Source organism: Pseudorhodoferax sp. LjRoot39 (assembly GCF_964253035.1).
GTDB lineage: Bacteria > Pseudomonadota > Gammaproteobacteria > Burkholderiales > Burkholderiaceae_C > Pseudorhodoferax.
The window spans coordinates 3,335,050-3,560,028 of sequence record NZ_CAXUQL020000001.1; the positions used below are offsets into that span (position 1 = coordinate 3,335,050).

General features: G+C 69.8%; 197 protein-coding genes and 3 tRNA genes (2 of these 200 cut by a window edge). 109 read left to right on the top strand and 91 right to left on the bottom strand.

Annotated elements, in window-relative coordinates:
* From ACSQ4M_RS15580 to ACSQ4M_RS15615, 8 genes are all read right to left on the bottom strand, one after another.
* A protein-coding gene (locus ACSQ4M_RS15580) for an Hcp family type VI secretion system effector (protein WP_436190355.1) crosses the window boundary here: on the bottom strand, positions 1–245 show its 5' portion. Its footprint begins 244 nt before the window's first position; only the first 245 of its 489 coding nucleotides appear in the window; its start codon is at positions 243–245; its stop codon lies beyond the left edge, outside the window.
* Positions 246–339: 94 nt separating this feature from the next.
* A complete protein-coding gene (gene tssC / locus ACSQ4M_RS15585; protein WP_436190356.1) occupies positions 340–1,836 on the bottom strand; it encodes a type VI secretion system contractile sheath large subunit in 1,497 nt (498 codons plus the stop codon).
* A 43-nt stretch (positions 1,837–1,879) separates the two neighbouring features.
* On the bottom strand, positions 1,880–2,407 hold the full coding sequence (tssB, locus tag ACSQ4M_RS15590) for a type VI secretion system contractile sheath small subunit (protein WP_436190357.1): 528 nt from the start codon (positions 2,405–2,407) through the stop codon (positions 1,880–1,882).
* 45 nt (positions 2,408–2,452) lie between these two features.
* Positions 2,453–3,448, bottom strand: coding sequence for a type VI secretion system protein TssA (tssA, locus tag ACSQ4M_RS15595; protein ID WP_436190358.1), 996 nt, complete (start codon positions 3,446–3,448; stop codon positions 2,453–2,455).
* Between the two features lie 118 nt (positions 3,449–3,566).
* Positions 3,567–5,342, bottom strand: coding sequence for an ATP-binding protein (locus ACSQ4M_RS15600; RefSeq protein WP_436190359.1), 1,776 nt, complete (start codon positions 5,340–5,342; stop codon positions 3,567–3,569).
* Positions 5,343–5,367: 25 nt separating this feature from the next.
* Positions 5,368–6,060 (bottom strand): response regulator, encoded by a 693-nt coding sequence (locus tag ACSQ4M_RS15605; protein ID WP_436190360.1) that lies wholly within the window; start codon positions 6,058–6,060, stop codon positions 5,368–5,370.
* A gap of 338 nt (positions 6,061–6,398) precedes the next feature.
* Positions 6,399–7,160 carry a DUF3750 domain-containing protein gene (locus tag ACSQ4M_RS15610; protein WP_436190361.1) on the bottom strand — a complete coding sequence of 254 codons (762 nt, stop codon included), beginning with the start codon at positions 7,158–7,160 and terminating at the stop codon, positions 6,399–6,401.
* Positions 7,157–8,356: a trans-sulfuration enzyme family protein gene (locus ACSQ4M_RS15615; RefSeq protein WP_436190362.1), complete on the bottom strand. Its 1,200-nt coding sequence runs from the start codon at positions 8,354–8,356 to the stop codon at positions 7,157–7,159. The genes ACSQ4M_RS15610 and ACSQ4M_RS15615 overlap by 4 nt, the downstream gene beginning before the upstream one ends.
* A gap of 134 nt (positions 8,357–8,490) precedes the next feature.
* Between ACSQ4M_RS15615 and ACSQ4M_RS15620 the strand changes: the two genes are divergently transcribed.
* The 5 genes from ACSQ4M_RS15620 to ACSQ4M_RS15640 all read left to right on the top strand — a co-directional run bounded on the left by ACSQ4M_RS15620 (position 8,491) and on the right by ACSQ4M_RS15640 (position 12,468).
* A complete protein-coding gene (locus tag ACSQ4M_RS15620) occupies positions 8,491–9,018 on the top strand; it encodes a 2,4'-dihydroxyacetophenone dioxygenase family protein (RefSeq protein ID WP_436190363.1) in 528 nt (175 codons plus the stop codon).
* Positions 9,019–9,102: 84 nt separating this feature from the next.
* A complete protein-coding gene (locus ACSQ4M_RS15625; protein ID WP_436190364.1) occupies positions 9,103–10,068 on the top strand; it encodes a Bug family tripartite tricarboxylate transporter substrate binding protein in 966 nt (321 codons plus the stop codon).
* Between the two features lie 179 nt (positions 10,069–10,247).
* The gene (locus ACSQ4M_RS15630; protein WP_436190365.1) at positions 10,248–10,967 is read left to right on the top strand and encodes an SDR family NAD(P)-dependent oxidoreductase; all 720 of its coding nucleotides are present in this window, start codon (positions 10,248–10,250) and stop codon (positions 10,965–10,967) included.
* Between the two features lie 14 nt (positions 10,968–10,981).
* On the top strand, positions 10,982–11,818 hold the full coding sequence (locus tag ACSQ4M_RS15635) for an IclR family transcriptional regulator (RefSeq protein WP_436190366.1): 837 nt from the start codon (positions 10,982–10,984) through the stop codon (positions 11,816–11,818).
* Positions 11,819–11,820: 2 nt separating this feature from the next.
* Positions 11,821–12,468 (top strand): DUF1345 domain-containing protein, encoded by a 648-nt coding sequence (locus tag ACSQ4M_RS15640; RefSeq protein ID WP_436190367.1) that lies wholly within the window; start codon positions 11,821–11,823, stop codon positions 12,466–12,468.
* 208 nt (positions 12,469–12,676) lie between these two features.
* On the opposite strand, the gene ACSQ4M_RS15645 is transcribed toward ACSQ4M_RS15640, so the two are convergent.
* Positions 12,677–12,940, bottom strand: a complete 264-nt coding sequence (locus tag ACSQ4M_RS15645) for a hypothetical protein (RefSeq protein ID WP_436190368.1) — start codon at positions 12,938–12,940, stop codon at positions 12,677–12,679.
* Positions 12,941–12,987: 47 nt separating this feature from the next.
* Here ACSQ4M_RS15645 and ACSQ4M_RS15650 point away from each other — a divergent pair, with 47 nt between their 5' ends.
* Positions 12,988–13,134, top strand: a complete 147-nt coding sequence (locus ACSQ4M_RS15650; protein WP_436190369.1) for a hypothetical protein — start codon at positions 12,988–12,990, stop codon at positions 13,132–13,134.
* A gap of 17 nt (positions 13,135–13,151) precedes the next feature.
* On the opposite strand, the gene ACSQ4M_RS15655 is transcribed toward ACSQ4M_RS15650, so the two are convergent.
* Positions 13,152–14,636: a PLP-dependent aminotransferase family protein gene (locus tag ACSQ4M_RS15655; protein WP_436190370.1), complete on the bottom strand. Its 1,485-nt coding sequence runs from the start codon at positions 14,634–14,636 to the stop codon at positions 13,152–13,154.
* An 84-nt stretch (positions 14,637–14,720) separates the two neighbouring features.
* Between ACSQ4M_RS15655 and ACSQ4M_RS15660 the strand changes: the two genes are divergently transcribed.
* Both ACSQ4M_RS15660 and ACSQ4M_RS15665 read left to right on the top strand, forming a co-directional pair.
* On the top strand, positions 14,721–15,344 hold the full coding sequence (locus ACSQ4M_RS15660; RefSeq protein WP_436190371.1) for an FMN-binding negative transcriptional regulator: 624 nt from the start codon (positions 14,721–14,723) through the stop codon (positions 15,342–15,344).
* Between the two features lie 10 nt (positions 15,345–15,354).
* Positions 15,355–15,687: an antibiotic biosynthesis monooxygenase family protein gene (locus ACSQ4M_RS15665; RefSeq protein WP_436190372.1), complete on the top strand. Its 333-nt coding sequence runs from the start codon at positions 15,355–15,357 to the stop codon at positions 15,685–15,687.
* On the opposite strand, the gene ACSQ4M_RS15670 is transcribed toward ACSQ4M_RS15665, so the two are convergent.
* The 3 genes from ACSQ4M_RS15670 to mutS are packed head-to-tail and all read right to left on the bottom strand — an operon-like array spanning position 15,671 to position 20,015.
* Positions 15,671–16,516: an alpha/beta hydrolase gene (locus tag ACSQ4M_RS15670; protein WP_436190373.1), complete on the bottom strand. Its 846-nt coding sequence runs from the start codon at positions 16,514–16,516 to the stop codon at positions 15,671–15,673. The genes ACSQ4M_RS15665 and ACSQ4M_RS15670 overlap by 17 nt on opposite strands.
* On the bottom strand, positions 16,513–17,340 hold the full coding sequence (locus ACSQ4M_RS15675) for a peptidase (RefSeq protein WP_436190374.1): 828 nt from the start codon (positions 17,338–17,340) through the stop codon (positions 16,513–16,515). Before ACSQ4M_RS15675 ends, ACSQ4M_RS15670 begins: the two co-directional genes overlap by 4 nt.
* Complete coding sequence (gene mutS, locus ACSQ4M_RS15680) at positions 17,337–20,015, bottom strand: DNA mismatch repair protein MutS (RefSeq protein ID WP_436190375.1); 2,679 nt, start codon at positions 20,013–20,015, stop codon at positions 17,337–17,339. Before mutS ends, ACSQ4M_RS15675 begins: the two co-directional genes overlap by 4 nt.
* Before the next feature lie 217 nt (positions 20,016–20,232).
* Here mutS and ACSQ4M_RS15685 point away from each other — a divergent pair, with 217 nt between their 5' ends.
* A complete protein-coding gene (locus ACSQ4M_RS15685; RefSeq protein WP_436190376.1) occupies positions 20,233–21,801 on the top strand; it encodes a methyl-accepting chemotaxis protein in 1,569 nt (522 codons plus the stop codon).
* The gene (locus ACSQ4M_RS15690; RefSeq protein WP_436190377.1) at positions 21,798–22,439 is read left to right on the top strand and encodes a hypothetical protein; all 642 of its coding nucleotides are present in this window, start codon (positions 21,798–21,800) and stop codon (positions 22,437–22,439) included. The genes ACSQ4M_RS15685 and ACSQ4M_RS15690 overlap by 4 nt, the downstream gene beginning before the upstream one ends.
* A gap of 51 nt (positions 22,440–22,490) precedes the next feature.
* Here ACSQ4M_RS15690 and ACSQ4M_RS15695 read toward each other — a convergent pair whose 3' ends face one another.
* Together ACSQ4M_RS15695 and ACSQ4M_RS15700 are read right to left on the bottom strand one after the other, a co-directional pair.
* Positions 22,491–23,162, bottom strand: coding sequence for a hypothetical protein (locus ACSQ4M_RS15695; protein ID WP_436190378.1), 672 nt, complete (start codon positions 23,160–23,162; stop codon positions 22,491–22,493).
* 213 nt (positions 23,163–23,375) lie between these two features.
* Positions 23,376–24,584: an ABC transporter substrate-binding protein gene (locus ACSQ4M_RS15700; RefSeq protein WP_436190379.1), complete on the bottom strand. Its 1,209-nt coding sequence runs from the start codon at positions 24,582–24,584 to the stop codon at positions 23,376–23,378.
* Between the two features lie 160 nt (positions 24,585–24,744).
* Between ACSQ4M_RS15700 and ACSQ4M_RS15705 the strand changes: the two genes are divergently transcribed.
* The 3 genes from ACSQ4M_RS15705 to ACSQ4M_RS15715 are packed head-to-tail and all read left to right on the top strand — an operon-like array spanning position 24,745 to position 28,455.
* Positions 24,745–25,599, top strand: a complete 855-nt coding sequence (locus ACSQ4M_RS15705; RefSeq protein WP_436190380.1) for a TRAP transporter TatT component family protein — start codon at positions 24,745–24,747, stop codon at positions 25,597–25,599.
* A 7-nt stretch (positions 25,600–25,606) separates the two neighbouring features.
* The gene (locus ACSQ4M_RS15710) at positions 25,607–26,653 is read left to right on the top strand and encodes a TRAP transporter substrate-binding protein DctP (protein ID WP_436190381.1); all 1,047 of its coding nucleotides are present in this window, start codon (positions 25,607–25,609) and stop codon (positions 26,651–26,653) included.
* The gene (locus ACSQ4M_RS15715; protein WP_436190382.1) at positions 26,650–28,455 is read left to right on the top strand and encodes a TRAP transporter large permease; all 1,806 of its coding nucleotides are present in this window, start codon (positions 26,650–26,652) and stop codon (positions 28,453–28,455) included. Before ACSQ4M_RS15710 ends, ACSQ4M_RS15715 begins: the two co-directional genes overlap by 4 nt.
* Before the next feature lie 36 nt (positions 28,456–28,491).
* Here the strand turns inward: ACSQ4M_RS15715 and ACSQ4M_RS15720 are convergent, their stop codons facing one another.
* Entirely contained in the window at positions 28,492–30,651 is a 2,160-nt protein-coding gene (locus ACSQ4M_RS15720) for an autotransporter-associated beta strand repeat-containing protein (protein WP_436190383.1), read from the bottom strand.
* A 245-nt stretch (positions 30,652–30,896) separates the two neighbouring features.
* On the opposite strand from ACSQ4M_RS15720, the gene ACSQ4M_RS15725 reads away from it, so the two are divergent.
* Both ACSQ4M_RS15725 and bluB read left to right on the top strand, forming a co-directional pair.
* Positions 30,897–31,598 (top strand): pentapeptide repeat-containing protein, encoded by a 702-nt coding sequence (locus ACSQ4M_RS15725; protein WP_436190384.1) that lies wholly within the window; start codon positions 30,897–30,899, stop codon positions 31,596–31,598.
* A 26-nt stretch (positions 31,599–31,624) separates the two neighbouring features.
* Positions 31,625–32,317 carry a 5,6-dimethylbenzimidazole synthase gene (bluB, locus tag ACSQ4M_RS15730; RefSeq protein ID WP_436190385.1) on the top strand — a complete coding sequence of 231 codons (693 nt, stop codon included), beginning with the start codon at positions 31,625–31,627 and terminating at the stop codon, positions 32,315–32,317.
* 7 nt (positions 32,318–32,324) lie between these two features.
* Here bluB and ACSQ4M_RS15735 read toward each other — a convergent pair whose 3' ends face one another.
* The 3 genes from ACSQ4M_RS15735 to ACSQ4M_RS15745 all read right to left on the bottom strand — a co-directional run bounded on the left by ACSQ4M_RS15735 (position 32,325) and on the right by ACSQ4M_RS15745 (position 34,777).
* Positions 32,325–32,690, bottom strand: a complete 366-nt coding sequence (locus ACSQ4M_RS15735; protein WP_436190386.1) for a DUF4148 domain-containing protein — start codon at positions 32,688–32,690, stop codon at positions 32,325–32,327.
* Between the two features lie 66 nt (positions 32,691–32,756).
* The gene (locus tag ACSQ4M_RS15740) at positions 32,757–34,103 is read right to left on the bottom strand and encodes a heavy metal sensor histidine kinase (RefSeq protein ID WP_436190387.1); all 1,347 of its coding nucleotides are present in this window, start codon (positions 34,101–34,103) and stop codon (positions 32,757–32,759) included.
* A complete protein-coding gene (locus tag ACSQ4M_RS15745) occupies positions 34,100–34,777 on the bottom strand; it encodes a heavy metal response regulator transcription factor (protein ID WP_436190388.1) in 678 nt (225 codons plus the stop codon). The genes ACSQ4M_RS15740 and ACSQ4M_RS15745 overlap by 4 nt, the downstream gene beginning before the upstream one ends.
* Positions 34,778–34,913: 136 nt before the next feature.
* Between ACSQ4M_RS15745 and ACSQ4M_RS15750 the strand changes: the two genes are divergently transcribed.
* From ACSQ4M_RS15750 to ACSQ4M_RS15785, 8 genes are all read left to right on the top strand, one after another.
* Positions 34,914–35,258, top strand: coding sequence for a hypothetical protein (locus ACSQ4M_RS15750; RefSeq protein ID WP_436190389.1), 345 nt, complete (start codon positions 34,914–34,916; stop codon positions 35,256–35,258).
* A gap of 72 nt (positions 35,259–35,330) precedes the next feature.
* Positions 35,331–36,581 (top strand): TolC family protein, encoded by a 1,251-nt coding sequence (locus tag ACSQ4M_RS15755; protein WP_436190390.1) that lies wholly within the window; start codon positions 35,331–35,333, stop codon positions 36,579–36,581.
* A gap of 25 nt (positions 36,582–36,606) precedes the next feature.
* Positions 36,607–37,131 carry a hypothetical protein gene (locus tag ACSQ4M_RS15760; protein ID WP_436190391.1) on the top strand — a complete coding sequence of 175 codons (525 nt, stop codon included), beginning with the start codon at positions 36,607–36,609 and terminating at the stop codon, positions 37,129–37,131.
* Entirely contained in the window at positions 37,128–38,225 is a 1,098-nt protein-coding gene (locus tag ACSQ4M_RS15765) for an efflux RND transporter periplasmic adaptor subunit (protein ID WP_436190392.1), read from the top strand. Before ACSQ4M_RS15760 ends, ACSQ4M_RS15765 begins: the two co-directional genes overlap by 4 nt.
* A 6-nt stretch (positions 38,226–38,231) precedes the next feature.
* Positions 38,232–41,348: an efflux RND transporter permease subunit gene (locus tag ACSQ4M_RS15770; protein WP_436190393.1), complete on the top strand. Its 3,117-nt coding sequence runs from the start codon at positions 38,232–38,234 to the stop codon at positions 41,346–41,348.
* Positions 41,349–41,386: 38 nt separating this feature from the next.
* Positions 41,387–41,767: a hypothetical protein gene (locus ACSQ4M_RS15775; RefSeq protein ID WP_436190394.1), complete on the top strand. Its 381-nt coding sequence runs from the start codon at positions 41,387–41,389 to the stop codon at positions 41,765–41,767.
* 64 nt (positions 41,768–41,831) lie between these two features.
* Positions 41,832–43,067, top strand: coding sequence for a chromate efflux transporter (chrA, locus tag ACSQ4M_RS15780; protein ID WP_436190395.1), 1,236 nt, complete (start codon positions 41,832–41,834; stop codon positions 43,065–43,067).
* Positions 43,068–43,131: 64 nt separating this feature from the next.
* A complete protein-coding gene (locus ACSQ4M_RS15785) occupies positions 43,132–43,434 on the top strand; it encodes a flagellar basal body protein (protein ID WP_436190396.1) in 303 nt (100 codons plus the stop codon).
* A gap of 30 nt (positions 43,435–43,464) precedes the next feature.
* On the opposite strand, the gene ACSQ4M_RS15790 is transcribed toward ACSQ4M_RS15785, so the two are convergent.
* From ACSQ4M_RS15790 to ACSQ4M_RS15800, 3 genes are read right to left on the bottom strand one after another with little or no spacing between them, the layout of a single operon-like run.
* Positions 43,465–44,385, bottom strand: coding sequence for a ketopantoate reductase family protein (locus ACSQ4M_RS15790; protein WP_436190397.1), 921 nt, complete (start codon positions 44,383–44,385; stop codon positions 43,465–43,467).
* A gap of 43 nt (positions 44,386–44,428) precedes the next feature.
* Positions 44,429–45,520: a hypothetical protein gene (locus tag ACSQ4M_RS15795; protein ID WP_436190398.1), complete on the bottom strand. Its 1,092-nt coding sequence runs from the start codon at positions 45,518–45,520 to the stop codon at positions 44,429–44,431.
* A gap of 4 nt (positions 45,521–45,524) precedes the next feature.
* The gene (locus tag ACSQ4M_RS15800) at positions 45,525–46,817 is read right to left on the bottom strand and encodes an MFS transporter (protein ID WP_436190399.1); all 1,293 of its coding nucleotides are present in this window, start codon (positions 46,815–46,817) and stop codon (positions 45,525–45,527) included.
* Between the two features lie 78 nt (positions 46,818–46,895).
* On the opposite strand from ACSQ4M_RS15800, the gene ACSQ4M_RS15805 reads away from it, so the two are divergent.
* Entirely contained in the window at positions 46,896–47,498 is a 603-nt protein-coding gene (locus ACSQ4M_RS15805; RefSeq protein ID WP_436190400.1) for a TetR/AcrR family transcriptional regulator, read from the top strand.
* A 172-nt stretch (positions 47,499–47,670) separates the two neighbouring features.
* On the opposite strand, the gene ACSQ4M_RS15810 is transcribed toward ACSQ4M_RS15805, so the two are convergent.
* The 4 genes from ACSQ4M_RS15810 to ACSQ4M_RS15825 all read right to left on the bottom strand — a co-directional run bounded on the left by ACSQ4M_RS15810 (position 47,671) and on the right by ACSQ4M_RS15825 (position 53,066).
* Positions 47,671–48,435 carry an SDR family NAD(P)-dependent oxidoreductase gene (locus tag ACSQ4M_RS15810; protein ID WP_436190401.1) on the bottom strand — a complete coding sequence of 255 codons (765 nt, stop codon included), beginning with the start codon at positions 48,433–48,435 and terminating at the stop codon, positions 47,671–47,673.
* Between the two features lie 86 nt (positions 48,436–48,521).
* Positions 48,522–48,947, bottom strand: coding sequence for an acyl-CoA thioesterase (locus ACSQ4M_RS15815; protein ID WP_436190402.1), 426 nt, complete (start codon positions 48,945–48,947; stop codon positions 48,522–48,524).
* Positions 48,944–49,945: a Bug family tripartite tricarboxylate transporter substrate binding protein gene (locus tag ACSQ4M_RS15820; RefSeq protein WP_436190403.1), complete on the bottom strand. Its 1,002-nt coding sequence runs from the start codon at positions 49,943–49,945 to the stop codon at positions 48,944–48,946. The genes ACSQ4M_RS15815 and ACSQ4M_RS15820 overlap by 4 nt, the downstream gene beginning before the upstream one ends.
* A gap of 64 nt (positions 49,946–50,009) precedes the next feature.
* The gene (locus ACSQ4M_RS15825; protein ID WP_436190404.1) at positions 50,010–53,066 is read right to left on the bottom strand and encodes a PAS domain S-box protein; all 3,057 of its coding nucleotides are present in this window, start codon (positions 53,064–53,066) and stop codon (positions 50,010–50,012) included.
* Between the two features lie 421 nt (positions 53,067–53,487).
* Between ACSQ4M_RS15825 and ACSQ4M_RS15830 the strand changes: the two genes are divergently transcribed.
* The 8 genes from ACSQ4M_RS15830 to ACSQ4M_RS15865 all read left to right on the top strand — a co-directional run bounded on the left by ACSQ4M_RS15830 (position 53,488) and on the right by ACSQ4M_RS15865 (position 66,382).
* Positions 53,488–54,834: a GH1 family beta-glucosidase gene (locus ACSQ4M_RS15830; RefSeq protein ID WP_436190405.1), complete on the top strand. Its 1,347-nt coding sequence runs from the start codon at positions 53,488–53,490 to the stop codon at positions 54,832–54,834.
* 4 nt (positions 54,835–54,838) lie between these two features.
* A complete protein-coding gene (locus ACSQ4M_RS15835; RefSeq protein ID WP_436190406.1) occupies positions 54,839–56,359 on the top strand; it encodes a glucoamylase family protein in 1,521 nt (506 codons plus the stop codon).
* 82 nt (positions 56,360–56,441) lie between these two features.
* Positions 56,442–57,749 (top strand): extracellular solute-binding protein, encoded by a 1,308-nt coding sequence (locus ACSQ4M_RS15840; RefSeq protein ID WP_436194020.1) that lies wholly within the window; start codon positions 56,442–56,444, stop codon positions 57,747–57,749.
* The gene (locus tag ACSQ4M_RS15845) at positions 57,746–58,621 is read left to right on the top strand and encodes a carbohydrate ABC transporter permease (protein ID WP_436190407.1); all 876 of its coding nucleotides are present in this window, start codon (positions 57,746–57,748) and stop codon (positions 58,619–58,621) included. Before ACSQ4M_RS15840 ends, ACSQ4M_RS15845 begins: the two co-directional genes overlap by 4 nt.
* Entirely contained in the window at positions 58,621–59,448 is an 828-nt protein-coding gene (locus ACSQ4M_RS15850) for a carbohydrate ABC transporter permease (protein ID WP_436190408.1), read from the top strand. Before ACSQ4M_RS15845 ends, ACSQ4M_RS15850 begins: the two co-directional genes overlap by 1 nt.
* Positions 59,445–62,609 carry a discoidin domain-containing protein gene (locus ACSQ4M_RS15855; protein ID WP_436190409.1) on the top strand — a complete coding sequence of 1,055 codons (3,165 nt, stop codon included), beginning with the start codon at positions 59,445–59,447 and terminating at the stop codon, positions 62,607–62,609. Before ACSQ4M_RS15850 ends, ACSQ4M_RS15855 begins: the two co-directional genes overlap by 4 nt.
* Complete coding sequence (locus ACSQ4M_RS15860; protein ID WP_436190410.1) at positions 62,606–65,989, top strand: hypothetical protein; 3,384 nt, start codon at positions 62,606–62,608, stop codon at positions 65,987–65,989. The genes ACSQ4M_RS15855 and ACSQ4M_RS15860 overlap by 4 nt, the downstream gene beginning before the upstream one ends.
* 150 nt (positions 65,990–66,139) lie before the next feature.
* Positions 66,140–66,382: a hypothetical protein gene (locus tag ACSQ4M_RS15865; protein ID WP_436190411.1), complete on the top strand. Its 243-nt coding sequence runs from the start codon at positions 66,140–66,142 to the stop codon at positions 66,380–66,382.
* A gap of 16 nt (positions 66,383–66,398) precedes the next feature.
* Here ACSQ4M_RS15865 and ACSQ4M_RS15870 read toward each other — a convergent pair whose 3' ends face one another.
* Together ACSQ4M_RS15870 and mdlC are read right to left on the bottom strand one after the other, a co-directional pair.
* Positions 66,399–67,367, bottom strand: coding sequence for a Bug family tripartite tricarboxylate transporter substrate binding protein (locus ACSQ4M_RS15870; RefSeq protein WP_436190412.1), 969 nt, complete (start codon positions 67,365–67,367; stop codon positions 66,399–66,401).
* Positions 67,368–67,396: 29 nt separating this feature from the next.
* Complete coding sequence (gene mdlC, locus ACSQ4M_RS15875) at positions 67,397–68,989, bottom strand: benzoylformate decarboxylase (protein WP_436190413.1); 1,593 nt, start codon at positions 68,987–68,989, stop codon at positions 67,397–67,399.
* Between the two features lie 90 nt (positions 68,990–69,079).
* Between mdlC and ACSQ4M_RS15880 the strand changes: the two genes are divergently transcribed.
* The 5 genes from ACSQ4M_RS15880 to ACSQ4M_RS15900 all read left to right on the top strand — a co-directional run bounded on the left by ACSQ4M_RS15880 (position 69,080) and on the right by ACSQ4M_RS15900 (position 74,859).
* The gene (locus ACSQ4M_RS15880; protein ID WP_436194021.1) at positions 69,080–69,982 is read left to right on the top strand and encodes a LysR substrate-binding domain-containing protein; all 903 of its coding nucleotides are present in this window, start codon (positions 69,080–69,082) and stop codon (positions 69,980–69,982) included.
* Positions 69,983–70,175: 193 nt separating this feature from the next.
* Positions 70,176–71,696 (top strand): ABC transporter ATP-binding protein, encoded by a 1,521-nt coding sequence (locus ACSQ4M_RS15885; protein WP_436190414.1) that lies wholly within the window; start codon positions 70,176–70,178, stop codon positions 71,694–71,696.
* Entirely contained in the window at positions 71,683–72,747 is a 1,065-nt protein-coding gene (locus tag ACSQ4M_RS15890; RefSeq protein ID WP_436190415.1) for an ABC transporter permease, read from the top strand. Before ACSQ4M_RS15885 ends, ACSQ4M_RS15890 begins: the two co-directional genes overlap by 14 nt.
* On the top strand, positions 72,747–73,667 hold the full coding sequence (locus ACSQ4M_RS15895) for an ABC transporter permease (protein WP_436190416.1): 921 nt from the start codon (positions 72,747–72,749) through the stop codon (positions 73,665–73,667). The genes ACSQ4M_RS15890 and ACSQ4M_RS15895 overlap by 1 nt, the downstream gene beginning before the upstream one ends.
* A 37-nt stretch (positions 73,668–73,704) precedes the next feature.
* Complete coding sequence (locus ACSQ4M_RS15900; RefSeq protein ID WP_436190417.1) at positions 73,705–74,859, top strand: BMP family ABC transporter substrate-binding protein; 1,155 nt, start codon at positions 73,705–73,707, stop codon at positions 74,857–74,859.
* A gap of 48 nt (positions 74,860–74,907) precedes the next feature.
* Here ACSQ4M_RS15900 and ACSQ4M_RS15905 read toward each other — a convergent pair whose 3' ends face one another.
* Positions 74,908–76,371 (bottom strand): SulP family inorganic anion transporter, encoded by a 1,464-nt coding sequence (locus ACSQ4M_RS15905; protein WP_436190418.1) that lies wholly within the window; start codon positions 76,369–76,371, stop codon positions 74,908–74,910.
* 78 nt (positions 76,372–76,449) lie between these two features.
* Between ACSQ4M_RS15905 and ACSQ4M_RS15910 the strand changes: the two genes are divergently transcribed.
* Positions 76,450–77,499, top strand: coding sequence for an adenosine deaminase (locus ACSQ4M_RS15910; protein WP_436190419.1), 1,050 nt, complete (start codon positions 76,450–76,452; stop codon positions 77,497–77,499).
* Between the two features lie 5 nt (positions 77,500–77,504).
* Complete coding sequence (locus tag ACSQ4M_RS15915; RefSeq protein WP_436190420.1) at positions 77,505–80,936, top strand: SNF2-related protein; 3,432 nt, start codon at positions 77,505–77,507, stop codon at positions 80,934–80,936.
* Positions 80,937–80,943: 7 nt separating this feature from the next.
* Here ACSQ4M_RS15915 and ACSQ4M_RS15920 read toward each other — a convergent pair whose 3' ends face one another.
* The 4 genes from ACSQ4M_RS15920 to ACSQ4M_RS15935 are packed head-to-tail and all read right to left on the bottom strand — an operon-like array spanning position 80,944 to position 84,493.
* Positions 80,944–81,471, bottom strand: a complete 528-nt coding sequence (locus tag ACSQ4M_RS15920) for an N-acetyltransferase family protein (protein WP_436190421.1) — start codon at positions 81,469–81,471, stop codon at positions 80,944–80,946.
* A gap of 1 nt (position 81,472) precedes the next feature.
* A complete protein-coding gene (locus tag ACSQ4M_RS15925) occupies positions 81,473–82,072 on the bottom strand; it encodes a helix-turn-helix domain-containing protein (protein WP_436190422.1) in 600 nt (199 codons plus the stop codon).
* 56 nt (positions 82,073–82,128) lie between these two features.
* Positions 82,129–83,421, bottom strand: a complete 1,293-nt coding sequence (locus ACSQ4M_RS15930) for a nuclear transport factor 2 family protein (protein ID WP_436190423.1) — start codon at positions 83,419–83,421, stop codon at positions 82,129–82,131.
* Between the two features lie 25 nt (positions 83,422–83,446).
* Positions 83,447–84,493 (bottom strand): Bug family tripartite tricarboxylate transporter substrate binding protein, encoded by a 1,047-nt coding sequence (locus ACSQ4M_RS15935; protein ID WP_436190424.1) that lies wholly within the window; start codon positions 84,491–84,493, stop codon positions 83,447–83,449.
* A 144-nt stretch (positions 84,494–84,637) separates the two neighbouring features.
* Between ACSQ4M_RS15935 and ACSQ4M_RS15940 the strand changes: the two genes are divergently transcribed.
* The 3 genes from ACSQ4M_RS15940 to dcd all read left to right on the top strand — a co-directional run bounded on the left by ACSQ4M_RS15940 (position 84,638) and on the right by dcd (position 87,464).
* Positions 84,638–85,588 (top strand): LysR substrate-binding domain-containing protein, encoded by a 951-nt coding sequence (locus ACSQ4M_RS15940; RefSeq protein ID WP_436190425.1) that lies wholly within the window; start codon positions 84,638–84,640, stop codon positions 85,586–85,588.
* 81 nt (positions 85,589–85,669) lie between these two features.
* On the top strand, positions 85,670–86,836 hold the full coding sequence (locus ACSQ4M_RS15945; protein ID WP_436190426.1) for a BMP family ABC transporter substrate-binding protein: 1,167 nt from the start codon (positions 85,670–85,672) through the stop codon (positions 86,834–86,836).
* A 61-nt stretch (positions 86,837–86,897) separates the two neighbouring features.
* On the top strand, positions 86,898–87,464 hold the full coding sequence (gene dcd / locus ACSQ4M_RS15950) for a dCTP deaminase (protein WP_056658233.1): 567 nt from the start codon (positions 86,898–86,900) through the stop codon (positions 87,462–87,464).
* Between the two features lie 4 nt (positions 87,465–87,468).
* On the opposite strand, the gene ACSQ4M_RS15955 is transcribed toward dcd, so the two are convergent.
* Entirely contained in the window at positions 87,469–88,683 is a 1,215-nt protein-coding gene (locus tag ACSQ4M_RS15955; protein ID WP_436190427.1) for an adenylate/guanylate cyclase domain-containing protein, read from the bottom strand.
* A 153-nt stretch (positions 88,684–88,836) separates the two neighbouring features.
* Between ACSQ4M_RS15955 and ypfJ the strand changes: the two genes are divergently transcribed.
* The 25 genes from ypfJ to ACSQ4M_RS16080 all read left to right on the top strand — a co-directional run bounded on the left by ypfJ (position 88,837) and on the right by ACSQ4M_RS16080 (position 110,880).
* The gene (ypfJ, locus tag ACSQ4M_RS15960; protein WP_436190428.1) at positions 88,837–89,715 is read left to right on the top strand and encodes a KPN_02809 family neutral zinc metallopeptidase; all 879 of its coding nucleotides are present in this window, start codon (positions 88,837–88,839) and stop codon (positions 89,713–89,715) included.
* Positions 89,716–89,862: 147 nt separating this feature from the next.
* On the top strand, positions 89,863–90,129 hold the full coding sequence (rpsO, locus tag ACSQ4M_RS15965; protein ID WP_056899063.1) for a 30S ribosomal protein S15: 267 nt from the start codon (positions 89,863–89,865) through the stop codon (positions 90,127–90,129).
* Positions 90,130–90,357: 228 nt separating this feature from the next.
* Positions 90,358–92,520, top strand: coding sequence for a polyribonucleotide nucleotidyltransferase (pnp, locus tag ACSQ4M_RS15970; protein ID WP_436190429.1), 2,163 nt, complete (start codon positions 90,358–90,360; stop codon positions 92,518–92,520).
* Between the two features lie 94 nt (positions 92,521–92,614).
* On the top strand, positions 92,615–93,601 hold the full coding sequence (locus tag ACSQ4M_RS15975) for an NAD(P)H-quinone oxidoreductase (RefSeq protein ID WP_436190430.1): 987 nt from the start codon (positions 92,615–92,617) through the stop codon (positions 93,599–93,601).
* Positions 93,602–93,606: 5 nt separating this feature from the next.
* Positions 93,607–94,362: a triose-phosphate isomerase gene (gene tpiA / locus ACSQ4M_RS15980; RefSeq protein WP_436190431.1), complete on the top strand. Its 756-nt coding sequence runs from the start codon at positions 93,607–93,609 to the stop codon at positions 94,360–94,362.
* A 24-nt stretch (positions 94,363–94,386) separates the two neighbouring features.
* On the top strand, positions 94,387–94,776 hold the full coding sequence (gene secG / locus ACSQ4M_RS15985; RefSeq protein ID WP_436190432.1) for a preprotein translocase subunit SecG: 390 nt from the start codon (positions 94,387–94,389) through the stop codon (positions 94,774–94,776).
* Positions 94,777–94,780: 4 nt separating this feature from the next.
* Positions 94,781–94,969: a hypothetical protein gene (locus ACSQ4M_RS15990; RefSeq protein WP_436190433.1), complete on the top strand. Its 189-nt coding sequence runs from the start codon at positions 94,781–94,783 to the stop codon at positions 94,967–94,969.
* A tRNA-Leu gene (locus ACSQ4M_RS15995) sits at positions 94,934–95,018 on the top strand. Before ACSQ4M_RS15990 ends, ACSQ4M_RS15995 begins: the two co-directional genes overlap by 36 nt.
* Before the next feature lie 63 nt (positions 95,019–95,081).
* The gene (locus ACSQ4M_RS16000) at positions 95,082–95,441 is read left to right on the top strand and encodes an NADH-quinone oxidoreductase subunit A (protein ID WP_056658254.1); all 360 of its coding nucleotides are present in this window, start codon (positions 95,082–95,084) and stop codon (positions 95,439–95,441) included.
* A 27-nt stretch (positions 95,442–95,468) separates the two neighbouring features.
* Entirely contained in the window at positions 95,469–95,951 is a 483-nt protein-coding gene (locus ACSQ4M_RS16005) for a NuoB/complex I 20 kDa subunit family protein (protein WP_056175322.1), read from the top strand.
* A gap of 3 nt (positions 95,952–95,954) precedes the next feature.
* A complete protein-coding gene (locus ACSQ4M_RS16010; RefSeq protein ID WP_436190434.1) occupies positions 95,955–96,563 on the top strand; it encodes an NADH-quinone oxidoreductase subunit C in 609 nt (202 codons plus the stop codon).
* A gap of 28 nt (positions 96,564–96,591) precedes the next feature.
* Positions 96,592–97,845, top strand: a complete 1,254-nt coding sequence (locus ACSQ4M_RS16015) for an NADH-quinone oxidoreductase subunit D (protein WP_436190435.1) — start codon at positions 96,592–96,594, stop codon at positions 97,843–97,845.
* Positions 97,842–98,375: an NADH-quinone oxidoreductase subunit NuoE family protein gene (locus ACSQ4M_RS16020; RefSeq protein ID WP_436190436.1), complete on the top strand. Its 534-nt coding sequence runs from the start codon at positions 97,842–97,844 to the stop codon at positions 98,373–98,375. The genes ACSQ4M_RS16015 and ACSQ4M_RS16020 overlap by 4 nt, the downstream gene beginning before the upstream one ends.
* Positions 98,372–99,715, top strand: a complete 1,344-nt coding sequence (gene nuoF / locus ACSQ4M_RS16025) for an NADH-quinone oxidoreductase subunit NuoF (RefSeq protein ID WP_436190437.1) — start codon at positions 98,372–98,374, stop codon at positions 99,713–99,715. Before ACSQ4M_RS16020 ends, nuoF begins: the two co-directional genes overlap by 4 nt.
* 16 nt (positions 99,716–99,731) lie before the next feature.
* On the top strand, positions 99,732–101,876 hold the full coding sequence (gene nuoG / locus ACSQ4M_RS16030; RefSeq protein ID WP_436190438.1) for an NADH-quinone oxidoreductase subunit NuoG: 2,145 nt from the start codon (positions 99,732–99,734) through the stop codon (positions 101,874–101,876).
* The gene (nuoH, locus tag ACSQ4M_RS16035) at positions 101,873–102,949 is read left to right on the top strand and encodes an NADH-quinone oxidoreductase subunit NuoH (RefSeq protein ID WP_436190439.1); all 1,077 of its coding nucleotides are present in this window, start codon (positions 101,873–101,875) and stop codon (positions 102,947–102,949) included. Before nuoG ends, nuoH begins: the two co-directional genes overlap by 4 nt.
* 15 nt (positions 102,950–102,964) lie before the next feature.
* Positions 102,965–103,477 (top strand): NADH-quinone oxidoreductase subunit NuoI, encoded by a 513-nt coding sequence (nuoI, locus tag ACSQ4M_RS16040; protein ID WP_436190440.1) that lies wholly within the window; start codon positions 102,965–102,967, stop codon positions 103,475–103,477.
* A gap of 24 nt (positions 103,478–103,501) precedes the next feature.
* Positions 103,502–104,167 (top strand): NADH-quinone oxidoreductase subunit J, encoded by a 666-nt coding sequence (locus ACSQ4M_RS16045; protein ID WP_436190441.1) that lies wholly within the window; start codon positions 103,502–103,504, stop codon positions 104,165–104,167.
* The gene (gene nuoK, locus ACSQ4M_RS16050; protein WP_056175349.1) at positions 104,164–104,472 is read left to right on the top strand and encodes an NADH-quinone oxidoreductase subunit NuoK; all 309 of its coding nucleotides are present in this window, start codon (positions 104,164–104,166) and stop codon (positions 104,470–104,472) included. The genes ACSQ4M_RS16045 and nuoK overlap by 4 nt, the downstream gene beginning before the upstream one ends.
* A 10-nt stretch (positions 104,473–104,482) precedes the next feature.
* On the top strand, positions 104,483–106,522 hold the full coding sequence (nuoL, locus tag ACSQ4M_RS16055; protein ID WP_436190442.1) for an NADH-quinone oxidoreductase subunit L: 2,040 nt from the start codon (positions 104,483–104,485) through the stop codon (positions 106,520–106,522).
* 21 nt (positions 106,523–106,543) lie between these two features.
* Positions 106,544–108,019 (top strand): NADH-quinone oxidoreductase subunit M, encoded by a 1,476-nt coding sequence (locus tag ACSQ4M_RS16060; protein ID WP_436190443.1) that lies wholly within the window; start codon positions 106,544–106,546, stop codon positions 108,017–108,019.
* A gap of 22 nt (positions 108,020–108,041) precedes the next feature.
* Positions 108,042–109,526 carry an NADH-quinone oxidoreductase subunit NuoN gene (gene nuoN / locus ACSQ4M_RS16065; RefSeq protein WP_436190444.1) on the top strand — a complete coding sequence of 495 codons (1,485 nt, stop codon included), beginning with the start codon at positions 108,042–108,044 and terminating at the stop codon, positions 109,524–109,526.
* Between the two features lies 1 nt (position 109,527).
* On the top strand, positions 109,528–109,830 hold the full coding sequence (locus tag ACSQ4M_RS16070) for a DUF2818 family protein (RefSeq protein ID WP_436190445.1): 303 nt from the start codon (positions 109,528–109,530) through the stop codon (positions 109,828–109,830).
* Between the two features lies 1 nt (position 109,831).
* Positions 109,832–110,443, top strand: coding sequence for an NUDIX domain-containing protein (locus ACSQ4M_RS16075; protein WP_436190446.1), 612 nt, complete (start codon positions 109,832–109,834; stop codon positions 110,441–110,443).
* Positions 110,440–110,880 carry a DUF1178 family protein gene (locus ACSQ4M_RS16080; RefSeq protein ID WP_436190447.1) on the top strand — a complete coding sequence of 147 codons (441 nt, stop codon included), beginning with the start codon at positions 110,440–110,442 and terminating at the stop codon, positions 110,878–110,880. The genes ACSQ4M_RS16075 and ACSQ4M_RS16080 overlap by 4 nt, the downstream gene beginning before the upstream one ends.
* Before the next feature lie 9 nt (positions 110,881–110,889).
* On the opposite strand, the gene ACSQ4M_RS16085 is transcribed toward ACSQ4M_RS16080, so the two are convergent.
* Positions 110,890–112,197, bottom strand: a complete 1,308-nt coding sequence (locus ACSQ4M_RS16085) for a Glu/Leu/Phe/Val family dehydrogenase (protein WP_436190448.1) — start codon at positions 112,195–112,197, stop codon at positions 110,890–110,892.
* A gap of 127 nt (positions 112,198–112,324) precedes the next feature.
* On the bottom strand, positions 112,325–114,130 hold the full coding sequence (locus tag ACSQ4M_RS16090; protein ID WP_436190449.1) for an ABC transporter transmembrane domain-containing protein: 1,806 nt from the start codon (positions 114,128–114,130) through the stop codon (positions 112,325–112,327).
* A gap of 90 nt (positions 114,131–114,220) precedes the next feature.
* Here ACSQ4M_RS16090 and ACSQ4M_RS16095 point away from each other — a divergent pair, with 90 nt between their 5' ends.
* From ACSQ4M_RS16095 to ACSQ4M_RS16140, 10 genes are all read left to right on the top strand, one after another.
* Positions 114,221–114,751 (top strand): MarR family winged helix-turn-helix transcriptional regulator, encoded by a 531-nt coding sequence (locus ACSQ4M_RS16095; protein WP_436190450.1) that lies wholly within the window; start codon positions 114,221–114,223, stop codon positions 114,749–114,751.
* The gene (locus tag ACSQ4M_RS16100; RefSeq protein WP_436190451.1) at positions 114,748–116,196 is read left to right on the top strand and encodes an efflux transporter outer membrane subunit; all 1,449 of its coding nucleotides are present in this window, start codon (positions 114,748–114,750) and stop codon (positions 116,194–116,196) included. Before ACSQ4M_RS16095 ends, ACSQ4M_RS16100 begins: the two co-directional genes overlap by 4 nt.
* A gap of 29 nt (positions 116,197–116,225) precedes the next feature.
* On the top strand, positions 116,226–117,560 hold the full coding sequence (locus tag ACSQ4M_RS16105; RefSeq protein ID WP_436190452.1) for an HlyD family efflux transporter periplasmic adaptor subunit: 1,335 nt from the start codon (positions 116,226–116,228) through the stop codon (positions 117,558–117,560).
* 22 nt (positions 117,561–117,582) lie between these two features.
* Positions 117,583–119,142: a DHA2 family efflux MFS transporter permease subunit gene (locus tag ACSQ4M_RS16110; protein ID WP_436190453.1), complete on the top strand. Its 1,560-nt coding sequence runs from the start codon at positions 117,583–117,585 to the stop codon at positions 119,140–119,142.
* Positions 119,143–119,349: 207 nt separating this feature from the next.
* A complete protein-coding gene (locus ACSQ4M_RS16115; RefSeq protein WP_436190454.1) occupies positions 119,350–120,120 on the top strand; it encodes an ABC transporter ATP-binding protein in 771 nt (256 codons plus the stop codon).
* Entirely contained in the window at positions 120,120–120,830 is a 711-nt protein-coding gene (locus ACSQ4M_RS16120; protein WP_436190455.1) for an ABC transporter ATP-binding protein, read from the top strand. Before ACSQ4M_RS16115 ends, ACSQ4M_RS16120 begins: the two co-directional genes overlap by 1 nt.
* A 34-nt stretch (positions 120,831–120,864) precedes the next feature.
* Positions 120,865–122,052 (top strand): ABC transporter substrate-binding protein, encoded by a 1,188-nt coding sequence (locus tag ACSQ4M_RS16125; protein ID WP_436190456.1) that lies wholly within the window; start codon positions 120,865–120,867, stop codon positions 122,050–122,052.
* Between the two features lie 40 nt (positions 122,053–122,092).
* Positions 122,093–123,286: an ABC transporter substrate-binding protein gene (locus ACSQ4M_RS16130; protein WP_436190457.1), complete on the top strand. Its 1,194-nt coding sequence runs from the start codon at positions 122,093–122,095 to the stop codon at positions 123,284–123,286.
* 18 nt (positions 123,287–123,304) lie between these two features.
* Positions 123,305–124,180 carry a branched-chain amino acid ABC transporter permease gene (locus ACSQ4M_RS16135; RefSeq protein WP_436190458.1) on the top strand — a complete coding sequence of 292 codons (876 nt, stop codon included), beginning with the start codon at positions 123,305–123,307 and terminating at the stop codon, positions 124,178–124,180.
* Entirely contained in the window at positions 124,177–125,154 is a 978-nt protein-coding gene (locus ACSQ4M_RS16140) for a branched-chain amino acid ABC transporter permease (protein ID WP_436190459.1), read from the top strand. The genes ACSQ4M_RS16135 and ACSQ4M_RS16140 overlap by 4 nt, the downstream gene beginning before the upstream one ends.
* Before the next feature lie 10 nt (positions 125,155–125,164).
* Here ACSQ4M_RS16140 and ACSQ4M_RS16145 read toward each other — a convergent pair whose 3' ends face one another.
* The 5 genes from ACSQ4M_RS16145 to ACSQ4M_RS16165 form a co-directional block, all read right to left on the bottom strand.
* A complete protein-coding gene (locus tag ACSQ4M_RS16145; RefSeq protein WP_436190460.1) occupies positions 125,165–126,238 on the bottom strand; it encodes a lipocalin-like domain-containing protein in 1,074 nt (357 codons plus the stop codon).
* A gap of 31 nt (positions 126,239–126,269) precedes the next feature.
* A complete protein-coding gene (locus tag ACSQ4M_RS16150; RefSeq protein WP_436190461.1) occupies positions 126,270–126,722 on the bottom strand; it encodes an SH3 domain-containing protein in 453 nt (150 codons plus the stop codon).
* A 42-nt stretch (positions 126,723–126,764) separates the two neighbouring features.
* The gene (locus ACSQ4M_RS16155; protein ID WP_436190462.1) at positions 126,765–127,898 is read right to left on the bottom strand and encodes a 3-deoxy-7-phosphoheptulonate synthase; all 1,134 of its coding nucleotides are present in this window, start codon (positions 127,896–127,898) and stop codon (positions 126,765–126,767) included.
* A 51-nt stretch (positions 127,899–127,949) separates the two neighbouring features.
* Positions 127,950–129,875 (bottom strand): Cache 3/Cache 2 fusion domain-containing protein, encoded by a 1,926-nt coding sequence (locus ACSQ4M_RS16160; protein ID WP_436190463.1) that lies wholly within the window; start codon positions 129,873–129,875, stop codon positions 127,950–127,952.
* A 107-nt stretch (positions 129,876–129,982) separates the two neighbouring features.
* Positions 129,983–131,008: a LacI family DNA-binding transcriptional regulator gene (locus ACSQ4M_RS16165; RefSeq protein ID WP_436190464.1), complete on the bottom strand. Its 1,026-nt coding sequence runs from the start codon at positions 131,006–131,008 to the stop codon at positions 129,983–129,985.
* A gap of 173 nt (positions 131,009–131,181) precedes the next feature.
* Here ACSQ4M_RS16165 and ACSQ4M_RS16170 point away from each other — a divergent pair, with 173 nt between their 5' ends.
* From ACSQ4M_RS16170 to ACSQ4M_RS16185, 4 genes are read left to right on the top strand one after another with little or no spacing between them, the layout of a single operon-like run.
* A complete protein-coding gene (locus tag ACSQ4M_RS16170; RefSeq protein ID WP_436190465.1) occupies positions 131,182–131,691 on the top strand; it encodes a gluconokinase in 510 nt (169 codons plus the stop codon).
* Between the two features lie 47 nt (positions 131,692–131,738).
* Positions 131,739–132,188 (top strand): TRAP transporter small permease, encoded by a 450-nt coding sequence (locus ACSQ4M_RS16175; protein ID WP_436194022.1) that lies wholly within the window; start codon positions 131,739–131,741, stop codon positions 132,186–132,188.
* Positions 132,185–133,477 (top strand): TRAP transporter large permease, encoded by a 1,293-nt coding sequence (locus tag ACSQ4M_RS16180; protein WP_436190466.1) that lies wholly within the window; start codon positions 132,185–132,187, stop codon positions 133,475–133,477. Before ACSQ4M_RS16175 ends, ACSQ4M_RS16180 begins: the two co-directional genes overlap by 4 nt.
* 37 nt (positions 133,478–133,514) lie before the next feature.
* On the top strand, positions 133,515–134,534 hold the full coding sequence (locus tag ACSQ4M_RS16185; RefSeq protein ID WP_436190467.1) for a TRAP transporter substrate-binding protein: 1,020 nt from the start codon (positions 133,515–133,517) through the stop codon (positions 134,532–134,534).
* Positions 134,535–134,564: 30 nt separating this feature from the next.
* Here the strand turns inward: ACSQ4M_RS16185 and argH are convergent, their stop codons facing one another.
* A complete protein-coding gene (gene argH / locus ACSQ4M_RS16190; protein ID WP_436190468.1) occupies positions 134,565–135,962 on the bottom strand; it encodes an argininosuccinate lyase in 1,398 nt (465 codons plus the stop codon).
* Between the two features lie 100 nt (positions 135,963–136,062).
* Here argH and ACSQ4M_RS16195 point away from each other — a divergent pair, with 100 nt between their 5' ends.
* The 3 genes from ACSQ4M_RS16195 (at position 136,063) to ACSQ4M_RS16205 (ending at position 139,782) form a co-directional block, all read left to right on the top strand.
* Positions 136,063–137,100, top strand: coding sequence for a sensor histidine kinase (locus tag ACSQ4M_RS16195; protein WP_436190469.1), 1,038 nt, complete (start codon positions 136,063–136,065; stop codon positions 137,098–137,100).
* 25 nt (positions 137,101–137,125) lie between these two features.
* Entirely contained in the window at positions 137,126–137,866 is a 741-nt protein-coding gene (locus ACSQ4M_RS16200) for a LytR/AlgR family response regulator transcription factor (RefSeq protein ID WP_436190470.1), read from the top strand.
* A gap of 104 nt (positions 137,867–137,970) precedes the next feature.
* A complete protein-coding gene (locus tag ACSQ4M_RS16205) occupies positions 137,971–139,782 on the top strand; it encodes a methyl-accepting chemotaxis protein (protein ID WP_436190471.1) in 1,812 nt (603 codons plus the stop codon).
* Between the two features lie 19 nt (positions 139,783–139,801).
* On the opposite strand, the gene recJ is transcribed toward ACSQ4M_RS16205, so the two are convergent.
* Together recJ and ACSQ4M_RS16215 are read right to left on the bottom strand one after the other, a co-directional pair.
* Positions 139,802–141,520, bottom strand: coding sequence for a single-stranded-DNA-specific exonuclease RecJ (gene recJ / locus ACSQ4M_RS16210; RefSeq protein ID WP_436190472.1), 1,719 nt, complete (start codon positions 141,518–141,520; stop codon positions 139,802–139,804).
* The gene (locus ACSQ4M_RS16215) at positions 141,517–142,452 is read right to left on the bottom strand and encodes a phosphoglycerate mutase (protein WP_436190473.1); all 936 of its coding nucleotides are present in this window, start codon (positions 142,450–142,452) and stop codon (positions 141,517–141,519) included. The genes recJ and ACSQ4M_RS16215 overlap by 4 nt, the downstream gene beginning before the upstream one ends.
* A gap of 59 nt (positions 142,453–142,511) precedes the next feature.
* On the opposite strand from ACSQ4M_RS16215, the gene ACSQ4M_RS16220 reads away from it, so the two are divergent.
* Positions 142,512–143,768, top strand: coding sequence for a lipoprotein-releasing ABC transporter permease subunit (locus tag ACSQ4M_RS16220; RefSeq protein WP_436190474.1), 1,257 nt, complete (start codon positions 142,512–142,514; stop codon positions 143,766–143,768).
* Positions 143,761–144,465: a lipoprotein-releasing ABC transporter ATP-binding protein LolD gene (lolD, locus tag ACSQ4M_RS16225; protein WP_436190475.1), complete on the top strand. Its 705-nt coding sequence runs from the start codon at positions 143,761–143,763 to the stop codon at positions 144,463–144,465. Before ACSQ4M_RS16220 ends, lolD begins: the two co-directional genes overlap by 8 nt.
* Here the strand turns inward: lolD and ACSQ4M_RS16230 are convergent.
* Positions 144,462–145,187, bottom strand: a complete 726-nt coding sequence (locus tag ACSQ4M_RS16230) for a glutathione binding-like protein (protein ID WP_436190476.1) — start codon at positions 145,185–145,187, stop codon at positions 144,462–144,464. The genes lolD and ACSQ4M_RS16230 overlap by 4 nt on opposite strands.
* Before the next feature lie 154 nt (positions 145,188–145,341).
* On the opposite strand from ACSQ4M_RS16230, the gene ACSQ4M_RS16235 reads away from it, so the two are divergent.
* Together ACSQ4M_RS16235 and ACSQ4M_RS16240 are read left to right on the top strand one after the other, a co-directional pair.
* Positions 145,342–146,190 (top strand): N-formylglutamate amidohydrolase, encoded by an 849-nt coding sequence (locus ACSQ4M_RS16235; protein WP_436190477.1) that lies wholly within the window; start codon positions 145,342–145,344, stop codon positions 146,188–146,190.
* Positions 146,190–147,305, top strand: a complete 1,116-nt coding sequence (locus ACSQ4M_RS16240) for an NAD(P)/FAD-dependent oxidoreductase (protein ID WP_436190478.1) — start codon at positions 146,190–146,192, stop codon at positions 147,303–147,305. Before ACSQ4M_RS16235 ends, ACSQ4M_RS16240 begins: the two co-directional genes overlap by 1 nt.
* A gap of 12 nt (positions 147,306–147,317) precedes the next feature.
* On the opposite strand, the gene ACSQ4M_RS16245 is transcribed toward ACSQ4M_RS16240, so the two are convergent.
* From ACSQ4M_RS16245 to ACSQ4M_RS16255, 3 genes are all read right to left on the bottom strand, one after another.
* Positions 147,318–147,707, bottom strand: coding sequence for a hypothetical protein (locus ACSQ4M_RS16245; RefSeq protein ID WP_436190479.1), 390 nt, complete (start codon positions 147,705–147,707; stop codon positions 147,318–147,320).
* A 108-nt stretch (positions 147,708–147,815) separates the two neighbouring features.
* Positions 147,816–149,207, bottom strand: a complete 1,392-nt coding sequence (locus ACSQ4M_RS16250; protein ID WP_436190480.1) for an MFS transporter — start codon at positions 149,205–149,207, stop codon at positions 147,816–147,818.
* Entirely contained in the window at positions 149,207–150,328 is a 1,122-nt protein-coding gene (locus tag ACSQ4M_RS16255) for a quinone-dependent dihydroorotate dehydrogenase (RefSeq protein ID WP_436190481.1), read from the bottom strand. The genes ACSQ4M_RS16250 and ACSQ4M_RS16255 overlap by 1 nt, the downstream gene beginning before the upstream one ends.
* 45 nt (positions 150,329–150,373) lie before the next feature.
* Between ACSQ4M_RS16255 and rpiA the strand changes: the two genes are divergently transcribed.
* On the top strand, positions 150,374–151,069 hold the full coding sequence (gene rpiA, locus ACSQ4M_RS16260) for a ribose-5-phosphate isomerase RpiA (protein WP_436190482.1): 696 nt from the start codon (positions 150,374–150,376) through the stop codon (positions 151,067–151,069).
* Here rpiA and ACSQ4M_RS16265 read toward each other — a convergent pair.
* From ACSQ4M_RS16265 to ACSQ4M_RS16285, 5 genes are all read right to left on the bottom strand, one after another.
* The gene (locus ACSQ4M_RS16265; RefSeq protein WP_436190483.1) at positions 151,066–151,695 is read right to left on the bottom strand and encodes a glutaredoxin family protein; all 630 of its coding nucleotides are present in this window, start codon (positions 151,693–151,695) and stop codon (positions 151,066–151,068) included. The two genes, rpiA and ACSQ4M_RS16265, sit on opposite strands and share 4 nt — an antisense overlap.
* The gene (locus ACSQ4M_RS16270; protein WP_436190484.1) at positions 151,695–153,758 is read right to left on the bottom strand and encodes a M3 family metallopeptidase; all 2,064 of its coding nucleotides are present in this window, start codon (positions 153,756–153,758) and stop codon (positions 151,695–151,697) included. The genes ACSQ4M_RS16265 and ACSQ4M_RS16270 overlap by 1 nt, the downstream gene beginning before the upstream one ends.
* 58 nt (positions 153,759–153,816) lie before the next feature.
* On the bottom strand, positions 153,817–154,668 hold the full coding sequence (gene folD / locus ACSQ4M_RS16275) for a bifunctional methylenetetrahydrofolate dehydrogenase/methenyltetrahydrofolate cyclohydrolase FolD (protein WP_436190485.1): 852 nt from the start codon (positions 154,666–154,668) through the stop codon (positions 153,817–153,819).
* Between the two features lie 64 nt (positions 154,669–154,732).
* Positions 154,733–155,356, bottom strand: a complete 624-nt coding sequence (locus tag ACSQ4M_RS16280) for a response regulator transcription factor (protein WP_436190486.1) — start codon at positions 155,354–155,356, stop codon at positions 154,733–154,735.
* The gene (locus ACSQ4M_RS16285; protein ID WP_436190487.1) at positions 155,353–157,914 is read right to left on the bottom strand and encodes a PAS domain S-box protein; all 2,562 of its coding nucleotides are present in this window, start codon (positions 157,912–157,914) and stop codon (positions 155,353–155,355) included. Before ACSQ4M_RS16285 ends, ACSQ4M_RS16280 begins: the two co-directional genes overlap by 4 nt.
* Before the next feature lie 201 nt (positions 157,915–158,115).
* On the opposite strand from ACSQ4M_RS16285, the gene aceE reads away from it, so the two are divergent.
* Genes aceE through lpdA form a run of 4 tightly spaced genes read left to right on the top strand, consistent with a single transcriptional unit; the run spans position 158,116 to position 164,985 of the window.
* Complete coding sequence (aceE, locus tag ACSQ4M_RS16290) at positions 158,116–160,839, top strand: pyruvate dehydrogenase (acetyl-transferring), homodimeric type (protein ID WP_436190488.1); 2,724 nt, start codon at positions 158,116–158,118, stop codon at positions 160,837–160,839.
* Positions 160,840–160,868: 29 nt separating this feature from the next.
* The gene (aceF, locus tag ACSQ4M_RS16295; protein WP_436190489.1) at positions 160,869–162,533 is read left to right on the top strand and encodes a dihydrolipoyllysine-residue acetyltransferase; all 1,665 of its coding nucleotides are present in this window, start codon (positions 160,869–160,871) and stop codon (positions 162,531–162,533) included.
* A 13-nt stretch (positions 162,534–162,546) separates the two neighbouring features.
* Positions 162,547–163,143 (top strand): MFS transporter, encoded by a 597-nt coding sequence (locus ACSQ4M_RS16300; protein ID WP_436190490.1) that lies wholly within the window; start codon positions 162,547–162,549, stop codon positions 163,141–163,143.
* 24 nt (positions 163,144–163,167) lie between these two features.
* Positions 163,168–164,985: a dihydrolipoyl dehydrogenase gene (gene lpdA / locus ACSQ4M_RS16305; RefSeq protein WP_436190491.1), complete on the top strand. Its 1,818-nt coding sequence runs from the start codon at positions 163,168–163,170 to the stop codon at positions 164,983–164,985.
* Between the two features lie 45 nt (positions 164,986–165,030).
* Here lpdA and ACSQ4M_RS16310 read toward each other — a convergent pair whose 3' ends face one another.
* From ACSQ4M_RS16310 to mfd, 12 genes are all read right to left on the bottom strand, one after another.
* The gene (locus tag ACSQ4M_RS16310) at positions 165,031–165,579 is read right to left on the bottom strand and encodes a DUF1439 domain-containing protein (protein ID WP_436190492.1); all 549 of its coding nucleotides are present in this window, start codon (positions 165,577–165,579) and stop codon (positions 165,031–165,033) included.
* 68 nt (positions 165,580–165,647) lie between these two features.
* Positions 165,648–166,397, bottom strand: coding sequence for a sulfur oxidation c-type cytochrome SoxA (gene soxA / locus ACSQ4M_RS16315; RefSeq protein WP_436190493.1), 750 nt, complete (start codon positions 166,395–166,397; stop codon positions 165,648–165,650).
* Positions 166,394–166,714 (bottom strand): thiosulfate oxidation carrier complex protein SoxZ, encoded by a 321-nt coding sequence (soxZ, locus tag ACSQ4M_RS16320; RefSeq protein WP_436190494.1) that lies wholly within the window; start codon positions 166,712–166,714, stop codon positions 166,394–166,396. Before soxZ ends, soxA begins: the two co-directional genes overlap by 4 nt.
* Positions 166,715–166,722: 8 nt before the next feature.
* Positions 166,723–167,172: a thiosulfate oxidation carrier protein SoxY gene (locus tag ACSQ4M_RS16325; protein ID WP_436190495.1), complete on the bottom strand. Its 450-nt coding sequence runs from the start codon at positions 167,170–167,172 to the stop codon at positions 166,723–166,725.
* 4 nt (positions 167,173–167,176) lie between these two features.
* Complete coding sequence (gene soxX / locus ACSQ4M_RS16330) at positions 167,177–167,605, bottom strand: sulfur oxidation c-type cytochrome SoxX (RefSeq protein ID WP_436190496.1); 429 nt, start codon at positions 167,603–167,605, stop codon at positions 167,177–167,179.
* Positions 167,605–169,776 carry a molybdopterin cofactor-binding domain-containing protein gene (locus ACSQ4M_RS16335; RefSeq protein WP_436190497.1) on the bottom strand — a complete coding sequence of 724 codons (2,172 nt, stop codon included), beginning with the start codon at positions 169,774–169,776 and terminating at the stop codon, positions 167,605–167,607. Before ACSQ4M_RS16335 ends, soxX begins: the two co-directional genes overlap by 1 nt.
* The gene (locus ACSQ4M_RS16340) at positions 169,773–170,273 is read right to left on the bottom strand and encodes a (2Fe-2S)-binding protein (protein ID WP_436190498.1); all 501 of its coding nucleotides are present in this window, start codon (positions 170,271–170,273) and stop codon (positions 169,773–169,775) included. The genes ACSQ4M_RS16335 and ACSQ4M_RS16340 overlap by 4 nt, the downstream gene beginning before the upstream one ends.
* Positions 170,274–170,365: 92 nt before the next feature.
* On the bottom strand, positions 170,366–171,901 hold the full coding sequence (locus ACSQ4M_RS16345; protein ID WP_436190499.1) for a SpoVR family protein: 1,536 nt from the start codon (positions 171,899–171,901) through the stop codon (positions 170,366–170,368).
* Positions 171,902–171,915: 14 nt separating this feature from the next.
* On the bottom strand, positions 171,916–173,187 hold the full coding sequence (locus ACSQ4M_RS16350) for a YeaH/YhbH family protein (RefSeq protein ID WP_436190500.1): 1,272 nt from the start codon (positions 173,185–173,187) through the stop codon (positions 171,916–171,918).
* 12 nt (positions 173,188–173,199) lie between these two features.
* Positions 173,200–175,122, bottom strand: a complete 1,923-nt coding sequence (locus ACSQ4M_RS16355; RefSeq protein WP_436190501.1) for a PrkA family serine protein kinase — start codon at positions 175,120–175,122, stop codon at positions 173,200–173,202.
* Between the two features lie 200 nt (positions 175,123–175,322).
* Positions 175,323–176,036 (bottom strand): phosphoserine phosphatase SerB, encoded by a 714-nt coding sequence (gene serB / locus ACSQ4M_RS16360; RefSeq protein WP_436190502.1) that lies wholly within the window; start codon positions 176,034–176,036, stop codon positions 175,323–175,325.
* 23 nt (positions 176,037–176,059) lie between these two features.
* On the bottom strand, positions 176,060–179,536 hold the full coding sequence (mfd, locus tag ACSQ4M_RS16365) for a transcription-repair coupling factor (RefSeq protein WP_436190503.1): 3,477 nt from the start codon (positions 179,534–179,536) through the stop codon (positions 176,060–176,062).
* A gap of 117 nt (positions 179,537–179,653) precedes the next feature.
* On the opposite strand from mfd, the gene ispD reads away from it, so the two are divergent.
* Entirely contained in the window at positions 179,654–180,382 is a 729-nt protein-coding gene (ispD, locus tag ACSQ4M_RS16370; RefSeq protein WP_436190504.1) for a 2-C-methyl-D-erythritol 4-phosphate cytidylyltransferase, read from the top strand.
* Positions 180,379–180,861: a 2-C-methyl-D-erythritol 2,4-cyclodiphosphate synthase gene (gene ispF, locus ACSQ4M_RS16375; protein ID WP_436190505.1), complete on the top strand. Its 483-nt coding sequence runs from the start codon at positions 180,379–180,381 to the stop codon at positions 180,859–180,861. Before ispD ends, ispF begins: the two co-directional genes overlap by 4 nt.
* Here ispF and ACSQ4M_RS16380 read toward each other — a convergent pair whose 3' ends face one another.
* Both ACSQ4M_RS16380 and ompR read right to left on the bottom strand, forming a co-directional pair.
* Positions 180,862–182,283 carry an ATP-binding protein gene (locus tag ACSQ4M_RS16380; protein WP_436190506.1) on the bottom strand — a complete coding sequence of 474 codons (1,422 nt, stop codon included), beginning with the start codon at positions 182,281–182,283 and terminating at the stop codon, positions 180,862–180,864.
* A gap of 20 nt (positions 182,284–182,303) precedes the next feature.
* Positions 182,304–183,035, bottom strand: a complete 732-nt coding sequence (gene ompR / locus ACSQ4M_RS16385; RefSeq protein ID WP_056658593.1) for an osmolarity response regulator transcription factor OmpR — start codon at positions 183,033–183,035, stop codon at positions 182,304–182,306.
* Positions 183,036–183,234: 199 nt separating this feature from the next.
* On the opposite strand from ompR, the gene ACSQ4M_RS16390 reads away from it, so the two are divergent.
* From ACSQ4M_RS16390 to ACSQ4M_RS16410, 5 genes are all read left to right on the top strand, one after another.
* Positions 183,235–183,951 (top strand): SIMPL domain-containing protein, encoded by a 717-nt coding sequence (locus ACSQ4M_RS16390; protein ID WP_436190507.1) that lies wholly within the window; start codon positions 183,235–183,237, stop codon positions 183,949–183,951.
* Between the two features lie 118 nt (positions 183,952–184,069).
* Positions 184,070–184,987 (top strand): alpha/beta fold hydrolase, encoded by a 918-nt coding sequence (locus ACSQ4M_RS16395; RefSeq protein ID WP_436190508.1) that lies wholly within the window; start codon positions 184,070–184,072, stop codon positions 184,985–184,987.
* A 10-nt stretch (positions 184,988–184,997) separates the two neighbouring features.
* Positions 184,998–187,244, top strand: coding sequence for a RelA/SpoT family protein (locus ACSQ4M_RS16400; RefSeq protein ID WP_436190509.1), 2,247 nt, complete (start codon positions 184,998–185,000; stop codon positions 187,242–187,244).
* Positions 187,245–187,303: 59 nt separating this feature from the next.
* Positions 187,304–187,380 (top strand) — tRNA-Val (locus ACSQ4M_RS16405).
* Positions 187,381–187,580: 200 nt separating this feature from the next.
* Positions 187,581–187,655: transfer RNA gene (locus ACSQ4M_RS16410), tRNA-Glu, on the top strand.
* 83 nt (positions 187,656–187,738) lie between these two features.
* Here ACSQ4M_RS16410 and ACSQ4M_RS16415 read toward each other — a convergent pair.
* From ACSQ4M_RS16415 to ACSQ4M_RS16455, 9 genes are all read right to left on the bottom strand, one after another.
* The gene (locus ACSQ4M_RS16415; RefSeq protein ID WP_436190510.1) at positions 187,739–188,245 is read right to left on the bottom strand and encodes a retropepsin-like aspartic protease family protein; all 507 of its coding nucleotides are present in this window, start codon (positions 188,243–188,245) and stop codon (positions 187,739–187,741) included.
* Entirely contained in the window at positions 188,242–190,806 is a 2,565-nt protein-coding gene (locus tag ACSQ4M_RS16420; protein WP_436190511.1) for an ABC transporter permease, read from the bottom strand. The genes ACSQ4M_RS16415 and ACSQ4M_RS16420 overlap by 4 nt, the downstream gene beginning before the upstream one ends.
* Positions 190,793–191,458, bottom strand: a complete 666-nt coding sequence (locus ACSQ4M_RS16425) for an ABC transporter ATP-binding protein (protein WP_436194023.1) — start codon at positions 191,456–191,458, stop codon at positions 190,793–190,795. The genes ACSQ4M_RS16420 and ACSQ4M_RS16425 overlap by 14 nt, the downstream gene beginning before the upstream one ends.
* 59 nt (positions 191,459–191,517) lie before the next feature.
* Positions 191,518–192,459 carry a tRNA (adenosine(37)-N6)-dimethylallyltransferase MiaA gene (gene miaA, locus ACSQ4M_RS16430; RefSeq protein ID WP_436190512.1) on the bottom strand — a complete coding sequence of 314 codons (942 nt, stop codon included), beginning with the start codon at positions 192,457–192,459 and terminating at the stop codon, positions 191,518–191,520.
* A 199-nt stretch (positions 192,460–192,658) separates the two neighbouring features.
* On the bottom strand, positions 192,659–194,431 hold the full coding sequence (locus ACSQ4M_RS16435; RefSeq protein ID WP_436190513.1) for a methyl-accepting chemotaxis protein: 1,773 nt from the start codon (positions 194,429–194,431) through the stop codon (positions 192,659–192,661).
* A gap of 200 nt (positions 194,432–194,631) precedes the next feature.
* Positions 194,632–195,522 carry an alpha/beta hydrolase gene (locus tag ACSQ4M_RS16440; protein ID WP_436190514.1) on the bottom strand — a complete coding sequence of 297 codons (891 nt, stop codon included), beginning with the start codon at positions 195,520–195,522 and terminating at the stop codon, positions 194,632–194,634.
* Between the two features lie 81 nt (positions 195,523–195,603).
* Positions 195,604–197,526, bottom strand: a complete 1,923-nt coding sequence (gene mutL / locus ACSQ4M_RS16445; protein WP_436190515.1) for a DNA mismatch repair endonuclease MutL — start codon at positions 197,524–197,526, stop codon at positions 195,604–195,606.
* Positions 197,523–198,608: a zinc ribbon domain-containing protein gene (locus ACSQ4M_RS16450; protein WP_436190516.1), complete on the bottom strand. Its 1,086-nt coding sequence runs from the start codon at positions 198,606–198,608 to the stop codon at positions 197,523–197,525. Before ACSQ4M_RS16450 ends, mutL begins: the two co-directional genes overlap by 4 nt.
* 38 nt (positions 198,609–198,646) lie before the next feature.
* Positions 198,647–199,597 carry a zinc ribbon domain-containing protein gene (locus tag ACSQ4M_RS16455; RefSeq protein WP_436190517.1) on the bottom strand — a complete coding sequence of 317 codons (951 nt, stop codon included), beginning with the start codon at positions 199,595–199,597 and terminating at the stop codon, positions 198,647–198,649.
* 163 nt (positions 199,598–199,760) lie between these two features.
* On the opposite strand from ACSQ4M_RS16455, the gene ACSQ4M_RS16460 reads away from it, so the two are divergent.
* Positions 199,761–200,429, top strand: coding sequence for a DedA family protein (locus tag ACSQ4M_RS16460; protein ID WP_436190518.1), 669 nt, complete (start codon positions 199,761–199,763; stop codon positions 200,427–200,429).
* 68 nt (positions 200,430–200,497) lie between these two features.
* Positions 200,498–200,767 carry a hypothetical protein gene (locus ACSQ4M_RS16465; RefSeq protein ID WP_436190519.1) on the top strand — a complete coding sequence of 90 codons (270 nt, stop codon included), beginning with the start codon at positions 200,498–200,500 and terminating at the stop codon, positions 200,765–200,767.
* A 46-nt stretch (positions 200,768–200,813) separates the two neighbouring features.
* Here the strand turns inward: ACSQ4M_RS16465 and ACSQ4M_RS16470 are convergent, their stop codons facing one another.
* From ACSQ4M_RS16470 to tsaE, 3 genes are all read right to left on the bottom strand, one after another.
* The gene (locus ACSQ4M_RS16470; RefSeq protein ID WP_056658652.1) at positions 200,814–201,032 is read right to left on the bottom strand and encodes a glycine zipper 2TM domain-containing protein; all 219 of its coding nucleotides are present in this window, start codon (positions 201,030–201,032) and stop codon (positions 200,814–200,816) included.
* Positions 201,033–201,158: 126 nt separating this feature from the next.
* Positions 201,159–202,583, bottom strand: a complete 1,425-nt coding sequence (locus ACSQ4M_RS16475) for an N-acetylmuramoyl-L-alanine amidase (RefSeq protein WP_436190520.1) — start codon at positions 202,581–202,583, stop codon at positions 201,159–201,161.
* Entirely contained in the window at positions 202,580–203,134 is a 555-nt protein-coding gene (tsaE, locus tag ACSQ4M_RS16480) for a tRNA (adenosine(37)-N6)-threonylcarbamoyltransferase complex ATPase subunit type 1 TsaE (protein ID WP_436194024.1), read from the bottom strand. Before tsaE ends, ACSQ4M_RS16475 begins: the two co-directional genes overlap by 4 nt.
* On the opposite strand from tsaE, the gene queG reads away from it, so the two are divergent.
* Positions 203,135–204,208: a tRNA epoxyqueuosine(34) reductase QueG gene (queG, locus tag ACSQ4M_RS16485; RefSeq protein WP_436194025.1), complete on the top strand. Its 1,074-nt coding sequence runs from the start codon at positions 203,135–203,137 to the stop codon at positions 204,206–204,208.
* Here the strand turns inward: queG and ACSQ4M_RS16490 are convergent.
* Positions 204,199–205,239: an AraC family transcriptional regulator gene (locus ACSQ4M_RS16490; RefSeq protein ID WP_436190521.1), complete on the bottom strand. Its 1,041-nt coding sequence runs from the start codon at positions 205,237–205,239 to the stop codon at positions 204,199–204,201. The genes queG and ACSQ4M_RS16490 overlap by 10 nt on opposite strands.
* Before the next feature lie 111 nt (positions 205,240–205,350).
* Between ACSQ4M_RS16490 and ACSQ4M_RS16495 the strand changes: the two genes are divergently transcribed.
* A complete protein-coding gene (locus ACSQ4M_RS16495) occupies positions 205,351–206,532 on the top strand; it encodes an isovaleryl-CoA dehydrogenase (protein ID WP_436190522.1) in 1,182 nt (393 codons plus the stop codon).
* Between the two features lie 2 nt (positions 206,533–206,534).
* A complete protein-coding gene (locus ACSQ4M_RS16500) occupies positions 206,535–208,190 on the top strand; it encodes an AMP-binding protein (protein WP_436190523.1) in 1,656 nt (551 codons plus the stop codon).
* Positions 208,191–208,193: 3 nt separating this feature from the next.
* On the opposite strand, the gene ACSQ4M_RS16505 is transcribed toward ACSQ4M_RS16500, so the two are convergent.
* Positions 208,194–209,111, bottom strand: a complete 918-nt coding sequence (locus ACSQ4M_RS16505; protein WP_436190524.1) for an AEC family transporter — start codon at positions 209,109–209,111, stop codon at positions 208,194–208,196.
* A 164-nt stretch (positions 209,112–209,275) separates the two neighbouring features.
* Between ACSQ4M_RS16505 and ACSQ4M_RS16510 the strand changes: the two genes are divergently transcribed.
* Both ACSQ4M_RS16510 and xerD read left to right on the top strand, forming a co-directional pair.
* Entirely contained in the window at positions 209,276–210,238 is a 963-nt protein-coding gene (locus tag ACSQ4M_RS16510) for a tripartite tricarboxylate transporter substrate binding protein BugE (RefSeq protein ID WP_436190525.1), read from the top strand.
* Positions 210,235–211,161, top strand: coding sequence for a site-specific tyrosine recombinase XerD (gene xerD, locus ACSQ4M_RS16515; protein ID WP_436190526.1), 927 nt, complete (start codon positions 210,235–210,237; stop codon positions 211,159–211,161). The genes ACSQ4M_RS16510 and xerD overlap by 4 nt, the downstream gene beginning before the upstream one ends.
* Before the next feature lie 6 nt (positions 211,162–211,167).
* On the opposite strand, the gene ACSQ4M_RS16520 is transcribed toward xerD, so the two are convergent.
* The 6 genes from ACSQ4M_RS16520 to hemH form a co-directional block, all read right to left on the bottom strand.
* Positions 211,168–212,763: a methyl-accepting chemotaxis protein gene (locus ACSQ4M_RS16520; protein ID WP_436190527.1), complete on the bottom strand. Its 1,596-nt coding sequence runs from the start codon at positions 212,761–212,763 to the stop codon at positions 211,168–211,170.
* A 435-nt stretch (positions 212,764–213,198) separates the two neighbouring features.
* Entirely contained in the window at positions 213,199–214,590 is a 1,392-nt protein-coding gene (locus tag ACSQ4M_RS16525) for a sensor histidine kinase (RefSeq protein WP_436194026.1), read from the bottom strand.
* Positions 214,591–214,592: 2 nt separating this feature from the next.
* Positions 214,593–215,282: a response regulator transcription factor gene (locus ACSQ4M_RS16530; protein WP_436190528.1), complete on the bottom strand. Its 690-nt coding sequence runs from the start codon at positions 215,280–215,282 to the stop codon at positions 214,593–214,595.
* Between the two features lie 27 nt (positions 215,283–215,309).
* Positions 215,310–216,836, bottom strand: a complete 1,527-nt coding sequence (locus tag ACSQ4M_RS16535; RefSeq protein WP_436190529.1) for a tripartite tricarboxylate transporter permease — start codon at positions 216,834–216,836, stop codon at positions 215,310–215,312.
* Between the two features lie 5 nt (positions 216,837–216,841).
* Positions 216,842–217,288, bottom strand: a complete 447-nt coding sequence (locus ACSQ4M_RS16540; RefSeq protein ID WP_436190530.1) for a tripartite tricarboxylate transporter TctB family protein — start codon at positions 217,286–217,288, stop codon at positions 216,842–216,844.
* 183 nt (positions 217,289–217,471) lie between these two features.
* Positions 217,472–218,503 carry a ferrochelatase gene (gene hemH / locus ACSQ4M_RS16545; protein ID WP_436190531.1) on the bottom strand — a complete coding sequence of 344 codons (1,032 nt, stop codon included), beginning with the start codon at positions 218,501–218,503 and terminating at the stop codon, positions 217,472–217,474.
* A 20-nt stretch (positions 218,504–218,523) separates the two neighbouring features.
* Here hemH and ACSQ4M_RS16550 point away from each other — a divergent pair, with 20 nt between their 5' ends.
* Positions 218,524–219,216: an HAD family hydrolase gene (locus tag ACSQ4M_RS16550; protein WP_436190532.1), complete on the top strand. Its 693-nt coding sequence runs from the start codon at positions 218,524–218,526 to the stop codon at positions 219,214–219,216.
* Here the strand turns inward: ACSQ4M_RS16550 and hpnE are convergent.
* The 4 genes from hpnE to ACSQ4M_RS16570 form a co-directional block, all read right to left on the bottom strand.
* The gene (hpnE, locus tag ACSQ4M_RS16555; RefSeq protein WP_436190533.1) at positions 219,209–220,456 is read right to left on the bottom strand and encodes a hydroxysqualene dehydroxylase HpnE; all 1,248 of its coding nucleotides are present in this window, start codon (positions 220,454–220,456) and stop codon (positions 219,209–219,211) included. The two genes, ACSQ4M_RS16550 and hpnE, sit on opposite strands and share 8 nt — an antisense overlap.
* Positions 220,453–221,298, bottom strand: coding sequence for a presqualene diphosphate synthase HpnD (hpnD, locus tag ACSQ4M_RS16560; protein WP_436190534.1), 846 nt, complete (start codon positions 221,296–221,298; stop codon positions 220,453–220,455). Before hpnD ends, hpnE begins: the two co-directional genes overlap by 4 nt.
* A 114-nt stretch (positions 221,299–221,412) precedes the next feature.
* Positions 221,413–222,261 (bottom strand): squalene synthase HpnC, encoded by an 849-nt coding sequence (gene hpnC, locus ACSQ4M_RS16565; RefSeq protein ID WP_436190535.1) that lies wholly within the window; start codon positions 222,259–222,261, stop codon positions 221,413–221,415.
* 388 nt (positions 222,262–222,649) lie between these two features.
* Complete coding sequence (locus ACSQ4M_RS16570) at positions 222,650–223,738, bottom strand: IS110 family transposase (protein WP_436187902.1); 1,089 nt, start codon at positions 223,736–223,738, stop codon at positions 222,650–222,652.
* Positions 223,739–223,894: 156 nt separating this feature from the next.
* Between ACSQ4M_RS16570 and ACSQ4M_RS16575 the strand changes: the two genes are divergently transcribed.
* On the top strand, positions 223,895–224,979 hold the 5' portion of the coding sequence (locus ACSQ4M_RS16575) for an efflux RND transporter periplasmic adaptor subunit (RefSeq protein ID WP_436190536.1). 88 nt of this gene lie beyond the right edge of the window; 1,085 of the gene's 1,173 nt are visible here — the first part of the coding sequence; the start codon lies at positions 223,895–223,897; the stop codon falls past the right edge of the window.

Below are 224,979 nucleotides of genomic sequence, written 5' to 3' on the forward strand. Positions count from 1 at the left end.
GTGGCCAGGTGCTCGCCGGTGCAGCACGCGGTGAGCAGCTTGGCCGAGGCCTTGTCGGTCTTCTTCACGAAGTGGAAGTCCTGCAGCGCCACCTTGCCGCTGCCGCCGCCACCGCCGCTGCTGAACGAGCCGGCGTTGCTGCCGCCCAGGCTCCAGGATTCCAGTTCGATCTCGCCGGCGTGCTTGTCGTCGGTGGACTCGCCGTCGACGCCGTCGATCTTCAGGTAGTAGTCAACATGGGCCATGGTTTCCTCGCTTCAGTGGTGGTTGAACGTCGTGGCGTTGGCAGGGAGACCGGGCACGCACGACGGCCCATGCCCGGCTCCGCGGTCTGCGGCTTCAGGTGCCCTTTTGCGATGGCAGCTTGGACACCAGCCGCAGCGACACCGTGAGGCCCTCGAGCTGGTAGTGCGGCCGCAGGAAGAACTTGGACGTGTAGTAGCCGGGGTTGCCAGGCACCTCCTCGACGGTGACCTCGGCCGCGGCCAGCGGCTTCCTGGACTTGGTGGCCTCGCTCGAATTGGCAGGGTCGCCGTCCACGTAGTTCATGATCCATTTGTTCAGCCACTTGGCCATGTCGGCGCGCTCCTTGAACGAGCCCACCTTGTCGCGCGCGATGCACTTGAGGTAGTGCGCAAAGCGTGAGCAGGCGAACAGGTAGGGCAGGCGGGCCGACAGATTGGCGTTGGCCGTGGCGTCCGGGTCGTCGTACTCCTCGGGCTTTTGCAGCGACTGCGCGCCGATGAAGACGGCGAAGTCCGAGTTCTTGCGGTGCAGCAGCGGCATGAAGCCGTTCTTGGCCAGCTCGGCCTCGCGCCGGTCGCCGATGGCGATCTCGGTCGGGCACTTCATGGCCACGCCGCCGTCGTCCGTGGGGAAGGTGTGGGTCGGCAGGCCCTCCACCGCGCCGCCCGATTCGACACCGCGGATGCGCGTGCACCAGCCGTACATCTTGAACGAGCGGTTGATGTTGACGGCCATGGCATAGGCCGAGTTGGCCCAGGCGTAGGCCGAGTGGTCGGCACCGGTGGTCGACTCTTCGAAGTTGAACTCCTCCACGGGCGCGGTCTTGGCGCCCCAGGGCAGCCGCGCCAGGAAGCGCGGCATGGCCAGGCCGATGTAGCGCGCGTCGTCCGAGGCGCGCAGCGAGCGCCAGGCCGCGTACTCGGGCGTGGTGAAGATCTTGGTCAGGTCGCGCGGGTTGGACAGCTCCTGCCACGAACCCATCTGCATCAGGTTGGGGCTGGCCGCGGAGATGAAGGGCGTGTGCGCGGCGGCGGCCACCTTGCTCATCTCGCCCAGCAGCTCCACGTCGGGCGGGCTGTGGTCGAAGTAGTAGTCGCCCACCAGCGCGCCGAAGGGCTCGCCGCCGAGCTGGCCGAACTCCTCCTCGTAGACCTTCTTGAACAGCGGGCTCTGGTCCCAGGCCGTGCCCTTGAACTTCTTGAGCGTCTTGCCGAAGTCCTTCTTGGAGATGTTCATGACGCGGATCTTCAGCATCTCGTCCGTCTCGGTGTTGTTGACGAGGTAGTGCAGGCCGCGCCAGGCGCTCTCCAGCGCCTGGAACTCGGGGTGGTGCAGGATCAGGTTGACCTGCCTGGAGAGCTGCTCGTCGAGCTCGGCGATCATGGCCTCGATGCTGGCCATCACGTCGCCGTCGATCAGCTTGGTCGAGGCCAGCGCCTGCTGCGCCAGGGTGAGCACGGCGTTCTGCACGGCGTTGCGCGCGTCGTCGGACTTGGGCTTGAACTCCTGGTTCAGCAGCGCGGCGAACTCGCTGCCCTCGTACGCGATGCCCTGCAGCGGCGCTGCGCTCTGGAGTGTGTCTTCGGCCATGGTTGCGTCTCTCCCGGGAGTGCGGATGGAGGGGGCGGCAGCGTCAGGCGGCAGCGGCCGGCTGGTCGGCTGCAGGCGCTTCGGGCTTCTTCGCAGCGGCCAATGAGGCCAGCAGCGCGGGGTCGGCCATCACCTTGGCCAGCAGATCCTCGGCGCCGGTCTTGCCGTCCATGTAGGTCAGGAGGTTGGCGAGCTCCTGGCGCGCCTTGAGCAGCTGCTTGAGCCCGTCGACCTTCTGCGCCACGGCGGCGGGTGAGAAGTCGTCCAGGTTCTTGAACGTGAGTTCCACCGACAGCTTGCCCTCGCCGGTCAGCGTGTTGGTGACGGGGAAGGCCACGCGCGGCTTCATCGACTCCATGCGGGCGTCGAAGTTGTCCACGTCGATCTCCAGGAACTTGCGTTCGTTCACGGGCGGCAGCGGCTCGGCCGGCTTGCCCGAGAGGTCGGACAGCACGCCCATGACGAAGGGCAGCTGCACCTTCTTCTCGGCGCCGTAGAGCTCGACGTCGTACTCGATCTGCACGCGTGGGGCGCGGTTGCGGGCGATGAACTTCTGACTGCTGGTGGCCATGGTGGACTCCTTGGGCTCCTTGGGGTCGGCGGGCGGTCGGGCGGCTTACTTGGGCGCGCCTGCGAGCTTCTCGATCTGGCCCACGCCGTCGGGCATCAGGTCGCGGATGATCTCGAGGAAGTTCTTGGTCATCAGGCGTTGCGCGCGCTTGATGAACAGCGGGGCGGGGTTGGTCGGCTCGTTGCGCTCGATCCAGTCGCTCACGCGCTCCAGCATGCGGATCGCGTCCTCGCGCGAGTTGATCGTGCCGGGCGCAGGTAGGGCCACGGCCGCTGCGGCCGCCACGGTGTTCGCCGCGGGCTGCGGTGCAGGCGTTCCCTGCGCCTGCTGGCCGGCCTGCGCCACCACGCGCAGCAGCGCGGCCAGGGGCTTGAGGTCGGGCGAGCGGCCGGCGCCGAGCTGGCGGTCCAGTGCCGCGGCCATGCCCTGCACGGCGAGCAGGCCAGCCTGCATGGCGCCGGCCAGCGCCGGGACCTGCGTCTGTGCAGCGGCAATGGCGGGCAACAGCGCCTCGGCGGTGGGAACGGCTTCACCGCCATGGGGCTTGGCGCCGCCGAAGGCCAGCTCCAGATCGCGCACCGTGACGGCATTGCGTGCAGGCGTCAGCGCAGCGCGGCGCAGGTCGGCCAGGCCCTCTTCCTTGAACAGCGGCCACAGCGCACTGATGCGTTCCGTGGGGTCGTTGTCGTCGCCGGCATCCAGCTGCGGATGCACCAGCGGCCAGTGCTGCTCCAGCAAGCCATGCAGCAGCTGCAGGCCCTGCACCATGCCGACCAGGCCTTCGACATGGGCGGCGCTGCGCGTGAGCCAGACGGCCACGCGCAGATCGCGGGTGCGCGCGGCGAGGTCATGCGCATGCCGGTGCACGGCATGCCAGTCGGGTGGCGTGGCCGCGATGAGCTTGGTGCCGTACTGCTGCTCGGGCGTGCCCGCGGCGGCGCGCTCCAGCGCCTGGAACGCGTCGTCGTGGTCCAGCGCCGGCCCGCACGGCGCGTCGCCGGCGAGGGGGGTGAGGAGCGCATCGGTGTCGAGCGTTGGCATGCAGTGGTCCTGCGGGAGGGTTGCGGACCACTTTAGGACGGCAGGACCGCGTGCACAGCGGACGAAAGTCACTTTGGGCCGGCGCGGCGTCCCGCGAAATGGGGATGGCCGCCGCGCGTCAGGGCAGCATGCCGCGCACCGTGCCGAGCAGCTTGCGCGGCTGCAGCGGCTTGATCAGCACGGTGTGGCCGGCCTCGGCGGCACGCTGCAGCTCCTCGTGCGTGGTGTCGCCGGTCACGACGATGGCCGGCACCTCGTAGCCGCACTGGCGGCGCACGGCGGCGATGGCGGCGATGCCGTCCGCATCATCGCCCAGGTGCAGGTCGGAGACGATCAGGTCGGGCGGCAGTTCCATGGCGGCTGCGGCGCGTTGCGCGGCCTCGGCGCTGGCCGCAGCCATCACGGTGTAGCCCCATTCCTCGAGCAGGATGCGCAGGCCCTCGCGGATGGCCTCGTCGTCGTCGATCACGAGCACGGCGCGCGCCTGCGGCACCGGCATGGGCCGCGTGTCGGCGGCGGCCGTGGCGTCGCGGATCTCGGGCAGGCCGCCGCGCGGGATGGCCAGCCGGAACATGGTGCCGCGGCCGGGGTGCGAGGCCACGGTCAGCCCGTGGTTCAGCAGCCGCGCCAGCCGGCGCACGATGGCCAGGCCCATGCCCAGACCCTGGCTGCGCCCGCGGGTGGAGCGCCCGCACTGGTAGAACTCGTCGAAAACGCGCGGCAGCTCGGCCGGCGCGATGCCGACACCGGTGTCCCAGACCTCCACGTGGATGTGCTCGCGCGTGGAACGTGCCACCAGCACCACGCCGCCGCGCTCGGTGTAGCGCAGCGCGTTCTGCAGCAGGTTTCCGAGGATCCGCTCGAGCAGCTGCGGGTCGCTCGTGACCGACTTGCCGCCCGGCGAGAAGCGCAGGCCCAGGCCGCGCGCCTCGGCCTGGCCGGCGTACTGCATGTGCAGCCGGCGGAACACGTCGCGCAACGGAAAGTGCTGCAGGTTGGGCTCGACCGCGCCGGCGTCGAGCCGCGAGACATCGAGCATCGCGTTGAACGAGCGTTCCAGCCCCTCGATGGAGCGCGTCACGTTGCGCACCAGCGGCTCCTGCTCGGTGCCCAGCAGCCGCAGTTCCAGCGCGCCGGCGAACAGGCCCAGCGCGTGCACGGGCTGGCGCAGGTCGTGCGTGGCGGTGGCCAGGAAGCGGGTCTTGTCGCGGTCGGCCTGGTGTGCGGCGCGCAGCGCGTTCTCCAGAGCGTGCAGCGCATCGCCGCGTTCGGAATGGGCCAGGCGCTGGCGCCGCCAGCGGCGGTGGCCGAACAGGGCGAGCGCGGCGGCCAGCAGGGCGGCCGCTGCGGCGCTGCCGCTGGCGGGCGCGGGCGCGCCCTGCAGCGCCCAGGCCAGGGCTTGTGACGCCGGCACGGCCGCCAGCAGCGCCACGGGCGGGCCCAGCGGCGCCAGCAGCGCGGCCAGCAGTGGCACCAGCACCAGCAAGGCCATGGCGGGGCTGCTGGCGGCCGTGGCCGGCAGCAGCCAGGGCAGGGCGCAGAGCAGCAGGCCCCAGGCCAGCAGCAGCGCGCCGCAGGCATGGCGCCTCGAACGCTGGCGCCGGCGTGCGGCCGGGCTCAGCCGGCCCAGCTGCCGCGCCAGCAGTCCACAGGCCAGCGCTGCCGCCGTCGCCAGGCCGAGCACGGTGGCGGCGCCCGCGCCATGCAGGCCGGGCCAGGCCTGCACGGGCGGCAGCAACAGGGCCGCGGGCAGGCTGGCGGGCCAGGTGGCCAGCGCCTCGTCGACCGCTGCATCGCGCAGGCGCCGCGCGGTGGAGCGGCGCGCGCGCCGCTCAAGCGGGGGCGCCTCGTCCGGCGCGGCGTTCTCGACGGCGGTGAAGGCAGCGTTCGGCATGGTGCGCCCGAACGCCGCGGGGCATTCAGCGGAACAGGCTGATCATGTGCGAGCGCGAGCGCACGTCCAGCGCCAGCAGCAGCGAGGACACGTAGTTCTTGACGGTGCCCAGCGAGAGCTCGGTCGAGTTGCTGATCTCCTGGTTGCCGCAGCCCGACAGCACGAGCTCCAGGATCTCCAGGTGGCGCGGGCCGAGTTCGGCGACGCGGTCGAACATCGCCGAGGACGGGAAGTGCGGGAACAGGGTGGTGTCCACGGCCGGGCGGCGCTGGCGCGCGCTGTCGACGAGCGCCTGCAGCGAACTGCGCATCTGGTCCATCTGCGCGCTCTTGGGCACATAGCCCACGGCGCCCAGCGCGCGCGCCTGGCGCACGACGAATTCGTCCTGGGTGCCGCTGAACACCGCCACGCGCGCCTGCGGGAAGGTCTGCATGAAGCGCCGCAGCCCCTGCAGGCCCTTGCAGTCGCCCAGGTTCAGGTCGAGCAGCACCGCGTCCACCGGCGTGCGCTCGCGGTACAGGCGCAGGCCCTCGTCCAGTGTGGGCGCCTCGATCCACTCGATGCGCAGCCCGCCGAGCATGGGGTAGAGCGTGCGGATGCCGGCGCGCACGAGTTCGTGGTCGTCGATGAGCAGGATGCGGCGCGTGCTGCGCGGCATGGCGGTCGCCGCATCTGCGGCCGTTGGCTCGGACAGTTGCACATCCAACAGTGTTTCCATGGTCCTCTCCTTGACGGCGGGCCCGGATTCGTCGTCGGTATCAGACTAATCGCACCGGGCTGATGCATCGTAGGACTGGCGGATGGGGGGCGGCAACATCATTCTTTAGGAGGCGGACTGTGCAGTAGTGCACATATCGCCGGTTCTTGTATCAGGCTTGTTGCGTGGCCGGCGGCGCCGTGAAACCAACGAAACACGCGAAGCTTGCCGCCCTGCTGAGCAGGCCGCGGCCATCGCCGAGAGCGGCGTGCCGCGCCGCGAACGCTTCGTCACGACCAAGGTCTGGACCGTGGCGAGCGCCAGGCCGATCTGGCCGGTCTGGCGCCGGCCTGGATTCATCAGAGCGGGCCGGGCAGCTTGCCCAGCCCGGGCAGGCGCAGCGCCATGTCGTCCAGGTCCACGCCGAAGCCCAGGCCCAGCAGATTGAGCTCCAGGCCCTCGTCGCGTGCGAGCGTGATTCCGGCCAGGCCCAGCAGCGAAACCTGCCAGCCCGTGCCGCTGGGCGCGTGCGCGAAGAACTGCGCGGGGCCCAGATAGTCCTTGCCGATGGCGGTGGGCGGCAGGTCCAGCCGCAACTCGGGCACCTCGCGCGCGACCCAGGCCACGAAGGTGTTGCTGTTCGGGCCGGGCCACAGGCCGTAGGTGTGGCCCCAGGGGTAGCGCGCGACGGCGGCCTCGATGCGGTCGATCATGGCCTCGGCCTCGGGGCCGCGGTGCTCCACCAGCAGGCGCGGATAGGCGCCGTACCAGTGCGTGTCGGGCAGGGTGCTCTCGCCCTGGACCAGCGCGTCGCCGCCGTAGCGCGCGCGCCAGCCCAGGATCTGCCAGGTGGTGTAGTGGTCGGCCCCGGCGCGCTTGACCGCGATCCAGGGGTGGATGCCGAAGGCCCCGCGCCAGCGCACGATGCGCGCGCCGTAGACCTGCACCACGGCGCGTTGCTCGATGGCCGGATCGGGGGCCTGGCCGGTGGGCGAGCGTTCACGGCTGTGCCAGGGCGTGTCCAGGTCCAGCTTGCCCGAGGCCAGCACGCCGATGGGACCCAGCAGCAGCAGGGCGACCAGGGCCAGCAGGCGCAGCGGCCAGCGCAACCATCTCCTCATGCCTGGCCCTCCATGGCCGCCTGCGCCTGGGCGAAGTCGCGCTGCAGGTCGCCGATGTGCTCCAGCCCCACGGCCAGCCGCACGAAGTTGGGCGCGATGTCGGCAGCAAGCATCTGCGCCTCGTTCATGGTGCCGGCCCACATGGCGGCCGCGTGCACGATCAGTGTCTCCACGCCGCCCAGGCTCACGGCCTGGGTGGCCAGCGTCAGCGAGGCGACGAAGCGGCTGGTGGCGGCATAGCCGGCCTTCAGCGCGAAGGCGATGACGGGGCCGCCGCCGGTCATCTGGCGCCGGGCCAGAGCGTGCTGCGGATGGCTTTCGAGCAGCGGGTAGTGCACGCGCTCGACCTGCGGCTGGCGTTCCAGCCAGGCGGCCAGCGCGAGCGCGTTGGCGTTGATGCGCTCCATGCGCACGGCCAGCGTGCGCAGCCCGCGCAGCAGCAGCCAGGCGTCCATGGGCGAGAGCACTGCGCCCAGCGTGGTGTGCATGGGCCAGATGCGCTCGGCCAGCGCCTCGGAGCAGCAAATGACGCCGGCCGTCAGGTCATGGTGGCCGCCCAGGGCCTTGGTCGCGCTGTGCACCACGATGTCGATGCCCAGCGCGTGCGGCTTGCAGTTGACGGGCGAGGCGAAGGTGTTGTCGGCAACCGTCAGGATGCCGCGCGGCTGCGCCAGCGCCGCCACGCCGGCCAGGTCGGTCAGCACCAGCGTGGGGTTGGCGGGCGTCTCCACGAGGATGAGCCGGGTCTCGGGCGTGAGCGCTGCTTCGATGGCCGCCAGGTCGCTCTGCTCGACGATGCTGACCCGCACGCCGAAGCGCGGCAGAACTTCGTCGAACAGCTTGGCCGTGCTCATGTAGTGCCGGGTCTGCGCCACCACGTGGTCGCCGGCCTGCACCAGGGCCAGCACCGTGGTGCTGATGGCGCCCATGCCCGAGGCCGTCAGCAGCGCGGTCTCGGTGCCCTCCAGCGCGGCGACGATTGCGGCCGCGCGCGCGTGCGTTGGGTTGCCATAGCGCGTGTAGTAGGCGGCATGGCGTGGCGTGCCGGCCATGGCCGCGAATTCGGCCGCGTCGCGGGCCTTGAAGGTCGCGCTGTAGTGGATGGGCGCGCTGATGGCCGTGTCGTCGGACAGGCCGGCATCGCCGTGCAGCACGCGGGTGGCGTCGTGCCAGGCGTCGTCGGAAGAAGGGTGCATTGCTGGAAGGAATCCGCAGGAGAAAGCCAGTGCGCATGATGCGCCCGCGCGTTGGCTGCGGGTAATCCCGGGGCTGTGGCCGGTTTCTGGATTTCTACAATATGGACACATATCCACTATATGGACAATCCGCGATGCCGACCGACCGCGCCGATCCTGAGCCGCTGACCCCCTACCAGTACCCCAATCCACCCGAAGCCCTGCCCGAGATCGTGATTCCCCACGCGATTCCGACGGACGAACGCCTGTGGGTGCCGCAGGCCGAGAACGTGTGGTTCCGCCCGCTGTGCCTGAATGCGAGCCAGGGCTACTGGATGAATCTGCTGCGCGTGCGCAAGTCCGGCGTGCTGAGCCGGCACCGCCATCCGCAGGCCGTGCACGGCTTCGTGCTCAAGGGCCGCTGGAAATACCTGGAGCACGACTGGTGGGCCGAGGAGGGCGGCTACGTGTTCGAGCCGCCGGGCGAAACGCACACGCTCTACGTGCCCGAGGACGTGCAGGAAATGATCACCTACTTCCAGGTCAACGGAGTCATGTACTACACCGACCCCTGGGGCAAGGGCATGGGCTACGAAGACGTGTTCACCAAGATCGACATGTGCAAGAAGCACTTCGAGGCCGTGGGCCTGGGCGCGGACTACGCCCAGCAGTTCATCCGATGAGCACTGCCGGCGCCGTCTTCGACTGCGCCGGACGGCCGCGCCACTGACCGACTCCCCCACAACCACGACACCATCACCATCGACATGTCCACATCCCTGACCCGCCGGCAGTTCGCCAGCCTGGCCGCCGTGCCCTTCGTGGCCGGCACGGCCCACGCCCAGTCCGACTTTCCGAACAAGCCGATCGAGCTCGTCGTGCCCTTCCAGCCCGGCGGCGGCACCGACGCGCTGGCGCGCTCCTTCGCCGACGCCACGCGCAAGCACACCACGCAGAGCTTCATCATCGTCAACAAGCCCGGTGCCAGCGGCTCCATCGGCTGGCAGGACGTGGTGCACGCCAAGCCCGACGGCTACCGCCTCGCCGTCATCACCGTGGAACTGGCCACGCTGGCCCACATGGGCATCGGCAGGATCGCGGCCGACGACCTGCAGCCCATCGCCCAGCTCAACGCCGACCAGGCCGCCATCACGGTGCGCGCCGATGCGCCATGGAACATCGTCGAGGAGTTCCTGGCCGCGGCGAAGAAGGAGCCCGGCAAGATGGGTGTGGGCAATGCCGGCCCGGGTTCGATCTGGCACCTGGCGGCCTCGGCGCTGGAAGACAAGACCGGCGTGAAGTTCAACCACGTGCCGTTCCAGGGCGCGGGCCCCGGTGTGCTGGCGCTGCTGGGCGGCCACATCGACGCCGTGGCCGTGAGCCCGGCCGAGGTCACGACGCATGTGCAGTCCGGCAAGCTCAAGACGCTGGCCGTCATGGCCGAGCAGCGCGTCAAGGGCTTCGACAAGGTGCCCACGCTCAAGGAACGCGGCATCGACCTCGTGATCGGCACCTGGCGCGGCATCGCCGCCCCCAAGGGCACGTCGCCGCAGGTCGTGGCCTACCTGAAAGACCTGGCGCTCAAGGCGTCGAGCGAACCCAGCTTCCGCGAGACGCTGGACAAGCAGAACCTGGGCTTCGTCTATGCCGATGACCAGGCTTTCAAGGCCAAGATCATAAAGGACAACGCGTACTTCAAGGACCTCATCACCAAGCTGGGAATCAGAGCTTGACCCACCCCCAGTCTCCGCGCTGCGCGCTGCGCCAACCCCCTTGCAGGGGGCGCACCCAGCGGCCTGGCAGAGCCAGTTCCGCGGGTGCTCTGGCATGGCCTGCTCCGCGTCCACTGGCACCTTGACATGCCACCCGCGGCCGCAGGTCGGGCGCGGTGCAGGCGAAACCGACCATTGAAATGACCTACCAAGTTGATTTGCTGAAGGGCAAGCGCGCCCTGGTCGCCGGTGCCACGCAGGGCATCGGCGCCGTCATCGCCAACCACCTCGCGGCCCTGGGCGCCGAGACGACGGCACTGGGCCTGGGCGCGGGCGACGGCACGCTGGCGGCAAACGTCCAGGCGCGCCAGTGCGATGTGACCGACGCCGCCAGCCTGCACGCTGCGCTGGCCGACATGCCGGAGCTGGACATCGTGTTCAACTGCGCCGGCATCATCCAGCGCGGCGCCGAGCACGACCTGGAGGTGTTCCAGCGCGTGCTGAACGTGAACCTCACGGGCACCATGCGCGTGTGCACGGCCACGCGCGCGCGCCTCAAGGCGCGGCGCGGCTGCATCGTCAACACCGCCTCCATGCTGAGCTTCTTCGGCGGCGGCCTGGTGCCAGGCTACGCGGCCAGCAAGGGCGGCGTGGCGCAGCTGACCAAGTCGCTGGCGATTGCCTACGCCCCTGATGGCATCCGCGTCAACGCGGTGGCGCCGGGCTGGATCGCCACGCCGCTCACGCAGGCGCTGCAGGACGACCCGGCGCGCGCCGGCCCCATCCTCGCGCGCACGCCGCTGGCGCGCTGGGGCACGCCCGACGACGTGGCCCGCGCCGCCGTGTTCCTGTGCACGCCCGCGGCCGCCTTCATGACGGGCGTGATCCTGCCCGTCGATGGCGGCTACATGGTCACCTGATAATGCGCGCCGTCATGACCACGGCGCCCGACCTTTCCCTTGAGCCCGACGACGCGGGCCAGCCCGCCGTCGCCGGCACCCAGGCCTTCGGCAAGTTCATGCGCGTGCTGCAGCTCGTGGCCGATGCCGAGCAGCCGCAGAGCGTGGCGACGCTGGTGCGCGCCACCGGCTTTCCGCGGCCCACCGTGCACCGCATCGTGGCCGGGCTGCTGGCCGAGCGCATGCTCGTGGAAGACGCCGCTACGCACGGCCTGGCCCTGGGCCCGCGGCTGATCCAGCTGGCGGCGCGCAGCTGGGGCCGGTCCGACCTGCGGCTCGCGGCCATGGACGCGCTCAAGCGCCTGCGCGACCTCACGGGCGAGACCGTGCACCTCGCGGTGCCCAACGGCCGCAGCATGGTCTTCATCGAGAAGCTGGAGAGCCCCTCGGCCGTGCGCATGAGCTCGCGCATCGGCACCAGCGTGCCGCTGCATGTGACGGCCGTGGGCAAGGCCTGGCTGGCCGCGCTGCCGGCGCCGGAGCGCGCCGCGCTGCTCAAGGGCCTGCCGCTGCCGCGCCACACCGCGCACACGCTGACCGAGCGCGCCGCGTTCGAGGCCGAACTGGCCGCCACGCAGGCGGCCGGCTGGTCCACCGACCGCGAGGAGCACGAGAACGGCGTCTCCTGCTTCGGCGCCGCCGTGCGCGGGGCCGACGGCCGGCCCGTGGCCGCGATCAGCGTGACCACGCTGGTGTTCCGCCAGAAGGACGATCCTGAAAAGGCCTATGTGGCGCCGCTGCTGGCCGCCTGCGCCGAAGTGGCCCAGCGCATCGCCGAGGTGCCGGCCCTGTCCAGCGCCGAGCAGTTCTAGCCATGCCGCGCCTGTTGCACCACCTGGGCGTGCGCCCCTACCTGCTGGGCGCTTGCGCCACGGGCCTGGCCGGCGCGCTGCTGCTGCCTGCGCCCAATCTGGTCACGCGCGCCCTGGTCGGCTGGAACGTGGCGGTCTGGCTCTACCTCGCGCTGCTGGCGGTGATGATGGTGCGTGCCGACCATGGCCGGGTGCAGCGCGCCGCCGTGGCCCAGGCCGAGAGCGCGGCCACGGTGCTGGCGCTGGTCAGCCTGGCCGCGGTGGCCAGCCTGGTCGGCGTGGTGTTCGAGCTGTCGGCCGCCAAGCAGCCGGGCCTGCCGCATGCCTGGCCGCATGTGCTGTTGGCGCTGGCGACCGTGCTGGGATCGTGGACGCTGCTGCCCATGGTGTTCGCCCTGACCTATGCCAGCGTCTACTACCGTGCGCACGGCGCCGGCCTGAAGTTTCCCGACGCGGACCCGCAGTTCCGTCCCAACTACGCCGACTTCCTGTACTTCTCGTTCACGATCGCCGTGGCCTCGCAGACCTCGGACGTGGCCATCGACACGCCGGCCATGCGCCGCGTGGCGCTGTTGCAGACGCTGCTCTCGTTCGCGTTCAACGCGACGATCCTGGCCTTCAGCATCAACATCGCCGCCAGCCTGTTTTGAAATGACCCCCCGTTTGGACTTCTCACTCCGTGTAGAAGTCCCATCCCCCCCGAGGGGGCGCACCCGGCGGCCTGGCAGAGCCAGTTCCGCGGCTGCGCTGGCATGGCCTGCTCCGCGGCCTCTCGACCAGTGGTTTGCGCGCCGGTTTCGTACCGTGCGGGTGGCGCGCCGTGCAGTGGCAAGCTGGCATGCGGTGCGCGACGGCCAGTCACCGGTACCAGGCCACCAGCACCGCGGTGGCCAGGCACTGCAGCGCGTTGACGGTGTTCACCAGGATCAGCTTGTTCAGCCGGCGGCCGCTGCGCTCGTACAGGCTGGCGCCCATGGCGGCGTTCGCGCCCATCCAGACCAGCCAGGTCAGCAGCGAATGCTGGCTGGAGTCCCTCAGCTGGTGGATGGCCGACATGGTCGGCAGGTAGGTCAGCAGCCGCAGCGCGCTGAGCACGGTGAAGCTCCAGTCCAGCACCGCCACCTAGAGCGCATGGGATGGTGCCGGCATGGAGAAGGCGAAGGAATGGCGTGTGCGCATGGGGGCTCCTGCGGGATGTGGCCGGCACCGTGCCGGCCTGCGCCGCCCTGCGCGAGCGCCTGCAGGCCATGGGCGCGACCCCCGTGGGCAGCGCCGCGGCGGTGCTGGCGGGCCTGGTCGCGGCCGCGACCAGATGAAGTGAGGAGGCGTGACGTCACAGCCCGGGGCCGGCGCCCGATGGCCCGTGGAGCCCGGCATGCAGCACCTCGGCCAGCAGGGCCATGCCCTGCGCGATCTGCTCGGCCGTGAGGCCGGCATAGCCCAGCACCAGCCCCGCAGGCCGGTCGCGCCCGGGCGGCGCGGCGAACAGCGGCGAGACCGGGTAGACGCCGACACCGCGCCGGCGCGCCGCGGCGGCGAGCGCGGCCTCGTCGCGCGGGCGCAGCGCAGGCAGCCACAGCACCACGTGCAGGCCGGCGGCGGTGCCGGCCGCATGCGCACCGCCCGGCAGCTGCGCCACGGCTTCGAGCAGCGCCGCGCGCCGGCGCTCGTGGGCGCGGCGCATGCGGCGCACGTGGCGTTCGTAGGCACCGCTGTCCAGCAGCGCGGCCAGCACGCGCTGCTCCAGCAGCGGCGCATGGCGGTCGGCCAGGCGCTTGGCCTGGCGGAACACCGGCACCAGTTGCGGCGGCAGCACCATGTAGCCCAGGCGCAGCTGCGGCGACAAGGCCTTGGAGACGGTGCCGACGTAGAGCACGCGGCCGTCGGTGTCGATGGCTTGCAGCGCATCGATGGGGCGCTGGCCGTAGCGGAACTCGCCGTCGTAGTCGTCCTCGACCACCCAGGCCTGCTGGCGCTGCGCCCACTGCAGCAGGGCCATGCGGCGCGCGATCGGCAGCACGCCGCCCAGCGGGAACTGGTGCGAGGGCGTCACGTAGGCCAGCCGGGCGCGCGCGTCCTGCGGCAACTGCGCGGTGTCCAGGCCATGGGCGTCGGCTGGCACGGGCAGCAGCCGGGCGCCTGTGGCCTCGAAGCAGCGGCGCGCCATCAGGTAGCCGGGCTCCTCGAAGACGAAGGCGGCATCGGCGTCCAGCAGCAGCCGGGCGCACAGGTCGATGGCCTGCTGCGCGCCGTGCACCACGAGGATCTGCCCGGCGCTGCAGGCCAGCCCGCGCGCGCGGCGCAGGTAGGCCTGCAGCGCGTGGCGCAGCGTGGCGTCGCCCTCGGGTGCGGCGTAGGAGAGGCTGGCCTGCTGGCGCAGCAGTTCGGCCTGGTAGGCGCGCCGCCAGGCCAGCACCGGGAAGTCGCGCGGCGCCAGCGCGCCATACAGGAAATCGATGCGAGCGGGCCCGTCCGCGGCCAGGGCCGGCAGGTCCATCGCCGCCACGCGGCGTCCGAAGGCGGACAGCGGCGGCATGCTGGCGGAGCGCGTGGCACGCAGTGCCGGCGCCGCGGCAGCGGTGGGCGGCGTCGCCACCCGCGCCACCCGCCCGCCGGCGGTGAGCAGGAAGCCCTCGGCCGCCAGTTGCTCGTAGACCGAGGTGACCGTGGTGCGCGAGACGCCCAGCTCGCTGGCGAGCGCGCGCGTGGAGGGCGCCCGCGCGCCGGCCGGCAGGCTGCCGTCGGCGATCTGCGCGCGCAGCCAGTCGTAGATGCGGCGGCCCGCACCGCTGCCTCCGGCGTGCTGCAACTGGTCCATGAAAATGGCTGAAAACTGGTACTTCCCATTGTGCCGGTGCTGCGGCACAGTGCGCCCTGCCGAATCGCCCGCACACCCACCACGATGTACCTGCCCACCCACTTTGCCGAGCAAGATCCCGCCGAACTGCAGCGCCTGGTCCAGGCCCACCCGCTGGGCACGCTCGTGACCCACGGCCCCGAAGGGCTGGACGCCGACCACATCCCGTTCGAATTCGATGCCGGCGCCGGCCCGCAGGGCCTGCTCACGGCCCATGTGGCGCGCGCCAACCCGCTGTGGCAGCGCTGCCCCACGGGCACGCCGGTGCTGGTGGTGTTCCATGGCCCGCAGGCCTACATCTCGCCCAACTGGTACCCGAGCAAGCACGAGACGCACCGCCAGGTGCCGACCTGGAACTACGCGGTCGTGCACGCCCACGGCACCCTCACCATCCGCGACGACGAACGCTTCGTGCGCGGCCTGGTGGCGCGGCTCACGCGCCAGCACGAGGCGGCCGAGCCGCGGCCCTGGCGCATGGGCGACTCCGCGCCCGACTACATCGACGGCCTGCTGCAGCACATCGTGGGCATCGAGATCGCCGTGACGCGGCTGGTGGGCAAGTCCAAGCTGAGCCAGAACAAGGACGTGCGCGACCGCGAAGGCGCCGCCGGAAGGCTCGATGCGCTGGGCCATGCCGATCTCGCGCAGGCCATGCGCCGCACCGTCTGAGGGCGCGCGCGTGTTCGTCTCCACCTTCACCTTCGCGCCGGGCGCGTTCGACGCCGAATTCCACCGCATGGACGCGGCCATCGCCGAGGCCGCGCGCGCCATCCCGGGCTACCTGGGCGAGGAGACCTGGGAGAACCCGGCCACGGGCCTGGTCGCCAACAGCTACTACTGGGACAGCATGGCCGCGCTGGAGCAGCTCATGCAGCACCCCACGCACCGCGCGGCCAAGCAGCAGCAGGCGCGCTGGCTGGCGGGCTACCACGTGGTGGTGGCGCAGGTGCTGGCCGCGCATGGCGACGGCCGCATCGCGCATCCGCTGGCGCGTGCTACGCCCCCAGGTTGAGCAGCGAGGCCTCGATCGCCGCGGCGGTCGCCAGCGGCCGCTCCATGGGGAACAGATGGCTGCCGTCCAGCAGCATCACGCGGCCCGGGTCGCCCTTGCCGTCGGCGCCGACGATGCGCGACGTCATCGCCATGCCGACCTGGCGCATCTCCACCGACTGGCGCCCGCCCAGGAAGGCCACCGGGCACTTGAGCGGGTGCCGGCGCAGCAGCCGGTCCAGGTGGTCGGGCAGGGTGTTGTAGATCGCGGTTTCCACGTCGCGGTCGAAGCCCAGCACGCGGCGTTGCTGGCCTTCGTGCACCTCGTCGTGCGTGCCGTGTTCGATGTAGTCGGCCAGCACCTGCGGATCCCACTTGGCGAAGGCCTTCTTGTGCCGGAAGTGCTCCAGCGCTGTCGCCGCGTCGGGCCAGGCGTTGCGCCGCGCGCGGCTGATGCGGCCGGGCGAGACCGAGCCCACCAGCGGCGTGCGCTTGGCCAGGCCCAGCGTGGTGGCGCGCCAGCCGCCGATCAGCGGCGAATCGATCAGCAGCACGCCGCGCGCGAGCTGCGGCGCGCGCGCGGCCGCCATCGCGCTCAGGAAGCCGCCCAGCGAATGGCCGACCAGCCAGGCCTTCTCGTTCTGCTGGGTGGCGAAGTCCACCAACTGCTGCACCAGGTGCGGCCAGTTGTTGCTGACCGGATACTTGGGGTCGTGGCCGTACTTCTCGACGGCCGCGATCCGAAAGCCGCGCGCGCGCAGTTCGGCGAACAGCACGCGGTAGGTCGAGGCCGGAAAGCTGTTGGCGTGCGAGAAGACGATCAGCCCGCGCTCGCCCGCTGCGGTGCTCAAATCAGGCGCTCGTCCGGGTTGCTGATCTTGCGCAGCGGCTTGCCGCGGCTGGCCGCGACCATCAGCGGCTGCTCGGTCGGGCCGCCGGCCCACTGCGGGTCCTCGATGCTGTCGAAGACCTCGCGCAGCTTCTGGCCCCAGGAGCCGTGCAGCATGCGGAAGTAGGGGTTCTGCTCGTCGATGCAGACCACCTTGTCGGTGCGGAAATCGTCCACGCCGTAGACCACCAGGTCCAGCGGCAGGCCCACCGAGAGGTTGGACTTGAGCGTGGAGTCCATCGACACCAGCGCGCACTTGGCGGCCTCGTCCAAGGGCGTGTCGGGCGTGATCACGCGGTCCAGCACGGGCTTGCCGTACTTGGATTCGCCGATCTGGAAGTAGGGCGTCTCGGGCGTGGCCTCGATGAAGTTGCCGGCCGAGTAGACCTGGAACAGCCGCATGCCTTCGCCCTTGATCTGGCCGCCGAAGATCATGGAGACGTTGAACTCCACGCCCGACTGGCGCAGCGACACGGCGTCGCGCTCGTACACGCGGCGCACCGCCGCGCCCAGCACGCGGGCGGCGTCGAACATGCTCTTGGCGTTCCAGATCGTGATGGGGTCGCTGTCCTCGAACTCCTTCAACTGCTCGACCTGCAGGATCTCGCGGATGGACTGGGAGATGCTCAGGTTGCCGGCCGACAGCAGCACCATGAAGCGGTCGTCCGGCCGCTCGTAGACGATCATCTTGCGGAAGGTGCTGATCTGGTCCAGGCCGGCGTTGGTGCGCGAATCGGACAGGAACACCAGGCCGGCGTTGAGTTTGAGGGCGACGCAGTAAGTCATGGGGTGGGGCTGTTGGCGAGGGTGGCCTGTTCGCGGCGCGCGATGTTCTTCAAGCGGTACAGCGCATCGAGCGCCTCGCGCGGCGTCAGCGCATCGGGGTCGATGCCGGCCAGCGCGGATTCTACGGGGCTGGGTTCGGCCACCGCCGCGGCCGGCGGCGGCGCGAACAGGTCGATCTGCGCCTGGCTCTCGCTGGCCTGCTGCTCCAACTGCTCCAGCGTGTGGCGCGCGTGGTGCAGCACCGGCGCGGGCATGCCGGCCAGCCGCGCCACCTGGATGCCGTAGCTGCGGCTGGCCGGGCCGGTCTGGATCTCGTGCAGGAACACGATGTCGCCGCCCGATTCGGCCGCGCTGACATGCACGTTCTGCGCGGCGTGGTGTTTGGCCGGGAACTCGGTCAGCTCGAAGTAGTGCGTGGCGAACAGCGTGAAGGCCTGGGTGCGGTCGTGCAGCTGCGCTGCGATGCCACTTGCCAATGCCAGGCCGTCGAAGGTCGAGGTGCCGCGGCCGATCTCGTCCATCAGCACCAGGCTGTGGCGGCTGGCGCCGTGCAGGATCTGCGCGGCCTCGGTCATCTCGACCATGAAGGTCGATTGCGCGTTGGCCAGGTCGTCGGCCGCGCCGATGCGCGTGTGGATCGCGTCGATGGGGCCGAGCCGGCAGCTGCTCGCGGGCACATGGCTGCCGATGCTGGCCATCAGCACGATCAGCGCCACCTGGCGCATGTAGGTCGACTTGCCGCCCATGTTGGGGCCGGTGATGACCTGCATGCGCTGCTTGACGTGCAGCCGCGTGTCGTTGGCGATGAAGGCGGCCTGCGAGGTCTCGGCCAGGCGCGCTTCCACGACAGGGTGGCGGCCGCGCTCGATCTCGATGCAGGGCTCTTTCACGAACTGCGGCGCGCACCAGTTCAGCGTGAGCGAGCGCTCGGCGAAGCTGCACAGCACGTCGAGCGTGGCCATGGCCTGGGCCAGGCGCGACAGGGCCGGCACGAAGGCCTGCAACTGGCCCAGCAGCCGGTCGTACAGCCACTTCTCGCGCGCCAGCGCCCGCTCCTGGGCCGACAGCGCCTTGTCCTCGAAGGTCTTGAGCTCGGGCGTGATGAAGCGCTCGGCGTTCTTGAGCGTCTGGCGTCGGCGGTAGTCGGCCGGCACCTTGTCGAGCGCGCCCTGCGTGACCTCGATGTAGAAGCCATGCACCTTGTTGAACTGCACGCGCAGGTTGCCGATGCCGGTGCGCGCGCGCTCGCGCGTTTCCAGGTCGAGCAGGAAGGCGTCGCAGTTGTTCTGGATCGCGCGCAGCTCGTCGAGCTCGGCGTCGTGGCCGGTGGCGATCACGCCGCCGTCGCGCACCAGCGCGGCCGGCTCTTCGAGGATGGCGGCGGCCAGCAGGGCTGCACATTCGGGCGGCGGCTCCAGGTCCTGGCGGATCTGCGCCAGCAGGCCCGGCAGGCCGTCGATGCTGTCGGCCAGCAGGCCGGCGCGCTGCAAGGCCAGCTGCAGCGCCACCAGTTCGCGCGGGCGCACCTGGTAGAGCGCGGTGCGTGCCGTGATGCGCTCCACGTCGCTCGTGCCCTTGAGCTGCTCGCGCAGCTTGGCGTAGTGGCCGGCGCCCGGAGCGTCGCGCAGCACGGCGGTGGCCAGCAGGCGCGCATGGGCCTCGGCGCGGTCGCGCTGCGGCTCCAGCAGCCAGCGCTTGAGCAGGCGGCTGCCCATGCTGGTCATGCAGGTGTCGAGCAGCGAGAACAGTGTGGGGCTGTCCTCGCCGCGCAGGGTCTGCACCAGTTCGAGGTTGCGCCGCGTGCTGAGCGGCAGGTCGATGGCCGCGTCGCTGCGCGCCACGCGCAGCGCCTGCAGGTGCGACAGCGCCTGGCCCTGCGTGTGTTCGGCGAACGCCAGCAGCGCCGAGGCCGCGGCATGCGCCTGCGGCAGGCCCTCGGCATGCCAGGCCGAGAGGCTGGCCACGTGCAGGTGCTCGCAGAGCTTGCGCTGGCCCAGCGTGCCATCGAACTGCCAGGCCGGGCGCAGCGACAGGGCCAGCGGCCCGCCCTGCGGCGTGGTGAGGCGCAGGCTGCGGATGCGTGCTTCCAGCGCATCGGGCACATCGGCCGGCAGCAGCAGCTCGGCCGGGCCGATGCGGGCCAGCCAGCCCGGCAATTCGTCCATGCTGCATTCGGCCAGCTGCAGCTCGGACTGCGTGAGCGCCAGCCAGGCCAAGCCGCAGCGCTGGCGCGGGCCGGGGTAGAAGGCGGCCAGCACGGATTCGGTCTTGTCGGCCAGGAGGGCGGTGTCGGTCAGCGTGCCGGGCGTGACCACGCGCACCACCTTGCGCTCCACCGGGCCCTTGCCCGTGACCTCGCCGACCTGCTCGCAGATCGCCACCGATTCGCCCAGCCGGATCAGCTTGGCCAGGTAGCTCTCCACCGCGTGGAACGGGATGCCGCACATCACCACCGGCTCGCCGGCCGACTGGCCGCGCCGCGTGAGCGTGATGTCCATCAGCGCCGCGGCGCGCTCGGCGTCGGCATAGAACAGCTCGTAGAAATCCCCCATGCGGTAGAAGACCAGCGTGTCGGGGAAGTCGGCTTTCAGGCCGAGGTACTGCGCCATCATCGGCGTGTGGGCCGAGAAGTCGGGCTTGGGCATGGGCGATTGCGAGGACAAGGGGCTTGGCATGCGGTTCGGTGCGGGAGGCGATTGTCGCCAAGTCGCCGCCCCGGCCCGTGGCGCGCTGGCCATGGTGCAAGGCTTGCACGCATGTACACACCTGGATTGCAAGCGTGGTCCGAACCGTTCGGCTTGTCGGCAAGCCCCTTTGTCGGCATCCGGTGGCCGGTGCGCCGGCCGGCTGATGAAATGCCCAAGCCTACGGTCCACACAAAGGAATGCACCGATGAAGCTGCGCAGCCAGGTCTTGGGGTTGGGGGTGGTAGGCGTCGTGATGGCCGGCCTGGTGGGTGTGATCGGCCTGCTCAACGGCAACCGGCTGGCCGACGAGATCGGCCGCGCGGTCGACCTGGGTTCTGCGCTGCAGAGCAGCCAGGAGGCCGACATGATGCACGACGCCGTGCGTGGCGACGTGCTGCTCGCCCTGCTCGGCGCCAAGGAGGGCAACAAGGAGCAAGTGGCCGAGGCCGTCAAGGATCTGGCCGCGCACACCGAGATCTTCCGCAAGGCCCTGGACGACCTGCAGCAGTTGCCCACCTCCGACGAGGTCAAGCGCGTGGTGGTCACGACCTTGCCGCTGGTGTCGGCCTACACGGGCGCGGCCCGGCGCATCCAGGAGCTGGCGGCCGGCGACGCCGCTTCCGCGCTGGCCGCCTACCCGGCGTTCCAGAAGGCCTTCTCCGACCTGGAGGCGCAGATGGCGGCGCAGGCCGAGGCCATCGAGCGCAACAGCGAGGCGGTGCACACCGCGGCCGCGCAGAGCGTGCAGAGCGCGGCCGCGCAGGTGGTGGCCGCGCTGGTGGTGGCGGCGGTGCTGCTGATCGGCGCAGCCGTCTGGCTCACGCGCCAGATGGAGCGCCCCATGGCCGATGCCGTGGGCATGGCCGACCGCCTGGCCCATGGCGACCTCACGGGCAGCGCGGCCGCGCACGGCAACGACGAGACGCGCCGCCTGCTCTCGGCCATGGCGCGCATGCAGGCGCAGTTCAGCGAGATCGTGCGCAGCGTGCAGCACAACTCCGACAGCGTGGCCCACGCCAGCGTGGAGATCGCCCAGGGCAACCAGGACTTGAGCATGCGCACCGAGCAGCAGGCCAGTGCGCTGCAGCAGACCTCGGCCTCGATGGAGGAATTGCGCGCCACCGTGCAGCAGAACGCCGACAGCGCGCGCCAGGCCAACCAGCTGGCTGCCAAGGCCAGCGCCGTGGCCGCGCAGGGCGGGGCCGTGGTCGGCGAGGTGGTGCGCACCATGCAGGAGATCGAGGAGTCCTCGCGCCGCATCGCCGACATCATCGGCACCATCGACGGCATTGCCTTCCAGACCAACATCCTCGCGCTGAACGCCGCGGTGGAGGCGGCGCGCGCGGGCGAGCAGGGCCGCGGCTTCGCGGTTGTGGCTTCCGAGGTGCGCGCCCTGGCGGGCCGCTCGGCCGACGCAGCCAAGGAGATCAAGGCCTTGATCGGCACCAGTGTGCAGCGCGTGGAGGCCGGCACGCGGCTCGTCGGCAGTGCCGGTGGCACCATGGACGAGATCGTCGCGGCGATCCGCCGCGTGACCGACATCGTGGGCGAGATCACCGCCTCCAGCGACGGCCAGGCCGCCGGCATCTCGCAGGTCGGCGACGCCGTCACGCAGATGGACCGCAGCACGCAGCAGAACGCCGCGCTGGTCGAGGAGATCGCGGCCGCGGCCAGCAGCCTGAAGGGCCAGGCGCAAGGTCTGGTCAACGCCGTGGCGGCGTTCCGGTTGCCGGGCGGCAGCAGCGCGGTCGCACTGCGGGAGCATGCCGCATGAAGCGCCTGCATCTGCTGGCCGCAGCGCTCCTGTGCCTGGCTGGTGCATCGGTCTGGGCCGGCCGCCCGCTCACGGTGGACGACGCCAACGTGGCCGACGTCGGCGGCGGCCAGGTCGAGACCTGGTACGCGCGCCCCGCCAGCCGGGAACGGCTGTGGACCAGCACGCTGGGCGTGGGCGTGCTGGACTGGCTGGAACTCGGCCTGGGCGTGGAGCGCAGCTTCTCCGCGCCCGAGACCAGCACCGCCGTGCAGGCCAAGATGCGGCTCACGCCGTCGGTGGAGGGCGGCTGCAACCTCGGCGCCGTGGTCGGCCGCATGCACCTGCACCGCGAGCGCAGCGACGCCACCTATGCCAACGGCCTGGTCACCTGCAACCTGGATGGCGGCCCGCTGCACCTGAACCTGGGCGCGCACCGGCTCGATGGCGGCGGCACCCACGCGCTGTGGGGCGTGGCCAAGGAGTTCGAGCTCGGTGCCGTGACGGCCCATGTGGAGGCCTTCGGCCAGCAGCACGGCAAGCCCACGCTGCAGGCCGGCCTGCGCCGCGAGCTCGTCAAGAACCTGCAGATCGACGGCACGCTGGGCCGCTCGGAGCGCAAGGCGGTGTTCAGCGTGGGGGTGCGGGTGGGGTTTTGAGGTGCGCAGCAAGCTGCGCAACGCGTGTGGCGCGGCCCCTCTGCGGTGCCCCTATGAGCGGTCCGCCAACGGTTTGCGTTCCCGCGCCTGAACAGCCAACCACGCAGCCGTCATGTCGGGGAGGTCGTGGGTGATGACCCGCCGCCATTCATATGTCAGCTGCGTCAACAGGATGCCGACCGCTCCAAACACCGGAAGCAGCAGCAAGCCGAACTCGCTGTGCTTCGGAAGGTTGCTGAAGAAGCAGCTGGCCACGGCAAGAACCAGCGATGCGAAGTAGACGCTCCAGTACGAAGCGGGGATGGGGTCGTTCGCCTCTGAGCGCAAGCGAGCGAATCTGGCATCGGAGGCGAGGGTTTCCCGGTACAGCTCGATCCTCGAAGCCCATGTCAACCGTTGCGCTGCGGAATCCACCATGACTTTCCAGTAAGCCGCCAACTGCACGATGGCGCGCCGTTGCCCCAGGTTGTGGGAAAACATGGGCAGGGTGATCGCATTGGGAAGCACAAAGATCAGGGCGCGAAGCGGGGCGGGCAAGGCGGGATCGTCCGCTTTGGGAAAGGCGAGCGCCCAGACCGCGAGAGCTCCGAGCAGCGCGACCGAAATTGTCATGGCGGCGCTGTACACGGTGTTGATCCGGGAGTTGATCTCGGATTGCGTCGTCCAAGCCATCTCATACTCCGCCAAGAGCCAATCCCGCGGCGCTTGTTCGTCGGCTGCCATAGGTCGCTGCATGCTCCTTGTTGTCAAGGCTTCCGGCCGATGGGGTGGACCGAAGATCCCTTGCGCAGGGAAGAGACCCCACTGTAGCGTCCTCCGACGCGCCTGCACCCGGTGCTCGCCGGGCGGAGTGGCCACCACCGCCTTCTTCCGTCACGGACGTGCGCAAACAAGGGGGCCTGTCGCGTCGTGTCCGGCATGTGGCGGTGCAGGCGCTCAGCGCCCCACCGGCTTGCCCAGCGGCTCGTAGCGCGTGCCGTTGAAGCGCACCAACTGCACCTGCTGGATCGGCCGGTGGTCGTCCATGCCGGTCTTCACCTCGATGCCGGGGTAGAGCATGGGCAGCGTCATCGACAGGCTGGCGGCCTGGCGCATGAGGTTCTCGCGCGTGAGTTCGTCGCCGGCCTGGCGGATGGTCTGCACCAGGGTCTGCGCCTGGGAGTAGCCCAGCACGTTGAGGAAGTCGCTGGGCTCGCCCTGGGGGTAGTACTGCTGCATGAAGGCGCGGTACTCGGCCAGCTCGCGCGTGCCCTGCAGCGCCGCGTCGTCGGGGTCGCGGATGAACGAGGCCGAGATCACGCCGGTGGCGTTGTCCAGCCCGGCGGGCTTGAGCACGGCCTGCACGAAGATCGACACGCTGGCCAGGTACTGCACCGGGCGCCAGCCGGTCTCCGCGGCCTTGCGGATGGCCTGGGCCGCGAACCGGGGTGTGGCGATGTTGAAGAACACGTCGGCGCCACTGGCCTTGAGCGCGATGAGCTGGCTGTCGATGGTGGCGTCGGTCACCTCGTAGCTGGCCTGGGCCACGAGCATGCTCGCAGCCTTGTCGCCCAGCGCGTCCACGAAGCCCTTCAGGTAGTCCTTGCCGAAGTCGTCGTTCTGCAGCAGCACGGCCACCTTGGCCTGCGGCCGGGTGGCCAGGATGTGCCGGGCATAGATGCGCGCCTCGTCCTGGTAGGTGGGCTGCCAGCCCATGGTCCAGGGGAAGGCCTTGGCATCGCCGAAGCGCGTGGCGCCGGTGCCCACGAACAGCTGGGGCACCTTCTTCGTGTTCATGTAACGCTGGATCGCCAGATTCTGCGCCGTGCCCAGCGGGGCGAACAGCGCGAGCACCTCGTCCTGCTCGACCAGCTTGCGCGCCTGCTCGACCGTCTTGGCCGGGTTGTAGCCATCGTCCACGCTGAGCAGCACGATCCTGCGGCCGTGGACGCCGCCCTCGGCATTGACCTTGGCGATGTAGGCGCTGGCTGCCTTGCCGATGGTGCCGTAGGCCGAGGCCGGGCCCGAGTAGGGGCCAATGTGGCCGATGCGCACCTCGGTGTCGCTGGCGCCCGGGTCGTAGCGCTTCTGGGCGGATGCGGTGCCAGGGAGTGCGAGTACGAGGGCGAGGGCGAGGGCGAGCAGGGCGGCGGCGCAGGTGCGCATGCCGCGTGCGAGGGAGGAGCAGTGCGTCGGAAACATCTTGGCGGGTGGTCGTGGGGGCGCGCGGCGCCGAGGGGCAGTCTAGCCCGGCGCGTGTCACCGCAGCTTCATGCGGCCTGCCTAGCATGCCCGCATCCCATGACCACGGTCTGACCCATCGCACGTGCGGCGTCTTTTCGCTTCGATCCTCTGCCTGGCCCTGCTCGCCGCCTGCTCGCCCAGCCGCCTGGTGCTGAACCGCGCCGCCGATGCGCTGGCCGCGCCGTCCACGGTGCCCGAGGACGACCTGCAGCTCGTGCGCGAGGCCAGCGCCTTCCAGCTCAAGCTGTCGGAGTCGCTGCTGCAGCAGGTGCCCGAGCACCAGGCCCTGGCCGAGGCCGTGGCCGGTGGGTTCACGCAGTACGCCTATGCCTTCGTGGCCTTCGACGCCGACCGGCTGGAAGGCCGCGACGCCGTGGCCGCGCAGCGGCTGCGCCATCGCGCCGCGAAGCTGTATGGGCGGGCCCAGCGCCATGCGTTGGCGGCGCTGGAGCAGCGCCAGAGCGGCTTTCTGAACCGCCTGTCTGCGGACACTGCGCGGCTCGATGCCGACCAGGTCACCCTGGCCTACTGGGCCGCGGCCGCCTGGGGCGCGCGCATCGCACTGTCCACCGACCAGCCCGACCTGGTGGCCGACCTGCCGCTGGCCGCCAGGCTCGCGCGGCTGGCCTTCGGCGTCGCGCCCGGCCATGGCGCGGGCGCGCTGGCCAGCCTGGTCGCCAACTTCGAGGCCGCGCGCCCGGGCGGCAGCCGCGTCGAGGCCGCGCGCCTGTTCGACGCGGCCGAGCGCTACGGCGCCGGCCGCAATGCCGGCGTGTTCGTGGCGCGCGCCGAGGCCCTGGCCCGGGACGACCGTGCGCTCTTCGAACGCCTGCTGCGCCAGGCCCTGGAGGCCGCCGCAGCACATCCCGATCTCGGCAACCAGGTCATGGGCGAGCGCGCCCAGTGGCTGCTGGACACCATCGACGACAGGTTCTAGACATTCCATGACGACAACTTCCCCGCCCATCGCCCTGCGCCGCCGCCAGATCGGGCTGGCCCTGGCGGGCTTTGCCATCTCAGGCACCGGCCAGGCCCAGGCACAGCAGCAACTGCAGCAACTTCGGATCGGCTCCCTGGTGCCGCGCAACTCGCCCTACCACCAGCAGCTGCTGGTGCTGGGCGAAGCCTGGCGCGCCGCCCAGGGCGGGCAGGGCCGCTTCACGGTGTTCACCGACGGCAGCCAGGGGGGCGAGGCCGAAATGGCGCGGCGCATGCGCATCGGCCAGCTGCAGGGCGCGCTGATGTCGGTGGTGGGCCTGCGCGAGATCGAGCCCGGCATCGCCGCGCTGCAGAACCTGCCGCTCCTGTTCCGCGACTGGGACGAGGTCGACCACGTGCGCGAGAAGATGCGCGCGTCCATGGAGCAGCGCTTCGCGGACCGCGGCTTCGTCGTGCTGGGCTGGGGCGACGCGGGCTGGGTGCGCTTCTTCTCGAAGGAGGCCGCGGTGCGGCCCGACGACTACAAACGCATGAAGTTCTTCGCCTGGGGTTCGGAGCCCGAGCAGCAGGCCATCATGAAGAGCCTGGGCTACACGCCCGTGCCGCTGGAGACCGCCGACGTGCTGCGCTCGCTGCAGACCGGCATGATCAGCGTGGTGCCGTCCACGCCGTACTTCGCGCTGGCCGGCCAGATCTACGACAGCGCGCCGCACATGCTGGACATCAACTGGGCGCCCATCGTCGGCGCGCTGGTGGTGACCAGGAAGGCCTGGGACGGCATGGCCCCCGCCGTGCAACAGGCACTGCGCACTGCCGGTGAGCAGGCTGGCCGGCAGATGCGTATCCAGGCCCGCGCCGAGGTCGATGAGGCCGTGGCCGCCATGAAGAAGCGAGGCCTCGTCGTGCACACGCCCAACGCCGAGCAGATGCGCGAGTGGAATGCGCTGGCCGAGGCGCTGTACCCGCGCATCCGCGGCAGCATGGTGCCGGCCGAGACCTTCGACGAGGTCTTCGCCCACCTCAAGGCCTTCCGCGCCAGCCGCGCCCGGTGAGCACGCTGCAACGGCTCGATGTGCTGCCGGCCGCCGTCGCGCTGGCGCTGATGGTCGCCCTGCCGCTGGTCGAGATGGCGCTGCGCCCGCACATGGGCCGCGGCGTGGACAACGCCGCCGTGCTGGTGCAGCACCTGGGCCTGGTGGTGGCCATGTTCGGCGCCATCGCGGCCGAGCGGCTCGGGCACCTGACCAGCCTGGGCGGCGGCCTGGACCGGCTGGGCAGCGCCACCACGCAGGCGCGCGTGCGCATGCTGGCGGCCGCCGGTTCGGCGCTGCTGTGCGGCATGCTGGCGCATGCAGGCTGGCAGCTCGTCGCTGCCGAGCGTGGCGCCGGCCAGTTGCTGGCCTATGGCATGCCGGTCTGGTGGGTGCAGGCCTGCCTGCCGCTGGGCTTCGTGCTGCTGGGCCTGCGCCTGGGCGCACGTGTCGGCACGTTGCTGCCGCTGCGCGTCGCCGCGGCCACCGCGCTGCCGCTGGCGGGCTGGTGGATGGCCGCGCTGGCCGGGCAGACGGCACTGCCGCTGGCGCCAGCCTTCGCCGTGCTGCTGATGCTGCTGCTGGCCGGCGCGCCGGTGTTCGCCGTGCTGGGCGGTCTGGCGCTCGCGCTGTTCTGGAGCGATGGCCTGCCGCTGGCCTCGATCGCGTTGTCGCACTACCAGATCACGGTCAACCCCTCGCTGCCCGCGCTGCCGCTGTTCACGCTCGCGGGCCTGGCCTTCGCGCGCACGGGTGCGGCGCAGCGGCTGGGCGATTTGTTCGTGGTGCTGTTCGGCGGCGGTCCGCGCGGCACGGTGCTGGCAGCCGCGCTGCTGTGCTCGGCCTTCACCGCCTTCACGGGTGGCAGCGGCGTGACCATCCTGGCGCTGGGCGGCCTGCTGCTGCCGCTGCTGCGCCAATCCGGCACCCCAGAGCAGCGCGGCATCGGCATGGTCACCAGCGCGAGCGCGCTGGGCGTTCTGCTGGCGCCCTCGGTGCCGCTGATCATGTACGCGGTGATCGCGCGCGTGCCGATCGCGACCATGTTCCTCGCCGGCCTGGTGCCCGCGCTCGTGATGGTGGCCTGCCTGCTGCTGCTGGGCGGCTACCTGCGCACAGGGCAGCGCGCGGCCGTGCAGCCGGTGCGGCCGCGCGCCGACCTCGCAGCGGTGCGTGCCGCGCTGTGGGCTGCGAAGTGGGAGGTCGCCGCGCCCTTCGTGGCCATCGGCGCGCTCGTGAGCGGCCTGGCCACGCCGACCGAGAGCGCCGCGCTGACCGCGGCCTACGCGCTCGCCACCCAGGGCCTGTTGCACCGCGAACTCAACTGGCGCGGGCTCGGCCGCTGCCTGGCCGAATGCGCGCAGGTCATCGGCGGCGTGATGCTGATCCTGGGCATGGCGCTGGCGCTGACCAACTTCCTCGTCGACGCCGGCATCCCCGAACTGGCGGTGGCTTGGGTGCAGGCCGCGATCCCGAACAAGTACGTGTTCCTGCTGGCGCTGTGCGCCTTTCTGTTCGTGGCCGCCGCGCTCATGGAGATCTTCGCGGCGCTCGCGGTGCTGGTGCCGCTGCTGCTGCCGCTGGCGCTGAGCTACGGCATCGACCCAGTGCACTTCGGCATCATCTTCCTGGCCGCGATGGAGGCGGGCTTCCTGTGCCCGCCGGCTGGCATGAACATCTACTTCGCCTCGGCCATGTTCGGCAAGCCCATCCCCTATGTGGCGCGCTCGGTGCTGCCGGCCATGCTGGCGATCTTCGCGGGCACGCTGCTGATCGCGCTGTGGCCGGCGCTGTCGACGGGCCTGCCCAGGCTGCTCCAGTAGAGCGGGCGTGGGGTGGCCCCCCGGGCCGACGCGCCGTCAGCTGGCCAGCTGGATGGTCACGCTGCTGGCGCCATAGCGCACCGTGGACTTGGCAAAGCCGTCCACGGCCACTGTGTCGAAGCGGTTGTGCACGCCCTTGGCGCTGAGCACCACGATGGTGTCGCCGGCCTTGGGCACGTAGCCGTTGGTGAACGTCACCTGGAGCGTGCCCGCCAGCGCGGCGTGGTCGCCCACCACCAGCGTGCCGGCCGTGCTGCTGGACAGTGCCAGGTGCAAGCTGCCGGCCTTCTGCGTGTAGGTGCCCGCCACATTGAGCTGGGTGCCGTTGGTGGCCAGGGTGCCGCCATCGACGTAGACCGCGCCCGTGCCCAGCGCCGTTGCGGAGTCCGCCCGCAGGGTGCCGGCCGCCACGATGGTGCCGCCGCTGTAGGTGTTCGCGCCCGTCAGGGCCAGCGCGCCGGTTCCCTGCTTGGTCAGCTTGCCGGCCCCGCCGATGTCGTTGCGCCAGCGGTCGAAGGAGCAGAAGCCCGAGACGCAGAAGCCGGCGGTGCTGTCGTTCATGGTGACGGTCACGTCGGCTTCCAGCCGGCCGTAGCCGCTGGCCGCATCGAACAGGTTCAGGCGGCCGAAGCCTTCCTCGTCGTCCAGCACGGGGTAGCCCGAATCGATGGCCGTGGTCTTCAGCACGGCACGCCGCTGGTCGGCGCTGAGGTAGGGGAAGCGGGTTTCCAGCAGCGTCTCCATGCCCTTGGGCACGACGGCGGGCTGGCCGGCCTTGCTGCTGTCCTTGGCGAAGCCGAAGGTCAGGCGGCGCAGGTAGTCCGCCTTCGCGGCTGCGAAGTCGGAGAAGCGGTCGTCGCCGACGCTGGCCGCATGCGCGGAATTCCAGAGTTCGACGCCGGTGGTCACGCCCAGCTTGCCGCGCAGTTGCTGTTGCGCCTGCTCGAACACGGCCAGCCGCTGCGCCTCGGTGTAGGCCAGGCCACGGTCGCCTGCACCTTTCAGGAACGGCATCCAGACCGACGAGCCCAGCATGCGTCCGCCCATCACGCCCAGGGCCGAGTGCATGCCCGCGCGGATGCGGTTCTCGCCGGCCTCCAGGCCGCGCGCCACGGCTTCGTGGAAGCGCTGCGGCGCCACGTAGGCGATGGCCATCGAGTAGCGCACGAACTCGGCCGTGTGGCCGCTGGGGAAGTCGGAGTCCTGCTGGGCGCTGGTCTGTGCGGCTGCGGCGGTGGCTCCGGCGGCCCGGCGCACCAGCAGTTCGGGCAGCACGCGGACCTCGGGCAGGCTGCTGTCGGCGGCGGACCAGCGGTAGGGCCGCGCGAACTTGTAGAAGCCTTTGGGGCCGTTGTCGGACGCGATGTTGCCCACGGTGGCGTTGTCGACGAACTGCAGCACCGCGCCGAACGCGGGGTTGGTCGTGGCGTTCGTGTTGCCCCAGCCGGAGCTGGGGTTCCCGGCCAGGTCGTCCCAGGCCTGGCCCAGCGGGCCCAGCGCGCCGCCCTTGACGGTGCGCGTGACCTTGTTGCCGGTGTCGTCCAGCCGGATCTCTTCCTTCTGCGCGTCGGTGTAGGTGGTCTGCGTGGTCAACTTGGACGAATACGCCATGTTCTGCAGGAACAGCGCGCTGTTCCTGACCGTCCCCGTCGTGCCCGCCGTGGGCGCCTGGCCCGGCGTGCCGTTGGTGTTGTCCGAGGTGAGCACGTGCCACACGCCGTTCCAGCTGGTCAGCGCGAAGGCGTCGCAGGCTTGCCTGCCGGCGACGTTCGTGTCCGGCGTGGTCGCGCCGTTGGCGAAGATGCCGGCGTAGTCCGAGGCCTTGAAGCCGTTCATCTTGCGTTCGGACGGTTCCCAGATGTCCAGGAAGCCGGACAGGATGCGCAGCGTGCTGTTGGTGGTGTGGTCGGCGTAGCAGGCGTTGTTGCCATTGGCCGTCGCATCGTGCCGGCCGGAGTTGTAGACGGTGGCGTCTTCGCGGTACCGGGGCACGTCGGTGCGCGAGGCCGGCATGCTGGTCGCTGCGCGCGCGGCGACGGCGATGGTTTCGGTGCCCAGACCGGCAGGCGGGGCGGGGATGGCATAGGGTGCATCGTCCCCGCCGCCACAGGCCGCCAATGCCAGCAGCGCTGCCAGGGCGACGGCGCGCAGAGCGAATGGATTGCGATGGGCGGGGAGACAAGCGAAGGTCGGCATGTGGGAGCTGAACTGCAAAAAATGAACAGCCGGACACTATGCGCAGCACACCGTGAAATGGTGATGACAGGGCAGCGTTCCGGGGGGCATGGCGCCGTGTGCGCCCACGCCGGGCCGGGCTCCACCAGCTCCTAGAATTCCGCCCGCCATGCCGGTGCTGCACAAGAGGACGAACGTCCCGCAGCAGACCACCGCTGCACCACCTGAATCCGCCAGCCGCGAACAGGCGCACCCACCCAGAGCACATGCACACAGACACTGAAGCAGCCCCGACCATCGGCTTGGCACTGGACCGGACGGCCGTTGTGGACCAACTGGGGGCGCATGGCGGCCGTGCGCTGCGGTTCGAGCGCTGCAGCTTCGACCACCAGGACCTCGGCGGACTCGCGCTGTCGGGCGCGCGCTTCGTCGCATGCAGCTTCGAGGGCACGGCCTTCGAGAAGGCTGCGCTGGCGCGCACCCGCTGGGCCGGCTGCCGCGCGCCGTTCGCCAGGTTCGACATGGCCGACCTCACCGAGGCGCAGTTCGAGGGCGGCGACTACAACAACGCGTCCTGGTCGCGCGCGCGCCTGTCCGCGGCGGCGTTCTCGGAGACCAAGCTGACAGGCGCCAGCTTCCACCAGGCCCAGGCACTGGGCCTGCGCTTCAGCGCGGCCATTCTGGTGAGCGCGGACCTGCGCGGCATCTCGTTCCGCAAGGCCCGGCTGGAGGGGCTGAACTTCGCCGAAGCCGACCTGGGCGGTTGCGACTTCACGCAGGCCGTCCTGGTCGGCGGCAGCCTGCGGGGCGCCAACCTCAAGGGCTGCACCTTCCGCGATGCCGACCTGAGCGGCACGGAACTGGGCGCCGTGCAGGTCGGCGAACTGACCCAGCACTTCAAGGGATGCACGCTGTCCACCGAGCAGGCGGCGGGCATCGTCGCCGCGCTGGGCATCACGGTGCTGTAGCCGCCGCGTCGCGGAAAATCGCGCCCATGCACCTGCCTGAATCTTCCTTGTCCAACGCGCCGGACGGCGTGTCCGACGCCTGCTTCGACGCGCAGGACCGGGCCAGCCTGTACAGCGTGCTGCACGCGCGCCGCGACATGCGGCACTTCGTGCCCGGGCAGACGGTGCCGGACGCGGTGCTCGCGCGCGTGCTGCACGCCGCGCACTGCGCGCCCTCGGTCGGCCTCATGCAGCCCTGGCGGCTGATCCGCATCCGCGACGCTGCGCTGCGCGAAGGCATCGCGCAGCTGGTCGAACAGGAACGGCAGGCCACGGCCGCGGCCATGCAGCAGCGCAGCGCCGAGTTTCTCGCGCTCAAGGTCGAGGGCGTGCGCGATTGCGCCGAACTGCTGGTGGCCGTGCTGGCGCCCGACGACGGCACGCTGTTCGGCCGGCGCACCATGCCGCGCGACATGGCGCTGTGCTCGGCCGCCTGTGCGGTCCAGAACCTGTGGCTGGCGGCGCGGGCTGAGAACCTGGGGCTGGGCTGGGTCTCGCTGTTCGAACCCGCGGCGCTGGGGCAGCTGCTGCAGCTGCCCGAGGGCGCGCAGGCCATCGCGGTGCTGTGCCTGGGGCCGGTGCCGGCCTTTTATGCCCGGCCCATGCTGGAGCTGCAGGATTGGCGCCACGGCCGGCCGCTGGAGGAGATGGTGGCGACCGACCGTTGGCCGGGCCGCTGACCCGCGCTCAGAGTTCGCCCCCCGGCAGCGCGCCCGCGCGCAGCGCCTGCACGGCCTGTGCGCGCACCTCGGCGCGCGTCGTGTCGCGGTGGTCGGCCGACAGCGCACCGATGTCGCCGACCTCGCCCGAGGGCACCGGGCCGGACGCGGCCAGTTCGCGCAGCACCTGCGCGCGGCTCAGCGGCGTGCCGGTGGCGGGCACCGTCCAGACGCCGGCCTCGCCGCCGGCCGGCAACTGGCCACGGGCCTGCGCCTGCAGCACCTCGGCGCGCACCTGTTCGCGCGTGAGCGCCGGTGCGTCGGACGCCAGCGCAGGCTGGGCCAGGCCGAACACGGCGGTCAGGGAGAGCAGGAGGGCGGTGGAGCGAGGCATGGTGTTTCCTTTGTCGAATGGTCCGCGCGGTGTTGCGCGGTGCATTGAATTGTGGAAACCCAAACCTCAGGAAGCCGCACCGTTCGATGACGTTTGCGTCATCTGCATCTCGCCGAGCCACAGGCCGATGCGCGTGCGCCCGCCGCTGGAGTCGGCCAGCGTGCCGCCGCCGTGCATGCGCGCGATCGCGGCCACGATGGCCAGGCCCAGGCCATGGTGCTGGTCGGCCTGGCTGCGTGCGGGGTCGGCGCGGAAGAAGCGGTCGAACAGGCGCGGCAGGTGCTCGGGCGCGATGGCCGCGCCGGCGTTCTCCACCGTGATCTCGGTGCGGCCGTCCTGGCGCGCGATGGCCAGCCGCACCGTGCTGCCCGGCGTGGCATGCCGCGTGGCGTTGCCGAGCAGGTTGGACAGCGCGCGCTGCAGCAGGCCGGCATCGACCGCGGCCGAGGCGTCGCCCTCGATGCGCACCGCGAGCGTGGCCTGCTGCAGCGCGGCCTCGTGGAACTCGGCCACTTCGGCCGCCAGCGCTGCGAGGCTGGCGACCTGCGTGCGCCGCGCGCTGCTGCCGCGCTGCGCGCGCGAGAGGAACAGCATGTCGGCCACGATGTGGGCGAGCCGGTCCAGCTCCTCGAGGTTGGAGCCCAGCACCTCCTGCAGCTCCGCCGCGCTGTGCGACTTGCGCAGTGCCAGTTCGCTGCCGCTGATCAGCGTGGCCAGCGGTGTGTTGAGCTCGTGCGCGACGTCGGCGTTGAAAGCCTCCATCTGCGCGTAGGCCGTGGCCAGGCGGTCGAGCAGGGCGTTGAACTGCGCGATCAAGGGCTGCAATTCGGCCGGCTGGGCGCGGCCGTCCAGGCGCTGGGCCAAGGTATCGGCGTCGAGCCGGCCGGTCTGCGCCGCCAGTTGGCGCAGCGGCGCCAGGCCCAGGCGCACCAGCAGCCAGCCGCCCAGCGAGATGACCGCTGTGCCGCCCAGCGCGGCCAGCAGCAGCAGCCAGGCCATGCGCCGCAGCAGGGCCGCGTCGGCGCGCGGGTCCAGTTGCAGCGTGGCCTGCACGGCTGCGGGCCAGCCATCGACGGTCACGGCGAAGCGGTGCGCGGGGGCCGGTACGTCCGCAGGCAGGGGCCGCGCGAACACGGTGCGGCCGGCGCCGTCGGTGAGCGTCAGCGCGAGGTCGCCGTGGCCGGCCAGCATGTCGTCCAGTAGGTGCGGCAGCTCCTCGGGCCGGTGGTCGGCGCGGCCCTCGGCCAGCAGTTCGCGCACGGCGGTTTCCTTCTGCGCCAGCGTCTCGTGGCGGCGCTGCGCCAGCGTCCAGTCCAATGCGAGGTACAGCGCGCCGCAGACCAGGCCGAGCCCCGCCAGCGACTGCAACGCGAGCCACAGCGACAGCCGTGCGCCGAGGCTCCTCGATGTCATGCGCGCACTTCGAGCACGTAGCCCATGCCGCGCACCGTGTGCAGCAGTGGCCGTTCGAACGGGCGGTCCAGCTTGTCGCGCAGCCGGCGCACGGCGACCTCGACGATGTTGGTCTCGCTGTCGAAGTTCATGCCCCAGACCTGGGCTGCCAGTTCGGTGCGCGACAGCACCGCGCCCTGGCGGCGCAGCAGCAGCGTGAGCAGGTTGAACTCCTTGTTGGTCAGGTCCACGCGCTGGCTGGCGCGCGTGACGCGGCGGCGGATCAGGTCGACTTCGAGGTCCGCCAGGCGCAGCACCGTGGCTTCTGCCGGCGTGTTGCTGGCGCGGCGCAGCAGCACCTGGATGCGCGCCACGAGTTCGGAGAAGGCGAAGGGCTTGACCAGGTAGTCGTCGGCGCCGCTGCGCAGTCCGCGCACACGCTCTTCGACCTCGCCGCGCGCGGTCAGCATGAGCACGGGGGTCTGCCGGCTCTGGCGCAGCGCGGCCAGCACGGCCAGACCATCCAGGCCGGGCAGCATGCCGTCGAGCACGATGAGGTCGTAGGCGTGTTGCACCGCCGCTTCCAGGCCGGTCACGCCGTCGTTCGCCACGTCCACCGCAAAGCCTTCTTCGCGCAAGCCTTTCTGCAGGTACTGCGCGAGCTTGGTTTCGTCTTCGATCACCAGCAATTGCATGCGGCATTGTGGGCCGCGTGGCAACGCGATTCCGATGACAAATTTGTCATCCGCTTTGTTGCCAGGGTGGCATGTCGGGCCGCTACACTCGCGCCGCTGTTGCAATGCAGCAACCCCATTCACTGCGTCGTTCTCCATGCGCCGTTTCCTCTCCATCGTGCTGATGCTCGTGCTGATGCTGCAGGCCACCTGGTCCGCGGCGGCCGAGGTGTGCCAGCACGAGCCAGTGACCATGGAGGCGCACTTCGGCCACCACGTGCACCTGGATGCGGACGAGCCGGCGCACGACGGGAGCGGGCCGCAGGTGCCGCACCTCGATTGCGTGGGCTGCCACGGCGGCATGTGCGCCGTGCTGCTGGGCTGGCCGGCTGCGCTGCCGGCGGCCGTGCCCGATGCCAGCCACGCCACGCCGTACCGGCGCAGCATCACCCACGGACAGCCCGAGCCGCTGATCCGTCCGCCACACCACTTCCTCGCCTGAGCCCTTTCGGCTTCGGTCGGCCCCGCTGCGGGCCGGTTCGCGGACACGCTGTCCGCTCCCACGAGGATTCGCATGCTTTGGAAGTTTTCGCCCCGGCGGGCATCGCGCGGGCTGGGTGCTGCCGTGCTGGTGCTGGCGGCCCTGCCGGCCCTGGCCCAGTCTCCCGCCGCAGTGCCCGCCAACCTGGCCGAGGCCTTCGCCCAGGCCTGGGCACGCCAGCCCGAACAGGCCGCCGCGCAGGTGCGCCGTGACGCCAGCCAGGCCCAGCGCGCCGCGGCCGAGCGCTGGACGCCTGAGCCGCCGGCCCTGCAGGCCTCTCTCAAGACCGACAGGCTGACCGGCAACGACGGCGCCTACGAGATCGAGGCCGGCGTCTCCGTGCCCCTGTGGCTGCCGCGCGAGCGCGCTCTGACGCAGGCCCAGGCCGACGCCGAAGGCCTGGCGCAGGAGAGCCGGCTGCGCGCCATGCAGTGGCGCCTGGCCGGCCAGCTGCGCGAGGCCTGGTGGGCCTGGCAGCTGGCGCTGCTGGAGCAGCAGGCCGCGCAGGCGCGGCACGACAACGCGGCGCAACTGGCCCGCGACGTGGCACGCCGCGTGGCGGCCGGCGACCTGTCGCGCGCCGACCAGAACCAGGCCGACGGCGCCGTGGCCACCGCCCAGGCCGAGCAGGCCGAGGCAGGTGCCGCACTGGTGCAGGCGCGCCAGGCCCTGGCCGCGCTGGGTGTGGCGGCGCCTGGCGCCAGCGGTGCCGAGCCACGGCCGGCCACCCTGGCCGATCCCACGCCCGCCGCCGACCACCCGGCGCTGGCCGAACTGGACGACCGCGCCCGGCTGGCGCGCCATGCGCAGGAGCTGGCCGCCGTGCAGAAGCGCGCCAACCCCGAGCTGACGCTGCTGACCGGCCGCGAGCGCAGCGCGCGCGGCGAGCCCTACGCGCGCAGCCTGAGCTTCGGCGTGCGCGTGCCGCTCGGCTCGTCGTCGGGCCACCGCGCCAAGGTGGCCACGGCCAGCGCCGAGCGCATCGAGGCCGAGCAGGCCCACTTGCTCGAAGTGCAGCGCCTGGCGGCCGACAGTGCGGCCGCGCAGGCACGCCTGGCCGCCGCCACTGCCGTGGCCGAAGCCAGCGCGCGGCGCGTGGCGCTGGCACAGCAGACGCGCGGCTTCTACGACAAGTCGTTCCGGCTCGGCGAAAGCGATCTGCCCACGCGCCTGCGCGTGGAGCAGGAAGCCCACGAGGCCGAGCGCCAGAGCGCGCGCGCCCGCGTGGCCGTGCACCAGGCCGTTTCAACACTGCGCCAAGCCCTGGGCCTCTTGCCCCAGTAAATCCCTTTCTCGCGAAAGCACCTTCATGCGATTCCTTCTGTTGACCCTGGCGCTGCTGCTGGGCAGCCCTGCGCGCGCTGGCGACGGCCACGACCATGGCGGCGCCGAGCCGGCAGCCGTCGGCCCGGCCCTGCCGCGCTTCGCCGCCAGCTCGGACCTGTTCGAACTGGTCGGCGTGCTCGACGGCCACCACCTGCGTGTCTGGCTGGACCACGCGCCCAGCAATGCACCCGTGGAGAACGCCCAGCTGGCGCTGGAACTGAACGGCCAAGCCATCACGCTGAAGCCCGTGGGCGCTGGCGAATTCGAGGCCGAGCTGGCCGCCGAGCCTGGCCCTGGCACGCACCCGGTGACGGCCACCGTCACGGCCGGCGCCGATGCCGACCTGCTGGCCGGCGAGCTGGACATCCATGCCGAGGCAGTTGCCCAAGCGCCGCACGCGGACGGTTGGCGCGTCTGGGCGCCATGGGCAGGTGGCGGCCTGGTGGTCGTCCTCGCGCTGGCGGCCCTGTTCCAACGCCGCAGCACCAAGCTGGGAGCCGCCGCATGAAGACCCTCGCAAGCATGTTGCTGAGCGCGCTGCTGGCCGCTCCCGCACTGGCAGGTGAAGGCCATGACCATGGCGGCGCCCCGGCAGTCGCCAACGCCAACGGCCCGCAGCGCCTGCCCGACGGCAGCGTGTTCCTGCCCAAGCCCGCGCAGCGTCAGATCGGCGTGCGCACGCTGGTAGCCGAAGAGAAGCAGCTTCCCCGCGCCTTCACGCTGGCCGGCAAGGTGGTGATGGACCCGAACGCGGGTGGTCGCGTACAGCCCACGCAACCCGGGCGGCTGGAGCCCGGCCCGCGCGGCTTCCCCACGCCCGGCCAGGCCGTGCGCAAGGGCGAGGTGCTGGCCTATGTGGTGCCGGCCGCCGCGCCGCTGGAGCGCGCCGGCCAGGCAGCGCAGGTAGCCGAGCTGCGCGCTGCGCGTGCGTTGGCGGAGAAAAGGCTGACACGCCTGCGCGAGCTGGCCGACACCGTGCCGCGCAAGGAGATCGAGGCGGCCGAGAGCGAATTGGCCAGCCTGGGTGAGCGAGCCGGCGTGATGTCGGCTGGCCTGTCGCTGCGCGAGGCGCTGGTGGCGCCCGTGGCCGGCGTGATCGCCTCGGCCCAGGCCGTGGCAGGCAGCGTGGTCGATGCGCGCGAACTGGTGTTCGAGATCGTCGACCCGACGCGCCTGCGCATCGAGGCCCTGGCCTACGACCCGGCCCTCGCAGCCGACATCGCCGGCGGTGCGCTGGCGGTCGGATCGGCGCGCGTGCCGCTGCGCTTCGTCGGCGCGGCGCGTGCATTGCGCGAGCAGGCGCTGCCGCTGCAGTTCGCGGCCGAAGGCCCGGCCCTGCAGGCGTTGGCCGTGGGCCAGCCCGTGCAGGTGGTGGTGCAGACCAGGAGCCAGCTGGCTGGCGTGCCCGTGCCCGCCGCGGCCATCGCGCGCAACCCGTCGAACCAGAGCATCGTGTGGGTCAAGGTCGCGCCCGAGCGCTTCGCGCCGCGCGTGCTGACGACCGAGCCGTTGGACGGCGCGAACGTGGTCGCGACCTCGGGTCTGAAACCCGGCGACCGTCTGGTGCACCAAGGTGCCAGCCTCGTGAACCAGATCCGGTAGGCCAGCATGTTCAAGTGGCTACTCGACAGCAGCCTGGCCAACCGGCTGCTGGTGATCATCGCGGGCGTGGTGCTGGTCGCCTACGGAGCGTTCACGCTGTCCACCATGCCGGTGGACGTGTTCCCGGACCTCAACAAGCCCACGGTCACCATCATGACGGAGGCCGGCGGCATGGCGGCCGAGGAGGTGGAGCAGCTCATCACCTTCCCGCTGGAAACCACCATGAACGGCCTGCCCGGCGTGGAGGCTGTGCGCTCCACGTCGAGCGCGGGGCTGTCCTTCCTCTACGTGACCTTCGACTGGTCGACCGAGATCTTCCGCGCGCGGCAGATGGTGTCGGAGCGGCTGTCGGCGATGGAGGAGGGCCTGCCCGCGGGCGTGGTGCCGCGCATGGGGCCGATCAGTTCCATCATGGGCGAGATCATGCAGATCGCGATCCCCATCGAGACCGAAAAAATGGGCGCGATGGCGGTGCGCGAGTATGCGGACTGGGTGCTGCGCCCACGCCTGCTGGCGATCCCGGGCGTGGCCCAGGTGATTCCCATCGGCGGAGAGGTGCGGCAGTTCCAGGTGCAGCCCGACACGGCGCGCATGGCCGAACTCGGCATCACGCACGAGGAGCTGGAGGTGGCGCTCAAGGGCTTCTCGGCCAACACCTCGGGCGGCTTCCTCGAACTGAACGGGCGCGAGTACCTGATCCGCCACCTGGGCCGCACCTCGCGCCTGGAAGACCTGCGCCAGCTCGCGCTGACGGCACGCAGTGGCCAACCCATCCTGCTGCGGCAACTCGCGCAGGTGGACTTCGCGCCCGCCATCAAGCGCGGCGATGCGGGCCTCAAAGGCCAGCCTGCCGTGATCCTGGGCGTGCAGAAGCAGCCCACGGCCGACACCATCGCACTCACCAAGGCCATCGAGACCGCGCTGGCGGAAATGAAGACCGCGCTGCCCGCCGGCATGCAGGCGCCGCAGGTCAGCTTCCGCCAGGCCAGCTTCATCGAGGCGTCCATCACCACGCTGCAGGGCAAGCTGATCGGCGCCTCGGTGTTCGTGGCCGTGATCCTGCTGCTGTTCCTCGGAAACCTGCGCACCACCATCATTGCGCTGGTGGCGATTCCCGTGTCCATCTTCGCCACGGCGCTGGTGTTCCGCGGCTTCGGGCTGTCGATCAACACCATGACGCTGGGCGGCCTGGCGATCGCCATCGGCGGCCTGGTGGACGACGCCGTGGTCGGCATCGAGAACGTGATGCGGCGCCTGAAGGAGCAGCGCGCCGCGCACCCGGATACCTGGAACCCGCTGCAGGTGGTGGGCGCGGCGACCATGGAGGTGCGCTCGGCCATCCTGTACGCCACCATCATCATCGTGCTGGTGTTCGTGCCGCTGTTCGCGCTGCCGGGCATGGAGGGCAAGCTGTTCGTGCCGCTGGGTGTGGCCTTCATCGTCTCCACGCTGGCCAGCCTGGTGGTGTCGGTGACCGTCACGCCGGTGCTGAGCCTGTACCTGCTGCCGCGCATGCAGTCGCTGGACCATGGCGATACGAAGCTCCTGGCCTGGCTCAAGGCGCGCTACCGCAACGGCCTGCAGCCGGTGCTGAACCATCCGCGCCAGGCGATTGCGGCCGGTGCGCTGGCGGTGCTGGCGGCGGCCGCGGCCGTGCCCTTCTTCGCCACCACCTTCCTGCCGCCGTTCAACGAGGGCACGCTGTTGATCGGCCTGCGCCTGAACCCCGGCGTGACGCTGGCCGAAAGCTCTGCGCTGGCGGCGCAGGCCGAGCGGCTGGTCGCCGGTGTGCCCGAGGTCACGCACGTGGGCCGGCGCAGCGGCCGCGCCGAACTCGACGAACACGCTGAGGGCGTGCACGTGAGCGAGCTCGACGTGGGTCTGAAGCCGCCCGGCGAGATCACGCGCAGCATGGATGCGGTGCAGGCCGACATCCGCGCGCGGCTGCAGAACCTGCCGGCGGCGATTGCCATCGGCCAGCCGATCTCGCACCGCATCGACCACATGCTGTCGGGCGTGCGTTCGCAGATCGCCATCAAGATCTTCGGCGAGGACCTGGACCAGCTGCGCGGCCAGGCCGAGGCGCTGCGCGCGAAGCTGGCCACGGTGCCGGGCCTGGCGGACCTGGAGGTCGAGAAGCAGGTGCTGGCGCCGCAGATCAAGGTGGCCATCGACTACGCGGCCGCGGCGCGCTACGGCGTGCCCGCGCCGCAGGTGCTGGCCCAGCTGCAGAGCCTGGTCGAGGGCGAGCGCGTGACGCAGATCGTCGAGGGCAACCGGCGCTTCGCGCTGGTGGTGCGGCTGCCGGAGGAGGCGCGCTCGGTCGAAGGGCTGGCGCAGATCCTGGTGGAGACGCCCACGGGCCGCGTGCCGCTGTCGCTGTTGGCACGCATCGAGGACGGCGACGGCCCCAACCAGATCAGCCGCGACGACGGCAAGCGCCGCATCGTGCTCTCGGCCAACGCGCAGGGCCGGCCGCTGTCCGACGTGGTGGCCGACATCCGCGCCACCGTGGCCGCGCACGCATTGCCCGAGGGCACGTTCGTGACGCTGGGCGGGCAGTTCCAGGCGCAGGAAGAGGCCTCGCGCCTGGTGGGCCTGCTCTCCATCGTCTCGCTGGTGCTGATGTTCGTGGTGCTGTTCAGCCGCTACCAGAGCACGCGGCTGGCGCTGCTGATCATGGCCAACATCCCGCTGGCGCTGGTCGGCGCGGTGCTGGGCCTGTGGATCTCGGGCCAGCCGCTGTCGGTGGCGGCGCTGGTGGGCTTCATCACGCTGGCCGGCATCTCGGTGCGCAACGGCATCCTGAAGGTCAGCCACTACATCAACCTGATGCGCTTCGAGGGCGAGGCCTTCGACCACAAGATGATCCTGCGCGGCTCCATCGAGCGGCTGAGCCCGGTGCTGATGACGGCGCTGGTGACCGCCTTCGCGCTGGCGCCGCTGCTGTTCGAGGCCGAGCGGCCCGGCACCGAGATCCTGCACCCGGTGGCCGTGGTGATCTTCTCGGGGCTGGTCAGCTCCACGTTGCTGGACACCTTTCTGACACCGGCGATGTTCTGGCTCTTCGGCCGCAAGGACGCCGAGCGTCTCGCTGCCGAGGGCGCGACCGAGGCGCTGTGATGCCTTCCCCAACCATTGCTTTCTACAGAGGAACCGACATGAAATCCCTGACCCTGTTCGCCGCACTGGCCCTGGCCAGCTCCATCGCCACGGCCCAGGCCCACAAGGACAGCCACGACCACCAGCCGCTGCACGGCGGCGTGGTGGTGGAGGCCAGCGACATGGACTTCGAACTCGTGGCCAAGGCCGACACCCTCTTGCTGTACGTACGCGACCACGGCAAGGCCGCCAGGCTGGAGGGTGCCACCGGCAAGCTCACGCTGCTGGCCGGCAGCGCCAAGACCGAGGCCGTCCTCGCGCCAGCCGGCGACCGGCTGGAGGCCAAGGGCAGCTTCCCGACCGCCGCCGGCACCAAGGTGGTGGCCACAGTGCAGCTGGCGGGCAAGAAGCCGGCGAACGTGCGCTTCGCGCTGAAGTAGGCGCGCGGCCAGGGCGGCGCACGGTCATGCCGGCGCTATAGGATGTGCGCCCGATTCGATCGCCATGCCCCAGCCCACCTTGCCACCTGCCGCGTCGCAGCCTCTTGCCCCGTCCGACAGTCCCTGGCGCGTGCTGCTGGTGTTCCTCCAGCTCGGCCTGACATCGTTCGGCGGGCCGGTCGCCCACCTGGGCTACTTCCGCACCGAGTTCGTGGAGCGGCGGCGCTGGCTCGACGACGCCGCCTATGCCGACCTCGTGGCGCTGTGCCAGTTCCTGCCCGGGCCGGCCAGCAGCCAGGTGGGCATGGCACTGGGCCTGGGCCGGGCCGGTGGCTGGGGCATGCTGGCCGCCTGGGCCGGGTTCACGCTGCCGTCGGCGCTCGCCTTGATCGCGCTGGCCGGCGCCATCGTGCACTGGCCCGCGCTGGCCGACGCAGGCTGGGTGCACGGCCTCAAGGTGGCGGCCGTGGCCATCGTGGCGCAGGCCGTCTGGGGCATGGCGCGCACGCTGTGCCCGGACCGCCAGCGCGCCGCGCTGGCCATCGTGGCGGCGCTGGTGCTGCTGGCCTGGCCGGCGGCGCTGGCCCAGGTGCTCGTGATCGCAGGCGCAGCCATCGTGGGGCGTTGGCTGCTGCGGCTGCCGGCCGCCACGGCCGCGCCCGCGCCGCAGCGCTGGCCACTGTCGCGCCGCGGCGCTGCACTGGCGCTGGCGCTGTTCCTGCTGCCGCTGGCGGTGCTGCCGCTGTGGGCCCTGGCCAGCGGCTCGCCGACGGCCGCGCTGGTCGACGGCTTCTACCGCGCCGGTGCGCTGGTGTTCGGCGGCGGCCATGTGGTGCTGCCGCTGCTGCAGGCCAGCGTGGTGCCGGGCGGCGCGCTCGGCAATGCCGAATTCCTGGCCGGCTACGGCGCGGCGCAGGCAGTGCCGGGCCCGCTGTTCACGTTCGCGGCCTACCTGGGGGCGGCGGCCCAGTGGCCGTGGCAGGGTTGGGTGGGCGGCGTGCTGCTGTTGCTGGTGATCTTCGCGCCGGCCGCGCTCGTGCTGCTGGCGGCGCTGCCGTTCTGGCAACTGCTGCGCGTGCGGCCTGGCGTGCAGGCCGCGCTGGCCGGTGTCAACGCGGCCGTGGTCGGCGTGCTGCTGGCTGCGTTGTACGACCCGGTGTGGACCAGCGGCATCCAGGGGCGTGGCGATTTCGCGCTCGCGCTGGCGGCCTTCGGCCTGCTCGTGGTCGGCCGCTGCTCGCCTGTGCTGGTCGTTGCGCTGGCGGCGGCGGCAGGCCAGGCGCTGGGCTGGATGTCGTGATCTTTCGCCAATCACGTCGACTATTCGCTTGAATGGCGTGCCAATGCGTGGCCCAATGGCGGCCATGGCACCGATTTCTTCCATCGCCTCCAGCGGCATGCAGGCCGCCCAGCAGCGGCTGCAGGCCTCTGCGCACAACGTCGCCAACGTGCAGACCGAAGGGTTCACGCGGCTGGAGGTGGTGCAGCAGTCGCGCAGCGAGGTCGGTGGCGTGGACGCGGCGACGCGGCGGGCCGAGTCTGTCGGCGTGTCGCTGGAATCCGAGGTGGTCGACCAGCTGTCGGCCCGCAACGCCTTCGTGGCCAATGCCACCGTGTTCCGCACCGCCGACCGCATGGCCGGCGCGCTGCTGAACGTCTACGCCTGAGCCGATAGCCCAGGCCCGCGCCGCTTCGGACTACGCCGCCTGCTGCAGGTAGACCTGCAGATGCGCATAGGCGGCCTGCAAGGTCGGCGCCGCCACGCCGTGGCGCGCAGCGCGCACCAGCATGTCGCCGACGATGCCATCGGCTTCCAGCTTCGCCATGCCGGCGTCGATGTCGCGCGCCATCGACGCCTTCCAGGCGGAGGCGGGATTGAGCAGCAGGCCCCGGATCTGCGCGACCGCCTCCGGCGCCAGCGGGTGGCCTTCGGCCCGGCTGACCTGCAGGCACTCGGCCAGGGCGGCTTCGACAAGGCCGCGGCCATGCGCCGTGGCCAGGATCTGGGCGATGCTGCCGCGCAGCAGGCAGGTCACGGCGGCGCCGCTGCACAGCATGACCCACTTGTTCCAGAGCTGTTGCACGATGTCTTGATCGACCGCGCGCAGGCCGGGGCTGCGCGCCAGCAGACCGTACAGGTCGTCGGCCAGCAACTGCAGCTGCGTCGTGCGCGCGCCCAGGACCACGCGGTCGGCGGCGCCGAGATGGCGCGTGGACCCATCGGGCTGCAGCGCCACGGCGATGTAGGCCACGCCGCCCAGCACCTGCGCCTTGCCGAACGCGGCGTCGAGCAGGTCGTAGGTCTGCATGCCGTTCAGGAAGGGCAGGATGGCCGTGTGCGGGCCGACGGCGGGCGCGATGCTGCGCATGGCCTCGGGCAGGTCGTAGGTCTTGCAGGCCAGCAACACCACGTCGGCTGCGGGCAGGGCGCCGCCGGCTTCCACCACGTCGACAGGGCCGTGGAAGTCGCCCAGTTCGCTGTGCACGTGCAGGCCGTGCGCGCGCAGCTGGCCGGCGCGCGCGCTGCGCACGAGGAAGGAGACGGAGGCACCGGCCTGCAGCAGCCGGGCGCCGTAGTAGGCGCCGATGGCGCCGGCGCCGAGGACGAGGATCTTCATGGGGTCACCTGTTGTGGAGAGAGGGCAGGCGCACGCAGGCTGGTCAGCGCGCGCCAGGAAAAAGAAGCGGCCGCGCCGCCGCGGAGGGCAGCACGCAGGCCACGTCGTGCCTGCACCCTGGCACCACCTGCAGCGGCCTGGGCTGTGGCGGCCGCAGCACCTGCGCTTCGTAGGCCGCGTAGCCCTGGGCACGCTGCAGGCGGTAAGGGCCTTGCAGCTGGGCCGCGCAGCTGTGGTCCAGCAGCTTGTCCGCGTTGCCGGGGCCCGGGCCGTTGTCGAGCGCGCCGGCCAGGTAGGCCAGGTCTGCCGCGCGGTAGCGTGCCCGTGCAGCAGCCGCGTCGCCCAGGTGGGCGGGCAGGTCGGCCACGCCGTACTTCCACTGGTCGTAGCGCGGGCAGGCCGCGGCATCGGGCGTGTGCAGCGCCATCGGGGCGGCAGTGGGCAGCCCATCCTGTGGCGGCTGTGGTCGCACCGGATCGAAGTAGAGCCAGGTGCCCGGATCGGCGATCACATGGCGCAGCCGCACGCCAGCCGGCGCGTCGGCCGCGAAGGCCACGTGGTGCTGCAGCAGCTGGGCGCCGGCCGAGAACCCCGCCAGCGTGACGGTGCGCAGGCCGGGCCACAGGCGCGCGAGCTCGGCCACCAGCGCATCGAGTGCGGCGAACGAGGTGATGGGATGCGGACCGCTGGAGGCCTCGCCGGCCAGCCAGGCGCCGCACCGCCACAGCGCGTCGCCGGCTTGCGCGGGCTTCTCGCCCGGCGTGTGGCAGCGCTGCGCCTGCCCTGGTGCGACCTGGAACAGCGGCGCCACGACCAGCACGCGCCCCCGCAGTCCCGCGCCTTCCACCGCGGCGAGGCCGGCGTTGAAGCTGTGCGCCGCATCGCGCGGGTAGCCGTGCATGACGAGCAAGGCGGTGTCGGGTGCCGGCGCCGCGCCGGGCTGCTGCGACACGTAGTAGGCCAGCTGGCCTGCGTCCTGCGGCAGCGCCACGCGCAGCAGGCAGCCGGCGGGCTGGGCCTGCTGGTCGCAGGCAGTGCCGGCATCGGACGCCGGCACGCGCGGCACGGCAGGTGGCGCAGCCTGCGCGGCGAGCGCCGCGAACAGCCCCAGCGCGCCGATCCATGCGCGGACCATGGCGTCAGGACCGCGTGGGGGCGAGGGCGGCCGGGGCGGTGCGGGCGCGGACCAGCAGCACGGCCGCCGCGGCCACCAGGCAGGCAGCGCCGGCCGTGAACAGCGCGGGCGTGTACGAGGCCAGTACCGAGCGCGACAGGCCCGCGCCATAGGCCGCCACCGCCGCGCCGAGCTGGTGCGCCGCGAACACCCAGCCGAACACCAGGGGCGCGCGCTCGGGGCCGAACTCGGCTGCGGCCAGCTTGACGGTGGGCGGCACGGTGGCGATCCAGTCCAGCCCGTAGAACACGGCGAACAGCGACAGCCCGGCGATGGTGAACTCGGAGTACGGCAGCCAGAACAGCGACAGCCCGCGCAGGCCGTAGTACCAGAAGAGCAGCTTGCGGCTGTCGTAGCGGTCCGACAGCCAGCCCGACGCCGTGGTGCCGATCAGGTCGAAGATGCCCATCATGGCCAGCACCGAGGCCGCCGGCACGGGCCCCAGGCCGTAGTCGCCACACAGCGAGATGAAGTGCGTCTGCACCAGGCCGTTGGTGCTGAGGCCGCAGATGAAGAAGGTGCCGGCCAGCACCCAGAAGGCCGGCACGCGCGAGGCGCTGGCCAGCGTCTGGAACGGCAGCTTCCAGTCGGCGCGCGGGGCGGCCGGGGCCGGCGCGGCGGCCGGATCGGCGCCATAGGCCGCCAGGCCCATGGCGGCGGGGCTGTCGCGCATGAACAGCAGCACCAGCGTGAACACCAGCGCCGAGGCCGCGACGATGGGCAGCAAGGCCCAGCGCCAGCCGTGCTGCTCGATCAGCCAGGCCGCCAGCGGCAGGAACAGCAATTGCCCGGTGGCGCTGCTGCCGGCCAAGAGGCCCATGACCAGGCCCTTGCGCTGCACGAACCAGCGGTTGGCCACCATGGCGCCCAGCACCATGGCGGTGAGCCCGGTGCCCACGCCCAGCACCACGCCCCACAGCACGAAGGCCTCGCCCAGCGTGTGCATGAACACACCCAGCACCAGCGTGCTGGCGATCACGGCGGCGGCGAAGGCCACCACGCGCGAGACGCCGTAGCGCATCAGCACCACGGCCGCGAACGGGCCGAGCAGGCCGTACAGCGCGAAGCGCGTGGCGAAGATGGACGAGAGCTCGGTCGTGCTCCAGCCGAACTCCTTGCCCAGCGGCTGCATCAGCGCGCCGGGCAGGCCCAGCGCGGCCGAGGTCACGAGCATGGCCAGGAAGGTGATGGCCGCGATGGCCCAGGCGTAGTGGATGCCACGGCGCTGCAGCAGCGCGGCAAGTCGATGGGCCAGCATGGTGTGTGGGGGTTTTGCGGTGGCGAAGGCTTCAATGATAATGACCGCAATCAAAAATTGTCAACGCAGGGGCATGCGATGAAAGTCACCAAGGAACAGGCGCAGCAGAACAAGCTGGCCTTGCTCGAAGCCGCGGGCCAGTTGTTCAAGCAGCACGGCATCGACGGCGTGGGCGTGGCCGACGTGTGCCGCCAGGCCGGGCTCACGCATGGTGCGCTGTACAAGCATTTCGCGGACAAGCAGGACTTGGCGGCCCAGGCCTTCGCGTATGCCTTCGAGGCCGGGCACGGGCGGGTCGCGCGCGCAGGAGGGGCCGGCGCGGGCCGCCAGCGCAGCCTGGCGAACTACCTGGACCGCTATCTGAGCCTGGACGTGCGTGACGACATGGCCAGAGGCTGCCCGCTGGTGTCGACCGCCTGCGAGACCGCGCGCCAGGGCGAGGCCGTCAGCCGCAGCTATGCCGATGCGTTTGCTGAACTGCGCGCAGGGGTCGAGGCGGCGTTGCCGGCTGACGGCTCTCCCGCCGAGCGCCAGGCGCTAGCCAGCACCATGGTGGCCGCGCTGGTCGGCGCGATGGCGATCTCGCGCGGCATGGCCAAGGCCGACCGAGCCGAGGCCGACGCCGTGCTGGCGCAGGTGCGCGGGGTGCTGGAGAGCTTGGGCGGCTTGGCAGTGCGTTGATCCGTTCCGAGCCTTTCGAACGGCATGGCATCGGCTCGCATGGCGCTGTTCAGAAGGCCGCGGAGCAGGCCATGCCAGCAGACGCCGCGGAACTGGCTCTGCCAGGCCGCTGGCGGCGCCCCTGGAGGGGGATCGGATGTCTACACGAAGTGAGACATTCAGAGGGGTGGTCTTAGCACGTGACGCCGCCGTCGATGACGAGGTTCTGGCCGGTCATGAATGCGCCGGCCTGCGAGGCCAGGAACACCGCGGCACCGGCGATCTCGTCGGGCTCGCCGATGCGGCGCAGCGGCGTGGTGGCGGTGCGCTTCGTCAGCAGCTCCTCGTCCTCCCACAGCGCCCGCGCGAAGTCGGTCTTGATGAGCCCCGGCGCGATGCAGTTCACGCGCACGTTGTGCGGGCCGTACTCCACCGCCAGGTTGCGCGCCAGCTGCATGTCGGCGGCCTTGGAGATGCAGTAGGCGCCGATGATGGGCGAGCCGCGCAGCCCGCCGATGGACGAGACGATGGTGATGCTGCCGCGTTTGCGCTCCAGCATGCCCGGCGCAGCAAAGCCGATCAGCCAGTGGTTGGCGATGACGTTGTTCTCCAGGATCTTGCGGAACTGCGCGTCCTCGATGCCGGCCATGGGCCCGTAGTAGGGGTTGCTGGCGGCGTTGCAGACCAGTGCGTCGACCGGGCCGAGCCGGCGCGCGGTCTCCCCGACCAGGTGGCGCAGTTCGTCCTTGGAGGAGATGTTGGCCGCGATGGCGATGGCCGCGCCCGCGCCGTGCGCGCGGCAGATGCCGGCGGCCACCTCCTCGCAGGCCTCGGCCTTGCGCGAGGAGATGACCACTTTGGCGCCATGCTCGGCCATGCGCTCGGCGATGGCGCGGCCGATGCCGCGCGAGGAACCCGTGACGATGGCCACCTGGCCGGCCAGTGAGAACAGTGACATGCGTTGCCTCCTTGTGTTGGAACGCGGAGCATGCACCGGCGGCCGCGCGCGGGTTGGCACACAGGCGACGCGCAGCGCTCGGCTTGTCAGCTGCAGAGCGCGCGGATGTCCTCGGGAATCGGCACGGCGCGGATGCCCGGCGCGTGGTCTGCGCGGTGCGCCGCGAAGATGCGGACCTCGTCGCATTCCATGATCAGCGTCTCGCCGCGCGTGACGCGGTGGCGCAGCACGAAGCTGCTGCGCCGCCATTCGGCCACCGTCACCGCAATGTCGAGCCGGTCGCCGTAGCTGGCCGTGGCGACGAAGCGCGCATGTGTGTCGACGATGGGCGTGCCCAGGATGCCGCACGCCTTCTCCAGCTCGTGCCAGGGCGGCACGCCGCACTGCACGAAGAAGTGGTGGCCAGCCGCGTCGATCCAGCGGAAGTAGTTCGGAAACCAGACGATGCGCGCGGGGTCGCAGTCGCCGAACTCCACGCGCACGCTGTAGACGACCGAGCGTCCTTCGCTCATGGCTGGTAACCCGACTTCTGCACCACCGGCGCCCACTGCGCGCGGTAGGCCTTGAGCATGGCGGCGGTCTGCGCCTGCGTGGCGACCACGGGCTGCATGCGCGCGTCGGTGAACTTGCGCTGCGTGTCCGGATCCTGCATGACCTCGTGGACCGCGGCGGCCAGCCGCGCGGCCTTCTCAGGCGGCATGGTGGCGGGCGCGAAGAAGGTGTTCCAGCCCAGCGCGGCCAGGTCCAGGCCGGCTTCCTTGAAGGTCGGCACGTCGGGCGCGAAGGCCGAGCGCTTGCTGCCCGAGACCGCCAGCACGCGCAGCTTGCCGGCCTCGTGCTGCGGCACCAGCACGTCGAAGGTGTCCACCGCCATGGGCAGCTGGCCGCCGATCAGGTCGGTGATGGCCGGGGCCGAGCCCTTGTAGCCGATGACCTCGGTGCGTACCTTGGCCTTGTCGCCCAGCATCAGCGCGAAGAAGTGCGGCAGGCTGCCCGTGGCCGGCACGCCCACGTTGGCCTGGTTGGGGTTGGCGCGCATCCAGGCGAGCAGGTGCGACAGCTCCTTGACCGGCACGGCCGTGGAGACGGCCAGGCCGAATTCGTAGTCGTTGACGTGGGCCACGGGCACGAAGTCGCGCTCGGCGTCGTAGCCGTTGTCCTTGAACACCAGCGGTGCCACCACCATCACGGCGGGGTTGGTCAGCATCAGCAGGTTCTGGCCGGCGGGCGTGGCCTTGGCCTGCTGGGCGGCCAGGCGGCCGCCCGCGCCGGGCTTGTTCTCCACGAGCACGGGCACGCCCAGCTTGCTGGCCAGCTTGTCGCCGACGATGCGGGCCACGCGGTCGGTGGCACCGCCGGGCGGGTAGCCGACGACGATGCGCAGCGGGCCGCCGTCCAGCGGCTGGGCGAAGGCGGGGGCGGCACAGGCTGCCAGTGCGAGCCGGGCCAGCCAGCGGCGGGTGACGGGCTGCGCAGGCGTGCGCAGCCGGGTGAACGGGTTGGACGGCATGGGCTCTCCTCGGATCAATGAAGCGGCCGCATGTTACGTGGCAGGCCGGCCCGCTCTGCTGTCGCTAGACGGCGATGCCGTGGGTCTGGACCGCGCCGCGCAGCTGGTCGAGTGCGGTGTCGAACTCGTAGTCCTGCAGCGCGCTCGCCACACGGGCCGTCGCGCCCTCGCCCAGCAGCTGGCGCAGGGCCGGGCGGTGGGCGTTGAAGTAGTCGCCGGCATCGCTGTCGCTGGCCTGCAGCAGCGCGGCGAAGCGGCTGGCGTGCTGCGCCAGTTCGGCCGGCGTGGCGGTGGCGGCTGCGGGCTCTTCGGCGAGCGCCGCGGGCGGGGCCAGCGCGGCGCGCAGGCCCGCGGTCGCCACCGCCAGCTGCTGCGCGAAGGCGGCCAGCGCTTCGGTGTGCGGCGCGCCCGCGCCGATGGCCGCCTCCAGCGCCTGGGCCTGCTGCTGCAGGGCGCCGAAGCCCAGGTTGCCGGCCACGCCGCGCACGGTGTGGGCGATGCGCTCGGCCGTGGCCGCGTCCTGCGCCGCCAGCGCGGCGGCGATGCGGTCGCCGGCATCGGACTGCCGCTCGTGGAACTGCTGCAGCAGGCGCAGGTAGAGCCCCGGCTTGCCGCCCGCGCGGGACAGGCCGGCCGCGGTGTCCAGCCCGGCCAGCACAGGCAGGGGCTGGTCCGCGGCGGTGGGCGCGGCTGCGGTGGGCACGTGGGGCGCGTCGCGCTGCGGCTGCACCCAGCGCGCCAGCGTGCGCAGCATCGTCGGTGGGTCGATCGGCTTGGTGATGTGGTCCACCATGCCGGCGGCCAGGCAGCGCTCGCGCTCCTCGACCATGGCGTGGGCGGTCATCGCGATGATGGGCAGCTGCGCGAAGCGTGCATCGGCACGGATCCGCGCCGTGGCCTGCATGCCGTCCATCACGGGCATCTGCAGGTCCATCAGCACCGCGTCGAAGGCCGCGCCGCCGGCCAGCAGGTCCAGCGCCAGCTGGCCGTTGCCGGCCACCGTCACGGCTGCGCCGGCGCTTTCCAGCAGTTCGACGGCGATCTGCTGGTTGATCTCGTTGTCCTCGGCCAGCAGCAGGCGCACGCCGCGCAGCGGCATGGGCTCCAGCGCTTCGGGCATCGGCATGGCCGCCGAGCCCGTGCGCTCGGCCACGCCCATGCGCAGGCTGAACCAGAAGCGGCTGCCCCGGCCGGGCGCGGAGTCCACCGCGATGGTGCCGCCCATGGCCTCGACCAGCCGCTTGCTGATGGTCAACCCCAGGCCGGTGCCGCCGTACTTGCGCGTGGTCGAGCCGTCCGCCTGCGAGAAGGCCTGGAACAGCCGCGCCGTTTGCGCGGCGTCCATGCCGATGCCGCTGTCGCGCACTTCCAGCTGCAGCCGCACGCCGTCGGCCAGGCGCTCGAGCAGCCGCACCTGCACGGCCACATGGCCCTGGTCGGTGAACTTGATCGCGTTGCCGACCAGGTTGGTCACCACCTGGCCCAGGCGCAGCGGGTCGCCGACGAGCGCGGGCGGCACGTCGGGCGCCAGGTCCACCGTCAGCGCCAGGCCCTTCTCGCCGGCCTTGCCTTCGAGCAGCGTGCCGACGTTGGACAGGACCTGGGCCAGCTCGAAGGGCACATGCTCGATCTCCAGCTTGCCGGCCTCGATCTTGGAGAAGTCCAGGATGTCGTTGACGATGCCCAGCAAGGCCGTGCCGGCCCCATGCACCTTGGCGATGTAATCGCGCTGGCGCGGCGTCAGGCCGGTCTTGAGCGCCAGGTGCGACATGCCGATGATGGCGTTCATGGGCGTGCGGATCTCGTGGCTCATGTTGGCCAGGAACATGGACTTGGCCTGCGTGGCCTCGTCGGCCAGGCGCTTGGCCTCACGCAGCGCCTCGGCGGTCTGGTTCTCCTCGGTCACGTCTTCCATGACCCAGACGCTGCCGTGCGTGGAATTGGGGTCGATGTAGCGCGCCTGCATGCGGCACCAGAACGGCGTGCCGTCCTTGCGCTGCAGCAGCAGGTCGTGGCGGCTGCTGTGGCCGATGCGCTCGTTGGCGATCCGCCGGCCCTCGGCGTAAGCCTCGTCGCTGGCATACCAGATGCGCGTCGGCCGGCCATCGAGTTCACCGGCCTCGTAGCCGAAGATCTCCTCGAGCCGGCGGTTGCAGCGCAGGACCACGCCCTCGCGCAGGATGCCGATGCCCACGCTGGCCGCCTCGAAGATCGCCAGCTGTGCCTTGTGCGCCACGCGCAGCGCCTCCTCCGAGCGCTTGCGCTCGGTGATGTCGTCGATCATCCAGATCGTGGCGTACTGGTAGCCCGGCTGGCTGATCGCGCGTGCCCGGGCATAGGCGTCGAAGGTGCTGCCGTCCTGGCGCGCGGCCTTCCATTCGCCGCTGTACACCTGGCCTGCCGCGAAGGCCTTGCCCACCTCGGCGCCGAAGCGCTTGAGCTCGGCCTCGTCGGGATACAGGCAGGCGCTGCCGCGGCCCACCAGGATGTCGGTGTCGGCAAAGCCGAACATCTCGGCAAAGCGCGGGTTGGCGCGCAGCAGCTTGCCGTCGCCGGTGTAGACGATGCCCACCTGCAGGTTCTGCAGCAGCAGTTCCTGCTCGGCCGCCAGCGTGCGCAGTTGCTCGGCTGCGGCGTGCTCGTCGGTGTTGTCGCTGATCCAGGTCACGCGCAGCATCTCGCCCGCGATGCGCACGCGGGCCGAGTCCACGAGGCCCCAGAACTCGCTGCCGTCCTTGCGCCGAAAGCGCGTCTCGCAGTGGCGCAGCGCGCCGTCGCCGTGCATCTGGGCGAACAGCCGGGCGCGCGCTGCCTCACCGTCGGCATGCACGTCCTGCGCGGCCAGCGTGGCCAGCTCGCCCCTGGTGTAGCCGAACAGCTGCAGCCATTGGCTGTTGGCATGGCGCACGCGGTCGTTGCGGTCGGTCACGACCAGGCTGGCCTGGCCGGTCTCGGTCAGCGTGCGCATGAAGGCTTCGCTTTCCGACAGGGCCGCGGCGCGCCGCTCGGTGTCCGCCTGCAGCGCGCGCAGGGCGCGCTGCGCCGTGGTCTGCCGCCACAGCGCCACCACGGCGATGCCGACCAGAACCAGCGCCAGCGTGCCAAGGGCCACTTCGTTCATGTGTCTCCAGCCCGGTCGCGGGCGTGCGGCCTGGGGTGGCCATTGGACGGTGCGGACTCCGTCGACGGCCTGGCCGGACGCCTGAAACGCAGATTAGCGCATGGAATCGAACGAAGTTGGAGCTTTATATGTCAATACGGCAGTACTAACAAGTTGTAACTTGTCGCCCTGGTACGGTCATCGCAAGGCAGTGTTTACGACCATGGCGCTGTGCGGGATGGCGGCGCACACTGGCTGTAACCGTTTGTCGTTCGACTGCCAACCGTTCAGGCGGAAGGTTCTGTCAGGTCGATGGCCCGGCGGCCACCATGTGGTTGCTGGTGCTCTCGGCGGGGCCAGGCCGAAAGGCGACGCAAGCGGCAAGGTCTGCATGTCCTGGGGCGTGCGGGCTGGATGGGCATCTGTAGAACGGGTGGATGGCATGGCATTCCCAGACGGTTTCCTGTGGGGCGCGGCAACGGCCGCCTACCAGATCGAGGGCTCGCCCCTGGCAGATGGCGCGGGGGCCTCGATCTGGCACCGCTTCTGCCACACGCCGGGCCTGGTCCACGGTGGCGACACCGGCGATGTGGCCTGCGACCACTACCGCCGCTGGCCCGAGGACATCGCGCTGATGCGGCGCCTGGGTCTCAAGAGCTACCGCTTCAGCATCGCCTGGGGCCGCGTGCTGCCGCAGGGCACGGGCGCCGTGAACGCCGCCGGCCTCGATTTCTACGAACGCCTGGTCGACGGCCTGCTCGAGGCCGGCATCGCCCCCAACGCCACGCTGTACCACTGGGACCTGCCAGCGGCCCTGGACGACCGGGGCGGCTGGCTGAACCGCGACAGCGCCGACTGGTTCGCCGAGTACGCCGAATGCGTGTTCCGGCGCCTGGACGGCCGCGTGAAGATGTGGACCACGCTCAACGAGCCCTGGGTCGTGATGGATGGCGGCTACCTGTCGGGCGCGCTGGCGCCGGGGCACCGCAATCTGTACGAGGCGCCCATCGTGTCGCACAACCTGCTGCGCGCGCATGGCAAGGCGGTGCAGGCCTACCGCGCCTGTGGCGCGCACCGCATCGGATTGGTGGTGAACCTGGAACCCAAGTACCCGGCCTCCGACGCGCCGCAGGACCTCTCCGCCACGCGGCGGGCCCATGCCTACATGAACCGGCACTTCATGGACCCGGTGTTCCGCGGCCACTACGACGAGGTGCTGGTGCAGATGTTCGGCGCGGCCTGGCCGGCATTCCCGGCCTCGGACCTGGATCTCATCCGCGTGCCCATCGATTTCCTGGGCATCAACTACTACACGCGCAACGTGGTGCGCGACGACGCGGGCCGCTTCCCCTTGCCGGTGGAGCGCCCGGTGCAGCGTGGCGCGACCTATTCGGAGACCGGCTGGGAGGTGTTCCCGCAGGGCCTGCTGGACACGCTGAACTGGGTGCGCACGCGCTACGGCAATCCGCCGGTCTACATCACCGAGAACGGCTCGGCCTTCTACGACCCGCCCGTGGCCGAGGGCGGCGCCGTGCACGACCCGCTGCGCACCAGCTACCTGCGCCAGCACCTGCGCGCGCTGCACCAGGCCATTGCCGATGGCTGCGACCTGCGCGGCTACTACGCGTGGTCGCTGCTGGACAACCTGGAGTGGGCGCACGGCTACTCCAAGCGCTTCGGGCTGGCGCATGTCGACTTCCAGAACCAGCGGCGCACGCTCAAGGACAGCGGTGCGTCCTACGCGCGCGTGATTGCCAGCAATGGCCAATGTCTGTTCGACCAGGTGTGATGCCATGACCTTCTCCATCGACCCCTCCACCGCACGCCGCCAGTTCTGCCTCGCCGTGCTGGCCGCCGCCAGCGGGCCGGCACTGGCGCACCTGCCCGCCGCCGCTGGCACGGCGCCGGCTTTCGCGTTCGACAAGCTGCAACGCCGGACCTTCAACTACTTCTGGGAGACCGCGCATCCGGTGACGGGCCTGGTTCCGGACCGCTTCCCGACGCTCACGTTCTGCAGCATCGCCGCGGTCGGCTTCGGCCTCACGGCCTATGGCATCGGGGCCGAGCGTGGCTACGTGGGCCGCGCGCAGGCTGCGGCGCGCACGCGCAAGACGCTGCGCTTCCTGTTCAACGCGCCGCAAGGCGCGGCGGAGAGGGGCATGGCCGGCTACCACGGCTTCTTCTACCGCTTCCTGGACCTGGCCAGCGGACGGCGCTACGGGCAGATCGAGCTGTCCAGCGTGGACACCGCGCTGCTGATGGCCGGCGTGCTGTTCTCCGGCCAATACTTCGATGGCGACAACCCGGCCGAGCAGGAGATCCGCCGCCTCAGCGCGGCGCTGTACGAGCGGGTGGACTGGCAGTGGATGCAGGCGCGCCCGCCAGCCATCGCCCACGGCTGGCTGCCGGACGTGCGCAAGGCGCCTGCGGACCTGCGGGTCTCGGGCAGCGACCACAGCGCGACGGCGCAGGCCCGCCATGCGGGCTTCCTGAGCCTGGACTGGGTCGGTTACAACGAGGCCATGCTGGTCTACATCCTGGCGCTCGGCTCGCCCACCCATCCCGCACGCGGCGACGCTTACGGCGCCTGGACGCGGGGCTATGCCGCCCACTGGGGCACGGTGGAGGGCCAGACCCACCTGAGCTTCGGCCCCCTGTTCGGCCACCAGTACGCCCAGGTCTGGCTGGACCTGCGCGGTGTCCGCGATGCGTTCATGCGCAGCAAGGGCCTGGACTACTTCGAGAACTCGCGCCGCGCCGCCTATGCGCACCAAGCCTACGCCGAGCGCAATCCCATGGGCTGGAAGGGCTACGGCACCAGCATGTGGGGGCTGGCGGCCTGCAACGGACCGGCCGATGTGGTGCGCAGCGTCAAGGGCTCGTCGCGGCGCTTTCGCACCTATGCCGCGCGTGGCGTGGATCTGGCCGGCATCGTGGACGACGGCACCATCGCGCCCACCGCGGTGGCCGCATCGCTGCCGTTCGCACCCGAGATCGTGCTGCCGACGCTGGCCCACATGGCCAACAAGCACGGCGCCTACATCATGGGCTCCTACGGCTTCTTCGACGCCTTCAACCAGAGCGTGCCCGCCGATGTGACGCTCAAGCACGGCAGCATCAAGCCGGGCTTCGGCTGGGTCGACACCGACTACCTGGGCATCGACCAGGGGCCGATCGTGGCCATGTTCGAGAACCACCGCAGCGGCCTGGTCTGGGAGCGCATGCGCAGCAGTCCGGTGGTGCGGTTGGGGCTGCAGCGGGCCGGGTTCCAGGGCGGGTGGCTCAGCGAGGGCGATCCGGACGAGGTGTCGTGAGCGCAGCGCCGGGCCGCCCCAAGCAAGCTCGCTCCCGCTTGGCGGGACAGGCCACAGGCCGAAGGGTGCATTAGTGAGCGGCATGCGCCGGCGCGCGCTGTTGCAAGGTGTCGGCGCCTCGGTTGCGCTGAGCGGCTGCACTGGCTCGTCGAGCAGGCAGCCCCTGCAGTTCTGGGCCATGGGCCGCGAGGCCGAGGTGGTGCGGGAACTGCTGCCGGGCTTCGCGCAGCGGCACCCCGGCATCGTGGTGCAGGTGCAGCAGATCCCCTGGTCCTCCGCGCACGAGAAGCTGTTGACCGCCTACGTGGGCAACAGCCTGCCCGACGTGTTCCAGCTGGGCAACACCTGGATCGCGGAGATGGCCCAGCTCGACGTGCTGGCGCCGCTCCAGGCGCGCGTGCAGGCGTCCGCCGTCGTCGACGCGGGCGACTACTTCCCCGGCATCCTGGCCACCAACCGGGCCGCGCGCATCGCCGAACGCGGGGCCACCAGCGCGCCGGCCCTGCTGGGCCTGCCCTGGTATGTGGACACGCGCTTGCTGTTCTACCGCCGCGATCTGCTGGCGCAGGCCGGCTTCGCACAGGTGGCGCAGGACTGGGGCGCCTGGTCGCAGATGCTGGAGGCGCTGAAGGCCTCCCTCGCGGGCCGCGGCCGGCCGGTGTTCCTGGCCGTCAACGAGTTCGAGCCGCTGCTGGCGTTGGCGCTGCAACAGGACGAGGGCCTGCTGCGCGCGCAGGACACGCGCGGCAACTTCTCCAGCAACGGCTTCGGCCGCGCGCTGGCGTTCTACAGCGGCTTCTTCCGGCGCGGCTGGGCCGACCTGCAGGGCAAGGAGCAGATCAGCAACCTGTGGACCGAGTTCGGCCAGGGCCGTTTCGCGTTCTTCGTCTCCGGGCCCTGGAGCATGGGCGAGCTCAAGCGCCGGCTGCCACCGCAGCAGCAGGCCAGCTGGGGCTGCGCCGCAATGCCGGGGCCGCAGGGGCCGGGCGCGTCGATCGCCGGCGGCGCGAGTCTCGTCGTGCACCAGCGCAGCCCGCGGCAGGACGCGGCCTGGCGCCTCGTCGAGTACCTGAGCGAGCCTGCTGTGCAGGCCCGCTTCCATGCGCTGACCGGCAACCTGCCGGCGCGCCGCAGCGCCTGGGCATTGGCCGGGCTGCACACCGACGACCGGGCCGCCGCGTTCGCCGACCAGCTGCAGCGCGTGAAGCCGGCGCCGGCCGTGCTCGAATGGGAGCGCATCGCCGTGGAGATGCAGCGTGCGGCCGAGCAACTGGTGCGCGGCCAGGGCGCGCTGGCGCCCACGCAGGCCGCACTCGATGCAGAGGTCGATGCCATCCTCGCCAAGCGCCGCTGGCTGCTGCAGGCGTCCGGCCCCGAGGCGCGTGCATGACGCGGCGCTGGGTGGCCTGGGTCTTCGTCGGCCCCGCGCTCGCGCTGATCGCCGTGTTCTTCCTGCTGCCCGTGCTCATGGCGCTGCTGCTCAGCCTCACGGACTTCGACCTCTACGCGCTGGCCGACCCGCGCCAGCTGCGCTTCGTGGGCTTGCAGAACTACCTGGCCCTGCTGCGCTCGGCGGAGTTCTGGAACGCGCTCGCCAACACGCTGTACTTCGTGCTGCTGGGCGTGCCGCTGTCGCTGGGTCTGTCGCTGCTGTGCGCACAGCTGCTGCACGCGGCGGCGGCGCGCGTGCAGGGCTTCTTCCGCACCGCGGTGTTCGCGCCCGTGGTCGCGACCATGGTGGCCGTGGCCGTGATCTGGCGCTACCTGCTGCACACGCGCTACGGCTGGGTCAACCACCTGCTGGCACAGGTCGGCATCGCGCCCGTGGACTGGCTCGGCGATCCGCGCTGGTCCATGCCGGCCATCGTGCTGTTCGCGGTGTGGAAGAACTTCGGCTACAACGCCGTGATCCTGCTGGCGGGGCTGCAAGGCATCCCGCACGAACTGTACGAGGCGGCGGCGATGGACGGCGCCGGCGCCTGGCAGCGCTTTCGCCGCGTCACGCTGCCGCTGCTGGGGCCCGCGCTGGGCATGGTCGGCATCCTCACGGTGACGGGCTACTTCCAGCTGTTCGGCGAACCCTATGTGATGACGCAGGGCGGGCCGGCGCGCAGCACCGTCAGCGTGCTCTACCTGATGTACGAGGAAGGCTTCAAGTGGTGGAACCTGGGCTCGGCCAGTGCCGTGGCCTTTCTACTGTTCGTGCTCATGATGGCGTGCACGGGCGCCATGCTGGCGTTGCGACGCTGGAGGCGCTGGTGATGCAGGGTCACGACACCACGGGGCAGGGCATCGCCGTCCACGGCCTGCTGCTGTTGATCGCGCTGTTCGCGCTGAGCCCGCTGGTCTGGATGCTGAGCGTCTCGTTCATGGCACCCGGGGAGGCCAGCACGGTGCCGCCGCCCTTGTTGCCGGCCGAGCCCACGCTGCAGAACTACCGCGAGCTGTTCGCGCTGCAGGGCCTGTGGCGCACCATCGCCAACAGCGTGCTGCTGGCCAGCGCGAGCACGCTGCTGTCGCTGGCCTTCAACAGCGCCGCGGGCTACGCCTTCGCCAAGCTCGCGTTCGCGGGCAAGGAGCGCATCTTCCAGCTGCTCGTGAGCGCGCTGGTCATCCCGGGCCAGGTGGCGATGCTGCCGCTGTTCCTGCTGCTCAAGAACATGGGCCTGGTCAACACCTACCTGGGTGTGCTGGTGCCCGGCATGGCCAGCATCTTCGGCATCTTCCTGATCCGCCGCCAGGCCGAGACCATCCCCGACGAACTGCTGGACGCCGCGCGCGTGGACGGCGCGGGCGAGTTCTACATCTTCCGGCGCATCGTGCTGCCCTTGCTGCGTCCTGCTCTCGCGACGCTGGCCGTGCTGACCTTCCTGGGCAGCTGGAACGACTTCATGTGGCCGCTGATCGTGCTGACCGGCGACCGCCTGCACACCTTGCCGCTGGCGCTGGCCTCGCTGTCGCGCGAGCATGTGCAGGACAGCGAACTCATGATGGCCGGCGCCGTGGTGACGGTGGCACCCGTGCTGCTGTTGTTCCTGTGCACGCAGCGCTTCTACGTGAGCGGCATCCTGTCGGGTGGGGTCAAGTGACGAAGTGGCTCGTGTTGCTGCTGTGTGCCTGGCTGCTGCCCGCGCGGGCGCACACCCTGGCCGATTTCGGGGATCTGCAGGCCTGGCAGCTGTCGGCCACGGACCAGGTGCAGGCCGAGCTCCGGCCCGCGTCGGACGGAGGCCGTGCCGCCTGTGTGCGCTACGACTTTGGCCGCGTTGCAGGGTACGTCGCTTTGAGCCGCGCGCTACCGCTGGACTTCGACGGCAACTTCGCGCTGAGCATCCCGGTGCGCGGGCAGGGCGCGCTGACCGCGCTCGAACTCAAGCTCGTCGATGCGAGTGGCCTCAATGTCTGGTGGCACCGGCGCGCGGACTTCGTGGCGCCGGTGCAGTGGACGCTGCTTCCCACCAAGCGCCGGCACATCGCGTTCGCCTGGGGTCCGGCAGTGGACAAGGCGCTGCGCCACACGGAGCGCATCGAGCTGGTGATGGTCGGCGCGCAGGGCGCGCGCGGCGAACTGTGCTTCGGTGCATTGGCCACAACGCTGCTGCCGGAACCGCCGGCGCAGTGGGCCGAGCCGCTCTGGCAGTCTGGTGCCGGTGCGCCGCAGACGATGCCCTGGAGCGCCGCGGCGCCAACATCCGGCCAGCCGGTGGTGCTGCAGACCGACTTCGGCCAGCCGCGCGAATTCAGCGGCATGGTGCTGCACTGGGCGCCCGGCCAGCACGCCAGCCGCTACCGCGTCGAGGGTTCGCTGGACGGCCAGGACTGGCGGGCCTTGCAGACGGTGGCGGCGGGCCTGGGCAGGGATGAGGTGCTCTACATGCCGGAGCAGGAGGCGCAGTATCTGCGGCTGGTACTGGAGCAGGGGGCGGGCGAGCGTCTCGCGTTGCAGGGCGTCGAGTTCCTGTCGGCCGGCGCGCTGGGCTCGCTGAACGCTTTGGTCGAGAAGCAGGCAGCCTTCGTCCGGCGCGGGCAGTTTCCGCGCGGCTTCAGTGGCGAGCAGGCCTACTGGACCGTGCTGGGCGTGCCGGGCGGCGCCGAGCAGGCGCTGCTGTCCGAAGACGGGGCCGTGGAACCGATCAAGGCCGGGCCCTCGGTCGAGCCCTTCGTCGAGGTCGACGGGCAGCTGCACGGCTGGGCCGATGTGCAGCCGGTGCAGCGCCTCGCCCGCGGCTACCTGCCGATGCCAGAGGTCGTTTGGGCGCACCCGCTGTTCCGCCTGGAGACCATGGCGTTTGCCGACGACGAAGGCGGCCTGCAGACGCAGCTGCGCTACAGGGTGCACAACCCCACGCGCGAGCCCCGCGCCGTGACGCTGTGGCTCGCGGTGCGGCCCTTCCAGGTCAACCCGCCGACGCAGTTCCTCAACATCCCGGGCGGCGTGGCGCCGCTGCACAGGCTGGCGTGGCAGAACGGCGTGCTGCGCCGCGATGGCCGGCCCCTGCTCGCCACCACCACCCAACCCACGCGGCTGCTGTTCGGGCAGGGCGGTGCGGGCGGCCTGCACGCGCTGCGGCAACCGGCGGATGCAGGCCAGGCTGTGCGCTGGGACGACCCGCAAGGCTTCGCATCGGCGGCACTCCAGTTCGACCTGCAACTGCTGCCCGGCGCCAGCCGCGACATCGTGGTCGTGCTGCCGCAGGCGGGGTCGGCCCGTCTGCCGCAGGGCGTGGCGCCGGCCGCCTGGTTCGAGGCCGCGCGCCAGCGCAGCGCTGCGCAGTGGGCGGCGCGGCTGAACCGCACCCGCCTGCAGTTCGAAGGCGACACGCAGGGCCTGGCCGACACCGTGCGCACGGCCCAGGCCCACATCCTGATCAACCAGCAGGGCGCGGCCATCCGCCCAGGCACGCGTTCGTACGCGCGCTCATGGATCCGTGACGGCGCGATGACCAGCGCCGCGCTGGCCAGCCTGGGCCATGCCGAGGTGGCGCGGGCCTACGCCGACTGGTTCACGCCGCAACTCTTCGCCAACGGCAAGGTGCCTTGCTGCATCGATGCGCGCGGCGCCGACCCGGTGCCGGAAAACGACAGCATGGGCGCCTACCTGCACCTGCTGGCCACCACCTACCGTTACACCGGCGATCTGGCCTGGTTGCGCGGCCACTGGCCGGCGGCCAGCAAGGTGCTGGGCTACATGGACAGCCTGCGGGCCGAGGAGGGCGCGCAGAAGAACGGCACGCCCGAGCGCGCGCTCTACCGGGGCCTGCTGCCGCCCTCCATCAGCCACGAAGGCTATTCTGACCAGGCCGCGTACGCGTACTGGGACAACTTCTGGGGCCTGCTGGGCTACGCCGACGGCGTGGCGATGGCGCAGGCCCTCGGCAACACGGCGGCTGCAGCGCACTGGCAGGCGCAGCAGGCCGATTTCCAACGCGACGTGCTGGCCTCCATCGCACTGGCACAGCGCAGGTACGGCATGGCCGCGATCCCCGGCGCAGCCGACCGCGGCGACTTCGACCCCACCTCCACCACCGTGGCCCTGGCACCGGCCGGTTTGCAAGGCGTGCTGCCGCCGGCCGCGTTGCAGGCCACGTTCGCGCAGTATTGGCAACACTTCACGGAGCGCCGCGATGGCTTGCAGACCTGGGATGCCTACACGCCCTACGAATGGCGCACGGTGGGCGCGCTGCTGCGCCTGGGCGAGCGCGAGCGCGCGCTGGCCGCGGCGGACTACTTCCTGCGCGACCGCCGCCCGCTGGGCTGGAAGCAATGGGCCGAAGTGGTCGGCCGCGATCCGCGCGCACCGCGCTTCGTGGGCGACATGCCGCATGGCTGGGTGGCATCGGACTTTTTGCGCGCCGCGCTGGACCTGTTCGCCTACGAGGCGCCCGAGCGCTCGGCCTGGGTGCTCGGCGCGGGCGTGGCGCCGGCCTGGCTGCAGGGCCGGGGCCTCGCGCTGCGGAACCTGCACACGCCGCACGGGCCGTTGAGCTACCGCGCCCGCCGTGTGGGCGCCACCACCACCGTGCACCTCGCGGGCGGCATGCGTCCGCCCGCCGGCGGCCTGGTCATCGCGCTGCCCGGCAGCCGTGCGCCCGCGCGCGCCAGCATCGACGGCCAGCCGCTGGCCTGCCTGCCGGCGGCCGGTCTCGTGGTCCACCAGTTGCCGGCCCGCGTGCGTTTCACGGCGGCCGTCGGCGGTGGCGCCTTGCGACCCTGTCCCTCCCTCCACCGTTCGCCCCTTCCGCACCCATGAGCGCTTCTTCCGAGCTTGTGCTGACCAGCCCCGGCGGCCTGTGCGCAGCCTTCCATGCCAATGGCACGCTGCACCGCCTGGACTTCGGCGACACCACCGTCCAGCTGTTCGCCGGCCATGCGCTCGAAGCGGCGGCCACCGCCCTGTGGCTGCGGCGCCGGCAGGACGGGGAGGTGCTGGACAGCCTGAACCTGCTGTCGCCGGCCAGCGGGGCGCAGTGGCGCCTGCACGCCGGTGCATGGCAGGCGCGCGGGCGCTGGGGCGCTCTGCGTTACGCGGTGCGGCTTGTGCTGCACGCCACGGCGCCGGTCTGGTCCTGGCATGTGGATCTGCACAACGCGGGCGACAGCGCCCAGACGGTGGACCTCGTGCTGCTGCAGGACGTCGCGCTGGCGCCCTATGGCGCGGTCCGCATCAACGAGTACTACGTGAGCCAGTACCTGGACCATGTGCCGCTGGACCATCCGTCCCGCGGCACCGTGCTGGCGACGCGGCAGAACCTGGCGGGCCCAGGCCAGCGCCATCCCTGGCTGCTGGTGGGTTCGCTGCGGCATGCGGTGGGCTACGCGACCGACGCCTTGCAGTCCATCGGCCTGGGCTGGCGCTGCGGGGAGGCGCCGGTGGTGGCCGTGGCCGATCTGCCGAACCAGCGGCTGCAGCACGAACACGCCATGCTGGCGTTGCAGGATGCGCCCTGCGTGCTGGCTGCGCACGCCGACACGCGGCTGGGCTTCTTCGCCGGCATGCAGGCCGACCATCCCGGTGCGACCGGCACGGTCGACCTGGCCCAGGCCGATGCCTGGGCTGCGCTGGCCGATGCAGTGCCGCCGATGGACGAGCCGGGTCCGCCCTGGCGCGAGGCCGTGCCCAGCCTGTTCACCCGGGCCGGTGCCTTGCAGACGCAGGAGATGTCCGAGGCGCAGCTGGCCCAGCGCTTCGCACCGCCCTGGCGCCAGGTGGAGCGCGACGCCGACGGGCTGCTGCTGTCCTTTTTCGCGGCCTGCGGCACGCACGTGGCCCTGCCGCGCAAGGAACGGCAGGCGCTGCGCCCGCATGGCCAGTTGCTGCGCACGGGCGCGCACCTGGTGCCCGACGAGCGCAGCCTGACCAGCACCTGCTGGATGGGCGGGGTCTTCCATTCCATGGTGACCGAGGGCCATGTGAGCAGCAACCGGCTGCTGTCCACCGTGCGCAGCTACCTGGGGCTGAACCGCGGCAGCGGCCAGCGCGTGCTGGTGGAGATCGGCGGGCAATGGCAGCTGCTGGGACTGCCCTCGGCCTTCGCCATGTCCGGTCGGCAGTGCCAGTGGGTCTATGCCCATGCGGACGGCATGCTGACGGTCGATGCCAGCGCCGCGGCCGAGGACCATGCGCTGTCGCTCGCGCTGCAGGTGAACGCCGGGCCCGCGCTGCGCTTCCTCGTCACGCACCACCTGGCGCTGCAGGGCGACGACGGGCTCGCACAGTGCACGCCGGCCTGGCAGCGCGGCGCGGACGGCGCGGTGACCGTGGCACCCGCGCCCGGCAGCGCTGCGCAGCGGCAGTACCCGGGCGGCAGCTTCGCGCTGCAGCCCGACGCACGCAGTGCGGCGCTGCTGGAGCATGTCGGTGCGGACGAACTGCTGTACCTGGACGGGCGATCGCGCGGCCAGCCCTTCCTGTGCCTGCGGACGCTGCCGTGCGCGGCCTTCGGCCTGACGCTGCGCTCCGCCCTGCTCGGGCCGCTGGCCGCGCCAGATGCCGCCTTGCCCCGCCTGCCTGCGCTGCGCCTGCCGCAGCTGGAAGTCCCGCCGGGCACGGCCCAACCCAGACTGTCGGCGCTGTCCGAGTGGCTACCCTGGCTGCAGGACAACGCGCTCGTGCACTATCTCGCGCCGCGTGGCCTGGAGCAGTACACGGGTGGCGGCTGGGGCACGCGCGACGTGAGCCAGGGGCCGGTGGAACTGCTGCTGGCGCACGGCTGCCTGCCGCCGCTGCGCGACCTGCTGCTGCGCGTGTTCGCCGAACAGCAGCCCGATGGCGACTGGCCGCAGTGGTTCATGTTCTTCGCGCGCGACCGTCTCGTGCGCGCGGGCGACTCGCATGGCGACATCGTGTTCTGGCCGCTCGTGGCGCTGGGCCAATACCTGCTGGCTTCGGGCGACAGCGGCCTGCTGGACGAACGGCTGCCCTTCTTCCATGCGCAGGGCCCCGCGCAGGCCGAGCAGGCCACGGTCTGGCAGCACGTGGAGCGTGCGCTGGGCGTCATCGCGCAGCGGCGCATCCCGGCCAGCCACCTTGCTGCTTACGGCCATGGCGACTGGAACGACTCCCTGCAGCCGGCCGACCCGGCCCTGCGCGAGCGGCTGTGCAGCGCCTGGACCGTGACCCTGCATTACCAGATGCTGCGCACGCTGGGGCAGGCGCTGCAGACCTGCGGCCGCACGTCCGATGGCTCGGCATTGCTGGCGCAGGCCCAGGCGGTGCTGCGCGACTTCCAGCTGCAACTGATGCCCGACGGCGTGCTGGCCGGCTATGCCCTGTTCGAGACCGACGGCGCGCCACGCTACCTGCTGCACCCGCGCGACGCGCTGACGGGCGCGCACTACAGCCTGTTGCCCATGGTCCATGCCGTGATCAACGAGATGCTGGACCCGGCCCAGGCCGCCAGTCACCTGGCCCTGGTGCGCGCGCACCTGCTGGGCCCCGATGGCGCCCGTTTGTTCGACCGTCCGCTGGCCTACCGCGGCGGGCCGCAGACCCTGTTCCAGCGTGCCGAGAGCAGCAGCTTCTTCGGCCGCGAGATCGGCCTCATGTACACCCACGCCCACCTGCGCTATGCCGAGGCGCTGGCGCAGCATGGCGACGCCGAGGCCTTCTTCCAAGCCCTGTGCCAGGCCAACCCGATCGGCATGCAGAAGTGGCTACCGCAGGCGCGGCTGCGCCAGGCCAATTGCTACTACTCCAGTTCCGACGCCGAGTTCGCCGACCGCTACGAGGCCGCAGAGCAGTACGACCGCCTGCTTGCCGGCGAGGTCGGCGTGCAGGGCGGCTGGCGCGTGTACTCCAGCGGCGCGGGCATCGCGCTGAGCCTGGTCGTGCGCCAGCTGCTGGGGCTGCGCAGCAGCCACGACGCAGTTCAGTTCGATCCGGTCATGCCACAGAGCCTGGACGGCCTGGTCGCCCAGGCCACGCTGCGCGGCGCCGCCCTGGAGGTGCGCTACCGCATCGGGCCGCGCGGCTGCGGCGTGCAGCGGCTGGCACTGGACGGGCAGCCGCTGGCGTTCACCCGCGAGGCCAACCGCTACCGTCTGGGCGCTGCCAGCGTGGCGCTGGCCGACTGGACCGACGCGCTCGCGCAGGCCGCAGGCGGCGCGCGGCTGGAGATCGTGCTGGGCTGAACCGCCGTTCAGGGGGGCTGTCCGATTGGCGGCGCGTGTACGCCGGCCGCCGGTTGCCGAGCGGGTGGTGTAGATGTCGATGACGGCGCACATTGGGATGTGATCGGCGTCGATGATCCGCACCCGATCTCAACCCAGCAGGAGAAGACGATGATCAAGCTTTGGCTGATGTTCCCCTTGCTTGTCTCGGGCTGCGTGACGACGAGTGGCAGTTTCATGGTGACCGGGACCAAGGCCGATGGCTCTGCGCTGCCTGTTGCCATGGCGCAAGGCTCGTCGATCTATACGATGCGCAACGGCATCTGCAAGGCCTACCCCGGCGCGACCGTGAAGATCACCGATTCGGCGACAGGCAAGGAACTGGCCTCGGAGAGTCCCCACCAGTGCAGGTAGCGCACCCCGGGGCGCTTCAGTCCCCGCGGATGCCGCGTTCCCTGATGATGGCCCCGAAGCGCTTGGAGTCTTCCTCCGCGCGCTGGTGAAACTGCTCCGGAGTCAGTGGCAAGGCCTCGCCACCCAGCGCCAGCATGCGTTCGCGCAGCGGCGCCGTCTGCAGGATGCGGTTGATCTCGCGGTTGAGCCGCGCAATCACCTCGGCCGGCGTACCGGCCGGCGCATAGAAGCCGAACACCGTGTCCGCGTCGAAGCCCTTGAGCCCGGCCTCGTCCAGCGTGGGCACGTCGGGGAAGGCCGGTGAGCGCCTGGGGCTGCCCACGGCCAGCAGGCGCAGCTTGCCGGCGCGCACCTGGTTCAGGCCGATGCCGGGGTCGAAGAAGTAGTCGATCTGCCCGGCCAGCAGGTCCTGCAGCGCGGGTGCGGCGCCGCGGTAGGGCACGTGCACGGCGAAGACATTGGCCTGCGCCTTCATCATCTCGCCGGCCAGGTGCGGCGAGCTGCCGTTGCCGGGCGAGCCGTAGGACAGCTTGCCCGGGTTGGCCTTCAGGTAGGCGATGAACTCGGCGATGTTCTTCGGTGGCAGGTCGGGCCGCACCAGCAGGTAGACCAGCACGCGCGCGGCCGAGGCCACGGGCACGATGTCGCGCACCGGGTCGAAGGGCATGCGCGCATAGATGTGCGGGTTGACCGAGACCATGCCGCCCGAACTCATGAGGAAGGTGTAGCCGTCGGGCGCGGCCTTGGCCACGGCCTCGCCGCCGATGTTGCCGTTGGCGCCGCCGCGGTTCTCCACCACCACGGGCTGGCCCAGCGCCTCGGACAGCGGGGTGCCGACCGCGCGCGCGATCTGGTCGGCCGCGCCGCCGGGCGGGAAGTTGACGACCACGCGGATCGGCTTGGCGGGCCAGGCCTGGGCCTGGGCGGTGCCGACAGTGGCGAAAGCGGCCAGCGTGGCGAGGGCGGTTCGGCGGGGGATGGTCATGCTTGTCTCCTTGTCTTTCTTCGGATTCTTCAATCGACTTCGATCTCGAGCAGCGTGGGCTGTGCCGCGGCCAGCGCCTGCGGCAACAGACGCTCCAGGGATTCGCCATCGGCCGCGCGCAGGCCCTGGCAGCCATGGCCATGCGCCAGCGCCACGAAGTCCAGGTCGGGCAGGGCCGTGCCGGGCAGTTCGGCGCCGGCCGCGAAGCCGAAGGCCGGCGCGAACATGTTCAGCGCCGCGTAGCTGCGGTTCTTGAGGATCAGCACCGTGAGCGGCAGCCGCAGCTGGGCCGCGCTCCACAGCGCCTGGATCGCGTACATGGCCGAGCCATCGCCGATCAGCGCGATCACGCGCTGGCCGGGCCGGCCCAGCGCCACGCCCACGGCGGCCGGCAGGCTGTAGCCCAGGCCGCCGCTGCACATGGTGTAGAAGCAGGCCGCCGCACGCATGGGCAGCTGCTGCTGCATGGTGGCGCGGGCGCTGGGCGCCTCCTCGACCACCACGGCATCGGCCGGCCGCAGCTTGTCGAGCCGGTGCAGCACCCAGGCCGTGGAAGGGCGCTCGCCCGCGGCAGGGGCCGGCGGCACGGGGGCCGGCTGGCGCGCAAGCGGCGGTTCGCGGTGGCCTGCGGCGGCGGCCGGTCGGGCCAGCAGCTCCTCGACCGCGAGCCGGATGTTGCCGACCACCGCCAGGCCCACGGGCGCCCAGGCCGCGACCTGCGGGTCGTCGACGATCTGCGCCAGGCTTGCGCCCGCGGGCAGGTGCGGGCCCTGGCCCTCCACGTGGTAGGTGAAGGCCGCCGCGCCGAGCGCGAGCACGAGGTCGTGGCCGCCGAGCTTTTGCACGATCTGCTCGCGCATGGCCGGCAGGAAGCCGGCGAACAGCGGGTGGTCTTCCGGGAAGCCCGCGCGGCCCGACATGGGCGCGATCCACACACGCGCCTGGTGGCGTTCGGCCAGGGCCACGGTGGCGTCCCAGGCGCCCGCGCGGTCGGTGGCGGCACCGACCACGAAGGCCGGCCGGCGGCTCGCCTCCAGCAGCCCGCCGATGCGCGCGAGCAGGGCCGGGTCGGGCCGCGCCACCTGGCTCACCGTGCGCGCCAGCACGGGCTCGGTCGGCCGCGCCCAGTCGTCGGCCGGGATCGACACCAGCACAGGACCCTTGGGCTCCTGCATGGCGATGTAGTAGGCGCGGGCGATGGCCAGGGGCACGTCCTCGGCGCGGGCCGGTTCCACGCTCCACTTGACATAGGGCTTGGGCAGCTCGGTCGCCTGGGCCGAGAACAGGAAGGGCTCGAATGGCAGGATGGAGCGCGCCTGCTGGCCGGCCGTGATGACCATGGGCGTGCGGTTCTTGTGGGCCGTGAAGATGTTGCCCATGGCATGGCCCACACCCGCGGCGGAGTGCAGGTTGACGAAGGCCGCATTGCCCGTGGCCTGGGCGTAGCCGTCGGCCATGCCCACGACCACGGATTCCTGCAGCCCCAGCACGTAGCGGAAGTCGTCCGGGAAGTCGAGGAACAGCGGCAGCTCGGTGGAGCCGGGGTTGCCGAAGATGGTGTCGATGCCGAAGCTGCGCAGCAGCTGCAGCACGGCTTCGCGGACGGTGGGTTGGTCGGACATGGATGCGGTCAGAAGGGGCACAAGCCGGCGATCTTCGGTCGGCCGGCTCATGCGATCAATAAAATGATCGAGATAAGAAACATGCGTCCAATGCATATCAACGCGCTCGACCTGAACCTGTTGCGGCTGTTCGATGCGATCGGCCGCACGCGCAGCGTGAGCCGCGCGGCCGAACTGCTGGACATCACCCAGCCCGCGGCGAGCCAGGGCCTGGCGCGGCTGCGCACACTGCTGCACGACCCGTTGTTCGTGCGCGCCGGCGCCGGCGTGCGGCCCACGCCCAAGGCCGAGGCCCTGGGCAGCGCGGTGCGCGAGGCGCTGGCCATCCTGGAGCAGGCGCTCAACGCGCAGGCCAGCTTCGATCCGGCCAGCGCGCGCCAGGTGTTCCGCCTGCACCTGTCCGACATCGGCGAGGCGCGCTTCCTGCCCGAACTCATGGCCGCGCTGCTGCGGGCCGCGCCGGGTGTACGCGTGGAGACCATGCCCTTGCCAGCCGCCGAGATCGCGCCGGCGCTGGACGACGGGCGCATCGACCTGGCCTTCGGCTTCCTGCCCCAGGTGCAGGGCACCGAGCAGGTGGCGCTGCTGCGCGACCGCTACATCGTGCTGCTGCGCGAAGGCCATCCGCTGCTGCGCACGCGCCGCAAGGCCGGCGACCTGCAATGGCTGCGCGAACTGGAACTGGTGGCCGTGCGCACGCACTCGGACACGCTGCGCATCCTGGAGCTGCTGCAGCTGCAGGACCGGCTGCGCCTGACCACGCACCACTTCCTCGTGCTGCCAGCCATCGTGCGCGCGACCGACCTGGCCGTCGTGATGCCGCGCAACATCGCGCTGGGCTTTGCCGAGCAGGGCGGCTATGCGCTGGTGGAGCCGGCGCTGCCGCTGGCGGAGTTCACGGTGTCATTGCACTGGAGCCGGCGCCACGCCAGCGAGCCGGCGCGGGCCTGGCTGCGCGACTTCATCGTCGAGCTGTTCGGCCGCGCGCCCTGAGGGCGCGCCGCGGGTTTCCCCGGATCAGATGGCCCATCCATTGGCGGCTGGCAGGCGGAGCCGCACCCTTAACATCGCGCCCACGCTCGGTTTTGGTGCATGGCCGGCGGGGAAGGGCCGCCGCAAGGTGGCATCGACCTTGCTGGTGTGACCGAAACACATCCAAGACCCGCCCAGAGGTGCCCCGCTGTCCATGACCATTCCCCGATTGGCGCTCGCCAACATCACCAAGGCCTACCCGGCCGTCGTGGCCAACAGCGATGTCTCGCTGACCGTGATGCCCGGCGAAACCCACGCCGTGCTCGGCGAGAACGGCGCCGGCAAGTCCACGCTGATGAAGATCATCTACGGCTCGGTCAAACCCGACCAGGGACTGGTGACCTTCGACGGCCGCGAGGTGCACATCCGCAACCCGCAGGAAGCGCGCGCGCTGGGCATCAGCATGGTGTTCCAGCACTTCAGCCTGTTCGACACGCTGACCGTGGCCGAGAACGTCTGGCTCGGGCTGGACAAGAGCCTCAAGCTGGCCGAGGTCACCCAGCGCATCACGGCCAAGGCCGGCGAGTACGGGCTGGACATCGACCCCACGCGGCCCGTGCACACGCTGTCGGTCGGCGAGATGCAGCGCGTGGAGATCATCCGCGCGCTGCTGACCGACCCCAAGCTGCTGATCCTGGACGAGCCGACCTCGGTGCTGACGCCGCAGGCGGTCGAGAAGCTGTTCGTGGTGCTCAAGAAGCTCGCGGCCGAGGGCTGCAGCATCCTGTACATCAGCCACAAGCTGCACGAGATCCGCGAACTCTGCACGGCCTGCACGGTGCTGCGCGGCGGCAAGGTCACGGGCGTGTGCAACCCGCGCGAGGAGAGCAATGCCTCGCTGAGCCGGCTCATGATCGGTGCCGAACCGCCGGCTCTTCAGCACCGTGCCGTGAAGGCCGGTGCCACCGTGCTGCAGGTGCAGGGTCTGAGCCTGGCGCGCGAGGACCAGTTCGGCGTCGACCTGGAGGGCATCGACCTGGATGTGCGCGCGGGCGAGGTGGTCGGCATCGCCGGCGTTTCGGGCAACGGGCAGAAGGAACTGCTGTACGCCCTGTCGGGCGAGGACTGCCGCGCCCAGCCTGCCATGGTGCGCATCTTCGGCCAGGACGCGGCACGCCTGCGGCCCGGCCGCCGTCGCGCGCTGGGCCTGCATTTCGTGCCGGAGGAGCGGCTGGGCCGCGGTGCCGTGCCCACGCTGAGCCTGGCGCACAACCTGCTGCTGACGCGCAATGACGCCGTCGGCAAGAGCGGCTGGATCCGCGTGCGCCGGCTCACCGAGCAGGCGCGCGAGACGATCGCGCGTTACAAGGTCAAGGCGGGCGGGCCGCAGTCTGCTGCCAAGTCGCTGTCGGGCGGCAACCTGCAGAAGTTCATCGTCGGCCGCGAGATCGACGCCAATCCCAAGCTGCTGATCGTCTCGCAGCCGACCTGGGGCGTGGACGTGGGCGCGGCCGCGCAGATCCGCGGCGCCATCCTCGCGCTGCGCGACGCGGGCTGCGCCGTGCTCGTGGTCAGCGAGGAGCTGGACGAGCTGTTCGAGATCAGCGACAGGCTCTACGTGATCGCCAAGGGCCGGCTGTCGCCGTCCGTGGCGCGCGCGCAGGCCACGGTGCCGCAGATCGGCGAGTGGATGTCGGGCCTGTGGACCGGAGGGGCGCAGCATGCTCAAGCTTGAGGCCCGGCCCGAACCGTCGAAGTTCTGGAGCTTCGGCTCGCCGCTGCTGGCGCTGGCCATCACGGTGGCGATCGGCACGCTGCTGTTCATCGCCCTGGGCAAGGACCCGCTGCGCGGCCTGGGCGTGTTCTTCTGGGAGCCGCTGCGCAACGCCTATGCTCTGGGCGAGCTCATGGTCAAGGCCACGCCGCTGCTCATCATCGCGCTGGGTCTGGCGGTGTGCTTCCGCTCCAACGTCTGGAACATCGGCGCCGAGGGCCAGTTCGTGATCGGTGCTATCTGCGCGGGCTGCGTCGCGCTGATGGCCGGCAAAGGCACTTCGGGCTGGATCGTCGTGCCGATTCTGCTGGCCGGCATCCTGGGCGGCATGGTCTGGGCCGGCATCGTGGCGCTGCTGCGCGACCGCTTCAACGCCAGCGAGATCCTGGTCAGCCTGATGCTGGTCTACGTGGCGATCCAGTTGCTGGGCTACCTGGTGCAGGGGCCGCTCAAGGACCCGGGCGGCTACAACTTTCCACAGAGCAAGACTTTCGAGGCGGTGACGCAGATCCCGCGGCTCATGAAGGGCTCGCGCGTGAGCATCGGGCTCCTCATTGCGCTGGTCGGCGCGGGCGCGCTGTGGGTGTTCCTGTTCCGCACGCGGGCCGGGTTTGCGCAGCAGGTCGGCGGGCTGGCACCGGCGGCGGCGCGCTATGCCGGCTTCTCGTCGCGGCGCGCGCTGTGGATCGCGCTGCTGACCTCGGGCGGTGCGGCGGGCCTGGCCGGTGCGCTCGAGGTGGCCGGCCCGATCGGCCAGCTCACGCCGTACGTGCCGGCGGGCTACGGTTTCGCGGCCATCATCGTGGCCTTCGTGGGCCGGCTGCACCCGGTCGGCATGGTGTTCTCGGCGGTCCTCATGAGCATGTTCTACATCGGCGGTGAACTCGCGCAGTCGCGCCTGGGCCTGCCCAAATCACTGACGGGCGTGTTCCAGGGCCTCTTGCTGTTCACGCTGCTGGCCTGCGACACGCTGATCGCGTACCGCGTGCGCTTTGCCCGGAGGGCTGCGTGATGGATGCCTACGCACTCTTGCTGGCCGCCACGCTGAACGCGGGCACCGTGCTCGCGCTCGCGGCGCTGGGCCTGCTCATCAACGAGAAGGCCGGCATCATCAACCTGGGCGCCGAGGGCATGATGCTGTGCGCCGCCATCGCCGGCTTCGCGGCGGCCGTGCACAGCGGCAGCACCTGGGTGGGCTTCGCGGCCGGCATGGCGGCCGGCGCGGCCATGGCGGCGGCCTTCGGCGTGCTCGTGATCTGGTTCAACACCAACCAGTACGCCACGGGCCTGGCACTGAGCCTGTTCGGCAGCGGCTTCTCGGCCTTCGTGGGCGTGGGCTATGTGCAGGAAAAGCTGCCGCCTTCGCCGCAGTACGCCATTCCGGTGCTGGCCGACATCCCGTGGTTCGGGCCGGCGCTGTTCCGCCACCACCCCATGGTCTATCTGGCCGTGCTGTTCACGTTCGCGTTGATCTGGTTCCTGATGCGCACGCGGGCGGGCCTGGTGCTGCGCTCGGTCGGCGAGTCGCCGGAGTCGTCGCATGCGCTGGGCTATCCGGTGCGGCGCATCCGCTTCCTCGCGGTGCTGGCGGGCGGTGCGCTGTGCGGCTTGGCGGGTAGCTACCTGTCGGTGGTCTACACGCCGCTGTGGGTGGAGGGCATGGTGGCCGGCAACGGCTGGATCGCGCTGGCGCTGACCACGTTTGCCACCTGGCGGCCGGCGCGCGTGCTGCTGGGCGCCTACCTGTTCGGCGGCGTGGGCCAGCTCGGCTTCTTCCTGCAGAGCCAGGGCGTGCAGGTGCCCAGCCAGTTCCTGTCGATGCTGCAGTACATCGCCCCCGTGGTGGTGCTGGCCATCATCTCGCGCAACCCCGCATGGATCCGGGCGAACATGCCCAACTCCATCGGGAAACCGTTCTACCCCGGCTCATAATCGGGCCGCTTTTTTCGTTGACACCTCCGGAGAATCCATGACCGACCAGAACAAACGTTCGATGCTGCGCGTGGTCGCGCTGAGCGCGATGGCCGCCGCGGCGCTGGCCGCCTGCGGCAAGAAGGAAGAGCCGGCGCCCGCCCCGGCACCGGCCGCTGCTGCCCCGGCGCCCGCGCCCAAGGCCGAGCCGCTCAAGATCGCGTTCGCCTACGTCGGCCCGGTCGGCGACGGCGGCTGGACCTTCGCGCACGACAACGCGCGCAAGGCCCTGGAGAAGGAGTACGGCGACAAGATCGTCACCAGCTTCGTCGAGAAGGTGCCCGAGTCGGCCGACGCCGAGCGCGTGTTCCGCGACCTGGCAGGCCAGGGCAACAAGCTGATCTTCGGCACCACCTTCGGCTACATGGAGCCCATGCTCAAGGTAGCGGCGGACACGCCCGACGTGAAGTTCGAGCACGCCACCGGCTACAAGACCGCGCCCAACATGCGCACCTACGACAGCCGCACCTACGAGGGCGCCTACATGGCCGGCGTGATCGCGGGCGCCATGACCAAGAGCAACACGCTGGGCGTGGTGGCCTCCATTCCAATTCCGGAAGTGGTGCGCAACATCAACAGCTTCACGCTGGGCGCGCAGTCGGTGAACCCGAAGATCACGACCAAGGTGGTCTGGGTCAACGAGTGGTTCAACCCGCCCAAGGAAACCGAAGCGGCCACCGCGCTGATCAACGGCGGCGCCGACGTGCTGATGCAGAACACCGACTCGGCCGCCGTGCTCAAGACCGCGCAGGACAAGGGCAAGCGCGCCTTCGGCTGGGATTCGGACATGACGGCCTACGGCCCGCAGGCCCACCTGGGCTCGGCCATCATCAACTGGGCGCCGTACTACATCAAGGCCACCAAGGACGCGCTGGAAGGCAGCTGGTCCACGGGCGCGGTCTGGTGGGGCGTGAAGGAAGGCGCGATCGACATGGTCTCCATCGCCGCCGACGTGCCGGCCGAGACCAAGGCCAAGATCGACACCATCAAGGCGGGCCTGAAGGACGGCAGCTTCGCGATCTGGAAGGGCCCGATCGTCGACAACGCCGGCAAGGAAGTCGTGGCCGCCGGTGCCGTGGCCGACGACCAGTTCCTCTCGGGCGTGAAGTTCTACGTCAAGGGCGTGGAAGGCAAGGTGCCGGGCGACAAGTAAGCTGCGCCTGCACTTGGGACGGCCGCCTTCGGGCGGCTGTTTTGCTTCTCAACGTGTGGGCGCCAGCCGGTCGATCAGCACCGCGCTGGCCGCGTTCAGACCGACCACCTCCACCGTGCAGCCATGGTGGCGCAGCCGCTGCACCACCTTGTCGAGCGCGGCCACGGCCGTCACGTCCCAGAAGTGGGCGCGCGTGACGTCGATGCGCACGGCACGGCCTTCGGCGCCCAGCACGTCAAAGGCATCGATGAAGGCGTCGGCGGAGGCGAAGAAAACCTGGCCCGTCACGGTCCAGCTGCGCAGGCCGGTGGCGGCGTCGTCCTCGGCACGCACGTCCAGCATGTGCGCCACCTTGAAGGCGAAGAACACGCCGCTCATGACCACGCCGACCGCCACGCCGGCCGCCAGGTTGTGCGTGGCCAGCGTCACGGCCACCGTGGCCAGCATCACCGCGCTGGACAGGCGCGGATGCCGCACCAGCTGGCGCAGCGAGCCCCAGTCGAAGGTGGCGGCCGACACCATGACCATGATGGCCACCAGCGCGATCACCGGCACCTGCGCCACCCAGGGCTTGAGCAGCACCATGAGGACCAGCAGGAACAGTCCGGCGAACAGCGTGGACAGCCGGCCGCGGCCGCCGTACTTCACGTTGCTGACGGTCTGGCCGATCATGCCGCAGCCTGCGATGCCGCCGAACAGGCTGGCCGCGATGTTGGCCATGCCGAGGCCCGTGCACTCGCGGTTCTTGCTGCTGGGCGTGTCGGTCATCTCGTCGACCACGCTGGCAGTCATCATCGATTCGAGCAGTCCGACCATGGCGATGGCCAGGGCGGGCAGGGCGATCAGGCGCAGCGTCTCCAATGTCAGTGGCACGCCGGGCCAGCCGAAGGCGGGCAGCGTGTCGGGCAGCTTGCCCAGGTCGGCGACGGTCGCCAGCGGCAGGCCCAGCGCCAGCGACAGGCCGGTCAGCACCAAAATGCAGATCAACGGCGAGGGCAGCAGCGTGAACAGCCTGAACGGCAGCCGCGGCAGCCCGTAGATCAGCGCCAGGCCCAGCGCCAGCATGGCCCAGGTGGCGGTGTTGGCGCCCTGCAGGTGCGGCAGCTGCGCCGAGAAGATCAGCACCGCCAGCGCGTTGACGAAGCCCGTGCGCACCGAACTGGAGACGAAGCGCATCAGCACGCCCAGGCGCAGCAGACCGAAGGCGATCTGCACGATGCCGGCCAGCACGCCGGCCGCCAGCAGGTAGGGCAGGCCGTGCGACTGCACCAGCGGCGCGGCCACCAGCGCGACCGATCCGGCGGCGGCCGAGACCATGGCCGGCCGCCCGCCCGTGAACGCGATCACGATGCTGATGACGAAGGAGGCGAACAGGCCCACGGCCGGGTCGACGCCGGCCACGAAGGAGAAGGCGATGACCTCGGGGATCAGCGCGAAGGTGGCGACGGCGCCAGCCAGCAGTTCGCGCGGAACGCTGGGGCACCATTCGGCGCGCAGGCGGGACAGGGACATGGAAGAGGCGCGGAGCGAAAGGGCGCGATGTTAGGCGAGGCTGTGACGCTGGCCACCAAAGCGATTTAGAGTTGCGCCATGACACCCCACGCCCCGAATTTCTCCGCCATTCCCTTTGATCGCCTGCCCGCGCTGCTGCGCGGCATGCCCAAGGCCGAACTGCACATGCACATCGAAGGTTCGCTGGAACCCGAGCTGATCTTCGCGCTGGCGCAGCGCAACGGCGTGGCCATTCCCTACGCCAGCGTGGAAGAGCTGCGCAAGGCTTACGCCTTCACCAACCTGCAGAGCTTCCTGGACATCTACTACGCGGGCGCCTCGGTGCTGCTCAAGGAGCAGGATTTCTACGACATGGCCTGGGCCTACCTGCAGCGCGCAGCGGCCGACAACGTGCTGCGCACCGAGATGTTCTTCGACCCGCAAACGCACACGGCGCGCGGCGTGGCGATGGAGACGGTGGTGAACGGCCTGCACCGCGCCTGTGCCGATGCCCAGGCCCGGCTGGGCGTGAGCGCCGAGCTGATCCTGTGCTTCCTGCGCCACCTGAGCGAGGAGGAGGCCTTCGAGACGCTGGAGCAGGCGCTGCCGTACCGAGACAAGTTCATCGGCATCGGCCTGGACTCCAGCGAGGTCGGGCATCCGCCCGAGAAGTTCGCGCGCGTGTTCGCGCGCTGCCGCGAACTGGGCTTCCATCTCGTCGCCCATGCGGGCGAGGAGGGGCCGCCGGCCTATGTCTGGACGGCGCTCGATCTGCTGAAAGTCGAGCGCATCGACCACGGTGTGCAGAGCACCAAGGATCCGGCGCTGATGCGCCGCCTGGCGGCCGACCGCATCCCGCTGACGGTGTGCCCGCTGTCCAACCTCAAGCTCTGCGTGTTCCCCGACCTCGCGCAGCACAACCTCGGGGCCTTGCTCGACGCCGGCCTGGTGGCCACGGTGAATTCCGACGACCCGGCCTACTTCGGCGGCTACCTGAACGAGAACTTCGTGCAGACCTTCGCGGCCACCGGCCTCACGGCGCAGCAGGCGTTCCAGCTGGCGGACAACAGCTTCGTGGCGAGCTTCGCCTCGCCCGCGCAAAAGCAGGTCTGGCGCGAGCGGCTGCAGGCCCATTTCGCAGGGTTCTGAGCGCTGTGGCCCTGCTGATCGATCCCCAATCCATCGCTCCCCATCTTTCAGCCGCCACCTACGCACGCGGCCTGCAGGTCTACCTGAACCAGGGCGTGCTGGAGCACCAGCTGCACGCCGAGAACGCGCAGCTCTGGCACGTCGATGGCGTGGTGCGTGGCAGCGAGCGCGAGCCCTACGACACCAGCCTCGTGATGGAGCTGGGCGAAGGCGGCCGCGTGGTGAGCTTCGAGGCGACCTGTTCCTGTCCCGTGGGCCGGGATTGCAAGCACGCGGTGGCCCTGGCGCTCAAGGCCTCCTATGCCGCCGGTGCCGTGCGCCGCGCTGCCACGCCCGATGCGGTGCCTGCACGTCCGGCGCCCGCCGTGCCGCGGGCGACGGAGACCATGCGCGCCTGGCTCGACCTGTTCGACGCCGCGCCCGTGGATACGTCCGCACGTGCGGCGGCCGGCAATCCCGATGTGCCCTTGTACCTGCTGTCGGTCGCGCCGCAGCCCGCGCACGGTAGCCGCGAGCCGCCTCGCCTGCAACTGGCCTGGCAGGTGTCGCGCGCGCTCAAGCGCGGCGGCTGGGCCAAGCCCAAGGCGCCGGGCTACGACGCTTCCGTGCGCATTGCTGCGCTGGCCAGCGCCGAGCCCAACGACGACCGCGAGTGCGTGCGCCTTATCCAGTCGCTCGGTACGCAGCGCTACAGCTACGGCCCCACCCACAGCGGCATCGTCGATGGCACCATCGGCAGCCTGGCCGTGCAGGCCGCTGCGCGCACGGGCCGCTTGTTCGCGGTGATCGAATCGGGCGAGATGGGCGAGGCCCCGCTGCGCTGGGGCCCACCGCGCCGGCTTCTGTGGCAATGGCACGAGACCCAGCAGCCGCGCGAGTCCGAGAGCCTGTGGCTGCTGCGCGCTGGCGTGGCCGAGCAGGGCGCCGACCTGCAGTCGGCCGATGCCCGGCCCGCGCCGCGCACGGCCGTCTACGGCGCCCAGTCGCCGCTGTACCTGGATCTTGAAGACCGCTCTTGCGGTCCAGTGGAATCGCCCGGATTGGACACGGCCCAGCTGCGCCTGTTGCTGGCCGCGCCACCGCTGCCGCAATCGGCCTTCGGCGATGCGCAGAGCCGGCTGCTCGAACGCCTGGCCGGCCTGCCGCTGCCGCCTGTGGTGACACCGCCCGAGCGCTGGCCCCAGGTGCCGCCCGTGGCCTGCCTGCAGCTGGCGCGCGTGCCGGCCGCCGAACGTGCCCAGCGCGGCCTGCTGCGCGCCACGCTGGACTTCGACTACGCCGGCCTGCGTGGCCAGTGGTTCACGCCGCAGGCCCATGTGCTGGTCGCGCACGCAGGCCGCCGCGTGTTGCTGGCCCGCGACGTGGCGGCCGAGCGGGCCGCCGAGGCGCGCCTGCAAGGGCTGGGCCTGGTGGGCGATGCGCTGTCGCGCTTCCACATGCCGGCAGGCAGCATGGCCTGGCTGGACTGGGCGCTGGACGACTGGGCGCCGCTGCGTGCCGCGGGTTTCGAGGTGCAGGCCGACGCCGACCTGGCCGGCTTCGTGCAGCAGGCCGATGCCTTGATGGTGCAGGTGACCGCGCCTGCCGGCGCGCACGACGACGCCGCGCTCGAAGACGCCTTGCTGGCCGGCGCCGAGGTGGCGTGGTTCGACCTCTCGCTGGGCATCGCCATCGACGGCGCGCGCCACAACGTGCTGCCCTGGTTGCCGGGGCTGCTCGGCCAGGTGCGCCACACGCCCGATGGCCCGCAGCTGCCGCCCTGGCTGTGGCGCGAGCAGCCCGATGGCCGCTGGCTGCGGCTGCCGTCGGCACCGCTGCAGCCCTGGCTGCAGGCCTTGCTCGACCTCGTGGGCGAGCGCCCCGAACGCGACCTGGAGGCCGATGCGCTGCGGCTGTCGCGCCTGGAGGCGCTGCGCATGGGCGTGCTGCTGGGCGAAGGCGCGGTCTGGGATGGCGCCGACGGCCTGCGCCAGCTGCTGCGCGAACTCGGCAGCGGTGCGCCGCCCGCCGTTGCGCCACCCACAGGCCTGCGCGCGCAGCTGCGGCCCTACCAGCAGCAGGGCCTGAACTGGCTGCAGTTCCTGCGCCGCGCGGGCCTGGGCGGCATCCTGGCCGACGACATGGGCCTGGGCAAGACGCTGCAGACCCTGGCGCACCTGCTGCGCGAACACGAGGACGGCCGGCTCGACCGCCCCAGCCTGGTGCTGGCGCCCGTCAGCGTGCTGGGCAACTGGCGCCGCGAGGCCGAGCGCTTCGCGCCCGCGCTGCGCACGCGCGTGTGGCATGGCACCGACCGGCACAAGGCCGACTTTTCGGGATGTGACCTCGTGGTCGCGCCGTACTCGCTGCTGCAGCGCGACCGCGAACGCTGGCTGGGCCAGCGCTGGCACCTGGTGGTTCTGGACGAAGCCCAGCACATCAAGAACGCCAGCACCCAGGCCGCGCAGGTGGCCGCCTCGCTGCAGGCGCGCCAGCGCCTGTGCCTGTCCGGCACGCCGATGGAGAACCACCTGGGCGAACTCTGGAGCCTGTTCCACTTCCTGATGCCGGGCTTCCTCGGCAGCCAGGCGCGCTTTCGCGAGGTGTTCCGCCAGCCGATCGAGAAGCATGCGGACACGCAGTGCCTGGCGCTGCTGCGCCGGCGCATCACGCCCTTCATGCTGCACCGGACCAAGGCGGCCGTGGCCACCGAACTGCCTCCACGCACCGAGAGCATCACGCCGGTGACGCTGGACGGTGCCCAGGCCGACCTGTACGAGACCATCCGGCTGGCGACCGAGAAGTCGGTGCGCGCTGCGCTGGCGGACAAGGGCCTGGCAAGGGCGCAGATCCAGGTGCTGGACGCGCTGCTCAAGCTGCGCCAGGTCTGCTGCGATCCGCGGCTGGTGAAGGCCACGCCGGGCGTCACCAAGGCGGCGGGCTCGGCCAAGCTCGAACTGCTCATGGAGATGCTGCCCGAGCTGCTGGAGGAAGGCCGGCGCGTGCTGTTGTTCTCGCAGTTCACGGGCATGCTGGCGCTGATCGAGGCCGCGCTGCGCGAACGCAAGATCGCTTTTGCGACGCTGACCGGCCAGACCCAGAAGCGAGATGAGGTCATCGAACGCTTCACGAGCGGCGCCGTGCCGCTGTTCCTGATCAGTCTGAAGGCCGGCGGCACCGGCCTGAATCTGCCGCAGGCCGACACCGTCATCCACTACGACCCCTGGTGGAACCCGGCCGTCGAGGAGCAGGCCACGGCCCGCGCGCACCGCATCGGCCAGACGCGCCAGGTGATGGTCTACAAGCTGGTGGCCGAGGGCACGATCGAGGAGCGCATCCTGGCGCTGCAGGCGCGCAAGGCGGCACTGGCCCAGGGCCTGCTGCACGGTGCGGCCACGCGCGAAGCGCCGCTGTTCAGCGAGGACGATGTGGCCGAGTTGCTGCGGCCGATCGGTTGATCGCACCTCACGCCAAGGCCCGGTAGAAGTAGTGCGTGGCGCACAGGCCGCCCTGCGGCCACAGCGCGTAGCCGGGGATCACGCCGCAGGACTGCCAGCCGAGCCGGCGGTACAGCCGCTCGGCGTCGGAGCCGTCCACCGTGTCGAGCACCAGCAGCGTTTTGCCGCAGTCCCGCGCCACGGCCTCGGCCGCGCGCATGAGGGCTTCGCCCAGGCCGAGCCGGCGCGCACGCCGGTGCACCAGCATCTTGGCCAGGTCGGCGCGGTGCGGCTGGTTCTCGGGCTGGGCCAGCACGAGTTGCACGGTGCCGGCGATGCCCAGCGCATCCTCGGCCACGAGCAGCGCGCGTTCGCCACGCGCCACGCCTTCGGCCACGCCGCGCCAGAAGGCCAGGGCGCGCTCCGGCATCAAGGGGTGCATGAAGCTGACGGATGCGCCGCCCTCGACGCAGTCGATCAGCAGTTCGGCCAGTGCGCGGCACTGGCCGGCGTCCATCTGCTGCAGGCGGCGGATCTGGAATGCAGGGGTGGTCATCTCATCTCCCGGCCGATGCCGCGCCCTCGCTGACGAGGACCACGGCATAGCGCGCCGGCCGGCGCGTGGGGTTGCTGTAGAGGATGGGGCGGCCCAGCGCATGGGCCAGGCAGTCGCCCGTGGCAAGGTCGTGCACGGTCTCGCCCAGGCGGATCTGCATGCGGCCTTCCAGCACCCAGATCTGTTGGTGCACGCGCGGGCTGCGCGCGCCGGTGTCGTAGGCCACCTGCGCGCCGGCGGGGAACTCGACCTCCACGATGCGGATGGGCGACCCGGCGCCGGCCGGGGAGACGTTGCGGCGCACATAGCCGGAGGCCGGGTCGCGCCAGAGCGGCTGCTCCGCACGGCGGGCGACGGGTTCCGCTGCTGCGCCGGGCGCTGCATCGAAGAGTGCCGCCAGCGGCACGCCCAGGCCCGAGGCCAGGCGCTCGAGCACCACCGCCGTGGGGCTGCTCTCGCCGCGTTCGATCAGCGAGATCATGGAGCGGCTCACGCCGCAGTGGCTGGCGAGCGCGTCCAGCGACAGGCCGCGCGCGGCGCGTAGCTGGCGCACCTGCGCGGCGATGCGATCGTGCAGCGATGGCTGGGCTTCTTCTTTCATGGTGGATGAGTATTCCACCATATTGGATGGTGTGGCAAGCTCCGTTGCCCGCCGGCTCAGCTGCGCTGCTTGCGCCAGGAGTCCTTCACGCGGATCTTGTCGCCATGGAAGGTGAACAGGTCGCAGCCATCGACCTCGACGCGCTGGCCATCGCTGGCGCGGGTGCCCACGAAGGTCCATTCGGACATGCCGCGCCGGCCCGTGACCACATGCCGGGCGCGCGTCCACTGTGCATCGGGAAAGTCGGCCCAGGCACGCAGGAAGCCGGTGCGCACCGCCGCGCGGCCGATGTAGCGCGTGCCGCTCGCGTCCGGGCCGGCCCCGCTGTGGAACACGCAGTCATCGGCCATGCAATCCATCAGCGCATCGATGTCGTGGCGCGTCCAGGCCTGGGCGAAGGCCTCGAGCCGGGCTACGCCGACACTGGGGCGCACGAGGGCATCGTCCAGGAAGCGCACCATGGCCTCCTCGACGGTGGCACAGGTCTCGCCGCCCGCCATGGTCGACTGCTGCAGCATCACGGGCGCGGCGCGGTCGTAGAAGTGCGGCTTGCCGGGCACCACGTAGTGGCGCATGCCCAGGCCGGCTTGCGCCGCCCGCGAGGCGAGCGCCTCGGCGCGGGGGGGAATCGCGGGCAGGTCGTGCTCGCCGCAGAACAGCAGCACCGGCGGCAGGCCGCGGCCGCCATGCACGTAGTACGCGGCGTCCTCTTCGTCCATGCCGGCCGACAGGCCGATCAGGGCGGCCGCGGGCACGCCGAGCGCGAAGGCGGCATAGGCCGCTGCGAAGCCGCCGGCGGAGAAACCGCCGATCGCCATGCGCTCGGTGTCGATGCCCCAGCGCGCGGCGTTCTCGCCGATGAAGCGGAAGGCGCTGGCGACATCGGCGTACGCCGCCTCGACCCCGTTCAGCAGCTCTTCGTGGCTGGCCGGCGGCAGGCCCAGCTGCGCGCGCACCCAGTCGATCCGCTCGCGCGAGGACGAGCCCCGGTCGCGCTTGATCGGCCAAGCCTGCGGCGCGGCACGCTCCTGGGTCAGCCGGTAGCCGATGGAAAAGCAGGCATAGCCGCGCGCGGCGAAGCGGGCGCAGTATTCGTGCACGGGCGTGTTGTGCGCGCCGTCCTGGTCGAATTCGTCGCGGTCCTTGGCGCCGCGGTGGTAGGCGCCGCCGTGCGCCAGCACCAGCGCCGGCCGGCCCGTGGGGGGCGCAGCGCCGGCCGGGAGGTAGGCGTCCATCCGCAGTGCGCGAACGCCTGGCTTGTCGGTGCCGTGGCCGATGGCGGCTTCGCCGTAGCACAGGTCGCGCTCGGTGCGGATCTGCGCTGTGCTGGCCCCAGAAGTCATGGTCATGGTGGTTGGCTCCTGCATGCGGCGATCAGGTCGGCTGGATGCCGGCGCTGCGCACCAGCTCGCCCCAGCTCTGCACGTCCTGGCGGAACATCGCGCCCCATTGCTCGGGTGTGGTCGGTGGCTGCACGGGGAACAAGGCCAGGTCGAAGAGCCGCGCCTTGACCTCGGGCAGCGCGATGATCTGGTTCACCACCCGGTTCAGGCGGTCCACGACCGCGCGCGGCGTGCCGGCCGGTGCGAACATCCCGTGCCAGCCGACCAGCTCGAAGGGGATGCCGAGCTCGGCCAGCGTGGGCACGTCGGGCAGCGAGGGCAGGCGGGCGGTTCCGTTCAGCGCGAGCGCGCGCAGCTTGCCGGCCTTCACCTGCGGCGTCTGCGACAGCGCATCGAGGATGGCCAGCGTCACCTGTCCGCCCATCAGGTCGGTGCCTGCGTTGCCCGAGGAGTAGGGCACATGCGTCATCGTGATGCTGGCCAGGCGGTTGATGCTCTCGCCCATCAGGTGGGACGGCGAGCCGATGCCGAAGGAGGCGAAGCTCACGCCCTGGGGCTCCTTCCTGGCCAGTGCCAACAGGTCGGCCATGCTGCGCAGCGGCGAGTCCGCGCGCACCAGCACGAGCAGGGGGGCGGTCGCCATCTTGGTCACCGGCACGAAGTCCTTGACCGGGTCGTAGCCGAGGCTGCGGAACAGCGATGGCGCAATCGCGAATCCCCCGGCCGTGGTCATGACCGTGTAGCCGTCGGCCGCCTGCCGTGCCGCGAACTGCGCGCCGATGTTGCCGCCCGCACCGGTGCGGTTGTCGACGACCACAGCCTGGCCCAGCAGCGGCTGCATGCGTTCGGCCAGCAGGCGCGCGACGATGTCGCCACCACCGCCGGCGGCCCAGGGATGGACCAGGCGGATGGGGCGGTCGGGCCAGCCACCGGATGCTGCGGCCGCCTGGGCGTGCGCCGACGTCAACGGCAGCCCTGCCACGGCCGCTGCGGCGGTCGTGAACAGGCGCTGGACCGCCTTGCGCCGGCCGGCGTCGTGGTGCAGCGGCGTGGGCGGGCGACGGGGGATGGGCGGCATGGTGGATTCCTTGGAACAGGTTGCGACAGCGGGCGCCGCGGCTCCAAGCATGGCCTGTGGGAGCGGCAGCGATGCGACGCATGATTGCGGAAACCGGCAGCGACCAGAACCGCCAAGTTCTACTGCCGTCATTACCATCCGCTTATGACCCGCCCTCGCGCCCGAACCGACGCGGCCAGTGCCATGGCGATGCAGTGGACACGCCGCATCCGTCTGCGCCACCTGGAGGTGCTGCTGGCCATCGCGCGGCACCGCAGCCTCACGGAGGCGGCGGTCGCCCTGGACATCACCCAGCCGGCGGTGTCGCAGTGGCTGGCCGACATCGAGGCCGCCGCCGGGGTGCGCCTGTTCGAACGTGGCCAGCGTTTGCGGCCAACGCCGTTCGCCGCGCCGATCCTGGCCCATGCCGGCCGCGTGCTGCAGGATGCCCAGCGCGCCTTCGCGGAGCTGGCCGTCGTCCGCGCGGGCGGCGCGGGCCTGGTGCGCGTGGGCGCCATGCGGGTGGCGGCCGTGTCGCTGGTGCCGGCGGCGGTGCTGCGGCTGCGGGCGCAGGTGCCGGGGGTCGAACTGGCGCTGGTCGAGGACATCGCCGCGCGCCTGTGGGAGGCCTTCGAGCGCAACGAACTCGATGTGCTCGTGACCAGGCTGGACACCCGCGTGCTGGGCTCCGGCCTGCCCCACCGGCCGCTGTTCGCCGACCGGTACCGCGTGGTGTGTGGGCCGCAACATCCGCTGGCGGGGCGCAAGCGCGTGGGCTGGCGGGACGCTGCGCGCCACCCCTGGCTGATGCCTGGGGCCGGCACACCGCTGCAGGAGGCGCTGAGCGCCACGTTCGCGGCAGCGGGGCTGGCCATGCCGCCCGTGCTGCTGACCTCGGCCTCGGGTGCCGCCAACGTCGCGCTGCTGCGGCAGTCGGACGCACTGGCCCTGCACTCGGGCGTGGTCGCGCAGAGCCTGCAGGAGCAGGGCGCGCTGGTGGCGCTGCCGCTGAGCCTCACGCACGACTCGGGGGACGTGGGCCTGGTGTGGCGGGAGCTGTCGCCGGGGCCGGTGGTCGAGGCGGTTCTGCAGGCCCTGGCCGAAGCCTCTCAGTAGGGGGTGCCCGGCGGCCGGCGCTGCGTGCGCAGCGCATGGTGGACAATACGCGCCCCTTTCCCCGTCCCTTTCGGGCATCCCATGAAGAGCGTCACTTCTAAAATACGCAGCAGCGGCCTTGGCCGCGCTTTCATTTCTGCCGACCACTGCACGGCACAACCTTCTTCCTCCGCGCTGTCGCGCAGGCACCTGCTGGCCACCGTTGCCACCGTGTGCCTGCCTGGCCTGGCCGCGGGGCGCGATCCGCTCAAGATCGGCTTCGTCTACGTGGCCCCGCTCACCGATGCGGGCTGGGTGCGCCAGCACGAGGAGGGCCGCAAGGCCGTGCAGGCCGCGCTCGGCAGCCAGGTGCAGACACGCTATGTCGAGAACGTGGCCGAGGGCCCGGACGCCGAGCGTGTGATCCGCGAACTCGCGCAGCAGGGCTGCGGCCTCATCTTCACGCCCAGCTTCGGCTACATGGAGCCCACGCTGCGCGTGGCGCGCGACTTTCCCGAGGTGCGCTTCGAGTCCATCACGGGTTACAAGACCGCGCCCAACGTGGCCACGGCCAATGCGCGCTACTACGAAGGCCGCTATCTCGCCGGCGTGGCGGCCGGCCGCATGACCAAGACCGGCATGGCCGGCTACGTGGCGGGCTTTCCGATTCCCGAGGTGTTGCAGGGCATCAACGCCTTCACGCTGGGCCTGCGCTCGGTGGCGCCGCGGGCAGGCGTACGGCTGGTCTGGCTGCAGGCCTGGTTCGATCCGCCGCGCGAGCGCGACGCGGCCATGACGCTGATGAACCAGGATGCGGACGTGATGGCCTTCCACACCGGTTCGGGCGCGGTCATGGCGGCCGCGCAGGAGCGCGGCAAGTTCGCCATCGCCTACCACTCCGACATGCGCAAGCTGGGCCCCGATGCGCAACTGGTGTCGGTGCGCCACGAGTGGGGCGACTACTACACGCGGCGTGCACGCGCCGTGCTGGACGGCAGCTGGAAGAGCGCCAGCGTCTGGGGCGGCGTGCGCGAGGGCATGATCCGCGTGGGCGACTTCGGCTCGCGCGTGCCCAAGGCCGTGCAGGACGAGGTGCAGGCACGCCAGCAGGACATCGCGGCGGGGCGCCTGCATCCCTTCCATGCCACCGGCGCGCTGCGCGACAACACGGGCCGCGTGGTGCTGGAGGCCGGCCGCACGCTGGCCGATCCGCAGATCCTTGCGATGGACTGGCTGGCCGAAGGCGTGGTGGGCGGGCTGCCGCGCTGAAACAGGACAGGGGCCTGCCGGCCCCTACAATCGCCGCCCGTTTTCGAGAGAGCCTTCACCCATGACGATCAAGAGCGACAAGTGGATCCGCCGCATGGCCGAACAGCACGGCATGATCGAGCCGTTCGAGCCCGGCCAGGTCCGCGAGCGCGAAGGCCACAAGATCATCAGCTACGGCACCAGCAGCTACGGCTACGACATCCGCTGCGCACCGGAATTCAAGGTCTTCACCAACATCCACAGCACGGTGGTGGACCCCAAGCACTTCGACGAGAAGAGCTTCGTGGACTTCCACGGCGACAGCTGCATCATCCCGCCCAACAGCTTCGCGCTGGCGCGCACGGTGGAGTACTTCCGCATTCCGCGCAATGTGCTGACCATCTGTCTCGGAAAGAGCACCTACGCGCGCTGCGGCATCATCGTCAACGTGACGCCGTTCGAGCCGGAGTGGGAAGGCTACGTGACGCTGGAGTTCTCCAACACCACGCCGCTGCCGGCCAAGATCTACGCGGGCGAGGGCTGCGCCCAGGTGCTGTTCTTCGAGAGCGACGAGGTCTGCGAGGTCAGCTACAAGGACCGCGGCGGCAAGTACCAGGGCCAGGTCGGCGTCACGCTGCCCAAGACCTGATGCGTCAGGCGGGCGGCGCCGCGTCCAGCGCGGCCAGCGCCGCTGCCAGGTCCTGGCGCGCACGGGCGCGCGTTTCCTCGGTCAGCCGGTTCGGGTCCAGCGTGAGCTGCAGGCCGGCGTAGTTCTGGTGGATGCCCGCGCGCTGCTCGGGCTCGTCGGGGTGGATGCCCTGCAGCGCGAAGCAGCGCACGTCGCGCGAGACGCCCTTGGCCGCCAGCGGCTCGCGCTCCTCGGCCTGGAACTCGTCCTTGACCAGCGCATAGGTCTCGTACGACATGACCACGCCGTCCGGCGTGCCGTTCTGCTCCAGCCGCGCGGCGATGTTGACCTCGCTGCCGATCACCGTGTAGTCCATGCGCTGCTCGCTGCCGAAGTTGCCGACGTGGCAGAAGCCGGTGTTGATGCCGATGCGCACCTGGAAGGGCTGGCGGTAGCCCTTGTCGCGCCAGACCGCCTGCAGCTCGCGCATGCGGCGCTGCATGGCCACGGCCATGCGCACGCACTGGCGCGCGTCTTCCTCCACGCCGCGCGTCTCCGGGTCGCCGAAGAAGATCACGATGGCGTCGCCGATGAACTTGTCGATGGTCGCGCCGTGGTCGAGCGCGATCTTGGACATCTCCGAGAAGTAGTTGTTCAGGAAGTAGGTGAGGTCTTCCGGTTGCATGCGCTCGGCGTTGCGCGTGAAGTCCTTGATGTCGGAAAAGAAGATCGTGAGCTTCTTGCGCACGGCGGAAATCGAGACGTCCTGCGCGCCCTCGAAGATCGACTTGTAGATCTGCGGCGAGAGGTAGCGCGAGAGTTTTTCCGACAAGGAGCGCAGCATGCGCGTGCGCGTGGACAGCGCGATGTGGTTGTGCACGCGCGCGAGCAGGATGGGCGGACTCAGCGGCTTGGTGATGTAGTCGACCGCGCCGAGCTCGAAGCCCTTTTCCTCCGAATGCTCGTCCGTCATGGCGGTCAGGAAGATCACCGGGATGTGCGACAGCGCAGGGTCGGCCTTGAGCCGGCGGCAGACCTCGTAGCCGTCGATCTCCGGCATCATGATGTCCAGCAGGATCAGGTCGGGTGGCGCGTTGGCGGCCGTGGCCAGCGCCTTGGCACCGTGGTTCACGACCTTCACGCGGCAGCTGTCGCGCAGCAGCGCGGCCATCAGCGTGAGGTTGTCCGCGGTGTCGTCGACCACGAGGACGGTGGGTTTGTCGGCCGGGGTCAGGTCCATCGGCGGGCTTCCTTCGGTGTGCAGCGGTGCCAGGGGTGGGGCAAGACCGGCATCCGCGGCGGATCGTACATGCGGAAACATTGGTGTCGGGCGCTGCCCGCCTCTCTGCCGGACGAGCGGTACCATCACGCCACCACAAGGCAGGAGAGACCCATGCGCTGGGAAGGAAATCGAGAGTCCGAGAACGTCGAAGACCGGCGCGGGCAGGGTGGCGGCGGTGGCCGCCCAGTGTTCGGTGGCCGCAACATCGGCATCGGCACCATCGTCATCGCGCTGGTCGGCGGCTGGGTGCTGGGCGTGAACCCGCTGACCTTGCTGGGCATGCTGAGCGGCGGCGGGCCGGTGGCCATCGAGCAACCGCAGGGACCGGCCCAGCGTCCGCCGGCCGACGACCAGATGGCCAAGTTCGTCTCCACCGTGCTGGCCGACACCGAGGACGTCTGGCGCAAGCAGTTCGCCGAGGCCGGCGGCCAGTACCGCGACCCCACGCTCGTGCTGTTCCGTGGCGCCACGCGCACGGCCTGCGGCCAGGGCCAGGCCGCGATGGGGCCGTTCTATTGCCCGGCCGACCAGAAGGTCTATATCGACCTCGGCTTCTACGAGACCCTCAAGAACCGCCTGGGCGCACCGGGCGAGTTCGCGCAGGCCTATGTGATCGCCCACGAGGTCGGCCACCATGTGCAGAACCTGCTGGGCATCACCGCCAAGATGGATCAGATGCGCCAGCGCATGAGCGAGGTGCAGTACAACGGCATGAGCGTGCGCCTGGAGTTGCAAGCCGACTGCTTTGCCGGGGTATGGGCGAACAAGGCCCAGGACGCGCGCCAGATCCTGGAGAACGGCGACATCGAGGCGGCCATGAACGCGGCCGCCAAGATCGGCGACGACGCGCTGCAGCGTGGCAGCGGCGGTGCCGTTGTGCCTGAAAGCTTCACGCACGGCAGCAGCGCCCAGCGCCAGCGCTGGTTCGCCAACGGCCTCAAGACCGGCAGCGTGAAGGCCTGCGACACCTTCTCGGCCAGCTCGCTCTGAGCGCCGCGCTATAATCTTTGGGCTTTGCCTCGTGCAAGGCGCACGTTGGCGGTCAGTTCCGTCGGCCAACGCAAGTGAAACCTCCGGAACCTGCCCTTGCCGCACCGCGGCGAAGTGCGTCGGGTTCCGGTCCATTCTGGAAATTCCATGATTGCAGCATCCATCAAGGCCGAGGTCGTCCAGGCCAACGCCCGCGCCGCCAACGACACTGGCAGCCCCGAAGTTCAAGTTGCACTGCTGACCGCACGCATCAATGAACTGACCCCCCACTTCAAGACCCACGCCAAGGACCACCACGGTCGCCGCGGCCTGCTGCGCATGGTGAGCCGTCGCCGCAAGCTGCTGGACTACCTGAACGCCAAGGACCACGACCGCTACGCGGCCCTGATCGCCAAGCTGGGTCTGCGCAAGTAATCCGCCGAACCTGAAGGTTCACAAGGCGCCTGAGTTGGTTCGCTGGCTCAGGCGCTTTGCACTTCAAAAACCGACAAAAAACCGACAGTTGCCACGCGCGGGTACGCGCTGTGTCATTCCACAAGCGGCCCGTGCCGCGGTTTCTTGTGGAATGGCATCGTCCCTTCGCAGGCGCTGTCTCCATCCCGGCCCGGCATGACGCCGCGCCGAAACCAAGAGGAGTACCGCATGACGATGTTCAATAAAGTCACCAAGACCTTCCAATGGGGCCAGCACACGGTCCGCATGGAAACCGGCGAAGTCGCACGCCAGTCCACCGGCGCCGTGCTGCTGGACATGGACGGCACCGTGGTGCTGGCCACCGTGGTCGCCAAGTCCGAAGGCAAGCCCGGTCAGGACTTCTTCCCGCTGACCGTGGACTACCTGGAAAAGGGATACGCCGCCGGCAAGATCCCGGGCAGCTTCTTCAAGCGTGAAGGCCGTCCCAGCGAATTCGAAACCCTGACCAGCCGCCTGATCGACCGTCCGATCCGCCCGCTGTTCCCCGAAGGCTTCTTCAACGAAGTGCACGTGGTCATCCACACGCTGTCGCTGAACCCCGAGGTCGATGCCGACATCGCCGCCATGATCGCCGTCAGCGCTGCGCTGTCGGTCAGCGGCATCCCGTTCGCCGGCCCCATCGGCGCGGCCCGCGTGGGCTATGTCAACGGCCAGTACGTGCTGAACCCGGGCCAGACCGCCCGCAAGGATTCGGTGCTGGACCTGGTGGTCGCCGGCACCGAAGCCGCCGTGCTGATGGTCGAGTCCGAAGCCCAGCAGCTCAGCGAAGAAGTCATGCTGGGTGGCGTGGTGTTCGGCCACGAGCAGGGCAACATCGCCATCAACGCGATCCACGAACTGGTGCGTGACGCTGGCAAGCCGGTCTGGGACTGGAAGGCCCCGGCCAAGGACGACGTGCTGATCGGCAAGGTCGTGGCGCTGGCTGAAGAAAAGATGCGCGCCGCCTACCAGCTGCGCAACAAGCAGGCCCGCACCCACGCCACGCGCGAAGTCACCGCTTGGACGCTGGCGGGCCTGAAGGCCGAGGGCGTCGAATTCGACCGCGTGGCGGTGGAAAACATGCTCTTCGACATCGAAGCGAAGATCGTCCGCAACCAGATCCTGGCCGGCGAGCCGCGCATCGACGGCCGCGACACGCGCACCGTGCGCCCCATCGAGATCCGCAACAGCGTGCTGCCGCGCACCCACGGCTCGGCGCTGTTCACGCGCGGCGAGACCCAGGCCCTGGTGGTGACCACGCTGGGCACCGAGCGCGACGCGCAGCGCATCGACGCACTGTCGGGCGACTACGAAGACCGCTTCATGCTGCACTACAACATGCCTCCGTTCGCCACCGGCGAAACGGGCCGCGTGGGTTCGCCGAAGCGCCGCGAGATCGGCCACGGCCGCCTGGCCAAGCGCGCCCTGGTGGCCGTGCTGCCGACCAAGGAAGACTTCCCCTACACCGTGCGCGTGGTCAGCGAGATCACCGAGTCGAACGGCTCCTCGTCCATGGCTTCGGTCTGCGGCGGCTGCCTGTCGATGATGGATGCCGGCGTGCCGCTGAAGGCGCACGTGGCCGGCATCGCCATGGGCCTGATCAAGGACGGCAACCGCTTCGCCGTGCTGACCGACATCCTGGGCGATGAGGACCACCTGGGCGACATGGACTTCAAGGTGGCCGGCACGACCAATGGCGTGACCGCACTGCAGATGGACATCAAGATCCAGGGCATCACCAAGGAAATCATGCAGGTCGCGCTGGCCCAGGCCAAGGAAGCCCGCATGCACATCCTGGGCAAGATGCAGGACGCCATGGGCGCTGCCAAGACCGAGGTGTCGAGCTTTGCGCCGCGCCTGTTCACGATGAAGATCAACCCCGAGAAGATCCGCGACGTGATCGGCAAGGGCGGCTCGGTGATCCGCGCGCTGACCGAAGAGACCGGCACGCAGATCAACATCGAGGAAGACGGCACGATCACCATCGCGTCCGCCGATCCGGAGAAGGCCGAGATGGCCAAGCGTCGCATCGAGCAGATCACGGCCGAGGTCGAGATCGGCAAGGTCTACGAAGGCCCGGTCACCAAGATCCTGGACTTCGGCGCGCTGATCAACCTGCTGCCCGGCAAGGACGGCCTGCTGCACATCAGCCAGATCGCGCACGAGCGCGTCGAGAAGGTCACGGACTACCTGAGCGAAGGCCAGATCGTGAAGGTCAAGGTGCTCGAGACCGACGAGAAGGGCCGCATCAAGCTGTCGATGAAGGCGCTGCTGGACCGTTCTGCTCCGCAGGCGCACGCACCTGCACCGGTGTCCGCACCGGTCGACGCTGCACCCGGCCAGCCCGAGTAAGCCTGCGTTGCGACGTGCCGCGTCCGCTTGACGCGGCGCACCGCACCGGCCGCACTTGCGTTTGGCCGGTGCCTTGTACTTTCGAGGACTCGCGATGAAAGCTATCGAGATCACGACCTTTGGCGCCCCCGAGGTGCTGCAGTCGGCCGAGCGCCCGGACCCCGTGGCCGGCGCCGGCGAGTTGCTGCTGCGCGTGCGCGCCAGCGGCGTGAACCGGCCCGACGTGCTGCAACGCACCGGCAACTACCCGGTGCCCCCGGGCGCGTCCGACATCCCCGGCCTGGAAGTGGCGGGCGTCATCGAGGCCGGCGATGCCGAAGAGTTGCGTGCCGCGGGCCTGAACATCGGCGACCGCGTCTGCGCGCTGGTGGCCGGCGGCGGCTATGCCGACCTGTGCGTGGCGCCGATCGCGCAATGCCTGCCCGTGCCGGCTGGCCTCAGCGACGAGGAGGGCGCGAGCCTGCCCGAGACCTTCTTCACGGTCTGGAGCAACGTGTTCGACCGTGCGCGGCTGCAGCCGGGCGAGACCCTGCTCGTGCAGGGCGGCACCAGCGGCATCGGCGTGACGGCCATCCAACTGGGCAAGGCGCTGGGCGCGCGCGTGATCGCGACGGCCGGCAGCGACGAGAAGTGCGCGGCCTGCCTGGCGCTGGGCGCCGACCACGCGATCAACTACAAGACCGCCGACTTTGCCGAGGAAGCCCGCAAGCTGACCGATGGCAAGGGTGTGGACGTGATCCTGGACATGGTGGCTGGCGCCTACGTGGCGCGCGAGATCAACTGCCTGGCCGAGGATGGCCGCTTGGTCATCATCGCGGTGCAGGGCGGCACCAAGGCCGAGGTCAATGCCGGCCTGGTGCTGCGCCGCCGCCTGACGGTGACGGGCTCCACGCTGCGGCCACGGCCGGTGGCGTTCAAGGGTGCCATCGCGCAATCGCTGCGCCGCCATGTGTGGCCGCTGATCGAGGCCGGCCAGATCAAGCCCGTGATCCACAGCCGCTTTGCTGCGGCAGATGCCGCCAAGGCCCACACGCTGATGGAATCGAACCAGCACATCGGCAAGATCGTGCTGACCTGGTGAGCGAGATGAGCAAGAAACAACTGATTGCAGGCAACTGGAAGATGAACGCCAGCCTGGCGGGCAGCGAAGCGCTGGTGCGCGGCGTGCTCGAAGGGCTGGCCGCGGCGCCTGCCGTGTGCGACGTGGCCATGTGCGTGCCTGCGCCCTACCTCGCGGCCGTGCAGGGCTGGCTGGCGGGCCAGACGGCCGTGCAGGCTGGGTCGCAGGATGTGTCGCAGCATGCCAGCGGCGCCTACACGGGCGAGGTCAGCGCCGACATGCTGCGCGACTTCGGCGTGCGCTACGCCATCGTCGGCCACTCCGAGCGCCGCCAATACCACGGCGAGACCGACGAGGTCGTCGCGGCGAAGGCGCAGCGTGCACTGGCGGCGGGCATCACGCCCATCGTTTGCGTGGGCGAAACGCTGGCCGAGCGCGAGGCCGGCCACACCGAGGAAGTGGTGCGGCGCCAATTGGCGGCTGTCATCCATGTCAACGGCCATTGCATCACCGAGGTCGTGGTGGCCTACGAGCCCGTCTGGGCGATTGGCACCGGCAAGACCGCCTCGCCCGAGCAGGCCCAGCAGGTGCATGCCGTGCTGCGTGCGCAGCTGGCTGCGGCCAGCGGCCATGCCGACCGCATCCCGTTGCTATACGGCGGCAGCATGAACGCATCGAACGCGGCCAGCCTGCTGGCCCAGCCCGACATCGACGGCGGCCTGATCGGCGGCGCGTCGCTCAAGGTTCCGGATTTCCTGGCCATCGTGGCCGCCGCCCGCTGAGGGCTCAGAAGAGGTTTTGCAGAGATGAATGTGTTGTTGAACTTGGTCCTGGCGGTGCAAATCCTGTCCGCCCTTGGGATGATCGGCCTGATCCTGGTCCAGCATGGCAAGGGCGCCGACATGGGTGCCGCCTTCGGCAGCGGCAGCGCCGGCAGCCTGTTCGGTGCCAGCGGCAGTGCCAACTTCCTGTCACGCACCACGGCGGTGCTGGCCGTCGTGTTCTTCGTCGCGACACTGGCGCTCGCCTACTTCGGCAACCGCCAGCCTGCGAGTGCGGGCAGTGTGCTGGAGCGCGCGGTGCAGGAGGCGCCGGCACCGGCGTCGCAAATTCCGGGCTCGGGTGTCACGGCTCCGGCCGCGCCGGCAGCACCAGCCGTTCCGGCGTCGGGCGCGGGCCAGATTCCGACGCAGTGATCCCATGCTGGCGCATCTCGTGATGCGCCAGCGAAATTTCCCTGGCGTCAGCCTGGGAACCCTGCGGTTTCAGGGTAAACTCGAATGCTGTCTGGAAAGCCAAACAACTAGCTCGACAAAAGCGAAGTTCCTCATGCCATCCAGACACGACAAAACCGCCGTCGTGGTGAAATTGGTAGACACGCTATCTTGAGGGGGTAGTGGCGAAAGCTGTGCGAGTTCGAGTCTCGCCGACGGCACCAACAAAAGTCGGCATGCAACCCAGCAGGGCTTGCATGCCGACGCAGCGGTGAAGAAGCCTCCAGATGAACCTCGGCCAATACCTCCCAGTTCTTTTGTTCATCCTGGTGGGTATAGCGGTCGGCATCGCACCGCAGTTGCTGGGCTACCTGCTCGGCCCCAACCGGCCCGACGCGGCCAAGAATTCCCCTTACGAGTGCGGCTTCGAAGCCTTCGAAAACGCGCGCATGAAGTTCGACGTGCGTTACTACCTCGTCGCCATCCTCTTCATCCTCTTCGACCTGGAAATCGCGTTCCTGTTTCCCTGGGCCGTGGCGCTCAAAGACGTGGGCGTCGTCGGTTTCTGGGCCGTCGTCATGTTCCTGGCGATCCTGGTCGTCGGTTTCGTCTACGAATGGAAGAAGGGTGCCCTGGACTGGGAATGATCCTGTTCGGGCAACTGGAGATTAGCTATGGCCATTGAAGGCGTATTCAAGGAAGGCTTTGTCACGACCTCGTACGACGCGGTTGTGAACTGGGCCAAGACCGGCTCGTTGTGGCCCATGACCTTCGGTCTGGCGTGCTGCGCGGTCGAGATGATGCATGCGGCTGCTGCGCGCTACGACATCGGCCGCTTCGGCGCCGAGGTCTTCCGCGCCAGCCCGCGCCAGTCCGATCTGATGATCGTGGCCGGCACGCTGTGCAACAAGATGGCGCCGGCGCTGCGCAAGGTCTACGACCAGATGGCCGAGCCGCGCTGGGTGCTGTCCATGGGCTCGTGCGCCAATGGCGGCGGCTACTACCATTACAGCTATTCCGTGGTACGCGGCTGCGACCGCATCGTGCCGGTCGACGTCTACGTGCCGGGCTGCCCGCCCACGGCCGAAGCGCTGATCTACGGGATCATCCAGCTGCAGCAGAAGATCCGCCGCACCCAAACCATTGCCCGCGTCTGATCCATGACCGTCTTTGCCGTTGATCTCGAAGTCCTGAAGGACACGGTCGCCACGACGCTGGGCGACAAGGTGCACGCGCTCGCACTGGTGCGCGGCGAACTCACGCTGACCGTCAAGGCCGCCGACTACATCGACACCATGCAGACCCTGCGCGAGGCGCCCGGCTGCAAGTTCGAGCAGCTGATCGACCTGTGCGGCGTCGACTACTCGGCCTACCGCGATGCGGTGTGGGAAGGCCCGCGCTTCTGCGTGGTCTCGCACCTGCTGTCGGTGAGCCTGAACCAGCGCCTGCGCGTGAAGGTGTTCTGCCCCGACGACGACCTGCCCATGCTGCCGTCCGTCATGCACCTGTGGGCTTCGGCCAACTGGTTCGAGCGCGAGGCCTTCGACCTCTACGGCATCCTGTTCGATGGCCACGTCGACCTGCGCCGCATCCTGACCGACTACGGCTTCATCGGCCACCCCTTCCGCAAGGACTTCCCGCTGTCGGGCCATGTGGAGATGCGCTACGACGAAGAGCTGCGCCGCGTGGTCTACCAGCCCGTGAGCATCGAGCCGCGCGAGATCACGCCCCGCGTGATCCGCGAAGACAACTACGGCGGCCTGCACTGAAGCAGCCGGGCCGACCCGCGGACACCCCATGGCAGAAATCAAGAACTACACCCTGAACTTCGGGCCCCAGCACCCGGCCGCGCACGGCGTGCTGCGGCTGGTGATGGAGCTCGACGGCGAGGTCGTGCAACGCTGCGACCCGCACATCGGGCTGCTGCACCGTGCCACCGAGAAGCTGGCCGAGCACAAGACCTTCATCCAGTCGCTGCCCTACATGGACCGGCTGGACTACGTCTCGATGATGTGCAACGAGCACGCCTACTGCCTGGCCATCGAGAAGCTGCTCGGCATCGCCGTGCCGATCCGCGCGCAGTACATCCGCGTGATGTTCTCCGAGATCACGCGCATGCTGAACCACCTGATGTGGCTCGGCTCGCACGGCAACGACTGTGGCAGCTCCACCATCCTGATCTATGCGTTCCGCGAGCGCGAAGACCTGTTCGACATGTACGAGGCCGTCTCCGGTGCGCGCATGCACGCGGCCTACTTCCGTCCGGGCGGCGTCTACCGCGACCTGCCGGACACCATGCCGCAGTACACCGTCAGCAAGATCAAGAACGCCAAGGCACTGGCGCGCATGAACGAGAACCGTCAGGGGTCCATGCTGGACTTCATCGACGACTTCACCAAGCGCTTCACGACCTACCTGGGCGAGTACCACACGCTGCTGACCGACAACCGCATCTGGAAGCAGCGCACCGTGGGCATCGGCGTCATGGACGCCGACCGCGCGCTGAACCTGGGCCTGACCGGCCCCATGCTGCGTGGCTCCGGCATCGCCTGGGACCTGCGCAAGAAGCAGCCCTACGATGTCTACGACCGCATGGACTTCGACATCCCGGTCGGCAAGACCGGCGACAGCTACGACCGCTACCTGGTCCGCATGGAAGAGCTGGCCCAGTCCAACCGCATCATCAAGCAGTGCGTGGACTGGCTGCGCGTGAATCCCGGCCCGGTCATCACCGACAACCACAAGGTGGCGGCGCCTTCGCGCGAGGGCATGAAGGCCAACATGGAAGAGCTGATCCACCACTTCAAGCTCTTCACCGAAGGTTTCCACGTGCCCGAAGGCGAGGCCTATGCCGCCGTCGAGCATCCCAAGGGCGAATTCGGCATCTACCTCGTCAGCGATGGTGCCAACAAGCCTTACCGCCTGAAGATCCGTCCGCCCGGCTTCGTGCACCTGGCTGCGCTCGACGAGATGTCGCGCGGCCACATGCTGGCCGACGCCGTGGCGATCATCGGCACCTTGGACATCGTGTTCGGAGAGATCGACCGATGAGCTCTGCTCCCCATTCCGCAACCGCTGCACCGGCGCCCACGCTGTCGCAGGAGACGCTGGACCGTTTCGCGCGCGAGATCGCCAAGTACCCCTATGAAGGCCGCGCGTCGGCCGTGATGGCCTGCCTGGCGATCGCGCAGCAGCAGCACGGCTACGTGTACCCCGAGCACGAAACCATCATCGGCGGCCTGCTGGGCATGCCGACCATCGCCGTGCACGAGGTCACGACCTTCTACAACATGTACAACCAGCAGCCGGTCGGCAAGTTCAAGCTGAACGTCTGCACCAACCTGCCGTGTCAGCTGCGCGACGGCTACAAGGCGCTGCACCATCTGGAGCACAAGCTCGGCATCACGATGGGCGAGACCACGGCCGATGGCCTGTTCACGCTGCAGCAGAGCGAGTGCCTGGGCGCCTGCGCCGACTCGCCCGTGATGCTGGTCAACGACCGCACCATGTGCAGCTTCATGAGCAACGAGAAGCTCGACCAGCTCATCGACGGGCTGCGCGCAGCGGAAGGCAAAGCATGAACGCAGATCAAGTTCTGGCGCAGTTCGCCGCCACCGGCGTGCAGACCTGCTTCCATGGCCGCCACATCAGCCCGCAGATCTACGCAGACCTGAACGGCAGCAACTGGCGCCTGAAGGACTACGAAGCCCGCGGCGGCTACCAGGCCCTGAAGAAGATCCTGGCCGCCGATGGCGGCGAGGGCCTCACGCAGGACCAGGTCATCGCGACCATGAAAGAATCGGCTCTGCGCGGCCGCGGCGGCGCGGGTTTCCCGTCCGGCCTGAAGTGGAGCTTCATGCCGCGCCAGTTCCCGGGCCAGAAGTACCTGGTCTGCAACTCGGACGAGGGCGAGCCCGGTACCTGCAAGGACCGCGACATCATGATGTACAACCCGCACATCGTGATCGAGGGCATGATCATCGCGGCCTACGCGATGGGCATCACGGTCGGCTACAACTACATCCACGGCGAGATCTTCCAGGTCTACGAACGCTTCGAGGAAGCGCTGGAAGAGGCCCGCGCAGCCGGCTACCTGGGCAACCAGATTCTGGGCAGCAAGCACACGTTCCAGCTGCACGCCTCGCACGGTTTCGGCGCCTACATCTGTGGCGAAGAAACCGCGCTGCTCGAATCGCTGGAAGGCAAGAAGGGCCAGCCGCGCTTCAAGCCGCCGTTCCCGGCCAGCTTCGGCCTGTACGGCAAGCCGACCACGATCAACAACACCGAGACCTTTGCGGCGGTGCCCTGGATCATCCGCAACGGCGGGGCGGCCTACCTCGAATGTGGCAAGCCCAACAACGGCGGCACCAAGATCTTCTCGGTCTCTGGCGACGTCGAACTGCCGGGCAACTACGAGATCCCGATGGGCACGCCGTTCACCAAGCTGCTCGAGCTGGCCGGTGGCGTGCGCAAGGGTCGCACGCTCAAGGCCGTGATCCCGGGCGGGTCGTCCTCGCCGGTGCTGCCGGCCGCGATCATGAACGAGTGCACGATGGACTACGACTCCATCGCCAAGGCCGGCTCCATGCTGGGCTCGGGCGCGCTGATCGTCATGGACGACACGCGCTGCATGGTCGAGTCGCTCAAGCGGCTGTCCTATTTCTACATGCACGAGTCCTGCGGCCAGTGCACGCCCTGCCGCGAAGGCACGGGCTGGCTCTGGCGCCTGGTGGACAAGGTCCACCGGGGGGAGGCGCAGTCCAGCGACATGGACCTCTTGAACTCCATCGCAGACAACATCCAAGGCCGCACCATCTGCGCGCTCGGTGACGCCGCGGCCATGCCCGTGCGCGCCATGATCAAGCACTTCCGCCACGAGTTCGAGGCCATGTGCAAGAAACCCGCGACGGCGCAGGCCTGAACGAGAAGCACCCGATATGGTTGAAATCCAAGTCGACGGCAAGAAGGTCGAGATCGCCGAAGGCAGCATGGTCATGCATGCGGCCGACAAGGCCGGGACTTACATCCCGCACTTCTGCTACCACAAGAAACTGTCCATCGCGGCCAACTGCCGCATGTGCCTGGTGGACGTGGAGAAGGCGCCCAAGCCCATGCCGGCCTGCGCCACCCCGGTCACGCAGGGCATGGTCGTCCACACGAAGAGCGACAAGGCGCTGAAGGCGCAGAAGTCGGTCATGGAGTTCCTGCTGATCAACCACCCGCTGGACTGCCCGATCTGCGACCAGGGCGGCGAATGCCAGCTGCAGGATCTGGCGGTGGGCTACGGCGGTTCGTCTTCGCGCTATGTCGAAGAAAAGCGCGTGGTCTTCCACAAGGACGTGGGCCCGCTGATCTCCATGGAGGAGATGAGCCGCTGCATCCACTGCACGCGCTGCGTGCGTTTCGGCCAGGAAGTGGCCGGCATCATGGAACTGGGCATGATCCACCGGGGTGAGCACTCCGAGATCACGACCATCACGGGCGAGACCGTGGACTCCGAGCTGTCGGGCAACATGATCGACATCTGCCCGGTCGGTGCGCTGACGAGCAAGCCCTTCCGCTACAGCGCCCGCACCTGGGAGCTGTCGCGCCGCAAGAGCGTGAGCCCGCACGATTCGACGGGTGCCAACCTGATCGTGCAGGTCAAGAACCACAAGGTCATGCGCGTCGTTCCGCTCGAGAACGAAGCCGTCAACGAGTGCTGGATCGCCGACCGCGACCGCTTCTCCTACGAAGCGCTGAACGGCGACGAGCGCCTCACGCAGCCCATGCTCAAGCAGGGCGGCCAATGGCAGACCGTGGACTGGCAGACCGCGCTGGAATACGTGGCCAATGGCTTGAAGCAGATCAAGACCGACCACGGTGCCACCAGCATCGGCCTGCTGGCCAGCCCGCACAGCACGCTGGAAGAGCTGAGCCTGGCCGGCGCCCTGGTGCGCGGCCTGGGCAGCGACAACATCGACCACCGCCTGCGCCAGGCCGAGTTCGCAGCCACCGAGGGTGTGCGCTGGCTGGGCATGCCGGTCACGGCGCTGTCCACGCTGCAGCGCGTGCTGGTCGTGGGTTCCAACCTGCGCAAGGACCACCCGCTGTTCGCGCAGCGCATCCGCCAGGCCGCCCGCAAGGGCGCCAAGGTGCATGCGATCGCCTCGTGCGCCCAGTTGGCCGATGCCGACGCCTGGGCCATGACCCTGGGGGCCACGCTCAAGGCCGAAGCCGGCGACTGGCTGCAGGCTCTGGCCGACGTGGCCACGGCGATCGGCGCCGAGAAGGGCGTCGCCGCGCCGGCCGCAGGCCAGGCGCATGAAGCGGCCCAGGCCATCGCCAAGTCGTTGCTGGGTGGTGACCGCAAGGCCGTGTTGCTGGGCAATGCCGCCGCGCACCACGCCCAGGCCGCCAGCCTGCTGGCGCTGGCGCAGTGGATCGCCGAGCAGACCGGTGCCAGCTTCGGCTACCTGACCGAAGCCGCCAACACCGTGGGCGCGCAGTTCGTCGGCGCCCAGCCGCAGGGCGGTGGCCGCAATGCCGCCCGGATGCTGGCCGGTGGCCTCAAGGCCGTGCTGTTGCTCAACAACGAGCCCGAGTTCGACTCGGCGGCAGGCGCCAGCGCCGCCGCTGCGCTGGACGCGGCCGAGATGGTCGTCACGCTGAGCCCGTTCAAGGCCAACCTGGCGTTCTCCGACGTGCTGCTGCCCATCGCGCCGTTCACCGAGACCTCGGGCAGCTTCGCCAACGCCGAAGGGCGCGTGCAGAGCTTCCACGCCGTCGTGCGTCCGCTCGGCGAGACGCGTCCGGCCTGGAAGGTGATCCGCGTGCTCGGCAACATGCTGGGCCTGCCGGGCTTCGCGCAGGAATCCACGCAGGACGTGTTGGCCGCGCTGGGCCTGGCCCAGGCTGATGGCGTCACGCGCATTCCGGCCGAGCGCTTGTCGAACGCGACGCGTGCCAGCGTCGCTGCCGCCAGCGCGGTGGCGGCACCGGCCGTCGCAAGCATCTACCAGTTGGACAGTCTGGTGCGCCGGGCCACGTCCTTGCAGTTGACCGCGGATGCGCGGCAAGCCCAGGGAGCGAGCGCAGCATGATCGACAGCATCTACGGTTTCGGCCAAGGCCTGGTCGCTGCCAGCTGGTGGACCGGCGGCATCTGGCCCGTGGTCTGGGGCATGATCAAGATCCTCTGCGTGCTGCTGCCCCTCTTGGGCGCTGTGGCCTACGCGACGCTGTGGGAGCGCAAGTTCCTGGGCTGGATCCAGGTCCGCCACGGTCCCAACCGCGTGGGTCCCATGGGGCTGTTGCAGCCGATCGCCGACGCGCTCAAGCTCCTGACCAAGGAGCTGATCAACCCGTCCGCCGCGAGCTCGGGCCTGTTCCGTCTCGGCCCCATCATGGCCATCATGCCGGCGCTGGCCGCCTGGGTGGCCGTGCCCTTCGGCCCCGAGGCCGTGATCGCCAACGTCAATGCGGGCTTGCTGCTGATCATGGCCATCACCTCGATCGAGGTCTACGGCGTGATCATCGCGGGCTGGGCCTCGAACTCGAAGTACGCCTTCCTGGGCGCGCTGCGCGCCTCGGCCCAGATGGTGAGCTACGAGATCGCGATGGGCTTTTGCCTCGTGATCGTGATCATGGTGTCGGGCAGCCTGCACCTGGGCGAGATCGTCGCCGCGCAGGCCAAGGGCATGGGTGCCAACATGGGCCTGGGCTTTCTGTCCTGGAACTGGCTGCCGCTGCTGCCGGTGTTCGTGGTCTACCTGATCTCCGGCGTGGCCGAAACCAACCGCCACCCCTTCGACGTGGTCGAGGGCGAGGCCGAGATCGTGGCCGGCCACATGGTCGAGTACTCGGGCATGGGATTTGCCATCTTCTTCCTGGCCGAATACGCCAGCATGTGGCTGGTCTCCATCCTCGCGGTGCTGATGTTCCTGGGCGGCTGGTTGTCCCCGATCGGCTTCCTGGACTTCATTCCGGGCTGGATCTGGCTGGGCCTGAAGACCTTCTTCGTGCTCTCGCTGTTCATCTGGATCCGCGGCACCTTCCCGCGCTTCCGTTACGACCAGATCATGCGTCTGGGCTGGAAGATCTTCATCCCCGTCACGCTGGTGTGGCTGCTGCTGGTCGGCGGCTGGATGCAGACGTCCTGGAACATCTGGAAATAAGGCGGAGACCCCACGATGACCACCGCTACCGCTTCCTCTGGCTTTTCCGTCAAGGATTTCCTCAAGAGCTTCATGCTCACCGAGCTCTTCAAGGGCATGGTGCTGACCGGCCGCTACGCGTTCAAGCGCAAGGTGACCGTGCAGTTCCCGGAAGAGAAGACCCCGCTGTCGCCGCGCTTCCGCGGCCTGCACGCGCTGCGCCGTTACGAGAACGGCGAAGAGCGCTGCATCGCCTGCAAGCTGTGCGAGGCCGTGTGCCCCGCCATGGCGATCACGATCGAGTCCGACGTGCGTGACGACGGCTCGCGCCGCACCACGCGCTACGACATCGACCTGACCAAGTGCATCTTCTGCGGCTTCTGCGAAGAGAGCTGCCCGGTCGATTCCATCGTCGAGACCCACATCCTCGAATACCACGGCGAAAAGCGCGGCGACCTGTACTTCACCAAGGACATGCTGCTGGCCGTGGGCGACCGCTACGAAAAAGAAATCTCGGCCGCCAAGGCAGCCGACGCCCCGTACCGTTAACGGCCAGGCGCCCCGAAGAAAAAAATGGACGTCAAGACAGGCTTCTTCTATCTGTTTTCGCTCGTGCTGCTGTTCGCGGCATTCCGGGTGATCACAGCGCGCAATCCGGTACACGCCGTGCTGTACCTGATCCTCGCGTTCTCGCAGGCTTCTGCGATCTGGTTGCTGCTGCAGGCCGAGTTCCTGGCCATCGTGCTGGTGCTGGTCTACCTGGGCGCGGTGCTCGTGCTGTTCCTGTTCGTCGTGATGATGCTGGACGTGGACGTCGAGGGCTTGCGACAGGGCTTCTGGAAGCACTTCCCGCTGGCCGGTGCGATCGGCGTGCTGATCGCGCTCGAAATGGCGGCCGTGCTGATGGGCGGCTTCCGCGCCACCGACGAGTCGCGCAACCTGGCCGGCGCCGCCGCCCAGGCCGGCGCGCAGGTCTCCAACACCAAGGCGCTGGGCATCCTGCTCTACACCGAGTACCTGTACCCGGTGCAGGTGGCAGCGTGCATCCTGCTCGTGGCCATGATCGCCGCCATCGCGCTGACGCTGCGCGGCCGCAAGGACACGCGCGGCGTACGCGCCGAAGACCAGGTCCGCGTGCGCTCGGCCGACCGCGTCGCGCTGGTCAAGGTCGACCCGACGCGCCCGGCACCCCCACCACCGCCCGCACCGGCCGCTGCAGCCGAGGAGAAGAAGACATGACGCTCAGTCTGGGTCATTTCCTGTCGCTGGGCGCGATGCTGTTCGCGCTGTCGGTGATCGGCATCTTCCTGAACCGCAAGAACCTGATCGTGCTGCTGATGGCCATCGAGCTGATGCTGCTGGCGGTCAACATGAACTTCGTGGCGTTCTCGTACTACCTGAACGACATGCATGGGCAGATCTTCGTGTTCTTCATCCTGACCGTGGCGGCCGCCGAGTCCGCCATCGGCCTGGCGATTCTGGTGCTGTTGTTCCGCAACCGCTCCAGCATCAACGTGGACGAACTCAACACGCTCAAGGGCTGAGAACAACAACATGAGCCAAACACTCTCGGCCTCCACGCTATTGGCCGTCCCCTTGGCGCCGCTGGTCGGCTCCGCGCTGGCCGGCATCTTCGGCACCGCCTTCGGTGGCAACAAGATCGGCCGCCGCCTGTCGCACTCGCTGACCATCCTCGGCGTGTTCGTCGCCTTCGTGATCGCAGCCATGACGCTCAAGAGCGTCGCGCTGGATGGCGCCCGCTTCAACGAGACGCTCTACACCTGGATGATGGTCGGCAACCTCAAGATGGAAGTCGGCTTCCTGGTCGACGGCCTCACGGCCATGATGATGGTCGTCGTGACCTTCGTGTCGCTGATGGTGCACATCTACACCATCGGCTACATGGAAGAGGACGCAGGCTACAACCGCTTCTTCGCCTACATCTCGCTGTTCACCTTCTCCATGCTGATGCTCGTGATGAGCAACAACATGCTGCAGCTGTTCTTCGGCTGGGAAGCCGTGGGCCTGGTGTCCTACCTGCTGATCGGCTTCTGGTTCAACAAGCCGACGGCCATCTTCGCCAACATGAAGGCCTTCCTGGTCAACCGTGTCGGCGACTTCGGCTTCATCCTGGGCATCGGCCTGATTGCGGCCTACGCCGGCACGCTGAACTACACCGAGATCTTCGGCAAGGCCGACGCTATCGGCAAGCTGGGCTTCCCGGGCACCGACTGGATGATGGTCACCGTCATCTGCATCTGTTTGTTCATCGGCGCCATGGGCAAGAGCGCGCAGTTCCCGCTGCACGTCTGGCTGCCCGACTCCATGGAAGGCCCGACGCCGATCTCCGCGCTGATCCACGCCGCCACCATGGTGACGGCCGGCATCTTCATGGTCGCGCGCATGTCGCCGCTGTTCGAACTGTCCGACACGGCGCTCAACTTCATCCTCGTGATCGGCTCCATCACGGCGCTGTTCATGGGCTTTTTGGGCATCATCCAGAACGACATCAAGCGCGTGGTGGCGTACTCCACGCTGTCGCAGCTGGGCTACATGACGGTCGCGCTGGGCGCCTCGGCCTATTCGGTCGCCGTGTTCCACCTGATGACGCACGCGTTCTTCAAGGCGCTGCTGTTCCTCGGTGCCGGCTCGGTCATCATGGGCATGCACCACAACCAGGACATCCGCTGGATGGGCGGCGTGCGCAAGTACATGCCCATCACCTGGATCACCTCGCTGCTGGGCTCGCTGGCGCTGATCGGCACGCCGCTGTTCTCGGGCTTCTACTCCAAGGACAGCATCATCATCGCCACGCACGCCAGCCACCTGCCCGGTGCCGGCTTCGCACAGTTCGCGGTCATGGCCGGCGTGTTCGTCACGGCGTTCTACTCGTTCCGCATGTACTTCCTGGTCTTCCATGGCAAGGAGCGCTACGACCAGAACCCGGACGCGCACCACGATGCGCACGACGACCACCACGGCCATGACGACCACGGCCATGGCCACGACGCCAAGCCGCACGAGTCGCCCTGGGTCGTGACAGCACCGCTGGTCCTGCTGGCCATCCCCTCGGTCGTCATCGGCTATCTGACCATCGGCCCGATGCTGTTCGGCGACTTCTTCAAGGACAGCATCTTCGTCAACGGCCAGATCCACCATGCCATGGCCGAACTCGCCGAAGAGTTCCACGGCCCCGTGGCCATGGCCCTGCACGGCCTGCAGACCGCGCCGTTCTGGCTGGCGCTGGCTGGCGTGGCCCTGTCGTATTACATGTACATGGTCAACCCGGCACTGCCGGCGGCCATCAAGCGTGCCTGCATGCCGATCTACACGCTGCTGGAAAACAAGTACTACCTGGACTGGATCAACGAGAACATCCTCGCGCGTGGCGCCCGTGCCCTGGGCTACGGCCTGTGGAAGGGCGGCGACCAGGCCATCATCGATGGCGCCGTGGTGAACGGTTCGTGGAAGCTCGTGGGCTGGGTTGCCGGCGTCGTGCGCCGCGTGCAGACCGGCTTCATCTACCACTACGCGCTGGTCATGATCCTCGGCATCTTCCTGCTGATGACGTACTTCGTCTGGTTCAACAAATAAGGTCGAGGGAGAAGAATAAAAATGGGTTTGTTGAGCCTCGCGATCTGGACGCCGGTCTTCTTCGGCGCCGTGCTGCTGGCCCTGGGCAGGGATGAGTACGCACGCGCCGTACGCTGGGTGGCGCTGATCGGCGCCATCGTCAGCCTGCTGGTCACCTTGCCGCTGTACAGCGGTTTCGACAACACGACGGCTGCCATGCAGTTCGTCGAGAAAGCGCCGTGGATAGCGCGCTTCAATGTGCACTACCACCTGGGCCTGGACGGCATCTCGTTCTGGTTCGTGCCGCTGACGGCCTTCATCACGGTGATCGTCGTGATCGCCGGCTGGGAGGCCATCACCACGCGGGTGAACCAGTACATGGGCGCCTTCCTGATCCTGTCCGGTCTCATGATCGGCGTGTTCTCGGCGCTGGACGGCTTGCTGTTCTACGTGTTCTTCGAAGCCACGCTGATCCCGATGTACCTGATCATCGGCATCTGGGGCGGACCGAACAAGATCTACGCGGCTTTCAAGTTCTTCCTGTACACGCTGCTGGGCTCGCTGCTGCTGCTGATCGCGCTGATCTACCTGTACGTGCACTCGGGCGGCAGCTTCGACATCCAGACCTGGCACGCGCTGCCGCTGCCGCAGACGGTGCAGACGCTGCTGTTCTTCGGCTTCTTCGCGGCCTTCGCCGTCAAGGTGCCGATGTGGCCGGTCCACACCTGGCTGCCCGACGTGCACGTGGAAGCGCCCACCGGCGGCTCCGCCGTGCTGGCGGCCATCATGCTGAAGCTGGGCGCCTACGGCTTCCTGCGCTTCTCGATGCCCATCGCTCCCGACGCCGCGCACGAATGGGCCTGGCTCATGGTCGCGCTGTCGCTGATCGCCGTGGTCTACGTCGGCCTGGTCGCCATGGTGCAGCAGGACATGAAGAAACTCGTGGCGTACTCGTCGGTGGCCCACATGGGCTTCGTCACGCTGGGCTTCTTCATCTTCAACGACCTGGGCGTCTCGGGGGGCCTGGTGCAGATGATCGCGCACGGCTTCGTGTCGGGCGCCATGTTCCTGTGCATCGGTGTGCTGTACGACCGCGTGCATTCGCGCGAGATTGCGGCCTACGGCGGCGTGGTCAACACCATGCCCAAGTTCACGGCCTTCGCGCTGCTGTTCGCCATGGCCAACTGCGGCCTGCCGGCCACGGCCGGGTTCGTCGGCGAGTGGATGGTGATCCTGGGCGCGGTCAAGGCCAACTTCTGGATCGGCCTGCTGGCGGCCACAGCGCTGATCTTCGGCGCGGCCTACACGCTGTGGATGTACAAGCGCGTCTACCTGGGTCCCGTGGGCAACGACCACGTCAAGGAACTGGAAGACATCAACGCGCGCGAATTCCTGATGCTGGCGCTGCTGGCGATCGCGGTGCTGGCCATGGGCATCTATCCCAAGCCCTTCACCGACGTGATGGACGTGTCGGTGGCCGAGCTGCTCAAGCACGTGGCTGTGTCCAAGCTGAACTGAGCGGGGCGAGAGAAGAAAAGTTATGGACAAAATCAGCTGGATCACCGTCTACCCGGAAATCGTGCTGCTGGTCATGGCCTGCGTGATCGCGCTGGTCGACCTCGCGGTCAAGAGCCCGCGCCGCACCGCCACCTACGTGCTCACGCTGCTGAGCCTCGGCGTCGTGGCCGTGCTGCACGCCACCTATGCCTCGGGCAACACCACCTTGTACGGCTTCGGCGGCATGGTGGTCAGCGATCCCATGGGCAACTGGCTCAAGTTCTTCGCCACCATCGCGACGATGGTGACCCTGGTCTACGGCCGGCCGTACGCGGGCGACCGCGGCATGCTGCGCGGCGGCGAGCTGTTCACGCTGTCGATGTTCGCGCTGCTGGGCATGTCGGTGATGATCTCGGGCGGCAACTTCCTGGTCATCTACATGGGCCTGGAACTGCTCACGCTGTCGAGCTACGCGCTGGTGGCGCTGCGCCGTGACAACGCCGTCGCGAGCGAAGCCGCGATGAAGTACTTCGTGCTGGGCGCGCTGGCTTCGGGCTTCCTGCTCTACGGCCTGTCGATGATGTACGGCGCCACCGGTTCGCTGGACATCAACGAGGTGTTCAAGGCCGTGGCCTCGGGCCAGGTTCAGCACCAGGTGCTGGTGTTCGGCCTGGTGTTCATCGTGTCCGGGCTGGCATTCAAGCTCGGCGTGGTGCCGTTCCACATGTGGGTGCCCGACGTCTACCACGGCGCGCCCACGGCCGTCACGCTGATGATCGCCGGCGCGCCCAAGCTGGCCGCCTTCGCCATCGTGATCCGCCTGCTGGTCGAAGGCCTGCTGCCGCTGGCCATCGACTGGCAGCAGATGCTGGTGGTGCTGGCCGTGGCTTCTCTGCTGATCGGCAACCTGGCCGCGGTGATGCAGAGCAACTTGAAGCGCATGCTGGCCTACTCGACGATCTCGCAGATGGGCTTCGTGCTGCTCGGCCTGCTGGCCGGCGTGGTCAACGGCAACACGCTGTCGGCCGCCAACGCCTACAGCTCGGCCATGTTCTACGTCATCACCTATGTGCTGACGACGCTGGCCAGCTTCGGCGTGCTGCTGCTGCTGGCGCGTGAAGGCTTCGAGAGCGACGAGGTGGCCGACCTGGCCGGCCTGAACCAGCGCAGCCCGCTGTACGCGGCCGTGATGGCGATCTGCATGTTCTCGCTGGCCGGCATTCCGCCGATGGTGGGCTTCTACGCCAAGCTGTCGGTGCTGCAGACCCTGGTGGCCTCGGGCGAGACCTTCCTGATCGGCCTGGCGATCTTCGCCGTGATCATGTCGCTGATCGGCGCCTTCTATTACCTGCGCGTGGTCAAGGTCATGTACTTCGACGCACCGATCACGGCCACCACGGTCTCGGCGCCGCTGGACGTGCGTGCCGTGCTGTCGGTCAACGGCGCGCTGGTGCTGTTGCTGGGCGTGCTGCCGGGTGGGCTGATGGCGCTGTGCGTGCAGGCCATCACCCTGACGCTGGGCACCTGAGTTGGCGCCCGATGCGGCGGTCTGGCTCGTGATCCTGGCGGCCGTGGTGGCCGCCAACCTGCCATTCCTCACGCAGCGGCTGTTCCTGGGCCTGCGCCTGGCTCAGGGGAAGGGCTTGGCCCTTCGGCTGCTGGAGCTGCTGGTCTATTACCTGCTGGTCGGTGCACTGGGCCTGCTGCTCGAGCGCAATGTGGGCCGCATCGCGCCCCAGGGCTGGGAGTTCTATGCCGTGACCGCCGCGCTGTTCGTGACGCTGGCCTTCCCCGGCTTCGTCTGGCGCTACCTGCTAAAGCACAGGCATTGAGATGTCCAAGGGTGACGACCACCTGATCGAAGAGACCGTGCAGCGCGAGGAGCTGCTGCGCGGCCGCTTCCTGCAGGTGCTGCGCGACACCGTGCGCCTGCCCGATGGCGGCAGCGACACACGCGAGTACATCGTGCATCCGGGCGCCGTGATGGTCGTGCCACTGCTCGACGATGGCCGCATCGTGCTGGAGCGTCAGTACCGCCACCCCATGGGCCGCGTGATGGTCGAGTTCCCGGCCGGCAAGCTCGACGCTGGCGAGGACACCTGGACCTGCGGCCGCCGCGAGCTGCTGGAAGAAACCGGCTACACGGCGCGCGAATGGGCCAAGGCCGGCGTGCTGCACCCGGTCATTTCCTACTCCACCGAGTTCATCGAGATCTGGTTCGCGCGCGGCCTCGCGCTGCAGGAACGCCATCTCGATGCGGGCGAGTTCCTCGAGGTCTTCAGCGCCAGCGTGGACGAGCTGCTGGCCTGGTGCCGCGACGGCACGGTGACCGACGCCAAGACGCTGAGCGCAGCGCTGTGGCTGCAGAACTGGCGTGCCGGTGCATGGGATTTGCGCTGGCAGCCCAACCCTGATGGAGCAGCCGCAGGACAATCGGCCCCATGAAAGTCCTGGACCTCCAGTGCCCCCATGGCCACAGCTTCGAAGGCTGGTTCGGCTCGGAAGACGATTTCCAGTCGCAACTGGCGCGCCAGCTCGTGGAGTGCCCGTTCTGCGGCGACACGGCGGTGGTCAAGAAGATCTCCGCGCCGCGATTGAATCTGGGGGCGGTCGCGCCGACCGAAAGTGCGACACGCGAGGTGGCTGCGGTGGACCCGCAGATGCAGGCGGCCTGGATGAAGATGGTGCGCCATGTGCTGGCCAACACCGAGGACGTGGGCGGCAAGTTCGCCGAGGAAGCCCGCCGCATCCACTATGGCGAGACCGCGGAGCGCAACATCCGCGGACAGGCCTCGCGCGAGGAGACGGAATCCCTGCTGGAAGAGGGCATCGCGGTGATGCCCCTGCCGATTCCCAAGGCCCTTAAAGAGCCCTTGCAGTAGCGCCGCAGCTCAGGGGTACAGCCCGCGCAGTTCGCGCGTGTGCAGGATGCGCTCGCAGGCCACGATGAAGGTGGCTGTGCGCAGGCTCACCTTGTGTTGCTCGGCCACCTGCCAGACGCCCGCGAAGGCCTGCTGCATCACACGCACCAGGCGCTTGTTGATCTCGTCCTCGTCCCAGAAGAACGACGAAAAGTCCTGCACCCACTCGAAGTAGCTGACCGTCACGCCGCCAGCGTTGGCGATCACGTCGGGCAGCACCAGCACGTTGCGCTCGTGCAGGATGTCGTCGGCCTCGGGCGTGGTCGGGCCGTTGGCGCCCTCGATCACCATGCGGGCCTGGATGCGGTGCGCATTGGCCTTGGTGATCTGCTGCTCCAGCGCGGCGGGGATCATGATGTCGCAGGGAACGTCCCAGAACTTGTCGGCTGCCAGCACCTCGGCATGCTCGAAGCCCGCCACCGTGCCCTTCTCGGCCACGTGCTTGAGCAGCGAGGGCACGTCCAGTCCGGCTTCGCGGTAGATCGCGCCGCCATGGTCCTGCACGGCCACCACGCGCGCGCCGGCCTCGGCGAACAGCTTGCCCGCGATGCCGCCCACGTTGCCGAAGCCCTGCACGGCAACGGCCGCCTTGGCCACGTCCAGGCCGATGCGCTTGGCCGCTTCCACGCCCACGGTGAACACGCCGCGGCCGGTGGCTTCGCGCCGGCCCAGCGAGCCACCGAGGTCCACCGGCTTGCCCGTCACCACGCCGGTGGCGGTCGAGCCCTGGTTCATGGAGTAGGTGTCCATCATCCAGGCCATGATCTGCTCGTTGGTGTTGACGTCCGGTGCCGGGATGTCCTTGGTCGGGCCGATGATGATGCCGATCTCGCTGGTGTAGCGGCGCGTCATGCGCTCCAGCTCACCGCGCGACAGCGTCTTGGGGTCGACGCGGATGCCGCCCTTGGCGCCGCCGTAGGGCACGTTCACGGCTGCGTTCTTGATCGACATCCAGGCCGACAGCGCCATGACCTCGGACAGCGTCACGTCCTGGTGGAAACGCACGCCGCCCTTGCCCGGGCCGCGCGAGGTGTTGTGCTGCACGCGGTAGCCCTCGAAGTGGGCGATGCGGCCGTCGTCCAGGTGGATGGGCACGTCCACGACCAGGATGCGCTTGGGCCGCTTGAGCGTCTCCACCCAGCGCGCCAGGTTGCCCAGGTAAGGCTCCACGCGGTCGACCTGCTGCAGGAAGATGCCCCAGGGGCCGAGGTGGTCGGCTTGCAGGTAGGAGGGCAGGGCGTGCGCGGTGGGCGCCGGGTTGGAAGAGGAGGTTGCCATGGACTGGCTCCTGTTGTTGTCTAGGAGCGCCAAGCTTAGGCCGCTGCTGCAGGCCTTGTCCAAGCCCGCAGGTGTCCGGTTCGTGCCTTATGCAAATCATGCATAGGCTGCCCGAGGGGCTTGCGGGCTATGCCGTGAACTGCAGCGCGGCCAGCCGCGCGTAGGTCCCGCCGGCAGCGACCAGGGCCGCGTGCGTGCCTTGTTCGACGATGCGGCCATGTTCAAGCACCACGATGCGGTCGGCCTGCTGCACGGTGGCCAGCCGGTGTGCGATGACCAGCGTGGTGCGGCCCTGCATGGCCGATTCCAGCGCGGCCTGCACCATGCGCTCGCTCTCGGCATCGAGCGCGCTGGTGGCCTCGTCGAGTAGCAGCAGCGGCGCGTTCTTGAGCATGGCGCGCGCGATCGCGATGCGCTGGCGTTGGCCGCCCGACAGGCGCACGCCGCGCTCGCCCAGGAAGCTGTCGTAGCCCTGGGGCAGGGCGGCGATGAAGTCGTGCGCGAAGGCCGCGCGGGCAGCGGCCTCGACCTCGGCGTCGCTGGCCTCGGGCCGGCCGTAGCGGATGTTCTCCCGCGCGCTGGTGGAGAACAGCACCGGGTCCTGCGGCACGATGCCGATGCGGCCGCGCAGTTCGTCGAGCGCCATCTCGCGTGTCGCCACGCCGTCCAGCGCGATGCCACCGCGCTCCTGGTCGTAAAAGCGCAGCAGCAGCTGGAACACCGTGCTCTTGCCGGCGCCGCTGGCGCCGACCAGGGCCACGGTTTCGCCAGGCGCCACGGCCAGGCTGAAGTCGCTGAGCGCCGCCTGGGCCGGGCGCGAGGGGTAGTGGAAGGTCACGTCAGCCAGTTCCACGCGGCTGCCGCCGTTGCGTGCGGGTGCCAGCGCCGGCCGGTCTGGCGAGGCGATCGGCGAGCGCATGTGCAGCAACTCCATCAAGCGCTCGGTGGCCCCCGCCGCACGCAGCAGGTCGCCGTAGACCTCGCTCAGCGCGCCGAAGGCACCCGCCAGGATGATCACGTAGACCACAGTCTGGCCCAGGTGGCCGGCCGAGATGTCGCCGCGCATGACGGCCTGCGTGCCCTGGTACAGGCCCCACAGCAACGCGGCCGAGGTGGCCGTGATGATGAAGGCCACGAGCACGGCGCGCGCGCGCGTGCGCCGCACGGCGGTGTTGAAGGCGTTCTGCGTGGACTGTGTGAAGCGCGCGGCCTCGCGCGCCTCGGCCGTGTAGCTCTGCACCACGGGGATGGCGTTGAGCACCTCGGCCGCGATGGCGCTGGAATCGGCCACGCGGTCCTGGCTCGCACGCGAAAGCTTGCGCACGCGGCGGCCGAACCACATGGTCGGCAGCACCACGAGCACCAGGATGCCCAGCACCTGCGTCATCACATAGGGGTTCGACCAGACCAGCATGCCCAGGGCACCAGCACCCATCACGGCATTGCGCAGGCCCACGGAGAGCGAGGAGCCGACCACGGTCTGCACCAGCGTGGTGTCGCCGGTCAGGCGCGACAGCACCTCGCCGGTCTGCGTGGTCTCGAAGAATTCGGGGCTCTGCCGCACCACATGGGCGTAGACGGCATTGCGCAGGTCCGAAGTCACGCGTTCGCCGAGCCAGCTGACCACGTAGTAGCGGCCGGCCGAGAACAGGCCCAGTGCGGCGGCCACGGCGAACAGCTCGAAGAAGTGCGTGCGCAGCGCGAGCAGGCGCGCGCCCGTGTCCGCCGGTGTGGTGCCGCCGCTGACCAGGCCGTTGTCGATCAGGCTGCGCAGCGCGAGCGGGAACACCAGCGTGGCGCAGGCGGCCAGCACCAGGAACAGGGCAGCCAGCGCGATGTGGCCGCGGTAGGGCGTCAGGAACGGCAGCAGGCCACGCAGCGACCGCGGCGAACCCTTGGCCGGCTCGGCCGCCGAATGTGCAGAAGAAGGCATGGGGCGTGAGTGTATCCAGCCGGGACTGTGGAAATTGTCATGACAAAAACAGCCTTGACAATATTTGCCTAGGCAATTAAATTTCTGCCCATGGACGAAAGACCCTTGCGCAACCCCATGCCGGCCGCTACCGGACGACCGCCGCCGGCCGATTTCTATGCGCCGACCAGCTACAACCCGAGCGACAGCGTGGGTTACATGATGCGCCGCATCCTGTCCCTGGTGGCCTCGGCCGTGGAGCGCGAGCTGGAATCCACCGGCCTCACCCATGCCCAGTGGATCCCGTTGTTCAAGCTGGCCGTGCACCCGGGCGGCGCCACCGTGGCCGAGCTCGCGCGGCTGTGCGAACTCGATGCCGGCGCCATGACGCGCCTGCTCGACCGGCTCGAAGCCAAGGGCCTGTGCCTGCGCGAGCGCTCCTCGGAAGACCGCCGCGTCGTGCGCCTGGCGCTGACGGAGCAGGGCAAGGCCGTGGCCGAACAGATTCCCGTGGCGCTGAGCCGTGTGCAGAACGCCTATCTCGCCGGTTTCTCGCGCGAGGAATGGCTGCTGCTCAAGAGCTTCCTCTCCCGCATCCTGGACAACGCGCAGCAAGGCTGCGCTGGAAAGAAGAACGCATGACTCCCGCTTCAACCCTGCGCCTGACCTTGGGCGCGGCCTTGGTGCTGGCCCTGGCGGCCTGCGCCAACCCCTCCGGCATCGCGCCGCAGGCCCAGCTGCGCGAGGCCGCCTCGGTCGGTGTGCCAACTGCAGCCACCGCGGCCACGGTGCCCGCCGTCGAAACCGCCTGGTGGCGCGCCTACGGCGATCCCGCGCTCGACCAACTGGTCGACCAGGCCCTGGCCGGCAGCCCCAGCCTGGGCCTGGCGCAGGCGCGGCTCGCGCGCGCCATGGCCGTGGTCGAAGTGGCCGACGCTGCCTTGCTGCCGCAGCTGGGCCTGGGCGTGGACCTCACGCGCCAGCGCTACACCGAGAACGGGGCCGTGCCCGCGCCGCTGGCCGGCTCGGTGCGCAACAACGGGCTGCTGCAGCTGTCCAGCAGCTGGGAGCTCGACTTCTTCGGCAAGAACCGCGCTGCGCTCGACGCCGCCCTGGGCAGTGCGCGCGCCGTCGCGGCCGATGCCCAGGCTGCGCGCGCGTTGCTGGCCCAGCAGATCGTGCGCGGCTGGCTGCAGCTGGCCCGCGCGCAGGACCAGCTGACCGTGGCCGAACGCACGCTGGCCCAGCGCGGCGAGCAGCTGGCCCTGGTGAAGGACCGCCTGGACGCCGGACTGGACACGCGGCTGGAGCTGCGCCAGGCCGAGGGCGGGCTGCCCGAGGCGCGCCAGCAGATCGAGGCGCTGCGCGAGCAGATCCAGCTGTCGCGCCACGCACTGGCCGCGCTTGCGGCCCAGCCGCCCGCTGCGCTGCAGGACGCCGCGCCCTCGCTCGCGCGGTTGCAGATCCCCCGCCTGCCGACCGTGCTGCCGGCCGACCTGCTGGGCCGCCGCGCCGACGTGCAGGCCGCACGCTGGCGCGTGGAGGCCGCCACGCGCGACGTGGATTCCGCGCGCGCCCAGTTCTATCCCAACATCAGCCTGACCGGCTTCGCCGGCCTGTCCAGCATCGGCCTGGGCAACCTGGTGGAGGCCGGCAGCCTGCAGTGGGGCATCGGCCCGGCGCTGCGCCTGCCGCTGTTCGACGCCGGCCGCCTGCGCGCCAACCTGCGCGGCAAGGCCGCCGATGTGGATGCGGCCGTGGAAAGCTACAACGGTGCCATCGTCGGCGCCGTGCGCGAGGTGGCGGACCAGTTGGTCTCCGTGCGCTCGGTCGCCGTGCAGCAGCAGGAACAGCGTGCCGCCCAGGAGGCCGCCGAGGGCGCCTACGCCATCGCCAAACAGCGTTACGGCGCCGGCCTGGGCAACTACCTGCAGGTGCTGACCGCCGAATCCAACGTGCTGGCCCAGCGCCGCCAGCAGGTCGAACTGGCCGCCCGCGCACTCGACGTGCAGGCCCAGTTGGCCCATGCATTGGGCGGCGGCGTCGCGGTCGATGCCACGCCGCTGGCACAGAACACCGCGCGCTGAACCGTCTTCCCCTTCCGGACCCGATCACCATGAACACCACTACAACATCCGCCGCCCCTTCCGAACCTGCTGCCCCGGGCAAGCGCAAGAAGGCCCTGACCGCCATCGCCGCCGTCGTCGTCGTCGCCGGCCTGGGCCTCGCGGCCTACGAATGGCTGGTCGCCAGCCACTACGAGGAAACCGACAACGCCTACGTGCAGGGCAACCTCGTGCAGATCACGCCGCAGATCGGCGGCACTGTGATGGCCATCCTGGCCGACGACACCGACCGTGTGCAGGCCGGCCAGCCACTGGTGCAGCTGGACCCCGCCGACGGCCGCGTCGCGCTGGAGCAGGCCGAGGCCCAGCTCGCGCAGACCGTGCGCCAGGTGCGCACGCTGTACGCCAACAACGGCGCGCTGGGTGCCCAGGTCGCGCTGCGCGATGCCGATGTGGTGCGCGCCCGCACCGAGATCGGCCGCGCGCAGAGCGAGGTGGCCCGTGCCAACGACGACCTGAACCGGCGCCAGTCGCTGTCGGGCAACGGCGCGGTCTCGCGCGAGGAACTGCACCACGCCCAGACCACGCTGGCCAACACCAAGAGCGCACTGGCGGCGGCCGAGGCCGGCGTGCAGTCGGCCCAGGCCGCGGCCGCGGCCGCGCGTGAGCAGCTGGCCAGCAACCAGTCCATGACCGAGGGCACGAGCGTGGAGCAGCACCCCAGCGTGCTGGCCGCCGCCGCCAAGGTGCGCGAGGCCTGGCTGGCCACGCAGCGTGCCGCGCTGCCGGCGCCGGTCTCGGGCTACGTTGCCAAGCGCAGCGTGCAGCTGGGCCAGCGCGTGGCCGCCGGCACGCCGCTGATGTCGGTGGTGCCGCTGGACCAGCTCTGGGTCGATGCCAACTTCAAGGAAGTGCAGCTGCGCAACATCCGGATCGGCCAGCCCGTCAAGCTCACGGCCGACGTGTACGGCAAGAAGGTCGAATACAAGGGCGAGGTCTCCGGCCTGGGCGTGGGTACGGGCGCGGCCTTCGCGCTGCTGCCGGCGCAGAACGCCACCGGCAACTGGATCAAGGTGGTGCAGCGCGTGCCCGTGCGCATCGCGCTCGACCCGCAGCAGGTGGTGGCCAACCCCTTGCGCGTGGGCCTGTCGATGGACGTGACGGTGGACGTCACGCACAAGGACGGCCGCACGCTGGCCGAGGCGCCGCGCAGCACGCCACTGGCCGCCACGGCGGTCTACGCGGCCGATGCCCGTGGTGCGGACGAGCAGGTGCGCCGCGTGATCGCGGCCAACGTCGGCCCGGCCTTGCGCGGCGCGCAGTCACCGGTCGCCCGTGCACCGGCACGTGCCGCCACCACGCAGACGGCCCAGGCCGCGCACTGAAGGACGGCGAGCCCGCAGTTCCATGAGCACTGCCACCTTCGTCCGCCCCGAGCCGCTGCAGGGCAGCGCCCGCATGTGGGGCACCGTCGCGCTGTCGGCGGCCACCTTCATGAACGTGCTGGACACGTCCATCGCCAACGTCTCCTTGCCGGCCATCGCCGGCGACCTGGGCGTGAGCCCCAACCAGGGCACCTGGGTCATCACCAGCTTCGCCGTGGCCAACGCCATCGCCGTGCCGCTCACGGGCTGGCTGTCGCAGCGCTTCGGCCAGGTGCGATTGTTCGTGGCCAGCGTGCTGCTGTTCGTGCTGGCGTCCTGGGCCTGCGGCCTGGCGCCCAGCATGCCCACGCTGATCGCGCTGCGCGCGCTGCAGGGCTTCGTCGCCGGGCCCATGATCCCGCTGTCGCAGGCGCTGCTGCTGTCCAGCTATCCGCCGGCCCTGGCCGGAACCGCGATGGCCATGTGGGCCATGACCACGCTGGTCGCGCCCGTGATGGGGCCGCTCTTGGGCGGCTGGATCACGGACAACATGTCCTGGCCCTGGATCTTCTACATCAACGTGCCGGTCGGCCTGCTGGCCGCCTTCGGGGCCTGGCGCATCTACGCCAGCCGCGAGAGCCAGATCCGCAAGCTGCCGATCGACGCCATGGGCCTGGCGCTGCTGGTGGTCTGGATCGCCTCGCTGCAGATGATGCTGGACCTGGGCAAGGAGTACGACTGGTTCCACTCCGACCTGATCGTCGGCCTGGGCGTGGTGTTCGTGATCGCCTTCGCGGTGTTCCTGGTCTGGGAGCTCACGGCCGACCACCCGGTGGTGGACCTGCGGCTGTTCGCGCGGCGCAACTTCTGGGGCGGCACGCTGGCGACCTCGGTGGCCTATGGCCTGTTCTTCGGCAACGTGGTGCTGCTGCCGCTGTGGCTGCAGCAGTACATGGGCTACACCGCCACCGACGCCGGCCTGGTCACGGCACCCGTGGGGCTCATGGCCATCATCCTGTCGCCCATCGTCGGCAAGACCGTGCACAAGGTCGACCCGCGGCGCTACGTGACCTTCGCATTCCTGACCTTCGGCCTGGTGCTGTGGCTGCGCTCGCGCTTCTCCACACAGGCCGACATGTTCACGATCCTCGTGCCCACGGTGATCCAGGGCATCGCGATGGCCTTCTTCTTCATCCCGCTGACGACGATCACGCTCTCGGGCATCGCGCCCGACCGGATTCCCGCAGCATCCGGCCTGACGAACTTCGCGCGCATCACGGCCGGCGCCATGGGAACCTCGATCGTCACCACGGTCTGGGAGAACCGCGCGGCGCTGCACCACGCACAGCTCGTCGAGTACGTGCAGCGCGGCAGCGAGGCCACGCAGCAGGCGCTGCAGGTCTACCGCAGTGCGGGGATGAACGCCGACCAGGCGCTCGCACAGGTGAACCGGCTGGTCGACCAACAGGCCTTCATGCTCGCGGCCAACGACGTGTTCTACGCCTCGGCGGCGCTGTTCATGTTGCTGATCCCGCTGGTCTGGCTCACACGTCCGCAACGCGGCGGTGCGGGCGGGGCGGAGGCCGCGGCGGGCGCGCACTGAGCGCGGTTTGTCAGCTTCGCGTCAAGCTTGCCGGCCGGGCGACAGTGCCCGGCCGTTTTGCTTAAGAAATAAGCAATATCGCAGTGCAGCATTGGCGTTTGTCCTAGTGTTTTGCACAGGGGCCGCCCCGTACAGTGCGCCGCAGTGCAAGGTCGCCGACGACCTTGCGAACGAACCAACGCGGCAACTGCGGAAGGCTAGGCGAAATTGGCGGACATCATTCTGCAGACCAGGGACCTCACCAAAGAGTTCAAGGGCTTCACTGCGGTCAGCAAGGTCAACCTGGCGGTGCAGCGCGGCAGCATCCACGCGCTGATCGGCCCCAATGGCGCCGGCAAGACCACCTGCTTCAACCTGCTGACCAAGTTCCTCGAACCCACCACGGGGACCATCACCTTCAACGGACACGACATCACGCGTGAGCAACCGGCGCAGATCGCGCGGCGCGGCGTGATCCGCTCGTTCCAGATCTCGGCGGTCTTTCCGCACCTCACCTTGATGGAGAACGTGCGCCTGGGCCTGCAGCGCAAGCTGGGCTGGTCGTTCTACTTCTGGAAGAGCGAGAAGCAGCTGGACCGCCTCAACGGCGAGGCCGTCGCGCTGCTCGACCAGGTGGGCCTCGCGGACATGGCGGACGAGGTCACCGTCAACCTGCCCTACGGCCGCAAGCGCGCGCTGGAGATCGCCACCACGCTGGCCATGGAGCCCGAGCTCATGCTGCTGGACGAGCCCACGCAGGGCATGGGCCACGAAGACGTGGACCGCGTCGCGCAGCTCATCAAGAAGGTCAGCCAGGGCCGCACCATCCTCATGGTCGAACACAACATGGGCGTGGTCTCCACCATCGCCGACACCATCACGGTGCTGCAGCGCGGCGCCGTGCTGGCCGAGGGGCCGTACGCCGAGGTCTCGCGCAACCGCCAGGTGATGGAGGCCTACATGGGCACCGTGGACGGCGAATTGCAGGGAGCCCATTGATGAGTGCCCCGGCATTGGAGATCAAGGGCCTGCAGGCTTGGTACGGCGAATCCCACGTGCTGCACGGCGTGGACATGGTCGTGCAGCCCGGCGAGGTGGTGACACTGCTGGGCCGCAACGGCGCAGGCCGTACCTCCACCATGCGCGCCGTGCTGGGCCTCACCGGCCGGCGCGAGGGCTCGGTGCGCATCCATGGCACCGAAACCATCGGCCGGCCGACACACCGCATCGCCCACCTGGGCGTGGGCTACTGCCCCGAGGAACGCGGCATCTTCGCCAGCCTCTCGTGCGAGGAGAACCTCTTGCTGCCGCCCCCGCTCAAGGGCATGGGCGCCGGCATGTCGATCGATGAGATCTACACCATGTTCCCCAACCTCGCCGAGCGCCGCAACAGCCCGGGCACGCGGTTGTCGGGCGGTGAGCAACAGATGCTGGCCGTGGCGCGCATCCTGCGCACGGGCGCCAAGCTGCTGCTGCTCGACGAGATCTCCGAGGGCCTGGCGCCCGTGATCGTGCAGGCCCTCGCGCGCATGATCGCCACGCTGCGCGCCAAGGGCTACACGGTGGTCATGGTGGAGCAGAACTTCCGCTTCGCCGCGCCGTTGGCGGACCGTTTCTACGTGATGGAGCACGGCCGCATGGTCGAGCACTTCGCCGCCGCAGAACTCCAGCAGAAGATGCCCGTGCTCAATGAGCTGCTGGGCGTCTGAGCCGCTTTTCCGACCACCACCCGAGGAGACCGCCATGCAACGTTCCCTGACCACGCTCTGCCTGTCGCTTGCCGCCGCAGGCTTCGCCACCGGCGCCGCCGCCCAGGTCAAGATCGGCCTGATCACCGACATGTCCAGCCTGTATTCCGACGTGGAGGGCAAGAACGGCGCGATGGCGATCCAGATGGCCATCGACGACTTCGGCGGCAAGGTGCTGGGCCAGCCCATCGAGCTCATGACGGCCGACCACCAGAACAAGGCCGACATCGCCGCCAGCAAGGCGCGCGAGTGGATCGACACGGCCGGCCTGACCATGGTCTTCGGCGGCACCAATTCGGGCGCGGCGATCGCCATGGCCAAGGTGGCGCAGGAGAAGAAGCGCGTCTACTTCAACAACGGCGCGGCCTCCTCGGCACTGACCAACGAGGCGTGCAGCCCCTACACCGTGCACTACGCCTACGACACCGTGGCGCTGGCCAAGGGGACGGGCGCGGCCGTGGTCGATGCCGGCGGCAAGAGCTGGTTCTTCCTGACCGCCGACTACGCCTTCGGCCACGCGCTGGAGGCCGACACGACCAAGGTCGTCAAGGAGAAGGGCGGCACCGTTGTGGGCGCCGTGCGCACGCCGCTCAATGCCTCCGATTTCTCGTCCTTCCTGCTGCAGGCGCAGAACTCCAAGGCGCAGATATTGGGCCTGGCCAACGCAGGCGGCGACACCATCAACTCGATCAAGGCGTCGCGCGAGTTCGGCATCAACAAGACCATGAAGACCGCCGGCCTGCTGGTGTTCCTGTCGGATATCCACAGCCTGGGCCTGAAGAACACCGAGGGCCTGTTGCACACCACGAGCTGGTACTGGGACCTCAACGACCAGACCCGCGCGTTTGCCAAGAAGTTCTTCGACAAGGCCAAGCGCATGCCCACCGACGTGCAGGCCGCCGACTACTCGGCCACCACGACCTACCTCAAGGCCGTGCAGGCCGCCGGCAGCGTGGACGCCGACAAGGTCATGGAGCAGCTCAAGAAGATGCCCGTCAACGACTTCTACGGCAAGGGCCAGATCCGCGCCGACGGCCGCTTCGTGCACGACATGTACCTGGTCGAGGTGAAGTCCTCCAAGGAATCCACCAAGCCCTGGGACTACCTCAAGGTCGTCAAGACCCTGCCGGGCGACCAGGTGTTCACGACCAAGGCCGAGACCAAGTGCGCCCTGTGGAAGTGAGCGCCGTTCTGCATTTCCTCTTCCGTTCCCGAGATTGACCATGACCGCCAAGTTCCCGCTCTCCGCCCTGATGTTCGCCACCTTGCTCGCCACCGGCGCGGCCCAGGCCCAGGACAAGGTCCGCATCGGCTTCATCACCGACATGTCCAGCCTGTACGCCGACGTGGACGGCAAGGGCGGGGCGGTGGCGATCCAGATGGCCATCGACGACTTCGGCGGCAAGGTCAACGGCATGCCGATCGAGCTGCTGTCGGCCGACCACCAGAACAAGGCCGACATCGCTGCCAGCAAGGCGCGCGAGTGGATCGACACGCAGGGCCTGTCCATGCTGGTCGGTGGCACCACCTCGTCGGCCGGCCTGGCCATGGCCAAGGTGGCGCAGGAGAAGAAGCGCGTCTACATCGTCAACGGCGCCGGCAGCTCGGCGCTGACCAACGAGCAGTGCAGCCCCTACACCGTGCACTACGCCTACGACACCGTGGCGCTGGCCAAGGGCACGGGCGGTGCCGTGGTGGGCCAGGGCGGCAAGAGCTGGTACTTCCTGACGGCCGACTACGCCTTCGGCGCGGCGCTGGAGGCTGACACGGCCAAGGTCGTGCAGAGCAAGGGCGGCACTGTGGCCGGCAGCGTCAAGCACCCGCTCAACGCCTCGGACTTCTCGTCCTTCCTGCTGCAGGCGCAGAACTCCAAGGCACAGATCCTGGGCCTGGCCAACGCGGGCGGCGACTTCATCAGCGCCGTCAAGGCGGCGCGCGAGTTCGGCATCAACAAGACCATGAAGATGGCCGGCCTGCTGGTGTTCGTGACCGACGTGCACAGCCTGGGCCTGAAGAACACCGAGGGCCTGCTGCTCACGACCAGCTGGGACTGGAACCTGGACGAGCCCAGCCGCGCCTTCGGCAAGAAGTTCTTCGAGAAGGTCAAGCGCATGCCGACCGACATCCAGGCGGCCGACTACTCCGCCACCATGACCTACCTGAAGGCCGTGGCCGCCACCAAGACGCTGGATGCCGACAAGGTCATGGAGTACATCAAGAAGACGCCGATCGACGACTTCTACGCCAAGGGCTATGTGCGCCCCGATGGCCGCTTCGTGCACGACATGTACCTGATGCAGGTCAAGTCGCCGGCCGAGTCCAAGCAGCCCTGGGATTACTACAAGGTGGTCTCCAAGCTCAAGGGCGAGGAGGTCTTCACGACCAAGGCCGAGTCCAAGTGCGCGCTGTGGAAGTGATGAGGTCCTGATCCCGTCATGACGATTTCCCTGCCTGCCCTGTTGAGCCAGCTGCTGCTGGGCCTGGTCAATGGGTCGTTCTACGCGATCCTGAGCCTGGGCCTGGCGGTGATCTTCGGCCTGCTCAACGTCATCAACTTCGCGCACGGTGCGCTGTTCATGATGGGCGCCATCGTGACGTGGATGGCGATGAACTACTGGGACATCAGCTACTGGGTCATGCTGATCGCCGCGCCGCTCATCGTGGGCGCCTTCGGCGTGCTGATCGAGCGCACCATGCTGCGCTGGATCTACAAGCTCGACCACCTCTACGGCCTGTTGCTCACGCTGGGCCTCACGCTTTTGATCGAGGGCGCGTTCCGCTCGGCCTACGGCGTCTCCGGCCTGTCCTACGACACGCCGGACGCGCTGACCGGCGCCACCGACATGGGCTTCATGATGCTGCCCAACTACCGTGCCTGGGTGGTCGTGGCCTCGCTGGTGGTGTGCTTCGCGACCTGGTTCCTGATCGAGAAGACGCGCATCGGCGCTTACCTGCGCGCGGGCACCGAGAACCCGCGCCTGGTGGAGGCCTTCGGTGTCAACGTGCCGCTCATGATCACGCTGACCTATGGCTTCGGCGTGGCGCTGGCGGCGCTGGCCGGCGTGCTGGCTGCACCCGTGATCCAGGTCTCGCCGCTGATGGGGCAGAACCTCATCATCGTGGTGTTCGCCGTGGTCGTGATCGGCGGCATGGGTTCGATCATGGGCTCCATCCTGACCGGGCTGGGCCTGGGCGTCATCGAAGGGCTGACCAAGGTGTTCTATCCCGAGGCCTCGTCGACGGTGGTCTTCATCATCATGGCCATCGTGCTACTGATCCGCCCTGCGGGCCTGTTCGGGAAAGAGAAATGAGCAAGAGCTCCTGGGGCTATCTCCTGTTGTTGCTGGCGCTGATCGCCGCGCCATTCGTGGGGGCCTATCCGGTCTTCATGATGAAGCTGCTGTGCTTCGCGCTGTTCGCCTCTGCCTTCAACCTGTTGCTGGGCTACACCGGCCTGCTGTCTTTCGGCCATGCGGCCTTCCTGGGTGGCTCGGCCTATGTGGCCGGCCACGCCATGAAGGTCTGGGGCTTCACGCCCGAGGTCGGCCTGGTCATGGGCACAGCCACGGGCGCGCTGCTGGGCTGGCTGTTCGGCCTGCTGGCGATCCGCCGGCAGGGCATCTACTTCGCGATGATCACGCTGGCGCTGGCGCAGATGGTGTTCTTCGTCGCGCTGCAGGCCAAGTTCACAGGCGGCGAGGATGGCCTGCAAGGCGTGCCGCGCGGCAAGCTCTTCGGCGTGCTGTCGCTGCAGGACGATCTGGCCATGTACTTCGTGACCTTGGTGATCGTGGTGCTGGCCTTCGCGCTGATCGTGCGCACCATCCACTCGCCGTTCGGCCAGGTGCTCAAGGGCATCAAGGAGAACGAGCCGCGTGCGATCTCGCTGGGCTACGACACGCACCGCTTCAAGCTGCTGGCCTTCGTGCTGTCGGCTGCGCTGGCGGGCCTGGCCGGTTCGCTCAAGACGCTGGTGCTGGGCTTCGCTACGCTGACCGACGTGCACTGGACGGCTTCTGGCGGCGTGATCCTGATGACGCTGGTCGGTGGCCTGGGCACCTTGTCTGGCCCGCTGGTCGGCGCGGCCGTGGTGATCCTCCTGGAGAACAAGATCGGCGAGATGGGCCACGGCCTGGCCTCGCTGACCGGCATCGAGTGGTTCACCACGCTGGGCGAGTCGGTGACCATGGTGACCGGTCTGATCTTCGTGGTCTGCGTGCTGGCCTTCCGGCGCGGCATCATGGGCGAAATCATCGCCTTCCTGCAGCGCACCCGAAAGGCTTGAGCGGGGCGGGCTACAGGCGCAGCCGCTGCGCGTAGCCCGTCATCTCCAGGTAGCCGCGGCCGACCACACGGCCCTGCGCATCGAGCAGGTCGGACAGCCCCTCCCAGTACACCGCACCCATGGAGCCGCGGCTGTCGAGCTCCTGTGCCTCGAGCAGGGCGCGCACGGTGAAGCTGCCGCTTGGCGTGTCCACCAGCCATTCCACGGGGTATCGGGCCTGGTTGGCGGGGCTGGTCCACCAGCGCTGCGGCGTGAACCGCACCTCGCCCTGGCGGAAGATGCGCGCGGCCTGGCCGGCAGCGCGGAACGAACCGCCGTCCCACAGGCCCGAGCCGTCGGCGCGGCGCAGGTGGAAGGCTGTCAGCGCACTGCCGTCGAAGAGGTTCATGCCGATCCAGTCCCAGCCCACGGCCTCGGGGTGCATCAGCGCCTCGCTCCATTCATGGTCCAGCCACGCGCGGCTGCGCAGGCTGGCGTCGGCGGGCTCTGCGTCGATGGCAAAGCGCTGGCCTCGCAGCACCAGGGCTCCGGTCACCGCCAGCTGCGGCACGCTGTAGTAGTAGCTGGCCTGCGCCGGGTCGGGGCCCTTGCGCGAGAGGCCGCCTTGGCCTTGCAGCAGCAGTGGCTGGGTCTCGGCGAAGTGCAGGTGCAGGCCGAAATCCTGCGCGGGCAATTCGGCCCTGAGCGTGCCGTCGGGCGCGCGCAGCAGGTGCCAGTCCTGCAGTCGCACGCCGGTGTCGGTCTCGCTGGCCTCGGCGATGCCGAAGCCCGCCCGCGCAATGCGCTGGTCGTGCCAGAGCTTGCGGCCTTCCAGGTCGGTGATGGCGGCATGCGCGAACAGCAGCTGCCGGGCCGCGAAACGCGAGCGCAGCGGCTGCGCGGCGTCTACGCGCGAGCGGAAGAAGGTCAGCTGAAAGCCGAACACGCGCCCGCTGCCCGTGGCTTGGCCCGTGATGTACCACCACTCGGTGCGCAGCCCGGGATGGCTGCCCAGGTCGCGCGGGAACTGCAGCGCGAGCGGCGCCAGCGCATGGGCCTGGTGGGTGGCTGCCAGTGCGGCGAGCAAAAGGGTGCGGCGATGCATCACCGCACGATACACAAACGCCAGGCGCGGACTACCCGCCCCACAGCAACCGGCTGGCGACCCAGCCACGCTGGCCGCCCTCACGCTGCACCTGCACCCAGTCGCCACGGCGCGCGAGGCGCTGCACGATCTCGCCGCGTTCGATCTTGCCCAGGAGCTTGCCACCCGCACGCGGCTGCGCGCGCAGGTTGGCCACGGACGCGCGCACGACCTTGTGCGTGCTTTTGCCCGTGAGGCTGCGGTGCACCCAGCCGGTGTCGCGTTCGAAGTCACGGACCTGCAGCCACTCGCCGCGGCGCGCCACCACCTGCAAGGGATAGCCGCGGCTCAGCGACCATTGCACGCCGTGCTGCGTGCCGGGGCCCGAGCGCATGTTGGCCTCGCGGGCCGTGATGCTCACATACTGCTGCGCCCAGGCGCCGAAGGAGTGCAGCGCGAGGACTGCGACGAAGATGCGGAGAACGGTGGGGAGTGCAAAGGACATGGCACAGGGGGAGGGCCCTGTGCGCACCAAAGTTCCCGGCTGTTACATCTTCGCCGCGCCGCCGGATCGCCGCTGCCGCACCGCCTCGGCCAGTTGCCGCAGCACCGGCTCCGTCTGCGCCCAACCGATGCAGGCGTCCGTGACCGACACGCCATAGCGCAGCGGCACGCCGGGCTTCAGGTCCTGCCGGCCTTCCTCCAGGTGGCTCTCGATCATGAGCCCCGTGATGCGGCGCTCGCCAGCCGCGATGCGGCGCGCCACGTCCTCGGCCACGACGATCTGGCGCGCGTGCTGCTTGGAGGAATTGGCGTGCGAGCAGTCCACCATGAGCTGCTCGCGCAGGCCGGCCTTCTTGAGCACGGCGCAGGCCGCGTCCACGTGCTCGGCCTCGTAGTTCGGGCCCTTGTTGCCGCCACGCAGGATGGCATGGCAGTCGGGGTTGCCGCGGGTCTCGAAAATGGCGGCCTGGCCCATCTTGGTCATGCCCATGAAGGCATGTGGCGCGCGCGCCGCCACCATGGCGTCGGCAGCGATCTGCACACCGCCGTCGGTGCCGTTCTTGAAGCCGATCGGGCAGCTCGAGCCCGAGGCCAACTGGCGGTGGCTCTGGCTCTCGGTGGTGCGCGCGCCGATGGCGCCCCAGGCGATCAGGTCGGCGATGTATTGCGGGCTCAGCAGGTCCAGGAATTCGTTGCCCGTGGGCAGGCCCAGCGCGCCGATTTCGAGCAGCAGCTCGCGCGCCTTGCGCAGGCCCTCGTTGATGCGAAAGCTCCCGTCCAGCCGCGGGTCGTTGATGTAGCCCTTCCAGCCGACCGTGGTGCGCGGCTTCTCGAAGTACACGCGCATGACCAGCAGCAGCTCCTTCTCGACCTTGGGCTGCAGTGCCTTCAGGTGCTGGGCATAGGCCATGGCTTGGCCGTGGTCGTGGATGGAGCAGGGGCCGGTGACCACGACGAGCCGGTCGTCGCGCCCGTGCAGGATGTCGGCGATGGCCAGCCGGCTCTGCTCGACCAGGGTCTGCACGGCCGGCGGCACCGGCAGCTCATCGAGCAGCAGCGCCGGCGAGATCAGCGGGCGCACGGCGGAGATGCGCACGTCGTCGATGCGCGTGGTGTCCTGCGTGCTGTCGCGCGCGCCGGCTTCCTGGTCGTGGGTGGGGTCGTCGATACGTGTCATGGGGCAGGCCTGTGTGCGGGTGGTCGATCAGGAGCACAGGCACGCCGCCACTCACAGCCTGAAGTTGGCGACCTGCTGGACCAGGCGCTCGGCCTGGTCGCGCAGGCTCTCGGCCGCGGCGGTACTCTGCTCCACGAGGGCCGCATTTTGCTGCGTGTTCTGGTCGAGTTGCGCCACGGCGCTGTTGATCTGCCGCACGCCCTCGGCCTGCTCGCGCGCCGCGGTGGCGATGTCGCCGATCAGGCCGGACAGGCGCCCCACGCTACCCAGGATCTCGCCCATCGCCTGGCCGGCCTGTTCGGCCCGGGTTGCGCCGTCCTCCACCTGTTCGCGGCTGCGCGTGATCAGCACCTTGATCTGCTTGGCCGCGTCGGCGCTGCGCTGCGCCAGCTGGCGCACTTCGCTGGCCACGACGGCGAAGCCGCGGCCTTGCTCGCCAGCGCGCGCCGCCTCGACCGCGGCGTTGAGCGCCAGGATGTTGGTCTGGAACGCGATCGAGTCGATGGTGTTGGTGATGTCGCCGATGGCGCCGCTGGCCTCGCGGATCTGCGCCATGGTGCCGACGACCTGCTGCACCGTGGCATGGCCCTGCTGCACGGCCTGGTTGGAGGACTGCACGAGCTGGCTGCCCTGGACCGCGGCGTCGGCGCTCTGGTGCATCGAGGCCGTGAGCTGTTCCAGCGCGCCGGCGGTCTCCTGCAACTGGCTGGCGGACTGCTCGGTGCGCTGGGCCAGATCGCGGCTGCCCGAACTGACCTCGGCGCTGGCCGTACCCACGCCCTCGCTGACGGCGCGCACCTCGGTGATGGTGCGGGCCAACTGCTGGCGCATGGTGTCCACGCCGCTGGCCAGCAGGCCCAGGTCGTCGCGCCGCACGCTGGCCATGGGCTGCGAGAGGTCGCCGTCCGCGATGGCCGCCACCTGCGCGTTGAGCTGCAGCAGCGGCTGGCCGACCATGCGACGCAGCAGCAGCGTGATGCCCAGGCCCACCAGTACCACGGCCGCCAGCATCAGGCCCCAGAGCCAGGCCAGCGTGGCGTTGTGCGCGGCCAGGGCCTGTGCGCGCGAGGCCTCGGCCACCACCCACCAGCCGGTGGCCTGGCTGCGCGCGCCGACGGCGATGGGATCGGTGCGCGCCGGGTCCTGCACGGCCGCCTGTCCCTGCAGCACGCCACCTGGCGCTGCGGCCAGGGCCGTGAGCAGGGCTTCGGCCTGGGGCGGTGGCAGCAGTTCGGCCAGCTTGCGGCCCTTGGCGCTCGGATGCGCCAGCAGCAGCGCATCGGCCGGCGTGCGCCCGGGGTCCAGCAGGTACAGGCCACCGCCGCCCAGGAAGCGCTTGTCATCGGTGAGCGACACCAGTTCCTGGCGCAGGCCCTGCATGTTGAAGCCGATGAACAGGATGCCCACCACCTGGCCGGTGGCATCGCGCACGGGCTGGTAGCGCGACATGTAGGGCACGCCGAACAGCACAGCCATGCCCACGTAGTTCTCTCCGGCCACCATGCGGGCGTAGGCCGGGTGCTGCAGGCCCAGCCGCGTATCGATGGCGCGCGTGCCGTCCTGCTTGGTCAGTGAGGTGGCCACGCGCAGGAAGTCGTCGCCCTGGCGCGCGAAGACGGTGGCCACGCCGCCGGTGGTGCGGGCGAAGCGGTCGACCCGTTCGAAGTCACCGGCCAGGGGCTTGCCGTCCAGCATCAGCTGGCCCGGCCCCTGCAGCGTGAAGTTGCCGCGGTACTCGGCGCCCAGAACCTCGTACAGCTTCTGCGCCGAATCGCGTGCGGTGCGGTCCAGCGCATCGGCGATGTGGGCGACGGCACCGGCCTCGCTGGCCATGTAGTCCAGCGTGCGCTGGTAGGCCTGCTGGGTCAGCACCCAGGACAGCACGCCGCAGATCGCGATCAGCATGGCCGCGATGGCACTGCTGGCCAGCAGGGAGACACGGCGCGCAATCGTGGTACGGGAAGATGTCGTCGACATGGCTGCCCCCTTGGTTGTGGCCCCGCGCGGGGCCATCCAGTGTAGGAGTCTTGCTGGCCGGCCGCGGCGCAAACCCGTACCGCGAGCAGGTGCTCGGCCGGACGGCCTCAGGTGCTGGCGCGCACCACCAACTCGAAGCCCAGGTCCACGGTGTGGCTGGGCGGACGGCCGCCCTGCATCAGCGTCAGCAGCATGCCGGCACCGGCGTTGCCGATTTCCGCGCGCGGCGTGCGCACGGAGCTCAGCGGCGGCAGCATCTGCTCGTTGCCGGTCAGGTCGTTGAAACCGGCGATGGCCACCTCGCGGGGTACCGCGACGCGCAGCCGCATGGCGGCCAGCAGTGCGCCCTGGGCCAGGTCGTCGTTGCAGAAGAAGACCGCGTCCACGGCGGGCCGGTGCGCGGCGATCTGCTCGAACAGCAAGGCCCCCAGTGCCAGCGAGGAGGGCGCGGGGTTGCGCCACTCCAGCACCGGGTCGTACAGGCCGGCCTGCGTGAGCGCCGCGCGCCAGCCCGACAGGCGCTGCAGCGTGCGCGCATCGAGCTGCGCCGCCGCGAACGCGATGCGCCGCCGCCCGCTGTCGAGCAGGTGGCGGGTCATCGCCGCGGCGGCATCGGCCTGGCCAAAGCCCACGCTGTAGACCTCGGGCTCGGTCGACAGCTCCATCAGGTGCACGCAGGGCACGCCGCTGTGGGCGATCAGCGCGCGCGTGGCCGGCGTGCGCTCCAGCCCCGTCACCATCAGGCCGGCGGGGCGGTGCAGCAGGTGCTCGCGCAGCAGCAGCTCCTCCTCGTTGGCGTCGTAGTGGGTGATGCCGATCAGCGTCTGGTAGCCGGCCGGGCGCAGCCGCCGTTGGATCGCCTCGACCATGTCCACGAACAAGGCATTGGAGAGCATGGGGATCAGCACCGCCACATGGGTGCTGCGCCGCGAGGCCAGCGCGCGGGCCGCGGGGTCGGGCACATAGCCCAGCTTGAGGGCCGAGGCGCGCACGCGCTCGACCAGCTCGGGTGCGACCGCGCGCTCGCCGCGCAGCGCGCGCGACACGGTGATCGGGCTCACGCCCGCCGCATGGGCGACATCGTCCAGGGTCACCCGACCTGTGGAACGCGCGCGTGGAACAGAACTGGCCATGGGCCGCGGAGCATACGTGAAGGCCGCCCCCCGGGTTATCCCGGAGTCGGCGCCGGATCGATTTTCGATAGGATAGCGCTGTCCAAAGACATGGATGGCTCTTGTTGCATATGCGACAAACTATGTTATGCCGATGTCTTTCTTTTTTGACTTTGCGGGATAGCGCTATCCAAATGGTTGACGGCTTGGTGGTGATGGGGGTGGCCGGTTGCGGCAAGTCCAGCCTGGGGGCGCTGGTCGCGCAATCCGAGCGGGCGGTATTGATCGAGGGCGACAGCTTCCACAGCGAAGCCAGCCGCCACAAGATGAGCCAGGGCATTGCGCTGACCGATGCCGACCGCCAGGACTGGCTGGCTACGCTGGGTGAGCAGCTGGCAGCCCATGCCGAAGGCGGCGTGGTGCTGACCTGCTCGGCGCTGCGGCGGGCCTACCGCGAGCGGCTGCGCCAGGCCTTGCCTGGCCTGCGCTTCGCCTACCTGGACATCGCGCGCGACGACGCGCTGGCCCGCGTGCAGGCGCGCGCAGCCACGCACTTTTTTTCCTCCTCGCTGGTGGACAGCCAGTTCGCCACGCTGGAGGTGCCGACCGGCGAACCCGGCGTGCTTCGCCTGGATGCCACCGCGCCGCTCGCACAACTTCAACAAGAGATCCACGCATGGCTGAGCCAACCCCTGACGCGCTGACCGCCGGCGCTCCCGCGAACGGCATCGAGCGCTTGCTCTACCGCGTGATGGCGGCCTGCCTGGGCGTGATGGCGCTGGCGGTGTTCCTGAACGTGGTGCTGCGCTACGGCTTCGGCGGCGGCGTGGCCGCCAGCGAGGAGCTGTCGCGCCTGTTGTTCATCTGGGTGGTGTTCATCGGCGCCACGCTCGCCTACCGCAGCGGCGAGCACATGGCTTTCACGGGCCTGGTGGGCCTGCTGCGCACACGACCGGCGGCCTTCCGTGCCGCCACCACCGTGATCCGCCTGCTGGTGCTGCTGGCCTGCGTGCTGCTGGCGCGCGGCGCCTGGCAGCAGGTGCTGGTGGGGCTGGGTAGCCACTCCGTCGTGCTCGGCTACTCCACGGCGCTGCAGCCGCTGCCGGCGCTGCTGTGCGCGGTGGCCATCGGCGCGATGGCCTGCATGGAACTGCTGCGCGGCACGCCGCTGCAGCTGGGCCACGGCGCGGAGGTCGAATGAGCCCGGAAGCACTTGCCTTCGTGGTCTTCACCGTCGGCATGCTGGCGCTGATGGGCATCGGCATGAACATGGGCCTGGCCCTGGTGCTGACCGGCGCCGGCATGGCCTGGGCGCTGGACTTCTGGGACACCCAATTGCTGGCGCAGAACCTGGTGGCCGGTGTCGACAGCTTCCCGCTGCTGGCCGTGCCCTTCTTCATCCTGGCCGGCGAGCTCATGAACGCCGGCGGCATCAGCCGGCGCATCATCGACATGGCGCAGGCCTGGGTCGGCCACATCCGTGGCGGGCTGGGTTTCGTGGCCATTGGCGCGGCCGTGCTGATGGCCAGCATGAGCGGCTCGGCGCTGGCCGACACGGCGGCGCTGGCCACCATCCTGCTGCCGATGATGCGCAGGCAGGGCTACCCGATGCCGACCTCGGCGGGCCTGATCGCCTCGGGCGGCATCATTGCGCCCATCATCCCGCCGTCGATGCCGCTGATCATCTACGGCGTCACGACCAACACCTCGATCTCCTCGCTGTTCCTGGCCGGCATCGTGCCGGGCCTCATCATGGGCCTGGGCCTGATCCTTGCGTGGAAGCTCACGATGCGCAAGCTGGACCTGCCCGCGGGCCAGGCCCTGCCCCTGGGCGAACGCCTGCGTGCCACGGGCCGCGCGTTCTGGGCGCTGCTGATGCCGATCATCATCATCGGCGGCATGAAGACCGGCGTGTTCACGCCGACCGAGGCCGCCGTGGTGGCCGCGTTCTACGCGCTGTTCGTCGCGCTCGTGGTGCACCGCGAGATGCGACTGCGCGAGATCGAGAGCGTGCTGGTGCGCGCCGCCAAGACCACCGCCATCGTGATGTTCCTGTGCGCGGGCGCCCAGGTGGCCAGCTACATGATCACGCTGGCCGACCTGCCCGGCGTGCTGGGCAACTGGCTCGGCCCGCTGGTGCAGCACCCCCGCACGCTGATGCTCGTGATGATGCTGGTGCTGATCCTGATCGGCACGGCGCTGGACCTCACGCCCACCATCCTGATCCTGGCGCCCGTGATGCTGCCCATCGCGGTGAAGGCCGGCATCGATCCGGTCTACTTCGGCCTGATGTTCGTGCTGAACGGCACCATCGGCCTCATCACGCCGCCGGTGGGCACCGTGCTCAACGTGGTGGCGGGCGTCGGACGCATGTCGCTCGTCGACGTGATCCGCGGCGTCAATCCCTTCCTGCTCACGTACACGCTGATCCTGTTCACGTTCGTGCTGTTCCCCCAGCTCGTCATCGCGCCCATCGCGTGGTTCCGCTGACCGGCTTTTCCCGTTCATCCATCCAAGGAGACTCCCCATGAAATTCGTGCGTCGCACGCTGGTATTGGCGGCCGCCGCCGCAGCCGTGGCCGTTGGCGGCATCGCCTCGGCCCAGGACATCAAGCCGCGCATCATCCGCTTCGGCTACGGCCTGAACGAAGACAGCAACCAGGGCCGCGCCGCCAAGGTGTTCGCCCAGGCCGTCGAGAAGGCCTCTGGCGGCAAGATGCGCGTGCGCGCCATCGGCGCCGCCGCGCTCGGCCCGGACACGCAGATGCAGCAGGCGCTGGTCGGCGGCGCGCAGGAGATGATGGTCGGCTCCACCGCCACGCTGGTCGGCATCACCAAGGAAATGGCGTTGTGGGACACGCCCTTCCTGTTCAACAACACCAGGGAGGCCGACGCCGTGCTGGACGGCCCGATCGGCCAGAAGGTGATGGACCAGCTGCAGGCCAAGGGCCTGGTCGGGCTGGCCTACTGGGAGAACGGCTTTCGCAACCTGACCAACAGCACGCGCCCGGTCGCCAAGCTCGAAGACCTCAGCGGCATCAAGCTGCGCGTGATGCAGAACAACGTCTACCTGGACAGCTTCAAGCAACTCGGCGCCAATGCCGTGCCGCTGCCGTTCTCCGAACTCTTCAGCGCGCTCGAGACCAAGACCGTCGACGGCCAGGAGAACCCCTACAACACCATCCTGTCCAGCAAGTTCTACGAGGTGCAGAAATACCTCAGCGTGACCAACCACGTCTACAGCCCCTGGATCATGCTGGTCAGCAAGAAGTGGTGGGACCAGCTGTCCAAGGACGAGCAGAAGGTGCTGCGCGACGCCGCCATCGCCAGCCGCGATGCCGAGCGCATCGACACGCGCAGCGAGGGCGCCCGCGCCTTGTCCGACCTCAAGGCCAAGGGCATGCAGATCAACGAGCTGCCGGCCAGCGAGGCCGCGCGCATGCGCGACAAGCTGACGCAGGTCAACGCCGGCATCGCCACCACGGTGGGCATGGACCTGTGGAACGAAACCCAGGCGGCGCTGGCCGCCCTGCGCACCAGGAAGTAAGGCGCTGAGCGCCGGCGGGCGCGCTGCCGGTCAGCCCAGCCGTGACCGGTGGCGCGCGATCTGCGCCCTGACCTGGCTGGGTGCCGTGCCGCCCAGCGTGCTGCGGGCCTCCAGCGAACCGCGCAGGCTCATCACGTCGAATACGTCCTTCTCGATGGCCGGGTGGAAGCCCTGCAGCACCGTGAGCGGCAGCTCCGACAGGTCGCAGGCATGCGACTGTGCGGCCTTGACCGCATGGGCCACGGTCTCGTGCGCGTCGCGGAAGGGCAGGCCCTTCTTGACCAGGTAGTCCGCCAGGTCGGTGGCCGTGGCATAGCCGCGCGCGGCGGCCTGTTCCATGGCCGCGGGCACGACGGTGATGCCGCCCACCATCTCGGCGAAGATGCGCAGCGTGTCCTTCAAGGTGTCCACCGTGTCGAACAGCGGCTCCTTGTCTTCCTGGTTGTCCTTGTTGTAGGCCAGCGGCTGGCCCTTCATGAGCGTGATGAGGCCCATCAGGTGGCCGACCACGCGGCCGGTCTTGCCGCGCGCCAGTTCCGGCACGTCCGGGTTCTTCTTCTGCGGCATGATGGAGCTGCCGGTGGTGAAGCGGTCGGCGATCTTGATGAAGCCGAAGTTCTGGCTCATCCACAGGATCAGCTCCTCGCTGAAGCGGCTGATGTGCACCATGGCCAGGCTGGCGGCGGCGGTGAACTCGATGGCGAAGTCGCGGTCGCTCACGGCGTCCAGGCTGTTCTGGCAGACCTCGTCCATGCCCAGCGTCCTGGCCACGCGCTCGCGGTCCAGCGGGTAGCTGGTGCCGGCCAGCGCGGCCGCGCCCAGCGGCAGGCGGTTGGTGCGGCGGCGCACGTCGGCCATGCGCTCGGCATCGCGCGCGAACATCTCCACGTAGGCCAGCATGTGGTGGCCGAAGCTCACGGGCTGGGCCACCTGCAGGTGCGTGAAGCCGGGCAGGATCACGTCCACGTTCTGCTCGGCGATGCCGACCAGGGCCTTCTGCAGGTCCGTCAGCAGGCCGGCGATCAGGTCGATCTCGCCGCGCAGCCACAGGCGCACGTCGGTGGCGACCTGGTCGTTGCGGCTGCGGCCCGTGTGCAGGCGCTTGCCGGCGTCGCCGACCAACTGCGTGAGGCGGGCCTCGATGTTCAGGTGCACGTCTTCCAGGTCGAGCTTCCAGTCGAACTGGCCGGACTCGATCTCGGCTGTGATCTGCGCCATGCCCTTCTGGATGGACGCCAGGTCGGCATCGGAGATCACCTTCTGCGCGGCCAGCATCTCGGCATGCGCCAGGCTGCCGGCGATGTCGGCCTGCCACAGGCGCTTGTCGAAAAAGACGCTGGAGGTGTAGCGCTTGACCAGGTCGCTCATGGGCTCGGAGAACAGCGCGGACCAGGCCTGGGACTTCTGGTCGAGTTGGTTGTGGGACATGGAATGCCGTCGGCTCAAGGGGAGAGGGAGCAGGCTGGGGGCGGGCGGTGCCGCCGTGCGGAGCGGTGCACCATAATCGAACGCCGCCCGCAGCCTGCGCATGAAGGATCCGCAAATTTTATCGACCTTCCAGGAGCCCCTGGCCCCGCCGCAGCGGGGCCGCGCGAGTTCGGTCCTGGTCTTCGACGCCTGCCACCCCGGGGTGGTGCTGCGCGCCATCCTGTTCGTGGAAGCCGTGATGGCCGTGGGCGCCATGTTCGGCAGCGACGACCCCCTGCAATGGGCCGAGCGGCTGGCCTTGTTGACCGCCGGCGCGCTGCCGGCCACGCTGCTGTGGCTGCTGCTGGCCTGCAGCTTCAAGCAGCGCCTGGGACGCCTGGGCCGCCAGGCGCACTACCCGGTGGGCGTGGTGCTGGGCGTGCTGGCTGGCCTGGCGGCCTGCGCGGTGCTGGCCGGCATTGGCGTCACGGCCAACCCGCCCTGGCTGGCCTGCGCGGTCACGGGCCTGCTGCTGTCGGTGCTGCTGGTGGCCGGCCTCGGGCTGCGCGCGCGGGCACGCACGCCGGCGGCCACCACGGCGCTGCTGGCCGAACTGCAGGCACGCATCCGGCCGCATTTCCTGTTCAACACGCTCAACAGCGCGATCGCGCTGGTGCGGGCCGAGCCGGCCAAGGCCGAGGCGTTGCTGGAAGACCTGTCGGACCTGTTCCGCCATGTGCTCAAGAACCCCGGCGAGTCGGTCACGCTGGCCGAGGAGATCGCGCTGGCCGAGCGCTACCTGGCCATCGAGCAGGTGCGCTTCGGCAACCGGCTGCGCGTGCAGTGGTCGCTCGATCCGGCCGCCGACCAGGTGCGGCTGCCGCCGCTCCTGTTGCAACCGCTGGTGGAGAACGCCGTCAAGCACGGCGTGGAACCCAGCGACAGGGGCGCGGACATTCGCATCGCCAGCGAGCGGCGCGGCGACACCGTGCGCATCACGGTGGTCAACACGGTGCCGGCCGGGCAGGGTGCCAGCGGCCACGGCGTGGCGCTGGACAATGTGCGCACCCGGCTCGGCCTGCTGCACGATGTGCGCGGCAGCTTCCGGGCCGGACTGCGCTACGGCGTGTTCCGCGTCCGCATCGAGGTGCCGGCATGAACGACAACGAGGAACGGAACAAGCCATGGCCTTGCGTGTGTTGATCGTCGACGACGAACCCCTGGCGCGTACCCGCTTGCGCACGCTGCTGGGTGACTGCCATGCGCCCGCGGCGATGGTCTGCGGCGAGGCCGGCAATGCGAGCGAGGCCCTGGTGCTGCTGCAGCGCGAGCGCTTCGACCTGGCGCTGCTGGACATCCACATGCCGGGCAGCGACGGCCTGGTGCTGGCCAACACGCTGCGCGCGCTGCCGGCGCCGCCAGCCGTGGTGTTCGTGACGGCCTATGCCCAGCATGCGCTGCAGGCCTTCGACGTGGAGGCCATCGACTACCTGACCAAGCCCGTGCGCCTGCAGCGGCTGCAGCATGCGCTGCAGAAGGTCGAGCGCCTGCGCGGCCTGGCCGGCCAGCCGGCCGAGGCGGATGCCGAAGCTTTCATCCTGATCCAGGATCGCGGCCGCACCGAACGCGTGCCGCTGGCCCAGATCCTGTACCTCAAGGCCGAACTCAAGTACGTGACGGTGCGCACCTTGGCGCGCAGCTACATCCTGGACGGCGCCCTGAACGAACTGGAGACGCGCCACCGCCTGCACTTCGTGCGCGTGCACCGCAACGCGCTGGTGGCGCGCAAGGCGCTGCGGGCGCTCGAGAAACACCACGACCCGGAGGAAGGCGAGGGTTGGGCGGTGCGCCTGCACGGTCTGGACGAGCCGCTGGCAGTTTCGCGCCGGCAATTGGCGGCCGTGCGCGAGGTGCTGGCCGGCTGATCCTGCGCGATGGAAGGTGCCGTTCGGCCATTTCTTCCCCCTAAACTGCGTACGAATTAGCGCATCGAGTGCGCAAATTCAGTGTGCCGACCAGGGAAGACAACATGAAGTGGAACGACATCGGGGTGGGACGCCGGCTGTGGCTGGTGGTGCTGGGTCTGCTGGTCGCCGTGCTGGCGATTGCCGCCTGGGCCCAAGTCCGCTCGGCCGATGCGATGGACGGCGCACTGCGCGTGGTGCAGGCCTACGAGGGGCGGATCTCCGATGCGATCCGCTGGCGCGGGCTCACCGAAACGGCCACCAACATGGTCGAGGGCAGCGCCCTCACCAGCGATGCGGAGCTGGTCAAGCTGTACGACGGCCGGGTCAAGGGCTTGATCGCACAGATCACGGAACTGCAGGAGCGCATCACCAAGGCCAGCACCACCGAGGAAAGCAAGGCGGCGATGCAGACCATTGCCGACCGGCGCGCCATCGTGCTGACCCAGACGGCGCGCATCGGCGAGCTCTGGAAGAACGGCAGCGACATGAAGGCGTTTGTCGACCGCGACTTCCGCCCGGCCATCAACGCCTACCTCAAGGCATTGGACGATTTCGTGACCGTGCAGGAAAACCTGCGCGACCGCGCACGGGAGGCGGCCCAGGAGGAGCGCCGCACCAGTTCGTTCATGGGCCTGGCGATGATCGGCCTGGTGTTCCTGGCCGGCATCGGTCTGACCGTGGCGCTGGTGCGCTCCATCGTGCGGCCGCTGGAGCGCGCGCTGAAGGCAGCCGACGCCATCGCCAGCGGCGACCTCACGCAGCGCCTGGACGATGCGCGCCGCGACGAGTTCGGACGGTTGCTGCGCGCGCTCTCGGCCATGACCGAGCGGCTGCGCGGCCTGGTCAGCGAGGTGCGCAACGGTGTCGAATCGGTGTCCACCGCCTCGACGGAGATCGCCAGCGGCAACCACGATTTGTCGGCGCGCACCGAACAGACCGCCTCGAACCTGCAGCAGACGGCGGCCAGCATGGAGGAGTTGACCAGCACCGTCACGCAGTCGGCCGACACCGCACGCCAGGCCAACCAGCTGGCCAGCACGGCCGCCCAGGCCGCCACCCAGGGTGGCGAGATCGTGGGCCAGGTGGTGCGCAGCATGCAGGACATCAGCGAGGCCTCGCGCAAGATCGCCGACATCATCGGCACCATCGATGCCATCGCCTTCCAGACCAACATCCTGGCCCTGAACGCGGCGGTGGAAGCCGCGCGTGCCGGCGAGCAGGGCCGCGGCTTCGCGGTCGTGGCCTCCGAGGTGCGCGCGCTGGCCGGGCGCTCGGCCGAGGCGGCCAAGGAAATCAAGGCGCTGATCAACGCCTCGGTGCAGACCGTGGAGACCGGCTCGGCCCAGGTCGAGCATGCCGGCTCGTCGATGCAGGAGATCGTGGCCAGCGTGCGCCGCGTGAGCGACCTGATCGGCGAGATCAGCGCCTCGTCCACCGAGCAGCGCGACGGCATCGCGCAAGTCAACCAGGCGGTCACACAGCTGGACCAGATGACGCAGCAGAACGCCGCCCTGGTGGAAGAGTCGGCCGCCGCGGCATCCGGCCTCAAGGAGCAGGCACAGCGGCTGTCCGAGGTGGTGGCCGTGTTCAACGTCGGCAGCGGAGCGGTGCCGGCGCTGGCGCCGCGCGCGGCCGTGGTGGCCGCGCCCGCGGCGCCTATCCCCGCCAAGCGGCCAGCGCCGGCGGTGGCGGCGCCCGCCGCCAAGCGCCTGGGGGCGGCCGCGTCTGCAGCGCCCAAGCTTGCGCCCAAGGCAGTGTCCAAGCCACCCGCCCGGCCGGTGGCGGCCAAGACCCTGGCCGCCCCCGTACGCACAGCACCGGCCGCCAAGCCCAAGCCCGGGCCCGCCGAAGAAGGCGAGTGGGAGAGCTTCTGAGGTCGACGGCCGGCCGACCTCAGCCGGCCATGCCTTCCACCAGGAAGCGCACGCGCCGCTGACCCTGCCACTCGTCGGCGTCGAGCCGGAAGGCCAGCACGGCGCGGTTGGGCAAGGGCTCCACGCGGCCGAACCAGATGCCGTCCACCGGCTGGCCCTGGTGGCGCAGCTTGAGCGCCAGGTGGCGCTCGCCGACCAGGCGCTGCGAGACGATCTCCACCTCCTCGCTGAAGGTCGGCGCGGCAAAGCCCTGGCCCCAGACCTCGCGGTGCAGCGTGTCGACCATCTCGGCACGCCGGTACTCGGGTGCCAGCGGGCCGTCGGTGTCGAGCCGGCGTGTCAGCGCGGCCTCGTCCAGCCACTCGCGCGCGATGGTGCGCAGCCCGGCCTCGAACTCGGGCCAGCGCTCGGCCGCCACCGTGCAGCCGGCCGCCATGGCGTGGCCGCCGAAGCGCAGCAGCACGCCGGGGTGGCGCTTGGCCAGCAGGTCCAGCGCGTCACGCAGGTGAAACCCCGGGATCGAGCGGCCCGAGCCCTTGATCTCGCCCTCGTGGCCCGGTGCGCGCGAGGCGGCGAAGACGAAGCAGGGCCGGTGCAGCCGGTCCTTCAGGCGCGAGGCCACGATGCCCACCACACCCTCGTGGAACGCCGGGTCGTAGACGCTGATGGCGGGCGGCGGCTCCTCGCCCTCGCCGAACAGGGATTCGGCGACCAGCTCGGCCTGCTCGCGCATGTCGGTTTCGATGCTGCGGCGCTCGCGGTTGATCGCGTCCAGCGTGCGGGCGAGTTCGTTGGCACGGCCGGCATCGTCGGTCAGCAGGCATTCGATGCCCAGCGTCATGTCGGCCAGCCGCCCGGCGGCGTTGATGCGCGGGCCCAGTGCGAAGCCGAAGTCGAAGCCAGTGGCCTGGCTGCTCTTGCGGCCTGCCGCGTCGAACAGCGCGGCCACACCGGCTGGCATCTGGCCGGCGCGGATGCGGCGCAGGCCCTGGGCCACGAGGCGGCGGTTGTTGGCATCGAGCTTGACCACGTCGGCCACGGTGCCGAGCGCGACCAGCGGCAGCAGCGCGTCGAGCTTGGGCTGGGGGCGGTCGGCGAAGGCGCCTCGTGCGCGCAGTTCGGCGCGCAGCGCCAGCAGCACGTAGAACATCACGCCGACCCCGGCCATGCACTTGCTCGTGAAGCCGCAGGCCGGCTGGTTCGGGTTGACGATGACCTCGGCCTCGGGCAGCGCAGGCGCGGGCAGGTGGTGGTCGGTCACGAGCACTGCAAGGCCCAGCGCGCGTGCGTGGGCAACGCCTTCGATGCTGGCGATGCCGTTGTCCACGGTGACCAGCAGGTCGGCGCCGCGCGCATGCACGCGCTCGGCGATGGGGGCGGTCAGGCCGTAGCCATCGACCACGCGGTCGGGCACCAGGTAGTCCACCTGGCGCGCGCCCAGCAGGCGCAGCCCGCGCACGGCCACGGCGCAGGCGGTGGCGCCGTCGCAGTCGTAGTCGGCCACGATGCAGATGCGCGCATCGCGCGCGATGGCATCGGCCAGCAGCCGCGCCGCGGCGTCGGCGCCGAGCAGGCCCTGCGGGCCGGTCGGCGGCAGCAGTTTGGCCAGGCCATCGTCGAGTTCGTCGAAGGCCTGCACGCCGCGTGCGGCGAACAGCCGTGCCAGCAGTGGGTGCACGCCAGCCTGCTCCAGTGTCCAGGCCGCGCGCGGCGGCACATCGCGGGTGCGGATCTTCACAGGCCCTCCAGCAGCTGGGCCAGTTGCGGCTTGCGCCAGCTGGCCAGCCAGCGCGCCAGCGCGCCGCGCGGCCGGCCGTCGAAGCGGCGGCTGCCCTGCGGGCCGCACAGCGTCAACGCCACGGGCTCGCCAGCGCGCAGGCGCTGCAGCAGTGGCGCGCAGTGCGTCGCGTCGATCTGCTGCCAGGCGGCGGTCCAGCTGGCCCAGTCGCCCTGGCGCGCACTGGTGCGCAACGCGTCCACGACCTGCACGGCGGGCGGGCGGGGCGGCGTGGCTGGCCAGCTGCCGCAACCGCTGATCCACAGCGCGTTGACGGTCACCAGGCGCTGGGTCTCGCGCGCGTCGTTGACGGGATGGGTGTAGAGCAGCATCTGCATCTCGTTCTGCAGGCGGCGCAGCAGCGGGCTGGTGGGCAGCCAGGCGTTCAGGTTGTCCTCGCCCAACACGCGTTCGGGCGAAGCGGTGGCCAGGCCGGCGAAGGGCGCGCCATGGGCGAGCCAGCGGCCATCCTGCCAGCGCTCGACCACGATGCCGTCCTCGGCCAGGTAGGGCGCCATGCTGGCCATCAGGGCCTCGGCCTGGCCGGCCGGCAGGGCCAGGGCCGCCGGATCCGTGAGGCGCACCTGGTTCATGCCGACCTCGAGGTGGCAGGGCGTCAGGAAAGCCCAGTCCTGCGCGGACGGCAGGCCGGCCGCCACGGCCGCAGCAGCGGCCCAGGGCAGGCGGCCGTCGTCGCCGGCCAGGCCTGCGGCCTGGGCCAGCGCGCGTTCGGCGGGTGTGTCCAGCGCGTCGTCGGGCAGGCGTTCCAAGGGGGCGGGGGGCAGTTCGGCCAGCAGGGCGGACAGGGCCGGCAGCTGGAGCGTGGCCAGCGCGTTGCGGCAGGCCGGTGCGTCGCTGGCGGCGTCGAGGATCATCAGGTGGGCCGAAGGCATGGGGGGATTGTCCGGGATGCCACAATCCCCGCTTTTTGCGGACGCCAAGCCCGCGCGCGATGCACCTTCCCTACGAACTGGCCGTCGGCTGGCGCTACACCCGCGCCGGCCGCGCGACGCGCCGCAACGGCTTCATCTCCTTCATCTCGGGCGTCTCCATGCTGGGCATCGCGCTCGGCGTGGCGGCGCTCATCATCGTGCTGTCGGTCATGAACGGCTTCCAGAAGGAAGTGCGCGACCGCATGCTGGGCGTGGTCTCGCACATCGAGATCTACGCGCCGCAGGGCCAGGCCATCCCCGATCCGAACAAGACCATGGAGGAGGCCAGGCGCAACCCCGCGGTCATCGGTGCCGCCCCCTTCATCGCCAGCCAGGCGCTGATCGCGCGCGGCGAGGACATGAAGGGCGCGCTGGTGCGCGGCATCGACCCGGCCACCGAGAGCCAGGTCACCGACGTGGCGGGCGGCGCGGGCGCCGCGGCCATCGCGCGGCTGGTGCCGGGCCAGTTCGGCATCGTGCTGGGGACGGACCTGGCGCGCAGCCTGGGCGTGCGCGAGGGCGACCCGGTCACGCTGGTCGCGCCGTCGGGTCAGGTCACGCCGGCCGGCGTGGTGCCGCGGCTCAAGCAGATGACGGTGGTGGGCCTGTTCAGTTCGGGCCACTACGAGTACGACTCGGCGCTGGCCATGGTGCACATCGAGGACGCGGCCCGGCTGTTCAGGCTGGAGGGACCGAGCGGCGTGCGGCTCAAGCTGCGCGACCTGCACCAGGCGCGCGAGGTCGCCTTCGAGCTGGCCCGCAGCCTGTCGGGCGATTTGCTGATCCGCGACTGGACGCGCCAGAACCAGACCTGGTTCGCGGCCGTGCAGCTGGAAAAACGCATGATGTTCATCATCCTGACGCTGATCGTGGCGGTGGCCGCCTTCAACCTGGTCAGCACCCTGGTCATGACCGTGACCGACAAGCGCGCCGACATCGCCATCCTGCGCACGCTGGGTGCCAGCCCGCGCAGCATCATGGGCATCTTCATGGTGCAGGGCGCCATGGTCGGCATCATCGGCACTTTCGCCGGGCTGGCCCTGGGCCTGGCCGTGGCCTACAACATCGACGTGATCGTGCCGGCGCTGGAAAAGCTGTTCCACGCCAGCTTCCTGCCGCGCGAGGTGTATTTGATCAACCGTATGCCCAGCGACCCGCAGCAGGGCGACATCCTGCCGATCGCCGTCATCTCCCTGATTCTGGCTTTCCTGGCCACCATTTATCCGAGCTGGCGGGCGAGCCGCGTGAACCCGGCCGAGGCGCTGCGCTATGAGTGATGCGATCAAATCTGCCGCCGCGGGCCAGCCCGTGCTACAGGCCCAGGGCCTGTCCAAGCGCTTCCACGAGGGCCGCATCGACCTGACGGTGCTGCAGGGCGTGGACCTCACGGTGCATGCCGGCGAGACCGTGGCCATCGTCGGCGCCTCGGGCTCGGGCAAGAGCACGCTGCTGCACCTGCTGGGCGGCCTGGACGCGCCGACCACGGGCCGCGTGCAGCTGGCCGGCCGGGACCTGGCCACGCTGAGCCCGGCCGCCCAGGGCGAACTGCGCAACCGCGAACTGGGCTTCGTCTACCAGTTCCACCACCTGCTGCCCGAGTTCAGTGCGCAGGACAACGTGGCCATGCCGCTGTGGATCCGGCGCCAGACACGCGAGGCCGCCGGGCAGGCCGCGGCTGCGATCCTGGCCGAGGTGGGGCTGGCCGAGCGCTTGGCGCACCGCCCGGCCGAGCTGTCGGGCGGCGAGCGCCAGCGCGTGGCGATCGCGCGGGCCCTGGTCGGCAAGCCGCGCTGCGTGCTGGCCGACGAGCCCACGGGCAACCTGGACCGCGGCACGGCCGAGGCCGTGTTCGGCATGATGCTGCGGCTGGCGCGCGAGCACGGCACGGCCTTCATCGTGGTCACGCACGACGAGTCGCTGGCCGCGCGCTGCGGCCGGCTGCTGCGGCTCAACCGCGGGGTGCTGGGCGGCTAGTCGCCCCAGCGCTGGCGCGCCACGCCCTGCGCGCCGGAACCGCTGCCGAACAATGCCTCGCGGGCGGCCTCGCTGAGCACCGGCGCGCGCAGCTCGCGGCCCAGGGCCAGGCCGCGCTGCACGCCCGGGCGTGACAGCACCATCTCGTACCAGCGGCCGATGTGGGCGAACGCCGACAGGTCGATGCGCTGGGCGTTGTGCATGCGGATCCAGGGCAGGATGGCGATGTCGGCGATGGAGAACTCCGCACCCGCCACGTGGCTGCCTGTCTGGCCGAGCTGGTGGTCCAGCACGCCGTACAGGCGGCGCAGCTTGTTGCCATAGCGTGTGATCGCATAGGGCACCTTTTCGCTCGCGTACTGCAGGAAGTGGCTGTTTTGCCCGGTCATGGGGCCGAGCCCGCCGACCTGCCACATGAGCCACTGCAGCACCTGCAGGCGCGCCAGATCGTCCGTGGGCAGGAAGCGCCCGGTCTTGCCGGCCAGGTAGACCAGGATGGCGCCGGCCTCACCGATCTGCATCGGTTCGCCCCCACCCAGAGGCTCCGGGTCGATGATGGCCGGCATCCTGTGGTGCGGATTGATCAAGGCCACGAACTCGGGCGTGAACTGTTCGCCGCGGCCGATGTTCACCGGCACCATGCGGTAGGGCAGGCCGCACTCCTCCAACATGATGGAGCATGTCCATCCGTTGGGCGTGGGCCAGTAGTGCAACTCGATCATGGAACCTTCACCAATGTGTACGACAGGACATCCCGGCGTGGGCCCCGCATGACGGATACAAGTATTCCATGTTTGGTTCCGCCCCCGTAGGACGGCAGGCCGAGGCGGGGGCGATGGGCGACTACGCCTCGGGCGTGCTGCACAATCCCGGCCCATGTCCGCCGCCCTCCTCACCACCGCGGGGACCACCCCGCTGGTTCTCGATTCCCCGCACAGCGGCACGGTCTATCCGGCCGACTTCGACCATGCTTGCGACCCCCTGGTGCTGCGCCGCGCCGAGGACACCCATGTCGAAAAGCTCTACGACTTCGCGCCGGCGCTGGGCGTGGCCTGGATCGAGGCGCTGTTTCCGCGCAGCTACCTGGACGCCAACCGCGACGTGACCGAGATCGACCAGGCGCTGCTGGAAGCGCCCTGGCCCGGCCCGGTGGCCACCGATGCGCGCGTGCTGTCCAAGGTGCGCCTGGGCAAGGGGCTGATCTGGCGCACCACCGACGAGGGCACGCCGCTGTATGCACGCCAGCTCACGGTGGCCGAGGTGCAGGCGCGCATCGCGCGCTGCTGGCAGCCCTACCACGCGGCCGTGAAGTCCGCCATAGCCGCCGCGCACGCGCGCCACGGCTACAGCCTGCATCTGAACTGCCACTCCATGCCGGCCGTAGCCTCGCGCTTCGCGACCGATTTCCCGGGTCTGGCCCATGCCGATTTCGTGGTCGGCGACCGCGACGGCAGCACGGCGGGCGCGGCGGTGTCTGCCCGCATCGTCGAGCACCTGCGCAGCCTGGGCTACGACGTGGCCCACAACCACCCCTACAAGGGCGTTGAGCTCGTGCGCCGCTATGGTGATCCCGCACAGCAGCGCCACAGCGTGCAGCTGGAAATCAACCGCAGGCTCTACATGGACGAGGACACGCTGGCCCTGCATGCGGGCGCCGAACCGCTCAAGGCCCACCTGCGGTCGCTGGTCGCGCTGCTGCTGGCCACCGATCCGAGGAGCCTGTGATGGACCGCGTCGATTGCGTCGTCATCGGCGCCGGGGTCGTGGGCCTGGCCGTGGCCCGTGCGCTGGCGCTGTCACCGGCCTTTGCGGGGCGCGAGTGCATGGTGCTGGAGTCGGCCGATGCCATCGGCACCGGCACCAGCTCGCGCAACAGCGAGGTGATCCATGCCGGCATCTACTACGCGGCCGGCTCGCTCAAGGCGCAGCTGTGCGTGCGCGGCAAGGCGCTGCTGTACGCCTACTGCGCCGAGCGCGGCATTGCCCACAGCCGCTGCGGCAAGCTCATCGTGGCCACCGACGAAGCCCAGGTCGCGCAACTGCAGGGCATCGTCGCCAAGGCCGCGGCCAACGGCGTGGACGACCTGGTGCTGCTGTCGGCCGATGAAGCCCGCGCGCTGGAGCCGCAGCTGCGCTGCACGGCGGCCATCCATTCGCCGTCCACCGGCATCGTCGACAGCCATGGACTGATGCTGGCGCTGCAGGGCGATTTCGAGAACGTCGGCGGCCTGGTGGCCCTGAACAGCGCGCTGGCGCAGGCGCGCTGCACGGCGGACGGCATCGTGCTGACCATGCTGGATGGCACCGAGCTGCTGGCCGGCGCCGTGGTCAATGCGGCCGGCCTGTCGGCGCAGGCACTGGCACGGCGCTTCGAGGGGCTGGATCCGGCCCATGTGCCGCCCAGCCATTTCGCCAAGGGCAACTACTTCACGCTGGCCGGCCGCGCGCCGTTCACGCGCTTGATCTATCCGGCACCCGAGGCGGCCGGTCTGGGCGTCCACCTGACGCTGGACCTGGGCGGCCAGGCCAAGTTCGGCCCCGACGTGCAGTGGGTGGACGACCCCGAGGATCTGGTCGTCGACCCGCGCCGCGGCGATGGCTTCTATGCCGAGGTGCGCAAGTACTGGCCTGGCTTGGCCGATGGCGCGCTGCAGCCGGGCTATGCCGGCATGCGGCCCAAGATCCAGGCGCCGCACGAGCCGGCGCGCGATTTCGTGCTGCAGGGCCCGGCCGTGCATGGCGTGCCGGGGCTGGTGAACCTGTTCGGCATCGAGTCGCCGGGGCTCACGAGTTCATTGGCCATCGGCGAGCAGGTCGCGCAGCTGCTGCAGCCGGCCTGAGGCGCGCGGCGTTCACAGCGCCATCGGCTGCGTGACCGGGAAGTCGCCGGCCGCCATCTGCCGCGCCGCCGCGACCAGTGCCGCGCGGCGCGCGCGCAGGCGCTGCAGTTCCAGGGCCACGCCGGGACCGAAACCCTGGCGGTTGCCGCGGCGGTCGGTCTGCAGTTCGTCCAGGTAGTCGATGCAGCGCAACGGCAGGGCCCACAGCGCGGCGATGTGGTTGAGCACCCGCGGATGGCGGCGCGCGCACTGCTGCGGCCGCAGGGCTTCGGGCAGGCTTTTCATCCACAGCACGGTGAGGCGTTGCAGGGAGTCGTCCAGCGCACCGTGGCCGCTGCGCTTGTAGCGCGGCACGACCAGCACCCTGGGCGCTGGCGCGGTGGGGCGGGCGGGGTGCTGCATGGGCGGAGGGGGAGTGGAGCCGCAGCCAGTCTAGGCCGCTTTCCGGTGGCGGCGGTGCACTGCACGGACGGACGGCAGCCGGACGGCGACGGCCGCCACCGGTGCCCTTCAGGTCCGCCTGGTGCGCAGCAGGCTGAACAGGCCGGCCCCGGCGGCCAGCGCGGCGGCCAGGCCCAGCGCCATCTTGGCGCCGTCCGCATGGCCGGCCCGTGGCGCGGCCAGGCTGAACAGCACGGCCAGCAGCACCGCGCCGATGCTCTGGCCCGTGAGCCGCGCCGTGCCCAGCATGCCGCTGGCGCCGCCGGCGCGGTGCGGCGGCGCCGAGGTGACGATCAGGTAGTTGTTGGGCGACTGGAACAGGGCGAAGCCGATGCCGCACAGCGCCATGCGCCAGGCGATGTCGGCGTTGTGCGGCTGCGCGGGCAGCAGGGCCAGCAGCGCCAGCCCGCTGGCCATGGTCCACATGCCGGCGCAGCCCAGCAGGCCGGGCTGCACGCGGCCGATCAAGCGGCCGGCGATCGGCGCCGCGACGATGCTGCCGAGCGGCCAGGCCGTGATCAGCAGGCCGGTGTCCACGTGCGAGCGGCCGTAGCCGTCCAGCAGCAGGAAGGGCAGCGCGATGTTGGACAGCATCTGCGCGGCAAAGGCCGTGACCGAGCTGCCCATGGACAGCGCGAACACGCGGATGCGCAGCAGGTCGACCGGGAACAGTGGCACGGCCTGGCCGAGCTGGCGCCGCACGTAGACCACGCCCACCGCAAGGCCCACCGCGATGAGCAGCACCGACTGCAAGGCCACGCCGGGTTGGCGGGCGCGGGTGCCGAGCTGGTCCACGCCCAGGAAGACCAGCGCGAACATGGCGGCGTTGAGCCCCACGTCCAGCAGCGACAGCCCGCCCCTGGCCAGCGGCAGCGGATTGGCCGGCAGCGCACGCAGGCCCAGCAGCAGCAGCGCGGCCGCAACCGGCAGGTTGATCGCGAACAGCCATGGCCAGCTGGCGACCGAGAGCACGGCGGCCGCCACGCTGGGGCCGGCCACCGAGGCCACGGCCACGGTCATGGAATTGATGGCGATGCCGCGGCCCAGCAGCGCGCGCGGGTAGGTCAGCCGCACCAGCGCCGAGTTGACGCCCATGACGCCGGCCGCGCCCATGCCCTGCAGCGCACGCGCCGCCACGAGCGTGGGCAGGTCGCGCGCGAGCACGCAGCCCAGCGAACCCAGCAGCAGCACGGCCACGCCGGCCAGGTAGACGCGGCGGTAGCCCAGCAGGTCGCCCAGCTTGGCGCAGGGCAGCAGCAGCACCAGCACGCCGAGCTGGTAGGCGTTGACGATCCAGATCGCATCCGAGGCCGGGCGGTTCAGGTCGCGCGCGATGCCGGGCAGCGCGAGGTTGACGATGGTGGCGTCCAGCACCGAGATGCCGATGCCGAGCAGGATCACCGCCATCGACCAGTAGCGGGCCGGCGTCGGCAGGCCGTCCCCGGGCTCTGCTGTGGACATCAGGCCTTGCGGTCGCGGATCGCCTGGGCGGCGTCGCGCACCAGCGCCGGGCCCTGGTAGATCAGGCCGGTGTAGATCTGCACGAGGTCGGCGCCGGCCTCGATCTTGGTCAGCGCATCGCGCGCCGACAGCACGCCGCCCACTCCGATGATGGGGAAGGCCGGGCCCAGGGCCTGGCGCAGCTGGGTGATCACGCGGTTGCTGGCGGCCAGCAGCGGCGCGCCGGACAGGCCACCGGTCTCCTCGGCATGCGGCAGGCCCTGCACACGGTCGCGCGCCAGGGTGGTGTTGGTGGCGATCAGGCCCCAGCCCAACTGGTCGGCGGCGTTGTCGGCGTCCGCGTAGCGCTTGAGCGTGGCGGCGATCACGGCGACCTGGGCTTCATCCAGGTCGGGTGCGATCTTCACGAACAGCGGCACGCGGCGCAGCTGCGTGCGGCCATCGGCGCTGGTGCTCGCGTGTTCGCGCGCAAGCACGGCACGGCGCTCGGCCAGTGCGCCCAGCAGGGCGTCCAGCGCGGCATCGGCCTGCAGCGTGCGCAGGTTCTGCGTGTTCGGGCTGGAGATGTTGATCGTGACGTAGTCGGCGTGTGGGTAGACGCCCGACAGGCCCGCGAGGTAGTCGTCGGTGGCGCGCTCGGTCGGCGTGGCGGCGTTCTTGCCGATGTTCAGGCCCAGCAGCATGGGCTTGCCGGCCTGCTGGCGGAATCTGGCGCGCTGCACGTTGGCGATGAAGGCCGCCAGGCCGTCGTTGTTGAAGCCCAGCCGGTTGATCAGCGCCTGTGCCTGCGGCAGCCGGAACATGCGCGGCTTGGGGTTGCCGGGTTGGCCCAGCGGCGTGACCGTGCCGACCTCGACGAAGCCGAATCCCAGCGCGCCCAGCGCATCGATGCAGCGGGCGTTCTTGTCCAGGCCGGCGGCCAGGCCCACACGGTTGGGGAAGTGCAGGCCGGCGACGGTGACGGGGTCATCGATGCGGCGGTCGCACCAGGCCCAGGAGAGCGGCGTGCCGTGGGTGCGGGCCAGGGCGGACATGGTGGCGTCGTGGGCGGCTTCGGCGTCCAGGCCGAACAGCAGGGGCCGGGCCAGGGCATAGGTGAGCCGGGTCGGCAGCAAGGGCATCGGATAATTCTCGGCCAGTTCTCAACAAACGCCGGATTCTTCCAGATGACCTCCAACGCTCCGCTGACGCAAGACCAACTCAAGGCCCTGGTGGGCCGCGCCGCCCTCGCTTACGTGGTGCCGGGCGAGATCCTGGGCGTGGGCACGGGTTCCACCGTCAATTGCTTCATCGACGCGCTGGCCGAAATGCGAGACCAGATCCCGGGTGCGGTGTCGAGCTCGGAGGCCAGCACGGCGCGGCTGAAGGCGCTGGGCATCCCGGTGTTCGACGCCAATGCCGTTGGCGAGCTCGCCGTCTACGTGGACGGCGCCGACGAGATCGACGGCCAGGGCCACATGGTCAAGGGCGGCGGCGCCGCGCTCACGCGCGAGAAGATCGTGGCGGCCCAGTCGCGTCGCTTCGTCTGCATCGCCGATGCGTCCAAGAAGGTGCCGGTGCTGGGCCGCTTCCCGATCCCGGTGGAGGTGGTGCCGATGTCGGCGCAGCAGCTGGTGCGCCGGTTCGCCGCGATGGGCGGCCAGGCGACGCTGCGCCAGGCCAAGGACGGCAGCGGCCCGCTCGTGACCGACAACGGCCAGCACATCCTGGACGTGGCCGGCCTCGCCATCGCCGACCCACTGGGCTTCGAGACCCAGGTCAGCCAGTGGCCAGGCGTGGTCACGGTGGGCGTGTTCGCCCACCAGCGCGCCCAGGTCTGCCTGCTCGGCACGCCCGAGGGCGTGCAGACGCTGACGTTCTAAAAGACGATGCCTGCGGGGTTGGACGGGGCCCGCGCCGGTGCGGGCGCCGGTGCTGCGGCCGTGCGCGGGGGCGCGGCTTCCGTGGGTTCGGCCGTGCGCACGGCCACCAACGGCTGCGCGGGCGGCGCGCGGTAGCTCAGGGGCAACTGCGAGCTGCGGGGGTAGCCCGCGCTGTCCAGGTACTGCGTCCACTCGCCGGGCGCAAAGCCCTTGAGCCGCTGGCCGCCGATCGTGACCACGGGCAGGCTGTTGTCGCCCGACAGGCGGCGCAGCGCCTCGATGTCCTCGTTGCTCTGCACGGTGCGTTCGCTGAACGGCACGCCGCGTGCGGCCAGCAGTTGGCGCGCGCTGTCGCAGGGGGCGCAGTCGCTGCCGGTGTACAGCGTCACCGGAAAGCGGCCCGCGGTCTGCCGCAATTCGTAGGGCAATGTGGTGGGGGCGGGCGCAATGCCACCGCGGCTGGCCGTCGTCGCGGCTTGGGTGTCGCTGGTGATGGGCCGGTCGGAGAAGGTGACGCGGCCATCCGGCCCCACGCTGCGGTACACGGCCTGGGCTGAACACAGGCCCGCGGCCAGCAGCAGCGCCGTTGCCACGGCGTGCTTGCCGGCGGGCGCGGCGCCCGACATCAGGCCATGCCCTGGTGGCGCAGCAGCGCGTCCAACGTGGGTTCGCGGCCGCGGAAAGCCTTGAAGGACTCCATCGCCGGGCGGCTGCCGCCGGCTTCGAGGATGGCCTCGCGGTAGCGCCGGCCAGTCTCGATGCTGGGCAGGCCGTCCGCGCCCGCGGTTTCCTCGAAGGCGGCATAGGCGTCGGCGCTCAGCACCTCGGCCCACTTGTAGCTGTAGTAGCCGGCCGCGTAGCCGCCCGCGAAGATGTGGCTGAAGGTGTTGGGCGTGCGGCTGAACGCGGGCGAGGGCAGCACGGCCACCTCGGCGCGCACGCGGGCCAGCAGTGCCATGAAGTCGGCATCGGGCGCGTGTTCGGTGTGCAGCAGCATGTCGAACAGCGAGAACTCGATCTGGCGCAGCGTCTGCATGCCGCTCTGGTAGTTCTTGGCGGCCAGCATCTTGTCGTACAGCGCGCGCGGCAGCGGCTCGCCCGTGTCCACATGGGCCGTCATGTGGCGCAGCACGTCCCACTCCCAGCAGAAGTTCTCCATGAACTGGCTGGGCAGTTCCACGGCATCCCATTCCACGCCGCTGATGCCGGACACGTCGCGCTCGTCCACCTGCGTCAGCATGTGGTGCAGTCCGTGGCCGAACTCGTGGAACAGCGTGGTCACGTCGTCGTGCGTGAGCAGCGGCGGCTTGCCGTCCACGCCGGCCGCGAAGTTGCAGACCAGCTGCGCCACCGGGGTCTGCAGGCGGCCGTCGTCCGGGCGCAGCCAGCGTGCGCGCACGTCGTCCATCCAGGCGCCGCCGCGCTTGCCGCTGCGCACCGAGGGGTCGAGGTAGAACTGGCCGACCAGTTGCGGCCCTGCGTCGTTCCGGCCGGCCTGTGCCGCCGCACGCTCGATGCGGTAGAACTCCACGGTGGGGTGCCACACGGGCGCGTTGTCGCGCCGGATGCTGACCTCGAACAGCGTCTCGATGATCTTGAACAGCCCGGCCAGCACCTTGGGCGCCGGGAAGTACTGCTTGACCTCCTGCTGGCTGAAGGCGTAGCGGGCTTCCTTGAGCTGCTCGCCGATGTAGCTCCAGTCCCAGGGCTGCGGGTCGGCCAGGCCAAGCTTCTCGGCGGCGAAGGCGCGCAGGTCGGCCACGTCCTTCTCGGCATAGGGCCGGGCGCGCTGCGCCAGGTCGCGCAGGAAGCCTGTCACCTGGGCCGGCGAATCGGCCATCTTGGGCACGACCGAGACCTCGCCGAAGTTGGCGTAGCCCAGCAGCTGCGCCTCTTCCTGGCGCAGCGCGAGGATCTCGCGGATCAGTGCGGTGTTGTCGAATTTGGTCGCGTCACCCTCGGCCTGGTCGGAGGCGCGCGTGGCGTAGGCGCGGTACAGACGTTCGCGCAGCGCGCTGCTCTTGGCGAACTGCATCACGGGCAGGTAGCAGGGCAGCTTGAGCGTGAGCTTGAAGCCGGCCTGGCCCTCGGCTTCGGCGGCAGCGCGCGCGGCCTGGCACACGTCCGCGGGCACGCCGTCGAGTTCCTCGGCAGTGGCGTAGTAGGCATAGGCGTCGGTGGCGTCCAGCGCGTTCTCGCTGAACTTCTGCGACAGCTCGGCCTGGCGTTCCTGGATCGCGGCGAAGCGTTCCTTGGCCGCGCCGGTCAGCTCGGCGCCGCTCAGCACGAAGTTGCGCACCGCGTTGCGCAGCGCCTGTTGCTGGGCCGGCGTCAGGCGCTTGGCATCGATGGCCTTGTACTTGGCGTACAGGCGCTCGTCGGCGCCCAAACGGGTCCAGAACTCGGTCACGCGCGGCAGCGCCTCGTTGTAGGCGGCGCGCAGCTCGGGCGTGTCGGCCACGGCGTTCAGATGGCTCACGGCGCCCCAGGCCCGGCCCAGGCGCTCGGTGGCGGTGTCCAGCACGCGCGAGATGGCGCTCCAGTCGGCCGGGAAGTCCGGCGCCGTGGCCTGCTCCAGCGCAGCGCTGGCTTCGTCCAGCAACTGGTCGATGGCGGGCGCCACGTGCTCGGGCCGGATCTGGTCGAACAGCGGGAGGTCGGAGAACGAGAGGAGGGGGTTGGACTGCATGCAGGGCATTTTGCGCCAGCCCCGGCAATCACAAGCCCCGGACGCAGCTATCGTGTCCTTAGGCTGCAGCGCGCTCGGCCGCTTCCAGCGTGTTGACCAGCAGCATGGCGCGCGTCATCGGGCCGACGCCGCCCGGCACGGGCGTGATCCAGCCGGCGACTTCCTTGACGCCAGCGAAATCCACGTCGCCGCAGAGTTTGCCTTCGGCATTGCGGTTCATGCCCACGTCGATGACCACGGCGCCGGGCTTGACCATGTCGGCCGTGACCAGGTTCTGCTTGCCGACCGCGGCGACGATCACATCGGCCTGGCGCGTGAAGGCCGCGAGGTCTGGCGTGGCGCTGTGGCAGACGGTGACCGTGGCGCTCTGCGCCAGCAGCATCATGGCCATCGGCTTGCCGACGATGTTGCTGCGGCCGATCACCACGGCGTGCTTGCCGCGCAGGCTGTAGCCGATGGATTCCAGCATGCGCAGGCAGCCGTGCGGCGTACAGGGCCAAAAGCCCGGCTGGCCAACCATCAGCGCGCCGGCGCTGGCGACGTGGAAGCCGTCCACGTCCTTGGCGGGTGAGATCGCCTCGATGACCTTGTTCGCGTCCATGTGCTTGGGCAGCGGCAGCTGCACCAGGATGCCGTGCACGGCGGGGTCGGCGTTGAGCGCGTGGATGCGCGCGAGCAGGTCGGCTTCGGCCAGGTCGGCCGGGTGGCGTTCCAGCGTGGCCTGCAGGCCGGTCTCGCTGCTGTCGTTGACCTTGTGCTTGACGTAGACCTGGCTGGCCGGGTCGTCGCCGACCAGCACGATGGCCAGGTGCGGCTGCACGCCGCGGGCCTTCAGTGCGGCGGTGCGACCGGCCACGTCGGCGCGGATCTGGCGGGCGAGGGCGTTGCCGTCGATCAGTTGGGCTGTCATGGGGAATCTCCAAGAACAACGCCCGCCAACCGGACGGTGGACGGGCGCTGCGGGGTGGGGAGGGTCAGGCTTTGGCGGTCTGGCCCAGTGCGATCTTGAGCAGGTCGGCCACGGTGTTGGCGTTCAGCTTTTCCATGATGTTGGCGCGGTGCGCCTCCACGGTCTTGATGCTGATGCCCAGGTCGTCTGCGATCTGCTTGTTGAGCCGGCCGGCGACGATGCGTTCGAGCACCTGCGATTCGCGCGAGGTCAGCTTGGACAGCAGCGCGCCGCGGCTGGCGGCCTGCTGGTGGTCGGTGAAGGCGTCCTTGGCATGGTCCAGCATGCGCTCGACCAGGGCCACGAGTTCCTCTTCCTTGAAGGGCTTCTGGATGAAGTCCATCGCGCCCTTCTTCATGGTGTCCACGGCCATGGGCACGTCGCCATGGCCGGTGATGAAGACGATGGGCAGCGGGGACTTGCGCTCGATCAGCTTGTCCTGCAGTTCCAGGCCGGTCATGCCGCCCATGCGGATGTCGACCAGCAGGCAGGCCACTTCGCGTGCGTCGTAGCGCGACAGGAAGGCCTCGGCCGATTCGAAGCAACGGACGCGGTAGTCCTTGCCTTCCAGCAACCACTGGAGCGAATCGCGCACGGCTTCGTCGTCGTCGACAACATAGACCGTGCCTTTTTTGGGAATCAGGCTCATGCGGGTACTCCGGGGTTCTTTGCTGCGTTGGCTGGATTTGGCAGGGCGTTGGCGGCCTTTGCCAACGGGATCCAGAAGGAAAACCGACACCCCATGCACTCGGCACCATTGTAAATATTCTCGGCCTGCATCCTGCCCAGGTGCGATTCGACGATGGAGCGGCACAGGTTGAGGCCGATGCCCATGCCATGCGCCTTGGTCGAGAAGAAGGCTTCGAACAGGTGCTCCATGACCTCGGGCGCCAGGCCGGTGCCGGTGTCGGTGACGACGAACTCGATGCCGGGCACCTCGGACTCCTGGCGCGGCAGCACGCGCAGCTCGATGTTGCGCCGTGCGGGCGGCCGCTCGGCCGAGTCGATGGCCTCGGCCGCGTTGCGCAGCAGATTGACCAGGACCTGCTCGATCAGGATGGGGTCGACCATCAGCGGGGGCAGCCGCGCGGCGACGTAGTGGCTCAGGCGCACGTTGCGCCGGCGCAGTTCGATGCCGGCCAGCTCGACGGATTCCTGCACGATGTCCTGCACGTTGCTGAGGCTGCGCTGGGGCTCGCTGCGCTTCACGAAGGACTGGATGCGGTGGATGATCTGGCCGGCGCGCTGGGCCTGGCGCGAGGTCTTCTCCAGCGCGGCCAGCAGGTCCTCGTGCGCGATGCCGTTGCCTTTGATGCGCGACACCATGCCGTTGCAGTAATTGGTGATGGCCGCCAACGGCTGGTTCAGTTCGTGCGCGACGCTGGAGGCCATTTCGCCCATGGTGATCAGGCGGCTGGAGGTCTGGGCGCGCTCGGCATGGTGCGCGGCCTGCTCCTCGGCCTGGCGGCGCTGGGTGATGTCGGTGGCGATCACCATCTGCACGAGCCGGCCATCGACCCAGCTCAGGTAGCGCGCCCGCACTTCCAGCCACTTGCCGAGTTCGGGCACGTGGATCTCGGCGCTTTCGGCGTCGCTGGTGGTCAGCGAATCGGTGGGCAGGCCGGCATAGGCATCCACATCGTCCAGATGCTCGTCGTTGGGTGGCGTGGTCGGCATGCCGGCGCGCACCACCAGGCTCTCGTGGCCATGGGTCTGCGCGCCGAACCATTGGCGGTAGAGCTTGTTGGCGAACAGCAGTTCGGGGCTGCCCAGCGGCGCCACCGACACCGCGGCGTCCAGCGCTTCGAGCACCGTGGTGAAACGCTCGTACGAGGCCGACAGCTGCTCGCGGATGCGGTTGGGCTCGGTGATGTCGGTGATCGAGGCCATCCAGCCGGTCTGCTTGCCCACCGCGTCGATCAGCGGCGAGATGTACAGGCGCGCGTCGAAGATGGAGTTGTCGCGCCGCTTGATGCGCAGCTGGAAGCCCGAGGGCGTGCTGCGGCCGTTGAGCTCGTCCTCGAGCCGCGCGATCAGGTACTCCAGGTCTTCCTCGGGCCAGTAGGGGAAGGGCGCGGTGCGGCCCACCAGTTCGCCTTCGCTCCAGCCCGTCATCTGGCAGAAGGCCGCATTCACATAGGTGATGCGGCCCTGCAGGTCCATGGCGCGCATGCCGGTCAGCATGGAGTTCTCCATGGCGCGGCGGAAGTTGGTCTCGGCCATCAGCGCCTGCTGGGCCTGCTGGCGCCGGCGCGTGTGGCTCCAGCTGCCGATCAGCATCCAGGCCGTCAGCACCGACAAGGCGCCGACCAGCCAGAACAGCCCACTGCCGACCACGCCCTGCGAGGTGCGGTAGGCCTGGGCGCGCAGCACCAGGCCGTTTCCGACCGGCGAGACCGGGATTTCGTAGGGCTCGGCCTGGCTGGACCAGGGCAGCAGGCGCGAACCGGAGCTGGGCTGCGGCATGACCGTACCGGCCAGCATGCGCCCGTCGCTGGCCACCAGGGCAACTGCGTACTTGTTCAGCACCTCGGCCGGCACGCCGTGGCGCAGCAGCGCGTCGGTGCCGTACTCGGCCAGCACCACGCCGACGAAGCGGCCGCGGTCGGTCAGCGGGATGTGCAGTTGCAGCAGCGGCGTCGGGTCGCCGGACGTGCCCAGCGGCTGGCCGTAGACCGGCTGGTGCAGGTCGCGCGCCAGGCTGAAGTTGGTCTCGGTCTCGCCCGGGCGCAGCACGTCGTCCACCATGCGCATGAGCGGCGTGTGCAGGCTGGGCGCGGCGTAGCTGGTCTTGATGCGGCGGCGCTCGTCGATCCAGCTGACCGCCTGCAGCTCGGGGTACTGCGAGATCAGCGACTGCGAACGGCTGACGAACTCCTCGACATCGATTTCCTCGTTGGCGACATCGCGCGCCACGCGCATGAGCTGCTCCTGGCGCTCCAGCAGGCGCAGGCGGATCTGCTGTTGCGCGTACTCGACATCGCGCTTGACGGCCTCCTGCTCGCGGTCGATCTCTTCCAGCCGCAGATAGAGAAAGGAGGAGGCGATCGCCGCCAGGAACAGCACCACGGCGACCAAGGGCGCGAGTGCCGCGAAACGGTCCTGCCGGTGCGGCGCCTGGCGCACCCACCAGGCGCGCCAGGGCTTGCGCAGCGGGGCTGCGGCGGGCCTTGTCTCCGGCGTCTGATCAGGGGGGGGAACGCGCATGGGCGGCAGTGTATGTGAGGGTTTGCAGCAGTTGCCCATCAACGGGCATGGTGTGTCGAATGGCCGGGACATCCAATACTTCGACATTTCACAATGTAGAATTGTAAATTGCTATTTGAAAACTGAAGGGCGTGTGCGACACTTCGCCGCGCGGCCGAGAGTCGGCCCCTAGATACCGTCCATCTATTTCGAGGAGACCGCATGTCAGCACAACCCCAGAACCCGTCTGGCGCCGCCAACGACCCCAAGGACACCGACAGCCAGGAGACACGCGAGTGGATGGACGCGCTGTCCGCCGTCATCGCCAGCGACGGTCCCGGACGTGCCCACTACCTGCTCGAGCAACTGCTGGAACACGCGCGCCAGAACACGGTGGACATGCCGTTCTCGGCCAACACCGGCTACGTGAACACCATCGAGCCCAGCGAAGAGGCCCGCAGCCCCGGCAACCTGGAAATCGAACAACGCCTGCGCGCCTACATGCGCTGGAACGCCATGGCCATGGTGGTCAAGGCCAATCGCCACCATCCGCCCGAAGGCGGCGACCTGGGCGGCCACATCGGCTCCTTCGCCTCGCTGGCCAGCATGTTCGGCGCCGGCTTCAACCACTTCTGGCAGGCCGAGAGCGAGAAGCACGGCGGTGACCTGCTGTACATCCAGGGCCACGTGTCGCCCGGCGTCTATGCCCGCGCCTACCTGGAAGGCCGCCTGACCGAAGAGCAGCTGCTGAACTTCCGCCAGGAAGTCGACGGCAAGGGCCTGTCGAGCTACCCGCATCCCAAGCTGATGCCCGAGTTCTGGCAGTTCCCCACGGTGTCGATGGGCCTGGGCCCGCTGATGGCGATCTACCAGGCGCGCTTCCTGAAGTACCTGCACGCCCGTGGCATCGCCGACACCGCCAACCGCAAGGTCTGGGTGTTCTGCGGCGACGGCGAGATGGACGAGGTCGAATCCCTGGGCGCCATCGGCCTGGCCGCGCGCGAGAAGCTGGACAACCTGGTCTTCGTCATCAACTGCAACCTGCAGCGCCTGGACGGCCCGGTACGCGGCAACGGCAAGATCATCCAGGAGCTCGAAGGCGAGTTCCGTGGTTCCGGCTGGAACGTCATCAAGCTGATCTGGGGCAAGGGCTGGGACGCGCTGCTGGCCAAGGACCACGACGGCGCGCTGCGCAAGATCATGATGGAGTGCAACGACGGCGACTACCAGGCCATGAAGGCCAACGACGGTGCCTACGTGCGCAAGCACTTCTTCGGCCGCGACCCGCGCACGGCCAAGATGGTCGAGAACATGACCGACGACGAGATCTGGAACCTGCAGCGTGGCGGCCACGACTCGCAGAAGGTCTACGCGGCCTTCCATGCGGCCCAGAACAACGGCACCGGCCAGCCCACCGTGCTGCTGATCAAGACCGTCAAGGGCTTCGGCATGGGCAAGGTCGGCGAGGGCAAGAACAACGTCCACCAGACCAAGAAGCTGGCCGATGAGGACATCAAGGCCTTCCGCGACCGCTTCAACATCCCGATCCCGGACAGCCAGATCGCCGAGCTGCCGTTCTACAAGCCGGCCGACGACACGCCGGAGATGAAGTACCTGCACGAGCGCCGCAAGGCCCTGGGCGGCTACCTCCCGCACCGCCGCACCAAGGCCGACGAGAGCTTCACGATCCCGCCCCTGGACGGTTTCAAGTCGGTCATGGAGCCCACGGCCGAAGGCCGCGAGATCTCTACGACGCAGGCCTACGTGCGCTTCCTGACGCAGCTGCTGCGCGACCAGGCCCTGGGCCCGCGCATCGTGCCCATCCTGGTGGACGAAGCCCGCACCTTCGGCATGGAAGGCCTGTTCCGCCAGATCGGCATCTACAACCCCGCAGGTCAGCAGTACACCCCGGTCGACAAGGACCAGGTCATGTACTACAAGGAAGACAAGGGCGGCCAGATCCTGCAGGAAGGCATCAACGAGGCCGGCGGCATGGCCAGCTGGATCGCTGCGGCCACCAGCTACAGCACCAACAACCGCATCATGGTGCCGTTCTACGTGTACTACTCGATGTTCGGCTTCCAGCGCATCGGCGACCTGGCCTGGGCGGCCGGCGACATGCAGGCGCGCGGCTTCCTCTTGGGCGGCACCTCGGGCCGCACCACGCTGAACGGCGAAGGCCTGCAGCACGAAGATGGCCACAGCCACATCTTGGCCGGCACCATCCCGAACTGCGTGAGCTACGACCCGACCTTCGCGCACGAAGTCGGCGTGATCCTGCACCATGGCCTGAAGCGCATGGTCGAGCGCCAGGAAAACGTCTACTACTACCTGACGCTGCTCAACGAGAACTACGCCATGCCTGGCCTGCAGCCCGGCACCGAAGAGCAGATCATCAAGGGCATGTACCTGAGCAAGCAGGCTCCGGCCCTGCCGGCCGGCGCGCCCACCGTGCAGCTGCTGGGCAGCGGCACCATCCTGCGCGAGAGCTTCTTCGCCCAGGAACTGCTGGAGAAGGAATGGGGCGTGGCCGCATCGGTGTGGAGCTGCCCCAGCTTCAACGAGCTGGCACGCGACGGCCAGGACGCCGACCGCTGGAACCTGCTGCACCCGACCGAGACGCCGCGTGTGTCCTTCGTGGCGCAGCAGTTGGCGGGCTCGACCGGCCCGGTGGTTGCATCGACCGACTACATGAAGGCCTACGCCGAGCAGATCCGCCTGTTCGTGCCCAAGGACCGCACCTACAAGGTGCTGGGCACCGACGGCTTCGGCCGCAGCGACTTCCGCAGCAAGCTGCGCGAGCACTTCGAGATCAACCGCCACTACATCGTCGTGGCCGCGCTGAAGGCCTTGAGCGAAGATGGCGTCGTGCCGGTCGCCAAGGTGGCCGAGGCGATCGCCAAGTACGGCATCAAGACCGACAAGGTCAACCCGCTGTACGCCTGACCCGACAACACACGAGCGAGACGAACAACATGGCATTGGTGGAAGTGCAAGTCCCCGACATCGGGGATTTCGACGAAGTGACCGTCATCGAAGTGATGGTCAAGGTGGGCGACACGGTGAAGGCCGAGCAATCGCTGATCACGGTGGAGTCGGACAAGGCTTCGATGGAGATCCCGTCCAGCGCCGCCGGCGTGGTCAAGGAGATCAAGGTCGCCGTGGACGACAAGGTCAAGCAGGGCTCGCTGGTCCTGGTGCTGGAGGCCGCTGGCGACAGCGCCGCGCCCGCACCTGCCGCGGCTCCCGCCGCTGCGTCGGCCGCCCCGGCTCCCGCGCCGGCTGCGCCCGCTGCAGCGCCTGCACCGGCCCAGGCTGGCGGCACGGTCGAGATCCGCATTCCCGACATCGGCGACTTCAAGGACGTGGCCGTCATCGAGATCATGGTCAAGCCCGGCGACAGCATCAAGCTCGAGCAATCGCTGATCACGGTGGAGAGCGACAAGGCCTCGATGGAGATCCCGTCGTCCGCGGCCGGCGTGCTCAAGGAGCTCAAGGTCAAGGTCGGCGACACCGTGAACATCGGTGATCTGCTGGGCACGGTGGAATCCGCTGGTGCTCCGGTTGCTGCCAGCCCCGCGCCGGCGGCCGCTGCCGCCGCACCTGCCGCTGCCAGGAGCGAGGCGGCAGCGCCGGCCCCCGCGGCTGCACCTGCGACGGCCGCTGCACCCGCTGCCGCGCACAACCCGACCATCGCACCCACCGGCGCGCTGCCACACGCCTCGCCGTCGGTACGCAAGTTCGCGCGCGAATTGGGCGTGCCGCTGGCCGAGGTCAAGGGCTCGGGCCCCAAGGGCCGCATCACGCAGGACGACGTGCAGGGCTTCACCAAGTCGGTGATGAGCGGCGCCGTGCAGACCAAGGCCCAGGCCGCGAAGGCCCCGGCCGGCGGTGGTGGCGGTGCCGGTCTGGACCTGCTGCCCTGGCCCAAGGTCGACTTCGCCAAGTTCGGCCCCGTCGAACGCAAGGACCTGTCGCGCATCAAGAAGATCTCGGGCGCGAACCTGCACCGCAACTGGGTGATGATCCCGCACGTCACCAACAACGACGACGCCGACATCACCGAGCTGGAAGCCTTCCGCGTCTCCACCAACAAGGAGAACGAGAAGTCCGGCGTCAAGGTGACGATGCTGGCCTTCGTGATCAAGGCCGTGGTCGCGGCGCTCAAGAAGTACCCCGAGTTCAACGCCAGCCTCGATGGCGACGCGCTGGTCTACAAGAAGTACTTCCACATCGGCTTCGCGGCCGACACGCCGAATGGCCTGGTCGTCCCGGTGCTGCGCGATGCCGACAAGAAGGGCGTCATGCAGATCAGCCAGGAGATGGGCGATCTGGCCAAGAAGGCGCGCGACGGCAAGATGGGCCCGGCCGACATGACCGGCGGCTGCTTCTCGATCAGCTCGCTGGGCGGCATCGGCGGCACGCACTTCACGCCCATCGTGAACGCGCCCGAGGTGGCGATCCTCGGCCTGTCCAAGAGCGCGATGAAGCCGGTCTGGGACGGCAAGCAGTTCGTGCCGCGCCTGACGCTGCCGCTGTCGCTGTCCTATGACCACCGCGTCATCGACGGTGCCGCGGCCGCGCGTTTCAACGCGTACCTGGGCCAGGTGCTCGCGGACTTCCGCCGCATCATTCTTTGAAGCGCCGGCAGGCATGACGACCGTCGTTGTCGTGAAGAAAGCGGGTCAGGTCGCGATCGCGGCCGACACGCTGGTCACCTTCGGCGACACGCGCCTGACGCACCGCTTCGAGGACAACAGCAAGATCTTCCTGCTCGACACGCCGGCCGGCCCCACGTATGTGGGCATGGCCGGCACCGTGGCGCATTTCCCCGTGCTGCGCAAGGCCCTGGCGGGCCTGCCGCGCGAGGAGTTGCGGCTGTCGAGCAAGGACGAGGTGTTCGAGACCTTCACGCGGCTGCACCCGGTCCTCAAGGAGAAGTTCTTCCTGCAGACCAAGGAAGACGACGGCGACCCCTACGAGTCCAGCCAGTTCAGCGTGCTGCTGGCCAACGCCAGCGGCATCTACGGGCTGTACAGCTACCGCGAGGTCTTCGAGTTCAAGGAGTTCTGGGGCATTGGCTCGGGTCGCAGCTTCGCGCTCGGGGCCATGCATGCAGCCTCCGGCCACACCAAAACGGCGCGTGAACTCGCGCTGATCGGTGTGCAGACCGGCTGCGAATTCGACAAGAACTCGGCCGGCCCGGTCGAGGTCTTCACGGTCAAGATGAAGAAATCAGCCGCCGCCTGAGCGCGCGGCATTGGAGAGAGATTCATGGCAAGCATCGACATCAAGGTTCCGGACATCGGCGACTTCAGCGAAGTGGCCGTCATCGAACTGCTGGTCAAGGTGGGCGACTCCATCAAGCCCGAGCAGTCGCTGATCACGGTGGAGAGCGACAAGGCCTCCATGGAGATTCCGTCAAGCCACGGCGGCAAGGTCACCGCGCTCAAGGTGGCCGTGGGTGACAAGGTCGCCGAAGGCTCGGTCGTGCTGACGCTGGAGGCCGAGGGCGAGGCCGCAGCGCCCGCGCCAGCACCTGCTGCCGCACCGGCGGCGGCCGCGCCCGCCCCGGCTCCGACCGCTGCCCCCACGCCCGCGCCGCAGGCGGCCGGCAGCTTCAAGGGAACGGCCGACCTGGAATGCGACGTCCTGGTGCTGGGCGCCGGCCCCGGCGGCTACTCGGCCGCCTTCCGGGCCGCCGACCTGGGCCTCAAGACCGTGCTGGTCGAGCGTTATGCGACCCTGGGCGGCGTGTGCCTGAACGTTGGATGCATTCCCTCCAAGGCGCTGCTGCATGTGGCCGCCGTGATGGACGAGGTCAAGCACTTCGCCGACCTCGGCGTGGAGTTCGCGCCGCCCAAGGTCGACCGTGCCAAGCTGCTCGCGCACAAGAACAAGGTGGTGGGCAAGCTCACGGGCGGCCTGACGGCCATGGCCAAGATGCGCAAGGTGACCACCGTGCGCGGCGTCGGCACCTTCCTCGATGCCTTCCACCTGGAAGTGGACGAGACCTCCGGCACCAGCTGGGACACCACCGGCAAGAAGCAGGTCATCAGGTTCCGCAACTGCATCATCGCGGCCGGCTCGCAGTCGGTCAGCCTGCCCTTCATGCCCAAGGACGACCCGCGCGTGGTCGACTCCACCGGCGCGCTGGCCATGGGCACGGATCCCAAGCGCATGCTGGTGCTGGGCGGCGGCATCATCGGCCTGGAAATGGGCACGGTGTACTCCACGCTGGGCGCGCGGCTCGATGTTGTGGAGATGCTCGACGGCCTGATGCAGGGCGCCGACCGCGACCTCGTCAAGGTCTGGCAGAAGATGAACGCGCCGCGCTTCGACAACATCATGACCTCCACCAAGACCGTGGGGGCCGAGGCAACCAAGGACGGCATCAAGGTGACGTTCGAAGGTGCCAACGCACCCAAGGAGCCGCAGCTCTACGACCTGGTGCTGCAGGCCGTGGGCCGCAGCCCCAACGGCAAGAAGATCGGCGCCGAGAAGGCCGGCGTGGCGGTCAGTGACCGCGGCTTCATCCCGGTCGACATCCAGATGCGCACCAACGTGCCGCACATCTTCGCCATCGGCGACATCGTGGGCCAGCCCATGCTGGCGCACAAGGCGGTGCACGAGGCCCATGTGGCGGCCGAGGTGATCGCCGGCGAGCAGAAGGGCGACAAGGAACTGGCGAGCGCCGCCTTCAATGCCCGCGTGATCCCCAGCGTCGCCTACACCGATCCCGAGGTGGCCTGGGTTGGCCTCACGGAAGACCAGGCCAAGGCCGAGGGCATCAAGGTCAAGAAGGGCCACTTCCCGTGGTCGGCCTCCGGCCGCGCGATTGCCAACGGCCGCGACGAAGGCTTCACCAAGCTGCTGTTCGACGCCGAGACGCACCGCATCCTGGGCGGCGGCATCGTCGGCACGCACGCGGGCGACATGATCGGCGAGGTGGCGCTGGCCATCGAGATGGGTGCCGACGAGATCGACATCGGCAAGACCATCCATCCGCACCCCACGCTGGGCGAGAGCATCGGCATGGCGGCCGAGGTGGCGCACGGCACGTGCACGGACTTGCCACCTGCCAGGAAGTAGGGCGCTGTCGCGCATCGAACCGGGGCCGCCGCGTGCGGCCCTTTTTCAGTCCAGCTGGATCTTGATGCCATCCTCCAGCGCCGTGATCGCGCCGACCTCGTAGGTCTTCAGCCCCATCGTCATCTCTTGCTGGGTGAAGCGGCGCAGCACTTGGTCCTGCAGCAGTTCCTGCGCGACCACAGCGCCGATGCGGCGCAGCCGTTCGGCATCGCCGCCGGCCAGGCCTTGCAGTTCCAGGTTTTCCACGCTGGGCCGGTCCAGCCGCAGCGCGCGCGCGGCCGCGTCCCAGCGCAGCGCGCTGCTCATGGCCACGGTGCCGCCGACCTGGCCGTCCCGCAGCCAGGGGCTGGCGATGCTCAGCGCTGCGGTGACACCAGTGCGCTGGGCCTGCGCGTTGAGGCCCAGGCGCGGGTCCTGCAGGCGCACGCGAAAGATTTCGGCATAGCGTTGTTCCAGCGGGAACTGCTTCTCCAAGAGTGCCTGCAACTCGGCATGGCTTGCCGTGTACTCGCCCGTGAAGAAGTTGAAGCCCGCATGGCCGATGGCCGGGAGCGTGGCGAGGGCGAACAGGCAATGGCGGCGAGACAAGGACATGGCAGGCTATTGTGGTCGGTGGGCTGCGTGGTCCCAGTAAAAGCACCGTTCGATGCGCGGCTTCCTCGTCAGGGCCGCACGGCCGGCGTCTCCAGCGGCAGGCCGCGCGCACGCTGGGCCAGGTAGAGCTCCAGTTCCACCAGTTCGGCCGCGCCGAACAGGGGAGCCTGGGCACGCACGCCCGTCATGCAGTTGCGCAGCCGGCGCTGCAGCGAGCCCATGCCCTGCCATTCGAGCCGGTAGAGCGGATAGCCCGTGGCCTGGCCCTGGGTGACGGGATTGCCGGCCAGCTTGCGGTCCCAGGCGCCGTCATGGCATTGGGCACAGGACATGTGGAGCTGGCCGATGCGGCGCACGTAAGCGGCCTGGCCGCGCGCCGTGAATGGAGCCAGCCGCGGGTCGTCCGGAGGCGCGACGGGCAGGCCGCGCGACTGCTGCGCGACATAGGTCTCCAGGCTCAGCAGCGGCTCGCTTTCGGGTGCCCAGGGCGCGGCCTGCTGGTGCCGCACCCGGCACTGCAGGATGCGCTGCGACAGGTTGAGCGGGCCCTGGCTGGCGCTGTCGAAGGCCGGGTAGCGTGCGGCCACACCACGCATGGACTGGCTGGCATCGCCATGGCAGGCCATGCAGCTGCGCTGGGCACGGCCCTCGGGCTTTTGCCAGAGCGCCTGGCCTTCGTGCAACCAGAGCATGGCCGGGTTCTGGCTGTCGTCGCGCTGCATGGCCTGGGTGGCCGGGCCCATGAAGTCCAGGCCCGAGCGCACCTGCTGCGCGCCGGCGGATGCGCACACCAGCGCCAGCGCGAGCCAGGCCCTCATTCGACGCGCACGGCGACCGTCTCGGTCTGCGAGAAGCCCTTGTCGCCCTCCCAGGTGATGCGCAACTCGCCGCTGCGCTCGGCGCGTACCTGGAAGGCCAGGTAGGGGTTGGCCGCGATGGCGGGGTACAGGTCGGTGCTGAAGACCAGCGCGCCGTCCAGCGTGCACTGCAGGCGCGTGAGGATGTCGCGCGGCAGCACGCGGCCGTTCTCGTCGGGCCGGTAGCCGGTCTCCATCGGGTGGGCGATGGTGGTGCGCACCTCGAAGGGCTCGCCGCGGCGCACGTTGGGCGGGACATGGATCAGGGTACGGGCCATGCGGATTCCTATTCGATGCAGGCGGCCAGCGTGACCACCACGTCCACGGTGTGCGAGAAGGCCGAGCCGTCTTCCAGCAGGGCCACCGCCACGAGCTTCTGCGAGGTGGCCAGCCGGATGCGCGTGGCGGCCCAGGCCCGGCCCGCCGCCGGGCCGAAGCGAAAGCACGCCACGTCGCGCTGCGGGTTGCGTTCGTTGAACAGGGCCAGGCTGCGCAGCTGCAGCAGCGCGATGCCTTCGTCGACCGACAGCGTGACCGGCACGGCGTTGCCGTTCTCCACGAGCGTGGAGATGTCCAGCCGCACGCGGCCGGGCTCGGGTGTGCGGCCGCCGGTGAAGGTGGCGATGGCGGCCGCCAGGTCGCCCGTGGCGGCCGTGCCCGGCCGCACGACCAGGCTGGCGGCCAGGCCTGTGCCCAGCGCCAGGGCGTGGCGGCGTTGCGGGTCGAAAACGGTCAAGACATCACTCCTTGAGGCTGGACAGGTAGGCCACTACGTCCTCGATCTGCTGCGCGTCCAGCAGTGGCTTGCCGCGCCAGGCCGCGCCCACCTGGTGAAGGCCCTCGGTGCGGTGGTAGGCCGGCATGATGGTGCCGGGCACCAGGCGCTGCGGCTCCACCAGCCGCAGCCGCAGCTGCCCAGGGCTCCAGCGTGTGCCGGCTCCCGCCAGGTTCGGCGCCAGGTCGCCCTGGAAGCGCTCCTCCGGGATCGGCGCGCCATGGCACAGCAGGCACAGGCCCAGCTGCCGGTTGGCCACGATGGCGCGGCCGCGCGCTGCATCGCCGGTCAGGCCTGCGAGCGGCGCCGCGATGGCATCGCCTTCGATGGCGTAGGGCGCCAGCGGCTGGGCGACCGCCGCGCCCGCCAGCAGCAGCGGCAGCAGCCCGCGCATCAGGCCTTCTTGAGATCGTGGTTCTTGAGCGGCAGCGTGCGGATGCGCTTGCCCGTGGCCGCGAAGATGGCGTTGAGCACGGCCGGCGCTGCGACTGCGATGGTCGGCTCGCCGACCCCACCCCAGAAGCCGCCCGAGGGCACGATCACGGTCTCCACGGCCGGCATCTCGTCCATCTTCAGCACCGGGTAGGTGGCGAAGTTGTCCTGCTCGATGCGGCCGTCCTTGACCGTGCACTCGCCGTACAGCGCGGCCGAGAGGCCGTAGGCGAACGAGCCCTCGACCTGGGCCTCGATCTGTTGTGGGTTGACGGCATAGCCCGGATCGGTGGCCGCGACGATGCGGTGGATCCTGAGCTTGCCATCGTCGCTCACAGACACCTCGGCACAGGCCGCCACGTAGCTGCCAAAGCCCATGGTCTGCGCCAGGCCGCGGAAGCGGCCTGCCGGCGCCGGCTTGTCCCAGCCCACACGCTCGGCCACGGCGTTGAGCACCGCGAGATGCTTGGGATGTTGGGCCATGAGCTTGCGCCGCAGCGCCAGCGGATCCTGCTTCGTCGCGTGCGCGATCTCGTCGATGAAGGACTCCAGGTAGATCGCGTTCTGATTCAGGTTCACGCCGCGCCAAAAGCCCGGCGGCACATGTGGGTTGCGCATGGCGTGGTCGACCAGCAGGTGCGGCACGCTGTAGCCGATGGAGGCCTCGGGCCCTGGCGCGTTGAGGCCCTGGAACACCACCGGGTCGCGTCCGTCCTTGATGTTCTGCGGGAACACGCCCGCAAGGATGGACTGGCCCGAGATGCGCATGTGCAGCGCCTGTAACTCGCCCCGGGCATCGAGGCCGGCCACCATGCGGCACTGCGTGATGGGGTGGTACAGGCCATGCTGCATGTCCTCTTCGCGCGACCAGATCATCTTGATCGGCACGCCAGGCATCTGCTTGGCGATGGCCACCGACTGGCGCACCCAGTCGTGCACGGCGCCGCGGCGGCCGAAACCGCCCCCCAGATGGATCTTGTAGACCTCGCATTGCGCGGGCGGCAGGCCGGCGGCTTCGGCGGCTGCTGCCAGTGCGGCTTCGCCGTTCTGCGTGGGCGTCCAGACCTCGCAGCGCTCGGGTGTCCAGCGCGCCGTCGCGTTCATGGTCTCCATGGTCGCGTGGTTCTGGTGCGGGTAGCTGTAGGTGGCCTCGATGCGGCGCGCGGCACCGGCCAGCGCGGCCTTGGCGTCGCCGTTGCTGTTGCCCACCACGGCCTGCTCGGCTGCGAGCCCGGCCCGCAAGACCTCGGCGAAAGCTGCGCTGGAGGCTTGCGCGTGCTGGCCGAAGTCCCACTCGACGGGCAGGGCGTCCAGTGCGGTCTTGGCGCGCCACCAGGTGTCGGCCACGACGGCGACGGCGTTGTCGCCCACGCGCACGATCTTCTTCACACCGCGCCGCTTCTCCACGGCCGCCGCATCAAAGGACTTGAGCGTGCCGCCGAACACGGGGCAGGCCTTGATCGCGGCGTTCAGCATGCCGGGCATCTGCAGGTCCATGCCGTAGACCTGCTTGCCCGTGACCTTCTCGACCGTGTCCAGCCGCGCCAGCCGTTTGCCGATGAGCTGCCAGTCCTTGGGGTCCTTGAGCGGCACGTCGGCCGGCGGCTTGAGCTTGCCGGCGGCAGCGGCCACCTTGCCGTAGGTGGTGGTGCGGCCCGAGGGCTGGTGCGTGATCACGCTCCTGGCCGCGCGGCATTCGGCCGCCGGCACCTTCCAGCCGTCGGCCGCCGCCTGCACCAGCATCACACGCGCGGTGGCACCGCCCTTGCGCACGTAGTCGTGCGACTCGCGGATGCCGCGGCTGCCGCCCGTGGAGAAGTTGCCCCAGGCGCGCTGGCGCGCGAGGTTCTGGCCCGGCGTGGGGTATTCGGTCGTGACCTTGGCCCAGTCGCAGTCCAGCTCGTCGGCGACCAGTTGCGCCAGGCCCGTCAGCGTGCCCTGGCCCATCTCGGAGCGCGCGATGCGCACGACCACGGTGTCGTCGGGCTTCACGACGACCCAGGCGTTGACCTCGTCGGGCAGCGGTGTCTGCGCCAGGCTCTTGCGCGGGATGTGGAAGCCCACGACCAGTGCGCCGGCCGTGGCGGCGGTGCCGCCGATGAAGCGTCGGCGGGTGGGAGTGGCGATGCTCATGTCACGCTCCCGTCCACATGCTGGATCGACAGGCCGGCCGACTTGGTGCTGCCCTGGGCCACGGCCTTGATCGCCGCGCGCACCCGGTTGTAGGTGCCGCAGCGGCAGATGTTGGTGATGGCCTCGTCGATGTCCTGGTCGCTGGGATTGGGCTTGGCCTTGAGCAAGGCGCTGGCCGCCATCACCATGCCGCACTGGCAGAAGCCGCACTGCGGCACGTCCAGCGCCACCCATGCCTTTTGCACCGGATGGGAGCCATCGGGCGACAGGCCCTCGATGGTGACGATCTTCTCGGTCGGTTCGATGGTGGAGACAGGTCGCACGCAGCTGCGTGTGGGCACGCCGTCCAGGTGCACGGTGCAGGCGCCGCAGGCCGCGATGCCGCAGCCGTACTTGGTGCCGGTCAGGCCGAGCTGCTCGCGCAGCACCCACAGGAGAGGCGTGTCGTCCTCGACATCGACCTCGCGTTGCAGTCCGTTCACGTTCAATCGTCGCATCGGGGCTCCTGGCTGTTGGCTGAGAACTGCAAGTAGACGAGGGCGCGCGGCCGTAGTTCCACGGAACCGGCCGGACGGGGCAGCGCGCGGCTTCAGGCCGGGTCGGAGGCGCGTCTGCGGCGGTCCTGGCGGTGCTCGGCCACGGGCTCGACGGAGCCGTCGGCGTTCTGGCGTTCGAGCCGCACGTTGAAGCCCCACAGCGTGCCCAGGTGCGACAGCATGGTCGCAGCCGAATCTCCGAGCGGGCGGCGCTGGTGCGCGAAGTGGCGCAAGGTGAGCGAGCGGTCGCCGCGCAGGTCCACGTTCCAGACCTGGATGTTGGGCTCGCGGCTGCCCAGGTCGTACTGCTCGGCCAGCTGGCGGCGCAGCGCACGGTAGCCGGTCTCGTCGTGGATGGCCTGGATTTCCAGCTTGCTGCGGCTGTCGTCGTCCAGCACCGAGAAGAAGCGGAAGTCGCGCATGACCTTGGGCGACAGGAACTGCGCGACGAAGCTCTCGTCCTTGAAGTTCTGCATCGCGAAGTCGAAGGTCTTGCGCCAGTCCGAGCCTGCGAAGTCGGGGAACCAGGCACGGTCTTCGTCGGTCGGCTCCTCGCAGATGCGGCGGATGTCGCGCCACATCGCAAAGCCCAGCGCGTACACGTTGATGCCCGAGAAGTGCTGGCTGTTGTAGGGAGGCTGGTAGACCACGTTGGTGTGGGACTGCAGGAACTCCATCATGAAGCCGTCCGACAACTGACCTTGGTCGTACAGCGTGTTCAGGATGGTGTAGTGCCAGTAGGTGGCCCAGCCCTCGTTCATGACCTGGGTCTGGCGCTGCGGGTAGAAGTACTGGCCGATCTTGCGCACGATGCGCACCACCTCGCGCTGCCAGGGCTCCAAGAGCGGCGCGTGCTTCTCGATGAAGTACAGCAGGTTCTCTTCAGGCTCCTTGGGGAAGCGCTCCTCCTTGGCCTGCTGCTCGGCCTCGTGCCGCGGCGGCAGCGTGCGCCACAGGTCGTTGACCTGGGCCTGCAGGTATTCCTCGCGCTCCTTCTGGCGCAGGGTTTCCTTCTCCAGCGACAGGCGCGGCGAACGCTTGTAGCGGTCCACGCCCACATTGGTCAGCGCGTGGCAGGCGTCCACCAGCCGTTCCACCGCCTCCACGCCATGGCGCTCCTCGCACTGCGCGATGTAGTTCTTGGCGAACACCAGGTAGTCGACGATGGCGTCGGCACTGGTCCACTGGCGGAACAGGTGGTTGCCCTTGAAGAAGGAGTTGTGGCCGTAGGCCGCGTGGGCGATCACGAGTGCCTGCATGGGCAGCGTGTTCTCGTCCATCAGGTAGGCGATGCAGGGGTTGGAATTGATGACGATCTCGTACGCCAGACCCATCTGCCCGCGCTTGTAGCGGTTCTCGGTGGCCAGGAAGTGCTTGCCGAACGACCAGTGGTGGTAGTAGACCGGCATGCCGATGGAGGCATAGGCGTCCATCATCTGCTCGGCGCTGATGACCTCGATCTGGTGCGGATAGCAGTCCAGCCCGTAGTCGCGCGCTACACGCGCGATGGCTTCGTCGTACTCCTCGATCGCCTCGAAGGTCCACTCCGAGCCGGCGGGAAGGGGTTTGAACTGGGCCTTGGTGAGCATGGGTCTCCCTGGGGTCAGGCTCTGCGTTTGAACAGTTCGCGGAACACCGGATAGATGTCGGCCAGGTTGGCGATGCGCTGCATCGCGAAGCGGCCGGCATGGGCCTCCTGCAGCTTGAGATACTCCTCCCAGAGGTTCTGCGGCGGCCCGTCGGTGATCTCGATGTAGGCGAAGTACTGCGTGAGTTCGAGGATCTGGTTGCCCAGGATCTCGCGGCAGCGCGGCGAGTCGTCGTGCCAGTTGTCGCCGTCCGAGGCCTGGGCGCCGTAGATGTTCCACAGGCTGCTGGGGTAGCGCGCCGTGATGATCTCGTGCATGAGCGTGAGCGCGCTCGAGACCACCGTGCCGCCGGACTCGCGCGAGGTGAAGAAATCCTCCTCGCTGACCTCGCTGGCCACCGTGTGGTGGCGGATGAAGACCACCTCGATGTGCTCGTAGTTCCGGTTCAGGAACAGGTACAGCAGCATGAAGAAGCGCTTGGCCACGTTCTTGCGGCCTTCGTCCATGGAGCCCGAGACGTCGAGCAGGCAGAACATCACGGCCTGCGTGGACGGCTTGGGCGTCTTCACGCGGTTGTTGTAGCGCAGATCGAAGGTGTCGACGAAGGGGATCTGGTCGATCTTGGCGCGCAGCTTGGTGATCTCCTTGCGCACGCGCTCGACCTCGGGATCGTCTTCGGGCAGCTTCTCGCGCAGCTCGGCCAGTTCCTTCTCGAGCGCACGCAGCTGGCTCAGGTACGGCCCGCCGATGGCCACGCGCCGGCCGGCCGCACCGCGCATGGTGCGCGTGAGGTTCACGTTGGTCGGCACGCCGGTCTGCACGAAACCGGCGCGCGTGCGCTTGAACTGCTCGATCTGGGCCAGCTGCTGCTTGACCAGGTTGGGCAGGGCCATCTCGTCGAAGAAGATGTCCAGAAACTCGTCCTTGGTCAGCGTGAAGACGAACTCGTCGAGTCCTTCGCCCTCGTTGCTGGCCTGGCCCTTGCCGCTGCCACTGCCGCCGCCACCCTTGGGCCGGTCGACCTGGTCGCCCGCGTTGAAGCGGTCGTTGCCTGGCCGCACCGCGTCCCAGACACCGCCGCGCCCGTGCTCGAACTGGGGTTCGTCGATGTCCTTGCCGGGGATGCCGATCTTCTCGCCTTCGTCCAGATCCTTAAGGCCGCGCTTGTTGATCGCGTCGGACACGGCCTTGCGGATCTGGCCCTTGAAGCGTCGGATGAAGCGGCTGCGGTTGACCGAACTCTTGTTCTTGCTGTCGTTACGCCGGTCGACGATGCGCACGGTCATCTAAGGCCTTTCTCACGAGGACTTGCGTACGCGCAGATACCACTCGCAGAGCAGGCGGACCTGCTTTTCGGTATAGCCCTTGGTGATCATGCGGTTCACGAAGTCGGCGTGCTTCTTCTGCTCCTCGCCGCTGGCCTTGGCGTTGAACGAGATCACGGGCAGCAGTTCCTCGGTGTTCGAGAACATCTTCTTCTCGATCACGGCGCGCAGCTTCTCGTACGAGGTCCAGGCCGGGTTCTTGCCGTCCTGCCGCGCGCGGGCCCGCAGCACGAAGTTGACGACCTCGTTGCGGAAGTCCTTGGGGTTGGAGATGCCGGCCGGCTTCTCGATCTTCTCGAGCTCGTCGTTGAGCGCGCCGCGGTCCAGGATCTCGCCCGTGTTCGGGTCGCGGTATTCCTGGTCCTGGATCCAGAAGTCGGCATAGACCACGTAGCGGTCGAAGATGTTCTGGCCGTACTCGGAGTAGCTCTCAAGATACGAGGTCTGGATCTCCTTGCCGATGAACTCGGCATAGCGCGGCGACAGGAACTCCTTGATGTAGCGCAGGTACTTCTCGCCGACCTCGGGCTGGAACTGCTCCTGCTCGATCTGCTGCTCCAGCACATACATCAGGTGCACGGGGTTGGCCGCCACCTCGCGGTGGTCGAAGTTGAACACGCGCGACAGGATCTTGAACGCGAAGCGCGTGGACAGGCCCGTCATGCCTTCGTCGACGCCGGCGAAGTCGCGGTACTCCTGGAAACTCTTGGCGCGCGGGTCGGTGTCCTTGAGGTTCTCGCCGTCGTAGACGCGCATCTTGGAGAAGATGGACGAGTTCTCGGGCTCCTTCAGGCGCGACAGCACCGAGAACTGCGCCAGCATGCGCAGCGTGTCGGGCGCGCAGGGCGCATTGCCGAGCGAGGAGTTGACGACCAGCTTCTCGTAGATCTTGATCTCGTCGGCCACGCGCAGGCAGTAGGGCACCTTGACGATGTAGATGCGGTCGAGGAAGGCCTCGTTGTTGCGGTTGTTGCGGAAGGCCTGCCACTCGGCCTCGTTCGAGTGGGCCAGGATCAGGCCATCGAACGGGATCGCGCCGAAGCCCTCCGTGCCCTTGTAGTTGCCTTCCTGCGTGGCCGTCAGCAGCGGGTGCAGCACCTTGATCGGCGCCTTGAACATTTCCACGAACTCGAGCACGCCGCGGTTGGACAGGCACAGGCCGCCGGAGTAGGAATAGGCGTCCGGGTCGTCCTGCGAATAGGTCTCGAGCTTGCGGATGTCGATCTTGCCGACCAGGGCCGAGATGTCCTGGTTGTTCTCGTCGCCGGGCTCGGTCTTGGAGACGGCGATCTGCTTGAGCACCGAGGGCCGGATCTTGACCACGCGGAACTTGGTGATGTCGCCGCCGAACTCCTGCAGGCGTTTGACGGCCCAGGGGCTCATGATGGTGGACAGGTAGCGGCGCGGGATGCCGTAGTCGCCTTCGAGGATGCCGGCGTCCTCGTTCGCATCGAACAGGCCCAGCGGCGACTCGTGCACGGGCGAGCCCTTGATCGCGTAGAACGGCACCTTCTCGATCAGGTACTTGAGCCGCTCGGCGAGGGACGACTTGCCGCCGCCCACCGGGCCCAGCAGATACAGCACCTGCTTCTTTTCTTCCAGGCCCTGGGCCGCGTGGCGGAAGTACGAGACGATGCTCTCGATCACCTCTTCCATGCCGTACAGGTCGCGGAAGGCCGGGTACACGCGGATCATCTTGTTGGCGAAGATGCGCGACATGCGGGGGTCGGAACGCGTGTCCACCAGCTCCGATTCGCCGATCGCCAGCAGCATGCGCTCGGCAACGCTCGCATACGCGGTCGGATCGCGCTTGCACAACTCCAGGTACTCCTGGACCGACATTTCCTCTTCCTGCGCGGCTTCGAATCGGTCCTGGTAACGGGCAAAGATCGACATCGTTTCTCCTGTTGATTGGGATCGGCTGTCAACGCTTTGGGTGGCGTTTGTTCGAGAAGGTTCAAACCATCATAGTCCTTCCCCGCCAGGCCCAAGCAACAAATATGCAAGGTGTTGCGGGGCATCCAAAAGCCTTTGCGCGCCCCTGCGCGCGAGGCTGCAGAATGACCCTCCCGCGTCTTGCGGGCGGGCGTTGTGGCTCACCGGCGCAGCAGTTCGAGCAGACGGTCCAGGCCGCCGCTCTCGATGGACACCATGGCCTGCTCGCGCACCTTGGGCTTGGCGTGGTAGGCCACCGACAGGCCGGCCTCGCCCATCATCGGCAGGTCGTTGGCGCCGTCGCCCACTGCGATGCATTGCGCTGGCGCGGCGCCCAACAGCGAGGCCACTTCCAGCAAGGTGCGGCGCTTCTCGGCGCCGTCGCAGATGTCGCCCCAGGCCTGCGGCACCACGCGGCCGGTCAGCACACCGTCGGCTTCATCGAGCAGGTTGGAGCGCGCGAAGTCGATGCCCAGCCGGTCGCGCACGCGGTTGGCGAAGAAGGTAAAGCCGCCCGAGACCAGCAGCACCTTGAGGCCGGCGGCCTTGCAGGCGGCCACGAGTTCGCTGGCACCCGGGTTCAGGCGCAGGCGCTCGTCGTAGACCTGTTGCAGCGCGGCCACCGGCACGCCTTGCAGCAGTGCCACGCGGCGCGTGAGACTTTCCTTGAAGTCCCGGATCTCACCGCGCATGGTGGCCTCGGTGATGGCCGCGACCTCGGCCTTCTTGCCGACCGCGTCGGCGATCTCGTCGATGCACTCGATGTTGATCAGCGTGGAGTCCATGTCGAACGCGATGAGCTTGAAGTCGGACAGCGCGAGCGGGGGCGTGAAGCCACGGACCACGAGACCGGGCGCGAAGGTGGAAGCAGTCATGACAGGGTTTCGTTGGAAGTGATTCAGGCGGGTTGCGCCACGGGCTTGCCCAGGTGGCGCAGCACGTCGCGCACCATCTGGGCGCGGTCCTTGGGTTCGGGCAGTTCGCGTTCGATGCGCAGCTTCTCGTTGCCCACGAGCTTGATGTGCTTGTTCTTCTGGATCAGCTCGATGATGCGCATGGGCTCGATCGGCGCGTCGGGCTTGAAGGTGATGTGGATCACGCCGGGCGCGGCATCGACCTTGACCACGCCATAGGGCCGCGCCAGCACGCGCAGCCGGTGTACGTCGATCAGTGTCTGGGCCTGGGTCGGCAGCTTGCCGAAGCGGTCGACGATCTCTTCCAGCAGGATGTCGACCTGGTCGGCGGTCTTGGCCGTGGCCAGCTTCTTGTAGAACGACAGCCGCAGGTGCACATCGCCGCAGTAGTCGTCGGGCAGCAGGGCCGGGGCGTGCAGGTTGATCTCGGTCGTGACCGACAGCGGCGAGAGCAGGTCGGGCTCCTTGCCTTCCTTGAGGCTGCGCACGGCCTCGGACAGCATCTCGTTGTAGAGCTGGAAGCCCACTTCCAGCATGTTGCCGCTCTGGTTCTCGCCCAGCACCTCGCCGGCGCCGCGGATCTCCAGGTCGTGCATGGCGAGGTAGAAGCCGCTGCCCAGTTCCTCCATCTGCTGGATGGCCTCGAGCCGCTGCGATGCCTGCTTGGTCAGGCCCTCAATGTCCGGCACCATGAGGTAGGCATAGGCTTGGTGGTGGCTGCGGCCGACGCGGCCACGCAGCTGGTGCAGCTGGGCCAGGCCGAACTTGTCGGCGCGGCTCATGACGATGGTGTTGGCGGTCGGCACGTCGATGCCGGTCTCGATGATGGTCGAGCACAGCAGGAGGTTGGTGCGCTGCGCCGTGAAGTCGCGCATCACGGCTTCGAGCTGGCGCTCGGGCATCTGGCCGTGGGCCACGGCGATGCGCGCCTCGGGCAGCAGTTCCTCCAGTTTGGCGCGCCGGTTCTCGATGGTCTCGACCTCGTTGTGCAGGAAGTAGACCTGGCCGCCGCGCTTCAACTCGCGCAGCACGGCCTCGCGGATCACGCCGTTGTTCTCGCTGCGCACGAAGGTCTTGATGGCCAGGCGGCGCTGCGGCGCGGTGGCGATGACCGACAGGTCGCGCAAGCCTTCGAGCGCCATGCCCAGCGTGCGCGGGATCGGCGTGGCCGTCAGCGTGAGCACGTCGACCTCGGCGCGCATGGCCTTCATGGCCTCCTTGTGGCGCACGCCGAAACGGTGCTCCTCGTCGATGATGAGCAGGCCCAGGTTCTTGAACTTGACCGAGGCGCTGAGCAGCTTGTGCGTGCCGACGACGATGTCCACGCTGCCGTCCTCCAGGCCCTTGCCGGCGGCCGTGATCTCCTTGGTCGAGCGGAAGCGGCTCATCTCGGCGATCTTCACGGGCCACTTGGAGAAGCGGTCCACCAGCGTCTGGTAGTGCTGCTCGGCCAGCAGCGTGGTCGGCGCGAGGAAGGCCACCTGCTTGCCGCCCGTCACCGCCACGAAAGCGGCACGCAGAGCGACCTCGGTCTTGCCGAAGCCCACGTCGCCGCAGACCAGGCGGTCCATCGGTTGCGGCGAGATCATGTCCTGGATGACGGCGTGGATGGCGGCCTTCTGGTCGGCCGTCTCCTCGAAGCCGAAGTCGTTGGCGAAGGCCTCGTAGTCCTGCGGCGAGTAGCGGAAGGCATGGCCTTCGCGCGCGGCGCGACGGGCGTAGATGTTGAGCAGCTCGGCGGCGGCGTCGCGCACCTGCTCGGCGGCGCGGCGGCGCGCCTTGTCCCACTGGCCGGAGCCGAGCTTGTGCAGCGGCGCCTCGGCCGCACTGACGCCGGTGTAGCGGCTGATCAGGTGCAGCTGGCTGACGGGCACGTAGAGCGCGGCCTTGTCGGCGTACTCCAGGTGCAGGAACTCGGTGCTGCCCTGGCCCAGGTCCAGGTTCACGAGGCCCAGGTAGCGGCCGATGCCGTGCGCGGCGTGCACGACCGGGTCGCCCACGTTGAGTTCGGCCAGGTCCTTGATCAGCGCTTCGACGTCGCTGACCTGTTCCTGCTTGCGCCGGCGCCGTGCCGTGGGCCCGGCCGCGAACAGCTCGGTTTCGGTGACGAAGTCGATGCCGCCTTCGAGCCAGGCAAAGCCGGCGCCCAGTGCGCCCGTGGCCATGCCCAGCCGTTCGTCGCTGGCCTCGAACTCGGCCAGGCTGTCGAACACCGGGGGCTGCAGCTGGCTGGCGCGCACGAAATCGAGCAGGCTCTCGCGCCGGCCGTCGGATTCGGCCAGCAGCAGCATGCGTTGCTGGGTGTTGCGCAGGTGGCTGCTCAGGCGGGCCAGCGGCTCCTCGGCGCCGCGCACCACGGACATGGGGGGCAGCGCAGCGAACTCGGAGTAGGGCGCGGCCTCGGCTGCATCGGCCTGCGCTGGCCGCAGCGCCAGCTGGCTGTGCGCATTGGCCTGGCTGTAGAACTGTTCGCTCGACAGGAACAGGGCCTCGGGCGGCAGCACCGGCCGGTCGGGGTCGCCGACCAGCAGGCGGTGGCGCTCACGCGTGTCCTGCCAGAAGCGCTGGAACGCGGCCTCCAGGTCGCCGTGCAGCACCACGGTGGCGCCGGCGCCGAGGTAGTCGAAGACGGTGGCCGTCTCCTCGAAGAACAGCGGCAGGTAGTACTCGATGCCGGCCGTGGCCACGCCGTTGCCCATGTCCTTGTAGATGCGGCTGCGCGTGGGGTCGCCCTCCAGCAGCTCGCGCCAGCGGCTGCGAAAGCGCGCGCGGCCGGCGTCGTCCATCGGGAATTCGCGGCCGGGCAGCAGCCGCACCTCGGGCACGGGGTACAGGCTGCGCTGGCTGTCGGGGTCGAAGGTGCGGATCGAGTCGATCTCGTCGTCGAACAGGTCGACGCGGAAGGGCACGGGCGAGCCCATGGGGAAGAGGTCGATCAGCCCGCCGCGCACGGCGTACTCGCCCGGGCTCACCACCTGGGTCACGTGGCTGTAGCCGGCCAGCGTCAGCTGCGACTTGAGGCGTGCCTCGTCCAGCCGCTGTTTGGTCTTGAACTGGAAGGTGGTGCCGGCCAGGAAGCCGGGCGGTGCCACGCGGTACAGCGCGGTGGTGGCGGGCACCAGCACCACGTCGACACCAGCCTCGGGGTCGCCCTGGGCCGCGCCGGCGTACAGCCGCCACAACGTGGCCAGGCGTTCGCTGATCAGGTCCTGGTGGGGCGAGAAGGTGTCGTAGGGCAGCGTCTCCCAGTCCGGGAACAGTGCGCAACGCAGCGTGGGCGCGAAGAAGGGGATTTCCTCGAGCAGGCGCTGGGCGTCGGTGGCATCCGAGGTGACGATGGCGACGACCTTGCGGCCGGCCTTCTCGCGCTCGGCGAGGCGGGCCAGCAGCAGCGCGTCGGCCGAACCGGGCGGACGGGGCAAGATGAAGCGCTTGCCGGGGATGAGCTTGGGAAGATCCATGGGGCGACAGACGGGACGCAAAACGCAAAAGCCCCCCGCCGGGTGAGGGCGGGGGGTGTTGGCAGCATTCTAGGCATGGCGTGCGGTGTGCGTTTCGGGCTTTCTAGAATCCCGGCGATGACTGATTCCCCAAGCTCGGCGCGCATCTACGCGCTGATTCCCTGTGCAGGCAGCGGCAGCCGCGCGCAGGCGCCGGGCACTGCCCTGGCCAAGCAATACCAGGGCGTGGCTGGCCAGCCCATGGTGATGCACACGCTGGCGGCCTTCGCGGCTGTGCCTGCGGTCCGCGACGTGCTCGTGGTGGTGGCGCCGGGCGACGATTTTTTCGAGCGCCACAGCGCGCCCTGCGTGGTGCGTGACTGTGGCGGGCTCTCGCGTGCGCGCAGCGTGCGCAACGGCCTGCACGATCTGTTCGAGCAGGGCGCGCATGGCGAGGACTGGGTGCTCGTGCACGATGCGGCGCGCTGCCTGGTCACGCCGGCCCAGATCGAAGCGCTGATCGCCGCCTGCGCCGACGACCCGGTCGGCGGCCTGCTCGCGCACCGCTTGCCCGACACGCTCAAGCAGGAAGACGGTGCCGGCCGCGTGGCCGCCACACTGCCGCGCGCCGACAAGTGGCTGGCACAGACGCCGCAGATGTTCCGCATCGGCCTGTTGAGCCGGGCGCTCGACGTGGCGCTGGCGGCCGATCCCGACGCCGTGACCGACGAGGCCAGCGCGATCGAGGCCCTGGGCCTGGCGCCGCGCCTGGTGCCCGGCGGCGCGCTGAACTTCAAGGTCACCTATCCCGAGGATTTCGCGCTGGCCGAGCAGGTGCTGCGCGGCCGCGCCGGAGAACACACATGAATTTCCGCATCGGCGAAGGCTGGGACGTGCACGCGCTCGTGCCGGGCCGCCAGCTCATCATCGGTGGCGTCGCCATCCCCTACCACCTGGGCCTCTTGGGCCATTCCGATGCCGACGTGCTGCTGCACGCCATCACCGACGCGCTGCTGGGTGCAGCCGCGCTGGGCGACATCGGCACCCACTTCTCGGACACCGACCCGCAGTTCTCGGGCGCTGACTCGATGAAGCTCTTGGTCGAGGCGGCGCGCCGTGTGGCGGCCAAGGGCTGGCGCATCGGCAACATCGACAGCACGGTGATCGCCCAAGCGCCCAAGCTCATGCCGCACATCCCGGCCATGCGCGCAGGTATCGCGCAGGCGCTGGGTCTAGAGGTCGACCAGATCAACGTGAAGGCCAAGACGGCTGAGAAGCTCGGCCCCGTGGGCCAGGGCCAGAGCATGGAGGCGCGCGCCGCCGTGCTGCTCGAGCGGTCTGCCTGATCAGCGCAGCGCGCGGCGTAGCTTGATGTGGGCGGCCAGACCGCCCGAGCGCGTGTTGGCCAGCTGGAACACGCCGCCCATGCGCAGGATCGCGGTGTCGACGATGGACAGGCCCAGGCCCGCACCGGTGGCGGCCGTGCGCGCCGTGTCGCCGCGGAAGAAGGGCTTGGCCAGGTCGGCCAGCTGCGACTCGCTGACGCCGGGGCCGCGATCGCGCACCTTGATCAGCACCCATTCGTCGCGGCCCTTGGCCACGATGTCGATGTCGGCCACGTCCGTGCCGGGCGTCTTGCCGTAGCGGCGCGCGTTCTCCAGCAGGTTGGAGAGCACGCGCGCGAGTTCGGTGGCGTCCGACATCACCAGCAGCTGCTCGGGCAACTGCACGTTGATGTGCATGTCCTCGTGGTCGCGCACGGCGTAGCAGCAGGCGTCGACGATCTTGTTCAGCGACACGGGCTTGAGGTCCATGTGGTCCGGCCGCGCGTAGTCGAGGAACTTGTCGATGATGCGGTCCAGCTGCTCGATGTCGGCCACCATGTGGGCGCGCGCATCGGTATCGGCCACGCTCATCTCGGTCTCCAGCCGCAGCCGTGCCAGCGGGGTGCGCAGGTCGTGCGAGATGCCGGCCAGCATGACCACGCGGTCCTGCTCGATCTTGGCCAGGCGCTGGGCCATACGGTTGAAGCCGATGTTGACCTCGCGGATTTCGCCCGTCACGCCGCCTTCGTCAAGCTGGCCGGCGTCGAAATCGCCCTCGCGCACCCGGCTGGTGGCGATCAGCAGGCGCTTGAGCGGACGGTTGATCAGCCCGGCGATCAGCGCCGCCCCAGCCAGCGAGACGCCGCCCGTGGTCAGCAGCCAGACCAGCCAGGTGCGGCCGCCGCCGGGGTTGAAGCGCTCGCGGTCGGTCTGCAGCCAGTTCGGGTCGCCGTTGATCGTGAAACCGACCCACAGGCCGGGCTCGCCGTTGACGGCGCTGGCGACCACGGTGCCGGCGCCCAGGCGCGACTCGAGCGCCGAGACGATGCGCCGGTCGAGCGCGTCGTCGTCCAGCAGCACATAGCGGTCGCTGGGTTCGTGTGGTGCGATGCGCACGCGCTCCTGCTCGGCCATGGCCTTGAGCAGGGACACGCGCGCGATCGGGTCGGCGTACTGCAGCGCAGCGCGCGAGAGGTTGACGAGGGCCGCGATCTGCTGGGCAGTCTGCAGCGCGCGCGGCTCGAATTCGAGCTCGCGCATGGTCTTGAGCCAGGCCAGCATGCTGCCCAGCAGCAGCACTGCGAGCAGGATGAAGGTACGCCAGAACATGTTGATCGCCAGCAGCGACCGGACCATGCTCTTCTTGGGAGGCAGCAGCTCCAGCGGCGCCGGACTGGTGGCGTCCGGGAAATCCGGGGGCTGCGTGCTGCGACTGAACGGCACGACGGGCGAACGCGCCGCCTTCAGTTGGCGCCGTCCGGCACGAAGACGTAGCCCACGCCCCAGACGGTCTGGATGTAGCGCGGCGCTGCGGCGTCCTGTTCCACCAGCTTGCGCAGGCGCGAGACCTGCACGTCCAGGCTGCGGTCGAAGGGCTCGAACTCGCGGCCGCGCGCCAGCAGGGCCAGCTTCTCGCGCGACAGCGGCTGGCGCGGGTGGCGCACCAGGGCCTTGAGCATGGCGAACTCGCCGGTGGTCAGCGGCAGTTCGTCGCCGTTCTTGCGCAGCGTGCGTGCGCCCAGGTCGAACGCGAACGGGCCGAAGCTCGTGACTTCGTTGTCGGTGGACGGTGCACCGGGTGCCTCCTTGACCGGGCGGCGGCGCAGCACGGCATGGATGCGGGCCAGCAGCTCGCGCGGGTTGAAGGGCTTGCCCAGGTAGTCGTCGGCACCGACCTCCAGGCCGACAATGCGGTCGATGTCCTCGCCCTTGGCGGTCAGCATGATGATGGGCGTGCGGTCGTTGGCGGCGCGCAGGCGGCGGCAGATCGACAGGCCGTCTTCGCCGGGCATCATGAGGTCGAGCACGATCAGGTCGGCGGTTTCGCGCAGCATCAGCCGGCTCAGTGCCTTGCCGTCTTCGGCGAGGATGACTTCGAAGCCTTCCTGCACGAGGTAGCGGCGCAGCAGATCGCGGATGCGCGAGTCGTCATCCACTACCAAAATCTTGTCGGGCCGGGAAGAAGTCTGGGACATGGGCAGGCTGAGAAATGTGTAACAGCGGCAATTCTGCAACGGTCCGGCCACGATTCCGGCAAAAAGCCCCGTCCGGCACACACTGTTACAAGTGCGCGCATGGGCTTCACAAGGTGTATGCGATTTGCGTCCACCATGTCTGCGTGGCGCAGCATGCGCTGTGCTACGGTCCGTTTTTTTGATGAAAGGCCCACCCGCCATGTCCGTTTCCCGTCTGCATTCTTCGTTGCTGGCCGCCTGCCTGGGCGCCGCCGTCCTGCTGCCCGCGCATGCCCAGGGCGTACAGCCGGTGCCGCAGAATGTGGTGCAGTTGTCCGCTTCCGGCGTGGTGGAGGTGCCGCAGGACTTCCTGACCATGACGCTCAGCACGACGCGCGAGGCGGCCGACGCCGCCGCGGTGCAGAGCCAGCTCAAGACCGCCATCGACGCTGCGTTGGCCGAGGCGCGCAAGTCTGCCCAGCCAGGCCAGATGGACGTGCGCAGCGGGGCCTTCAGCCTGTCGCCGCGCTACACCAAGGAAGGCCGCATCAGCACCTGGCAGGGCACTGCCGAGATCGTGCTGGAGGGCCGCGACTTCGGCCGCATCAGCAGCGCGGCCGGGCGCGTGCAGGGGCTCACGGTGGGCCAGGTCGCGTTCAGCCTGAGCCGCGAGGAGCGCGCACGCGTGGAAGGCCAGGCCCAGGCCCAGGCCATCGCGCAGTTCAAGGCCAAGGCGGCCGACATCGCCAAGAGCTTCGGCTTTGCCGACTACGGCCTGCGCGAGGTGTCCGTGATGGCCGACGAGGGGGGCATGCCGCGCCCGCGCATGATGCCCATGCAGGCCAAGGCCTCGTACGCCGACGCGGCCCCGGTGCCGGTGGAGGCCGGCAAGAGCATGGTGACGGTGACGGTTTCGGGCGGCGTGCAACTGCGCTGAGTCCGGACGGGGCCCCGCGTACGCCATTCGGCGGACACGCGGGCCGTCCCGTACAGCGTCGCCAGCGCCTATCCTTTAGGATGGGCCAGCTGGCCGCAAATTTAACGAATCCCGCACCATGACTGCTCCTGTTTTGCACCATGTCGTCTGTCCTGGCCCTGCGGCTGCACCGGGCGGCGCGGACGGCCACCGCATGGCCTATTGGCAGTGGGGCGACACCGGCAATCCGCACGTGGTGGTCTGCGTGCACGGGCTGTCGCGCCAGGGCCGCGACTTCGACGCACTGGCGCGCATGCTGGCGCCGCACATGCGCGTGGTCTGTCCCGACGTGGTGGGCCGGGGCCGCAGCGACTGGCTGGCGGATGCGGCGCACTACCAGATACCGGTTTACGCGGCCGACATGCTGGCCATGTTGGCGCAGCTGCAGGCGCAATCGCCCATCACGCAGTTGGACTGGGTCGGCACCAGCATGGGCGGCCTGATCGGGCTGGTGGTGGCCGGGCAGGCCGGCCTGCCACTGCCCGCGCCCGTGCGCAGGCTGGTGCTCAACGATGTCGGCCCCGTGGTGCAGTGGGATGCGCTGCAGCGCATCGGCACCTACCTGGGCAAGAGCGGAACCTACGCCTCGCTCGAGCAGGCGGCTGCGGCCATGTGGGCCGTTTCCACCGGCTTCGGCCCGCATACCCCGCAGCAGTGGCTCGACCTGTCGCGCCACATGGTGCGGCCGGCCGTGGCGGGCGCGCCGGAAGGCCCGCTCGTGCTGCACTACGACCCGCGCATCGCCGAGCCCTTCGGCGCACTGACGCAGCAGGCGGCCGAGCAGGGCGAGGCCATGCTGTGGCAGCTGTACGACCGGATCGAGGCCGACACGCTGCTGCTGCGCGGGGCCGATTCCGACCTGCTCACGCGCGCCACGGCCGAGCAGATGGTGTTGCGCGGCCCGCGCGCGCGGCTGCTGGAGTTCGCTGGCGTCGGCCATGCGCCTACATTGGTGGCCGACGACCAGCGCCAGGCGGTCGTGGAGTTCCTCACGTGAAGAGTTGCATGTGAAGGCTTCCAGTGCGCAGCCCACCGGGGCCCTGACCACGCCCGTCCCCGTCAACGACCTGATCGCGGCCAGCGAACGCACGCTTGCCGACCAGGTCCATGCGTTGGCGCGTGCGCGCGCCTTCGCAGAACCGCTGATCGCCGACGAGACGCTGGATTCGGGCGAGAACACGCTGTCCCACGCCGACGCCGTGGCCGCCATCCTGCGCGACGTCGGCGGCTCCGAGGCCATGCAGGCGGCCAGCTACCTGGTGCACGCCTGTGTGCACCTGAATCGGCCGCACGAGGTCATCGCCAAGGCCTTCGGCGAAAACTTCGCCACCCTGGCCGTGGAGACCACCCAGCTCATGCGCGTGCAGCGGCTGTCGCGCGGCGCGCTGTCGTCCGGGCACCTGGTCGACGACGCGGGCGTGCAGACCGAGACCGTGCGCAAGATGCTGCTGGCCTTCTCGCGCGACCTGCGGGTGGTCATGCTGCGCCTGGCCTCGCGGCTGCAGACGTTGCGCTGGCATGCCGCCAGCAAGACGCCGGTGGCCGCGGCCATGGCGCGCGAGTCGCTGCAGGTGTTCGCGCCGCTGGCCAACCGCCTGGGCATCTGGCAGATCAAGTGGGAGATGGAGGACCTCGCCTTCCGCTTCCTGGAGCCTGTCACCTACAAGGAGGTGGCGCGGCTGCTGGACGAGAAGCGCGTCGAGCGTGAGGCCGGCATGGCCCAACTGCGCGCCTCGGTCGAGGCCGAGCTGCGCGCCCTGGGCCTGGCCGCCACCGTGCAGGGCCGGCCCAAGCACATCTACAGCATCGTCAAGAAGATGCGGGGCAAGTCGCTGGGCTTCGCCCAGGTCTTCGACGTGCGCGCGCTGCGCGTGATCGTGCCCGCCGTGGCCGATTGCTACGCCGTGCTGGCCTGGGTGCATGCGCACTTCCAGCCCGTGTCGGGCGAATTCGACGACTACATCGCCAAGCCCAAGGGCAACGGCTACCAGTCGCTGCACACCGTGGTGCGGCCGCAGCTGGACGGCGACGAACCGGGCCGGCCGATCGAGATCCAGATCCGTACCCAGGCCATGCACGACCATGCCGAGCATGGCGTGGCCGCTCACTGGGCCTACAAGGAGGCCGGTGCCAAGGGCTATGCCGGGGTCTCGGCCGGCGGTGCCTACGACGCCAAGATCGCCGTGCTGCGCCAGCTGCTGGCTTGGGAGCGCGACCTGTCGGGCGCCATGCGGCCCGAGGGACTGCCGTCCAGCGGCGCCGTCGACCTGCTCAGCGACCGCATCTACGTGCTGACGCCCGATGCGGCCGTGGTGGAACTGCCGGCCGGCGCCACGCCGCTGGATTTCGCCTATTCGCTGCACACCAACCTGGGCCACCGCTGCCGAGGCGCGCGCGTGGACGGCGTGATGGTGCCGCTCAACACGCCGCTGCAGAACGGCCAGACCGTGGAGATCACGGCGGCCAAGGAGGGCGGTCCCTCGCGCGACTGGCTCAATGCCGAGCTGGGCTACCTGGCCAGCCATCGCGCGCGCGCCAAGGCGCGGGCCTGGTTCAACGCGGCGGCGCTGCACGCCACCGTGGCGCGCGGGCGCGAGGCCGTCGAGAAGCTGCTGCAGCGCGAGGGCAAGACCGCGCTCAAGCTGGACGACATCGCCACCCAGCTGGGGTTCAAGTCGGCCGACGGGCTGTTCGAGGTCGTGGGCAAGGACGAGTATTCGCTGCGCAATATCGAGCTGCTGCTGCGCCCTGCTGCGCCGCCGCAGGACGATGTGCCGCTGCTCAAGAAGGCACGCAGCGCGAGCAGGGGCGGCGTGCTGGTGGTCGGCATCGATTCGCTGATGACCCAGCTGGCCAAGTGTTGCAAGCCGGCGCCGCCGGACGGCATCGTAGGCTTTGTCACGCGCGGCAAGGGCGTCAGCATCCACCGCGCCGACTGCAGCAACCTGCGCGAGATGGCCGCGCGCAATGCCGAGCGCGTGATCGAGGTCGAGTGGGGCCAGCAACGCCAGGAGACCAAGGCCGTGTACCCGGTCGACGTGGCCGTGGAGGCGGCGGACCGGCAGGGCCTGTTGCGCGACATTTCCGATGTCTTCACCAAGGAGCGCATGAACGTGATCGGCGTTCAGACCCAGTCCGTCAAGGGCACGGCCTGGATGACCTTCACGGTCGAGGTGTCCGATGCGGCCCGCCTGGCGCGTGTGCTGGGCGTGGTGGCCGAGGTGCAGGGCGTGCGCTCGGCGCGCCGTCGATAATTTTTTGCGCGATAGGTGACAGGGCGCCAAAACCGTGGCTATAATCGTGGGCTTACGACAGGCGCGTAGCTCAGCTGGTTAGAGCACCACCTTGACATGGTGGGGGTCGTTGGTTCGAGTCCAATCGCGCCTACCAAGTTTTCCTTCTGAACGGAACCAGCGTTCGGAGTTTCGGGAAACTTGACGAGGAAGATCCAGTTCCTCTGGCAACGCAAAGCCGCCTCATCGAGGCGGCTTTTTGCTTTTCGAGTGCTGTTTGGGCTGCTGCAAATTCTTTGTGTAATTTCAGCCCGCGCGCCAGAAGTGCCAAATTTCTGGGCTAGAATGCTAGCTTCCGGAGCTATCGTCTATCGGTTAGGACATCAGATTTTCATTCTGAGAAGCGGGGTTCGATTCCCCGTAGCTCCTCCAGGATTCTTCCGCCCACCACAGGGCGCGTCATTGGCACTTCGGTGCACCCCCTCCCCGTAAACCACTTGGCCTCCTGGCCGAGTTCAGTCAACTCGCGCGCGCAGTTGCATGCTGTCGCGGTCCATGCGGACCTCGAAGTGCTGCAGGAAGTTCTGGCCCAGCAGCGCCTGGGCATCGTCGGCGCCGATTTGCAGGCCTACGCCCACACGCAAGCCGGTCACGGCCACGCCTCCTTGCAGAGCGACCTTGCCGGCCCGCACCATGCGGCCTTCGCGCACGCCATTGGCGGTGCGAAAGCTCGCAGGCTCGCCACCTTCCAGGCCCGCACGGCGTGCCAGGGCTTCGCTGACGCTGACCACGCTGGCGCCCGTGTCGACCAGGAACAGCACGGGCTCGCCATTGATGCTGCCAGCGATGCGGAAGTGGCCGTCTGCATGCCGCGGGATCAGCAACTCACCTATGGCCATCACGCGTGCCGCACGCGGCTGTTGCCAGCGGTCCATGGCCCAGTACAGCAGCGCCATCACGGCAAGCCAGAAGGCCACCATGGCAAGCGCGCCGCGCAGCACCAGGCCGCGCTGCCGCCTCACCAGTCCTCCTTGACAGCCAGCACCGCGTCGCGCCCCGCTGCCGCGCGGCCGGCCAGCCAGGCCGTCAACGTGCCCGCGGCGACGACGGCCGCGCACAGCGCCAGCAGCCGGCCCCAGGGTGCGTGCAGGTCCATGGTCCAGTGGAAGCTCTGCGGGTTGACCACGTGCACCAGCACCACCGCCACCGCCAGGCCCAGCGCCAGGCCGGCGATGGCGCCGATCAGCGTCCAGGCCGCGCCCTCGCCGGCCACCACGGCCAGGATTTGCCGGCGCGTCAGGCCCAGGTGGGCGAGCAGGCCGAACTCCTTGCGTCGCGCCAGCACCTGGGCGCTGAAGCTGGCCGCCACGCCGAACAGGCCGATGCCGATGGCCACGGCCTGCAGCCAGTAGGTCACGGCGAAGCTGCGGTCGAAGATGCGCAGCGAATTGGTGCGCAGGGCGCCGACCGAGGTGAATTCCAGCAGTGCGCCGGCGCCGGGGGCCTGCGCCTCGACCAGCGCGCGCAGGCGCTGCTGCAGGGCCGCAGCATCGGTGCCGGGTGCCAGCCACAGCGCGATGTCGTTGATGCGCCGGTCGCCCGAAAGCCGCTGGTAGTCGTGCAGCGGCACCACCACCGCGCCGAACTGGCGTACGTAGTCGCGCCACACGCCAGCCACGAACAGGGGCGGTGCGGTCGCCTGGGGGAACGCCACGGCTGCCAGCGCGTCCAGCCGGCTGCCCGGTGTGGCGCCGTACAGGTCGACCATGGGCTCGCTGACGTACACACCCAGCATGCCGGGCGGCACCGGCAGCGCCGCGCCGACCAGCGGCAGGCTGCTGGCCGGGTCGGCGATGTTGCGCGCCAGCAGTTGCACGGCCGGCCGCTCGGGGTTCAGCTGCACGGCGCGCTGGCGCGTGGTGGCCATGCGGGCCACGCCGTCGCTGGCGGCCACCGCGGCCACGGTCGCGGGAGAGAAGAACAGCGCATCGCCGGCGGCCACGGCGGGGCGCAGGTAGAGGTCGGCCGGCAACACCTGGTCCAGCCAGCCGATCATGGATTCGCGAAAGCTCGCCACCATCACCGTCAGCGCGACCGCCAGGCTCAGCGCCGCGACCACGCCGCTCACGGCCACGGCCGCGCTCTCGCGCACGCGCCGCGCGCGCTCCACCGCGAGCAGTGGTAGCAGCCGCTGGGCCACGTGCGGCTGCAGCCGGTCGTACAGGGCCTGGATCAGCAGCGGCAATGCCGTGATGCCGCCAACCAGCAGCAGGGCGACCGAGACATAGGCGCCCAGCGCGATGCCGCCCACCGGCGGCGCCAGCGCGAGCAGGCCGCCCAGCGCCAGCAGCACGAGGCTCCACAGCTGCCGGCGGCGGCCGGGCGGCGCATGGCCCAGGCCCTTGAGCGCTTGGGCAGGCGGCAGGTTCTGTGCGGCACGGGCCGGCCACCAGCCGCCGGCCAGTGTGGCGGCGATGCCCAGCAGGCCGTAGGTGGCGGCGGCCGCCGGGCTCCACTGCAGCGGCGGGGTGGCCTGATTGAAGTAGCCGCCGCCCAGGTCGCCCCCAAGCAGCCGCAGGGCCGCGGCCGCCAGCGCCGTGCCCAGCGCCAGCCCGGCCAGGCTGCCGGCCAGGCCGAGCACGGCCGACTCGGCCAATACCAGGCGCTGGCGCTCACTGCCCGTGAGACCCAGCACGCCCAGCAGCGCGAACTGCTGCGTGCGCCGCGCGACCGACAGCGACAGCACCGAGAACACCAGGAAGGCGCCCGTGAACAGCGCCACCAGCGCCAGCACCGTGAGGTTCACGCGGTAGGCACGCGAGAGGTTGCTGACGCGCTGCGCATCCTGCCCCGGCGTCTGCGCGCGCACCTCCGGCGGCAGGGCCAGCGCGGTCAGCACGGATTCGCGCACGGTGCCGGGCGCCAGTTGCACGTCGATGCGCGAGATTTCGCCGAGGCGTTCGAACAGATCCTGCGCGGCGCCGATGTCCATGACCGCCAGGGGCGGGCCGCCGGCCGCGACGGTGCCGGCCACGCGCACGGGCCGCAGCGTCAGGCCCTGTTGCAGTTGCACGCCATCCATGCCCAGGGCCTGCTGGGCGGCCGGGTTGAGGAACACCGTGGCCGGCGCGAACCAGGCGTCGCGCGCGCCTGCCAGGCCCGGCGTGGGCGCGGGCAGCAGCTGCGGCGCGAAGGCCGCCACGCGCAGCGCGTCCAGGCCCAGGACGCGCAGCGGCACGCGCTGGGTGGCGCGGTCCGAGCCGGCCAGCGTCTGCAGCTCCAGCACGGGGCTGGCGTGGCGGACCTGCGGATGGGCGGCCACGCGCGCGTAGAGGTCTTCGTCGAACCCGCCCTGCGCGGCGCGCAGTTCCAGGTCGGGCTGGCCATTGACGCTGCGCACGGCGCTGGCGAACTCGTCCAGTGCCGAGGCGTTGATCAGGTGCACCGAGAAGGCCAGCGCCACACCCAGCATCACGGCCACCACGGCAGCCGCGTTGCGCCAGGGGTGCTGGCGCAGCTCCTGCCAGGAGTAACTGGCCAGCAGCGTGCGCAGCACGCCGGCGGGCGCTTCAGCCCTGGGCATCGGCGATGCCCTGCGCCGTGAGGTGCAGCACGCGGTCGGCGCGTGCGGCCGCGGCCTCCGAATGCGTCACGAGCACGAGCGCGGCGCCGTGGGCGCGCACCTGGGCGATCAGCAGGTCCATCACGCGCGCGGCCGTGCCCGGGTCCAGGTTGCCGGTGGGCTCGTCGGCCAGCAGCAGGGGCGGGCGGTGCACCAGCGCACGCGCGATCGCCACGCGCTGCAACTGGCCGCCGCTGAGCTGCTGGGGCAGCCGCGCGGCGAGGCCCTGCAAGCCGACGGCGTCCAGCATGGCATCGACCGCGGCGGTGGCGTCGTGCCGGCCCAGCAGCATCAGCGGCAGCGCCACGTTTTGCGCCACGTCCAGGTGCGGCAGCACGTGGAAGGCCTGGAACACGAAGCCCAGCGCCTGCCGGCGCAGACGCGCGCGCGCATCGTCGTCCAGCGCCGCGAGGTCTTTGCCTGCCAGCAGCACGCGGCCGGCATCCCAGTGGTCCAGGCCGGCCATGCAGTTGAGCAGTGTGGACTTGCCCACGCCGGATTCGCCGACGATGGCGACAAACTCGCCCGGCGCCACGCGCAGCGTGACATCGGCGAACACCGTGGCCTCGCCGTAGCGCTTGGCCAGCCCGTCCACGGCCAGGGCCGGCGTCACTGGAGTGCCTTCGCGCTCTGCGCTGCGGTGCCGAGCACCTTGGGGCGGCCCGGCGGTGCTCACGCGATGCGCTCCAGCACCTGGGCCAGCGCGTCGGGCGCGTCGCAGGCCACGGCCTCGCGCGCCGGCATGGCGCGCAGCCAGGTGATCTGCCGCTTGGCCAGCTGGCGCGTGGCGGCGATGCCCTGCTCGCGCAGTGCGGCCAGCGCGGCCGGTGGCAGCGGGGCGTCGGGCGCAGGCAGGGCGTCCAGCGCCTGCCAGGCCTGGCGGTAGCCCACGCAGCGCATGGACGGCAGTTCGGCATGCAGGTCGCCGCGCGCGCGCAGCGCGCGCACCTCGTCGAGGAAGCCGCCAGCCAGCATGGCATCGAAGCGCTCGGCGATGCGGGCGTGCAGCCAGCCGCGCTCACGCGGCTCCAGCGTGACGAGGCGGTGGCGTGGCGCGGCCTGGGCGTCGCGCGTGCCGTGGAAGGACGACAGGGGCCGGCCCGTCAGCCGCCAGACTTCGAGCGCGCGCTGGATGCGCTGGGAATCGTTGGGGGCGAGCCGGGCCGCGGTGGCGGGATCGTGCAGGGCCAGTTCGGCGTGCATTGCGGGCCAGCCGCGCGCGGCGGCCTCGGCCTCCAGCGCGGCCCGCTGCGCGGGGTCGGCCGGCGGCATCGCGTCCAGCCCCTCGATGAGCGCCTTGAAGTAGAGCATGGTGCCGCCCACCAGCAGGGGCAGCGCGCCGCGCGCGCGGATCTCGGCCGAAAGGCGTGTGGCGTCGGCCACGAAGCGCGCCGCGCTGTAGGCCTCGGACGGGTCGAGGATGTCGATCAGGTGGTGCGGCACGGCCGCGCGCTCGACGGGCGTGGGCTTGGCCGTGCCGATGTCCATGCCGCGGTAGACAAGGGCCGAATCCACGCTGACGATCTCCACCGGCCGGCGCGCGGCGATGGCCAGCGCGGCTGCGGTCTTGCCGGAGGCGGTGGGGCCGGCCAGGCCGATCCAATCGATGTCCACGGTGGCGGCCTCAGCGCCGCGCTGCGGCGGCGGGCAGCAGGCAGGGCAGGGCGATGGTCAGGGGAGGGTGGGGCAGGCGCATGGTGTCGAGGCGGGGCGGGCGGGTAGCACGCCGTGGCGGCCCCGCGATTGTGGCAAAGCCACGCTGCACCCCGCCCATTTCCGTACGCGCGCGGCCTGCGTCGGCGCGTTCACCCGCTCAGAAGCTCTCCCACTCGCCTTCTTCGTTCTTGGCAGGGGCCTTGGCGGCCGGCAGTGCCCTGGGGGCTGCGGCGGCAGGCTTGGTCCGCGCGCCGGCTGGCGCGGGGGCGGGCTTCGCGGCAACGCGCGGTGTCGGGGTGGTGGCGGGGCGGATTGCCAACGTCGGGGCGCGGGCCGGGACCGCGGCGCGGGCTGGCGCCGGGGCTGCAGGCGGTGCCATCGCCGCACCGTCGCGCAGCTGGAACACCGCCATGGCCTGCACCAGCTGCTGGGCCTGGTGGCGCAGGCTGTCGGCGGCGGCGGCGGACTGCTCGACCAGGGCCGCGTTCTTCTGCGTGGTCTGGTCCATCTCGGTGATGGCCTGGCCGATCTGCTCGACGCCCGAACTCTGCTCGCTGCTGGCCGCGCTGATCTCGCCCACGATGTCGGTGACGCGGCGGATCGCGGCGACGACTTCCTCCATGGTGCTGCCGGCCTGGTCCACCAGCGTGGTGCCCTGTTGCACGCGTTCCACGCTGGCGCCGATCAGCGTCTTGATCTCGCGCGCCGCCTCGGCCGAGCGGCCGGCCAGGCTGCGCACCTCGGTGGCCACCACGGCGAAGCCGCGGCCCTGCTCGCCGGCGCGTGCAGCCTCCACGGCCGCGTTCAGCGCCAGGATGTTGGTCTGGAAGGCGATGGAGTCGATCACGCCGATGATGTCGGCGATGCGGTCCGAGCTTTCGTGGATGCCCTTCATGGTCGCCACCACGCGCGAGACCACTTCGCCGCCCTTGCTCGCAACGGACGAGGCATTGGCCGCAAGCGCATTGGCCTGGCGCGCGTTGTCGGCGTTCTGGCGCACGGTGGAGCTGAGCTCCTCCATGGAAGCGGCCGTTTCCTCCAGCGCCGAGGCCTGCTGCTCGGTGCGGCCGGACAGGTCGTTGTTGCCCGCCGCGATCTCGCTGCTGGCCGTGGAGACGCCCTCGGCACTGATGCGCACGCCCGACACCACCGTGGCCAGTTGTTGCTGCATCTCCTTCAGCGCGGCCAGCAGGGCAGTGGCCTCGTCGCGGCCATGCACCTGGATGTCTTCGGTCAGGTCGCCGGCCGCCACGCGCCGTGCCGCGCTGCCGGCCTGTGCCAGCGGGCCGGTGATGCTGCGCGTGAGCAACCAGGCGAACAGGGCCACCAGCCCCAGCGCCACGACGGCGAAGCCGACCAGGATGGACTGCCCCAGCGCCGCCTGGTCGGCAGTCGCGCGCAGCGAGCTCTCGTAGATCTTGTGCTGGCCTTCCTCGAAGCGCTGCAGCGCGGCGTCGTACTGGTCGGCCAGCGGGCGCAACTGGGTGCCCAGCAGTGCCGCCACGTCCTCGCCGGCCTGGCGCCGCTTGATCAGCTGGGCGCGGGGGCTGCGGTAGGCCTCGCGCCGGGTGTTGATCTCGGCGATCAGGGCCTTTTCCTCCTCCGTCACGGCCAGCTGACCGATGCGCTCGCTGACCTCTGAGATGCGCTTGGAGGTGCGGTCCATCTGCGCGATCCAGGACGGGATGCGGCTCACATCGGCCTCGAGCAGCGTGGACTGGGTACGCACCCAGTTCATCTCGATGTTCTGGCGCCAGCGTTCGGCCAGGCGCAGCTTCTCGTTGTCCACGGTTCCGAGCCGCTGGGCGTCGGCAGCGGTCTGCTGCAGCCGCCAGTAGCCGACGGCGGCGCTGACGGCAATGACCAGCAGCAGGATGCCGAAGGCCAGCGTCAGCCGGGCGCCGATGCGCAGTTGACGCAGGCCACTCATGCTGCGCTCCCATCGGATGTGGCATGTACGCCGCCAGGCAGCGCAGAACCGGTCCGGACATGTACTTCGTCTTGGTGCACAACAAGCCTCCCGAGAGCCTAGAGTGCGCCGATTATGGGCATTCGCGCGCTTATCGATGTACTCGCTTGCCCCAACTGCGCAGGAACTGAGCGGAAGAACAACACTCGGGAAGCGTGTCCCTATTCGCTGGCCTGGGCCAGCGTGCCGGCCGGAGGCCAGCCGAACAGCTGCTGCAGGGCGGTGCGGTACTGCGCCTGGCCGCGCACGATGGTGTTGTGGTGCGTGCCGCCATCGACCACCACGAAGGCCTTGGGCTCCTGTGCGGCCTCGTACAGGCGCCGGCCGAGATCGGGCTTGATCAGGTTGTCGTTGGAGCCGTGCACCACCAGCAGGGGCGCTCCGATGTGGGGCACCTTGCGGATGGATTCCATGCGCTGCGTGATGAGCCAGCCGATCGGCAGCCAGCCCCACTTCATGCTGGCTGCCACCTCGGGGATGGAGGTGAAGGTGCCTTCGACGAGCACGCCGCGCTCGTCCTTGACCTTGGAGGCCAGGTCGATCGCGATGGCGCCGCCCAGCGAGTGGCCGAAGATGTAGCGCGGCCGGTCGGGGTAGCGGGCGGCCAGCCAGTCCCAGGCGGCGCGGGCGTCCTCGAAGGCGCGGTCTTCGGAGGGCAGCTCCGAGGTGCTTTTGCCGAAGCCGCGGTAGTCGATCGCCAGCACCGAGAAGCCCAGTTGCTGCATGGCGCGCATGCGCGGTGCCGAGCCCTGCACGTTCCAGCGCGCGCCATGCAGGTACAGCAGGATGGGCGCCTGCGCACCGTCCGTGTGCAGTGCCGGTTCGTTCTCCAGCCACAGGCCGTGCAGGCGCACTGTTTCCTTGGACACCTTGGAATCGAAACCGATCCAGACTTCCTCCATGCCCTCGGCGCTGGCGGCGCTACCGCCCCAGGCGCGGTCGCCGGGCTGGAAGATCCAGTCGCGCTGGCGTTCATCGAGCAGGCTGCAACCCGTGACCGCACCCAGCGACAGGGTCGCGCACAGCAAGGCGATCAAGGAAAGGCGGCGCATGGCAGGCACTGACTTCGGTTGTGCGGCGTAAGTTCAATCCTACGCAGCGCAAGCACGATCAGGGCCAGGGCCGGCGACCGTTCAGCGCCCCCGCAGGAACAGCTGGTCGAGTTCCCGCACGCTGATCTGGCGCCAGGTCGGCCGGCCGTGATTGCACTGGTCGGAACGCTCGGTGGCTTCCATCTGGCGCAGCAGGCCGTTCATCTCCTCCAGCGTGAGCCGGCGGTTGGCGCGCACCGCGCCATGGCAGGCCATGGTGGCCAGCAGCTCGTTGCGGGCGCGCTGCACCACGCCGCTGGCGTCGTGCTGGGCCAGTTCGGCCAGCACGCTGCGCGCCAGCGCCACGGCGTCGCCTTGGGCCAGGCTGGCCGGCACGGCGCGCACGGCCAGCGTGCGCGCCGAGAACGGCGCCACGTCCAGGCCCAGCTGGGCCAGCGTGTCGGCATGGGCCTCGGCCGTCGCCAGCTCGGTCGGCGTGGCCGCGAAGGTGGCCGGGATCAGCAGCGGCTGGCTGGCCATGGCGGCATCGTCCGCCTGCGCCTTGAGCCGCTCGTACACGATGCGTTCGTGGGCGGCATGCATGTCGACGACCACCAGTCCCTGCTGGTTCTCGGCCAGGATGTAGATGCCTTGCAACTGGGCCAGCGCGCGGCCGAGCGGCCAGGCAGGAGTGTCGGCAGGTGCTGGCTGGGCCGGCTGAGGTGCCGGTGCACGCTCGGGCGCCGGCCCGTCCTCGGCGTTGCGCGCGTCTGTGTCTGGCAGGGTGGCGAGTTCCGCAACGGAGTCCACCGCGGCTTCGCCTGCCCAGCGCGCGGCGGGTTCGGCCACGCGGGCGGCCGGCGCGGGGCTCCAGGGCGTGAAATCTGCCGCGGGCGCGCGTTCGGCGAACACCATGGACGGCTGCTGCCACGGCGGCACCACCGTCACCCGCGGGGCCAGGGGCAGCTGCGGCGCCGGTTGGGCCAGCGCGGCGCGCGGCGCGGCCAGCGCCTGGTCGATGGCGCGGCGCACGGCCTGGTGCACCTCGCGGCTGTCGCGAAAGCGCACCTCGATCTTGGTCGGGTGCACGTTCACGTCCACGCGCGTAGGGTCCATGTCCACGTAGAGCGCGTAGACCGGCTGGCGCTGGCCGTGCAGCACGTCCTCGTAGGCGCTGCGCGCGCCGTGCGCGAGCACCTTGTCGCGCACGAAGCGGCCGTTGACATAGGCGAACTGGTGGTCGCCGCGCGTACGCGCCGCGTCCGGGATGCCGGCGCGGCCGCGCACGCGGATCAGCGGGCCGCCCCCTTCGGATTGGGCGCTGCTGCGGTAGTCCACCAGCACCGAGCGTTCACAGAACTCCTCGCCCAGCACGTCGGCCAGGCGCTGGTCCATGCCGGCGTCGTCGCTGTCGGCTGCGGCGCGCCATTGCTCCACCAGCTTGCCCTCGTGCCAGATGGCGAAGCCGACGTCGGGCCGCGCCAGCGCGTGGCGGCGCACCGCCTCGACGCAGTGGGCCAGCTCGGTCGCGTCGGTCTTGAGGAACTTGCGCCGCGCCGGCGTGCTGAAGAACAGCTCCTTGACCTCCACCGTGGTGCCGACGGCGCGGGCGATGGGCTTCATCTCGCCGGTGCGCCCGTCCAGCAGCATGGCGTGCGGCTGCTCTGCCGTGCGCGAGGCGATCGCCATGTCGGAGACCGAGTTGATCGCCGCCAGCGCCTCGCCGCGAAAGCCCATGGTGGACACGCTCTCGAGCTCCTGCAGGTTGCCGATCTTGCTGGTGGCGTGGCGCTTGAGCGCCAGCGGCAGGTCGGCCATGGGGATGCCGATGCCGTCGTCCTCCACGGCGATCAGGCGCACGCCGCCGGCCAGCAGGCGCAGCGTGATCTGGCGCGCACCGGCATCGAGCGCGTTGTCGACGAGTTCGCGCACCACCGAGGCCGGTCGCTCGACCACCTCGCCGGCGGCGATCTGGCTGATCAGCTCGTCGGGCAGTTCGCGGATCTGGCGGCGTTCGCTGCTCATTGCAGGGCCTGGCCGCAGGCGGCGCATTGGGTGTCGCTGGCGCGCACGTTGGTGCCGCAGGCAGGGCAGGTCGCCGGCGGCCTGGGCGGCTCGGCCGGCTGCGTGGCATTGGCGGCCGCGGCGCGCGCGCGCTCGGCCACGCGTGCGGCGCGGGCCTGGGCCTGCTCCTGCATGCCGCGTGCCCTGTCGACGGCGTAGGCCAGGTGGGCGTCCACATGGGCCTGCTCGGCCGCCAGGTCCAGGCCGTCCAGCGCGCGCAGGTAGACGCTGCTGACGCCGCGCAGGTACACCAGGCCCGGCAGCGTGCAGGCGGCCGCGAACAGCACGCCGCTGCCGAAACCGGCGGCCGCCGCGTGCGCGCCACCGCTGCCCATGCCGAAGCTGCCCATGTCGATGTTGCCCAGGATGGGCGCGGAGATGCCAGCCGTGATGGCCACGCCGCCGAACAGGATGGTGCCGATCAACAGGCCGATGAGGCCGGCGATGAGGGACACCACCAGCATCAGCAGCAGCACCATACCGAGCCGGCGCCGCGCGATGGCGATGAGCTGGCTCACGCATTCCATGGCCGTGGCGCCGTTCCACACCGAGGGCGCCGACAGCGGAAACACCACCATGGGCAGCGCGAACAGCGCCACGCCGGTCAGTACCACGGCCACCGGGAACACGAAGGCGTACAGCAGCGGCCCCAGCAGGGGCAGCTTGCACAGGAACACCACCGCCATCAGCGCCAGCACGCCGGCCAGGTACAGGCCCGCGATCCACAGGTAGACCAGCAGCAGGCGGTGCGAATGCGTGAGCGAATGCGAGACGGCTTCGACGATGGAGCGCGAGCGCACACCGTGGGCTTCGTCCATCAGCATCACGCCGGCAGCATTCACGCCGTAGAACAGCACGGCGTAGGCCGCCACCGCGAACAGCGCAACGAAGAAGTAGCTGACGCCGGCCAGCAGCGTGCCCAGGCCCATGACCATGGCGCCCGCGACCAGCGTGACCAGCAGCAGCACGAGCGCGCGCCAGTTGCGCATGGCGTCGATGCTGTCGACGAGGCTGCTGCTGTCCTTGACCTGTTGGGAAAGCACGGGCTGGGTACTCCTGAAGTTGGCTGCGGCGTGGCCGGCTAGCTGCCGACCAGACCTTGTTCGATCTCGCGCCGGCGCTGCTCGCGGGCCTCATTTTCCAGTCGGACGCAGGTCGGGTGCCGGCGGAACTCCGACTTGAAGCACTGCATGCCGATGCACAGCGAGCGCGCGAGCCCGCTGTTGCTGTCGGCACACACGGATTCCGGGCTGGGCGCAGCGGGTGGGGCAGCGGCCTGGCGCGGCGGCGGTGGCGGCGGGCTGGGCGCGGGGGGCGCAGTGTAGACGGCGGCGGGTTCGGCCGGCGGCGCGGGCGCGACGGGAACGGCGCTGGCCGCCGGCTGGGGCGGCTGGGCGGCTGCGGGCTGCGGCCGGCGGCGTTCCGCCGCGCCAGCGTGCTCCGGCCCGGACGCCACGGGTTCCGGAGGCAGCGCGGCGCCGGGCGTCTCCGCCGGGGCGGGCTGGGGTTCGGGGGGCGCGGGCACGGATGGTGGATCGGTCAGGAACTCCTCGACCGGCTCTGCCACCGGCGTCGGCGCTGGCGCGGCGGCGGGCGGTGGCGCGCTGCTGCGCTGCCACCACAGCACCGCTGCCCCGAGCACCAGCACGAGCAGCAGCAGCGGCAGGACGGGGCGGTGCCGCGGCGGCGCGGGCACGGCGGCAGTCCTGGCCGCCGCCTTGGCCGCCGTCTCCTGCGGTGTGCCGCGCTGCCGGTCGGGCTGCACCAGCCGGGGCGCCACGGGAGGCTGTGCCGGCGTGGCCAATGGCTTGCCGCAACTGCGGCAAAAGCGCGCGCCGGCCCGGTTGGGCTTGCCGCAGGCGGCGCAGGCCACGGGCGGCCCGGGGGGCATGGGCGCCAGCGCAGGCGCCGCTTGCGTGCGTGCAACGGCCCCGGCGGCCGGCATGGCCGGATCCAGTGGCGTTGCGCACTTCCTGCAGAACCTGGCGATGGGCCGGTTGCCGGTGCCGCATGCGGGGCAGGTCTTGGACAAAGGAGAACAGCGGATGGACGGGACCGTGGTGCACCGGCGGCGCCGGCCGCGGCCGGCCTGCGCCAGGGCGGGCCGATGCTAGCAAATGCGCTGCCTGCGCAATTCCCCGGCCGTGCGGGCCTGTCATGCGCCGGGCACGGACGGGCCGCCATAATGCCGCCGCATGGAACTGGTGAGCTTTCTGATCGACTTCATCCTGCACGTGGACGTCCACCTGGAGACCTTCGTGCGCAACTACGGCACCTGGGTCTATGCGCTGCTGTTCCTGATCATCTTCGTCGAGACCGGCGTCGTGGTCATGCCCTTCCTGCCAGGCGATTCGCTGCTGTTCGTGGTGGGCGCGCTGTGCGGTCTGGGGCTGATGAGCCTGCCGATCGCGATGGCCGTGCTGATCGTGGCGGCCATTCTGGGCGACCAGTGCAACTACAGCATCGGCCGCTATTTCGGCCCCAAGGTCTTCCAGTGGGAGGACTCGCGCTTCTTCAACAAGAAGGCGTTCAACCAGGCCCACGCGTTCTACGAGCGCTATGGCGGCGTCACCATCATCCTGGCGCGCTTCATGCCCTTCATCCGCACCTTCGCGCCCTTCGTGGCCGGCGTGGCCGAGATGAGCCGCACCAAGTTCAGCGCCTACAACGTGGTCGGTGCGCTGATCTGGGTGCTGGGCATCTGCACGGCGGGCTACTTCCTGGGCGGCCTGCCCTGGGTCAAGGCCAACCTGGACAAGATCATCTGGGCCATGATCTTCATCCCCGGGATGATCGCCATCTACGGTGGCTGGAAGGCCAAGCGCCAGGCCGAGCGCGACGCGGGTGCCGCTGCGGCGCCCTGAACACGGCTTGTCACGCCTGGCGCCCCGGCGCTGGGCCATGATGCGGGTTTCGTTCGAAGGAGCCTTGCATGTCCTCGCTGTCCCGTTTCCGCATTCCCGCCCTGGCGCTGGCCGGCGCTTCGGCGGTCGCCCTGGGCCTGTTGCTGGTGCCCAGCGCACAGTCGCAGATCCGCGCCAACCCCAGCTACCAGCCAGTCGGCGTGTCGGCCAGCGGCAATGGCAGCACGGCCTGGTTCCATGACCCTTCGAGCGGCCGGGCCATCGCCTGCCATCTGGCGAGCGGAGGCAGCGGCGCGATCCAGTGCCAATCGGCCAAGCTGCCGCAAGAAGGCCCCTGAACGCCAAAGGGCCCCGCAGGGCCCTTTGGAAGGGGACGGGCAGGCGTCAGCGGTTGTCGCGGCGCTTGCCGACCTCGTTGCCGACCAGCGCGCCGGCGGCCGCGCCGCCCACGGTGCCCAGCGTGCTGCCGAACACGGCGTTGCCGACGACACCGCCGGCGACGGCGCCGACACCGGTGCCGACCTGGGCGCTGGTGGGGTTGGATGCGCAGCCCGTCAAGCCGATGAGCGATGCCGCGGTGACTGCCAGGAGGGTCTTGATCATGGGATACCTCGTCTCTTGCTGTTGCGATGCCAGGCTTCGCTTCACGAGCCCGTAGATGCACTGTAGGAGGGCGAGGGGCCGGCGCCTGTAGGCGGCGGCCGGCGCGGCGTGTGGGGCCGCGCCAGATCAGACGGTGCGGTTGCGCGCCAGCGGCGGGTTCTTCGCGAAGTAGCCGCGGATGCCGCGCATGATCGCGTCCGCCAGGTCGTTCTGGTAGTCGTCGGTGCGCAAGCGCGATTCTTCTTCGGGATTGCTGATGAAGGCCGTCTCCACCAGCACGCTCGGGATGTCCGGTGCCTTCAGCACCGCGAAGCCGGCCTGCTCCACGCGCGGCTTGTGCAGGCGGGCCATGCCGCCGATTTCGCCGAGCACGGCACTGCCGAGCTTCAGGCTGTCGTTGATCTGCGCCGTGGTGCTCATGTCCAGCAGCATGCGCTGCACATGCTGGTCCTTGGCCTGCACGTTCACGCCGCCGATCAGGTCGGCCTGGTTCTCCTTGTCGGCCAGCCAGCGCGCGGCCGTGCTGGTGGCACCGCGCTGGCTCAGCGCGAACACGCTGGCGCCGCGCGCGGCCGGCGTCGTGAACGCGTCGGCATGGATGCTGATGAACAGGTCGGCCTGCACGTTGCGCGCCTTCTGCACGCGCGTCTGCAGCGGCACGAAGAAATCGGCGTCGCGCGTGAGGAAGGCGCGCATCGGGTTGCCGTTGACGCTGGAGGCGTTGATGCGCTCGCGCAGCTTGTGCGCCACGCGCAGCACGATGTCCTTCTCGCGCGTGCCCTTGGGGCCGATGGCACCAGGGTCCTCGCCGCCGTGGCCGGGGTCCAGCGCGACGATGATCAGGCGGTCGGTGCGGCTCGGTGCCGGGGCCGGTGCCTTGGCCGGACGCGGCGGCGCCTTCTCGGGCGCGGCGGCCAGCGTGCCGTGCGGCAATTCGGGCGAGGCTGGGCGAGCCGTGCTGTCCGGGCCGGGCAGGGGCAGGACCCGCCCGGGCGGCGGCGACTCGCGCAACTCCGGGCCCGTGGCGCCGGGGCCGGTGTGGCGCGCGATGAGGTCGTCCAGCGGGTCGGCCACGGGTGCCTTGCCGGCATCCACGTCGCGCAGCCGCTCGCTGATCAGGGCCTGCAGCGGGTCTTCCTTCTCGGCGGGGTACAGGTCCAGCACCAGGCGGTTCTGGTAGGCCGCCACAGGCTTGAGCGTGAACACCTGCGGCACGGCCGGGCGCTTCAGGTCGATCACGAGCCGCACCACGCCGGGCTGGTTCTGGCCGACGCGGATGCGTTCGATGTTGGGGTCGTCGGGCCGCACGCGGCCCACCAGTTCGCGCAGTGCGGCGTCCAGGTCGATGCCCTCGATGTCCACCGCCAGGCGTGGCGGGTCGGCCACGAAGATCTGCTTGGTGGTCAGGGGCACGTCGGACTCGATGGTCACGCGCGAGTAGTCGGGCGCGGGCCAGACGCGCACGGCGACGATGCCGGCGCCGCGCGCCGCATGGGTCACGCCCAGCAGCAGCACCAGCGCGCCGTGGCCGAGCAGGCGGCGGCGTTTCATGTCTTGAGGTTCTCCAGGAGCCCGAGGCCGCGCGGCGTGCGGGCTGCGATCTGCACGTCGCGGCCCTCGTCGGCCTGCGCCGTGATCGTGATGGCGAGGTCGGCCGGCGGCAGCAGCGCGCCGGCCTTTTCGGGCCATTCGGCGAGCTTGAGGCCGCGGCTCGCGAAGATGTCGCGAAAGCCTGCGTCTTCCCATTCGCGCGGATCGTCGAAGCGATAGAAGTCGAAGTGCCAGATCGCCAGGGGCGGTTGGCTGGTTTCCACGGCATGGGGTTCCACCACCGCGTAGGTCGGGCTCTTGATGCGGCCCTGCACGCCGAGGGCGCGCAGCAGGTGCCGCACCAGCGTGGTCTTGCCCGCGCCCAGGTCGCCGTGCAGCGTGATGAAGGCGTCCTGGGTCGCCGGCTGCGCGGCCAGGCGCGCGGCGAACGCCGCTGTCGCGGCTTCGTCGGGCCAATGCAACACCAGGGAGGAGGGGGCCGCGTTCTGCGCGCCATCCGCCGGGGATGGTGCGGTTTCTACAATCGGCGGGTGACGGCTGCTGTGGTTCAGATCGATGCTCTCCGGCTGGTGTCCCGCATCAGGGACTGGGCCAGCGCGCTCGGATTCTCCCAAATCGGCATTGCCCCTGTGGATTTGTCATCGGCCGAACCGGGTTTTGCGGCCTGGCTCGCGGCGGGCTTCCATGGCGACATGGACTACATGGCCCGCCACGGCATGAAGCGGGCCCGTCCGGCGGAACTTGTGGAGGGCACGCTGAGCGTGCTGACCGCGCGCATGGACTACCTGCCGCAGGACACGCCGACCGACTGGCAGGCCCGCGAGTTCGCGCGGCTGGACCGGCCCGGCGAGGCCATCGTCTCGGTGTACGCGCGGGGCCGCGACTACCACAAGGTGCTGCGCGCACGGCTGCAGAAGCTGGCCGAGCGCATCGCCGAAGAAGTGGGCCCGCTGGGCTTTCGCGTGTTCACCGATTCGGCGCCCGTGCTGGAGGCCGAACTCGCCGCGCGCAGCGGCCAGGGCTGGCGCGGCAAGCACACGCTGGTGCTGAACCGCGAGGGCGGCTCCATGTTCTTCCTGGGCGAGGTCTACCTGGACATCGCGCTGCCGCTCAGCGACCCGGTGACCGCCCATTGCGGCCAGTGCCAGGCCTGCATCGATGTGTGCCCCACGGGTGCCATCGTCGCGCCGCAGCGCGTGGATGCGCGGCGTTGCATTTCTTACCTGACGATCGAACACCCCGGCCCGATTCCGTTGCCGCTGCGCCACTTGCTGGCCAACCGCATCTATGGCTGCGACGACTGCCAGCTGGCCTGCCCGTGGAACAAGTTCGCGGGCCGCTCGGCACTGCCCGACTTCGACGCGCGCGAGGGCCTGGCCGGCAGCACGCTGGCGCAGCTCTTCGGCTGGAGCGAGGATGAATTCCTGCGGCGCACAGAGGGCAGCCCGATCCGCCGCATCGGGCACGAGCGCTGGCTGCGCAACATCGCCGTGGCGCTGGGCAACGCGCTGCTGCAGGTGGCGGCCGAGGAACAGGCGCCGCTGCGCGCGGCCCTGCAGTCGCGCGCCAGCGATGCCAGCGCGCTCGTGCGCGAACACGTGGACTGGGCCCTGGCTCAGGGCTGAGCGGGTGTCTGTGCCTGCGCCAGCCGGAACGCGCCCGGCGCCATGCCGGTCCACTGCCGGAACGCGCGCGCGAAGCTCTTCTCGTTGCGAAAGCCCACGCTGAGCGCGATCTGCTTGACCGAGCGCTGGGTGCGGCGCAACTGTTCCACGGCCTGCTCGTGGCGCACCTGGTCCTTGAGGCCCTGCAGCGACAGGCCCTCGGCCTGCAGCTGGCGGTGCAAGGTGCGCGTGGACACGTGCAGCAGCCCGGCCAACGCATCGGCCGTGCCGGCCTCGCTGCGCGCGCGCAGCAGCTCGCGCACGCGCTGGCCCAGCAGCCGGTCGCGCCGGTACTGCAGCACCGTGAGCGGCAAGGCGCGCCGCAGCATGGTGCGCAACGCGCGCTCGTCGCGCACCAGCGGCAGGCCGAGGTAGGCCGCGTCGAAGCGGTAGCCGGCCTCGCGCGCGCCGAAGCGGATGGCGCCGCCGAACATCAGCGGATAGGCATCGGCATGCGCGGGCGTGGGGAACGGGAAGCTGGCCTCCTGCAGCGAGACGCGCGAGTCGATGGCCCAGCTCGCATAGCCGTGCACGAAGCGCAGGCAGGAGACCAGACAGAACTCGCGCATGGCGCCCAGGTCGCGCTGCTCCTCGATCCACAGCCGTGCGCTGCCGCCCTCGACCTGCAGGTGCAGCAGCACGTCGTCCACCAGCAGCCGGTGGTGCCGGCACCAGCGCGCCAGTGCCACGCCCAGGTTGGGGGAGGTCAACGAGGCGCGGCACAGCATGCCGTAGCTGCCCCAGGGCAGGCGCCGGCCGAACCAGCCCAGGGCCTCGTCGTCCAGCTCCTGCATGGCGTGCGCGTTGAGCGCCTCGAACTGCGCGGCTGTCACGCGCGCGCCGCTCTGCTGCAGATCGCGCGGCGCGATCTGTGCCGCGCGCAGGGCCGCGGCCGGGTCCCGGCCATAGCGGGCATAGGCCTGCACGATGGCTTGGACGAAGGCCATCGGGGTGGCGGCGCGGGCGGGCGATGGGGCAAGCGGGGACGGCATGGCGGCGGCAAAAGAAGCGTGGCGCAATCTGCAACCATTGTGGCGTCAAATGCCCGGCAGGCCGGCGTAAGCTGTCGCGCTGCGACTGCAACCCTTCAGGAGACTGCCCCCATGTCCGCTTCCCAACTGCCCGGCCTCGACTTCGACCTCGGCGAGACCATCGATGCCCTGCGCGACGCCGTCGCCGACTTCTGCGCCGTCGAAATCGCCCCGCGCGCGGCCGCCATCGACAGCGAGAACCAGTTCCCCAAAGACCTGTGGGCCAAGCTCGGCAGCCTGGGCCTGCACGGCATGACGGTCAAGGAGGAGTACGGCGGCACCGAACTGGGCTACCTGGCCCACATCGTGGCCATGGAAGAGGTCTCGCGCGCCTCGGCGTCGGTGGGCCTGTCCTACGGCGCGCACTCCAACCTGTGCGTGAACCAGATCCACCGCAACGGCAGCGCCGCGCAGAAGGCCAGGTACCTGCCCAAGCTCGTCAGCGGCGAGCATGTGGGCGCGCTGGCCATGAGCGAGCCCAACGCAGGCTCCGACGTGGTCAGCATGAAGCTCAAGGCCGAGAAGAAGGACGGCTACTACGTGCTCAACGGCGGCAAGATGTGGATCACCAACGGTGGCGATGCCGACACGCTGGTCATCTACGCCAAGACCGAACCCGAGATGGGCGCGCGCGGCATGACGGCCTTCATCGTCGAGAAGGGCTTCAAGGGATTCTCGGCCGGCACCAAGCTCGACAAGCTGGGCATGCGCGGCTCCAACACCTTCCCGCTGTTCTTCGACAACTGTGAGGTGCCCGAAGCCAACGTGCTGGGCGGCGAGGGCATGGGCGCCAAGGTGCTCATGAGCGGGCTGGACTACGAGCGCGCCGTGCTGTCGGGCGGCCCGCTGGGCATCATGGCCGCCTGCATGGACGCGGTGATCCCCTACGTGCACGAGCGCAAGCAGTTCGGCCAGAGCATCGGCGAATTCCAGCTCATGCAGGGCAAGATCGCCGACATGTACAGCACCTGGCAGGCCACGCGCGCTTACGTCTACGCCGTGGGCAAGGCCTGCGACCGCAACGACCATGCGCGCAGCTTCCGCAAGGACGCGGCCGGCGCCATCCTGTACTCGGCCGAGAAGGCCACCTGGATGGCTGGCGAGGCGATCCAGACGCTCGGCGGCGTGGGCTACACCAAGGACTTCCCGGTCGAGCGCCTGTGGCGCGACGCCAAGCTCTACGAGATCGGCGCGGGCACGAGCGAGATCCGCCGCATGCTGATCGGCCGCGAGCTGTTCTCCGAGACGGTCTGAACATGGACAGCTACGCGAAAGGCGCCACCACGCCCGCGCTGATCGAGCAGACGATTGGCGACTGCTTTGACGCCATGGCCGCGCGCCAGCCTGGTGCGCTGGCCCTGGTCAGCCGCCACGAGGGCGTGCGCAAGACCTACGGCGAACTGCAAGCCGAGGCCCAGCGCCTGGCCAGCGCGCTGCTGCGCTCGGGCCTGGTGCCGGGCGACCGCATCGGCATCTGGTCGCACAACAACGCGGCCTGGCTGCTCATGCAGCTGGCCACGGCCAAGGTTGGCCTGGTGCTCGTCAACATCAACCCGGCCTACCGCACGGCCGAGCTCGAATACGCGCTGAACAAGGTTGGCTGCCGTGCCATCGTGGCCATGGCGCGCTTCAAGACCAGCGACTACCTGGCCATGCTGCGCGAGCTGGACGGCAAGCTGCCGCAGCTCGAGCGCACGTACTGGATCGACCGGGCCGGCGAAGGCGCCGACGAGCCCGGCATGACGCGCTTCTCAAGCCTGCTGGCCTCGGGCGATGCCGCCGACCCGCGCGTGGCCGAGGTGCAGCGCGGTCTCAAGAACACCGACCCGATCAACATCCAGTTCACGAGCGGCACCACGGGCTTTCCCAAGGGCGCGACGCTGACCCACCGCAACATCCTGAACAACGGCTTCTTCATCGGCGAGTGCATGAAGCTCACGCCGGCCGACCGCCTGTGCATCCCGGTGCCGCTGTACCACTGCTTCGGCATGGTGCTCGGCAACCTGGCCTGCCTCACGCATGGCAGCGCCATCGTCTACCCGAACGACGGCTTCGATGCACTCACGGTGCTCGAGGCCGTGCAGGCCGAGCGCTGCACGGGCCTGCACGGCGTGCCGACCATGTTCATCGCCGAGCTGGACCATCCGCGCTTCGCGGAGTTCGACCTGTCCTCGCTGCGCACCGGCATCATGGCCGGCTCGCCGTGCCCGATCGAGGTCATGAAGCGCGTGGTCGAGCAGATGCATTTGTCGCAGATCACGATCGCCTACGGCATGACCGAGACCAGCCCGGTCAGCTGCCAGAGCTCGACCGACACGCCGTTGGCCAAGCGCGTGTCCACGGTCGGCCAGGTGCAGCCGCACCTGGAGGTCAGGATCGTCGACCCGGCCAGTGGCGCCGCGGTGCCGCGCGGCCAGTCCGGAGAGCTCTGCACGCGCGGCTACTCGGTCATGCACGGCTACTGGGGCGACCTGGAGAAGACGCGCGAGGCCATCGACGGCGAGGGCTGGATGCACACCGGCGACCTGGCCACCATGGACGAAGAGGGCTTTGTGAACATCGTCGGCCGCATCAAGGACATGGTGATCCGCGGCGGCGAGAACATCTATCCGCGCGAGATCGAGGAGTTCCTGTACCGCCATCCGCAGGTGCAGGACGTGCAGGTGGTCGGCCTGCCCGATGCGCGCTACGGCGAGGAGCTCTGCGCCTGGATCATCGCCAAGCCCGGCCAGGCCTTGAGCGAGGAGGCCGTGCGCGACTTCTGCAAGGGCAAGATTGCGCACTACAAGGTGCCGCGCTACATCCGTTTCGTGGCCGAGTTCCCGATGACGGTGACCGGCAAGATCCAGAAGTTCCGGATCCGCGAGGTCATGAGCGAGGAACTGAGCCTGCGCGCCGACAGGACGGCCTGATCCTCAAGGGAGCAGCGGCCGCAGGATGCCCAGTGCATAGGGCAGGCTCATCATGCCGGCCAGCGTGGACAGCGTGACGAGCCCGGCCACGTAGGGCCCGTTGTAGCCCATGCGTGCGGCCAGCACGTAGCAGCTGGACGCCGTGGGCAGGGCCGAGAAGATCAGCAGCACCGTGGCCTGCACGGGCGGCAGCTTGAGCAGCAGCACCACCCCCAGCGCCACCAGCGGCAGCAGCAGGTGGCGGATGGCCAGCAGGCCCACGCCCAGCGCCTTGGCCCGCGCGAGCGGCCCGAACTGCATACCGGCGCCGGCCGCCATCAGGCCCATGGCCACTGAGGAGGCGCCGATGCGCGTGGCCGTCGGTTCAATCCACTCCGGGATGCGCAGGCCCGCGAGATTGGCCGCCAGGCCGGTGGCGGTGGCCACGATCAGCGGGTTGCGCAGCAGCTCGCGCCCGAAGTTCGCGCTGGCGCCGCGCGCCATGGGCCACACGGCGGCGATGTTGAAGATCGGCACGCAGACCGCGATCAGCACCGCCATCGCGAGTGCACCCGGTGCGCCGGCCAGCCGCTCGGCCAGCGGCAGCGCGATGAAGGAGTTGAAGCGGAACGCGATCTGCGCGGCGCCCGCATGCTCGCGCCGCTCCACATGCTTCGCCAGGCCCGGCCAGTACGGCAGGCTGTAGGACAGGGCGATACCGCAGGCCGCAAGCAGCAGGCCGGCCAGGATCAGGTCCGAGGTGGCCGCCAGGTCGATGCGCGAGCGCAACACCGACTGGAACAGCAGCACCGGGAACAGCACGTAGTAGACGAGCTTCTCGACCTGGGCCCAGACCTCGCGGTTCATGGGCGTGTAGCGGCACAACAGGAAGCCGATCAGGATCAGCGAGAAATCGGGAAGCAGCAGTTGCGCGTAGTTCACGGGGGGCTGGACGCACAGCGGCGCAGGTCGGCGCCCGAGAATACCAGCGGTGCACAAGGGCATGCCCGGGGACGACCGGGCCGGGGCCACTCCTATAATTTTCCGAGGCCTGGCCACAAGCCGGCCACCTGCCACCGATCCACCCTCAGCGGAGAACTCCCCCGATGCAACGCCGTTCCGTTTTCACCCTGGCCCTGTTGGCCGCTGCCAGCTCGGCCTTTGCCCAGTCCTACCCGAACAAGCCGGTCAAGCTGGTCGTGCCGTTCGCACCGGGCGGCACGACGGACATCATCGCGCGCGTCATCGCCGAGCCTCTGGGCAGGGTTCTGGGCCAGCCCGTGGTGGTGGACAACAAGAGCGGCGGCGGCGGCATCATCGGCGCCTCCGAAACGGCGCGCTCGCCGGCGGACGGCTACTCGCTGGGCGTGGCCACGGTCTCGACCACGGCGGCCAACCCGGCCATCAACACCAAGACGCCGTACAACCCGCTGACCGACTTCACGCCCATCATCAACATCGCGGCCACGCCCAACATCATCGCGGTGAACCCCACGTTCGCGGGCAAGGACTACAAGAGCTTCGTCGCCGAACTCAAGAAGTCGCCGGGCAAATACTCGTACGCGTCGTCCGGCACGGGCGGCATCGGCCACCTGCAGATGGAGCTGTACAAGAACATGGCGGGCGTGTTCGTTACCCACATCCCCTACCGCGGTGCGGGTCCGGCGCTCAACGACACGGTGGCTGGCCAGGTGCCCATGATTTTCGACAACCTGCCGTCCACGCTGCCCTTCGTGCAGAGCAAGCGGCTGGTGCCCATCGTCGTGGCCGCGCCGCAGCGCGTGGCCGCGCTGCCCGACGTGCCGACCTTCAAGGAAGTCGGCCTGGAGCCCGTGAACCGCATGGCCTACTACGGCATCGTCGGGCCCAAGAACCTGCCCAAGGACGTGGTCGACAAGATCAATGCAGGCGTGCGCAAGGCGCTGGAGGACCCGGCCGTGCGCAAGCGCATCGAAGACACGGGATCGCTGATCATCGGCAATTCGCCCGAGGAATTCGCCGCGCAGATCAAGGCCGAGTTCGAGGTCTACAAGAAGGTCGTGGCCACTTCCAAGCTGACGCTGGAGTGAGTGCGCCGCCTGCGGCGGTGCTGAACGAGAGCCAGGGCCGCATCGACGCCTTCGTCGATGCGCTCTGGCTGGAGCAGGGCCTGGCGCGCAACACGCTGGCCGCCTACCGGCAGGACCTTGCCCTGTATGCGCAATGGCTGGCCGAACGCGGCAGCAGCCTGGACGCCACGCGCGAGATGGACCTGCAGGCCTACTTCGCGGCCCGCCACAAGGGCACCAAGGCCACCACGGCCAACCGCCGGCTCACGGTGTTCAAGCGCTACTTCCGCTGGGCACTGCGCGAGCGGGCCATCACGGCCGACCCCACGCTCAAGCTGCAATCGGCGCGCCAGCCGCTGCGCGTGCCCAAGACCATGACCGAGGCCCAGGTCGAGGCCTTGCTGGCCGCCCCCGACGTGCAGACCCCGCTGGGCGTGCGCGACCGCGCCATGCTGGAGCTGCTCTACGCCAGCGGCCTGCGCGTGAGCGAGCTCGTCGGCCTGCGCACCTTCCAGATCGGTCTCAACGAGGGCGTGCTGCGCGTGACCGGCAAGGGCAACAAGGAACGGCTGGTGCCCTTCGGCGAACTCGCGCAGGAGTGGCTGGAGCGCTACCTCGAAGAAGCCCGGCCCGCGCTGCTGGACGGGCGCCAGAGCGAAGACCTGTTCGTGACCACGCGCGGCGCCCAGGCCGGCAGTGCCATGTCGCGCGTGATGTTCTGGGGCCTGGTCAAGCGCTATGCGCAGGCCGCCGGCGTCGCCGTGGCGCCGTCGCCGCACACGCTGCGCCATGCCTTTGCCACGCACCTGCTGAACCATGGCGCCGACCTGCGCGCGGTGCAGATGCTGCTGGGCCACGCCGACATCTCCACCACCACGATCTACACCCACGTGGCGCGCGAGCGGCTGCACGCGCTGCATGCGCGGCACCACCCGCGCGGCTGAGCCGGTTCAGACCGCGAGCGCGCGCTGCGCCGTGGTGCCAGCGCCGGCCGGCAGCTGGAACACGCCGACCGCATCCACCATGCGTCCGACCTGGGCGTTCAGGCTGTCGGCCGCCGCGGCGGACTGCTCCACCAGCGCGGCGTTCTGCTGCGTCACCTGGTCGAGCTGGTTGACGGCACCGCTGACCTGGCCGATGCCGGTGGTCTGCTCGTGGCTGGCGGCGCTGATCTCGGCGATCAGGTCGGCCACGCGCTGGACCTGCTTGACGATGTCGCCCATGGCGGCGCCGGCCGCATCGGCCTGCGTGGTGCCGACCTCGGCCATCTTCACGCTCTCGCCGATCAGGCCCTTGATCTCCTTGGCGGCCTGGGCCGAGCGGCCGGCCAGGCTGCGGACCTCGGTGGCCACGACGGCGAAGCCGCGGCCCTGGTCGCCCGCGCGCGCCGCTTCCACGGCCGCATTGAGCGCCAGGATGTTGGTCTGGAAAGCGATGCCGTCGATCAGGCCGATGATCTCGCTGACCTTGCGCGAACCGCCCGAGATCGCATCCATGGTGCCGACCACCTGGCCGACCACGGCGCCGCCTTGCTGGGCCGCCGCTGCGGCGGCGGTGGCGAGCTGCGCGGCCTGGCGCGCGGTCTCGGCGTTGGACTGCACGGTGGAGCCGATCTGCTCCATCGAGGCCGCCGTCTGTTGCAGGTTGCTGGCCTGCTCCTCGGTGCGCTGGCTCAGGTCCTGGTTGCCCGCTGCAATCTCGCCGGCACCAGTGGCGATCGAGTCGCTGCTGTGGCGCACGGTGGAGACGACGCGGATCAGGTTGTCGTTCATGTCGCGCAGCGCGGCCAGCAGTTGGCCGGTCTCATCCTTGCCGCGGACCTCGATGCGCGAGGTCAGGTCGCCGGCGGAGACCGTCCGTGCGATGCGCACGGCCTCGGAGATCGGCACCGTGATGCTGCGCGTGATCCACCAGGCCGCCAGCAGGCCCAGCGCCACACCGGCGGCGCACAGCGCCAGCATCAGCGCGCGGGCGCGGGCGTAAGCCGTCTTCGCCTCTTCCGCCGCTTCGTTGTTGGCCTTCTCCTCGGCGTCGGACAGCTCGCCCAGCGCTTCGTACCAGGCCTGCATCGGGCCGTCGACCTGGGTGCCGAGGAAGCGGGCGGCTTCGTCGGTCATGTCCGTGCGGCCCAGCTCGACCACCTTGCTGACGAGCGGCACGGCCGTGGTCTTCAGCGTGGCGATCTTGGCGAAGAGTTCCTTCTCGTGCGCGGTGGCGTCCGGCCGCTCGAACATCGCCGCCAGTTCCTTCTCGGCCGCTTCGTAGCGCTGGCGGGCCTGCGTGATGCCCTCGATGGCCACGCGCTTGCGCACGCCGTCGTACAGCACGATGTCGCGACTGCGTTGCGCCACCTGGCTGACCGCACTGCGCATGGCGCCGGCCAGGTTGGACTCCTTGTTGTTGACCGACACGATGTCGTTCAGGCGGGCCTGGATCTGGGCCATGGACACCAGGCCGAGGACGGAGACGCCCACCAGCAACAACACGACCAGGCCGAAGCCGAATGCCAGGCGCGTGCCGAGTTTGAGGTTTTTCAGGACGTTCATGCAGTTTCCGTCATGGTCGAGAGGCTCTTTCCGTCGTTGGGAGGAAGGCACGCGGTCCCGCGTGGCGGGGGTGCGTGGCGATGTGCGCGGCCGAATGTAGGCGCATGCTGCGGCTCGGCCGGGCACGACGCAGTCCATTCGGCGGCCACTTGTAACCGGTCGTCACATCGGGTCCTACATGCGGCGGGGCGGCGTGGCGCCCCGCCCGCCGGCTCAGAAGCTGTGAACGAACCGATCGCGGCCACGACGGGGTGCGCCGGGCCACATGCGGGCGTTGCAGGCCTTGCCCGGGCTGGTGCCCGGGCAAGGCCTGCAACGCCCGCATGTGGATCGGCGAGCCCCGGCCCGAAGGGCGAGGCCCGGGGTGTAACGATGGCGATGCAAGCAGGTCGTCATCGGGCCTCGCGTGGTCGTGAGGGGTTCGTTCACAGCTTCTCAGGCGCGCGGCAGCGTCACGCTGGCATGCAGACCGCGGCCGTCCTCGCCGCTGTCCAGGCGCAGCTCGGAGCCCAGCAACTGCGCATAGCGCGCCACGATGGACAGGCCCAGCCCCGCGCCCTGGCCCAGCTTCTCGCCGTCGCGGCCCTGGGCCCAGCGCTGCATGAGGGCCTGGCGCGCGGTGGCCGGGATGCCGGGGCCGTCGTCGACCACGGCCAGCACGCAGGCGTCGCGCGCGGGCGTCTCCTGCAGCGCGATGGTCAGCGTGCGGCCGCCATAGCGCAGTGCGTTGTCGACCAGGTTGTCCAGGATGCCTTCGACGAGTGCCGCGTCGGCCCAGACCGTGAAGTCCTCGTCGCCGGCCTCGTCCAGGCCGCGCGCACCCAGGTCGACGCCGCGCGCGTCGGCCTTGTCCAGGTGGCGCACGATGGTCTGGCCGACCAGCGTGGCGAGCGCCAGGCGTTCGCGCTGGAGCACCAGCTCGCCCTCGTCGGCCAGGGCCAGGTCCAGCAGCTGGTTGACGAGCCGGCCGGCGCGCTCGGCGCTGGTGGCGATCTGCTGCAGCTGCTGGCGCGAGACCGCCGTGCCGGGATGTGCCAGGCCATAGTCGGCCAGCGCGCGGATGCCGGCCAGCGGCGTGCGCAGTTCGTGCGCCACGTTGCCGGCGAACTCGCGCTGCGCGCGCACGTTGCGGCCCAGGCGTTCGAACAAGGCGTTGACGGCCTGGCCGACCTCGTCGATCTCCTGCGTCGATGGGGCCAGCGGCACGGGCGAAAGGTCGTTGGCGTCGCGGTGCGCGAGCGCAGCCTGCAGCTGGCTCAGCGGCGCCAGGTCGCGCTGGATGCCGCGCCACAGCCAGATGGCCAAGAGGCCCAGCAGCAACAGCAGCGGCAGCGCGCCGAAGACCAGGAGGCGCTGCACCAGCGCACCGCGGATGCGCGTGGTGTGGGCCATGACCACGTGGTAGTCCACGCCGTCCACGCCATGGCGCAGCACCACGGCGCGCACGGGCTGGTTCTGGTACAGGCTGTCGCTGTAGAGATGGCCTTCGGCCTGGCTGGGCAGCGGCATCGGCGGCAGCGGTTCGCCGGCCAGGCGCGTGCCGTCGGGTCGCAGCACGCTGAAGTACACGGCCTCTGCCTGGTCGAACAGCGCGGCCGTGAGCTCGCTCGTGGTCAGGCGCAGCACCACCTGGCCGTCGGGTGCGGGGCCGACCTGCGAGGCGATGGAGTAGGCGTCGTCGAGCAGCGCGCGGTCGAAGGCCTGCTCGGTGAAATGGCTGGCCACGCCCAGCGTGGCGATGGTGCCGATCAGCCAGGTCAGCACCAGCGGCAGCATCACGTGCTGCAGCATGCGGATGCGCAGCGAGCGCGCAGCCGCAGCGGGCATGTTCAAGCCTCGGGCTCCAGCAGGTAGCCGATGCCGCGCAGCGTGCGGATGGCCGCGCCGCTGCCCACGAGCTTCTTGCGCAGGCGCGAGATGAAGGCCTCCAGCGCGTTGTCGCCCAGGGCCTCGTCGAAGCCGGAGAGCTTGTCCGACAGCGTGCGCTTGTTCACCGCGTGGCCGGGCGGGCTCATGAGTTCCCACAGCACCTCGAACTCGCGCGCGGGCAGGTCCAGCGGATCGCCGGCCACACTGAAGCGGCGCGCGCGCCGGTCCAGCTGCAACTGGCCCAGCGTGGCCAGGTCGTCGGTGCCGATGGCGCGGCGCACCAGTGCGCGCAGCCGCGCCTCGACCTCGGCCAGGTCGAAGGGCTTGCCCAGGTAGTCGTCGGCACCGGCGTCCAGGCCGGCGATGCGCTCTTCGGTGCGGTTGCGCGCGGTGAGCACGAGCACCGGCGTGCGGTCGCCGCGCGCGCGCGCCTCGCGCAACACGGCCAGGCCAGAGCCCATGGTGCTGCCGGGGCGCACGTGCTGCGGCAGGTTCAGGTCCAGCAGCACGGCGTCGAAGGGCTGCACGCGCCACAGGTGGGCAGCGTCTTCCACGCTCTCGGCCGGGTCGACGCGGTGGCCCGCGTGCTCCAGGCTGCGCGACATCACCTCGCGCAGCACGGCATCGTCTTCAACCAGCAGGATTCGCATGGGGCGGAAGGCTAGCAGAAGGCGCCATCAGCCCGGCGCGCTCTGGGCCAGTTCGAGCTGGCGCTTGGAGCGCAGCGTGGCCCGCACGGTGGACCAGATGGCCCACAGCAGCATGGCGGCCGTGGCGGCCAGCAGGCCGGCGCTGATGGGGCGGTCGATGAAGACCATCGGGTCCCCGCGCGAGAGCAGCAGCGCGCGGCGCAGGTTCTCCTCCAGCATCGGCCCCAGGATGTAGCCCAGCAGCAGCGGTGCGGGCTCGAAGCGCAGCACCATGAGTGCATAGCCCATGATGCCCAGCGCGGCGACGGAGTAGATGTCGAAGGTGTTGTTGTTCACGCTGTACACGCCGAGCGCCACGAACACCAGGATGGCCGGGTACATCCACGCGAACGGGATGCGCAGCAGCGCGACCCACAGGCCGATGGTCGGCAGGTTCAGCAGCACCAGCATGATGTTGCCGATGGCGAAGCTGACCACCAGGCCCCAGAACAGCTGAGGCTGCTCGCTGATGAGCATGGGGCCGGGCTGGATGCCGTGGATGATCAGCGCGCCCAGCATCACGGCCATGACCGCGTCGCCCGGGATGCCCAGCGACAGCGAGGGCACGAAAGCCGTCTGCGCGGCGGCGTTGTTGGCCGACTCGGGCGCCGTGACGCCCTCGATGGCGCCGTGGCCGAAGCGGCCCGGGTCCTTGGCCACCTTCTTCTCGATCGCGTAGGACATGAAGGCTGCGATGGACGGCCCCACGCCCGGCAGCGCGCCGAGTGCCGAGCCCAGCGCCGAGCCGCGCGCCATGGGCTTGAGCGTGGCCTTGAACTCTTCGGCGGTCGGCGCCATGGACTTGAGCGTGACCTTCTCGGGCTTGCGGTTCATCTCCGGCGAGTTGATGCAGCGCACCACCTCCGCCACGCCGAACAGGCCCATGGCCAGCGCCACCAGGCTGATACCGTCCATGAGTTCGGGCACGTCGAACGAGAAGCGGGCCACGCCCGAGTTCACGTCGGTACCCACCATGCCCAGCAGCAGGCCGAACACCACCATCGCCAGGCCCTTGGCGGCCGAGCCGGTGGTCATGGAGGAAGCCGCCACCAGGCCCAGCACCATCATCGAGAAGAACTCCGCGGGGCCGAACTTCAGGCCGATCTCGGAGATCGCGGGCGAGAACAGCACCAGCAGCACCAGGCCCGACATCGCGCCGGCGAGCGAGGCGATGGTGGTCACGAACAGTGCCACGCCGGCCTTGCCGTTCCTGGCCATCGGGTAGCCGTCCAGGCAGGTCACGGCCGACGACGGCGTGCCGGGCAGGTTCAGCAGGATGGAGGCCGTGGAGCCGCCGTACTGCGCGCCGTAGTAGACACCGGCCAGCATGATGATGGCCGAGGTCGGCGGCATGTGGTAGGTCAGCGGCAGCAGCAGCGAGATGGCGGCCAGCGCGCCGATGCCCGGCAGCACGCCGACGACGGTGCCCAGCAGCACGCCGCCGAAGCAGTAGAGCAGGGTGATGGGCTCGGAGGCCACCTGCAGGCCGAGCCAGAGGTTGGAGAGCAGTTCCATGGCGTTCAGGCACTCCAGGGCCACAGGGGCAGGATCATTTGAAGGCCCACAGGAAAGATCAGCGTGGTGAGCAGCGCGACCACGGCGCACACCGTCAGCCGCGTGCGCAGCGCCATGGCCGAGGGCACCAGGGCCAGCAGCGCGGCCAGGAACGAGGCCAGCACCAGGCCGAGAACGTGCAGCGTGGTGGCGAAGGCCAGCAGGCTGGCAATCGACCAGAGCAGGTTGTTCCACTGCACCTGGATGGCGCTGCCGCGGCGCCACCAGGCCGGCAGGGCCACCAGCACGCCGAGCACCGCCAGCGTCCAGCCCAGCACGACCGGGAAGTAGCCGGGGCCCATGCGTGCGGCCGTGCCGAAGGTGTAGCGGTCGCCGTAGAGCGCGAAGAACAGGCCTGCGCCGACCATGAGCGCACCGCCCACCATGTCGTGGATGTCTCTGGATGTTTTCATGCGTGGGAGAAGGGAGCGCTGGGCTCCGGGGTGAGGCTGGGAAAAGGTGTGCGGGCACACCCGGCAAACGTCACGTGCCAGAGGGCATTCGGGACGGTGCGAAGCGTAGAAGCCCCAGCCTGACCTGATGCTGAACGCGGAGATACGTAGATTTACGCACGCGTTCGGCGCAGTTGTGTGTCGTTATGAGGGGAGTTGCGTATTCCAGCCCTGCAGATGGCGTTCTGCCAGTGTCGCGAGCGCCGCGATGCCGGCGGCGCTGTCGTTGAGGCAGGGGATGTAGTCGAAGCGCTCGCCACCCGCTTGCAGGAAGGCTTCGCGGCCTTCCATGTTGATCTCCTCCAGCGTCTCCAGGCAGTCGCCCGGAAAGCCGGGGCACATCACGTCGATGCGCTTGGTGCCCTGCTGGGCCAGCTGGCGCAGCGTGGGTTCGGTGTAGGGCTCCAGCCACTTGGCGCGGCCGAAGCGCGACTGGAAGGTCACGCGGTACTGTGTGGGCGCCAGCGCGAGCTTGCGGGCCAGCAGCCGGGCCGTGGCCTGGCATTGCACCTCGTAGGGGTCGCCCAGCGCGATGTTGCGCGCCGGGATGCCGTGGAAGCTCATGAGCAGCAGCTCGCCGCGGCCGTGCTGGGTCCAGTGGCGCTCGACGCTGTCGGCCAGCGCGGCGATGTAGCCGGCGTCGTCGTGGTAGTCGCCCACGAACCGGAAATCGGGCACGCGGCGCTGGCGCCGGCTCCAGGTGCCGATGGCGTCGAGCACGCTGGCGGTGGTGGTGCCCGAATACTGCGGATAGGCCTGCAGCACGAGCACGCGCGTGACGCCTTCGGCCGCCAGCGCGTCGAGCTGCGCCGCAATCGCCGGCTGGCCGTAGCGCATGGCGTAGTGCACGCCCACGCGGTGGCCGCGCTCGGCCAGCGCGGCGCGCAGGCCCAGGGTCTGCGCCTCGGTCCAGACCTTCAGCGCCGAGCCCTGTTCCGTCCAGACGCTGGCGTACTTGGCGGCCGACTTGGCCGGCCGCACGCGCAGGATGATGCCGTGCAGGATGGGCCACCAGGCGAGCCTGGGGATCTCGACCACGCGCGGATCGGCCAGGAACTCGGCCAGGTAGCGCCGCACGGCGGGGGCGGTGGGCGCGTCGGGCGTGCCGAGGTTGCAGTACAGGACGGCGGTCTTGGCGGGGGCATCGGAGGCGGCGGGCGCGGGACGGAAAGGCATTGCGCTATTCTCGGCGACCCATGCTGCAGCCCTCCCAAGTCCAGGCGATCACCCTCGATCTGGACGACACCCTCTGGCCGATCTGGCCCACCATCGCCAAGGCCGAGAAAGCCCTGGGCGCCTGGTTCACCGACAAGGCACCGGCCACCGGCGCGTTCTGGAGCGACGCCGAGCGGCGCCGCCTGCTGCGCGAGCAGGTCGTGCAGGAGCACGAACATCTGGCGCACGACATGGCCTTCCTGCGGCGCGAATCGATCCGGCGCGCGCTGGTGCAGGCCGGCGACGACGAGGCGCTGGCCGCCGAGGCCTTCGATGTCTTCATCGCCAAGCGCCACGAGGTCGAGCTGTACGAGGACGCGCTGGAGGCGCTGGAATTCCTGGCCGCGCGCTTTCCGCTCGTGGCCGTCTCCAACGGCAATGCCGACCTGGGCCGCATCGGGCTCATGCCGCATTTCCGCGCGGCCTTCAGCGCCACCACGTTCGGCGTGGGCAAGCCCGATGCGCGCATCTTCCTGGCCGCGGCCGAGGCGGCCGGCGTGCCGCCGCAGGCCGTGCTGCACGTGGGCGACGACGCGCTGCTGGACGTGCTGGGCGCGCATGCCGTGGGCATGCAGACGGCCTGGATCAACCGCGGCGAGCACCCGTGGACGCAGGCCGTGCAGCCGCACGCGACGCTGACGGACCTGCGCGGCCTCTGCGCGCTGTTCAGCTGAGCCCGGCCAGGGCTTCGCCCGCGCTGCGTACCGCGCCTTCGATGGTGCCCGGGTAGGGGCCGGCGACGTACTCGCCGCAGGCCGCCAGGCCGGGGGTGATCTGCAGGCCCGGGCGCACCAGGCCCGGTGTGCAGGCGAAGGTGGCGCGCTTTTCCACGATGGTCGCGACGGGCTGCAGGTCGGCCAGACCCAGTTCTGCCCGGCCCTGGGCGATGGCCTGGCGCTGCAGTTCCTCGCGCGTGCCGCGGCTCACGCTCACGACGAAGGCCAGCAGGCCGTCTTCGCCCAGGTGCCGGCGGTCGAACACGAACTGGGCGGGGCCGCCGGCCAGGGCCATCATGGGCCGCGGCAGGCGCGTGCTGCTTTCGGCGTAGACCGTGGTGATGGGCTCGAACTGCAGCGCGTCGGCCTGGGCCAACCAGGCATCGGCCGCGATGCCGGCCGAGCGCACCAGGCGCGCGGCTTCCCAGGAGGGGCAGGCCAGCAGCACGCGGTCGAAGGCCTGGCCGTCGACGCGCCACAGCGCGCCGTCGCGCTCCAGCGCGGCCACGCGCGTGCCCAGCTGCACGGACTGCCCGCGCGCCTGCAGCCAGGCGATGGCGGGCTCGGGAAACAGCGCGCCGAGCGGCCGGCGCGGGATCAGCAGGTTGGAGCCGCCGCGCCCGCCCAGCAGGGAGTCGCGCAGCACACGCAGGAACACGCTGGCGCTGGCCTGCGCGGCGCTGGTGTTCAGGGCCGACAGGCACAGCGGTTCGACGAACTGCTGCTGCACACGCGCCGGCAGCCCAACGCAGAGTTGGGCCACGCTGGCCTGCGGCGCGCAGCGAAAGCCCGCCAGCTGCCAGCGCGTGGTGGCGGCCAGCAGCGCGGCCTTGTCGCGCCAACCCCAGCCGCGCGCGCCCAGGATGCCGGCCAGCGCGTCCCAGGGCGGGGCGCGGTCGGGCAGGGCGATGCCGCTGCCGTCGGGCAGGCGCAGGTCCAGCGGTAGGCGCAGCAGGGCCTGCATGGGGTCCACGCCGACGGCGCGCATGAGGGCCAGCGTCTCGGTGTAGGCGCCGATCAGGATGTGCTGGCCGTTGTCCAGCGTGAGCGTGCGGCCGTCATGCGCCTGCACCACGCTGCGCGCGCGGCCGCCGGCATGGCGGGCAGCTTCGAAGACGGCGACCTGGTGGCCGGACTCGGTGGCGTGGACGGCGGCGGCCAGGCCGGCCCAGCCGGCGCCGACGATGGCGAGGTTCACAGCCTGCCCAGCGCCTGCACCTTCCACGCCAGCCAGAACTTGCGCAGCGGCGTGAGGCTGATGCGCTGGTCCAGCACGGCGAAGTTGTCGCGCTCGATCTCGCGCAGCAGCGTGCGGTAGATGCTGGCCATCATGAGGCCGGGCTTCTGCGCGCGCCAGTCGGCCGCCGGCAGCAGCGCCAGCGCCTGGTCGTACAGGCCATGGGCGCGCTCGGCCTGGAAGCGCATCAGCGCGACGAAGCGCTCGGAATGCACGCGGTTCAGCAGCTCGTGGGCCTTGACGTCGAAGCGCTGCAGCTCGTCGATGGGCAGGTAGATGCGCCCGCGCATGGCGTCCTCTCCCACGTCGCGGATGATGTTGGTGAGCTGGAAGGCCAGGCCCAGGGTGTGGGCGTATTGCGTGGTGGCGTCCTGGGTCTGGCCGAAGATGCGCGCCGAGACCTCGCCGACCACGCCCGCCACGAGGTGGCAGTAGCGCTGCAGGCCCGGGAAGTCGAGGTAGCGCGTCTGCTCCAGGTCCATCTGGCAGCCCTCGATCACGGCCTGCAGCTGGCGTTCCTCGATGCCGAACTGCGGCGCCAGCGGCATCAGCGCCTGCATGACGGGGTGGCTGGGCTGGCCGGCATAGGCCTTGGCGACCTCGGCCTGCCACCAGGCCAGCTTGGTGCGCGCGACGGCGGGATCGCTGACCTCGTCGACCACGTCGTCGACCTCGCGGCAGAAGGCGTAGAAAGCGGTGATGGCCGCGCGGCGCGGCTTGGGAAGGAACAGGAAGGCGTAGTAGAAGCTGCTGCCCGAGGCCGCTGCCTTCTGCTGCACGTACTGTTCCGGTGTCGTTGTCATGGGGCGGGATTGTCTAGGACTGGCGCGCACAAGGATGCGTCGCCAGTGTTGCCATGGGGCAAGCGTCTGGTTGGGGGCTGCTGTGCGTCGGTCGTGTGTGCTTCAACTGGTCGTTCATCCATGCATGCGCCAGGCACGCCATAGAAGTCGGGGCCCATCCGTCCTGTGGAGTTTGGGGCGTTCGCGCCAGCTGGCATGGTCCAGTGCGGCGATCTTGTCCAGGATGGCCAGGCCGCCCTGGACCACGAGGCGCAGTTCCCAGCCCATGCGGCCGGGCACGCGGTGCACCAGCGGCGCACCTTCCAGCATCAGCGCGCGCGCCCACTGCACCTGTTCGGCCACCAGCGCGCGCACCGGGGCGGCCTGGGTCGTGCCGTGGGCGGCGCAGCGGTCCTGCGGCAGGTAGTAGCGCCCGCGCGGCAGGTCCACGCTCAGGTCCTGCCAGAAGTTGATGAGCTGCAGCGCGTTGCAGATGGCGTCGCTCTGGTGCAAGGCTGCGCGGTCGTGGATGCCGTACAGGTGCAGCACCAGCCGGCCGACCGGCGCGGCCGAGCGGCTGCAGTAGTCCAGCAACTCGGCGCGGTCGGCGTAACCGGCGCCGGCATCGGTCTTGCGGACGTCCTGCATGAAGGCGTCCAGCAGGTCGTCCAGCGGGGCGAAGGGCAAGCTGTGCCGGGCCCGGGCCTGCTCCAGCGGGGCGAACACGCCCGGCCAGCGGCCCGACAGCGGCTCCCCTGCATAGAGCGCGGCCAGGTCGGCACGGTAGCGCGCCAGGCTCTGCAGCCGCTCGGCCGCGTCTGCGTCCCCTTCGTCGGCGATGTCATCGCCGGTGCGCGCGAACCAGTAGAGGGCCGCGACGGCAGGGCGCAGTGCCGGGGGACAGAGCCACGAGGCGACGGGAAAATTTTCGTAGTGTGTTACGTCCGGCGCAACAGCCGGGGTGCTTTGAAGCCTTGGGCGCATGTGCGCGCGATTTTCGCTGTGTTTTCCGCGCCAATCTGGACGTGGCCTTGGTTGACAATGCGCAAACAATTCTCCTAGATTACTAACCCATCTACAGGGACTTCCCCTTTCGTCAACAGCGGCTCATAGGTTTTCTTCCTGATAAACGGTATTCGCATTCATTGATCGCGGACGCACGATGAACTCAGAAGCCACCGCAAAAGGACAGACTGCACATCTACAGGCGGGCTTTTGTCGGCCAGTTGGTCCGAGGCCCCAGATACGAACCGCTCAGCAGGACTCCATTCATTCGTCGTGCTTGAAGCACGGACGAGTTATCGAGCTCACCTGCTGCCGGTCTGACCTGTGGTGGTTATCTGCTATCGCACGTCCAACTCAGAGAATCAGTTCATGCCAGTTGCGGCTTCTGCCGCGCCGCCGGTATTTGGGGCACATGGTCGGGGTCGAATGCACCGTCGCGCGTGAGCACCGCCCACAGAATGCGCGCGTTCTTGTTGGCCAGCGCCACCACGGCCTTTTGCCAGCCCACGCGCTCTTTCAGTTGCACCAGCCACTGGCTGATGCGGTCGCTGCGTTTGGCCGCGCTCATCACGGCCGACTTGGCGCCCTGGATCAGCAGCGTGCGCAAGTAGTCGTCGCCGCGTTTGGTGATGCCCCCGAGCCTGGCTTTGCCGCCGGTGGAGTTCTGGCTGGGCACCAAGCCGAGCCAGGCGCCGAACTGCCGCGCGTTGGCAAACTGGCCAAAGTTGCCCACGCTGGCAACCAGCGCCGACGCCGTGGTCGGACCGATGCCCAGCAGAGTGGCTGCCTTGGCCGCCCGCGCATCGGCGCGCACGTGGGCGGCAATGCGCTCGTCGCACCAGGCAATCTGCAGGTCGACGTCGATCCAGTGCAGATGCGCGCGTTGCAGCGCCAACCGTGCCACGCCGGGCAACTCGTTGCTGGCGTCCTCGATCACGCTGGCCAGCACCAGGCGCAGCGCGTCCGGACCTTGCGCGAAGACCAGCCCGAACTCGGTCAACAGGCCGCGGATGCGGTTGATCAACGCTGTGCGCTCTTCCTTGAAACCTTCGCGCAGCCGGTGCACGGCAAGCTGGCCTTGCTGCTCGGCCGTCTTGACCGGCACGAAGCGCATGTGCGGGCGAGCTGCGGCCTCGCAGATGGCAGCGGCATCATTGGCGTCGTTCTTGCCGCTCTTGCCAGCCATGCGGTAGGGCGTGACGAAGTGGCCTGCGATCAGCCGCGCATCCAGGCCCAGCACGCGCAACCGGCGGGCCACATGGTGTGCGCCACCGCAGGTCTCCATCGCCACGATGCAACCGGCCGGCAACTCCGCGCACCAAGAGAAGAAGCGGTCCGGCGGCAACGCGCGGGCTACGACCACGCGCCCAATCGCATCGACCGCGTGAACCTGGTAGACCCGCTTGGACAGATCGACCCCTACCCGCGCCACCGGCGCCCGTGTAATCTCTGCCATGGACTTCCCCTTTCCTGTTTCAGATTGAACTTCCGCGAGTCAATCTTGGTGCCTGGACACCGTGCTGGGATTGGGGAAGTCCCTTCGTATTCAGTCAGTAGTGGGCCTGGGAGCGGCGGTGTGCGGGCCTCCAGGGCGCTTGTTCAGGGCTTCCCAATGTCAAACCAGCCGAGGCGCGTGCGCCGTTTTTCCTGGCCGTGCGCGGCTGTCCTGCTCCTGGCGGCGGCGTTGGCGGGCTGCAGCAAGCCGCCAGCCGAGCCAGAACCGGTGCGCTCCGTCAAGCTGCTGACGGTGGCGCCCGCGGCGTCGACCTTCGGCATGGAGTTCGCGGGCGAGGTGCGCCCGCGCATCGAGTCCCGCCTGGGCTTCCGGGTGGCCGGCAAGATCGTGCGCCGCAACGTGGACCTGGGGCAGACCGTGCGCGTGGGCCAGTTGCTGGCCGAGTTGGATGCGCAGGATCTGCGCCTGGCCGCCGATGCCGCGCGCGCCCAGGTGGCCGCCGCCCAGACCAACCGCGATCTGGCCCTGGCCGACCAGAAGCGCTACAAGGAATTGCGCAGCCAGAACTTCATCAGCGGCGCCGAACTGGAACGCCGCGAGTCGGCCTACCAGGCGGCGCAGGCCCAGCTGGACCAGGCCAAGGCCCAGCTGTCAGCCCAGGGCAACCAGACCGGTTATGCGCGGCTGGTGGCTGACGTGGCCGGCGTGGTGACCGGCATCGAGGCCGAGCCCGGCCAGGTGGTGGCCGCGGGCACCCCGGTGGTGCGGCTGGCGCAGAGCGGCGTGCGCGACGTGGTGTTCTCGGTGCCGGAGGACCGCGTGGCGGCCATGGCGGTGGGCTCGCCGGTCGAGGTGCGGTTGTGGAACTCGGACGAGACGCTGTCGGGCCGCGTGCGCGAGGTGGCGGCCAGTGCCGACACGGCAACGCGCACCTTCCAGGTCAAGGTGGCGCTGGACACCAAGACGCCGCCGCCGCTGGGCACCACGGTCACCGTGTCGCCCGAGGCCCTGGGCAGCGGCGGCATGCCCGTGATCAAGCTGCCGACCAGTGCCCTGCGCCAGGACGCCGGCACCGGCCAGACTTCGGTGCTGGTGCTGGACGAGGCCAGCATGACGGTGCGCGCGCAGCCCGTGACCATCGCCACGGCGGACGGCAACGATGCCGTGATCAGTGCCGGCGTGCAGCCCGGCATGCGCGTGGTGGCCGCGGGCGTGCACGTGCTGACGCCGGGCCAGAAGGT

Coding starts and splice junctions, on each gene's coding strand:
- ACSQ4M_RS15790 (WP_436190397.1), bottom strand. CDS start 44,385: ATGAAGATCCTCGTCCTCGGCGCCGGCGCCATCGGCGCCTACTACGGC.
- rpiA (WP_436190482.1), top strand. CDS start 150,374: ATGACCTCCAACGCTCCGCTGACGCAAGACCAACTCAAGGCCCTGGTG.
- aceE (WP_436190488.1), top strand. CDS start 158,116: ATGTCAGCACAACCCCAGAACCCGTCTGGCGCCGCCAACGACCCCAAG.
- ACSQ4M_RS15735 (WP_436190386.1), bottom strand. CDS start 32,690: ATGCCTCGCTCCACCGCCCTCCTGCTCTCCCTGACCGCCGTGTTCGGC.
- ACSQ4M_RS15880 (WP_436194021.1), top strand. CDS start 69,080: ATGCATATCAACGCGCTCGACCTGAACCTGTTGCGGCTGTTCGATGCG.
- tssB (WP_436190357.1), bottom strand. CDS start 2,407: ATGGCCACCAGCAGTCAGAAGTTCATCGCCCGCAACCGCGCCCCACGC.
- ACSQ4M_RS15700 (WP_436190379.1), bottom strand. CDS start 24,584: ATGCGCACCTGCGCCGCCGCCCTGCTCGCCCTCGCCCTCGCCCTCGTA.
- ACSQ4M_RS15930 (WP_436190423.1), bottom strand. CDS start 83,421: ATGACCATGACTTCTGGGGCCAGCACAGCGCAGATCCGCACCGAGCGC.
- ACSQ4M_RS15925 (WP_436190422.1), bottom strand. CDS start 82,072: ATGAAAGAAGAAGCCCAGCCATCGCTGCACGATCGCATCGCCGCGCAG.
- tpiA (WP_436190431.1), top strand. CDS start 93,607: ATGAGCAAGAAACAACTGATTGCAGGCAACTGGAAGATGAACGCCAGC.
- ACSQ4M_RS15945 (WP_436190426.1), top strand. CDS start 85,670: ATGAAGAGCGTCACTTCTAAAATACGCAGCAGCGGCCTTGGCCGCGCT.
- ACSQ4M_RS16105 (WP_436190452.1), top strand. CDS start 116,226: ATGAACACCACTACAACATCCGCCGCCCCTTCCGAACCTGCTGCCCCG.
- aceF (WP_436190489.1), top strand. CDS start 160,869: ATGGCATTGGTGGAAGTGCAAGTCCCCGACATCGGGGATTTCGACGAA.
- ACSQ4M_RS16435 (WP_436190513.1), bottom strand. CDS start 194,431: ATGAGTGGCCTGCGTCAACTGCGCATCGGCGCCCGGCTGACGCTGGCC.
- ACSQ4M_RS16470 (WP_056658652.1), bottom strand. CDS start 201,032: ATGATCAAGACCCTCCTGGCAGTCACCGCGGCATCGCTCATCGGCTTG.
- ACSQ4M_RS15895 (WP_436190416.1), top strand. CDS start 72,747: ATGGATGCCTACGCACTCTTGCTGGCCGCCACGCTGAACGCGGGCACC.
- ACSQ4M_RS16175 (WP_436194022.1), top strand. CDS start 131,739: ATGGCGGCCTGCCTGGGCGTGATGGCGCTGGCGGTGTTCCTGAACGTG.
- ACSQ4M_RS16235 (WP_436190477.1), top strand. CDS start 145,342: ATGTCCGCCGCCCTCCTCACCACCGCGGGGACCACCCCGCTGGTTCTC.
- ACSQ4M_RS15845 (WP_436190407.1), top strand. CDS start 57,746: ATGACGCGGCGCTGGGTGGCCTGGGTCTTCGTCGGCCCCGCGCTCGCG.
- ACSQ4M_RS16530 (WP_436190528.1), bottom strand. CDS start 215,282: ATGCGAATCCTGCTGGTTGAAGACGATGCCGTGCTGCGCGAGGTGATG.
- ACSQ4M_RS16230 (WP_436190476.1), bottom strand. CDS start 145,187: ATGATCGAGTTGCACTACTGGCCCACGCCCAACGGATGGACATGCTCC.
- ACSQ4M_RS15825 (WP_436190404.1), bottom strand. CDS start 53,066: ATGAACGAAGTGGCCCTTGGCACGCTGGCGCTGGTTCTGGTCGGCATC.
- ACSQ4M_RS16540 (WP_436190530.1), bottom strand. CDS start 217,288: ATGAAAACATCCAGAGACATCCACGACATGGTGGGCGGTGCGCTCATG.
- nuoG (WP_436190438.1), top strand. CDS start 99,732: ATGGTTGAAATCCAAGTCGACGGCAAGAAGGTCGAGATCGCCGAAGGC.
- ACSQ4M_RS16335 (WP_436190497.1), bottom strand. CDS start 169,776: ATGAGCATCGCCACTCCCACCCGCCGACGCTTCATCGGCGGCACCGCC.
- ACSQ4M_RS16000 (WP_056658254.1), top strand. CDS start 95,082: ATGAACCTCGGCCAATACCTCCCAGTTCTTTTGTTCATCCTGGTGGGT.
- lpdA (WP_436190491.1), top strand. CDS start 163,168: ATGGCAAGCATCGACATCAAGGTTCCGGACATCGGCGACTTCAGCGAA.
- ACSQ4M_RS15795 (WP_436190398.1), bottom strand. CDS start 45,520: ATGGTCCGCGCATGGATCGGCGCGCTGGGGCTGTTCGCGGCGCTCGCC.
- ACSQ4M_RS16495 (WP_436190522.1), top strand. CDS start 205,351: ATGTCCGCTTCCCAACTGCCCGGCCTCGACTTCGACCTCGGCGAGACC.
- ACSQ4M_RS15725 (WP_436190384.1), top strand. CDS start 30,897: ATGCACACAGACACTGAAGCAGCCCCGACCATCGGCTTGGCACTGGAC.
- ACSQ4M_RS16110 (WP_436190453.1), top strand. CDS start 117,583: ATGAGCACTGCCACCTTCGTCCGCCCCGAGCCGCTGCAGGGCAGCGCC.
- ACSQ4M_RS16220 (WP_436190474.1), top strand. CDS start 142,512: ATGCACCTTCCCTACGAACTGGCCGTCGGCTGGCGCTACACCCGCGCC.
- ACSQ4M_RS16100 (WP_436190451.1), top strand. CDS start 114,748: ATGACTCCCGCTTCAACCCTGCGCCTGACCTTGGGCGCGGCCTTGGTG.
- hpnC (WP_436190535.1), bottom strand. CDS start 222,261: ATGCGCCCAAGGCTTCAAAGCACCCCGGCTGTTGCGCCGGACGTAACA.
- chrA (WP_436190395.1), top strand. CDS start 41,832: ATGCCCCAGCCCACCTTGCCACCTGCCGCGTCGCAGCCTCTTGCCCCG.
- ACSQ4M_RS16270 (WP_436190484.1), bottom strand. CDS start 153,758: ATGCAGTCCAACCCCCTCCTCTCGTTCTCCGACCTCCCGCTGTTCGAC.
- ACSQ4M_RS15990 (WP_436190433.1), top strand. CDS start 94,781: ATGCTGGCGCATCTCGTGATGCGCCAGCGAAATTTCCCTGGCGTCAGC.
- ACSQ4M_RS16570 (WP_436187902.1), bottom strand. CDS start 223,738: ATGGCAGAGATTACACGGGCGCCGGTGGCGCGGGTAGGGGTCGATCTG.
- ACSQ4M_RS16095 (WP_436190450.1), top strand. CDS start 114,221: ATGGACGAAAGACCCTTGCGCAACCCCATGCCGGCCGCTACCGGACGA.
- ACSQ4M_RS15630 (WP_436190365.1), top strand. CDS start 10,248: ATGACCTACCAAGTTGATTTGCTGAAGGGCAAGCGCGCCCTGGTCGCC.
- ACSQ4M_RS16250 (WP_436190480.1), bottom strand. CDS start 149,207: ATGTCCACAGCAGAGCCCGGGGACGGCCTGCCGACGCCGGCCCGCTAC.
- ACSQ4M_RS15655 (WP_436190370.1), bottom strand. CDS start 14,636: ATGGACCAGTTGCAGCACGCCGGAGGCAGCGGTGCGGGCCGCCGCATC.
- ACSQ4M_RS15765 (WP_436190392.1), top strand. CDS start 37,128: ATGAAGACCCTCGCAAGCATGTTGCTGAGCGCGCTGCTGGCCGCTCCC.
- bluB (WP_436190385.1), top strand. CDS start 31,625: ATGCACCTGCCTGAATCTTCCTTGTCCAACGCGCCGGACGGCGTGTCC.
- ACSQ4M_RS15890 (WP_436190415.1), top strand. CDS start 71,683: ATGCTCAAGCTTGAGGCCCGGCCCGAACCGTCGAAGTTCTGGAGCTTC.
- ACSQ4M_RS16160 (WP_436190463.1), bottom strand. CDS start 129,875: ATGTCGACGACATCTTCCCGTACCACGATTGCGCGCCGTGTCTCCCTG.
- ACSQ4M_RS16245 (WP_436190479.1), bottom strand. CDS start 147,707: ATGCAGCACCCCGCCCGCCCCACCGCGCCAGCGCCCAGGGTGCTGGTC.
- ACSQ4M_RS16535 (WP_436190529.1), bottom strand. CDS start 216,836: ATGGAACTGCTCTCCAACCTCTGGCTCGGCCTGCAGGTGGCCTCCGAG.
- ACSQ4M_RS15805 (WP_436190400.1), top strand. CDS start 46,896: ATGAAAGTCACCAAGGAACAGGCGCAGCAGAACAAGCTGGCCTTGCTC.
- ACSQ4M_RS15625 (WP_436190364.1), top strand. CDS start 9,103: ATGTCCACATCCCTGACCCGCCGGCAGTTCGCCAGCCTGGCCGCCGTG.
- ACSQ4M_RS15760 (WP_436190391.1), top strand. CDS start 36,607: ATGCGATTCCTTCTGTTGACCCTGGCGCTGCTGCTGGGCAGCCCTGCG.
- ACSQ4M_RS15690 (WP_436190377.1), top strand. CDS start 21,798: ATGAAGCGCCTGCATCTGCTGGCCGCAGCGCTCCTGTGCCTGGCTGGT.
- nuoN (WP_436190444.1), top strand. CDS start 108,042: ATGGACAAAATCAGCTGGATCACCGTCTACCCGGAAATCGTGCTGCTG.
- ACSQ4M_RS16195 (WP_436190469.1), top strand. CDS start 136,063: ATGAAGGATCCGCAAATTTTATCGACCTTCCAGGAGCCCCTGGCCCCG.
- ACSQ4M_RS15975 (WP_436190430.1), top strand. CDS start 92,615: ATGAAAGCTATCGAGATCACGACCTTTGGCGCCCCCGAGGTGCTGCAG.
- ACSQ4M_RS16395 (WP_436190508.1), top strand. CDS start 184,070: ATGACTGCTCCTGTTTTGCACCATGTCGTCTGTCCTGGCCCTGCGGCT.
- ACSQ4M_RS16500 (WP_436190523.1), top strand. CDS start 206,535: ATGGACAGCTACGCGAAAGGCGCCACCACGCCCGCGCTGATCGAGCAG.
- ACSQ4M_RS16015 (WP_436190435.1), top strand. CDS start 96,592: ATGGCAGAAATCAAGAACTACACCCTGAACTTCGGGCCCCAGCACCCG.
- tssC (WP_436190356.1), bottom strand. CDS start 1,836: ATGGCCGAAGACACACTCCAGAGCGCAGCGCCGCTGCAGGGCATCGCG.
- ACSQ4M_RS15920 (WP_436190421.1), bottom strand. CDS start 81,471: ATGACCACCCCTGCATTCCAGATCCGCCGCCTGCAGCAGATGGACGCC.
- ispD (WP_436190504.1), top strand. CDS start 179,654: ATGACTGATTCCCCAAGCTCGGCGCGCATCTACGCGCTGATTCCCTGT.
- mutS (WP_436190375.1), bottom strand. CDS start 20,015: ATGCCAAGCCCCTTGTCCTCGCAATCGCCCATGCCCAAGCCCGACTTC.
- ACSQ4M_RS16045 (WP_436190441.1), top strand. CDS start 103,502: ATGGACGTCAAGACAGGCTTCTTCTATCTGTTTTCGCTCGTGCTGCTG.
- ACSQ4M_RS16165 (WP_436190464.1), bottom strand. CDS start 131,008: ATGGCCAGTTCTGTTCCACGCGCGCGTTCCACAGGTCGGGTGACCCTG.
- soxX (WP_436190496.1), bottom strand. CDS start 167,605: ATGCGCGGGCTGCTGCCGCTGCTGCTGGCGGGCGCGGCGGTCGCCCAG.
- folD (WP_436190485.1), bottom strand. CDS start 154,668: ATGACAGCCCAACTGATCGACGGCAACGCCCTCGCCCGCCAGATCCGC.
- secG (WP_436190432.1), top strand. CDS start 94,387: ATGAATGTGTTGTTGAACTTGGTCCTGGCGGTGCAAATCCTGTCCGCC.
- ACSQ4M_RS16150 (WP_436190461.1), bottom strand. CDS start 126,722: ATGTCCTTTGCACTCCCCACCGTTCTCCGCATCTTCGTCGCAGTCCTC.
- ACSQ4M_RS16180 (WP_436190466.1), top strand. CDS start 132,185: ATGAGCCCGGAAGCACTTGCCTTCGTGGTCTTCACCGTCGGCATGCTG.
- ACSQ4M_RS15675 (WP_436190374.1), bottom strand. CDS start 17,340: ATGACTTACTGCGTCGCCCTCAAACTCAACGCCGGCCTGGTGTTCCTG.
- ACSQ4M_RS16345 (WP_436190499.1), bottom strand. CDS start 171,901: ATGCTCACCAAGGCCCAGTTCAAACCCCTTCCCGCCGGCTCGGAGTGG.
- ACSQ4M_RS15740 (WP_436190387.1), bottom strand. CDS start 34,103: ATGACATCGAGGAGCCTCGGCGCACGGCTGTCGCTGTGGCTCGCGTTG.
- ACSQ4M_RS16125 (WP_436190456.1), top strand. CDS start 120,865: ATGCAACGTTCCCTGACCACGCTCTGCCTGTCGCTTGCCGCCGCAGGC.
- ACSQ4M_RS16080 (WP_436190447.1), top strand. CDS start 110,440: ATGAAAGTCCTGGACCTCCAGTGCCCCCATGGCCACAGCTTCGAAGGC.
- mutL (WP_436190515.1), bottom strand. CDS start 197,526: ATGAGCAGCGAACGCCGCCAGATCCGCGAACTGCCCGACGAGCTGATC.
- ACSQ4M_RS15900 (WP_436190417.1), top strand. CDS start 73,705: ATGACCGACCAGAACAAACGTTCGATGCTGCGCGTGGTCGCGCTGAGC.
- ACSQ4M_RS16135 (WP_436190458.1), top strand. CDS start 123,305: ATGACGATTTCCCTGCCTGCCCTGTTGAGCCAGCTGCTGCTGGGCCTG.
- ACSQ4M_RS16355 (WP_436190501.1), bottom strand. CDS start 175,122: ATGTCGATCTTTGCCCGTTACCAGGACCGATTCGAAGCCGCGCAGGAA.
- ACSQ4M_RS15755 (WP_436190390.1), top strand. CDS start 35,331: ATGCTTTGGAAGTTTTCGCCCCGGCGGGCATCGCGCGGGCTGGGTGCT.
- ACSQ4M_RS16465 (WP_436190519.1), top strand. CDS start 200,498: ATGTCCTCGCTGTCCCGTTTCCGCATTCCCGCCCTGGCGCTGGCCGGC.
- ACSQ4M_RS16550 (WP_436190532.1), top strand. CDS start 218,524: ATGCTGCAGCCCTCCCAAGTCCAGGCGATCACCCTCGATCTGGACGAC.
- ACSQ4M_RS16280 (WP_436190486.1), bottom strand. CDS start 155,356: ATGAGCCTGATTCCCAAAAAAGGCACGGTCTATGTTGTCGACGACGAC.
- ACSQ4M_RS15640 (WP_436190367.1), top strand. CDS start 11,821: ATGCCGCGCCTGTTGCACCACCTGGGCGTGCGCCCCTACCTGCTGGGC.
- ACSQ4M_RS16255 (WP_436190481.1), bottom strand. CDS start 150,328: ATGCCCTTGCTGCCGACCCGGCTCACCTATGCCCTGGCCCGGCCCCTG.
- hpnD (WP_436190534.1), bottom strand. CDS start 221,298: ATGACAACGACACCGGAACAGTACGTGCAGCAGAAGGCAGCGGCCTCG.
- ACSQ4M_RS15910 (WP_436190419.1), top strand. CDS start 76,450: ATGACACCCCACGCCCCGAATTTCTCCGCCATTCCCTTTGATCGCCTG.
- ACSQ4M_RS15940 (WP_436190425.1), top strand. CDS start 84,638: ATGACCCGCCCTCGCGCCCGAACCGACGCGGCCAGTGCCATGGCGATG.
- ACSQ4M_RS16085 (WP_436190448.1), bottom strand. CDS start 112,197: ATGGCAACCTCCTCTTCCAACCCGGCGCCCACCGCGCACGCCCTGCCC.
- ACSQ4M_RS16440 (WP_436190514.1), bottom strand. CDS start 195,522: ATGCGCCGCCTTTCCTTGATCGCCTTGCTGTGCGCGACCCTGTCGCTG.
- ACSQ4M_RS16520 (WP_436190527.1), bottom strand. CDS start 212,763: ATGAACGTCCTGAAAAACCTCAAACTCGGCACGCGCCTGGCATTCGGC.
- ACSQ4M_RS16510 (WP_436190525.1), top strand. CDS start 209,276: ATGCAACGCCGTTCCGTTTTCACCCTGGCCCTGTTGGCCGCTGCCAGC.
- ACSQ4M_RS16490 (WP_436190521.1), bottom strand. CDS start 205,239: ATGCCGTCCCCGCTTGCCCCATCGCCCGCCCGCGCCGCCACCCCGATG.
- ACSQ4M_RS16020 (WP_436190436.1), top strand. CDS start 97,842: ATGAGCTCTGCTCCCCATTCCGCAACCGCTGCACCGGCGCCCACGCTG.
- ACSQ4M_RS16300 (WP_436190490.1), top strand. CDS start 162,547: ATGACGACCGTCGTTGTCGTGAAGAAAGCGGGTCAGGTCGCGATCGCG.
- ACSQ4M_RS15860 (WP_436190410.1), top strand. CDS start 62,606: ATGAGCGCTTCTTCCGAGCTTGTGCTGACCAGCCCCGGCGGCCTGTGC.
- ACSQ4M_RS15600 (WP_436190359.1), bottom strand. CDS start 5,342: ATGCCGAACGCTGCCTTCACCGCCGTCGAGAACGCCGCGCCGGACGAG.
- hemH (WP_436190531.1), bottom strand. CDS start 218,503: ATGCCTTTCCGTCCCGCGCCCGCCGCCTCCGATGCCCCCGCCAAGACC.
- soxA (WP_436190493.1), bottom strand. CDS start 166,397: ATGAGGGCCTGGCTCGCGCTGGCGCTGGTGTGCGCATCCGCCGGCGCG.
- ACSQ4M_RS15835 (WP_436190406.1), top strand. CDS start 54,839: ATGACCTTCTCCATCGACCCCTCCACCGCACGCCGCCAGTTCTGCCTC.
- ACSQ4M_RS16525 (WP_436194026.1), bottom strand. CDS start 214,590: ATGCCCGCTGCGGCTGCGCGCTCGCTGCGCATCCGCATGCTGCAGCAC.
- ACSQ4M_RS15830 (WP_436190405.1), top strand. CDS start 53,488: ATGGCATTCCCAGACGGTTTCCTGTGGGGCGCGGCAACGGCCGCCTAC.
- nuoL (WP_436190442.1), top strand. CDS start 104,483: ATGAGCCAAACACTCTCGGCCTCCACGCTATTGGCCGTCCCCTTGGCG.
- ACSQ4M_RS15710 (WP_436190381.1), top strand. CDS start 25,607: ATGACGACAACTTCCCCGCCCATCGCCCTGCGCCGCCGCCAGATCGGG.
- ACSQ4M_RS15615 (WP_436190362.1), bottom strand. CDS start 8,356: ATGCACCCTTCTTCCGACGACGCCTGGCACGACGCCACCCGCGTGCTG.
- ACSQ4M_RS16090 (WP_436190449.1), bottom strand. CDS start 114,130: ATGCCTTCTTCTGCACATTCGGCGGCCGAGCCGGCCAAGGGTTCGCCG.
- ACSQ4M_RS16310 (WP_436190492.1), bottom strand. CDS start 165,579: ATGTCCTTGTCTCGCCGCCATTGCCTGTTCGCCCTCGCCACGCTCCCG.
- ACSQ4M_RS16060 (WP_436190443.1), top strand. CDS start 106,544: ATGGGTTTGTTGAGCCTCGCGATCTGGACGCCGGTCTTCTTCGGCGCC.
- mdlC (WP_436190413.1), bottom strand. CDS start 68,989: ATGTCCGACCAACCCACCGTCCGCGAAGCCGTGCTGCAGCTGCTGCGC.
- ACSQ4M_RS16130 (WP_436190457.1), top strand. CDS start 122,093: ATGACCGCCAAGTTCCCGCTCTCCGCCCTGATGTTCGCCACCTTGCTC.
- ACSQ4M_RS15695 (WP_436190378.1), bottom strand. CDS start 23,162: ATGGCAGCCGACGAACAAGCGCCGCGGGATTGGCTCTTGGCGGAGTAT.
- nuoH (WP_436190439.1), top strand. CDS start 101,873: ATGATCGACAGCATCTACGGTTTCGGCCAAGGCCTGGTCGCTGCCAGC.
- ACSQ4M_RS15905 (WP_436190418.1), bottom strand. CDS start 76,371: ATGTCCCTGTCCCGCCTGCGCGCCGAATGGTGCCCCAGCGTTCCGCGC.
- ACSQ4M_RS16420 (WP_436190511.1), bottom strand. CDS start 190,806: ATGCCCAGGGCTGAAGCGCCCGCCGGCGTGCTGCGCACGCTGCTGGCC.
- ACSQ4M_RS15685 (WP_436190376.1), top strand. CDS start 20,233: ATGAAGCTGCGCAGCCAGGTCTTGGGGTTGGGGGTGGTAGGCGTCGTG.
- ACSQ4M_RS15785 (WP_436190396.1), top strand. CDS start 43,132: ATGGCACCGATTTCTTCCATCGCCTCCAGCGGCATGCAGGCCGCCCAG.
- dcd (WP_056658233.1), top strand. CDS start 86,898: ATGACGATCAAGAGCGACAAGTGGATCCGCCGCATGGCCGAACAGCAC.
- ACSQ4M_RS15865 (WP_436190411.1), top strand. CDS start 66,140: ATGATCAAGCTTTGGCTGATGTTCCCCTTGCTTGTCTCGGGCTGCGTG.
- serB (WP_436190502.1), bottom strand. CDS start 176,036: ATGACTGCTTCCACCTTCGCGCCCGGTCTCGTGGTCCGTGGCTTCACG.
- ACSQ4M_RS15635 (WP_436190366.1), top strand. CDS start 10,982: ATGACCACGGCGCCCGACCTTTCCCTTGAGCCCGACGACGCGGGCCAG.
- ACSQ4M_RS16340 (WP_436190498.1), bottom strand. CDS start 170,273: ATGCGACGATTGAACGTGAACGGACTGCAACGCGAGGTCGATGTCGAG.
- ACSQ4M_RS15745 (WP_436190388.1), bottom strand. CDS start 34,777: ATGCAATTGCTGGTGATCGAAGACGAAACCAAGCTCGCGCAGTACCTG.
- ACSQ4M_RS15605 (WP_436190360.1), bottom strand. CDS start 6,060: ATGGAAACACTGTTGGATGTGCAACTGTCCGAGCCAACGGCCGCAGAT.
- ACSQ4M_RS15775 (WP_436190394.1), top strand. CDS start 41,387: ATGAAATCCCTGACCCTGTTCGCCGCACTGGCCCTGGCCAGCTCCATC.
- ACSQ4M_RS16265 (WP_436190483.1), bottom strand. CDS start 151,695: ATGTCGGGCGCCGCGCCCGCCGGCAAGCACGCCGTGGCAACGGCGCTG.
- ACSQ4M_RS16185 (WP_436190467.1), top strand. CDS start 133,515: ATGAAATTCGTGCGTCGCACGCTGGTATTGGCGGCCGCCGCCGCAGCC.
- ypfJ (WP_436190428.1), top strand. CDS start 88,837: ATGCGCTGGGAAGGAAATCGAGAGTCCGAGAACGTCGAAGACCGGCGC.
- ACSQ4M_RS15750 (WP_436190389.1), top strand. CDS start 34,914: ATGCGCCGTTTCCTCTCCATCGTGCTGATGCTCGTGCTGATGCTGCAG.
- ACSQ4M_RS16120 (WP_436190455.1), top strand. CDS start 120,120: ATGAGTGCCCCGGCATTGGAGATCAAGGGCCTGCAGGCTTGGTACGGC.
- ACSQ4M_RS16205 (WP_436190471.1), top strand. CDS start 137,971: ATGAAGTGGAACGACATCGGGGTGGGACGCCGGCTGTGGCTGGTGGTG.
- ACSQ4M_RS16005 (WP_056175322.1), top strand. CDS start 95,469: ATGGCCATTGAAGGCGTATTCAAGGAAGGCTTTGTCACGACCTCGTAC.
- ACSQ4M_RS16145 (WP_436190460.1), bottom strand. CDS start 126,238: ATGCATCGCCGCACCCTTTTGCTCGCCGCACTGGCAGCCACCCACCAG.
- nuoK (WP_056175349.1), top strand. CDS start 104,164: ATGACGCTCAGTCTGGGTCATTTCCTGTCGCTGGGCGCGATGCTGTTC.
- ACSQ4M_RS15850 (WP_436190408.1), top strand. CDS start 58,621: ATGCAGGGTCACGACACCACGGGGCAGGGCATCGCCGTCCACGGCCTG.
- ACSQ4M_RS15610 (WP_436190361.1), bottom strand. CDS start 7,160: ATGAGGAGATGGTTGCGCTGGCCGCTGCGCCTGCTGGCCCTGGTCGCC.
- ompR (WP_056658593.1), bottom strand. CDS start 183,035: ATGTCCCAGACTTCTTCCCGGCCCGACAAGATTTTGGTAGTGGATGAC.
- ACSQ4M_RS15955 (WP_436190427.1), bottom strand. CDS start 88,683: ATGGACCTGACCCCGGCCGACAAACCCACCGTCCTCGTGGTCGACGAC.
- ACSQ4M_RS15820 (WP_436190403.1), bottom strand. CDS start 49,945: ATGCCGTCCAACCCGTTCACCCGGCTGCGCACGCCTGCGCAGCCCGTC.
- nuoF (WP_436190437.1), top strand. CDS start 98,372: ATGAACGCAGATCAAGTTCTGGCGCAGTTCGCCGCCACCGGCGTGCAG.
- ACSQ4M_RS16075 (WP_436190446.1), top strand. CDS start 109,832: ATGTCCAAGGGTGACGACCACCTGATCGAAGAGACCGTGCAGCGCGAG.
- ACSQ4M_RS15870 (WP_436190412.1), bottom strand. CDS start 67,367: ATGACCATCCCCCGCCGAACCGCCCTCGCCACGCTGGCCGCTTTCGCC.
- ACSQ4M_RS16200 (WP_436190470.1), top strand. CDS start 137,126: ATGGCCTTGCGTGTGTTGATCGTCGACGACGAACCCCTGGCGCGTACC.
- rpsO (WP_056899063.1), top strand. CDS start 89,863: ATGATTGCAGCATCCATCAAGGCCGAGGTCGTCCAGGCCAACGCCCGC.
- ACSQ4M_RS16460 (WP_436190518.1), top strand. CDS start 199,761: ATGGAACTGGTGAGCTTTCTGATCGACTTCATCCTGCACGTGGACGTC.
- soxZ (WP_436190494.1), bottom strand. CDS start 166,714: ATGGCCCGTACCCTGATCCATGTCCCGCCCAACGTGCGCCGCGGCGAG.
- ACSQ4M_RS16140 (WP_436190459.1), top strand. CDS start 124,177: ATGAGCAAGAGCTCCTGGGGCTATCTCCTGTTGTTGCTGGCGCTGATC.
- ACSQ4M_RS15620 (WP_436190363.1), top strand. CDS start 8,491: ATGCCGACCGACCGCGCCGATCCTGAGCCGCTGACCCCCTACCAGTAC.
- lolD (WP_436190475.1), top strand. CDS start 143,761: ATGAGTGATGCGATCAAATCTGCCGCCGCGGGCCAGCCCGTGCTACAG.
- ACSQ4M_RS15885 (WP_436190414.1), top strand. CDS start 70,176: ATGACCATTCCCCGATTGGCGCTCGCCAACATCACCAAGGCCTACCCG.
- ACSQ4M_RS16240 (WP_436190478.1), top strand. CDS start 146,190: ATGGACCGCGTCGATTGCGTCGTCATCGGCGCCGGGGTCGTGGGCCTG.
- nuoI (WP_436190440.1), top strand. CDS start 102,965: ATGACCACCGCTACCGCTTCCTCTGGCTTTTCCGTCAAGGATTTCCTC.
- ACSQ4M_RS16350 (WP_436190500.1), bottom strand. CDS start 173,187: ATGACCGTGCGCATCGTCGACCGGCGTAACGACAGCAAGAACAAGAGT.
- ACSQ4M_RS16170 (WP_436190465.1), top strand. CDS start 131,182: ATGGTTGACGGCTTGGTGGTGATGGGGGTGGCCGGTTGCGGCAAGTCC.
- pnp (WP_436190429.1), top strand. CDS start 90,358: ATGACGATGTTCAATAAAGTCACCAAGACCTTCCAATGGGGCCAGCAC.
- argH (WP_436190468.1), bottom strand. CDS start 135,962: ATGTCCCACAACCAACTCGACCAGAAGTCCCAGGCCTGGTCCGCGCTG.
- ACSQ4M_RS15840 (WP_436194020.1), top strand. CDS start 56,442: ATGCGCCGGCGCGCGCTGTTGCAAGGTGTCGGCGCCTCGGTTGCGCTG.
- mfd (WP_436190503.1), bottom strand. CDS start 179,536: ATGGATCTTCCCAAGCTCATCCCCGGCAAGCGCTTCATCTTGCCCCGT.
- ACSQ4M_RS16215 (WP_436190473.1), bottom strand. CDS start 142,452: ATGCCTTCGGCCCACCTGATGATCCTCGACGCCGCCAGCGACGCACCG.
- ACSQ4M_RS15660 (WP_436190371.1), top strand. CDS start 14,721: ATGTACCTGCCCACCCACTTTGCCGAGCAAGATCCCGCCGAACTGCAG.
- ACSQ4M_RS16155 (WP_436190462.1), bottom strand. CDS start 127,898: ATGACACGTATCGACGACCCCACCCACGACCAGGAAGCCGGCGCGCGC.
- ACSQ4M_RS15720 (WP_436190383.1), bottom strand. CDS start 30,651: ATGCCGACCTTCGCTTGTCTCCCCGCCCATCGCAATCCATTCGCTCTG.
- ACSQ4M_RS15810 (WP_436190401.1), bottom strand. CDS start 48,435: ATGTCACTGTTCTCACTGGCCGGCCAGGTGGCCATCGTCACGGGTTCC.
- ACSQ4M_RS15935 (WP_436190424.1), bottom strand. CDS start 84,493: ATGCCGCCCATCCCCCGTCGCCCGCCCACGCCGCTGCACCACGACGCC.
- ACSQ4M_RS16475 (WP_436190520.1), bottom strand. CDS start 202,583: ATGAAACGCCGCCGCCTGCTCGGCCACGGCGCGCTGGTGCTGCTGCTG.
- ACSQ4M_RS15770 (WP_436190393.1), top strand. CDS start 38,232: ATGTTCAAGTGGCTACTCGACAGCAGCCTGGCCAACCGGCTGCTGGTG.
- ACSQ4M_RS16390 (WP_436190507.1), top strand. CDS start 183,235: ATGTCCGTTTCCCGTCTGCATTCTTCGTTGCTGGCCGCCTGCCTGGGC.
- ACSQ4M_RS16010 (WP_436190434.1), top strand. CDS start 95,955: ATGACCGTCTTTGCCGTTGATCTCGAAGTCCTGAAGGACACGGTCGCC.
- ACSQ4M_RS16285 (WP_436190487.1), bottom strand. CDS start 157,914: ATGCGCGTTCCCCCCCCTGATCAGACGCCGGAGACAAGGCCCGCCGCA.
- ispF (WP_436190505.1), top strand. CDS start 180,379: ATGAATTTCCGCATCGGCGAAGGCTGGGACGTGCACGCGCTCGTGCCG.
- tssA (WP_436190358.1), bottom strand. CDS start 3,448: ATGCCAACGCTCGACACCGATGCGCTCCTCACCCCCCTCGCCGGCGAC.
- ACSQ4M_RS15800 (WP_436190399.1), bottom strand. CDS start 46,817: ATGCTGGCCCATCGACTTGCCGCGCTGCTGCAGCGCCGTGGCATCCAC.
- ACSQ4M_RS15815 (WP_436190402.1), bottom strand. CDS start 48,947: ATGAGCGAAGGACGCTCGGTCGTCTACAGCGTGCGCGTGGAGTTCGGC.